Origin of the sequence: Methylobacterium sp. GXF4 (genome assembly GCF_000272495.1) — a bacterium.
In the GTDB taxonomy this organism is placed as follows: Bacteria; Pseudomonadota; Alphaproteobacteria; order Rhizobiales; family Beijerinckiaceae; genus Methylobacterium; species Methylobacterium brachiatum.
Map to the genome: position 1 here is coordinate 56,704 of NZ_AKFK01000046.1, position 177,839 is coordinate 234,542.

Annotated in this window: 161 protein-coding genes, 4 tRNA genes and 2 pseudogenes (1 of these 167 running past the window's edge); 84 read left to right on the forward strand and 83 right to left on the reverse strand. The window is 70.5% G+C overall.

All coding sequences use genetic code 11. The features are described from left to right. Positions 1-447: the start of a sorbosone dehydrogenase family protein gene (locus WYO_RS05020; protein WP_007559856.1), read on the reverse strand. 894 nt of this gene lie to the left of the window's left edge; 447 of the gene's 1,341 nt are visible here — the first part of the coding sequence; the start codon lies at positions 445-447; its stop codon lies off the left edge, out of view. After that, positions 444-920 carry a DUF2231 domain-containing protein gene (locus tag WYO_RS05025; RefSeq protein WP_039902304.1) on the reverse strand — a complete coding sequence of 159 codons (477 nt, stop codon included), beginning with the start codon at positions 918-920 and terminating at the stop codon, positions 444-446. The genes WYO_RS05020 and WYO_RS05025 overlap by 4 nt, the downstream gene beginning before the upstream one ends. 267 nt (positions 921-1,187) lie before the next feature. On the opposite strand from WYO_RS05025, the gene WYO_RS05030 reads away from it, so the two are divergent. Beyond that, positions 1,188-1,439, forward strand: coding sequence for a hypothetical protein (locus WYO_RS05030; RefSeq protein WP_007559860.1), 252 nt, complete (start codon positions 1,188-1,190; stop codon positions 1,437-1,439). A gap of 79 nt (positions 1,440-1,518) precedes the next feature. Here the strand turns inward: WYO_RS05030 and WYO_RS05035 are convergent, their stop codons facing one another. The 3 genes from WYO_RS05035 to WYO_RS05045 all read right to left on the reverse strand — a co-directional run bounded on the left by WYO_RS05035 (position 1,519) and on the right by WYO_RS05045 (position 4,405). After that, on the reverse strand, positions 1,519-2,568 hold the full coding sequence (locus tag WYO_RS05035) for a hypothetical protein (protein ID WP_007559861.1): 1,050 nt from the start codon (positions 2,566-2,568) through the stop codon (positions 1,519-1,521). A gap of 72 nt (positions 2,569-2,640) precedes the next feature. Beyond that, entirely contained in the window at positions 2,641-3,348 is a 708-nt protein-coding gene (locus WYO_RS05040) for a methyltransferase domain-containing protein (protein ID WP_039902305.1), read from the reverse strand. Between the two features lie 658 nt (positions 3,349-4,006). Then, positions 4,007-4,405, reverse strand: coding sequence for a PRC-barrel domain-containing protein (locus WYO_RS05045; protein WP_039902341.1), 399 nt, complete (start codon positions 4,403-4,405; stop codon positions 4,007-4,009). A 327-nt stretch (positions 4,406-4,732) separates the two neighbouring features. On the opposite strand from WYO_RS05045, the gene WYO_RS05050 reads away from it, so the two are divergent. Further along, positions 4,733-5,560: a DMT family transporter gene (locus WYO_RS05050; RefSeq protein WP_039902343.1), complete on the forward strand. Its 828-nt coding sequence runs from the start codon at positions 4,733-4,735 to the stop codon at positions 5,558-5,560. Positions 5,561-5,569: 9 nt separating this feature from the next. On the opposite strand, the gene WYO_RS05055 is transcribed toward WYO_RS05050, so the two are convergent. Further along, positions 5,570-6,496 carry a hypothetical protein gene (locus WYO_RS05055; protein WP_039902306.1) on the reverse strand — a complete coding sequence of 309 codons (927 nt, stop codon included), beginning with the start codon at positions 6,494-6,496 and terminating at the stop codon, positions 5,570-5,572. Positions 6,497-6,632: 136 nt separating this feature from the next. Here WYO_RS05055 and WYO_RS05060 point away from each other — a divergent pair, with 136 nt between their 5' ends. The 4 genes from WYO_RS05060 to WYO_RS05075 all read left to right on the forward strand — a co-directional run bounded on the left by WYO_RS05060 (position 6,633) and on the right by WYO_RS05075 (position 10,576). Continuing rightward, on the forward strand, positions 6,633-7,196 hold the full coding sequence (locus WYO_RS05060) for a nitroreductase (RefSeq protein WP_007559866.1): 564 nt from the start codon (positions 6,633-6,635) through the stop codon (positions 7,194-7,196). A 27-nt stretch (positions 7,197-7,223) separates the two neighbouring features. Continuing rightward, entirely contained in the window at positions 7,224-7,853 is a 630-nt protein-coding gene (locus tag WYO_RS05065; protein ID WP_007559867.1) for a flavin reductase family protein, read from the forward strand. 90 nt (positions 7,854-7,943) lie between these two features. Beyond that, positions 7,944-9,035, forward strand: coding sequence for a lytic transglycosylase (locus WYO_RS05070; protein ID WP_039902308.1), 1,092 nt, complete (start codon positions 7,944-7,946; stop codon positions 9,033-9,035). Further along, entirely contained in the window at positions 9,032-10,576 is a 1,545-nt protein-coding gene (locus WYO_RS05075) for a DUF2336 domain-containing protein (RefSeq protein ID WP_007559871.1), read from the forward strand. The genes WYO_RS05070 and WYO_RS05075 overlap by 4 nt, the downstream gene beginning before the upstream one ends. Before the next feature lie 197 nt (positions 10,577-10,773). Here the strand turns inward: WYO_RS05075 and WYO_RS05080 are convergent, their stop codons facing one another. Both WYO_RS05080 and WYO_RS05085 read right to left on the reverse strand, forming a co-directional pair. Further along, on the reverse strand, positions 10,774-12,630 hold the full coding sequence (locus WYO_RS05080; RefSeq protein WP_007559873.1) for a glycoside hydrolase family 15 protein: 1,857 nt from the start codon (positions 12,628-12,630) through the stop codon (positions 10,774-10,776). A 118-nt stretch (positions 12,631-12,748) separates the two neighbouring features. Further along, on the reverse strand, positions 12,749-13,993 hold the full coding sequence (locus WYO_RS05085; protein ID WP_007559875.1) for an acyl-CoA dehydrogenase family protein: 1,245 nt from the start codon (positions 13,991-13,993) through the stop codon (positions 12,749-12,751). Positions 13,994-14,109: 116 nt separating this feature from the next. Between WYO_RS05085 and WYO_RS05090 the strand changes: the two genes are divergently transcribed. Together WYO_RS05090 and WYO_RS05095 are read left to right on the forward strand one after the other, a co-directional pair. Further along, positions 14,110-14,865, forward strand: coding sequence for a response regulator (locus WYO_RS05090; RefSeq protein WP_007559878.1), 756 nt, complete (start codon positions 14,110-14,112; stop codon positions 14,863-14,865). Further along, positions 14,862-16,271: an ATP-binding protein gene (locus WYO_RS05095; protein WP_007559880.1), complete on the forward strand. Its 1,410-nt coding sequence runs from the start codon at positions 14,862-14,864 to the stop codon at positions 16,269-16,271. Before WYO_RS05090 ends, WYO_RS05095 begins: the two co-directional genes overlap by 4 nt. 30 nt (positions 16,272-16,301) lie before the next feature. Here the strand turns inward: WYO_RS05095 and WYO_RS05100 are convergent, their stop codons facing one another. Then, positions 16,302-18,449: a methyl-accepting chemotaxis protein gene (locus WYO_RS05100; protein ID WP_007559882.1), complete on the reverse strand. Its 2,148-nt coding sequence runs from the start codon at positions 18,447-18,449 to the stop codon at positions 16,302-16,304. A gap of 433 nt (positions 18,450-18,882) precedes the next feature. Between WYO_RS05100 and rocF the strand changes: the two genes are divergently transcribed. The 3 genes from rocF to WYO_RS05115 all read left to right on the forward strand — a co-directional run bounded on the left by rocF (position 18,883) and on the right by WYO_RS05115 (position 20,940). Next, the gene (gene rocF / locus WYO_RS05105; protein WP_007559884.1) at positions 18,883-19,851 is read left to right on the forward strand and encodes an arginase; all 969 of its coding nucleotides are present in this window, start codon (positions 18,883-18,885) and stop codon (positions 19,849-19,851) included. Further along, the gene (locus WYO_RS05110; protein WP_007559886.1) at positions 19,851-20,702 is read left to right on the forward strand and encodes an urease accessory protein UreD; all 852 of its coding nucleotides are present in this window, start codon (positions 19,851-19,853) and stop codon (positions 20,700-20,702) included. Before rocF ends, WYO_RS05110 begins: the two co-directional genes overlap by 1 nt. A gap of 164 nt (positions 20,703-20,866) precedes the next feature. Continuing rightward, a tRNA-Cys gene (locus WYO_RS05115) sits at positions 20,867-20,940 on the forward strand. A 181-nt stretch (positions 20,941-21,121) separates the two neighbouring features. On the opposite strand, the gene WYO_RS05120 is transcribed toward WYO_RS05115, so the two are convergent. The 3 genes from WYO_RS05120 to WYO_RS31460 all read right to left on the reverse strand — a co-directional run bounded on the left by WYO_RS05120 (position 21,122) and on the right by WYO_RS31460 (position 25,680). Continuing rightward, positions 21,122-22,810 (reverse strand): HAMP domain-containing methyl-accepting chemotaxis protein, encoded by a 1,689-nt coding sequence (locus tag WYO_RS05120; protein WP_007559888.1) that lies wholly within the window; start codon positions 22,808-22,810, stop codon positions 21,122-21,124. Between the two features lie 786 nt (positions 22,811-23,596). After that, complete coding sequence (locus WYO_RS05125) at positions 23,597-25,276, reverse strand: methyl-accepting chemotaxis protein (protein ID WP_007559890.1); 1,680 nt, start codon at positions 25,274-25,276, stop codon at positions 23,597-23,599. A gap of 257 nt (positions 25,277-25,533) precedes the next feature. Then, on the reverse strand, positions 25,534-25,680 hold the full coding sequence (locus WYO_RS31460; protein ID WP_007559892.1) for a hypothetical protein: 147 nt from the start codon (positions 25,678-25,680) through the stop codon (positions 25,534-25,536). A gap of 422 nt (positions 25,681-26,102) precedes the next feature. Here WYO_RS31460 and WYO_RS05130 point away from each other — a divergent pair. Next, a tRNA-Asn gene (locus WYO_RS05130) sits at positions 26,103-26,178 on the forward strand. 318 nt (positions 26,179-26,496) lie between these two features. Beyond that, positions 26,497-26,703, forward strand: a complete 207-nt coding sequence (locus WYO_RS05135) for a hypothetical protein (RefSeq protein WP_244424065.1) — start codon at positions 26,497-26,499, stop codon at positions 26,701-26,703. Positions 26,704-26,721: 18 nt separating this feature from the next. Here the strand turns inward: WYO_RS05135 and WYO_RS05140 are convergent, their stop codons facing one another. The 8 genes from WYO_RS05140 to WYO_RS32355 are packed head-to-tail and all read right to left on the reverse strand — an operon-like array spanning position 26,722 to position 35,098. Further along, the gene (locus tag WYO_RS05140; RefSeq protein ID WP_007559895.1) at positions 26,722-27,444 is read right to left on the reverse strand and encodes a response regulator transcription factor; all 723 of its coding nucleotides are present in this window, start codon (positions 27,442-27,444) and stop codon (positions 26,722-26,724) included. Next, on the reverse strand, positions 27,441-30,158 hold the full coding sequence (locus WYO_RS05145) for a sensor histidine kinase KdpD (RefSeq protein WP_007559897.1): 2,718 nt from the start codon (positions 30,156-30,158) through the stop codon (positions 27,441-27,443). The genes WYO_RS05140 and WYO_RS05145 overlap by 4 nt, the downstream gene beginning before the upstream one ends. A gap of 9 nt (positions 30,159-30,167) precedes the next feature. After that, entirely contained in the window at positions 30,168-30,773 is a 606-nt protein-coding gene (locus WYO_RS05150) for a K(+)-transporting ATPase subunit C (RefSeq protein WP_007559898.1), read from the reverse strand. A gap of 23 nt (positions 30,774-30,796) precedes the next feature. Next, on the reverse strand, positions 30,797-32,887 hold the full coding sequence (kdpB, locus tag WYO_RS05155; RefSeq protein ID WP_007559900.1) for a potassium-transporting ATPase subunit KdpB: 2,091 nt from the start codon (positions 32,885-32,887) through the stop codon (positions 30,797-30,799). A gap of 50 nt (positions 32,888-32,937) precedes the next feature. Beyond that, positions 32,938-33,132 carry a hypothetical protein gene (locus tag WYO_RS05160; RefSeq protein WP_007559902.1) on the reverse strand — a complete coding sequence of 65 codons (195 nt, stop codon included), beginning with the start codon at positions 33,130-33,132 and terminating at the stop codon, positions 32,938-32,940. Position 33,133: 1 nt separating this feature from the next. Next, positions 33,134-34,849 carry a potassium-transporting ATPase subunit KdpA gene (gene kdpA / locus WYO_RS05165; protein WP_007559904.1) on the reverse strand — a complete coding sequence of 572 codons (1,716 nt, stop codon included), beginning with the start codon at positions 34,847-34,849 and terminating at the stop codon, positions 33,134-33,136. A 22-nt stretch (positions 34,850-34,871) separates the two neighbouring features. Then, positions 34,872-34,961 (reverse strand): K(+)-transporting ATPase subunit F, encoded by a 90-nt coding sequence (locus WYO_RS05170; protein WP_007559906.1) that lies wholly within the window; start codon positions 34,959-34,961, stop codon positions 34,872-34,874. A 14-nt stretch (positions 34,962-34,975) separates the two neighbouring features. After that, positions 34,976-35,098 (reverse strand): hypothetical protein, encoded by a 123-nt coding sequence (locus WYO_RS32355; protein WP_007559908.1) that lies wholly within the window; start codon positions 35,096-35,098, stop codon positions 34,976-34,978. A gap of 494 nt (positions 35,099-35,592) precedes the next feature. Between WYO_RS32355 and WYO_RS05175 the strand changes: the two genes are divergently transcribed. From WYO_RS05175 to WYO_RS05185, 3 genes are all read left to right on the forward strand, one after another. Then, entirely contained in the window at positions 35,593-36,204 is a 612-nt protein-coding gene (locus tag WYO_RS05175) for a hypothetical protein (RefSeq protein ID WP_007559910.1), read from the forward strand. 167 nt (positions 36,205-36,371) lie between these two features. Further along, positions 36,372-36,950 (forward strand): NADPH-dependent FMN reductase, encoded by a 579-nt coding sequence (locus WYO_RS05180; RefSeq protein WP_007559911.1) that lies wholly within the window; start codon positions 36,372-36,374, stop codon positions 36,948-36,950. A 436-nt stretch (positions 36,951-37,386) separates the two neighbouring features. Next, positions 37,387-37,719 (forward strand): hypothetical protein, encoded by a 333-nt coding sequence (locus WYO_RS05185; protein ID WP_007559913.1) that lies wholly within the window; start codon positions 37,387-37,389, stop codon positions 37,717-37,719. Positions 37,720-37,754: 35 nt separating this feature from the next. On the opposite strand, the gene WYO_RS05190 is transcribed toward WYO_RS05185, so the two are convergent. Next, positions 37,755-37,970, reverse strand: a complete 216-nt coding sequence (locus WYO_RS05190) for a hypothetical protein (protein WP_007559916.1) — start codon at positions 37,968-37,970, stop codon at positions 37,755-37,757. Between the two features lie 194 nt (positions 37,971-38,164). Here WYO_RS05190 and WYO_RS05195 point away from each other — a divergent pair, with 194 nt between their 5' ends. After that, complete coding sequence (locus WYO_RS05195; RefSeq protein ID WP_007559918.1) at positions 38,165-38,449, forward strand: hypothetical protein; 285 nt, start codon at positions 38,165-38,167, stop codon at positions 38,447-38,449. 24 nt (positions 38,450-38,473) lie between these two features. On the opposite strand, the gene WYO_RS05200 is transcribed toward WYO_RS05195, so the two are convergent. After that, on the reverse strand, positions 38,474-38,950 hold the full coding sequence (locus WYO_RS05200; RefSeq protein WP_007559920.1) for a hypothetical protein: 477 nt from the start codon (positions 38,948-38,950) through the stop codon (positions 38,474-38,476). Positions 38,951-39,086: 136 nt separating this feature from the next. Then, positions 39,087-40,337: a phosphoglycerate dehydrogenase gene (gene serA / locus WYO_RS05205; protein ID WP_039902311.1), complete on the reverse strand. Its 1,251-nt coding sequence runs from the start codon at positions 40,335-40,337 to the stop codon at positions 39,087-39,089. 560 nt (positions 40,338-40,897) lie between these two features. Here serA and rpsA point away from each other — a divergent pair. The 5 genes from rpsA to WYO_RS05230 all read left to right on the forward strand — a co-directional run bounded on the left by rpsA (position 40,898) and on the right by WYO_RS05230 (position 46,147). After that, the gene (rpsA, locus tag WYO_RS05210) at positions 40,898-42,610 is read left to right on the forward strand and encodes a 30S ribosomal protein S1 (RefSeq protein ID WP_007559924.1); all 1,713 of its coding nucleotides are present in this window, start codon (positions 40,898-40,900) and stop codon (positions 42,608-42,610) included. A gap of 366 nt (positions 42,611-42,976) precedes the next feature. Continuing rightward, positions 42,977-44,107 (forward strand): NAD(P)/FAD-dependent oxidoreductase, encoded by a 1,131-nt coding sequence (locus WYO_RS05215; RefSeq protein WP_007559926.1) that lies wholly within the window; start codon positions 42,977-42,979, stop codon positions 44,105-44,107. 315 nt (positions 44,108-44,422) lie between these two features. Next, on the forward strand, positions 44,423-45,385 hold the full coding sequence (sppA, locus tag WYO_RS05220; protein ID WP_007559928.1) for a signal peptide peptidase SppA: 963 nt from the start codon (positions 44,423-44,425) through the stop codon (positions 45,383-45,385). A gap of 62 nt (positions 45,386-45,447) precedes the next feature. Beyond that, positions 45,448-45,759 (forward strand): integration host factor subunit beta, encoded by a 312-nt coding sequence (locus tag WYO_RS05225; RefSeq protein ID WP_007559930.1) that lies wholly within the window; start codon positions 45,448-45,450, stop codon positions 45,757-45,759. Between the two features lie 19 nt (positions 45,760-45,778). Then, complete coding sequence (locus WYO_RS05230) at positions 45,779-46,147, forward strand: LapA family protein (RefSeq protein ID WP_007559932.1); 369 nt, start codon at positions 45,779-45,781, stop codon at positions 46,145-46,147. A gap of 10 nt (positions 46,148-46,157) precedes the next feature. Here the strand turns inward: WYO_RS05230 and WYO_RS05235 are convergent, their stop codons facing one another. The 9 genes from WYO_RS05235 to WYO_RS05275 all read right to left on the reverse strand — a co-directional run bounded on the left by WYO_RS05235 (position 46,158) and on the right by WYO_RS05275 (position 56,505). Then, positions 46,158-46,817: a phosphoribosylanthranilate isomerase gene (locus WYO_RS05235; RefSeq protein ID WP_007559934.1), complete on the reverse strand. Its 660-nt coding sequence runs from the start codon at positions 46,815-46,817 to the stop codon at positions 46,158-46,160. A gap of 18 nt (positions 46,818-46,835) precedes the next feature. Next, complete coding sequence (locus tag WYO_RS05240; protein WP_007559936.1) at positions 46,836-47,942, reverse strand: DUF2125 domain-containing protein; 1,107 nt, start codon at positions 47,940-47,942, stop codon at positions 46,836-46,838. 142 nt (positions 47,943-48,084) lie between these two features. Further along, complete coding sequence (locus WYO_RS05245; RefSeq protein ID WP_039902314.1) at positions 48,085-48,531, reverse strand: hypothetical protein; 447 nt, start codon at positions 48,529-48,531, stop codon at positions 48,085-48,087. Between the two features lie 150 nt (positions 48,532-48,681). Continuing rightward, positions 48,682-49,461: a lysophospholipid acyltransferase family protein gene (locus tag WYO_RS05250; RefSeq protein ID WP_007559940.1), complete on the reverse strand. Its 780-nt coding sequence runs from the start codon at positions 49,459-49,461 to the stop codon at positions 48,682-48,684. Positions 49,462-49,546: 85 nt separating this feature from the next. Beyond that, entirely contained in the window at positions 49,547-50,065 is a 519-nt protein-coding gene (locus WYO_RS05255; protein WP_007559942.1) for a hypothetical protein, read from the reverse strand. A gap of 122 nt (positions 50,066-50,187) precedes the next feature. After that, positions 50,188-53,385, reverse strand: a complete 3,198-nt coding sequence (locus WYO_RS05260; protein WP_007559943.1) for a multidrug efflux RND transporter permease subunit — start codon at positions 53,383-53,385, stop codon at positions 50,188-50,190. Between the two features lie 107 nt (positions 53,386-53,492). Further along, entirely contained in the window at positions 53,493-54,650 is a 1,158-nt protein-coding gene (locus tag WYO_RS05265; RefSeq protein WP_007559945.1) for an efflux RND transporter periplasmic adaptor subunit, read from the reverse strand. A gap of 146 nt (positions 54,651-54,796) precedes the next feature. Continuing rightward, entirely contained in the window at positions 54,797-55,117 is a 321-nt protein-coding gene (locus tag WYO_RS05270; RefSeq protein ID WP_007559947.1) for a rhodanese-like domain-containing protein, read from the reverse strand. A gap of 107 nt (positions 55,118-55,224) precedes the next feature. Further along, positions 55,225-56,505 carry a glycosyltransferase family 1 protein gene (locus WYO_RS05275; RefSeq protein ID WP_007559951.1) on the reverse strand — a complete coding sequence of 427 codons (1,281 nt, stop codon included), beginning with the start codon at positions 56,503-56,505 and terminating at the stop codon, positions 55,225-55,227. Between the two features lie 158 nt (positions 56,506-56,663). On the opposite strand from WYO_RS05275, the gene WYO_RS05280 reads away from it, so the two are divergent. Further along, positions 56,664-56,740 (forward strand) — tRNA-Pro (locus tag WYO_RS05280). A 98-nt stretch (positions 56,741-56,838) separates the two neighbouring features. Here the strand turns inward: WYO_RS05280 and WYO_RS05285 are convergent. Then, on the reverse strand, positions 56,839-57,741 hold the full coding sequence (locus WYO_RS05285) for an MBL fold metallo-hydrolase (RefSeq protein WP_007559953.1): 903 nt from the start codon (positions 57,739-57,741) through the stop codon (positions 56,839-56,841). 219 nt (positions 57,742-57,960) lie between these two features. On the opposite strand from WYO_RS05285, the gene WYO_RS05290 reads away from it, so the two are divergent. The 4 genes from WYO_RS05290 to WYO_RS05305 all read left to right on the forward strand — a co-directional run bounded on the left by WYO_RS05290 (position 57,961) and on the right by WYO_RS05305 (position 61,061). Continuing rightward, positions 57,961-58,662, forward strand: a complete 702-nt coding sequence (locus WYO_RS05290; RefSeq protein WP_244424067.1) for an SCO family protein — start codon at positions 57,961-57,963, stop codon at positions 58,660-58,662. Positions 58,663-58,756: 94 nt separating this feature from the next. After that, positions 58,757-60,346 (forward strand): glucan biosynthesis protein, encoded by a 1,590-nt coding sequence (locus tag WYO_RS05295; protein ID WP_007559957.1) that lies wholly within the window; start codon positions 58,757-58,759, stop codon positions 60,344-60,346. 99 nt (positions 60,347-60,445) lie between these two features. Continuing rightward, on the forward strand, positions 60,446-60,676 hold the full coding sequence (locus tag WYO_RS05300; RefSeq protein ID WP_007559959.1) for a hypothetical protein: 231 nt from the start codon (positions 60,446-60,448) through the stop codon (positions 60,674-60,676). Between the two features lie 4 nt (positions 60,677-60,680). Beyond that, a complete protein-coding gene (locus tag WYO_RS05305) occupies positions 60,681-61,061 on the forward strand; it encodes a hypothetical protein (RefSeq protein WP_007559961.1) in 381 nt (126 codons plus the stop codon). A 9-nt stretch (positions 61,062-61,070) separates the two neighbouring features. Here WYO_RS05305 and WYO_RS05310 read toward each other — a convergent pair whose 3' ends face one another. Next, positions 61,071-61,349: a hypothetical protein gene (locus WYO_RS05310; RefSeq protein ID WP_007559963.1), complete on the reverse strand. Its 279-nt coding sequence runs from the start codon at positions 61,347-61,349 to the stop codon at positions 61,071-61,073. A 355-nt stretch (positions 61,350-61,704) separates the two neighbouring features. Here WYO_RS05310 and WYO_RS05315 point away from each other — a divergent pair, with 355 nt between their 5' ends. From WYO_RS05315 to glmU, 3 genes are all read left to right on the forward strand, one after another. Continuing rightward, a complete protein-coding gene (locus WYO_RS05315) occupies positions 61,705-62,415 on the forward strand; it encodes a Crp/Fnr family transcriptional regulator (RefSeq protein ID WP_007559965.1) in 711 nt (236 codons plus the stop codon). Positions 62,416-62,814: 399 nt separating this feature from the next. Then, the gene (rpoN, locus tag WYO_RS05320; protein WP_007559968.1) at positions 62,815-64,392 is read left to right on the forward strand and encodes an RNA polymerase factor sigma-54; all 1,578 of its coding nucleotides are present in this window, start codon (positions 62,815-62,817) and stop codon (positions 64,390-64,392) included. Between the two features lie 78 nt (positions 64,393-64,470). Beyond that, positions 64,471-65,847 (forward strand): bifunctional UDP-N-acetylglucosamine diphosphorylase/glucosamine-1-phosphate N-acetyltransferase GlmU, encoded by a 1,377-nt coding sequence (gene glmU / locus WYO_RS05325; RefSeq protein WP_007559970.1) that lies wholly within the window; start codon positions 64,471-64,473, stop codon positions 65,845-65,847. A 153-nt stretch (positions 65,848-66,000) separates the two neighbouring features. Here the strand turns inward: glmU and WYO_RS05330 are convergent, their stop codons facing one another. Next, positions 66,001-66,189: a hypothetical protein gene (locus tag WYO_RS05330; RefSeq protein ID WP_052311405.1), complete on the reverse strand. Its 189-nt coding sequence runs from the start codon at positions 66,187-66,189 to the stop codon at positions 66,001-66,003. Positions 66,190-66,333: 144 nt separating this feature from the next. Here WYO_RS05330 and WYO_RS05335 point away from each other — a divergent pair, with 144 nt between their 5' ends. Together WYO_RS05335 and glmS are read left to right on the forward strand one after the other, a co-directional pair. Further along, a complete protein-coding gene (locus tag WYO_RS05335; protein WP_007559972.1) occupies positions 66,334-67,266 on the forward strand; it encodes a bile acid:sodium symporter family protein in 933 nt (310 codons plus the stop codon). 172 nt (positions 67,267-67,438) lie between these two features. Next, entirely contained in the window at positions 67,439-69,265 is a 1,827-nt protein-coding gene (gene glmS, locus WYO_RS05340; protein ID WP_007559973.1) for a glutamine--fructose-6-phosphate transaminase (isomerizing), read from the forward strand. 540 nt (positions 69,266-69,805) lie between these two features. On the opposite strand, the gene WYO_RS05345 is transcribed toward glmS, so the two are convergent. Next, positions 69,806-70,909 (reverse strand): oxidoreductase, encoded by a 1,104-nt coding sequence (locus WYO_RS05345; protein ID WP_007559975.1) that lies wholly within the window; start codon positions 70,907-70,909, stop codon positions 69,806-69,808. A 284-nt stretch (positions 70,910-71,193) separates the two neighbouring features. Next, positions 71,194-73,335: a TonB-dependent receptor gene (locus WYO_RS05350; RefSeq protein WP_007559977.1), complete on the reverse strand. Its 2,142-nt coding sequence runs from the start codon at positions 73,333-73,335 to the stop codon at positions 71,194-71,196. Positions 73,336-73,519: 184 nt separating this feature from the next. Here WYO_RS05350 and zigA point away from each other — a divergent pair, with 184 nt between their 5' ends. Continuing rightward, entirely contained in the window at positions 73,520-74,737 is a 1,218-nt protein-coding gene (gene zigA, locus WYO_RS05355; RefSeq protein WP_007559978.1) for a zinc metallochaperone GTPase ZigA, read from the forward strand. Between the two features lie 9 nt (positions 74,738-74,746). Here the strand turns inward: zigA and WYO_RS05360 are convergent, their stop codons facing one another. The 3 genes from WYO_RS05360 to WYO_RS05370 all read right to left on the reverse strand — a co-directional run bounded on the left by WYO_RS05360 (position 74,747) and on the right by WYO_RS05370 (position 77,246). Beyond that, positions 74,747-75,292 carry a MarR family transcriptional regulator gene (locus tag WYO_RS05360; RefSeq protein ID WP_230366872.1) on the reverse strand — a complete coding sequence of 182 codons (546 nt, stop codon included), beginning with the start codon at positions 75,290-75,292 and terminating at the stop codon, positions 74,747-74,749. 165 nt (positions 75,293-75,457) lie between these two features. Next, positions 75,458-75,847, reverse strand: a complete 390-nt coding sequence (locus tag WYO_RS05365; RefSeq protein WP_007559982.1) for a response regulator — start codon at positions 75,845-75,847, stop codon at positions 75,458-75,460. Between the two features lie 133 nt (positions 75,848-75,980). Next, complete coding sequence (locus tag WYO_RS05370; protein ID WP_007559984.1) at positions 75,981-77,246, reverse strand: adenosylmethionine--8-amino-7-oxononanoate transaminase; 1,266 nt, start codon at positions 77,244-77,246, stop codon at positions 75,981-75,983. A 120-nt stretch (positions 77,247-77,366) separates the two neighbouring features. On the opposite strand from WYO_RS05370, the gene WYO_RS30425 reads away from it, so the two are divergent. The 4 genes from WYO_RS30425 to WYO_RS05385 all read left to right on the forward strand — a co-directional run bounded on the left by WYO_RS30425 (position 77,367) and on the right by WYO_RS05385 (position 80,413). Then, positions 77,367-77,594 (forward strand): hypothetical protein, encoded by a 228-nt coding sequence (locus tag WYO_RS30425; protein WP_085985771.1) that lies wholly within the window; start codon positions 77,367-77,369, stop codon positions 77,592-77,594. 235 nt (positions 77,595-77,829) lie between these two features. Next, positions 77,830-78,963 carry an 8-amino-7-oxononanoate synthase gene (locus WYO_RS05375; RefSeq protein WP_007559988.1) on the forward strand — a complete coding sequence of 378 codons (1,134 nt, stop codon included), beginning with the start codon at positions 77,830-77,832 and terminating at the stop codon, positions 78,961-78,963. A gap of 72 nt (positions 78,964-79,035) precedes the next feature. Beyond that, positions 79,036-79,545 carry an OsmC family protein gene (locus tag WYO_RS05380; protein ID WP_007559990.1) on the forward strand — a complete coding sequence of 170 codons (510 nt, stop codon included), beginning with the start codon at positions 79,036-79,038 and terminating at the stop codon, positions 79,543-79,545. A gap of 13 nt (positions 79,546-79,558) precedes the next feature. Then, on the forward strand, positions 79,559-80,413 hold the full coding sequence (locus tag WYO_RS05385) for a methyltransferase domain-containing protein (RefSeq protein ID WP_007559992.1): 855 nt from the start codon (positions 79,559-79,561) through the stop codon (positions 80,411-80,413). A 64-nt stretch (positions 80,414-80,477) separates the two neighbouring features. Here the strand turns inward: WYO_RS05385 and WYO_RS05390 are convergent, their stop codons facing one another. Further along, complete coding sequence (locus tag WYO_RS05390; RefSeq protein ID WP_007559994.1) at positions 80,478-82,073, reverse strand: gamma-glutamyltransferase family protein; 1,596 nt, start codon at positions 82,071-82,073, stop codon at positions 80,478-80,480. A gap of 121 nt (positions 82,074-82,194) precedes the next feature. Between WYO_RS05390 and WYO_RS05395 the strand changes: the two genes are divergently transcribed. Next, the gene (locus tag WYO_RS05395) at positions 82,195-83,646 is read left to right on the forward strand and encodes a carbohydrate porin (RefSeq protein WP_007559995.1); all 1,452 of its coding nucleotides are present in this window, start codon (positions 82,195-82,197) and stop codon (positions 83,644-83,646) included. A 127-nt stretch (positions 83,647-83,773) separates the two neighbouring features. Then, positions 83,774-85,309 (forward strand): sodium:proton antiporter, encoded by a 1,536-nt coding sequence (locus WYO_RS05400; protein ID WP_007559998.1) that lies wholly within the window; start codon positions 83,774-83,776, stop codon positions 85,307-85,309. A gap of 3 nt (positions 85,310-85,312) precedes the next feature. On the opposite strand, the gene gshB is transcribed toward WYO_RS05400, so the two are convergent. Together gshB and WYO_RS05410 are read right to left on the reverse strand one after the other, a co-directional pair. Then, positions 85,313-86,269, reverse strand: a complete 957-nt coding sequence (gene gshB / locus WYO_RS05405; RefSeq protein ID WP_007560000.1) for a glutathione synthase — start codon at positions 86,267-86,269, stop codon at positions 85,313-85,315. Between the two features lie 46 nt (positions 86,270-86,315). Continuing rightward, positions 86,316-86,609, reverse strand: coding sequence for a hypothetical protein (locus tag WYO_RS05410; protein WP_007560002.1), 294 nt, complete (start codon positions 86,607-86,609; stop codon positions 86,316-86,318). 416 nt (positions 86,610-87,025) lie between these two features. On the opposite strand from WYO_RS05410, the gene WYO_RS05415 reads away from it, so the two are divergent. Both WYO_RS05415 and WYO_RS05420 read left to right on the forward strand, forming a co-directional pair. After that, positions 87,026-87,238 carry a hypothetical protein gene (locus tag WYO_RS05415; RefSeq protein ID WP_007560004.1) on the forward strand — a complete coding sequence of 71 codons (213 nt, stop codon included), beginning with the start codon at positions 87,026-87,028 and terminating at the stop codon, positions 87,236-87,238. Positions 87,239-87,346: 108 nt separating this feature from the next. Continuing rightward, positions 87,347-88,138 (forward strand): hypothetical protein, encoded by a 792-nt coding sequence (locus WYO_RS05420; protein ID WP_007560005.1) that lies wholly within the window; start codon positions 87,347-87,349, stop codon positions 88,136-88,138. Between the two features lie 12 nt (positions 88,139-88,150). Here WYO_RS05420 and WYO_RS05425 read toward each other — a convergent pair whose 3' ends face one another. The 3 genes from WYO_RS05425 to WYO_RS05435 are packed head-to-tail and all read right to left on the reverse strand — an operon-like array spanning position 88,151 to position 91,774. Continuing rightward, entirely contained in the window at positions 88,151-88,777 is a 627-nt protein-coding gene (locus WYO_RS05425) for a hypothetical protein (RefSeq protein WP_007560007.1), read from the reverse strand. Then, a complete protein-coding gene (locus WYO_RS05430; protein WP_007560008.1) occupies positions 88,765-89,469 on the reverse strand; it encodes a DUF1214 domain-containing protein in 705 nt (234 codons plus the stop codon). The genes WYO_RS05425 and WYO_RS05430 overlap by 13 nt, the downstream gene beginning before the upstream one ends. Positions 89,470-89,473: 4 nt before the next feature. Continuing rightward, complete coding sequence (locus WYO_RS05435; protein ID WP_039902319.1) at positions 89,474-91,774, reverse strand: PBP1A family penicillin-binding protein; 2,301 nt, start codon at positions 91,772-91,774, stop codon at positions 89,474-89,476. A gap of 239 nt (positions 91,775-92,013) precedes the next feature. Between WYO_RS05435 and WYO_RS05440 the strand changes: the two genes are divergently transcribed. Then, positions 92,014-92,505, forward strand: a complete 492-nt coding sequence (locus tag WYO_RS05440; protein ID WP_007560010.1) for a YcgN family cysteine cluster protein — start codon at positions 92,014-92,016, stop codon at positions 92,503-92,505. 3 nt (positions 92,506-92,508) lie between these two features. Here WYO_RS05440 and WYO_RS05445 read toward each other — a convergent pair whose 3' ends face one another. The 6 genes from WYO_RS05445 to WYO_RS05470 all read right to left on the reverse strand — a co-directional run bounded on the left by WYO_RS05445 (position 92,509) and on the right by WYO_RS05470 (position 96,571). Beyond that, positions 92,509-93,171 (reverse strand): NrsF family protein, encoded by a 663-nt coding sequence (locus tag WYO_RS05445; RefSeq protein WP_007560011.1) that lies wholly within the window; start codon positions 93,169-93,171, stop codon positions 92,509-92,511. Continuing rightward, positions 93,171-93,728: an RNA polymerase sigma factor gene (locus WYO_RS05450; protein WP_039902353.1), complete on the reverse strand. Its 558-nt coding sequence runs from the start codon at positions 93,726-93,728 to the stop codon at positions 93,171-93,173. Before WYO_RS05450 ends, WYO_RS05445 begins: the two co-directional genes overlap by 1 nt. Before the next feature lie 122 nt (positions 93,729-93,850). Next, positions 93,851-94,567 (reverse strand): DUF1223 domain-containing protein, encoded by a 717-nt coding sequence (locus WYO_RS05455; protein WP_007560013.1) that lies wholly within the window; start codon positions 94,565-94,567, stop codon positions 93,851-93,853. 70 nt (positions 94,568-94,637) lie between these two features. Continuing rightward, complete coding sequence (locus WYO_RS05460; RefSeq protein WP_007560014.1) at positions 94,638-95,432, reverse strand: creatininase family protein; 795 nt, start codon at positions 95,430-95,432, stop codon at positions 94,638-94,640. Positions 95,433-95,543: 111 nt separating this feature from the next. Then, positions 95,544-96,077: a protein phosphatase CheZ gene (locus WYO_RS05465; RefSeq protein ID WP_007560015.1), complete on the reverse strand. Its 534-nt coding sequence runs from the start codon at positions 96,075-96,077 to the stop codon at positions 95,544-95,546. A 110-nt stretch (positions 96,078-96,187) separates the two neighbouring features. Continuing rightward, entirely contained in the window at positions 96,188-96,571 is a 384-nt protein-coding gene (locus WYO_RS05470) for a response regulator (protein ID WP_007560016.1), read from the reverse strand. A 291-nt stretch (positions 96,572-96,862) separates the two neighbouring features. Here WYO_RS05470 and WYO_RS05475 point away from each other — a divergent pair, with 291 nt between their 5' ends. Both WYO_RS05475 and WYO_RS05480 read left to right on the forward strand, forming a co-directional pair. After that, a complete protein-coding gene (locus tag WYO_RS05475) occupies positions 96,863-97,849 on the forward strand; it encodes a bifunctional riboflavin kinase/FAD synthetase (RefSeq protein WP_039902322.1) in 987 nt (328 codons plus the stop codon). Between the two features lie 52 nt (positions 97,850-97,901). Beyond that, positions 97,902-98,120 (forward strand): DUF2093 domain-containing protein, encoded by a 219-nt coding sequence (locus WYO_RS05480; RefSeq protein ID WP_007560020.1) that lies wholly within the window; start codon positions 97,902-97,904, stop codon positions 98,118-98,120. Here the strand turns inward: WYO_RS05480 and lpxK are convergent. The 3 genes from lpxK to WYO_RS05495 are packed head-to-tail and all read right to left on the reverse strand — an operon-like array spanning position 98,098 to position 101,209. After that, positions 98,098-99,096: a tetraacyldisaccharide 4'-kinase gene (lpxK, locus tag WYO_RS05485; protein WP_007560022.1), complete on the reverse strand. Its 999-nt coding sequence runs from the start codon at positions 99,094-99,096 to the stop codon at positions 98,098-98,100. The genes WYO_RS05480 and lpxK overlap by 23 nt on opposite strands. Beyond that, positions 99,096-100,427, reverse strand: coding sequence for a 3-deoxy-D-manno-octulosonic acid transferase (locus tag WYO_RS05490; RefSeq protein WP_007560024.1), 1,332 nt, complete (start codon positions 100,425-100,427; stop codon positions 99,096-99,098). Before WYO_RS05490 ends, lpxK begins: the two co-directional genes overlap by 1 nt. Beyond that, a complete protein-coding gene (locus tag WYO_RS05495; protein ID WP_007560026.1) occupies positions 100,424-101,209 on the reverse strand; it encodes a lysophospholipid acyltransferase family protein in 786 nt (261 codons plus the stop codon). Before WYO_RS05495 ends, WYO_RS05490 begins: the two co-directional genes overlap by 4 nt. A gap of 286 nt (positions 101,210-101,495) precedes the next feature. Between WYO_RS05495 and WYO_RS05500 the strand changes: the two are divergent. Further along, a pseudogene (locus tag WYO_RS05500) lies at positions 101,496-101,987 on the forward strand (VIT1/CCC1 transporter family protein); the annotation flags it as partial. A gap of 64 nt (positions 101,988-102,051) precedes the next feature. Beyond that, complete coding sequence (locus WYO_RS05505) at positions 102,052-102,960, forward strand: metallophosphoesterase (protein ID WP_007560029.1); 909 nt, start codon at positions 102,052-102,054, stop codon at positions 102,958-102,960. Positions 102,961-103,032: 72 nt separating this feature from the next. Here the strand turns inward: WYO_RS05505 and WYO_RS31465 are convergent, their stop codons facing one another. Further along, positions 103,033-103,194 (reverse strand): hypothetical protein, encoded by a 162-nt coding sequence (locus tag WYO_RS31465; protein ID WP_007560031.1) that lies wholly within the window; start codon positions 103,192-103,194, stop codon positions 103,033-103,035. Between the two features lie 319 nt (positions 103,195-103,513). Between WYO_RS31465 and WYO_RS05510 the strand changes: the two genes are divergently transcribed. After that, positions 103,514-104,908 (forward strand): amidase family protein, encoded by a 1,395-nt coding sequence (locus WYO_RS05510; protein ID WP_007560032.1) that lies wholly within the window; start codon positions 103,514-103,516, stop codon positions 104,906-104,908. 75 nt (positions 104,909-104,983) lie between these two features. Continuing rightward, positions 104,984-105,148: a hypothetical protein gene (locus tag WYO_RS31470; protein WP_007560035.1), complete on the forward strand. Its 165-nt coding sequence runs from the start codon at positions 104,984-104,986 to the stop codon at positions 105,146-105,148. A gap of 2 nt (positions 105,149-105,150) precedes the next feature. Here the strand turns inward: WYO_RS31470 and WYO_RS05515 are convergent, their stop codons facing one another. The 5 genes from WYO_RS05515 to WYO_RS05535 are packed head-to-tail and all read right to left on the reverse strand — an operon-like array spanning position 105,151 to position 112,633. Next, on the reverse strand, positions 105,151-106,071 hold the full coding sequence (locus tag WYO_RS05515; protein ID WP_202948047.1) for an NmrA family NAD(P)-binding protein: 921 nt from the start codon (positions 106,069-106,071) through the stop codon (positions 105,151-105,153). Next, positions 106,068-107,210: a M20/M25/M40 family metallo-hydrolase gene (locus tag WYO_RS05520; RefSeq protein ID WP_007560040.1), complete on the reverse strand. Its 1,143-nt coding sequence runs from the start codon at positions 107,208-107,210 to the stop codon at positions 106,068-106,070. The genes WYO_RS05515 and WYO_RS05520 overlap by 4 nt, the downstream gene beginning before the upstream one ends. Beyond that, complete coding sequence (locus WYO_RS05525; RefSeq protein WP_007560042.1) at positions 107,207-108,700, reverse strand: M81 family metallopeptidase; 1,494 nt, start codon at positions 108,698-108,700, stop codon at positions 107,207-107,209. The genes WYO_RS05520 and WYO_RS05525 overlap by 4 nt, the downstream gene beginning before the upstream one ends. Positions 108,701-108,734: 34 nt before the next feature. Next, positions 108,735-111,092: a penicillin acylase family protein gene (locus WYO_RS05530; RefSeq protein ID WP_007560044.1), complete on the reverse strand. Its 2,358-nt coding sequence runs from the start codon at positions 111,090-111,092 to the stop codon at positions 108,735-108,737. Then, positions 111,089-112,633 carry an acetolactate synthase large subunit gene (locus WYO_RS05535; RefSeq protein ID WP_007560046.1) on the reverse strand — a complete coding sequence of 515 codons (1,545 nt, stop codon included), beginning with the start codon at positions 112,631-112,633 and terminating at the stop codon, positions 111,089-111,091. The genes WYO_RS05530 and WYO_RS05535 overlap by 4 nt, the downstream gene beginning before the upstream one ends. Positions 112,634-112,840: 207 nt before the next feature. On the opposite strand from WYO_RS05535, the gene WYO_RS05540 reads away from it, so the two are divergent. Both WYO_RS05540 and WYO_RS05545 read left to right on the forward strand, forming a co-directional pair. Then, on the forward strand, positions 112,841-114,442 hold the full coding sequence (locus WYO_RS05540; RefSeq protein ID WP_039902354.1) for an ABC transporter substrate-binding protein: 1,602 nt from the start codon (positions 112,841-112,843) through the stop codon (positions 114,440-114,442). Between the two features lie 5 nt (positions 114,443-114,447). Further along, a complete protein-coding gene (locus tag WYO_RS05545) occupies positions 114,448-115,839 on the forward strand; it encodes an amidase (RefSeq protein ID WP_007560050.1) in 1,392 nt (463 codons plus the stop codon). 12 nt (positions 115,840-115,851) lie between these two features. Here WYO_RS05545 and WYO_RS05550 read toward each other — a convergent pair whose 3' ends face one another. After that, a complete protein-coding gene (locus tag WYO_RS05550) occupies positions 115,852-118,182 on the reverse strand; it encodes an FdhF/YdeP family oxidoreductase (RefSeq protein WP_007560052.1) in 2,331 nt (776 codons plus the stop codon). A 119-nt stretch (positions 118,183-118,301) separates the two neighbouring features. Between WYO_RS05550 and WYO_RS05555 the strand changes: the two genes are divergently transcribed. After that, on the forward strand, positions 118,302-118,550 hold the full coding sequence (locus WYO_RS05555; protein WP_007560054.1) for a hypothetical protein: 249 nt from the start codon (positions 118,302-118,304) through the stop codon (positions 118,548-118,550). Between the two features lie 248 nt (positions 118,551-118,798). Here WYO_RS05555 and WYO_RS05560 read toward each other — a convergent pair whose 3' ends face one another. Next, positions 118,799-119,503 carry a sigma-70 family RNA polymerase sigma factor gene (locus WYO_RS05560; RefSeq protein WP_039902324.1) on the reverse strand — a complete coding sequence of 235 codons (705 nt, stop codon included), beginning with the start codon at positions 119,501-119,503 and terminating at the stop codon, positions 118,799-118,801. A gap of 200 nt (positions 119,504-119,703) precedes the next feature. Here WYO_RS05560 and nthA point away from each other — a divergent pair, with 200 nt between their 5' ends. The 3 genes from nthA to WYO_RS05575 are packed head-to-tail and all read left to right on the forward strand — an operon-like array spanning position 119,704 to position 121,333. After that, entirely contained in the window at positions 119,704-120,357 is a 654-nt protein-coding gene (gene nthA, locus WYO_RS05565) for a nitrile hydratase subunit alpha (RefSeq protein WP_007560059.1), read from the forward strand. Continuing rightward, complete coding sequence (gene nthB / locus WYO_RS05570) at positions 120,354-121,013, forward strand: nitrile hydratase subunit beta (RefSeq protein ID WP_007560061.1); 660 nt, start codon at positions 120,354-120,356, stop codon at positions 121,011-121,013. The genes nthA and nthB overlap by 4 nt, the downstream gene beginning before the upstream one ends. Next, positions 121,010-121,333, forward strand: a complete 324-nt coding sequence (locus WYO_RS05575) for a nitrile hydratase accessory protein (RefSeq protein WP_007560063.1) — start codon at positions 121,010-121,012, stop codon at positions 121,331-121,333. The genes nthB and WYO_RS05575 overlap by 4 nt, the downstream gene beginning before the upstream one ends. Here WYO_RS05575 and WYO_RS05580 read toward each other — a convergent pair. Together WYO_RS05580 and WYO_RS05585 are read right to left on the reverse strand one after the other, a co-directional pair. Continuing rightward, a complete protein-coding gene (locus tag WYO_RS05580; protein WP_039902356.1) occupies positions 121,321-122,196 on the reverse strand; it encodes an MBL fold metallo-hydrolase in 876 nt (291 codons plus the stop codon). The genes WYO_RS05575 and WYO_RS05580 overlap by 13 nt on opposite strands. Positions 122,197-122,338: 142 nt before the next feature. Further along, entirely contained in the window at positions 122,339-123,358 is a 1,020-nt protein-coding gene (locus WYO_RS05585) for an SDR family oxidoreductase (protein WP_007560068.1), read from the reverse strand. Positions 123,359-123,618: 260 nt separating this feature from the next. Here WYO_RS05585 and WYO_RS05590 point away from each other — a divergent pair, with 260 nt between their 5' ends. The 5 genes from WYO_RS05590 (at position 123,619) to WYO_RS05610 (ending at position 131,564) form a co-directional block, all read left to right on the forward strand. After that, positions 123,619-123,813 carry a hypothetical protein gene (locus WYO_RS05590; protein WP_244424069.1) on the forward strand — a complete coding sequence of 65 codons (195 nt, stop codon included), beginning with the start codon at positions 123,619-123,621 and terminating at the stop codon, positions 123,811-123,813. A gap of 543 nt (positions 123,814-124,356) precedes the next feature. Beyond that, positions 124,357-127,770: an acyl-[ACP]--phospholipid O-acyltransferase gene (locus tag WYO_RS05595; RefSeq protein WP_007560072.1), complete on the forward strand. Its 3,414-nt coding sequence runs from the start codon at positions 124,357-124,359 to the stop codon at positions 127,768-127,770. 103 nt (positions 127,771-127,873) lie between these two features. Beyond that, complete coding sequence (locus WYO_RS05600) at positions 127,874-128,152, forward strand: hypothetical protein (RefSeq protein WP_244424071.1); 279 nt, start codon at positions 127,874-127,876, stop codon at positions 128,150-128,152. Between the two features lie 201 nt (positions 128,153-128,353). Further along, complete coding sequence (pbpC, locus tag WYO_RS05605) at positions 128,354-130,375, forward strand: penicillin-binding protein 1C (protein WP_193375339.1); 2,022 nt, start codon at positions 128,354-128,356, stop codon at positions 130,373-130,375. A 145-nt stretch (positions 130,376-130,520) separates the two neighbouring features. Next, positions 130,521-131,564: a cytochrome c peroxidase gene (locus tag WYO_RS05610; RefSeq protein WP_007560078.1), complete on the forward strand. Its 1,044-nt coding sequence runs from the start codon at positions 130,521-130,523 to the stop codon at positions 131,562-131,564. Positions 131,565-131,940: 376 nt separating this feature from the next. Here WYO_RS05610 and WYO_RS05615 read toward each other — a convergent pair whose 3' ends face one another. Both WYO_RS05615 and WYO_RS05620 read right to left on the reverse strand, forming a co-directional pair. Next, positions 131,941-132,378 (reverse strand): hypothetical protein, encoded by a 438-nt coding sequence (locus tag WYO_RS05615; protein ID WP_007560080.1) that lies wholly within the window; start codon positions 132,376-132,378, stop codon positions 131,941-131,943. Continuing rightward, complete coding sequence (locus WYO_RS05620) at positions 132,375-133,211, reverse strand: ArsA-related P-loop ATPase (RefSeq protein ID WP_007560082.1); 837 nt, start codon at positions 133,209-133,211, stop codon at positions 132,375-132,377. Before WYO_RS05620 ends, WYO_RS05615 begins: the two co-directional genes overlap by 4 nt. Before the next feature lie 902 nt (positions 133,212-134,113). Here WYO_RS05620 and WYO_RS05625 point away from each other — a divergent pair. Further along, the gene (locus WYO_RS05625) at positions 134,114-135,166 is read left to right on the forward strand and encodes a hypothetical protein (protein WP_007560085.1); all 1,053 of its coding nucleotides are present in this window, start codon (positions 134,114-134,116) and stop codon (positions 135,164-135,166) included. A gap of 7 nt (positions 135,167-135,173) precedes the next feature. On the opposite strand, the gene WYO_RS05630 is transcribed toward WYO_RS05625, so the two are convergent. Then, on the reverse strand, positions 135,174-135,890 hold the full coding sequence (locus WYO_RS05630; protein ID WP_007560087.1) for a MarC family protein: 717 nt from the start codon (positions 135,888-135,890) through the stop codon (positions 135,174-135,176). Positions 135,891-135,942: 52 nt separating this feature from the next. Continuing rightward, on the reverse strand, positions 135,943-136,677 hold the full coding sequence (locus tag WYO_RS05635; RefSeq protein WP_007560090.1) for a methyltransferase domain-containing protein: 735 nt from the start codon (positions 136,675-136,677) through the stop codon (positions 135,943-135,945). A gap of 183 nt (positions 136,678-136,860) precedes the next feature. On the opposite strand from WYO_RS05635, the gene gloB reads away from it, so the two are divergent. From gloB to lpdA, 11 genes are all read left to right on the forward strand, one after another. Beyond that, positions 136,861-137,637 carry a hydroxyacylglutathione hydrolase gene (gene gloB, locus WYO_RS05640; RefSeq protein WP_007560092.1) on the forward strand — a complete coding sequence of 259 codons (777 nt, stop codon included), beginning with the start codon at positions 136,861-136,863 and terminating at the stop codon, positions 137,635-137,637. Positions 137,638-137,992: 355 nt separating this feature from the next. Next, positions 137,993-138,562 carry a TetR family transcriptional regulator gene (locus WYO_RS05645; protein ID WP_007560094.1) on the forward strand — a complete coding sequence of 190 codons (570 nt, stop codon included), beginning with the start codon at positions 137,993-137,995 and terminating at the stop codon, positions 138,560-138,562. A 426-nt stretch (positions 138,563-138,988) separates the two neighbouring features. Beyond that, on the forward strand, positions 138,989-139,951 hold the full coding sequence (mdh, locus tag WYO_RS05650) for a malate dehydrogenase (protein WP_007560096.1): 963 nt from the start codon (positions 138,989-138,991) through the stop codon (positions 139,949-139,951). Between the two features lie 116 nt (positions 139,952-140,067). Beyond that, on the forward strand, positions 140,068-141,264 hold the full coding sequence (gene sucC / locus WYO_RS05655) for an ADP-forming succinate--CoA ligase subunit beta (protein WP_007560098.1): 1,197 nt from the start codon (positions 140,068-140,070) through the stop codon (positions 141,262-141,264). Between the two features lie 2 nt (positions 141,265-141,266). Beyond that, on the forward strand, positions 141,267-142,151 hold the full coding sequence (sucD, locus tag WYO_RS05660) for a succinate--CoA ligase subunit alpha (protein ID WP_007560100.1): 885 nt from the start codon (positions 141,267-141,269) through the stop codon (positions 142,149-142,151). Between the two features lie 155 nt (positions 142,152-142,306). After that, entirely contained in the window at positions 142,307-145,297 is a 2,991-nt protein-coding gene (locus WYO_RS05665; protein ID WP_007560102.1) for a 2-oxoglutarate dehydrogenase E1 component, read from the forward strand. Between the two features lie 110 nt (positions 145,298-145,407). After that, on the forward strand, positions 145,408-146,739 hold the full coding sequence (gene odhB, locus WYO_RS05670; RefSeq protein WP_007560104.1) for a 2-oxoglutarate dehydrogenase complex dihydrolipoyllysine-residue succinyltransferase: 1,332 nt from the start codon (positions 145,408-145,410) through the stop codon (positions 146,737-146,739). A gap of 46 nt (positions 146,740-146,785) precedes the next feature. After that, positions 146,786-147,040: a DUF4160 domain-containing protein gene (locus WYO_RS29725; protein WP_081496934.1), complete on the forward strand. Its 255-nt coding sequence runs from the start codon at positions 146,786-146,788 to the stop codon at positions 147,038-147,040. Positions 147,041-147,060: 20 nt separating this feature from the next. Beyond that, positions 147,061-147,351, forward strand: coding sequence for a DUF2442 domain-containing protein (locus tag WYO_RS05675; RefSeq protein WP_244424075.1), 291 nt, complete (start codon positions 147,061-147,063; stop codon positions 147,349-147,351). Positions 147,352-147,359: 8 nt separating this feature from the next. Beyond that, positions 147,360-148,109, forward strand: coding sequence for an SDR family oxidoreductase (locus WYO_RS05680; protein WP_007560108.1), 750 nt, complete (start codon positions 147,360-147,362; stop codon positions 148,107-148,109). Positions 148,110-148,177: 68 nt separating this feature from the next. Next, the gene (gene lpdA, locus WYO_RS05685) at positions 148,178-149,578 is read left to right on the forward strand and encodes a dihydrolipoyl dehydrogenase (protein WP_007560110.1); all 1,401 of its coding nucleotides are present in this window, start codon (positions 148,178-148,180) and stop codon (positions 149,576-149,578) included. A 21-nt stretch (positions 149,579-149,599) separates the two neighbouring features. Here the strand turns inward: lpdA and WYO_RS05690 are convergent, their stop codons facing one another. The 3 genes from WYO_RS05690 to WYO_RS05700 form a co-directional block, all read right to left on the reverse strand. Further along, entirely contained in the window at positions 149,600-150,457 is an 858-nt protein-coding gene (locus WYO_RS05690) for a response regulator (protein ID WP_007560112.1), read from the reverse strand. A 154-nt stretch (positions 150,458-150,611) separates the two neighbouring features. Beyond that, the gene (locus WYO_RS05695) at positions 150,612-151,580 is read right to left on the reverse strand and encodes a tyrosine recombinase XerC (protein ID WP_007560114.1); all 969 of its coding nucleotides are present in this window, start codon (positions 151,578-151,580) and stop codon (positions 150,612-150,614) included. 59 nt (positions 151,581-151,639) lie between these two features. Beyond that, positions 151,640-153,178, reverse strand: coding sequence for a PAS domain-containing protein (locus tag WYO_RS05700; RefSeq protein WP_007560116.1), 1,539 nt, complete (start codon positions 153,176-153,178; stop codon positions 151,640-151,642). Positions 153,179-153,362: 184 nt separating this feature from the next. On the opposite strand from WYO_RS05700, the gene WYO_RS05705 reads away from it, so the two are divergent. Further along, entirely contained in the window at positions 153,363-153,683 is a 321-nt protein-coding gene (locus WYO_RS05705) for a YnfA family protein (protein WP_007560118.1), read from the forward strand. Positions 153,684-153,690: 7 nt separating this feature from the next. Here the strand turns inward: WYO_RS05705 and WYO_RS28920 are convergent. Beyond that, positions 153,691-154,265: pseudogene (locus WYO_RS28920) on the reverse strand (peroxidase-related enzyme). A gap of 131 nt (positions 154,266-154,396) precedes the next feature. Here WYO_RS28920 and ruvC point away from each other — a divergent pair. Then, positions 154,397-155,020: a crossover junction endodeoxyribonuclease RuvC gene (gene ruvC / locus WYO_RS05715; protein WP_007560121.1), complete on the forward strand. Its 624-nt coding sequence runs from the start codon at positions 154,397-154,399 to the stop codon at positions 155,018-155,020. 53 nt (positions 155,021-155,073) lie between these two features. Here ruvC and WYO_RS05720 read toward each other — a convergent pair. Further along, positions 155,074-155,157, reverse strand: a tRNA-Tyr gene (locus WYO_RS05720). A 254-nt stretch (positions 155,158-155,411) separates the two neighbouring features. On the opposite strand from WYO_RS05720, the gene WYO_RS05725 reads away from it, so the two are divergent. The 3 genes from WYO_RS05725 (at position 155,412) to WYO_RS05735 (ending at position 158,632) form a co-directional block, all read left to right on the forward strand. Continuing rightward, a complete protein-coding gene (locus WYO_RS05725; RefSeq protein WP_081496935.1) occupies positions 155,412-157,262 on the forward strand; it encodes a DEAD/DEAH box helicase family protein in 1,851 nt (616 codons plus the stop codon). Positions 157,263-157,289: 27 nt separating this feature from the next. Further along, entirely contained in the window at positions 157,290-157,613 is a 324-nt protein-coding gene (locus WYO_RS05730) for a hypothetical protein (RefSeq protein ID WP_007560123.1), read from the forward strand. Positions 157,614-158,221: 608 nt separating this feature from the next. Continuing rightward, positions 158,222-158,632 (forward strand): DUF3597 domain-containing protein, encoded by a 411-nt coding sequence (locus WYO_RS05735; protein ID WP_007560125.1) that lies wholly within the window; start codon positions 158,222-158,224, stop codon positions 158,630-158,632. Positions 158,633-158,675: 43 nt separating this feature from the next. Here the strand turns inward: WYO_RS05735 and WYO_RS05740 are convergent, their stop codons facing one another. Both WYO_RS05740 and WYO_RS05745 read right to left on the reverse strand, forming a co-directional pair. Continuing rightward, entirely contained in the window at positions 158,676-159,752 is a 1,077-nt protein-coding gene (locus tag WYO_RS05740; RefSeq protein WP_039902331.1) for a polyamine ABC transporter substrate-binding protein, read from the reverse strand. A gap of 104 nt (positions 159,753-159,856) precedes the next feature. Beyond that, positions 159,857-160,213: a RidA family protein gene (locus WYO_RS05745; RefSeq protein ID WP_007560128.1), complete on the reverse strand. Its 357-nt coding sequence runs from the start codon at positions 160,211-160,213 to the stop codon at positions 159,857-159,859. Between the two features lie 180 nt (positions 160,214-160,393). Here WYO_RS05745 and WYO_RS05750 point away from each other — a divergent pair, with 180 nt between their 5' ends. Beyond that, positions 160,394-160,657 (forward strand): GlsB/YeaQ/YmgE family stress response membrane protein, encoded by a 264-nt coding sequence (locus WYO_RS05750; protein ID WP_007560130.1) that lies wholly within the window; start codon positions 160,394-160,396, stop codon positions 160,655-160,657. A gap of 88 nt (positions 160,658-160,745) precedes the next feature. Here WYO_RS05750 and WYO_RS05755 read toward each other — a convergent pair whose 3' ends face one another. The 3 genes from WYO_RS05755 to rpsO form a co-directional block, all read right to left on the reverse strand. After that, a complete protein-coding gene (locus WYO_RS05755) occupies positions 160,746-160,967 on the reverse strand; it encodes a YgaP-like transmembrane domain (RefSeq protein WP_007560132.1) in 222 nt (73 codons plus the stop codon). Between the two features lie 276 nt (positions 160,968-161,243). Beyond that, positions 161,244-163,466, reverse strand: a complete 2,223-nt coding sequence (gene pnp, locus WYO_RS05760) for a polyribonucleotide nucleotidyltransferase (protein ID WP_007560134.1) — start codon at positions 163,464-163,466, stop codon at positions 161,244-161,246. 208 nt (positions 163,467-163,674) lie between these two features. Beyond that, positions 163,675-163,944 (reverse strand): 30S ribosomal protein S15, encoded by a 270-nt coding sequence (gene rpsO, locus WYO_RS05765; RefSeq protein WP_007560136.1) that lies wholly within the window; start codon positions 163,942-163,944, stop codon positions 163,675-163,677. Positions 163,945-164,202: 258 nt separating this feature from the next. On the opposite strand from rpsO, the gene WYO_RS05770 reads away from it, so the two are divergent. The 5 genes from WYO_RS05770 to WYO_RS05790 all read left to right on the forward strand — a co-directional run bounded on the left by WYO_RS05770 (position 164,203) and on the right by WYO_RS05790 (position 170,494). Then, the gene (locus WYO_RS05770) at positions 164,203-166,212 is read left to right on the forward strand and encodes a hypothetical protein (protein WP_007560138.1); all 2,010 of its coding nucleotides are present in this window, start codon (positions 164,203-164,205) and stop codon (positions 166,210-166,212) included. Further along, positions 166,209-166,829 carry a hypothetical protein gene (locus tag WYO_RS05775; RefSeq protein ID WP_007560140.1) on the forward strand — a complete coding sequence of 207 codons (621 nt, stop codon included), beginning with the start codon at positions 166,209-166,211 and terminating at the stop codon, positions 166,827-166,829. Before WYO_RS05770 ends, WYO_RS05775 begins: the two co-directional genes overlap by 4 nt. A gap of 427 nt (positions 166,830-167,256) precedes the next feature. Next, positions 167,257-167,556 carry a hypothetical protein gene (locus WYO_RS28925; RefSeq protein ID WP_039902333.1) on the forward strand — a complete coding sequence of 100 codons (300 nt, stop codon included), beginning with the start codon at positions 167,257-167,259 and terminating at the stop codon, positions 167,554-167,556. Further along, complete coding sequence (locus tag WYO_RS05785) at positions 167,556-169,022, forward strand: methyl-accepting chemotaxis protein (RefSeq protein WP_007560143.1); 1,467 nt, start codon at positions 167,556-167,558, stop codon at positions 169,020-169,022. The genes WYO_RS28925 and WYO_RS05785 overlap by 1 nt, the downstream gene beginning before the upstream one ends. A 71-nt stretch (positions 169,023-169,093) precedes the next feature. Beyond that, complete coding sequence (locus WYO_RS05790; protein WP_039902359.1) at positions 169,094-170,494, forward strand: amino acid permease; 1,401 nt, start codon at positions 169,094-169,096, stop codon at positions 170,492-170,494. Here the strand turns inward: WYO_RS05790 and WYO_RS05795 are convergent. The 4 genes from WYO_RS05795 to WYO_RS05810 all read right to left on the reverse strand — a co-directional run bounded on the left by WYO_RS05795 (position 170,478) and on the right by WYO_RS05810 (position 174,011). Beyond that, on the reverse strand, positions 170,478-170,888 hold the full coding sequence (locus tag WYO_RS05795; protein WP_007560148.1) for a hypothetical protein: 411 nt from the start codon (positions 170,886-170,888) through the stop codon (positions 170,478-170,480). The genes WYO_RS05790 and WYO_RS05795 overlap by 17 nt on opposite strands. A gap of 66 nt (positions 170,889-170,954) precedes the next feature. After that, on the reverse strand, positions 170,955-171,815 hold the full coding sequence (locus tag WYO_RS05800; RefSeq protein WP_007560150.1) for a formyltransferase family protein: 861 nt from the start codon (positions 171,813-171,815) through the stop codon (positions 170,955-170,957). Then, positions 171,815-172,582, reverse strand: a complete 768-nt coding sequence (locus tag WYO_RS05805; RefSeq protein ID WP_007560152.1) for an SDR family NAD(P)-dependent oxidoreductase — start codon at positions 172,580-172,582, stop codon at positions 171,815-171,817. The genes WYO_RS05800 and WYO_RS05805 overlap by 1 nt, the downstream gene beginning before the upstream one ends. A gap of 121 nt (positions 172,583-172,703) precedes the next feature. Next, positions 172,704-174,011: a capsular biosynthesis protein gene (locus tag WYO_RS05810; RefSeq protein ID WP_007560154.1), complete on the reverse strand. Its 1,308-nt coding sequence runs from the start codon at positions 174,009-174,011 to the stop codon at positions 172,704-172,706. A 336-nt stretch (positions 174,012-174,347) separates the two neighbouring features. Here WYO_RS05810 and WYO_RS05815 point away from each other — a divergent pair, with 336 nt between their 5' ends. Further along, the gene (locus WYO_RS05815) at positions 174,348-175,844 is read left to right on the forward strand and encodes a capsular polysaccharide biosynthesis protein (protein ID WP_007560156.1); all 1,497 of its coding nucleotides are present in this window, start codon (positions 174,348-174,350) and stop codon (positions 175,842-175,844) included. Between the two features lie 215 nt (positions 175,845-176,059). Beyond that, a complete protein-coding gene (locus WYO_RS05820) occupies positions 176,060-177,553 on the forward strand; it encodes an LTA synthase family protein (protein WP_007560158.1) in 1,494 nt (497 codons plus the stop codon). The last annotated feature ends 286 nt before the right edge of the window (positions 177,554-177,839 follow it).

Genomic DNA, 177,839 nt, shown 5'->3' on the forward strand with positions numbered 1-177,839 from the left:
CAGGTTCTCGAGCAGGACGGTGCGCAGCTCGGCCACGCCGTCGCCGTCGGCATCGCGCAGCAGGGTGATGCGCTGGCCGGGCTTCTCCGGCGGATGTGACAGGCCCTCCAGCCAGCCCATGACGATCTCCTTCGGCCGGTTGATCGGCGGGGTCGGGCCGCCGCTCTCCGCGACCAGGATGTCGCCGTTGGGCAGCACCAGGAGGGAGCGCGGGCTCTTGAGGCCGGTCGCGAGGGCTTTCACCTGCAAGCCGGCGGCAACCTGAGGCGTCTCGCCGTCCTTCCAGCCGATCGCTCGCGACACGTGCATCGGCGGCAGCAGGTACTGGTGCAATTCGGGCAGGGGCGGGTTCGGCCCGACCTGGGTCTGCGGATCGATCGGATCCGGTCCGCAGGCGGCCAGCGGCAGCAGGGCGGCCGTGGCGAGGGTGTTGCGAATCCGGCTCATGCGCGCTCTCCCGGCTGTACGCCGACCCGATGCCGATGGATCAGCTCCGCGCCGTTCCAGCCGGTCACCAGCAGGATGACGACCACCAGCGCGGACAGGATCAGGCCGGTCGGCACCACGGAGGTGTAGGCGTCGCGGCTGTGCACGAAGGCGTTGACGATCGCGAGGATCAGCGCCAGCGCGTTGCCGGAGGCGTGGATCCAGGCCGGCCGCAGCCGCCGGATGGCCCGATCCCCGAAGAAATCGATCGCGCCGGCCAGGCCGGCGAAGACCGACGCCACCAGCCCGATGCTCAACAGCCAAGCCGAGAAGTTGGCCCACTGCAAGTTGGCCGTCGACCAATAGGCGATGTCGGTGACGAGGGTCCCGACGAAGCAGACGATCGGGATCGGCACAAGCATCGGATGGATGGGATGACCGGCGATGCTGGCGGTCGATCGCGGGTAAGTTTCGGACACAGGAATCCCCGTCATACGATCACATCGTTCATCGACGATCCTACCGCGGGCCGCAGCAAAGGTTCCGCACCGGGCGCGCCTGCGGCCGTGTGGCGGGCCGCCGCGAAGGGGCGGGTTTCGCGCGGCGCCCTGGGATGCGTGCGGTCCCGCACCGTCGAAGATCGAAATCTGTGTCGTTTTCTAAAAGGGGCACTCGGCATCACTATTGCCGAGTCGGAGCAGCATCGCCATTTCTTGTCTCATTCGCGGACAGGCGGCGAAGTGCAGTCCAGGATTGAGCCAATGGCCGCTGCAACAGTAGAGAAGCCGCTCGATGTCGGTGGCCCGATGAGCCGCCGGGCAGCCGCGCTCGCCAACGTCAAATGGTTCCGTGCCCTCGCCTGGCGGGTGCTGCGCGAGGGCGGCCCGCAGGCCGCGCTCCGCGCCGCCAACGCCCGGGCCGCGGCCCGTATCATCCTCCGTCAGGCCCGGCGCGACGCGCTCGTCAGCCGCATGGCGCGGGAGGCCCTGCGGGGCGATCGGGTGTCACCCTGATGCGTGCTCCGGCGCGGGTCCTCGCGACGGACGTGGTGTCATCGGGCTGAGACGGGCGAACGCGCCTCTGCGCCGGCGTCTAGGGGCTTTGGTGCGCCGCGCTCGCCGAGTCGCCGATCGGGCTCGATCCCGGCATCTGGTCCGTTGGGCCCGGGGCGTTCAGCTCATCGCCATAGCGGTCGCGGGCATAAGCCTCCAGATCCCACGCATCGTCGGGAGCCCGGTAGATGAACCGCTCCGACATCTCGGTCAGCACGATGTCCGGCTGCACGCGCTCGATGTAGCCGAAATCGACCTGCGTACTCCAAATAAAGTGCACCTCCCGGAAGGTTTCAGCCAGCATGATCGTCAGCATGATCGGCGCGAAGTGGGCGTAGCTATCGCCGAACAGCACCAGACGCCGCGGGTCTTGTGACTTGTCGTTGCGGTAGACGGTGTGGGAGCCGGTATGGAGGGTCCCGATCTGCCCTGAACGTTCTCGGTGCTCGACGATCGGGCTCGCGTAGATCCGTTCCGCGTCCCGCTGGAGCACTGAGAACGTCGCCCCTTCGGTCCAGGGCGGAATGCACACGGCACCGAGATCGCCGGACCAATTGGCGGCGTACTGCGTCGGCCGCCGTCGAAAATCCCGCACCGGCTGCGCTCCGAGCGCCCGGCATATCTCATGATATCCGATCATCCGCCCATCGAACGTCCAGTGCGTGTCCGTCTGGAAATACAAATCGAGATCGTCCCTGCGCCGCCGCATGGGCGCCACGAGATCGATCAGGATCGACCGCCAAAGCTTCCGACGCTGAAGATACCGCCCGACGTTGACAGCCCGGAGCGGGAACCGCCGATAATAGGGATCCTCGTGATACAGCCGCACCCCCGGCGACAAAACCCAATTCAAATCAATACCATCCAGCACATGGTCATAGACGGTCAGTTTTTCCGGAATCGTCACATGCTTGTAGCATATGCCCATAGCCTGCAGACGTTTGTGCCGGGTCAGGATCGCTTGACGCCACTGCCAGAGCAGCCAGCGTACAACGGGCGTGTCGACGTATTGAGACAGAACGTTGTTTGCGCCCTGCACAAGGAATAAACTTCCGCCCTTTCCGATATGAATGTGCTCCGGAACAAACATAGCCTGGTTCGCACGAAAGCTGAGACGGCAAGGCCAGCGCTGTGCCGGCCCATAACGCGATCGACGGACGCCTCAACCGCGGCGCATCGCAATGATCGTGGGCCGCATCGCGCGCTCCGGTCCACTTGCACCGTCGTTGTGGATCGCCTCGGCCTGGATGAATGAAACGTCGAAGCAAAGATTGTCGAAGATCTTTTGGTATAGCCCGCGCGACAGGTGCCACCAGACGTAGAAGAGATTGGGGTTATCAAGCGGCGTGATCGGATGGATCACGAGGTCGTCGATCGGCAGCACATCCGTGAACGGGATCAACACCGCTTCCCGTGCCAGACGCGCCCAGGCACCGATCGCGTAGACCGGATCCGAGAGGTGCTCGGCGACCGCACCGGCCATCACCACATCGAAGCTCTGCTCGCGCCATTCGTAGAGTTCCGGCATCGGCGCGTAGACGCACTTCGCGCGACTGTTGAACTTATGCCACGCATGCCACCAGGAATTCTTGATCGGGATAAGATTTTCGCTTTCCCAGACCTGACGGGACTGCTGGATATCGCGATAGGACAGCGACGAGGCGAAGGGGAAGTGCCGAAACTCGTGCGTCGACGCCGCGTCGAGGCCTGTGACCGTCGCGCCCGCCTTCTCCGCATGGAACGCGAGATAGCCGGACGCCGTGCCGACATCGAGCACCGTTTTCCCGCTGACGTCGTATCCGCCGATGTATCGACCGAAGTCCTCGATGGTCCAGCTGCCCTTCACCGACTCACCGTCGGGAAACTGCATCGAGTGATACCAGTAGCTTCGCTTCTGTAGCGCGTCGTGCCACGGCTCTTCGTAGCGGGGGGATCGATCGCTCTTGCTCTTATCCGACACGTCAACGGGCCCCGTGGCTAAAGCACCATCCGCACGGACGCTACGGTAGCATACGATCCCAGGTTTTCACACGTTTCCAGCAAAGGCCGCTCAATCCGATGCGCAAGCGGCCAGCTTATAGCCGGATCAGCTGTCAGCGATGCGTAACGCGGGAGCGAGAGCGGCTTTTTCAGCAAGAACCCCGGAAACGATTGTTTGGATCGCCGCCTCGATTACAGAAGGTTACTTTAAATCTAAGACTGAAAACGTCGCGCGATGCAACGAGCGTTTCATTCGCAGAAATGGCGGGGTGTGATCGCGCATGAATTCTAGGTTGGCCTGACCCAACAGGCTTGCCGCCAATATTGCAGGCCTTGAGGCGATCAATACGTCTCAACGCCGTAATTCGTTGCCGAACACCGGAAGCTTCGGTCTTCGCCGACAACAAGTACCGGCCCCGCGTGGCGCCGCAGGCGCTGTTTCGCGTCCGACGTCGATCGCGGCAGGGATGCGGGACAAGGGATCCCGAATTTTCGTGAGAGATGGGCCGCCGGTCGGATCCCCGCCGGCAGCCCCAGCCTTGAAACAATCAGCGCTTGAACTTGCCGTCGTACTTGAACTCCGGCGCGGATTTCAGCTGATCCTTGGTGGCGCCGATGATCGCCTTCCACTTCTTGGCGTCAGCATCATAGCCCAGGGCGACGGAGGACGGCGAGACGGCGACGTAGCGCTCGCCCATGCCGAGGAAGCCGCCGACAGAGACGATGTAGCCGACGAGCTTCTCGTGGACGATCGCCAGATCCTTGATCTCGCCGACGGTGTTGTTCTCGGCGTCGGTGATGTTGAGGCCGATCAGGTTGTAGCTCAGCACCGCGTCCTGCGGCACGCTCTCGAATTTGGGGGCGACCGTCGGGGGCGCGGTGTTGGCGGCGAGGGCGGGCCCGGCCAGGGCGGAAGCGGCGAGGGAGGCGAGGACGAGGCGGCGCATCGAGATCTCCGGCGGCCCGGAATGGGCGCGGGAGAATGGCGTGCCCGAGCCCATCGTTCCGCCACCTCGCAGAAATGTTAAGGCGTTGAACATGGAACCGACCTGAGACATCCGCGCGGCCGCGATTGTACTGCTCAGCAGGCGGGACAGTTCGGCCGTGCAGGCCCGGAACCGTCCCTGGCTTGGCCCCCTCGTCGGACGCAAAGCTCGATCGGCGAGGATCGGGGGACAGGCGTGGTGAAACAAGCGGAGATCTTGGCGACGTCGCCGGAGAACGCGACCGGCGCAGTCGCAATCGTGCGACAGCCGGGCGCCTGGATCGACGGGATGATCGGCGTGGCGATCTTCAGCGCCTCGCTCGCGGCGACCCGTTTGGCGCTGACCGGGATGGATGCGCTCTTCCTCAGCGCGGCACGGGCGGCACTGGCAGGCCTGGCGGGGGCGGCCGCGCTGCTGATCCTGCGCGAGGCGTGGCCGCGTCGCGGCGATCTCGCGGCGCTCGCGATCGTAGCCGGCGGCGTCGTGGTCGGCTTCCCGCTCCTGACCGCGCTGGCGCTGCGCACCGTCGGCGCGGCGCACGGCACCGTCTTCGTCGGGTTGCTGCCGCTCTCGACGGCGCTGTTCGGGGCCCTGCGGTCGGGCGAGCGCCCGTCGGCGGCGTTCTGGGTCCTGTCGGTGCTGGGCGCCCTCGTGACCGTGGGTTTCGCCGCCCGCGGGCTCGACGGGCCGCCGGGGCCGGGCGACGCCTTCATGCTCGCCGCGATCCTGGTCTGCGGGCTCGGCTATGCCGAGGGCGGGGTCCTCGCGCGTCGGCTCGGCGGCTGGCAGGTGATCGCGTGGGCAACCGTGCTGTCGCTGCCGCTCTCCCTGCCGCTGGCGCTAGCCTTGACCCCCGCCCATCTCGAGGCGATCCCGCTCCCGGCCTGGGCCGGCCTCGGCTACGTGGCTCTGTTCAGCATGCTGATCGGTTTCGTGTTCTGGTACCGGGCGCTCGCCCGGGGCGGCATCGCGGCGATCGGGCAGCTCCAGCTCTTGCAGCCGTTCATGGGGCTCGGGGTCGCCGCCCTGGTGCTCGGCGAGCGGATCGAGCCCGCGATGATCGCCGCGGCCCTTCTGGTCGCCGCCTGCGTGGCCCTGGCACGGCGCCTGGCTTGAGCCCGGCGCTCAGCCGGCCTTGGCCACCACCTCGATATCCCGGTCCAACCCGCTCTCGACCTTGAACTCCCGGGTATAGACCTGCCCGTCATGGCGGGCGATCAGCACGTAGTCGCCCTCGGCCAGGGTGACCTGCGGGAACGCGCCGATCGCCTCGCGGATCGTGTCGCCGCCGGGCGTCAGCACGGAGAAGGCGGTGCCCGCATAGGCCTCCGCCCCGGGGGCGGCCACCAGCTTCAGGGTGACGGTGGCGGCGCGATGGTTGAGCGTCGCCTCCGTGACCTTGCCGTTCTCGACGCGCAGGTCGGCGCGCTGGATCGCGTTGGATTCCCCGTAGGTCGAGACGACGTGATACGTGCCCTCGGGCAGACGCAGGAGCTCGCCGGCCTTGATGCCCGAGCGCACCAGCCGGCCCTCGGAATTGGTCCCCACCGGCACGAACACCGAGAACGAGACCTGGGCGGGCGGAATCTTCTGGTCGCCCACGGCGCCCGCGAGTTTCAGGGCGCCGGCCGCCACCCGGAGGGTGTCGATGGCCGGCTGGCCGCCCATCACGATCCGTTTCGAGGCGCTGGCGAAGCCGTAGGTCACGGTCGCCACGTAGGTGCCGGGGGCGAGGGTGAAGTTCGGCTCGGCCTCGGTCGAGCGGCCGACGATGGACGGCCGGGTCCCGTCGCCGCGATCCTCGTAGATCCGCCAGGCCAGCCCCTGGCGCAGGGGCACGCCGGCGCCGGACAGAAGCGCCGACAGGGACAGCTGCGCCTCCGGCTCGGCCGGCGGCATGCTGGGCGGCAGGCTCGGGCTGGTGATCGACGGGGAGGGCAGGGGATCGCCGAGGCGGTTCTGGAACACGCCCTGTTGCGCGCGCGCGTCCGCCGGCAGGAGATGGGCCGGCAGGAGAATTGCCACCGCCATCGCGGCAAGCCTCGTGCGCATCGGTCGAATCCTCATCAAGCCTCGGTTCCCGCCCGCCTGTGCCTCCCGACCATGGCGGCGGCAAGGCCGCACGGTCTTCCCCCGGGTGGCGCTGCGTGCCACATCCGAGGCCCGATTCCACAGCGGGACAGGACGCATGACTGCCACCCTCGACCTTCTGAAGACGCGCCGCTCGGTGCCGCCGCTGCTGCTGGACGGCCCGGGGCCGGACCGTGCGCAGCTCGAAACCATCCTGACCGCGGCCTCCCGGGTGCCGGACCATGGCAAGCTGGCCCCCTGGCGCTTCATCGTCATCGCGGAGGGCGCGCGGGAGCGGGTCGGCGAGACCATCGCGGCGACGTTCGCGGCCGACAACCCGGATGCGAGCCCCGAGCGGCTGGCTCAGGAACGCGGCCGCCTGATGCACGCGCCGATGGTCGTTGCGGTGGTCTCCCGGGTCGGACCGCACGTGAAGATCCCCGAATGGGAGCAGCTGCTCTCCGTGGGTGCGGCCACGATGAACCTGGTCATCGCCGCCAACGCGTCGGGCTTCGCCACCGCGTGGCTGACGGAATGGTACGCCTATGACCGCCGCGTGCTGGACGCGCTGGGCCTCGCGCCGACCGAGAAACTCGCGGGGTTCGTCCATATCGGCCGGGCGCGCGAAGTGCCGTCCGACCGGCCGCGCCCGAGTCTTTCCGAGATCGTGACCTATCTCTGATTGCGATTGGTCTCAGAAGGCGCACCCGTGCATTACGATCTCGAAGCCCCGCGCGAGGCGCGCGCCCTGCCGCACAACCCCCTGAAGGCGATCGTCGCGCCGCGGCCGATCGGCTGGATCAGCGCCATGAGCCGGGAGGGCAAGCTCAACCTCGCGCCCTACTCGTTCTTCAATGCGGTGGCCGACAACATGGTGGCGTTCTCGTCCTCGGGCCGGAAGGACGCGATGACCTTCGCGGAGGAAGGCGCCGAGTTCGTCTGCAGCCTGGCGACCTGGGACCTGCGCGACGGGATGAACGATTCCTCAGCGCCGCTCCCGCGGGGCGAGAGCGAGTTCGCCTTCACGAAGCTCGAGACCGCCCCCTCGCAAAAGGTGCGCCCGCCGCGGGTGGCAGCCTCGCCCGCCGCCCTCGAATGCCGGTGGCTGCAGACCGTCCCGCTGGTGCCGCTCGGCGGCGGCGAGGCCGAGAACTTCCTGGTCGTCGGGCAAGTGGTCTCGATCTACGTCGACGAGCAATTCGTGTCGGACGGCATGGTCGACACGGCCGCCATGCATCCGATCCTGCGCGGCGGCTATTTCGATTACTTCCGCGCCACCGCGGACAACCGGTTCCAGATGCGCCGGCCGAAGGGCGCGGCGGAGTTCACCGGCTCCTGAAAATGCCTAACCTGGCGCAACTTCGATTGAGGAGTTGTTTACCATAAGCGGCGCAGGTTCCCGGTGTCCTCAGACCCCGTGCGCGCCCGGATGTTCCTGTTCACCACGCCGTCCAGCCCACCGGAGAGCAGCCCGCCCGCGCAAGCGCCGCGGGCGGGCTCCGGCGCGGCCGCGTCCGGCCCGGTGGTCCAGGCGATCCGCGACGGCGCGATGGCGAGCGGGGTCGGCTTCGATTACCTCCTGGCGACGGCCCGGCGGGAATCGGCCCTCGATCCGTCGGCCAAGGCCGGGACCTCCTCGGCCACCGGCCTGTTCCAGTTCATCGAGCAGACCTGGCTCGGCGTGATGAAGAATGCCGGGCCCAAGCTCGGCCTCCAGGCCCAGGCGGACGCGATCACCCGCCAGCCCGACGGCACCTACGCGGTCCCGAATGCCGACCAGCGCCAGGCGATCCTCGACCTGCGGCGCGATCCCAAGATCTCCGCGACGCTCGCCGGCGCCCTGACCCAGCAGAATTCCGACGCCCTCGCCGCAGCGCTGGGGCGCGACCCGACCTCCGGTGACCTCTACGCGGCGCATGTCCTGGGGGCGAAGGGCGCGGCCGCGCTGATCTCCACCGCCCGCGCCTTCCCGGCCCGGGCCGCGGCCCTCGACCTGCCGGACGCCGCCGCCGCCAACCGGGCCCTGTTCTATGATCGCGCCGGCCGGCCGCGCAGTGCGGCCGAGCTCTATGCCAATCTCGCGGCCGCCGCGCAGGGGGCCGCAGCCACCGACCTGACCGCTCTGCGCCAGGAGAGCGCCCCGGTCACTCAGGCGGCGACGGCCTATGCCAGCACCGCCGCGGCGTTCGGCGGAACCTCCGATCTGCGCAGCCTGTTCCAGACCGACCAGCGGGGAGCCGCATCGGATGCGGCGGCGCGCCTCTGGCAGGCCCGCAACGCTGCGCCGCCCGCGCAGCACGCCGCCCCGACCTATTTCCCGCGCTCCGACGCCGACGCGCCGCAGAGCGTGGCGGTTCCCGAGCCGGTCACCACGGGCGCCCTTGCCGAACCGGCGCCGACGCCGGCCGGCCCCGCCCTGGTCAACCCGCCGCTGCCGCCCCGCCGCCCGGCCGATCTCGCCACCGCGGGGTCTACCACCGGCATCAGGACCAGCCTGTTCGCCCCCCGGAGCGGCCCATGATCATCCGCGAGTTCCTGGCCTGGACCCAGAACGCCTCGGCCGGCCGCCGGGCCGAGGCCACCACCGCGCTGGCGCGGGCATACCTCTACGGCGACCTTTCCGCCGACGAGGCCTGGGAAGCCAAGACCGCGCTGCTGTCGCTGCTGGACGATCCGTCCCCGGTGGTCCGCCGGGCGCTCGCCGAGACCTGCGCGGCCTCCGCGCGGACGCCCCGGCCGCTGGTGGTGGCCCTCTCCTGCGACGTGCCGGAGGTGGCGCGCCTCGTCCTGGCCCGCTCGCCGGTGCTCACCGATGCGGATCTGGTCGATGCCGCGGCGCTGGGCGACGAGGCCACCCGCACGGTGATCGCGGCGCGCCATCACCTGTCCCACGCGGTCTCGGGGGCGCTGGCCGAGATCGGTGAGCTGGACACCCTGGTGGTGCTCGCCGGCAATCCCACGGCGAAGATCACCGCGGGCCGGATGCTGCGCATGATCGAGCGCCGCGGCGGCGAGGCCCGCTTGCGCGAAGCGCTGCTGCGCCGGTCCGACCTGCCGCCGGAGGTGCGCTACACGATCGGCCTGGCGGTCGCGGAGGCCCTGTCGCACTTCGTCACCGCGCGCGGCTGGCTCGGCACCGAGCGCTGCGACCGGATGCGCCGCGAGGCCGGCGAGCGTGTGGCGCTGGATGTATGCGACCAATCCGGCGCCGCCGCGGTCGCGCGTCTGGTGGCGCATCTGCGCACGACCCATCAGCTGACCGCCGGCCTGATCCTCCGGGCGGTTCTCTCGGGCCGCACCGACTTCGTCCAGGCGGCCCTCGCCGATCTCTCGGGCCAGGATCATGTCGGGATCGCCCGCGCCATGCGGGATCCCCGGTCCTTCGCCGATCTGCATCGCAGAGCCGGCCTGCCCGAGGCGCTGCTGCCGGCGATGCAGGCGGCGCTCTCCGCCCGCCAGGCTGCCGGCCCTTCGACGGGCCTGCGCGGCGCAGGCCTGTCGCGCCGGGTGATCGAGTCCGCCATCGACGCCTGCACCGACCTGCCGGCGCCCGAGATGCACGCGGTCGTCGCCCTACTGACCCGCTACGAATCCGAAGCCGCCCGCGACGAGGCCCGCGAGGCCGCCCGCGCCATCGCGGCCGAGGCCCTGGCGCGCGAAGCTGCCCGTCGCGACGCCGCAGCCGCGGATGCCGCCTGGCGCGCCGCCTTGGAGAGCCAGCGCCGCAGCGCGTTCGTCGCGCCGGAAGATGCCGTGGAGATTGTCGCGACGGCCCCGGTCGAGGCCCCCGCGCCGGCGGCGGTCGAGCCCGTGATCGGCCCGGACGCGAAAGGCGAACCGGCGGAAGCGGAATTGCCCAACCCCGTGGGCGCAATCCTGGATGCGCTGCCGGAGCAGATCCTGGCTTGGTACCGCACGGAGCCGAAGGAGGAGGATCCGGAGGTCCAGGCCGCCATGCAGGAAGTCCTCGACGGGCTCGGCGCCGACCTGCTGGACCAGTTCCGCGCCAGCCGCGGCGGTGCGGAGAACCGGCCGGACGAGGGCATCCGGATCGCGGCCTGATCTCGGCAAGAAAGCGCGCGCTGGTTTACACACGACGATCCGTCATTCCTGGGCGCCGGAGGCGAGCCCGGAATCCAGATCCGCTGACAGGGCAAGAGCTACGGCGTGGCAGCTGCAGCATCCGTTCGACCTCCAGGCCGTTGGGCGGATCGGATGTCCCTTCGCAGATCCGGTAACAGCTGCGTCGGAGAAACGGCCTACTCGGCCGCCCGTCGCTCGATCGGATCCCCCAAACCAAACCGCTCGATGCTGTCCTCCAGCCGCAGGGCCGCGTTGATCAGCGCCATGTGCGAGAAACCCTGGGGCATGTTCCCGCGCTGCTCGCCGCTCGCCGCGTCGATCTCCTCGGCGAACAGGCCGAGATCGTTGCCCCGGGCGATCAGGCGCTCGAAAGCGTCCTTGGCTTCCCGGGTGCGCCCGTCGAGCGCCAGGCAGCCGACCCGCCAGAACGCGCAGGCCGTGAAGGTGCCCTCGTCACCCTTCAGGCCGTCGTCCATGCGGTAGCGATAGATCAGGTCGCCGTCGCCCAGCTCCCGCTCGATCGCCGCGAGGGTCGAGCGGGTGCGCGGATCGGAGGGGTCCAGCGCGCCGAACAGGGCGACGCGCAGCACGGCCGCGTCGAGGTGATGCGATTGGTAGGCGCCGGTATAGGCCTGCTTCTCCGGATTCCACCCTTTCTCGAGGTACTCCGACCGGACCTCGGCGGCGATCCGCTCCCATTCGGCGATCTTCTCCTGAGATACGCCGTCGATGTTGCGCCCGATCCGGGCCGCATCGGTCAGCGCCACCCAGATCATCGCCTTGGTGTGGACCTGGTGGCGCGGCCCGGTGCGCAGCTCCCAGATGCCGTGATCGGCGTCGTGCCGGTGGCGGATCGCCCGGGCGGTGAGGTTGTCGAGCACCTCGGGCAGCCGGTCGTTGACCTTCTCGGGCGGATCGTAATCGACCGCTTCCAGGAACACGCAGAGCGCCCGCAGCAACTCGCCGTAGATGTCGTGCTGGTCCTGGTCCGCGGCGAGGTTGCCGATCACCACCGGGCCGACGCCGTTCCAGCCGGCGAGGTGGTCCAGCACCTCTTCCGCCGGCATGCCGTCGCTGATGCCGTACATCAGCTTGGTGTCCCGCCCGTAGGAACCGTCCCGCTCACGCAGGAAACGCAGGAATTCGGCAGCCTCCCGGACATAGCCGAGCATCACGAAGGCGGTCACCGTGAAGGCTGCGTCGCGCATCCAGGTGAAGCGGTAATCGTAGTTGCGGTCACCCGGCACCGCCTCCGGCAGCCCGGCAGTCGCCGCCGCGACGATGCCGCCCGAGGGCGAGTAGGTCAGGAGCTTCAGGCACAGGGCGGAACGCATCACCGCGTCCCGGTAGGCGCCGCGATAGCTACTGCGGGCGCTCCAGCGGCGCCAGTATTCGACGGTCGTGTCCAGGCGGCGCTGCGCCCCGGCGAAGTCTTCGATGCAGGCGTCCTCGTTATCCTCGCCATGGGTCAGGACGAGATAGGCGGTCTCGCCCGCTGCGAGGCTGAACCGGATCTCGGCCTCGTCGCCCGCCAGCTCCGGCTGCGGGAACGCGTTGACGCGCAGGCGCCAATCCTCCGCCTCGAACAGGACGGACCGACCCTCCACGATGGGCGTGCAGGCGCGGCGGGCGTAGTCGAAGGTCGGGCGCACCACGAACCGGCCCGTCACGTGCCCGCTCTCGCAGGTCAGCAGCCGGATCAGACGGCTCTCACCCTCGCCGTCCGGGCCCTCATCGGGCTCCGGGCTCGGCGGGTTGACCGGCATGACGTCGATCAGCGTGGCGCACCCCGTGGCGGTGGTGAAGGTCGTCTCCAGGATGTTGGTGTCGGGCACGTAGCGCCGCTCGGAGCCCTCGAGCGCGTCGAAGGCGAGGCCGCACGCGCCGCCCTTCTCGTCGTCGAGGAGCTTCAGGAACAGGGCCGGCGAGTCGTGGCGCGGCCAGCACAGCCAGTCGATCGAGCCGTCGCGGGCGATCAGCGCGCAGGAATGGGTGTCGCCGATAAGGGCGTAATCGCTGATGGGCTTCGACACGAGGCTTCCGAGTGGCGATTGCGCCCTTGTGCGGCGCAAGACAGAGTGACGGTGAGGTAGCCGGGCCGGACCGGGCGGGGAGCCCGGCTCGACGATTCGCCGCATGACCGCGCCAGTGTCAGGCGGCGGGCCGCGGCAGCATCCGGTCGCTGATGATCCGCCGCTGGATCTCGCTCGTCCCCTCGAAGATCGTCGTGAGGCGCGCGTCGCGCCAGTAGCGCTCGACCCGCCGCTCGGTGGTGTAGCCGTTGCCGCCGTGAAGCTGCATCGCCTGGTTGGTGACGCGCACGGCCATCTCGGTGGCCAGGAGCTTCACCATCGCGGATTCGCTCTCGGCCGCCTCGCCCTGGTCGAGGAGATGCGCGACCTGATGCCAGAACGCCCGCGCCTGGGCGACGTCTGCGGCCATGTCGGCCAGCGCGAAGCGCAGGGCCTGGAAATCGCCGATCGGGTGGCCGAACTGGACCCGCTCCTGCAGGTAGGCCTGCGTGTCTTCGACAGCCGCCCGGGCCACGCCGACCGCCCGGGCCGCGGTGTGGACCCGGGCGATGTTGAGCCCGCGCTGGACTGAGGCGAAGCCGCCGGAATCCGCGTCCGCCCCCTGGTCGCCGTAGAGCCCGGTGAGGCGGTCGCTCTCGGGCACGCGCACGCCGTCGAGAGCGAGTTCGAAGGTCTCGAAGCCGTGATAGCCGATCTTGTCGATCACCCGGCCGGTCATGCCGGGCGGGAAGCTGTCCCGGTCCTTCACCACGAGGAACGGTTCCAGGCCGGCGGAGCGCGACTCGCCAGGTTCCGGATCGCGGGTGCGGGCCAGGACCTCGACGAAGTCGGCGCCCTTGGCAAAGCCCGCCCAGCGCTTAGTGCCGGTGAGCACCCAGGTATCGCCGTCCCGCACCGCGCGGGTCTGCACGCCGGCGAGGTCGGAGCCGGCATTGGGTTCGGACAGGGAGATCGAACCGATCCAGGCGCCAAGGGCCGAGCGCCGCAGCAGTTCGGCCCGGCGTTCCGGATCGAGGGTCTGGGTGCCGAGGCCCTGGCCGCGGGCCAGGATGCTGCCGACCGAAAGCCAGGCTCGGGCCAGTTCCTCGGAGACCAAGCAGTATTCGAACACCCCGAGGCCGAGGCCGCCCTGCGCCTCCGGGATCGTGATGCCGAACCAGCCCTTCGCGGCCATGGCGTCGATGAGCGACCGGGGCATCTCGGCCTTCTGGCGATCGAGCACGTCGGCCAGCGGCAGGACCGTCTCGGACGCGAAGGCGCGGGCCTCGGCCTGGAGCGCGGCCCGGGCGGCCGAGTGCCACGGCGAGGCCAGTTCCGGCGGCTTCGGCGCGATCGGATCCGGTTTGGCCGCCTTCGTGATCATGGTCTCTCCGGAAATCCAGTCGCCGCCACAGGTATGGCTGAGCTGGAAACACGCGCTTACAAAATGGTTCCCGCGACCATCTTCGAATAATCACCGCAGCGGCGCATACTAACCTGATGACGCTCGCTGATCCGCACGCCGATTCCTTCGCGATGAACGCACCCGCCACACCGCACATCCTCGTGGTCGAAGACGATCGCGAGATCTCGGCCCTGGTCGCACGCTACCTGCGCGGCAACGAGTGTCGCGTCACCCTGGCGGGCGACGGCAACGACATGGACCGGGCGCTGGCAGAATCGCGCATCGACCTGATCGTGCTCGATCTGATGCTGCCGGGCGAGGACGGGCTCAGCCTGTGCCGGCGCCTGCGGGCCTCCTCACAGATCCCGATCCTGATGCTGACCGCGAAATCCGAGGAGGTCGACCGCATCCTCGGCCTCGAACTCGGCGCGGACGATTACCTGGCCAAGCCGTTCAACCCCCGGGAGCTCCTGGCCCGGATCCGGGCGATCCTGCGCCGGGTCTCCGCCGAGGTGCCCGATACCGACGAGCGGCGGCGCCTGCACTTCTCCGGCTGGACGCTCGACGTGTCGCTCCGCCAGGTTCTGTCGCCCGAAGGCGCCCGCATCGCCGTGACGGGGGCGGAGTTCGACCTCCTGCACGCGCTCTGCCTGCGGCCGGGACGCGTTCTGTCCCGCGACCAGCTCCTCGACCTCACCCAGGGCCGCACGGCCGGGCCGTTCGAGCGCAGCATCGACGTGCTGATCTCGCGCATCCGCCAGAAGATCGAGCGCGACACGCGCAACCCCGAATTCATCCGCACGATCCGCTCGGGCGGCTACCTGTTCACCCCCGAAGTGACCCGGTCATGAGCACGTTCCGACGGTTGCGCGACCGGCTGCGCCCGCAGAGCATCGCGGGCCAGATCGCCCTCCTGGTCGTGGCCGGGATCGCGGTGGCCCACATGGTCGCCACCGCGGCGTTCCTGATCCTCCACGAGCCGCAGAATCCGGATGAGCTGCCGGGCGTCGCCGCGGGCCGCCTCTCGACGCTGGTCCGGCTCCTCGACGTCGCGGATCCGGCGGCGCGGCCGGCCCTGCTGGAGAGCGGGCGCAGCCTGCCGCTGATGCAGGTGAGAGCCTGGGACGGAACGGTGCCGCCCGGGGCCAAGCCGCTCCCCAACCTTCCGATCATCCACCGCCTGCGCGTCGGCGCGGGCCGGCCCGTGACCGTGGTCGACCTGTCCGGGGGGGATCCGGAGCGGTCGCCCGCGAACGGACGCCTGCATATCGGGATCACCACGCCCAACGGGGCGACCCTGCAGGCCGCGATGCCGAACGGTCCCCTGCGGGCGCCGCGGCAGGGGCCTTTGATCTTCACCGTGGTGTTCCTGGCGCTGACCCTGGCTCTGCTCTGCGTCTGGGCGACCCGGGCGCTGACGGCGCCGCTGGCCCGACTCGCCGGCGCCGCGGAGGCGTTCGGCACGCGGGACGACCATGTCGCCCTGCCGGAGGCGGGCCCGCGCGAGGTCCTGGCGGTCTCACGGGCGCTCGACCGGATGCGGGCGCGGGTGCGACGCCTGATCGACGACCGCACCCAGATGCTGGCGGCGATCAGCCACGACCTGCGCACGCCGATCACGCGCCTGCGCCTGCGCGCCGAGTTCATCGAGGACGAGCACGCCCGGGCCGCCACCTTGCGCGACCTGGACCAGATGAACGGTCTGGTCGAGGCCGCCCTGTCCTTCGTGCGGGACGGCCAGACGCGCGATTCCGGCAGCCTCAGCCTGGTGGACCTCGCCTCCGTGGTGCAGACCGTCTGCGACGACTTCTCGGATTTCGGCGCGCCGGTGAGCGTCGGCCGCAGCCGGCACGTCCTGGTGCAGGGTCGGCCCGAGGAATTGCAGCGGGCAATCACCAACCTGGTGGACAACGCCGTGAAGTATGGCGGCGGCGCGGAGGTCCGGATGGAGGCGTCCGAGCGGGGGGTCCGGGTCTGCGTGCTCGATCAGGGCCCCGGCATCCCGGAGGCCGAGCGCGACGCGATGCTCCAGCCCTTCGTGCGCGGCGACCGCGCCCGCAACCTCAACGAAGCCAGCGGCTTCGGCCTCGGCCTGTCGATCGTGCTGGCGATCGTCGAGGCCCATAACGGCCGTCTGATCCTGGAGAACCGCCCGGAGGGCGGCCTCTGCGCCGTCATCGAGCTGCCCCTGGCGGCGCAGGCCTATGCGAGCCGGACAACGCAGCCGGCGCGGCCGATGCCGGCCCGGGCGGCCTGAAGCCGTCCGAGCCGGGTCCGTCCGGCAGGCTTACGCGGCCCGCACGTTGCGCAGAAACTGCGCCACCTCGGCGCGAAGCTGCTCGGACTGGGTGGCGAGGTCGTCCGACGCCTGGGCCACCGACGAGGCCGCTTGGCCGGCATCGCTGGCCACGCGGGCGACCTCGGCGATGTCGGCGGTCATCCCGCTGGTCCCGGTCGAGGCCTGCCCCATGCTGCGGACGATGTCCTGCGTGGTGACGCCCTGCTCCTCGACGGCGGCCGAGATGCTGGTGGAGACGTGGTTCATAGCCTCGATCTGGGACACGATGCCCTGGATCGCCTCGGACACGCCGCCGGTCACCGCCTGGATCGACGCCACCTGACGGCCGATCTCCTCGGTCGCGCGGCTGGTCTGGGTCGCGAGTTCCTTGACCTCGGCGGCGACCACCGCGAAGCCGCGGCCGGCCTCGCCGGCCCGGGCCGCCTCGATCGTGGCGTTGAGCGCGAGCAGGTTGGTCTGCCCGGCGATGGTGGACACCATCCCGACCACGTCGCCGATGCGGGTCGCGGCGGCGGCGAGATCCGCCATCGTGCCCTCGGCGCGCTTGGCCTCGTCGACCGCGGTGGCCGACATGCCGGCCGCCTGCTCGACCTGGCGCCCGATCTCCTGGACGGTGGCGCCCAGCTCCTCCGCGGCGGCCGCGACGGCGTCGACGTTGTCGGCGGTCTGACGCGCCGCGCTGGCGACGCTGGTCGAGCGCTCCGACGTGCCGGCGACGGCGATCCGCATGGTGCCGGAGGCGCCCTGGAGCGCCGCCACCCCCCGGGTCAGCCCATCGACGATGCCGCCGACGGATTGCTCGAAGCCGCTGGCCAGGTCCTGCAGCATGGCGCGCCGGGCCTGCTCCTCGCGCATCCGCGCAGCCTCGGTGGTCTGAAGCTGCTGCGCCGCCTCCTCCAGCGACATGTCGCGGATCGTGACCACCGCGCGGGCGATGTCGCCGATCTCGTCCCGGCGCCGGCTGCCCGGTACATCGGTGAGCGCCTGACGGTCGGCGAGCGCCTTGAGGGCGCGGGTCAGCGCGCTGAGCGGGGACACGATCGAGCGCGCCAGCAGCAGGCCGAGGACGGCCGTGCCCGCCAGGACGCAGAGGCCGATCAGGAACAGCGTGCGCGAGAGCGCTCGCACGGCGTCGATCGCCTCGGCCTGCGACTGCTCCGCCACCACGGTCCAGGGCGCGCCCAGCACGGAGACCGGCGAGGCCGCCGCCATGTGCGGGCCGTCGGCCGCCGTGAACTCGAAGCTGCCGTCGGCCTTGAGGCGATCGGCTGTGATCCCGAGCGGGGCGACGCCGTCGCCGGCCTTCGCGGTCTTGCTCAGCGGCGGGTTGCTGCGCAGCCGCCCGTCGGCGCCGGCGGCGAGCACCTGGCCGGTCTCTCCGAGGCCGGTCCGCTTCGCCAGCGCCTGATCGAACAGGGTCGGCGTGACCCGCATGACGATGAAGCCGATCCGCTCCGCCGCCTGGGCGGTGCCCATGGCCACGTTCGCCCGCTTTGTCATGGCGCGGCCGATGAAGGCGGCCGGCTGGCCGTCGACCGGGTAGGCCGAGAAATCCTCGAACAGGACCGAGCTCGGATCCGCGGATTTGAGGCGCTCGACCAGCCGCTCCAGCGCCGTGCCCTTGAGCCCGTCATCGGTCACCGACCTGGCGAAATCACCGCCCTTCGTCGTCGTGTAGACGATCCGGCCGGCGTCATCGAGGAACAGCAGGTCGGCGTAGCCGGACTGGGCGACGAGCTTGCGCGCCACCTCCTGCACCTTCACGTGGCGGCGTCCGTACATGCCGGTCCCGTCCAGGGCGACCCGCGCCTCGACGGTCTGCGGCGCCCGGAATGCCTCGACGACCGCGGCGGTCTCGGGCTTCGACGGGTCGAGGGTCTCGATCAGGTCGGGGAAGTTCGAGACGATCTGGGGATGCGCCGCCGCGGCGAGGAAGTCGGCCTGCATCCGGTCGGCGACCAGCTCGATCCCGTCCCGGCGCGCGACCGCGGCCAGCTGGAGCCGCTCATTCGCCGCGTCGATCAGACCGGACTTGGCGGAATACCAGCTGAAGCCACCCATCGCGGTGGCGCTGAGCAGGGCCAACCCGATCGTCATCGCCGGCAGGCGAGAACTCAGCCGCGAAAACATCACCATGGCAGTCCTGTAGGCATTCTGATCGGAGAAACCGCGCAACCTTAGTGCAATGCCACTAAAATCCCGTAAAGATTTGTGGCAAGACGTCGATTCCGGGCACAGAATTCAATCTATCGCGCCGGCGGTGGATCCAAGATTTGCACAGACCCTTGGCCCGCAACGCGACGCGTCAATACGGCCGATATGTAACACCCGTATCAAAGACGTTTTCGAACCGTGTCCCCGGACGCATAAAGTCCCGCAACTTCACCCATCAGGGTTCAGGAGGCCGGGATGGTGGGTAGGTCCCGGGGGGCCGGCCTCGACCGAATGACGTCCGGCCCGGGGCTTGCTGACGATCCGGGCTGGCGTCGCGAATCGTTGGCCTGACCCCGCGAGTCCGCCTAGAGCATCGGCCAACCGCCAGAGCCTTAACCTGCAGAACGGGGACCGGATGACGAGCGAGACCCGCCGAGACGATGCGCGCCGGATCGCGCTGATCGGGGCGCCGATCGAGGTCGGCACCAGCGAACCGGGCGCGCTCATGGGCCCGGCGGCCCTGCGTACGGCCGGGCTCGTTCGAACCCTGTCCGATCTCGGCCATGCGATCGTCGATCACGGCGATGTCGTGCCGGACGGCCCGGCCGACGGGCGGGGCCTCGCCGCCGTCGCGGCCTGGACCCGCGCCCTGTCCCGGGCGGTCGAGGCCGCCCTCGGGGCGGGGTCGGTGCCGCTCGCCGCCGGCGGGGACCACAGCCTGTCGCTCGGCTCGGTCGACGGGGCGATGCGCCATTGCGCCCGGGAGGGCCGGCCGCTCTTCGTGCTCTGGCTCGACGCCCATGCCGATTTCAACACGCCGGAAACCTCGCCCTCGGGCAACGTCCACGGCATGCCCCTCGCGGCCCTGTGCGGCGAGCCGGGTTTCCCGGACCTGTTCGCCGAGCCGGTGCCGGCCCCGCTGCCGCCGGCCAATGTCCACCTGTTCGGCCTGCGCTCGATCGATGCCGGCGAGCGGGCCCTGGTGACGGCCCGCCGGGTCGGCGTCACCGACATGCGCACCATCGACGAGTTCGGCGTCGTCGCCCCCCTGCGGCGCGTGCTCGACCGGGTGGCCCGGGACGGCGCGCACCTGCATGTCAGCCTCGATATCGATTTCCTCGATCCGTCGATCGCCCCCGGCGTCGGCACCACCGTGCCGGGCGGCGCGACCTTCCGGGAGGCGCATCTCATCATGGAGATGCTGCACGATTCCGGCCTCGTCCGCTCCCTCGACGTGGTCGAGCTGAACCCGTTCCTCGACGATCGGGGGCGCAGCGCCCGGGTGCTGGTGGAGCTGGTGGCGAGCCTGTTCGGCCGGCGCATCCTGGACCGGGCCTCGCCCGTGATCGAAGCGGTCTCCGCCGACCAGAACGGCCGCCGCTGATGCCGGACGGTCGGGCCGACGCCCCACCCGACGCGCCGGCCCGCCAGCGTTCGGACGGCCGGGTCCACCTCCGCGCCGGCCCGGTCGGGGGCGGGGACTCGACCCGGATCCTGGATCTCGCCGAATCCGGCCCGTCGCGGTTGCGCTTCCCCCGTGGGGAGGGGGCGCTGGAGGCGGTCCTGGTCAACACCGCCGGCGGGGTCGCGTGCGGCGACGCCTTCACGATCACCCTGGACGTCGCCGCCGGGGCCGACCTCGTTCTGACCACGACGGCGGCCGAGAAGATCTATCGCTCCGACGGCCCTGTGAGCCGGATCGAGAACCGCGTCCTCCTGGCGGAACGGGCCCGGTTGGCCTGGCTGCCCCAGGAGACGATCCTGTTCGATCACGCCCGGGTGCAGCGACGCTTCGAGGCCGACCTGTCCGAAGGGGCCGCCCTGCTGGCCGTCGAGATCGTCGCCTTCGGCCGCGCCGCCCGGGGCGAGCGGATCCATGCCGGGCTGTTCACGGATTCCTGGCGGGTGCGCCGGGCCGGGCGGCTGGTCTATGCCGACAGCCTGGTCCTCGACGGGCCGATCTCCGATCTCCTCGACCGCCCGGCGATCGGTGGCAGCGCGCGCGCCTGCGCGACGGTCTTGGACGTCTCCGAGGGCGCGGAGGGGCGTCTCGACGCCGCCCGCACCCTGCTCGAAGAGGCCGCCGCGCCGGGTATCGAGGCTGCCGCCAGCGCCTGGAACGGCCACCTCGTCATCCGGGCCCTCGCGGACGGAGTCGGGCCGCTGCGCAGCCTGGTCGCCCGTTTCCTCGCCGGGTATCGCGATCGACCGATGCCCCGGGTCTGGCAAAGCTGACGCGTCCGACGGCGAACCGATCATCCGATACGTTCGGCTGCGATCATATTCCCGCGCGGAAGCCGCATCGCGCCCGTTGCCTGCCGCGGCAAACCTCTGCTAGAGACGCGCACCCGGAGCCGGCCGCCAGGCTCCGAGGGCGACGCCGCGGCGTCGCCACGAGGGGCCTCGTGGCGGAGTGGTTACGCAGAGGACTGCAAATCCTTGCACCCCGGTTCGATTCCGGGCGAGGCCTCCATCTTCCCCTCGCATGCCGAGCGCCATCGCGATCAGCCCGCCAGCCTCGCGCTTGCCGGAGGATTGGGCCGCGAAACATGACCGCGGTCCGTCGATGAGGGATGGGGCGACCCGGACTTCTCGACCGTCCGGGGAAAGGGCACCGCGCGACGCCCACGAAACGCGGCTTCGTCGTTCCTCGTCTAGGCCGCAGCGACCTGAGCCAGGAATGTTGCGATCGCCCGCTGGAGATCGTGCGTCCCGGCATTCACCTGCAACGCATTGGTCCTGACCTGCTCCGCCTGCTGCTCGTTCGAGGTCGCGGTGGCGCGCACGCCCGCGACGCTGTTCGAGACCTTCCGGGATTCGCTCGCCGCGCTGGTGATGGCGCGGGCGATCACTTGGCTCGACTGGCCCTGTTGATCGGCCGCGACCGCGACCTCGGCGGCGATGGAACTCATCTCGGCGATCGTCTGACCCACCGTGCCGATCGAGCCGATCGCCCCAACCGTGTCGGCAGCCGCCGCCTGGATCGCCCCGATGTGATGGGCGATACGGTCGGTCGCCTGTGCGGTTTGTGCGGCCAAGTCCTTCACCTCCGTCGCGACGACGGCGAAGCCGCGCCCGACCTCGCCGGCCCGGGCAGCCTCGATCGTGGCGTTGAGAGCCAGCATGTTGGTCTGCCGGGCCACCGCGCGGATCAACGCGATCACGCTCCCGGCCTCGTCGGCGGCCTGGGCCAGGGTCGTCACCGTGGCCACCAGCCCCTGCGTGTCCGAGAGCGCCGTCGAGGCGATCCGGCTCGTATGCCGGACCCGGCCTTCGATCTCCTGGGCCGCAACTGACAACTCCTTCGCGGCGGTCGCGATGCTGACGACGACGCCGGCGGTCTGCTCGGATGCGTCCGCGGCGACAATCACCTGTGCGGTCGTCTCACCGGCAAGGTCCGAGAGCATGTCGGCCGAGGCCTGCATGGCCTCGGCCAGGGCGGCGAGATCGGTCATGGTGCGATGGGTCTCGCGCTCGAAAGCCCGCGTTGCGGCGGCCAGCCGCTCGGCCCGAATGAGATCCTGCGCGCTGCGGGCCCGGGCATCGCCATCGAGCGTTCGCTTTTCGATCAGCGCCGCCTGAAACGCCGCGATTGTGCGCGCCATCTGGCCGATCTCATCCTGTCGATCGGCGAAGGGGACCACGTCGTCGAGCTGGTCCGCGGCCAAGGCCTGCATGGCCGATTTGAGCCGGGCCAGGGGCCTCTGGATCTGAGTGAGGACGATCCAAGTCGCCGCGAGGAGCGCCAGGGCGAGCGCCACGGCCGGCACGACGATCAGCGCGAGGATCGCCCGCCTCTGCTCCAGGGAGCCGATCACGCGCTGGTCGTCGAGGCGGGCCAGCACCTCGCCACCGAGCGCGCCGATCTCCGCGATCATGCGCTCGCGGTTCTTCACCGTCGCCTCGTCGGTCGCCTGGATCAGGGCGGCCTTGGGCGAGATCGTCAGGCCGAGCTCGGCGGTCTCGGTCTGGTAGGCGATGAACTCCTTCACGAACAGGTCGAACCGGCGGCGGCGCTCCGGCGGCAGATGATGGTCCATCGCCGCCAGGAACGGCACGCGGACACGCTCCACCGCGGCCAAAGCGTCCTGCAACGCCGACAAACGCGTGCGCGCTTCCTCGGCATCGGCGGCGGTATAGACGGCTGTGGCCTGCACCACGGCATGCTCGAGCGCCTGACCCAGGGCCCCCGCCTGGAGCCCGGCATTCCAGATCTCGTCGGTGGCGGCAGCACGCTCCTGCTCCCAGAGCGATTGCCGGACGGCAAAGGCCGAGATGCCGATCGCCACGAAGCCCAGCAGGCCGATAACCGCCGCCAGCTTGAAGCCGAAAGAATTGCGCATCGGAAAAACGATAGCCTTCTCAATACGGGCCGACGCGTGATGGCGTCGCCGCAATGCAATGGAATGCGATGAAATGATTCGATGTCGGGGCCGCCCATAACGGGCGTCCAGATCCCAGGATGTCAGCGAGGCCGACACCGGGATTCGGTCGTGACGGATTGCTCCGGTGACCGAAGGGCCGGAATGCGGGTCGAGCCGCGGCGCTTCAGCAGGCGGTCGTCGCGGCGCGGACGCTCAGCCCGACCTGTACGGCGCGACGCGGAGGTGGCAAGGCAACCCCAGCGGGGTTGTGATCGGCAATGCAGACATGGATCGGCGGAGTAGGTCGGCGACGCTGATTTCAGCGTGCCCGACAAGATACGGGCCCGCGGAGGCATCCGTCAATACACAATTTGTCCGCTAATCAGCAATACCGTCTCGGCCGTAATGCCGAAATTTATAACTGACGAAACACATCAGTTTTCGACAAAACTCATTATTGAGCATTCCGATACATCAGGACCGTAGATACGCGGGCGTCTCAACGTCCGAACCACATTCCCGTCTTCTTGCCTCGTGAGATTGCTGCCAGGCGCGCGCGGAACGATAGAGCCGAGGGGCATCGGACTCACGGGGCCCGCGGCGATCGGCACCGCACGCCCGAGGCGGCCCCCATCCTGGTCGGGCGCCGCGATCGCGTGACGCCGTGGGCGCGGAGCAGCGCGGATCAGCCCAAGCCTCGCCCCGGCGCGATGCGTTGCCTCGCTATCGCCGATCGCGCATTCCCCGATGCCAGCCGGATGCCGGTCAGGCGGCGTGCACCTGACCGAGGAAGGTTTCGATCGCCTGCTGCAGGGTCCGGGTTCCGGTGCTCACCCGGGAGGCGCTGCCGCGCACCTGCTCGGCCTGCGTCTCGTTGGAGGCCGCTGCCGCGCGCACGCTCCCGACGCTCTCCGAGACCTTGTGCGAATCGGCCGCCGCATCCGCGATGGCGCGGGCGATCTCCTGGCTGGCCGCGCCCTGCTGATCCGCCGCCAGGGCGACCTCGGAAGCGATCATGCTCATGCGGGCGATGGTCTCGCCGATGGACGCGATGGCGTCGACCGTGTTGGCGGCGGCGCCCTGGATCGACCCGACCTGGCCGGTGATGCGGTCGGTGGCGAGGGCGGTCTGGCTGGCGAGCGCCTTCACCTCGGCCGCCACCACGGCGAAGCCGCGCCCCGCGGCCCCGGCCCGCGCCGCCTCAATCGTGGCGTTGAGGGCGAGCAGGTTGGTCTGCTCGGCAACGCTGCGGATCAGCGTCACGACGGCGTCGATCTCTCCCGCCGCCCGCGACAGGCTTGAGACCGTGATTTCGAGACCTTTCGTGTCGGTCAGCGCGGAGGCCGCGATCTCGCTGGTATGCCGGACCCGTTCCTCGATCTCCCGCGCGGAGGCGGAGAGCTGCTCGGCCGCGCCGGCGATGCTGTCGACCATGTCGGCGGTCTGGTTCGAGGCCCCCGCCACCACGGTCGCCCGGGCGGCCATGTCCCCGGCCGTGCCGGTGAGCGTCGCGGCCGCCTCCTGCATCGCCTCCGCCGACCCGGCCAGATCCGCCACGGCCCGGTGCGTCTCGCCCTCGAAGGCCCGGGTCGCCTCGGCCAGCTGCTCGGCCCGGACCCGGTCGCGCGCACGCCGCTGCCGCGCCTCGGCGTCGAGCTTCTGCTTCTCGATCAGGGCCGTCTGGAACGCCGCGATGGCGCTCGCCATCTCACCGATCTCGTCGCGGCGATGGGTGAACGGGACCGTTTGGCCCAGATCGTTGGCGGCCAGGGCCGTCATGCTGGTCTTCAGGCGGTCGAGCGGCCGACGGACCTGGGTGATGATGATCCAGATCGCCGCGAGCAGGCCGAAGGCGAGCGCCACGGCCGGCACCACGATCAGCGCCAGGCGGGCGGCGCGGCGATCCGCAGCGTCGGCGGCGCGCCGCTCGTTCAGGCGGGCCAGCACTTCGCGGCCGAGCAGGCCGATCTCCGCGATCATGTGCTCGCGGTTCTTCACCGTCGCCTCGTCGGTCGCCTGGATCAGCGCGGCCTTCGGCGAGATCGTCAGGCCGAGCTCGGCCGTATCGGTCTGGTAGGCGATGAACTCCTTCACGAACAGGTCGAACCGGCGACGGCGATCCGGCGGGAGCTGATCCTCCATCGCCTCGAGGAACGGCACGCGGACCTGCTCCACGGCTGCCAGGGCGTCGTGCAGCGCGGACAGGCGCGTGCGCGCCTCGGTGGTGTCCTCGGCGGTGTAGAGGGCGGTGGCCTGCACGACTGCATGCTCGATCGCCTGCCCCAGCGCGCCGGCCTGCAGGCCGGCATTCCAGATCTTGTCGGTGGCGGCCGCGCGCTCCTGCTCCCACAGCGACTGCCGGATGGCGAAGGCCGAGATACCGGCCGCCACGAAGCCCAGCAGGCCGACCACCGCCGCCAGCTTGAAGCCGAGAGAAATGCGCATGACGAGGAGACCGGTTTCCGCGAGAATCGAGTGGGAAGGCACTAATCTAACAACGTTTGCGACGGGGTTAAATATAGCCGGCAAACACGCTGCGCTTAGATTGCAGCATAGCTGAGCAGATCTGCGGCCATCAAGTCGGCCTTGGCTTTTCGATTACAAAGATCACGCAAAAATCTTCGATGGCCGGAATTTTCCGGCGCTGCGAAAGCTGATGCGCGCCGCGCGAATCGGCCGGCGAAAGCCGCGAGCCGCCCGCTTCAAAGGCCGTGCGCCAGGATCAGGCGCGCCGCGAGGGCGACGATCAGGAAACCGAGCAGGGCCAGGCTGATGTAGTAGGGCATGCGGCTGCCGCGCTCCTGATCGAGCGCGTAGGCTTCATGGGAGCCGTCTGGATCCCGCAACATCGTCAACACTCCAAAGGCGAAACGGCAACGGCCGTGTTCCGCCCGGGGATCACGGGCCGCGGACATGCGGGAGCCACGGACGATCGGGCGAGGGCGGCTTGGACTGAACACACGGCTCGAGAGCCCTGGGGTCGAGTCGGCGGGGCCTCTGCTCGGGCACGCACCCGGCAACGGGCCACGCCAGCGGGCCGTTCTCTAGGCCGATGCCGTGACGATCGCATGACCACACGGGCTTGAGCGGCGCGGCAACCCGGACCCGAGCGTGTCCGAACCGCGAACCAGCTGTTGCGAAAGGGAGACACCCGGGGCCGATTGGGCGCCGGCAAACCACCCTTTCGAAGGCGCACCTCCGCGAACGGCACCAATCCCGCGATTCAGGGTCTTGCGTCTCGCGATCCCGGTGTGTACAGACCCGCTCGTGATCCCCGATAGCTCAGTTGGTAGAGCAGGCGACTGTTAATCGCCTTGTCGCAGGTTCGAGTCCTGCTCGGGGAGCCATCAACCTCCCAACATCTTCAGATCGTTGCGCTTTTAACCTTCGCTCCCCTACCGGGCCGCGGGGTGGCGGCACGACGTCTGCGTTCGAGCGGCCGCATTATTCGGCCGCGCTCGGCATTGCCGCTCGCGGAGCCCGGCCCCTGGTCGGTCGATGCGATGGTCATTCCCCGGCCGACGGCCGCTCCAGCCCGGCAATCTTCACGCGACACTTACGCGAACGGCCGCGGATCCCGCTCGCATGCTTATGCGGGATGGCCCAATTTCCGGGCGCGGTCCCTGGAGGATCGCGCGAACCCCAGACATCCGATGTCGCCCATCATGCAAGTCGTGGCCCCGGCGGGCGAGACCGCCCGGTTCATCGTCGGCCAGGATCCCGAAGGCCACTGGGTCGCGATCGAGATCCACGGGCGGGCCGGCGGGCTGTTCCGGAGCCGGGAGGCGGCGGTAGATTATGCGGCGGACGAGACCGACCACCGGCCCGATGCCGTGTCGCTGTCGGCGGAGCGCATCGAACTGCAGCTGTGATGCCGGCGGCCGAGCCTGTCAGCGCGCGCCCGCCACACCGGGCGGCCGGAGCGTGGGCTCGTCGTCGGGCGCGCGCAGGCGGTAGCCGACGCCGGTCTCGGTGAGCAGGAGGCGCGGCCGTTCGGGGTCGGCCTCCAGCTTCTGGCGAAGCTGGCGCATGTAGACGCGCAGATATTGCGGATCGGAGGAGACCGAGACCGCCTGCATCAGCTGCGCGTGGGTCAGCACCTTGCCGGCATGGTGCACCAGCACGCGCAGGAAATCGTATTCGCGCGGGGTGAGCTTCACCTCGGAATCGTCGACCTTCACGATCCGCCGGACGAGGTCGATCGACAGGCGGTCGACCCGGAAGATCGGGCGCTCGCCCTGGACGGCGAGCTGGTGGCGAAGGGCCGCGCGCAGGCGGGCCAGCAGTTCCGCCATCCCGAAGGGCTTGGTGACGTAATCGTCGGCTCCGAGATCCAGCGCCTCGACCTTGCCGCCCTCGTCGGTGCGGCTCGACAGAACCACAACCGGCAGCTCCGGATGGCGCGTCCGGATCGCGCGCAGCAGATCGTGGCCGCGCATGTCCGGCAGGCCGAGATCCAGGATGACGAGGTCGACCCGGTCGCGGCCCAGCACCTCCAGGGCGGCGGCGGCGTTGGGCGCCTCCAGGATGGCGTAGCCCTGGGTGGAGAGCCCCGTGCGCAACAGCTTTCGGATCGGCGGCTCGTCGTCGATGACCAGGATGGTCGGGCTCATGCGGCGATGTCCTTGGGCGCGGTCCGGGCCGGGACCGGCAGCATCACGGTGAAGACGGCGCCACGGCGGTCGCGCCGGTTGGCGGCGGTGACGGTGCCGCCCATGGCCTCGACGAAGCCCCGGGCGATGGCGAGCCCCAGCCCGGTGCCGGCCCGGACCCGGTCGCTCTTGCGCACCCGGTGGAACTTGTCGAACACGCGCTCGACCTCGGATTCCGGCAGGCCGTCGCCCTCGTCCAGGATGTCGAGACGCACCCGTCCGCCCTCCCGGCGCGCGCTCAGGGTCACGGTCGAGCCCGCGGGCGCGTATTTGCCGGCATTGTCGAGCAGGTTGAACAGCACCTGCTCGAACAGGACCGGGTCGAGCCGGAGCACCGGCAGGTCGGGCGCCAGATCGACCGCCACGCGATGCTCGGCCAGCACCGCCTCGGCCCGGCGCAGGGCCGTGTCGACGATCTCGGCGACGTCCTGGGGCGCGAGGTTCGGGGCGACCGCGCCGGCCTCAAGCCGGGTCATGTCGAGCAGGTTGGCGATGAAGCGGTTCAGCCGCTCGGATTCCGTGATGATCGTCGCCAGGAGCTCGGCCTTGGCATCGGGCGGCAGGTCGGCGTCGAGGTCGCGCAGGGTGCTGGCCGCCCCGAGCACGGAGGCCAGCGGGGTCCGCAGGTCGTGGCTGATCGAGGTCAGCAGGGCCTGACGCAGGCGGTCGGTTTCGGCAGCGCGCTCGGCCCGGTCGAGATCCTCCACGAGCCGCACCCGCTCGATGGCGAGCGCGCCCATGTCGGCGAGCGCGTCGAGGAGGCGCCCCCCCTCCGGGGTCAGGATCGGCCCGGCGCCGTCCGCGTCGAGGCCGATCACCCCGATCGTGCCGCGGCCGGTGCGCATCGGCAGGAACAGCCGCTTGGCGCCCGGCAGTGTGTCGGCGCCGCGGCCGGCCGGGCGATCGTTGCCGAAGGCCCATTGGGCCGCCGCGAGATCGGCCGCGTCCAGCCGGTCCTCCGGCGGGTAGCCCGCCCGCACCGCGACGGTCGTCCCGTCGGGCAGCAGCAGGACCACCCGGACCTTGAGCATGGCGGCGACCTGCGCGCAGGTTGCCCAGAGCACGTCGTCCAGGGTGCCGCAGCCCGCGAGCTTGCGCGAGAACCCGAACAGCCGCTCGGTGGACCTGGCCCGTCCCTGGCTGACCATCGCGATCCGGCGGGCGCGGGCGGCGAGGTTGGAGACCAGCACGGCGACCAGGGTGAACAGCAGGAAGGCCGCCACGTTGGTCGGGTCGGCGATGGTGAAGGTGTAGACCGGCGGCAGGAAGAAGAAGTTGTAGGCGAGCGAGGCCGAGACCACCGCGGCGAGGGACGGCCCGAGCCCCCATCGCACCGCGACCGCGACGACCCCGGTCAGCAGCATGAGATCGGCATTCTCGATGCCGGTATAGGGCTGAAGCAGCAGGGCCGCGCCGAGCGCCGCCAGCGTCGCCAGCAGGGCCATCAAGTAGGGGCCGGTCTCGAAGGTCGCGGCCGGGGCCACGGTCGCCACAGCCCGGCGGGACGGGGCCTCGGCCGGCACGGCCTCGCCGGGCACCACGTGGACGCTGATATTGCCGCTGCGGCGCACGAGGTCGTGCACCACCGACCCGTTCAGAAGCTCGAAGATCCACGCCCGCGCCGCCTTGCCGACCACGATGTGGTTGACGTTGGCGGAGCGGGCATAGGCCAGGATGTCGTCGGCGACGCGCCGGCCCCCGGGCAGGGTGACGGCGTCGCCCCCGAGCCGGTCGGCGAGCCGCAGGGTCTCGGCGATGCGGTCGCGCTCGGCCTCGCTGCGGGTGCTGGCGCGCGGGGCCTCAATGAACAGGGCCGTCCAGGGCGCGTGCAGCCGGTCGGCGACGCGCTTGGCGTAGCGCACGAGGCCGGCCGAGCGCGGATCGTCGCTGATGCAGACCAGCACCCGCTCGCCGGCGCTCCAGGGCCCCGCGATGGCGTTGGCCTGCATGTGGCTGAGCAGTTCGTCGTCGACCCGGTCGGCGGTCCGGCGCAGGGCGAGCTCGCGCAGGGCCGTGAGGTTGCCCCGGGAGAAGTAGTGCTTCAGCGCGCGCTCGGCGTTGGTCGGGACGTAGACCTTGCCGTCCTTCAGACGCTGGATCAGGTCGTCCGGGTTGAGGTCGACCACCTCGATATCGTCGGCCCGGTCCAGAATGCCGTCCGGAACGGTCTCGCGGACGCGGATGCGGGTGATCTGCGCCACCACGTCGTTGAGGCTCTCGACATGCTGGATGTTGAGCGTCGTGTAGACGTCGATGCCGGCGTCGAGCAGCTCCTCGACATCCTGATAGCGCTTCGGGTGGCGCGAGCCCGGCGCGTTGGTGTGGGCGAGCTCGTCGACCAGCGCCAAGGCCGGCCGGCGGGCCAGCAGGGCGTCGAGGTCCATCTCGTCGAGTTTCGAGCCGTGATAGGGCACGGCGCGGCGCGGGAGGACTGAGAAGCCGTCGAGCAGGGCCTCGGTCTCGGCCCGGCCATGGGTCTCGACGATGCCCACCACCACGTCGATGCCGGCCTCCCGCTTGGCGCGGGCGATGGTCAGCATCTCGTAGGTCTTGCCGACCCCGGGGGCGGCCCCCAGGAACACCTTCAGCCGGCCGCGGATGCGGGCCTCCCGACGCGCGGCTTCGAGCAGCGCGTCGGGGGAGGGGCGGTCCGGATCACGGCCGGTCTCGGGCATGCTTTCCCTTCAGCGCGGGGCCAGGCCGTCCAGGGCGAGGTTGAGGGCTAGCACGTTCACCCGGGGCTCGCCGAGCAGTCCCAGCGTGCGCCCCGCGGTCTGCGCGGCGACGAGCTGGCGCAGGCGCTCCTCGGGGAGGTTGCGGGCCTTGGCGACCCGGGGGACCTGGTACAGGGCGGCCTCCGGGGAGATGTCCGGGTCGAGGCCCGAGCCGCTGGCGGTGACGAGGTCCACCGGGACCGGCTGGGCGGGATTCTCCGCGGCCAGCGCGTCGCGGTCGCCCTTGACCCGCTCGGCCAGCGCGGCACTCGTCGGGCCGAGATTGGAGCCCGACGAATTGGACGCGTTGTAGGGGGCCGGCACGGTCTTGGTCGGATCGGCGGGATCCGCGGCGCTCGTGGCCGAGGGGCGGCCGTGGAAGTAGGTGGCCCCGGCAAAGCTCTGGCCGATCAGGCTCGAGCCGACGACGTGACCGTCGCGCTCGATCAGGCTGCCGGCAGCGCGCGCCGGGAAGATGAGGCCGGCGAGGCCGGTGACGGCCAGCGGGTAGGCGAGGCCGGTGATCGCGGTCAGGATCGTGAGCAGGACCAGGGCGGGGCGAAGCTGTCTGAGCATGGCGGGTCTTCCGGCGAACGGGTTCAGGCGAGGTGCAGGGCGGTGACGGCGAGGTCGATGGCCTTGATGGCCGCGAACGGCACCAGGACGCCGCCGAGCCCGTAGATCAGCAGGTTCCGGCGCAGCAGCGCGGCGGCGCCGACCGCCCGATAGGTCACGCCCCGCAGGGCGAGGGGGATCAAAGCCACGATGATCAGGGCGTTGAAGATGATCGCCGACAGGATCGCGCTCTGGGGCGAGGCGAGGCCCATGACGTTGAGCGCCTGGAGCTGCGGGTAGAGCCCCAGGAACATCGCCGGGATGATCGCGAAGTACTTCGCGACGTCGTTGGCGATGGAGAAGGTGGTCAGCGCTCCCCGGGTCATCAGCAATTGCTTGCCGATGCCGACGATCTCGATGAGCTTGGTCGGGTCGCTGTCGAGGTCGACCATGTTGCCGGCCTCGCGGGCCGCCACCGTGCCGGTGTTCATGGCGACGCCGACATCGGCCTGCGCCAGCGCCGGGGCGTCGTTGGTGCCGTCGCCGCACATGGCCACCAGCTTGCCCTGCGCCTGCTCGGCGCGGATCAGTGCCAGCTTGTCCTCCGGGGTGGCCTGCGCGAGGAAGTCGTCGACGCCGGCCTCGGCGGCGATGGCGGCGGCGGTCATTGGGTTGTCGCCGGTGATCATGACCGTGCGGATGCCCATCCGGCGCAGCTCCGCGAAGCGCTCGCGGATGCCGCCCTTCACGATGTCCTTCAGATAGACGACACCGAGCAGCCGGCCGTCGCGGGCCACCGCCAGGGGCGTGCCGCCGGCCTTGGCGATCTCTTCGGCAATGGCGCGGATCTCGGCGACGGATTCGGGCTCCGCTTCCGGCTGATAGGCCAGGGCGGCGTTCGAACCCCGGCTCGCCATGGGCTGCGCCGAGACCGAGGCGATCACCGCCTCGACCGCGCCCTTGCGGATGGAGACGCCGTCGAGATCGACGCCGCTCATGCGCGACTGGGCGGTGAAGGGCACGAAGCTGGCATTGAGGCCGGCCATGTCCCGGGCGCGGATGCCGTAGGTCTCCTTGGCCAGCACCACAATCGAGCGGCCCTCCGGGGTCTCGTCGGCGAGCGAGGCGAGCTGAGCCGCGTCGGCGAGATCCGCCGCGGTCACGCCGGCGATCGGCCGGAACTCGGTGGCCTGGCGGTTGCCCAGCGTGATCGTGCCGGTCTTGTCCAGGAGCAGCGTGTCGACGTCGCCGGCCGCCTCGACCGCCCGGCCCGACAGGGCGAGGACATTGAAGCGCACCAGCCGGTCCATCCCGGCGATGCCGATGGCCGAGAGCAGCGCGCCGATCGTGGTCGGGATCAGGGTGACGAACAGGGCGACCAGCACGATCAGCGGGATCGCGCCGCCGGCATAGGCGGCGAAGCTCGGGATCGAGGCCACCGCGAACACGAACACGATGGTCAGCCCGGCGAGCAGGATGTTGAGCGCGATCTCGTTCGGGGTCTTCTGGCGCGACGCGCCCTCGACCAGGGCGATCATCCGGTCGACGAAGGTCGAGCCCGCCGCCGCGGTGATCCGCACCCGGATCTGGTCGGAGAGCACCTGCGTGCCCCCGGTCACCGCCGAGCGGTCGCCGCCGGATTCCCGGATGACGGGGGCCGATTCGCCGGTGATCGCCGCCTCGTTGACCGAGGCGACGCCCTGGATTACCTCGCCGTCGGACGGGATCAGCTCGCCGGCCTCGACCAGCACGACGTCGCCGACCTTGAGGCTGGTGCCCGGAACGGTCTCGTAGCTTTCGCCGGGGCCGGTGAGGCGCTTGGCCATCATCTCGGTGCGGGTGCGGCGCAGGCTGTCGGCCTGGGCCTTGCCGCGGCCCTCGGCCAGGGCTTCGGCGAAGTTGGCGAAGACCAGAGTGAACCACAGCCACAGGATGATCTGGCCGGAGAACAGCAGGTCGCCGGCGCCGGTGGCGACGTCGCGCAGGAACAGCACGGTGGTGAGCGCGGCCACGACCTCGACCACGAACATGACCGGGTTGCGGATCATGGCGCGCGGGTCGAGTTTCTTCACGGAGCCGAGGAGCGCCGGCCCGACCAGGGCGGGGCTGAACAGGGAAGCGGTCTTGCGGGACATGGATCGGGTGTCCGGAGAGGGGCGGGGAGGCGCAAGCGCGCCTCGGGATGTCAGGGTGCGGTGCCGGCGGTGAGCGCGTGGGCCGCCATCAGCGCCAGGGCCGCGAGCAGCAGGACGCCGAGCAGCGCCAGCACGAGGTCGGAGGTCCGCGGCGGCGGTGCGCCGGCCCGATGCCGCGCAGGCGGAGCCCGGTGCAGCATCAGGTGGTGGCGCGGCATGCGCCGGGTCGGGAGGGTGCGCCGCATCTCAGCCGCCCGTCGCGAAGGTCTGGCCGGCCGAACCGGCGAGGTGCTCGACCACCGGGCCCAGGGCCAGGGACGGGAAGAAGGTCAGGCCGCCGACGATCAGGATCACCCCGACGAGCAGCCCGATGAACAGGCCGCCATGGGTCGGGAAGGTGCCGGCCGAGGCCGGGAGCGTCTTCTTGGCGGCGAGCGACCCCGCGATGGCGAGCACCGGGATCTTCACGAAGAACCGGCCGACCAGCATCGCGAGGCCGAGCGTGCTGTTGTAGAACAGGGTGTTGGCCGTGAGCCCGCCGAAGGCCGAGCCGTTATTGGCCGCCGCGGAGGTGTAGGCGTAGAGGATCTCGGTGAAGCCGTGCGGCCCGGCATTGGCCGGACCGGCCAGCCCCGCCGGCAGCACAGTGGCGAGGGCGGTGCCGCCCAGCATCATGAGCGGCAGGCACAGGATGCCGAGCATCGCCATCTTCACCTCCCGCGCCTCGATCTTCTTGCCGAGATATTCGGGGGTCCGCCCGACCATCAGGCCGGCCACGAAGATCGCCACGATCACGAAGACCAGCATGCCGTAGAGACCGGCCCCGACGCCGCCGATGACGACCTCGCCGAGCTGCATGTTGATCAGCGGGATCATGCCGCCGAGCGCCGTGAAGCTGTCGTGCATGGCGTTGACCGCGCCGCAGGAGGCCGCCGTGGTGACCACGGCGAACAGGGCCGAGGCCACGATCCCGAAGCGGACCTCCTTGCCCTCGAAGTTGCCGCCGGCGAATCCGAGGCCGTTGAGCACGGAGCCGCCCTGCGCCTCGGCCCAGTAGGTGACGAGGACGCCGGCCAGGAACAGGAATCCCATGGCGCCGAGGATCGCCCAGCCCTGCCGCTCGTCCCCGACCATGCGGCCGAACACGTTGGTGAGGGCCGCACCGATCGCGAAGATCGAGACCATCTGGACGAAGTTGGACAGCGCCGTGGGATTCTCGAACGGGTGCGCGGCGTTGGCATTGAAGAAGCCGCCGCCATTGGTGCCGAGCATCTTGATCGCCACCTGGCTCGCCACCGGGCCGATCGCGATGGTCTGCTTGGCCCCTTCCAGCGTGGTCGCGTCGATCGAGGCGCCGAGCGTCTGCGGCACGCCCTGCCAGACCAGGAACAGCGCGTAGGGGATGCAGAGCGGCACCAGCACGTAGAGGGTGGCCCGGGTGACATCGACCCAGAACGACCCGATCGTGCCGGAGGAGGCCCGGGCGAAGCCGCGGATCAGCGCCACCGCCACGGCGATGCCGGTGGCGGCCGACAGGAAGTTCTGGTGGGTCAGCCCCAGCATCTGGGCGAGGTACGAGAGCGTGGTCTCGCCCCCGTAGGATTGCCAGTTGGTGTTGGTGACGAAGCTCGTCGCCGTGTTGAAGGCGAGATCCGGCGCCACGGCGGCCTGCTCGGCCGGGTTCAGCGGCAGGAGCGCCTGAAGCCGCAGGATCGCGTAGAGCAGCGCGAAGCCCAGCAGGTGGAACAGGATCACCCCGCCGGCATAGGCGAGCCAGTGCTGCTCCTGGCGGGCATCGATGCCGGCCACGCGGTAGAAGGCCCGCTCCACCGGGGCCAGGATCGGCGAGAGCGGCGTGCGCTCGCCGTTGAAGACGCGCGTCATGTAGAGCCCGAGGGGCTTCACGAGCGCCAAGACGACCGCGCAATACAGCGCGATCTGCATCCAGCCGTTGAGGGTCATGGGAGGAGTCCGTCCGGGCCGCTCAGAACCGCTCGGGGCGGACGAGGGCGTAGGTGAGGTAGCCGAGCAGCCCGAGGGTCGTGAGGGCGCCGAGGGTGAGGTCGAGGCTCATGGCGGCCTGTCTCCTCAGAAGCGGTCGCAGAGCAGGGCGTAGCCCTCGCTCAGGGCGAAGAACGCCAGCCCCGCGGCGATGACGATGAGATCGGGCATGATGGGTCCGTGTCGGTTCGCCGGATGGCCCGCGGCCATGCCGCGACCGATCCCGGCCGACCCGGATTGTGGGCGGGAACCGCGTTAGGGTTCGAGACGGAGGGGAGGGCGATCTTATAAGGATCGCATCAGGATCGGCGGGGCGGAGCCGTGCCCGGACCGGGCGCACGTTCCTGCCGGGGGCGGTTTCACGCATCCCCGGACGCGGCACGGGTCCCCTCTCCCGCACGGGAGAGGGGACCTGTCGCGGCCTGCATATGTCGGTATGTGAATGCGTCGGCCCTCACGCGGGGCGCCCCGACCGCGTTCGGCAGCTTGCGTGTTCGCTGGTGTCCGCAGGGCAGGGCGTGCGCCCTTAGCTGTCAGCCCGGGCCAAGACACCGCCCCGACGCAAGATACCGCCCCGACGCCGGCAAAATCTGCCGCGCGGCCGATCCTGCCGGCATGATCCCTTCTTCGCCCTTTGAAATCACAGGGAAAATTCTGGAACGCGCCGTGCCTGCTCTCGCACAGGAACTTCGCGAGGGCGTTTCATGTCGGTCGGTTCGGTCACGAGCAGCAGCCTCCAGCGGGACTTGCTCAGCGCCCTGCGGCAGACGCGGGCGACGTCCGCGCAGCAGACGGACGGAAACCCCTTCGCGGTCGCCAGCCAGGCGACGGGCGCATCGAATGCCACGGGGGCCGCGACGGCCTCCGGCAGCACGGCGTCCGGTCCCGCGCTCTCGAACGACCTGATGGCCTCGCTGCTGCAGGTGCAATCCGACTTCAGCCAGATCAACGCGCAGGGTGGCCTGGCACCGCCCACCTCGTCGACGAGCGTCACCGATGGATCGGCGTCCGACGCCAGTTCGGCGGACGGCCAGGCCTCGGGGAATCCCGCGCCGGTCCATCACCATCGGGGGGCCCATGCCCGTCCCGCCGGCTCCGCGAGCTGGGACGTGACCGGTTCCACCCCCTCCGGGAACGACAGCACGGCGGCGGCCACGGCCACCGGCCCCTCGGGCGGCGACGCGAACCCGCTCAGCGGCATCGAGGACGGCCTGCAGGCGCTGCTGCAGCAGGTCACGAAGGCGATCGCCGCCTACACCACCGCCGGACCGGTCGGGCTGGCGGCTTCCGCCCTCTCGACCTCGTCCAAGGCCTGATCGGCCGGATCACGGCGGCGGGGCGGCGGCCGAACCGCCGCGCGGAACGCGGTCAATCGGCTTTCACAAGGTAACCATGCGCCGCCGAGACGTCGGATGATGATCCCCGGCGCCACAGCCCGCGCGATGCTGTAAGTCACGGGCGAATGCGCGGATCGGAGATTGCCATGTCCCTCACCGTACCGGTCATCCTCGGCAGCGTCCGCTCGGACCGTATCGGCATCCGGGCTGCCCGGTTCCTGATCGCCCGGCTCGAAGCGCGCGGGCACGTCGCCCCGCTGGTCGATCCCGCCGAGCTGAGCCTTCCGCTCCTCGACCGCATGTACAAGGAATACCCGGCCGGCACCGCCCCGGAGCCGCTGGAGCGGCTCGCCACGCTCTACCGGGGCGCGGATGCCTTCCTGGTGGTCTCGGCCGAGTACAATCACGGCATTCCGCCGGCCCTGTCGAACACCCTCGACCACTTCCTGGAGGAGTATTACTGGCGGCCGTCGGCGATCTGCTGCTACTCCGCCGGCCAGTTCGGCGGCGTCCGCGCCGCGATGCCGCTCCGGGCGATGCTGTCCGAACTCGGCATGCCCAGCATCCCGTCGCTCCTGCCGATCCCGCGCCTTCAGAAGGCCCTTGCGGAGGACGGAACGCCCACGGATGCCTGGATCGAGAAGGCAGCCGCCAAGTTTCTCGACGAGCTCGCGTGGTATGCCGAGGCTCTCGGCGAGCGGCGCAAGGCCGGGACGCCGTACTGAAGGGCGCATTCCGTAGATCCGGTCCACACGCGACCGTCTCGTCGCGCCCAGCGCAGCGATCCCGCAACCGGCATCGCTCCGAGATCGTCCGCCATGGGCGATGGCTCCACGGCAGGCGCGATGCGAACCGATCGATAGCGGTGCTAGGCGTCTGCCGCCGGGCGACGAATATCCGAGGACCATTTAAATCCGGCGCCCCAAACGTCCACCGACACCGCCAGAACCAAATTGAAAGCACAAAAACAGAGCCGATAAGCGGCCGCGTCTTTGAGATCGACAATTAAACGCCAGAACAAGTCTTGGGGCTGAAACGATCGATATTCCGACGGATCACGGGCTCGATTGGAAAGCTGTATTGCGCTGTTGCAAAAAGGTGGCTGCACGGGCCGCGGAAGTGTGAGATCTTCCCGGCGTTCCCCATCGCGGACGGATTCCGATGAAACTCGACGAGAGGGCGCTCCTTCAGGAGCGCGTGCGCACGCTTGTCCTGCGTCATGCCCTCGAGGCGGCGCTCGAGCGGCTGGCGGCGGCCACCCGTGAGACGGGCAAGGAGGCCGCGGCCGAGTTCCAGAGCCTGGAGCAATCGCTGCTCTCGGCCGCCCGCAGCATCGCGGATCGCGCCACGTCCCAGAAGCTGGCGGTGCTGGTCGCGGTGGAAGATGCCAGCGCGACGCTCCGGAGCGCCTTCGACAATGCCCATGCCCGGCTGGACGCGCTGCCGGCCGAGCGGCTCTCGACCACCGCGCCGCTGAACGCGGTGGCCGCCTGACGCCTGCGCGGCGCCGGGGCTTTACCGGCGGCGCATCACTGCTTGGCGCGGTTGATGATCGCCCAGAGCGCGTGGGCCACGGGCTCGGACACGGTGCGCCGGTACTTGCGGTGGACGAGCTGGCCGTTGTGGAACACGTCCTGCTCGACGTAGAGCCGCTCGCCGTCCCACCGGACGATGTTGTCGGACTCGATGGTCTCCTCGACGCCGAGATCCCCCCGCAGGATCGTGTTGCCAGTCTGGGTCAGCATACGCGCGTCCTCGTTCACGCTGTTGGTTCGGCGAAGGCAAGCTCCGTCGCGGCACGCGCAGCGAAACTCCCGCACAGGGTCACCATAGGAGCGTGACGCGGCAGGCGCCAGCGAGGCCGCGGTCGCAATCGGAGCAGCGTCACCGCGGATGATCGGGCCGGCCGGCGCGTGCGGATTGCGACGCCCCGCGCCTGATGAGCCGGCTCAACGTGACGCATGTGCGCTTCGGCACCTCCGATCGCGCCTCGCGATGCGATGCTCCGGTGACGCGTCAGGGCTGCACTCAGGTCACCGCCTGGATCGGCAAGGTCGCGACGGAGGCGCCCATGCTCGCTCGCCCGTTTCGATACGTCGCCCCGGTGCTCACGGCCATCAGCCTGATCGCGCTGAGGCTCGCCAGCCCCTTCCTGACGCCGATCGCGGCGCCGCCGCCCGGCGCCGCCGAGGACCGGCGGGTCGTCTTCCGGCACTATCTCTAGCGCGTCGCGACGGGGCGCTGACCCTCAGCCGCGCCGGCTAAGCACCGCACCCGGCACCGGGCAGGCGGGGAGGGCGGACGGGCCGAGGACGATATCGCCCTGGCGCGGGTTGTTGACCGTGAACGGCGCCGTTTCCTGCGTGCCGAAGAAGCCGCGGCCGATCTGCGAGGCGAAGAATTCGTCGCTCCCGAACCGGACGAAGCAGCGGTCCAGCACGGCCTCGTAATCGAAGCTCGCTTGGGTGACCGGGGCGGCCCCGAATTCCGGGCGGCCGCAATAGGCCGAGATGTCGATCTGCCCGGGCCGCGACAGCCGCACCGGCAGGGACCGGCCCGGCAGAAGGGTGACGGGCGGGCCGCCATCCTGGCGGGCGACCAGCACGTAGGTCGAGCGGTTGTAGATCCGGCGCAGGCAATCGGCGGACGCATCGGAGACGACCGAGATCGTCCCGGCCAGACCGAGCACGAGGCCGGCCAATCCGCATCCAATACGCTTCGTCACCGCACATCCTCCGCCGGCCGGCCGATCCATCAGCAACGCGGCCGGGCACGACTTGAACAGCGCCCGAGCCCGCCGCGCAAGGCGAACGCGGCAACAGGGCCCGCGTTCGATGCGGCGGCGGCGAAATCGCGCCGGTTCAGCGGCGCTCGTAGAGCAGGCGCGCCCGGATCGTGCCCGGGATCGCGCGGATCTCGGCCAGCAGCGCCTCGGCATCGGCGTCGGTCGCGTCGGTCTCCAGCACCACGTAGCCGACCTCGCCGTCGGTCTGGTAGTACTGCGCGGCGATGTTGACGTGGCCGCGGGAGAACACGTCGTTCAGGCGCCCGAGCATGCCCGGCAGGTTGCGCTGGACGTGGATGAAGCGCGTGCCCGTCGGCCGGGCCGGCAGCTGGACCTGCGGGAAGTTCACGGCGCCCACCGTCGAGCCGATATCGGAATAATCGACCAGCTTGCGGGCGACCTCGGCGCCGATGCGCTCCTGGGCCTCTTCCGTCGAGCCGCCGATATGGGGCGTGAGGATCACGTTCTCGATGCCCTGGAGCGGGCTCACGAAGGCTTCCGCGTTGGAGCCCGGCTCCACCGGGAAGACATCCACGGCCGCGCCCTTGAGGTGGCCGTCACGCAGGGCCGCCGCCAGCGCGTCGAGGTCGACCACCGTGCCGCGGGCGTTGTTGATCAGGAACGCGCCGGGCTTCATGGCGCGGATCTCGGCCTCGCCGATCATGTTGGCGGTGGCGTCGGTCTCGGGCACGTGCAGCGAGATCACGTCGCACTGGGCCAGCAGGTCGTGCAGGGTCTTGGTCGGCTCGGTGTTGCCGTGGCGCAGCTTGTCGGTGTGGTCGTAGAACAGCACGCGCATGCCCATCGCCTCGGCCAGCGTCGAGAGCTGCGTGCCGATATTGCCGTAGCCGACGATGCCGAGGGTCTTGCCGCGGACCTCCAGGGAGCCCGTCGCCGACTTGTCCCAGCGGCCGGCATGGGCGCCGACCGAGCGCGGCACGATCCGGCGCAGCAGCATCACGATCTCGCCGATGGTCAGCTCCGCCACCGAGCGGGTGTTGGAGAACGGGGCGTTGAACACCGGGATGCCGCGATGGCGCGCCGCCTCGAGCTCGACCTGGTTGGTGCCGACCGAGAAGCAGCCCACCGCCAGGAGCCGGTCCGCCGCCTCGAAGGCCGCCGCGTCGAGCTGGGTGCGCGAGCGGATGCCGAGCATGTGCACGCCCTGCAGCGCCTCGTGCAGCGCCTCGCGGTCGAGGGCCTTCGGCAGCCGGGTCAGGTTCGTGTAGCCGGCGGCCTGCATCAGCGCGACGGCGCTGTCGTTGATGCCTTCGAGCAGCAGAACCCGGATCTTGTCCTTGGGCAGGGAGAGCTTGTCGAGGGTCATGGGCTCTGAAGTCATGGGCACGGAAGGCATGGGCTCGGAAGTCATGGGCATCGTTCGTCCGGCGGCGGGACGGTCGCGCGCGGCTATGCCGGGCCGTCCCGCGGGTCTGTCTCGGGGCCAGCGATACGAGCCTGCCCTGTGCGACGCAACATGGCGCCGATCACGGCAGGGCTGCACGCCCGGCCGCCGTTCGAGGCCGCGCGGGAGGGCCGGGCGCGGGCGGCCCGAGCGGCCTTCGCGCGCCGGCGGCTCCGTTGTCACGGCCGCCGCGGCACGCCCCTGAAGCCGAGAAACCCGCTCGGTTGAAGTCGTTAAGCCGATGCGGTATGGAGCGCGCGTCCTCCCGGATTCCGCTTCGCGCGCGCTCAAGATTCTGTGCGCCGCCGAGTCGCCGGCTGGATCGCCCTCGTCATCCGTATCGACGCGTCGGCAAGCCGGATCCCGCGGGACCGGCCGCCTCTCCCCGAAGGTTTACGGGAGCGGCCGCGGCGAACCGGGGGTGCGTGCAACGCGAGCCGCCGACGCAACGGGCCCCCGCCGGGGGCCGTTCAGGAGAGAGAATGTCCGCAGGTACCGCTCTGGGGCGTGGCCCGAGCCGCGATGATTTCGCCGCCCTCCTCGAGGAGAGCTTCCTCGAACACGAGATCACCGAAGGGTCCGTCGTCAAGGGTCGCGTCGTCGCGATCGAGAAGGACGTGGCCGTCATCGACATCGGCGCCAAGACGGAAGGCCGTGTCGCACTCAAGGAATTCACCGGCCCCGGCCGGGAAGGCGAGCTGAAGGTCGGCGACGAGGTCGAGGTCTACGTCGACCGGATCGAGAACGCGCTCGGCGAAGCCGTCATCTCGCGCGACAAGGCGCGCCGCGAGGAGAGCTGGGTCAAGCTCGAGAAGTCGTTCGAGAATAACGACCGCGTCACCGGCACGATCTTCAACCAGGTCAAGGGCGGCTACACCGTCGACCTCGACGGCGCCGTGGCGTTCCTGCCGCGCTCGCAGGTCGACATCCGCCCGGTCCGCGACGTCACCCCGCTGCTCGGCACCCCGCAGCCGTTCCAGATCCTCAAGATGGATCGCCGCCGCGGCAACATCGTCGTGTCGCGCCGGACCGTGCTCGAGGAGAGCCGCGCCGAGCAGCGCTCGGAGCTGGTGGCCAACCTCGAAGAGGGTCAGGTCATCGACGGCGTCGTCAAGAACATCACCGAGTACGGCGCCTTCGTCGATCTCGGTGGCATCGACGGCCTGCTGCACGTCACCGATATGGCGTGGCGCCGCGTGAACCATCCGTCCGAGGTCGTGACCATCGGCCAGACGGTCAAGGTCAAGATCATCAAGATCAACCACGAGACGCACCGCATCTCGCTCGGCATCAAGCAGCTGCTGGCCGATCCGTGGGAGGGCATCGCCGCCCGTTACCCGGAGGGCGCCAAGCTCAAGGGCCGCGTGACCAACATCACCGATTACGGCGCCTTCGTGGAGCTGGAGCCGGGGATCGAGGGCCTGATCCACGTCTCCGAGATGAGCTGGACCAAGAAGAACGTCCATCCGGGCAAGATCGTCTCCACCTCCCAGGAGGTCGAGGTTCAGATCCTGGAAGTCGATCCGGTCAAGCGCCGCATCTCGCTGGGCCTCAAGCAGACCCTGCAGAACCCCTGGGAGGCCTTCTCCGAGAAGCACCCGGTCGGTTCCGAGGTCGAGGGCGAGGTCAAGAACAAGACCGAGTTCGGCCTGTTCATCGGCCTCGAGGGCGATGTCGACGGCATGGTTCACCTGTCGGATCTCGACTGGAACCGTCCGGGCGAGCAGGTCATCGAGGAGTTCAAGAAGGGCGACATGGTCCGCGCCCAGGTTCTCGACGTCGACGTCGAGAAGGAGCGGATCTCGCTGGGCGTGAAGCAGCTCGGCGGTGACCCCTTCGCCGAGGCCGGCGAGATCAAGAAGGGTCAGATCGTCACCTGCGAAGTCGTCGAGGTGAAGGATTCGGGCGTCGAGGTGAAGATCGTCGACACCGACATGACCACCTTCGTCCGTCGCGCCGAACTCGCCCGCGACCGCGGCGACCAGCGCCCCGAGCGTTTCGCCGCCGGCGAGAAGTTCGATGCCCGGGTCGTGCAGTTCGACCGCAAGGCCCACCGCGTCCAGGTTTCGATCAAGGCCCTGGAAGTGGCCGAGGAGAAGGAGGCGATGGCTCAGTTCGGCTCCGCCGATTCCGGCGCCTCGCTCGGCGACATCCTCGGCGCGGCCTTCAAGAAGGCCCGCACCGACGACGAGTGAGCCCAGATGGTATCGCCGCCCGGCCTGTCCGGGTGGCGGCCACGGATCAGTTCCAAGGCCCGCGCGGGACACCCGTCCCGCGCGGGCTTTTCTTTTTGTGCCGTGTCGAAGCGGGCCGCATCACCGGGCCGGTGCGGGCGGGGGTCGGCCTCGGTCGGACCGAGGCCGCTTGTCCGACCCGGGACGGCGCGGTACTCTGCCGAGTGTCGCGAAAAACGGCGGCCCGGTTCCGGGCCGTCGCGCACAGGCCGAACGCGGAAGTCATCTCGCTCGGCCAGCGTCTCCGGAAGAGCAGCCCGACATTGTCGGGCGCCGCAGCCAGCAACGCCCCCGGCGCTGTGAACCTGCGGTCGCAGGAGCGCACCCATGCGACAGGCGATTGCCATTATCGGCGCGGGCCTCGGCGGCCTCGTGCTGGCCCGTATCCTCCATCTCCACGGCATCGCGGCCACGATCTACGAAGCCGAACCGTCCGCCGAGGCGCGGGCCCAGGGCGGCCTGCTCGACCTCCACGAGCATACCGGCCAGGCCGCGCTGAAGGCCGCCGGGCTGTTCGAAAGTTTCCTCGCCCGCGTCCGCCCCCAAGAGGATGCGAAGCGCATCGTCGACAAGGACGGCGCCGTCCTGCTCGACAAGCCCGGCAGCCCTCTGGGTCATCGTCCCGAGATCGGTCGCGGCGACCTTCGGCGGATGCTGATTGCCGCGCTGCCGCCCGGAACGATCCGATGGGGACACAAGGTCGTTTCCGTCGCGCCCGGCGCGCGTGGACGGCACACCGTCACCTTCGCGGATGGTGCGACCGTTACGTCCGACCTGCTCGTGGGCGCCGACGGCGCCTGGTCCACGGTGCGCCCCCGCCTGTCGGAGGCACGACCGGCCTATAGCGGGATCGCGTTCGTCGAGACGTCCCTGCTCGCCGGGGCCGCGCGATACAGGGACAGCGCCGACGCGATCGGCAGCGGCACGCTGATGGCGCTCGCGCCGGGACGGGGCATTCTCGCCCACCGCTATGCCGACGGGACGCTGCACATCTACGCGGCCTTGCGGCAGCCGGCGGAATGGTTCGCGACCATGGGCGTCCCGGATGCCCCCGAGAGTCTCGCCCGCATCGCCGGGCACTTCGCAGGATGGGCGCCGCACCTCGCCGCCCTGGTCGGGCATAGCGACACGGCCCCGATCCTGCGGCTCATCCACGCGCTGCCGACCGACCATCGCTGGGCGCGCGTCCCCGGCGTCACGCTTCTCGGCGACGCCGCGCATCTCATGTCGCCGTTCTCGGGCGCGGGGGCGAACCTCGCCCTGCACGACGGCGCGGACCTCGCCCGGGCGCTCATCGCCGCGCCCGACAGCGTGGAGGCCGCACTCGGCCGGTATGAGGGCGATCTGTTTCCCCGCAGCGTCGAATTCGCCATCGCCGCTACGGAGAACCTGGCGCGGTTCTTCGGGGATGGGGCGCCCCACAGCGTCGCCGCCCTGTTCAAGGGCGGGAGGTCGTAAGCGTCCCTGACGGGTCGCTCGCACGCGGCGCATGCGCGCCAGGCAAGAGATCCATCGAGTGACCTGTGCCTCCGAATGGGACCGGATCGATACCCCGCGGGCTGCCCGCGGACAGCCCGTCTTGAGGGTCTGCCCGGGGGCACCGCATTTTCTTCGCGCGGCCCATATCCAGGCCCGCGGAAAATGCTCTAGAACACCGGCGTCGTGCGGCTCCGGCCGCGCGACGCAAAGGAAACCAAGGACTTGCCCGGCGCGGGGCCTCGCCCCCGCACCCCAGCTCGGGGTCGATCCGGGGAGGCGAGGGGAAGCGTACGCATGGCAGCCGACGCCGAACTGCTGATCGACCGCCGGCGCCTGCGCCGCAGATTGTCCCTGTGGCGGGTGCTCGGGATCGGCGGCCTGATCGTCGCGGTGGGCGCCCTGGGCTACCGGGTCCGGACCGGCCCCGACGGCGCCTTCGCGGTGCGCCCGCAGATCGCCCGCATCTCGGTCTCGGGCTTCATCGCCGGCAGCGAATCGACCGCCAAGCTGATGAAGCGGGTCGGCGAGTCGGACGCCGTGAAGGGCGTGATCGTCTCGATCAACTCGCCGGGCGGCACCACCACCGGGTCGGAGGAGATCTTCCGCAACCTGCGCGCGCTCGCTGCCAAGAAGCCGCTGGTCGCCTTCGTGGACGGCACCGCGGCCTCGGGCGCCTACATCACCGCCATCGCGGCCGACCATATCGTCGCCCGGGAGACCAGCCTGGTCGGCTCGATCGGCGTGCTGTTCCAGTATCCTGACCTGTCGGGCCTGCTCGACAAGGTCGGGGTCAAGGTCGAGTCGGTCAAATCCTCGCCGCTCAAGGCGGAGCCGTCGGGCTTCACCCCGACCACCCCGGAGGCGCGCGCCGCCCTGGCCGCCGTGGTGGGCGACACCTACGCGTGGTTCAAGGGCCTCGTCGCCGAGCGCCGGGGCATGGATCCCGGCCAGCTCGCCGTCGTGTCGGACGGGCGGGTGTTCAGCGGCCGCCAGAGCGTGCCCCTGAAGCTGGTGGACGAGTTGGGCGGCGAGCGCCAGGCGGTGGCCTGGCTCGAGAAGGACCGGGGCGTCCCGAAGGACCTGCCGATCAAGGACTGGAAGCCGAGCAAGGAGAGCGACTTCTCCCTGTGGTCGGCCGCCGGCATCGGCGCGGACCTGCTGGGCTTTGACGGGCTCGCCGGGCGCCTGCGGGCCGTCGGCACCCAGGCGGAGACGGCCGGCGGCGGCCTCCTCGTCCTGTGGCGCCCGGAGCCCTGAGCGCCCCCGACCGAGACGGCAGCCCGGAAGCCCGCCCCGATTCCCCGAGAAGACCAGACGCCATGATCAAGTCGGAGCTCGTCCTCAAGATCGCCGAGCAGAACCCGCATCTCTACCAGCGCGACGTCGAGATCCTGGTCAACGCGATCCTCGACACCATCTCGGATGCGCTGGCCCGGGGCGACCGGGTCGAGCTGCGCGGCTTCGGCGCCTTCTCGGTCAAGCGCCGAGAAGCGCGGAAGGGACGCAACCCGCGCACCGGCGCGGCCGTTGCCGTGTCCGAGAAGGCGATTCCCGTGTTCAAGACCGGGAAGGAGATGCGTCAGCGCCTCAACGCCGCGGGCATCGGCGAGAGCGCGTCGGCTGCCGAGTAGGAAGAGGTCTGTGAGCGCGATGATCCGTTTCCTGAAGAGCCTGGTGCTGCTCCCGATCGCCGCCCTGGTGATCCTGCTGGCGGTCGCCAACCGGGCGCCGGTGCCGCTCTCCTTCGACCCGTTCAACGCCGACGCCCCGGTGTTCAGCGTGAACCTGCCCCTCTACGCGATCCTGTTCGGCGCGGTGGCCCTGGGCATCGTGGTCGGCGGCGTCTTCACCTGGCTCGGCCAGGGCAAGACCCGGGCGAATGTGCGCTACCACCGCCGCGAGGCGACCCGCTACGAGCGCGAGGCGAACCGGCTGCGTGCCTACGCCCCGGAGAGCGAGACGCAGGGCCCCTACACGGTCCCCAACGCCAACCGGACCGCGCTGCCCGCGCCGCGCTGAGCCGCGCCTGTCAGCGTGCCGCCCGGACCGCGGCCACGAAAGCCGCGATCCTCTCCGGATCCTTGACGCCGGGTGCCGTTTCGACGCCCGAGGACACATCCACGGCTCCGAGCCCGGTCCGGGATAGAGCCTCGCCGACATTGCCGGCATCGAGCCCCCCGGACAGCATCGTGCCCGCCGGCAGGTCGGCACCGTCCAGGATCGTCCAGTCGAACCGGTGGCCGTTGCCGCCGGGGAGCGCGGCCCCGGCCGGCGGCTTGGCATCCAGCAGGATCCGGTCCGCCACCCCGGCATAGGCCGGGATTGCCGTGAGGTCGGCCCGGGCGGCCACACCGATCGCCTTCATCACAGGCCGGCCGGCGAGCGCGCGGATCGCCGCGACCCGCTCCGGGCTTTCGCGCCCGTGGAGCTGAATCAGGTCGGGATCGACCGCCTCGATCGCCGCCCGCACCACCGCGTCGTCCGGATCGACCAGGAGGACCACGCGTTCGGCGCGCCCCCGGGCCTGCGCCGACAAGTGCGACGCCTGGTCGAAGGCTACGTGGCGCGGACTTCGCGGGAAGTGGACGAGCCCGATCCAATCCGCGCCGGCCGCCAGAGCGGCTTCGACGGTCTCGGGCGTGCTGAGCCCGCAGATCTTGACGCGGGCCGGTGGGAGCGGGGCGGACATGGCGGCGGTATAGCCGATCTAGTACAGGACCGGCAGGTAGACGTTCGGGATCGGGAACCCACTGAACACCAGGCGCCCGTTAACGAGCTTCAGCGGCGGCAGGGGCTTGAGCGAGGCCGCATCCGCCGACGCCTCCGGCTCGGGTTGCCGGCCCAGGCCCAGCAGGCCGCCGACGAGCTGGCCGACCAGAGCGCCCTTGTCCGAGCCGAAGCGCTGGCCGACCACGCTGCCGATCAGGGCATCCATTCCGGCTGCCCGCAGGTCGAGCTGCCCGACGGGACGGTGGGCATCGTCCAGGGCGAGCGCGCCCTTCGCCTGGATGCGCTGGGCACCCTTGGCCAGGGACAACCCGGTCAGGTCGAGGGTTCCGCCGGCCTGCCGCCAGCGCTCCAGCTCCCGCGGCACCGGCCCGGTCCGCAGGACCGTGGCCTGGGTGAGCGTCGCGTCCAGGGACAGGTCGCCGGGCGCCGGATTGCCGGTGAGCGCGTCGAGCTGCGGCACGACGGCCTGGGCCAGGCGCAGGCTGACATCGACGGCGCCCTCGGATTCGTAACGGCCGGGAGTCGGCCGCGCGTGCAGCTCCAGATGCTGGCCGGTGACCGCGATCGGCCCCGGATCGGCGCCGGTGACGGTGACGTTCGGGCCGTCCACCACCAGGGAGGCGCGGGTGAACCCGTCCGACGCGCCGTGGACGCTGCCCTGGAGCTTGCTCCAGGCGGCGTCGCCGGTCAGCGCGCCCTGCTCGACGTGGAACGGCCCGGCGCTCTCGAACAGAACCAGGCGCGGCTGGTAGACCTGCGCCACCGCGGTGGACGGGCCGAGGCGGAACCGACCATCGGACCGCTCCAGGGTGACGGCGCTGCAGCGCAGCTCGATCCGGAACGGATAGCCGGTGAGCGACCGGTCGGCGCAGGTCCAGCTACGCCCGGCTGCCGCCTCCCGGGCGATCCAGCCATCGATCTCCGTCGCCGCCCGGCCCCGGACCCAGAACCAGCCGGCCGACCAAGCAACCGCGATCAGCGCGAGCAGGATATAGGGCAGGAACAGACCGAGCCGGAACCGTCGCGCCGTCTGCGCCCGTGAGGCCCGCGCATCAAGACCCGGCTGCGTCCGATCCTGAACCATGCATCCCGCTCCCCGTCATCCGCCCCGGATCACGGGGCTGCCGGCCCCGCCTTGAGGCCATGCACGGGGCAAAACTGGGGCGGCGCCGGGATCGGTCGACCGGCGGGCGGACCGATCCGCCCGACGGAACCGGTTTTTCGGCTCAGACTTGCGCCGGCTCGATCGTGTCGAGCTGCAGGTCGTTGACGATCGCCGTCCGCTCGGCCTCGTCATCGGCCAGGCGATGCACGTGCAGCTCCGTGGCGCCCCGCGTGCGCACCCGGTCGAGCCAGGTCCGCCGGAGATGGTCGCGCGGGCTCTCGTTCGAGGTCGCCACCGAGACCATCTCGGCGATGCCGGTATCGTCGCGCCGCACGGCGATCACCACGGCTTCCGCCATCTCGTCGAGATCGAAGGCGCCGGCCGGATGAACCCCAACCACGTAGCGCCGGCCCGAGCGCCCGCGCCAGGCCGAGAGCGGGAGGGCCGGCGTGCCGCGCAGGCCAGCGGTGGTCTTGAGGCGTTCTTCACGCACATCCTGTCTCCGCGTGCGATCGTCCTTCAGGTCGCGAAGCGCGGCCGACCAGGACAGGGCTCTTCTGTTCGCCATTTGTTCCAACCTACCGCGCGATATCCACAGGCGTCAAGCACAACGTTCCTGAGAAGGAATGTGGTGATCGCCCGCGTTATCCACAAGCGTCCGCAGGGGCCATCGTCATGGCGTGGCTGACGAAATTCGGCCCGCGGCCGTCCGGAACGATCAGCGGCGCTGCGCGGCTCCGGCCGGGGCTTCGGCGGCCGGAGCCGAATCGGCCTCGGCGGCAAACCCCTTCGGGCCGCCCTCCAGCAGGGCGTTGGATGCCAGCTCGAGCCGCTCCTGGGCCAGCGCCTGGAATTCCTGGCGGCCCATGCCCGGGGGGATCGGCTCCAGGAACTGGATCACGGCCTTCCCGGGCCGGCGGATGAGGCTGTTGCGCGCCCAGAACTGCCCGGTGTTCAGGCCCACCGGCAGGCAGGGCACCTTGAGGGCCATGTAGAGATGCGACAGGCCCTGCTTGTAGGCGGGCGGCGCCCCCACGGCCCGGCGCGTCCCCTCCGGGAAGATGATGAGCTGGCGCCCCTCCCGGATGGCGTCGGCCGCGGCCGCGTTCATCAGGCTCATCGCCCGGGCGCCCTTGGACCGGTCGATCGCCACCATGCCGCTGCGGGACAGGTACCAGCCGATCAGCGGGATCAGCAGCAGCTCGCGCTTCAGGATGTAGGCGAATTCCGGGAACACGGTGCAGAGCGCCAGGGTCTCCAGGGCCGATTGATGCTTGGCCGCCACCAGCAGCGGGCCGTTCGGAATGTTCTCGAGGCCGCGGAACTCGACCTGCATGCCGGCGACCACGCGCAGCAGCCACAGGGTCAGGCGGCCCCAGAGCCGGGCCAGCCGCAACACCGCGCGGCGGGAGACCAGCGTGGGCAGGCCGCCGAACGCCAGCAGCGTCGTCATGGCGTAGAAGCAGACGTTGAAGGCGAGGGAGCGCAGGGCGAGCATCGGAATCCGCTTCGTGGCGGTCCTCCTCTAGCGCGCAGAGGCGCCCGCGGCCAAGCGCGGACGGTCCGACACCGGACCGAACCGCTCATGCGCCACCGGCATGCGGCTCCGCACGCGAGAAGCCGGCGCTGCGCCCCGCGACCATCCAGTAGATCAGGCCGGCACTGGCGCCGACGACGAACAGGATCAGCGTCAGGCGCGCTTCCGCGGCGAGAAGGCCCGGCGCGGTGCCGGTCGTCTGCGGACGCACCGCGCCCCGCGCCAGCCAGGGCAGGGCGGCGGTCAGCAGGCCGCCCCCGGCGCCGTACCAGAGGTAACCGCGGCGCGCGAAGATCTCGCCGGCGAAACCGACCAGGGCGGGGGGCACGAACAGCAGGACGAACAACGCCTGCGCGAGGCCGGCGACCAGAAGGAGCAACCCTTCCGGCGGGAGACCGGCGGAGAGGTCGGACAGCGCCATGTCCACGCCGGCGAGCGCGCCGCCCGTGAGCCAGGCATTGGCCGTCGGGTCGACGAGCAGCGCCAGAACCAGGATCGCGGCGCCGGCCGGGACGGCGAGCAGGAGGGCGAAGGCTCCGAGGAGCAGGCGGCCGAGGACGTGCATGACAGGCTTCTACACCGAAGACCCCACGCCTTCGCAAAACGAAGCCGCGCCCGACCGGTCAGGGTCGGGCGCGGCTCTGAGATCCTGCGATCGTCAAGCTGCCGGCGGGACGACGTCCCGCCTCAGCCGTGGGCGGGGGCCGCCCCGCCATGGTCGCCGTGGGACGGCTTGCCGCGCAGGCGGCCGAGCCAGAGCGAGAAGTGGCGGATCACCACGTAGAAGACCGGGGTGAGGAACAGGCCGAAGAACGTCGCGCCGATCATCCCGAAGAACACCGCGGTGCCCAGCGCCTGGCGCATCTCGGCGCCGGGGCCGGTGGCGATCACCAGCGGCAGGGTGCCGAGGATGAACGCGAAGGCGGTCATCAGGATCGGGCGCAGGCGCAGCCGGCAGGCTTCCACCGCCGCCTCCACCGGGCCCCGGTGCTCGCGCTGCTCGATGTCGTGCGCGAACTCGACGATCAGGATCGCGTTCTTGGCAGCCAAGCCGATCAGCACGATCAGACCGATCTGGGTCAGGATGTTGTTGTCCTGCCCCCGGAACTGCACCCCGGCCAGAGCCGCGAGCACGCCGGTGGGCACCACCAGCAGGATCGCCATCGGCAGGGCCCACGATTCGTACTGGGCGGCCAGAACGAGGAAGACCAGGAGCACGCCGAGGGCGAAGACGGCGCCGGCGGTGCCGCTCGCGGCCTTCTGCTGGTAGGCGATCTCGGTCCAGTCGTAGGAGTAGCCCTCGGGGAGCGCCTTCTTGGCGATCTCCTCCATGGCGGTGAGCGCCTGACCGGTCGAGACGCCCGGCTTGGCCACGCCCTGGACCGGCACCGAGTAGTACAGGTTGAACCGCTGCACGATCTGCGGCCCGGTCACGTCGCGCACCGAGGCCAGCGTGCCCATCGGCACCAGCGCGCCCGTGGAGGAGCGCACCTTGATCTGCGAGATGTCCTGGATCGACGACCGGAACGCGGCGTCGCCCTGCAGGCGCACCTGGTAGATGCGGCCCAACGTGTTGAAGTCGTTCACGTAGGTGCCGCCGAGATCCGCCTGGACCGACGAGAACACGTTGGCGAGCGGCACGTTCAGCATCCGCGCGATGGTGCGGTCGATGTCGAGGAAGAGCTGCGGCGTCGCGTTGTCGAAGGTCGTGAACACGCGCTGCACGTCGGCGCTCTGGTTCGCCTGGGCGATCACCTCGCCGGCGGCGGCCATGAGCGGGCCGATCTCCGAGGATTGGCGGCTCTCGATCTGCAGCTTGAAGCCGCCGCCGTTGCCGAGACCGCGGACAGGCGGCGGCGGGATCACGATCACCCGGGCTTCCTGGATGTCGGAGGTCGCCTTGAGCACCTCGCCGGTGAGCACCGCGGCGCTGCGCCCTTCGCCGGCCCGCTCCTTGGCCCCGGTGAGCGTCAGGAACATCACGCCGGCATTGGTGGTGTTCGTGAAGGTTGCGCCGTCGAAGCCCGCGATGATGACGGCGTTGGCGATGCCGTGCACTGTACGCGCCTGCTTGGCGGCGCGCAGCATCACCTCGGTGGTCCGGTCGAGCGAGGAGCCCGAGGGGAGCTGCACGACGCCGATCAGGTAGCCCTGGTCCTGGTCCGGGATGAAGCCCGTGGGCGTCGTCTGGGCCAGGTGCAGGGTGCCGGCGATCACCGCCGCGTAGACCAGCAGCATCGCGCCCAGTCCGACGAACCCGCCGGTCAGGACGCGGATCGTCCGCCCGTAGAAGTTCGACGTGGCGTCGAAGGCGCGGTTGAAGCCGTTGGCAAGCCAGTTCACGAACCGGGTCAGGAAGAACTTCGGCTCCTTGCGCGCGTGGTGCGGCACGAGCAGCAGCTTACACAGGGCCGGCGACAGGGTCAGCGAGTTGAACGCGGAGATCAGGGTGGAGGCCGCGATCGTGAGCGCGAACTGCTTGTAGAACTGTCCCGAGATGCCCGGGATGAACGCGGTCGGCACGAACACGGCCGCGAGCACGAGGGCGATGGCGATGACCGCGCCGCCGACCTCGTCCATGGTCTTGTGCGCAGCGTCGCCCGGGGAGAGCCCCTCGGCCATGTTGCGCTCGACGTTCTCCACCACCACGATCGCGTCGTCGACCACGATGCCGATGGCGAGCACCAGCCCGAACAGGGTCAGGTTGTTGAGCGAGAACCCGAAGGCCGCCATCGCCGCGAAGGTGCCGATCAGCGACACGGGAATCGCGATCACCGGGATCAGGGCGGTGCGCCAGCTCTGCAGGAACACCAGCACCACGATGACCACGAGGCCGACCGCCTCGAACAGGGTCTTGTAGACCTCCTGGATCGATTCCTCGATGAACTCGGTCGGGTTGTAGGCGATGCGGTACTCGACGTCCGGCGGGAAGTTCTTCTTGACGACCTCCATCACCTGCTTGACCGAGGTCGCCGCCTCGAGGGCGTTGGTGCCGGGCCGCTGGAACGCGCCGATGCCCACCGCCGGCGTGTCGTTGAGGTAGGAGTTGGTCGTGTAGTCCTTCTGGCCCATCTCGACGCGGGCAATGTCCTTGACCCGGACGAGGCGCCCGTCCTGCGCCTTGATGATCACCTCGGCGAACTGTTCCGGCGTCTTGAAGCGGGCCTGCGACTGGACAACCAGCTGGAACGCCTCGCCCTTGGCCGCGGGCGGCCCGTTGAGCTGGCCGGCGGCCACCTGGACGTTCTGCTCCTGCAGGGCGGTGGTGACGTCGGTGACCGAGAGGCCGTAGGCGGCGAGCTTGTTCGGATCGACCCAGATCCGCTCGGCATATTCGTTACCGCCGAACACCGTGATGTCGCCGACGCCGTCGAGGCGCAGCAGCTCGTCGCGGATGTTCAGGTAGATGTAGTTGGCCAGGTAGTTCTGGTCGTAGGTCTTGTTCGGCGAGAGCAGGTGCACGACCAGCATGAGGTCGGGCGAGGCCTTGCGCACGGTCACGCCGAGGTTGCGCACGTCCGGCGGCAGGCGCGGCTGGGCGACCGAGAGCCGGTTCTGCACCAGCACGTTGGCGATATCGAGGTTGGTGCCGACCTTGAAGGTCACGGTCAGCAGCATGTTGCCGTCGTTGGTCGACAACGACGTCATGTAGAGCATGTTGTCGACGCCGTTGACCTCCTGCTCGATCGGCGTCGCGATCGTGGCGGCCACGGTCTCGGCATTGGCGCCCGGATAGGAGGCGCGCACGGTTACGGTCGGCGGCACGATCTCGGGATATTGCGAGACCGGCAGGCTCTCGTAGGCGACGAAGCCGAGGATCAGGAAGATGATCGACGTGACCGACGCGAAGATCGGCCTGTCGACGAAGAAATGGGCGAAACGCATCGGTCAAACCTCTGAGGCCCGCCGGTCACCCGGTCGGGGCCCTGCGTCGTCGAAGCGGCGCACGCGGCACGGCGTGCGCGAATGCCATCGTGTCGAGCCGGTCAGGCTCACGTCTTGCTCGGGGGCAGCTCGATCGTCTCCGGGGTGACCTTGGCCCCCGGACGGATGCGGGCGACGCCGTTGACCACCAGGGTCTCGTCGCCCTTCAGGCCGCTGCGGATCACCCGGTAGCCGTCCACCTTCGGACCGAGCACCACGTCCTTCTGCTGGATGACGTTGTCGGGCCCGACCACGTAGACGACGCGCTTGTCCTGGTTGGCGGCGACCGCCTCGTCGGGGATCAGCACGCCCTGGAACGGCTTGGTGGCCGGCATCGCGACGATGCCGAACAGGCCGGGCTTGATGAACTGATCGGCGTTCGGGACCGTGGCCCGCAGCAGGATCGTGCCGGTAGCGTTGTCGACGCGGTTGTCGACGAAGTCGAGAGTGCCCTTGCGGGTCGGCTTCGCCTCGCCGGACAACGAGATCATGATCGGCACGCCCTTACCCTGCTGGGTCTGGCCCATGCCGATGCCGAGGCTGTTCTGGTATTTCAGGAACGACTTCTCATCGACGGTGAAGCTGAACCAGATCGGGTCGAGCGACACGATCGTGGTCAGCATCGTCTGGTCGGCGCTGACGATGTTGCCCTCGGTGACGAGCCGCCGGCTGATCCGGCCGTTCACCGGGGCCTTCACCTCGCTGAAATCGTAATTCAGCTGCGCGTTGTTCAGCGCCGCCTGGGCGCTGTCGACGTCGGCCTGGGCGGTCAGCGAGGCCTGCCGGCGCTGGTCCGTGACCTGCTCGGAGATGTTGCCGCTCCGGGACAGGGTCTGGGCGCGCTCGAGGTCGGTCTGCGAGAAGGATTGCCGGGCCTTGGCCGAGGCGAGGGCGGCCTGGGCCTGCTCCAGCGCCGCCTTGTAGGGACGGCGGTCGATCACGAACAGAAGGTCGCCCTTCTTCACGTTCTGGCCGTCGATGAAGTTGATCTTCTCCAGGTATCCGGTGACCCGGGCCCGGACCTCGACGTTCTCGATCGCCTCGAAACGACCGGTATACTGGTCCTGCTCGACGATCTCGCGGACCACCGGCTTGGCCACCGTCACCTTCGGCGGCGGGCCGCCGGGTGCCTGGGCGTGAGCGATCGGTGCCAGGGGGCCCGCGACCAGGAAGCCGGCAGCGAGACCGGAGAGCACGGGGAAGAGACTGGAAAGCCGGCTGCGCATCGGGTCCTGCTGTCCGTTGGCCGACCCGTCGGTCGCACCGAGCTTGACGATAAATCCTTGGTGGGCGCGCCGTAACCCGCGCGCCCCGGTGCTTATTGTGCGAGAGCGCACATCACGGCCCCGTGAGGGCGGATTGTTTTACTCCGCTACTCGATTGCTTCGCCCGCGGCGTACCAATCCTTGAAGCCGCCCTTGTAGTGCTCGGAGATGTCGAGGCCCGCTTTCTGAGCGGCCATCAACGCGTGGACCGAGCGGATTCCCGACCCGCAGGACAGGACCGGGCGGCGGCCATCCGCGGCGATCAGGGCCGCGACGGCCTGCGGATCGAACGTGGAGAGCGGATGGGAAACGGCGCCGGGAATGTGCCCGGCCTCGTATTCGTGGTCCTCGCGCACGTCGATGATCAGCATCGTGCCATCGTTCAACCCACGCTTGACCGTCTCGCGATCGAGGTCGACCACCTGCATCGACAGGCTCTCCGTTCCGCCCAGCCGAAGGCCGGCCCTATGGACTGACGCTTTCCCTTATTCGTCAGGCCCGACCGGCGCAACTCACGGCGTTCCGCGCGGACCCGTCAGATCGCCGCGAGGGTCGGACCGATGGCCGCGAAATGCCCGTTCCAGCTCGGCGGCACGTAGCCGTCGAGGCGGCCGGCCAGTTCGGTGCGGAGCGGCGCGTTCCGTCGGGCGAGGGCTTCGATCGCCTGCTCCCAGCCAGGTCCGTCCAGCGGGTCGCAGAAATGGGCGACGCCGCCGGCGATCTCCCGGTGGACCGGGATGTCCGACGCCACCACGGGCAGGCCGGAGGCCGCCGCCTCGACGATCGGGATGCCGTAGCCCTCCGTGAACGACGGCATCAGTAGGGCCGTGCAGCTGCGGGTCAGCGCCGCGAGGCCGTGGGTCGAGAGGCCGGTGACCTCGATCGTGTGGGCGCGCACGCCGGGGCAGCGCTCGAGCATGTCGATGGCGCTCTCGGCCTCCCAGCCCCGGCGCCCCACGACGACCAGGCGGGGCGTCGCCGCCCCGTGCCGCTCGGCCAGCCGCCGCCAGATCTGGAACAGCAGCAGGTGATTCTTGCGCGATTCGATCGTGCCGCAGACCAGGAAGGTCGGGCGGTCCGGCTGGAGCCGGGGCCCCGAGCGGTCGAAAGCCGTCTCGACGCCGAGATGGCCCACCGCCACCGGCGGCCGGCCGAACCCTTCGGCCGCCAGGTGATCGAGGGTGCGCACGCCGGTATCGGCCGAGTTGACCAGGATCGCGGCGGCATGCCGGCCGACCGTGCGCATCCGGATCCGGTGGCGGTCGGCCTCGCCGGCACGCCCGTATTCGGGATGCGTGATCGGGATGAGGTCGTGGACGAAGAACGCCGCGCGCACGTCCCGCCGGTCGTAGAGCCAGTCGAACCGTCCGGGATTGTCGAGGCGCAGATGCGAGGTGTGCAGGTAGAGGGCATCCCGGGGCAGGGCCGCGAGCGAGCGCCCGCGCAGGGCGATGTCGGCTGCGGTCCGGGCCTGGATCCGGCGGCGCTGCGATCCGCCATTCCGTGGCGCCGGCGCCGATGGGGCGGCCGCCGCCGGGGCGCCGAGCCGCGCCGCAAGCCCGCGATAGACCGGATCCGAGAGCGCGTCCCGATCCTCGACCCAGCCCGCCGCCACCGCCTCGACGATGGCGAGGGCAAGCGCGCGGTCCAGCACCCGCGGCCCATACGCCGTCGAGACCACGCCCACGCCCGGCCCGGGCCGGCCGAGGAAGTGGCGGGCATAGGCGAGATCGACCCGGTCGATCCCTGACGGGCTGGCATGGCGCAACCGCGTGACGAGGCGCGTGAGATCGAAGGCGATCGGTCGGTCGGTCATGGTCCTCGTTGGCGTGGCGCGGGCGTTTCGGCGCGATGGTCGGGGGGCTGGCGCTCCCCGTACCCGTCCGGGCCGGAGAGGGCCAGCACCGCCGATCCGTCGCGGAGGGCTTGCGCGGGCCGGGCGCGACGGCTAAGAGCGCCGGGCCCACGTGGCGTCGGAGTGTAGCGCAGCCCGGTAGCGCACCTGTCTGGGGGACAGGGGGTCGTCGGTTCAAGTCCGGCCACTCCGACCATATTTTTTTTGGGACTGCGCGTTGGCGCCGGCCCGATCGACTAACCCCCATTCGATCGCCATCGTACCCTGGCTTCGCCGAGGGATTCGTGCGCGGGTTCAATCCGGCGGCGCGTAGGCTGAGCCATCGGCCGCGCTCAGCGGCGCTTCTACGTAGCGCCCGTGCTCCGGCACCGCGACCTCATCGAAACGCTCGGCCAAGGCGTGGAGCGCCCTGCGCATTTCGGGGCCCTGGAGCGGGCGGCCGTGGCCGGTGATGACGCACTCGGGTTCGAGGCCGGCGAGCGCCTGGACCGAATGGCGCGCCGCGCCCCAATCGATCGTCAGATACATCGGCGGCCCGTGTAGTTCGGGCTCCTGGACCGCCACCGCGTAGGCCGATTCCTGCGCCGTGGTGACGAAGGCGTCGCCGACGATCAGGGTGCGGTCGGCCTCGCGCCAGAACGAGACATGGCCCGGCGCATGGCCCGGCGTGTGAATCCAGCGCCAGCCCGGCATCGGCGGCACCGATCCGTCCCCCGGCAGATCCTGCAGGCGCCCGGACACGTCGACCGGTTTCGTCGGGAAGAGCGGCGACAGGCGCCCAAGCAATCCGCCGCCGACGCTCGGATCGGGGGCCGGGTAGGAGGCGCTGCCGTCGAGATAGGGCCGCTCCAGCGCGTGCGCGAAGACCGGGACATCCCACTCTTCGGCAAGATCCTCGAGCACGCCGACATGGTCGAAATGGCCGTGGGTCAGCACGATCGCGGCGGGCCGCGCGCCCGCGCCGAACCGCGCTTCGGCTGCCGCCATGATCGCGCCCTTGGCGCCCATCACGCCGGCATCGACGAGGACCCAGCCGCGGTCGCCGGCTCCGGGGGCGCCGACGAACACGGTGTTGACCAGCACGAGCCGCCGATAGGCGACGTCGCCGGTGATCGCGTGGGTGGAATCGTCCCGCTCGGCATCGCGGGCCGGATCGTCGGCGCGGGACTTCGGATCGACGGGAATCTGCTGGGCCATGCGGGGCTGCTCCCATGCGGGTTGCCCGAGCAGGCCGGTCTCGGCAGATCTGCTCGGGTCGTTGCGGCCGCGATGTTGTCCCGCCGCGGACTCGACCGCTCTGGCGTTGGATGCTTCGGCCGCTGGTGTACCGCAAACCGGGGTCGTAGAAGCGGGTTCCCGGAGCGCCGCGGGGCCGGCTCGCCGCAGCGGGATCGCGCACGGCGATTCCAACCCCATATGGACCCCATCGACGCCACCGCCGCAGGTCCCAGCATGGCACCGAGCCCGCTCGCCCTCATCGCGTCCGCCACCCTCGTCACCCTGGTCGCCACCGGCACGGGGGCGATCGTTCTGCAGCAGGGTTCCCAGTTCAGCCACCCTCGCCGGGTCGGCGGCAGCTTCGCCATGGCGGATCTCGACGGCAAGCCGGTCAGCCAGGCCGACCTGCTCGGCAAGCCCACCGCCCTGTTCTTCGGCTTCACCCATTGCCCCGAGGTCTGCCCGACGACGCTCGCGACCCTGTCGGCGGCGCTCGGCCGGATGGGCCGCGACGCCGACCGGCTCAACGTCGTGTTCGTCACCCTCGACCCGGAGCGCGATACGCCCGAGAGCCTGCGGGACTACCTGGCCGCGTTCGATCCGCGGATCCGCAGCTTCGTCGGAACGCCCGAGCAGGTCGCCCGCATGGCCGACGCCTACCACGTCGCCTACAAGCGCGTGCCGGTCCAGGGCGGCGACTACACGATGGAGCATTCCGCCACCGTCGGGCTGTTCGACAAGACCGGCCGGATGGTCGGCGAGATCGGCTACGGCGAGGACGAGGACCGTACCCTGTCCAAGCTGATCACCCTGGCGCTGCCGGGGCAATGCGCCCCCGGGGGCGGCGCCGCGCTGTGGGAGACCAACGGCCCCACCAACGCCTGCGGCCCGCGAAGCTGAACCTCAGCCGGCGCCGCGGTAAATTGCGCGGTCATTCCAGGGTGACTAGAGGGCGGGGCAGGTCGTCAGACCGGCGATTCCCGGAGGTTCGAGCTTGATCACGCGACGCGCCCTGACAGCTTTGGGCCTGCTGGCCCTCTCGCCCCTCGCGCGCCCCGCCCTGGCCGCATCCGGCGGCCCGCGCCTGGCCGCACCCGAGCCGATGGATTTCGACCGGCTGAAGACGCTGGCCCGCAGCCTGCGCGACCGGCCCTACGCGCCGCCCCCGGAGGCACCGGCCTCGCCGACGTTGGACGCGCTGACCTACGGGCCGCTCCAGGAGATCCGCTACCCGCCGGGGCACGCCCTGTTCCCGGAAAGCCCGTACCCGGTCACGTTCTTCCACCTGGGCAACTTCTTCCGGCATCCGGTGAAGATCTATGCGCTCGAAGGCGGCCAGGCGCGCGAGGTCCTGTATTCGCGCGACCTCTTCGCCTACCCGCCCGGCAATCCCGGCAAGGACCTGCCCGACGGCGCCGGCTTTGCCGGTGTCCGCTTCCAGAAGGTCCCGGCCGACCAGCCCGGCGCCGACGGCGACTGGCTGGCCTTCCTCGGGGCCTCCTATTTCCGTGCGGCCGGCGACGGGGCGCAGTACGGCGCCTCGGCCCGGGGCATCGCCATCGACACGGCGCCGGGACCGGGCAAGACGGAGGAATTCCCGGTCTTCACCCGCTTCTACGTCTCCCCGGCCGCGGACGGGGCGGTCACCATCCTGGCGCTGCTGGAAGGCCAAAGCCTCACCGGCGCCTACCGGTTCACCGCCCGGAAAAAGCCGCATGTGGTGATCGACGTCGCCTGCACGCTCTACATCCGCAAGCCGGTCGAGCGGTTCGGCGTCGCGCCGCTGACCTCCATGCTCTGGTATTCCGAGGGGATGAGCCGGTTCCTCGCCAGCGACTGGCGGCCCGAGGTGCACGATTCCGACGGGCTGCTGATGCGGACCGGCGCCGGCGAGCTGATCTGGCGCCCGCTCAACAACCCGCCGCGGCTCAGCGTCAGCGCCTTCGCGGACCGCTCGCCGAAGGGGTTCGGCCTGCTCCAGCGCGACCGGTCCTTCGACAACTACATCGACGACGGCTTCGAGGAGAACCGCCCGCATATCTGGGTCGAGCCGCAGGGCAATTGGGGGGCCGGCAGCGTTCAGCTCGTCGAGATCCCGACCCACCAGGAAACCGACGACAATATCGGCGCCATGTGGGTGCCGGCCGATCCGCCGGGCGCGGGGTCGGAGCGCAGCTTCGCCTACCGCCTGCACTGGCCGGTGACCGAGCCGGTCGCCACCGATCTGGCCCGCTGCGTCGCGACCCGGGCGACCAAGGCCTCCTGGCTCTCCGAGGCGGACAGGCGTGCGGGCCGGGCGAACCTCGTGCGCCAGTTCGTCCTGGAATTCGAGGGCGCGGCCCTGGCGGGTCTCAACCCGGAACAGGCCACGGTGGCGCTGACGCTATCGCGCGGCTCTGCCGAGGAGGTCGGGGCCACCTGGGCGCCCTACGGCAAGCCGAGCCCCTGGCGGGTATTCCTGAAGGTTTTCGCCGAAGGACCCGAGCCGGTCGAGATGCGGCTGCAGCTCAAGAACGGCGACCGGCTGCTCTCGGAGACCTGGGCCTACCAGTATTATCCGCAGGCGCCCGGCACGGTGCTGTAGGCCGACAGGCCGCTCCGCCGCATTGCCGGGCCGGCGCGGCCCTCTGTAGAAGGGTGATCCCGGGCGGCGTCACGCCGTCCCGCCGCATCCGAGGCCGTCATGAACGGCGAACCGCCGCCCGGCCTCAACCTGCCCGAGGCCCTGACCCGCCTGCTGAAGGCCCCGCGGAGCGCGATCTGGCCGACGCCCGAGGACCGGCACCGTCTGCGCCTCGGCCGCCAGCGGCCCCGCCAGCCGAGCAAGGCCGTGATGGGCGTCTGGATCTGGGCGATCCTGTACAACGTGATCGGCTTCGCGATCCTCGCGACCCTGTGGCGGACGATGCACTGACCCGATGAACGCACCCGAGACGCTTCGCTCCGCAGCGCACCGCGCGATCCCGATCGTCCTGCTCCTCGTGGGCCTCGCGGCGGCACCGGCCGGGGCGCAGACGCCGGACAGCGCCCTCAACGCCGATGACGGCACCGGGGCGGTCAAGGTCTGCTCGCCGGTGGCGATGCCCCGCTGGCGCTCGATGATCCCGGTCCCGAAGACCTGGACCTTCCTGGATTGCATGGGCTTCTCGGGCGAGATGGGCGCCAGCCATTTCCAGCTCGGCTGCGTGTTCGCCAACGTGACGCCGCACGCACAGAAATACGCCTGGGGGCCGGTCGTGCCGATCGAGAAGGCGGCCCTGGCCAAGCCGCAGCCGCCGATCCCGAATTGCGGCTGGTGATGCGCCCGATCAGCCTTGGCCGACGCGCGTGTCCGGCCAGTCCAAGGCGAGGGTGAGCTGAGCCCGGAAAACCACCGTGCCGGCCTCGTTCCGGACCTGCGCCTCCAAGTGCAGGTCGGCCAGATCGGTCCCCACGGCCGATGTCTGCGTCGCCCGAAGCGTGTCGTTGGCGACTTCCACCAGCGCTTCCGCTGCGGACCGGCAAGCTTCCCGCCGCCCGCAGAATTCGAGGCCCTCCTCGTCGCGGGACAGGGCCGTTCCGGTGATGAAGTCGGTGAAATAGCGCACGGCACACCGCCCCCGGAACCAAGCCTACAATTAGCCCGCCCGGATCATTATTGTCGTTAACCTGGGTCAAGGCGTGCCGCGCGGTCGCCATGCGCGATCGGAAGTCGTTTGACCATCGTCCGGGTGACGGGAAAGCGTTCAACCGGGAAACCGAGTCTGTTCCCGCGGGTTAATTGAAACAGACTCGACGCGTCGGCGCATCATCGTCTGAAAGCGTACATAGCCCCCGGACAAGCTCAATTTCGCTTGTGGTCGGGCGGCGGCCGTTTACCTCGAGTCCTTCGAGATCAGACAAGCTTCAGCGCCGGTAACCGAGAGACTGGCCGCGCTCTAGCACCGACTTTGGAGCGGAGCCTTGGATCGACCGAAGCAGGATGGCGTCCGCAATCGTCTGCTCCGTCTCATGCCACCCGAGGATTTCGCCCGTCTCGCGCCCGCGCTGGAAACCGTGTCGGTGCCGCTGCGCGAGTTGCTGATCCTGCCGCTTCAGCCGATCACCCACGCGCATTTCATCGAGGAAGGCATCGTGTCGCTGGTCGCCGACACGGTCGAGGGCCGGATCGAGATCGGGGTCATCGGCTACGAGGGGATGTGCGGCGCACCGCTCGTGCTGGGGGCCGACCGGACGCCGCACACCGCGCTCGTCCAATCCGACCTGGTGGCTCTGCGGCTCCCGGCCACGATCCTGCAGGCGGCACTCGACGAGAGCGCACCGCTGCGCAGCCTGCTCGGGCGATACGTCCAGAGCCTGATCGTCCAGGTCGGCCACACCGTCTACGCCAACACGGACCTCACCATCGAGGCGCGGCTCGCCCGGTGGATCCTGATGACCCACGACCGGCTGCAGAAGGACGAGCTGATCCTCACGCACGAGTTCCTGGCCATGATGCTCGGCGTCCGGCGTCCGGGGGTCACGACCGCGACGCACGTTCTCGAGGGCTCGGGCATGATCAAGGCCCGCCGCGGGCGAATCATCGTGACCGATCGCGACAAGCTGGAAGACTTGGCCGGGGACGCCTACGGGCCGGCCGAGGCCGAGTACGAGCGGCTCCTCGCGCAGGGCTGATGCGCCGGCCGTCGCGACCCGGTCGAGCTTGGCCCGGCGCCTGAGCGACCGCTGCCCTGGCGGGCACACGATCCCCATTCGGCCAAGCCGATAGGCGGCGCTGTGCTTCGAAGGAGCGACGCGTGAGGCCGATCACGGTCTCGCGGGATCCGCGCAAGCCTGACGATGCACGAACAGCGCTTCGTTAAAGCCTCGCCCTGAAACTGGGCGTCAGGCCGGCTGTGGCGCGCGCACAACGGATCCACGCCCTTCGACCTTTCCCGGCCCCGTTCGGCACCGACGATCTTTGACGCGCGCCGGCGATCGGGTTACAGGTGATCTCGCACGACAAGCAATAACCATGCCGCGAGCAGCGCAGCTCGGCTGGTCGATCACGCTGAAAGGGCATCGGGGCCTCGCATGAGTTTGGTGCAACGGCTGGAAGTGCGTCAGGGCCAGGCCCTGGTGATGACGCCGCAGCTCCTGCAAGCGATCAAACTCCTGCAATTGTCGCACCTCGATCTCGCCGCCTATGTCGAGGCCGAGCTGGAGCGCAATCCGCTGCTGGAACGGGCCGAATCCGAGGGATCGGGGCCCGCCGAATCCGCCGAGGCGAGCGGCCCGTCCGACGGAGCGGCCTCGGGTGGCGATTTCGACGCCGCCGACCCCGATTCGTGGCAGCCCACCGAACTCAATCCCAGCCGCGGCGAGATCGAGGCCGATTTCGACACCCGGCTCGACAACGTCTTCCCGGACGACGCGCCCATCCAGGCGCAGGAGGCCTCCGGCGGCGACATGCTCTCGCTGACGCCGCCCCCCTACGGCAGCAGCGGCGGCAGCTTCGATTCCGACGCGCCCGATTTCGAGGCCGCCCTGACGGCCGAGATCTCCCTGCGCGATCACCTGGCGAGCCAGCTCGATCTCGCGACCCGCAACCCGTCCGACCGGCTGATCGGCGGCTTCCTGATCGACGCGGTCGACGAGGCCGGCTACCTGCGCGAGACGGTGGAGGGCGTGGCCGAGCGCCTCGGCGCCGATCCCGCCACCGTGGCCCGGGTGCTGACCCTGGTCCAGAGCTTCGACCCGCCGGGGATCGCGGCCCGGGACCTCGCCGAATGCCTGGCGATCCAGCTGCGCGAGCGCGACCGGTTCGACCCGGCCATGCAGGCCCTGGTCTCGCGCCTCGACCTCGTGGCCAAGCGCGATTTCGGCGCCCTGCGCCGCCTCTGCGGGGTCGACGACGAGGATCTCGTCGAGATGCTGGGCGAGATCCGGCGGCTCGATCCCAAGCCCGGCCGCGCCTTCGGCTCGAGCGCCGTCGAGGTGCTGATCCCGGACGTGTTCGTGCGCGCGGCCCCGGACGGGTCCTGGCTGGTCGAGCTCAACGGCGAGGCGCTGCCCCGGGTCCTGGTCAACCAGAGCTACTATGCCCGCGTCGTGCGCGGCGCCTCGGCCGACGGCGACAAGGCGTTCCTGTCGGAGGCGCTGCAGAACGCCAACTGGCTGACCCGCTCCCTGGAGCAGCGCGCCCGCACGATCCTGAAGGTCGCCACCGAGATCGTGCGCCAGCAGGACGGGTTCTTCGTCCACGGCGTCACGCATCTGCGCCCGCTGAACCTGAAGACCGTGGCCGAGGCGATCGGCATGCACGAATCGACCGTGTCCCGGGTCACGTCCAACAAGGCAATCGGCACCAGCCGCGGCACCCTGGAGATGAAGTACTTCTTCACCGCGGCGATCCCGGGCGCGGCCGGCATGGCGGCCCATTCGTCGGAAGCCGTGCGCCACCGGATCAAGCAGCTCGTGGATGGCGAGACGCCGGACGACGTGCTGTCGGACGACGCGCTGGTGCAGAAGCTGCGCAGCGAGGGCGTCGACATCGCCCGCCGGACCGTGGCCAAGTACCGGGAATCCCTGCGCATCCCGAGCTCGATCGAGCGCCGCCGCGAGCATTACGCCCACGGCTCCGCCCATCACGGGGCGCTGGCCCTGCGCTGAGATCCGGCGGGACGGTCTTGCGTCGCGGCGGCGTCCGGCCCATCGGTCGCGCGCCGAATCACGATTCCTGGACCCGCGATGACTTCTCCCGCCACGCCCCCGCGCAGCCTCACCGCCATCGTGCTCGCGGCCGGGAAGGGCACGCGGATGCGCTCGGACCTGCCGAAGGTGCTCCACCGGATCGCCGGGCGGACCATGCTGGGCCACGTGCTCGCGGCCGTGCAGGCGGCGGGCGCCGGCCGGATCGCCGTGGTCGCCGAGCCCGGTCGCGAGGATGTCGCCGCCGAGATCGCCCGGGAGGCGCCCGGCGCGCAGGTGTTCCCGCAGGCCGAGCGCCTGGGTACCGCCCACGCCGTGCTCGCCGCCCGGGCCGTGCTCGAGACGCCGGACGACGACGTGGTCATCGCCTTCGGCGACACGCCGCTGATCAGCGCCGAGACTTTTTTGCGACTCCGCGCGCCGCTCGCCGACGGCGCGGCGGTGGCGGTCCTCGCCTTCGAGAGCCCGGTCCCGACCGGCTACGGCCGGGTGCTCACCGAGGGCAGCCGTGTCCTGGCGATCCGCGAGGAGAAGGATGCGAGCCCCGCCGAGCGGGCCGTGACCCTGTGCAATGCCGGGCTGATGGCCCTGTCGGGGCAACACGCTCTGAAGTTGCTGAGCCGCATCGGCAACGACAACGCCGCCGGCGAATATTACCTGCCCGACGCGGTGGCGCTCGCCGTCGCCGAGGGGCTCACGATCACGGTCGTGCCCGTGGACGAGGCGGAGGCGCAGGGCGTCAACGACCGGGTCCAGCTCAGCATCGCCGAGGCCGCGATCCAGGCCCGGCTGCGCCGCAGCGCCATGCTGGGCGGCGCCACGCTGGTCGCCCCCGAGACGGTGTTCCTGAGCCACGACACGATCCTGGGACGCGACGTCGTGGTGGAGCCGCACGTCGTGTTCGGGCCGGGCGTGCGGGTTGCGGACGGCTGCACGGTGCGGGCCTTCGCCCATCTGACCGACACCGTGCTGGAGGCGCGCGTGCGCATCGGGCCGTTCGTGCGGCTGCGCGGTCATGCCGTCCTCGAGACCGGTGCCGAACTCGGCAATTTCGTCGAACTCAAGAACGCCCATATGGGGCCGGGCGCCAAGGCCGCGCATCTGACCTATCTCGGAGACGCAGAGATCGGCGCGAAGGCCAATATCGGCGCCGGCACGATCACCTGCAATTACGACGGCGTGCTCAAGCACCGGACCAATATCGGTGCCGGCGCCTTCATCGGCTCGAACTCGGCGCTGGTGGCGCCGGTGACCGTGGGGGAGGGGGCCTATGTGGCCTCAGGCTCGGTCATCACCGACGACGTGCCGGCAGACGCCATGGCGGTCGCCCGCGGCCGACAGGCGGTGAAGCCGGGCTGGGCGAAGCTGAAACGGGCGGCGCTGCTCGCCGAAAAGGCGCTGCGCGGGGGGCGCTGAGGCGCGCTGGCCGAGGTCTGCTCCCATCGGCGCGATCGTGTGATGGTCGATCGCGACCCGTGTCGGTCGCCCGATATTGTCGGCTCCGGATGACAACGGACCTTGGCTTTCCCTTGGGGACCGGACGTTCCGTTCCCGCTCCATCGCGACCGGTCAGGCAAAAAGCCAGCGGCCAAGCATGCGACCGAACGGGAACGTGAAGAACCCCGCGATCAGGAGAGCCCCCGTGATCGGCGACAACGCCGTGTAGCGTTGGGCATCCACCCGATGCAGGCGAGCGTGCCAAGCCAGCATCGGAGCCAGGGTGAGTGCGATGAAGGGGCCGCGCGTCCCGAAGGCCACCCCTGGGTTCGGTATCGCCCGGAGAACCGCCGGCGCCGCGGCAGGGAATGGCTCAACCTGACAGCGATGCCCGGGGGACGGCTGTGCTTGACGGGCATCGGCGTAGCTGGGACACGGCCGCCTTTCCGGACATCGACCCGCACGATGCTGCTCAACCGCGTGTTTCCCGTCTGCGCCGTCCTGGCCGCAGCCACCGCCTACGTCGCGCCGGACATGTTCCTCCCGATACTCCCGCACGTCGCCGTGCTGCTGGCCGTGATCATGTTCGCCCTCGGGGTGACGCTGACGCCCGCGGATTTCGGCCGGATCCTGGCCCGGCCCGCGCCGGTCGCGACCGGCGTCGTGGTCCATTACCTCGTGATGCCCGCCGCTGCCTGGGCCATCGCCCACGCCCTCGGCATGGGCACGGAGCTCACGACCGGCATGGTGCTGGTCGGCAGCGTCGCCAGCGGCACGAGCTCCACCCTGATGGTCTACATCGCCGGCGGCGACGTCGCCCTGTCGGTGACGGTCGCCGTCGCCTCGACGCTGGTGGGCCTCGTGGCGACACCGCTCCTGGTGCGCTTCTACGTCGACGCCGCCGTGCCGGTGGATGTGGCGGGGCTCCTGACCAGCCTTGTGGAGATCGTGGCCGCGCCCGTGGCCGCGGGGCTGGCGCTCAACCGGCTCGCGCCGCGTCTGGTCGGGCGCTTCGAGCGCGCGCTGCCCGTCGTGTCGATGGCCGCCATCCTGCTGATCATCGGCGCCGTGGTGGCCGGAAGCCGGGCGAGCATCGCCGCGGTCGGCCCCCTCGTGCTGCTGGCCGTAGCGCTGCACAACGGAGCCGGCCTGGTCTGCGGCTACTGGAGCGGGCGCCTGCTCGGCTTCGATGAGAGCACCTGCCGGACCCTGGCGCTGGAAGTCGGCATGCAGAATTCCGGCCTCGCGGCGGCACTGGGCAAGCTCTATTTCTCACCGCTGGCCGCCCTGCCGGGGGCGGTCTTCTCCGTATGGCACAACCTGTCGGGATCAATCCTGGCCGGCCACTGGTCGGGCCGGAACGGGGCTATCGCCGCGCGCGGGACCGCGCCGCGATAAGGCACCCGCGGCGGCGCCCCCCCCCCGCGGCCACAGCCCTTTCGCCGGGGCTGGCCCTGTGCGGCCCTGATCCGGTACACGTCCCGCTTGGCTCGGCGGTGAGCGAACGGCCCGGACCTTGCGCGGCCGGTCCGCGCGCGGCCACCCGGGCGTCAAAACGAGAGACACTTCCATGTGCGGCATCGTCGGCATCGTCGGGCGCGACGCGGTGGCGGGGCAGGTGATCGAGGCCCTGCGGCGGCTCGAATACCGCGGCTACGATTCCGCCGGCATCGCCACCCTGGAGCACGGGCAGCTGGCGCGCCGCCGCGCCTCGGGCAAGCTGGTCAACCTCGAGGAGCGGCTGGAGCGCGAGCCGCTCACCGGCACGATCGGCATCGGCCACACCCGCTGGGCGACCCATGGCCGGCCCAACGAGACCAACGCCCACCCGCACGCCACCAAGCGGCTCGCCGTCGTCCATAATGGCATCATCGAGAATTTTCGCGAATTGAAGCACGAGCTCGAGGCCGACGGCGTCGTCTTCGAGACGGAGACCGACACCGAGGTCGTCGCCCAGCTGGTCAGCCGCAACATGGACCGGCAGATGAGCCCGGTCGATGCGGTCGCCGCCGCCCTGCCGCGGCTGCGCGGCGCCTTCGCGTTGGGCTTCATCTTCTCCGGCGAGGAGAACCTGCTGATCGGCGCCCGCCACGGCGCGCCGCTCGCGGTCGGGTTCGGCCAGGGCGAGACCTATCTCGGCTCGGACGCCCTGGCGCTCGCGCCCTTCACCGACGCGATCACCTATCTCGACGAGGGCGACTGGGCGATCCTGACCCGGGACGGCGCCGAGATCCGCGACCAGTCCGGCGCCCGCGTCGAGCGCCCGCGGCAGAAGATCGCCACGCAGGCCTACCGGATCGACAAGGGCGAGTACCGCCACTTCATGGCGAAGGAGATCCACGAGCAGCCCGAGGTGGTGGGCCGCACGCTCGCCCACTACGTCGACATGGCCAACGGCCGGGTGATGCTGCCCGAGGCGCTGCCCTTCGACTTCGCCAAGCTCAGCCGCGTCTACATCACCGCCTGCGGCACGGCCTTCTATGCCGGGCTGGTGGCGCGCTACTGGTTCGAGCAGGTCGCGCGCCTGCCGGTGGAGATCGACGTCGCCTCCGAGGCCCGCTACCGGGAGGCGCCGCTGGAGAAGGACGGGCTGACGCTGGTGATCTCGCAATCGGGCGAGACCGCCGACACCCTGGCCTCGCTCCGCTACGCCAAGAGCCAGGGCCAGCACACGCTGTGCGTGGTCAACGTGCCGACCTCGACCATCGCGCGGGAATCCTCCGTGGTGATGCCGACGCTCGCCGGCCCCGAGATCGGCGTCGCCTCGACCAAGGCGTTCTCCTGCCAGCTCACCGTGCTGCTGTGCCTGGCCATCGCGGCCGGCCGCGCCCGCGGCACCCTCGACGCCGCCGGCGAGCGCCGGCTGGTCGACGCGCTGATCAAGGCCCCGGGCCTGATGGCGGAGGCGCTGACCCGCGAACCGGAGATCGAGCTCCTCGCCCGGGACGTCGCGAAGGCGCGCGACGTGCTCTATCTCGGCCGCGGCACCAGCTACCCGATGGCGCTGGAGGGCGCGCTGAAGCTCAAGGAGATCAGCTACATCCACGCCGAGGGCTACGCCGCGGGCGAGCTGAAGCACGGGCCGATCGCGCTGATCGACGAGAGCGTGCCGGTGATCGTGATCGCGCCCCACGACGCGGTGTTCGAGAAGACGGTCTCGAACATGCAGGAGGTCGCCGCGCGCGGCGGGCGCATCGTGCTGATCGGCGACGCCAAGGGCGCGGCCGAGCACGGGCTCGACACCATGGCCACCGTGACCATGCCGGACCTCGACGCCACGGTGGCACCGATCGTGTACGCGGTGCCGATCCAGCTGGTGGCCTACCACACCGCGGTGTTCATGGGGAAAGACGTCGACCAGCCCCGGAACCTCGCCAAGTCGGTCACCGTGGAGTAGCCGCACGGGCGATCAGGGAATCCGTCGCCCCGGCAGATGAACGACGCGCGGAACAAGACGGCCGGGTGAGAGGATCCAGCAGGCACCGCGCTTCGGGCTTCCAACGAGCGCGGTGCCGTGGCGCATTCGGCGGTTCACCGAGGCGTCATGGCATGGCCGATACGGCTAGACATGGACGCGCGAGAATCGAGGCTATCACTGCCCGCGGGAGCGAGCGTATCTGACAGAGCGGGTACGGATGGGTCGGTATGGCCCGGCCGCTCGGTTCAGATGATCTTGAGACGCAGATCGCGCGACTTCTGCGTCCGTCATGACCACTGCCAGCGGTCCGCCCGTCAGAGTGGGCTTGCCGAACCGACGGCCTCCGCCTGACCGAGGCAAACCGGCACGACAGCGTGAAGACCGCTACCGCGCCGTAGGCGTGCGGGCCGCTGACAGCCCGACATCGTGGATCGACGATAGGGGCCAGCGGCACCGACCCGGCGCGGCTCATTGGGTCGGATGAAGCTATCGTCTTAAGTTTGGGTGCGCCCGCCAATTTCACGCGTGGGGCGAAGCCGCGCCGTCTTCCGCGAGCCCCGACAGATCCCGCTCCTCCGGCGTGAGCGGCGGCACCACGGACGTTCCCGTCCGCGCCGAGATCAGCGCCGCCTCGATGCAGGCCATCACCTGAAGCGCCTCGAGGGCGACGGTGTGGTCGATGGCGCCTTGCGCGACTTGCCGGGCGACGCCCGCGTAGTAGTGCCGCTGATCCCCGGCAACGGCAGGCGCGTGCGTCACGGCGCCGGTGCCGTCATGGATGGCGACCCCGTCCGGGTCCTCGCCCCAACCCGGTGCGCCCGGAGCGAGGCCGGCCAGGAGTTGCTGCTCCTGGATGTCGAGGCGCTGCTTGACGAGGCTGCCGGCCTCGCCGTGGACGAGGAAGCGGGGCGATCCGCCGGCGACCAGCATGCTGGCCTGCAGGACAACGCGCAGGTCCGGATAGTCGAGCACGACATGGGCCCAGTCGTCGGACAAGGCGCCCTGGCGCAGCCGCGCCAGGTTCGCGGTGATCCGGTCGGGCAGGCCGAACAGCTGGAGCGCCTGATCCACGACATGGGGCCCGAGATCGTACCAGATGCCGCCGCCAGGGCCGGCCCCTTCCCGCCAGCGGTCGCGGACCAGCGGGCGGAACCGGTCGAAATGCGACTCGACGTGCCGGACCTTGCCGACGCGACCCTCCGCGATGGCCGCCCGGACGGTGAGATAGTCGCTGTCCCAGCGCCGGTTGTGGAACACGGACAGCATCCGGTCCCGGTGCCGTGCCAGCGCAACCAGGTCCCGCGCCTCGGCGAGGTCGAGGGTGAAGGGCTTGTCGACGACCACGTGCTTGCCGGCTTGCAGCGCCAGCCGGGCCAGGGGCGCGTGGGTGTCGTTCGGCGATGCGATCACCACGAGGTCGACGTCGTCCGACGCCGCGACCGCGGCGGGCTCGGCGATGACGGTCATACCGGGCAGGTCGGACCGGACCTTGGCCGGGTCGCGCGAGCCGACCACCCGAAGGTCGAGCGCCGGAACCGCCCGGATCAGGGGGGCGTGGAAGGTCTTGCCGGCATAGCCGTAGCCGATCAGGCCGACGCGGATCGGTGCAGGTGCGCTCGCCATTCAGGTCTCGTCCGGCCCGGCCATCGGGACGGCGCGATGATAGCCGCGCGACCGCCCGGGTTCACCACCTCCGACGCATGGAGCATCGTCCGGCCGTTCAATCGGAGGCCGCCACCAGCTCATGCCCCACCGTCATCACGAGCGCAGCGAAGTGACCCCGCGATGCGCCACCTTCGGGGATCGCGCGCTGCCCTGGGTTGCTTCGCCGCGCTCGCAATGACGGCGCGGCGCACCGGCCGTCGCGTGAGACGGGTGTCCCGTGCGCCCGCTGCCCAGGCCCGTCCCTAGAACCGCGCCGTCAGGAACAACCGCACGTTCCGTCCCGGCAACAGGATCTCGTCCTTCTTGAACGAGGTCGAGTTGCGGATATCGGCGTCGAGCAGGTTGCGGCCCTGCACCCCCAGGGTGATCGCGCTCGCTCCGTAGACCGTCGGATCGACCAGCTTCGTGTAGCTCAGCTCGGCGCGCAGGTCGTCGTAGCCCGGGGTGGGGGTCTCGAACAGGGCGGTCGCCTGGTGGTCGAAGGCGTGGAGCAGGTTCACCCGGGCGAACCAACCGTCCGCCCGCAGGTAGACGCCGCCGCCGAGCCGGTAGGGCGGGATGCGCGGCACGTTGGTGCCGTTGTCGAACTGGGCGCGCACGAAGTCGAACTGCGCCTCGATGCCGGCAAAGCCGTTACCCACCGGCAGGACGTCGTACTGGCCGATGATCTCGGCGCCGTAGAAGGTGGCGTTCTGCTGCTGGTAGACGACCTGCCGGTTCTCGGTGCCGCTGCCGCAGGAGGCGAAATCGTCGTCGCAGGCCAGCCCGGTGAAGTTGCGGTAGATGAAGCCGGTATAGCGCGTGTAGTAGCCGGTGGCGTCGAGGCGCAGCGGGCCCTCGGCCCGGCGGATGCTGGCCTCGACCGTCCGGGCGCGCTCCTTCTTGAGGTCCGGATTGCCGATCTCGAAGGTCGCGGTGGCGTCGTGCGGCCCCTGTGAGAACAGCTCGTAGCCGGTGGGTCCGCGCTCGACATAGGAGCCGTTGAGGCTCGCCACGAAGCCGAAGGGCAGGTCCTGGAGGGCGCCGATGCTGGCGCTCTTCGGGGCGAAGCGCCGGGTCCGAGCGTATTGGAGCGGGTCGAGCCCGTCGACCGGGGTGAAATCCGTCGGGAATTGCGCCGCCGTGCTGGACAGCCGGTCGACCTCGTAGCGCCCGGCCGCCTGAAGCCGCGTACCGGGGCGCAGCTCCAGCTCCTCGAACAGGTAGACTGCGTTGGCCCGGGACTCGGTCTTGGGCAGGAACGATTCGAGCTGCGTGTTGATCACCCGCCGGTCCGACTGGAAGCCGAGCGCGCCGGTCAGCACGCCGAACGGGGTCTCGACCGGGACGTGCTGGAGCTCCAGGCGCCCCTCCGCCTCGCGGTTCTTGAAGATCGCCTGGACGCCCTCGATCCCGTCCTCGCCGATGCCGACCTCGTTGTGGCGGTAGACCGAGTAGCCCGCCCAGTAGCGGATCACCTCGAACGGTCCGTCGAGCGGCCGGTACTCGCCCCGCGACAGGACCCGGTCCTGGTTCGGGGTGAGGCGGGTGCGGTCCTGCTCGGCGGTGCCGCCCGGGATCGCGTAGATCGCGTCGTAATGGCTGAACGAGATGCCGACGAAGCCGCGGTCGCCGATCGCCGAGATGCCGACCGCGCCGCCCTGGGACTCGTTGTAGGAGTTGCGCTGGATCCCCCCGGGGATCGCGTAGCTGTCGTTGGCGGTCCTGAACCCGTCGGCATGGACCGCGATGCCGTCGCCGCCGGCATCCACGGTCGCGGCCCCGAGCCGGCCGTTATCGACGCTGGAGAAGCCGGTGGTGACCTGCCCCTGCACGCCGTTCGCCGGGATGAAGGTCGGCACGCGGTTGTTGTCGGCCGACACCACGCCGCCGATGGCACCGGAGCCGTAGCGCAGGGTCGCGGGGCCGCGGATCACCTCGATCCGGTCGGCGACCAGCGGGTTCACCGGGACCGCGTGGTCCTCGCCGAGATCCGAGACGCCGCCGTTGACGATGCCGTTCTCCTGAATGCGCACCCGGGCATTGTCGAGGCCGCGGATGATCGGCCGCGAGGCCGCGCCCGGCGCGTAGGTGGTGGACGAGATGCCGGGCCGGTCGAACAGGGCGTCGCCCAGGGTCCGAGGCTGGTCGCGGGCGATCTGATCCTGCGTCACCACGGTGACGGGCGAGAACGTGTTGGTCGCCACCGGCAGGATGCCGGTCTGCAGCGGTGCCGCGGGCGCCGCGACGGGCTTGGTAGCCTGGATCGGACTGGGGCTGGTGACGCTGATCTCGTCGAGGGCGACGGCCTTCTGCGCCTGCGCCGGAGCGGCGAACAGGCTGGCAGAGAGGGGCGCCGACAGGATCGTGCCGGCCAGGACGGCGTGGCGGAAAGTCGGGGTCATCGAGACTCACACAGTGTTATATCGTTTCATTCACGCGCCGCGAGGAACGGAAGCAAGCGCCGATCACGCGGGCCGTCGCGTTCGGCCGGAAACGTTACATTGTTACAACACTTGGTCTGAGCGCCGCCCGCGCGTCGCCCGACGCAACGTTGACATTGTAACGTTATAACGTTTTTCTTGGGGCATGACACAGCCTGACCTTCGGCTTCCCGTCACCGTCCTCTCCGGCTTCCTCGGGGCCGGCAAGACGACCCTGCTCAATCATGTCCTGAACAATCGCGACGGCCGCCGGGTCGCCGTGATCGTCAACGACATGAGCGAGGTGAACATCGACGCCGACCTCGTGCGGGCCGGCGGCGCGGATTTGTCCCGGACCGACGAGACGCTGGTCGAGATGACCAACGGCTGCATCTGCTGCACCCTGCGGGACGACCTGCTCGACGAGGTCCGCCGCCTGTCCGAGGCGGGCCGGTTCGACTACTTGCTGATCGAGGGCACCGGCATCGCCGAGCCGCTGCCGATCGCCTCGACCTTCGCGTTCCGGGACGAGGCCGGCCGCTCGCTCTCGGACGTCGCCCGCCTCGACACCATGGTCACCGTGGTCGACGCGGTGAACCTGCTGAAGGATTACGGCTCGGCCGCCTTCCTGCGCGAGCGCGGCGAGACCGCCGGGGCCGAGGATACCCGCACCCTGGTCGACCTGCTGGTGGAGCAGATCGAGTTCGCCGACGTGGTGGTGATCAACAAGGCCCGGGACGTCTCGGCCGAGCACCTCGCCCTGGTCCGCTCGGTGGTGCGCGGCCTGAACGCCGATGCCCGCATCTTGGAGACCGATCACGGGCGCGCGCCGCTGGACGCGATCCTCGATACCGGACTTTTCGATGAAGAGAAGGCGCAGGCCCACCCGCTCTGGTTCAAGGAGCTCTACGGCGCCCACGACCACGTGCCGGAGACGGAGGAATACGGGATCTCGTCCTTCGTCTACCGCGCCCGGCGGCCGTTCGATCCGGAGCGGTTCAACGCCTTCGTCAACGCGACATGGCCGGGCCTGATTCGGGCCAAGGGCCATTTCTGGCTGGCGACGCGGCCGGATTGGGTGGGGGATTTCTCGCTCGCGGGCGCTGTGGCGCGGATCTCCGCGATGGGGTTCTGGTGGTCGGCCGTGCCGCGTCGGCGCTGGCCGGAGGCGCCCGAGTTCCGGCAGCGCCTCGACACGGTCTGGAGCGAGGTCTGGGGCGACCGCCGCCAGGAACTGGTCTTCATCGGCACCGGCATGGACAAGGAGGCCCTCACCGCCGCCCTGGATGCCTGCCTGGTCGAGACCGGCGAGGATGCGGCCTTCGACCCCGAAGCCTATCGCCACCTGCCGGACCCGTTCCCGGCCTGGCGGCGCGCGGCCTGACGCGTCGCCTCAGACCGCGATCGCCTCGGCCTCGTCCTCGGCCTCGATCTCGGCGTCGACCTCGGTGATCTGGCCGGAAGCGCCGGCCGCCTCGGCGAGGCCGCGGGCGGCCTTGCGCAGGAGCTTGCGCAGGCGACGCCGGTCGGTCTTATCGAGATGGTCGAGCAACTCGGCCTCGACCTCCTCCTGGATCCGCTCGATCGCCTCGGCCTTGGCCAGGCCGGCCTCGGTGAGCTGAACCCGGACCACGCGCCCGTCGCCCGATTCGGCCCGGCGCTCGACGATGCCCAGAGCCGCCAGCCGGGTGACCGTCTTGGAGGCGGTGGGCGGGCGTACCCGCAGGAGGGCGGCGAGGTCGCCCATCGTCATGGTGCCGGCCGCGGCGAGCGCCTGCACCACCTGTTCCTGCCCGGCGAACAGGCCGAGCTTCGCCAGCCGGTCGCCGGTGCGGGCCCGGTGCAGGCGCGCGGCCTGGACCAGGGCCCAGCCGACGCTGCGCACGCCGGGCGGCCGCATCTTCTTGGACGACCCTTCCGAGGCGCCCGCATCCTTGATCTCACGATCACGTTTCTGCTTGTCGCCCACCGGAGCGCCCGCATCTATGCCGGCGGCCGCCGGACCATCCTGAAGCTGCACGATCCACCCCCATCACACGGCCGCCCGGGATCCTGTGGCGCGGGCCGGTGACGCTGCGATGACGGGGATGGATAAGCGCCCGTCTCAGCAGGACATCAGGCGTTTCAGGCGGTCCAGGATGTCCTCACCCGTGCAGGGGCGGGCGATGAAGTCGGCATGGGCCGGCATCCGGGCCGGATCGGGAGCGGCCCGACCCGACACGATCAGAATCGGCAGTTGCGGCCGGGCCTCGGCCACCGCGCTCGCCAGATCGAACCCGTCGGTCTTCCCCGACAGCTGCACGTCCGTCACGAGCCCGCAGATGTCCGGGCGCGCCTGAAGAATGCTGAGCGCCCGCTCGGCGGAGGCGCATTGCACCGTGTCGTAGCCACCATCCTCGAGCACGTCCCCGAGGTCCATGATCGTCAGCGCCTCGTCCTCGACGAGGAGGATCACCGGCCGATCGCCGCCCGAAACCGTCTGCTCGCTCGCCACTGTGCACTCCCTCCGGCAGCGTCCGGCCGCGGGGGCCACCGCACGCATTGTCCGTCGTGAGCCCAACGGCAGAAACGGTTCCAGGTTGCAGGCTGTCGCGGCGGCACCGCCCGGGATCGTCAGCCCGATGTCTTCAGGACAAAGCCGCAGCCTTCCCGGGGATGACGGCGACGAGCGCTGCGATCAGCCGGTCGAGATCCGCCTCCGGGATGGTCAGGGCGGGGGTGAGATAGACGATGTCGCCGAACGGCCGCACCCAGACGTCCCGCGCGAGGAAGGCCGCCTTCAGCGCGGCGAGGTCGGGCGCTGCCGTGAACTGCACCGCCCCGATGGCGCCGAGAACCCGGATATCGGCGATCCCGGGCAGGCCCTTAAGCTCAGCCAGCCCCTCCGTCAGGCGGCGCGCGATGGCGCCGGCCTGATCGAGGCGCGGTTCGGACTCGAACAGGTCGAGGCTGGCATTGGCCGCCGCGCAGGCGAGCGGATTGGCCATGAAGGTCGGGCCGTGCATCAGCGCCGCCGCCGGATCCTCGGACCAGAACGCCTCGAACACCTCCGTCCGGGCGACCGTGGCGGCGAGCGCCATCGTGCCACCGGTGAGGGCCTTCGACAGGCACATGATGTCCGGCACGATCCCGGCCTGCTGGCAGGCGAACAGGCTGCCGGTGCGGCCAAACCCGGTGAAGATCTCGTCGGCGATCAGCGGCAGGCCGTGGCGGCGGGCGAGGCGTGCGACCGTGGCCAGCACCTCCGGCGGGTGCAGGATCATGCCGCCCGCGCCCTGGACCAGGGGCTCGACGATCACGGCGGCCAGCGTCTCGCGATGGGCGGCGAGGGCCGCATCGAGCGCCTCGGTCTCGGCTTGGCTGCGCGGCAAATCACAGAAAACCTGGCTGGGCAGGTAGGCGCCGAAGCGGCGATGCATGCCCTCCTCGGGGTCGCAGACCGACATCGCGCCCATCGTGTCGCCGTGATAGCCACCCCGGAAGGCCAGGACCCTGGTCCGCCCGCTCACCCCGCGGTTGAGCCACATCTGGGCCGCCATCTTCAACGCGACCTCGACGGCGACCGAGCCCGAATCGGTGAAGAAGACGTGGTCGAGATCCCCCGGCAGCAGCGCGGCGAGCCGTGCCGCCAGGCGCTCGGCCGGAGCATGGGTCAGGCCGCCGAACATCACGTGGGGCATCCTGGCCAACTGGTCGGCCACCGCCCGGGCGATGTGCGGATGGTTGTAGCCATGCACCGCCGTCCACCAGGAGGCGATACCGTCCACCAATTCGCGGCCATCCGCCAGCACGATGCGGCTGCCCCGCGTCGCCACCGCCTCCAAGGGCGGCGGCGCCAGCCGCATCTGCGTGTAGGGCCGCCAGAGGTTCTTTCGGGATCGGTCGGACGTCATGGCCGAGGGATGGGCGGCTTGGCGGGGGTGGTCAAGCGGGCCCGCGGCAGAGCGCGCGAACCGCGCGGAACCGGTACCGTTCACCGGTGAAGATGCTGATTCCCGTCCCCACGACCGACGATGAGCCTTATTCATAACCGGCGCACGCAGCTGTCGGCCACGGCGCTGAATGGGACGGCGATCGCATCGATCGCGGCTGGTTTCATCACGCCGCTGGGGGCCGTCTCGTTCGGGATTCCCGGCGCCCGCGGCGCGCTCAGGGCGACGCTGTTTGCTGTCGCTTGGCTTGCCGTCGGCGGCATCCTACGTCTGACAGCACGACCACTGCTCGGGAGCCTGCGGGAATGAGCTGGGGCGACCTTTACCTCATGGCCCTCGGGCCGGTGCTTGCTCTCGCGGCGGGCCTGTTCATCTACCTTTCGGCGACGATGGGGCCGGGGAACCGCGTGCAGAAGCCGCTCGGGGCCGGCGAGGGACACCGGACGACGTCGGGTCAGCCCGACCGCCCCTAGAGGGATCAAGGCCGCTCGGTACTGGCCGCCACCTTGACATCCACCACCCCCGCGGCCCCATCACCCACCCGATGGACAGCCTCGACACCTTCGCCCGCACCAAACTCGACGCCTTGGAGGCCGGCAGCCTGCGGCGGCGGCTCACGCCGACCGAGCGGGGCACCGGAGCCGCGGCGGCGCGGCGGGGCAGGGCGCTCGTGTCGTTCTCGTGCAACGACTACCTCGGCCTGTCGCATCACCCGCGGGTCATCGCCGCCGCTCAGGAGGCGGTCGCGACCTATGGCGCGGGGGCGGGCGGGTCGCGGCTGGTCACCGGCGACCATCCGGTGCTCGGGGCGCTGGAGGCGCGGCTGGCGCAGCACAAGGGCGCCGAGGCCGCCCTGGTGTTCGGCAGCGGCTATCTCGCCAATCTCGGCATCACCCCGGCGCTGGCCGGGCGCGGCGACCTCGTGGTGCTGGATGAGCTGTCCCATGCCTGCATGTGGGCCGGGGCGCGGCTGTCCGGGGCCAAGGTCCTGACCTTCCGCCACAACGATCCGGCCGACCTCGCGGCAAAGCTGGCGGAGCACCGCCCGCACCACGCCCGCGCCCTGGTCCTGACCGAGCGGGTGTTCAGCATGGACGGCGACCGGGCGCCGCTCGGAGATCTCCTGGGCGTCGCCGAGGATTTCGACGCCTGGACGCTGGTCGACGACGCCCACGGGATCGGCGTGGTCGAGGACGGGCCGCGGGCACCGCTGGAGATGGGCACCCTGTCGAAGGCGCTGGGGTCCTATGGCGGCTATCTCTGCGCGTCGCGGCCGGTGATCGACCTGATGACCAGCCGCGCCCGGAGCTTCGTCTACACCACCGGCCTGCCCCCGGCCTCGGCGGCGGCGGCGCTCGAAGCCCTGGTGATCCTGGAGGCGGAGCCGGCGCGCCGGGCCCGGCCGCTGGCGCTCGCGCGGCGCTTCACCGCCCGCCTGGGCCTGCCCGAGGCCGAGAGCGCCGTGGTGCCGGTTCTGGTCGGCGACGCGCAGGCGGCGCTCGACATCTCCGCGGCGCTCGAGGCCGACGGCTTCCTCGTGGTGGCGATCCGGCCGCCGACCGTGCCGGCCGGGACCGCGCGGCTGCGGGTGGCGTTCTCGGCGGCCCACGCGGAGGCGCAGGTCGACGCCCTCGCCGATGCGGTGGCGGCGCTGACGGGCCGCGCTTCCCGTCCCTGAGCGGCCCCCCTATACGTCATCCGGGACGCTCCCGCCCAAGAGGAGCCCGGGACACCGAGAGGACGACGCCCCATGGACGCCACCGCTTTGCGAGCCCTCCAGGCTCCGATCAAGGACCAGTACCGCGCCACGCCGGATGCGGCGGTCATCACCCTGAAGGCCCGGGGTACGCTCGACGACACCAAGATCGCCTGCAAGGTCGAGACCGGCCGCGCCATCGCGGAAGCCGGGCTGCACCCGGCCACAGGCGGGTCCGGGCTGGAGCTCTGCTCCGGCGACATGCTGCTCGAAGCCCTGGTCGCCTGCGCGGGCGTCACCCTTAAGGCGGTGGCGACCGCGCTGGAGATCCCGCTGCGCTCCGGCACGGTCAGCGCCGAGGGTGACCTCGACTTTCGCGGAACGCTCGGCGTCGACAAGGAAGCGCCGGTGGGCTTCCGCAGCATTCGGCTGTCCTTCACCTTGGACACAGACGCGCCGGAGGACAAACTCGCGCAATTGCTCAAGCTCACCGAGCGCTACTGCGTCGTCTTCCAGACCCTGAACCACAAGCCCGAATTGTCGGTCGCGGCCACGACGGCCTGAGGGGAGGGCGACGATGGCCGGCGGCATCACCCAGGCCGAGTACTGGAACGGCGAGGTCGGCGCGCGCTGGGCCCGCAACCAGGCGGTGCTCGACGCGGTGTTCGCGCCGCTGACCGAGGCCCTGTTCGACCGCGCGGCTCTGCGCGGCGGCGAGGCCGTGCTCGATATCGGCTGCGGCTCGGGCGCCACGAGTCTGGAGGCCGCCCGCCGGGTCGGACCCGAGGGCGCCGTGACCGGGGCGGACATCTCGGCGCCGCTGCTGGCGGTGGCCCGAAGCCGCGCCGAGGCGGAGAGCGGTGCCGCGCCGATCCGGTTCGTCGAGGCGGATGTCGAGCGCGCGGATCTCGGCGCCTACGGGCAGGCCCTGTCGCGGTTCGGGGTGATGTTCTTTCCGGACTCGGCCCGGGCCTTCGTCAACATCCGGCGGATGCTGCCCCCCGGGGGCCGGCTGACCTTCCTGTGCTGGCGGGCGCTCCCCGAAAACCTCTGGGTGACGGTGCCCCGCGAGGCGGTGCTCCCGCTCCTGCCGGAGATTCCGCCGCCCCCACAGCCGGACACGCCCGGCCCGTTCCGCTTCGCCGCGGCCGATCCGCTGGTCGCCCTGCTGCGCGGCGCCGGCTTCGGGACCGTGGCCTGCGATGCGGTCGACCGCGACGTGGTGCTGGGCCGGGGCGCCACCGATGCCGAGGCGGCGCAGGCCGCGGCGCATGTGGCGCTCAATCTCGGGCCGACCGCGCATCTCGTCCGCGAGGCCGAGCCCGATCTGCGCAGCCGGGCCGAGGCCGCCGTCACCGCGGCCCTGACGCCGCATGCGCAGGGCGGCACCGTGCGCCTGCGCGCCGCCTGCTGGCTGGTCCAGGCGGGCTAAGCCGCGCCTTCGGAGCATCATCCCGAAAGCCGGTCGCCGGCTTTCGGACAACGGTGATGCACCCTCAGAAACCCAGCGCGCCGCCGTCCGAGCGGGGGTCGTGCATCGCCTCGATCCGCCCGTCCCGGGCGCGGCGGACGAGCATGCCGGCATGGCCCAGCGTGTCGCTGTAGGGCACGCCGACCGGCTCGATCTGGTGGCCCATGCGCTCCAAAGCCGACAGAATCGCCGGGTCGAACCGGTCCTCGACCTTCACGCTGAGCGACGGCGCCCCCCAGGTCCGGCCGTAGAGCAGCCGCGGCGCGTCGACCGCGTCAGCGACCGAGACGCCGTAATCGGCGTAGCGGCAGAAGATCTGGGCCTGGAATTGCGGTTGGCCGTCGCCGCCCATCGCGCCGTAGGCCATCACCCGGCCGTCGTCGAAGGCGGCCAGCGCCGGGATCAGGGTGTGGAACGGGCGCCGGCCCGGCTCCAGCGGGTTCACGGCGTTCGGGTCCAGGGAGAACGAGACGCCGCGGTTGAGCCAGTCGATCCCGGTCCGCGGCAGCACCACCCCGGAGCCGTATTCCCAGTAGACCGACTGGATGTAGGAGACGGCCAGCCCGTCCCGGTCGATCGCCCCCATCCAGACCGTGTCGCCGGGCGAATCGCGCAGGGGCACCGAGGCGGCGCGCTTCATGTCGATCCGCGCGGCTTCCGTGGCGAGGAAGGCCGGCGCCAGGAAATCGGCCGGGTCGTGGCGCAGGCGTCCGAAATCGGTGACCACCCGGTCGCGGATCGCGAAGGCGCGCTTCGTCGCCTCGATCAGCCCGTGGTAATGCGCGAGGCTCTCCGGGGCGGCGATATTCAGCCGGTCGAACAGCCCCAGGATGATCAAGGCCGCCAACCCCTGGGTCGGGGGCGGGAAGTTGAACAGCGTGGCGTCGCGCCGGCGCAGGGCCAGGGGGGCGCGCTCGGCCGGCCGGTAGGCTTCGAGGTCGGCCCGGGTCACCGGCGCGCCGAGGCGTTCCAGGTCGGCGCCGATCTCATGGCCGATATCGCCCCGGTAGAAATCGTCGAGGCCGGCATGGGCGAGCTGCTCCAGGGTCGCCCCGAGGGCCGACAGCGTCCGGATCTCGCCCGCTTGATAGGGCTTGCCGTCCTTCAGGAAGGTCGCGGCGAAGTTCGGGGCCTCGTGCAGGGTGTCGCCGGGTTGCGGCTTGTAGCGCTCCTCGCTCGGCGAGACCGGGACGCCGTCGCGGGCCTGCTTGATCGCGTCGCCGAGCAGCACGTCCAGCGGCAGGCGGCCGCCGAGCGCCTTGGACAGCGCCAGTGCCAGGTCCCAGCCGCCGATTGCGCCGGCCACCGTGACCATCGCGTCGGGGCCGCGGGACGGGATCGCGTCGTAGCCCTTCTCGCGGTAGCGCTGGATCGTGGCGAGCCGCCCGGCCGGCCCGCAGGCCTCGATGCCGCGCACCCGGCCGCCGCGCTCGCGCACCAGCCAGAAGCCGTCGCCGCCGATGCTGTTCATGTGCGGGTAGACCACGGCGATCGAGGCCGCCATCGCGACCATCGCCTCGATGGCGTTGCCGCCCTGGGCCAGCACGGTCCGGCCGGCCGAGGCGGCCAGGTGATGGGGGGCGGCGACGGCGCTGTCGGAGAAGACGGGAGTCTCGGTCATCGGGGGTCCTGTGGTGTTCCGGTCGCAGCGTTAGGCAAGAGCGCGGCCGCCGCAAGGTGCCGCGCTCCATGGGGGCCGTCCCATGCTAGGACGACGGGCGCCTGTCGCGCGGAAGCGGTTGATGTCGCTCAAGCTCCTGCCCCGGTTCACGGTCGGGCTCGCCCTCGTCGCCGCGCCCGCCGCGGCCCAGCAGCATGTCCGCACGATCCACGAGGGCGCGGGCGCCGATCCGCGCATCTCGGTCTCGCAGCCGGAGAGCACCAGCCAGGCTTCCGGCGGCTATGTTCGCTCGATCGAGCCCTCGCTCGGGCCGCTCGGCGATCCCCTCGGCATCCGCCCGGTGCTGAAGGCGCGCGGCATCGAGTACAGCCTGACCTACATCGCCGACGTTCTGGGCAACCCGACCGGCGGAATCCGGCAGGGCGCGATCGTCGAGGATCGCCTGAACCTGCGGCTCAACCTCGATCTCGACCGGCTTGCGGGCTGGGAGGGCGCGACCATCCACGCCAACGCCTATTTCATCCACGGCACCGGCCTGTCGCGCTACTATGTCGGCGACCTGCTGACCACGAGCGTCATCGAGGCGCTGCCGTCGAGCCGGCTCTACGTCCTGTGGTTCGACCAGAGCCTGATGGACGGGCAGCTCGGCCTGCGGATCGGCCAGCAGGCCGCCGACACGGAATTCTTCGTCAGCCAGACCGCGACCCTGTTCGTGAATTCGACCTTCGGCTGGCCGGCGATCACCGGGCTCGACCTGCCGAGCGGCGGCCCGGCCTACCCGCTCTCGGCCCCCGCGATCCGGGCCAAATACGCGCCGGGCAACGGCTTCTCGCTCCAGGTCGGGCTCTATGACGGCGATCCGGCCGGGGCGAACCGTCCGGGCCAGGATCCGGAAGCGCAGCGGCTCAACCGCACCGGCACGAATTTCCGCACCAACGATCCGGCCCTGATCGTCGCCGAGGCGACCTACGCGTACAACATCGAGCCGGAGGCCAAGGGCCTGCCCGGCGACATCACCCTCGGCGGCTGGCAGCATTTCGGCCGGTTCGACAGCCTGCGCTTCGACATCACCGGCGTGCCGCTGGCCGACCCGAACGCCAGCGGCATCGGCCGCCCCCTGCGGGGCAATGCCGGCCTCTATGCGATCTACGACCAGACCCTGTACCGGGAATCCGGCAAGGACGACGAGGGCCTCGGCTTCTTCGTGCGCGCCGCCTACTCGCCGACCCGCTCGAGCCTGGTGGACGCCTATGTCGATACCGGCCTGGCCTACAAAGGCCTGTTCGAGGGCCGCGACGACGACACGGTCGGGGTGAGCCTCGCCCATGCCCGGATCAGCGACGACGCCCGGCGGGCCGACCGGGACACGATCGTCTATACCGGCGTCCCGATGCCGCGGCGCCGGGCCGAGACGGTGCTGGAGGCGACCTACCAGGCCGTGGTGGTTCCGGGCTTCACGGTGCAGCCCGATATCCAGTACGTCTTCCATCCGGGCGCAGGCGTGGCCGGCCCGGACGGGCGCCGGCTGCGCAACGCGGCGGTGCTCGGCGTGCGCGCAACCGTGCAGTACTGAGAGCACCTCACAAAACTCCAGGTCCCCGGGAACCCTCCGTTCGCACGCGACGGTGCGGCGGGAGTTTTGTGAGAGGCTCTCAGGCCTAACTCTGGAACGGTCGCGGCGCGCGCCCTCTTTCAGACTTATGGTGATCTTCGAGTGGGTTGTCGGCGTCCTGTTCGGCGCCGTCCTGTTGGCTGCGCTGGCGCGGCGGCTGGGTGCGCCGTACCCCGCGTTCCTCGCCTTGGGCGGGGTCGGCCTCGCCTTCGTGCCCGGCGTCCCGAACCTGCGGCTCGACCCCGAACTGGCGCTGGCGCTGTTCCTCGCCCCCGTCCTGCTCGATGCCGGCTTCGACGCCTCCGTGCGGGACATGAAGGAGAACTGGCGTGCGGTGTTCGGGCTGGCCGTGGGCGCGGTGGCGGTGACGACGCTCGCCGTCGCGTTCGTGGCCCACCTGATCGTGCCCGACATGCCGATCGCGGCCTGCATCGTGCTCGGCGCCGTGGTCGCGCCGCCCGACGCCGTGGCGGCCCTCGCGGTGCTGAAACACGCGCCGATGCCGCATAGGCTCGCCACGATCCTGCGCGGCGAGAGCCTGCTCAACGATGCCGCCTCGCTGATCATCTACCGGCTGGCGGTGGCGGCCGCGATGTCCGACGGCTTCCATCCGGCCGAGGTGGCCCCCGCCTTCCTGATCGGCGTGGTGGCGAGCCTGGTGGCCGGGCCCGCCCTCGGTCTGGCCTTCGTCGCCCTGACCCGCCGCGTCACCGACCCGGCGAGCACGATCGTGATGCAGTTCGTCGCCGCCTTCGGGATCTGGCTCGCCGCCGAAAAGCTGGAGATGTCGGGGGTGCTGACCATCGTGACCTTCGCGGTCACGGTCGCCCGGCGGGCGCCCGGAATCACGGCGCCGCGCACCCGGGTGATCTCCTACGCGGTCTGGGACACGGCCGTGTTCGTGCTCAACGTCCTGGCCTTCATCCTGATCGGCATCCAGATCGACCCGATCCAGGACCGGCTGACCGGTGCGGATGCCTGGCAGGCCATGTTCCTGGCCGCCGCGATCTTCGCCACCGTGGTGGTGACGCGTCTGGCCTGGGTCCTGCCCACGACCGGCCTCAAGGGGCTCGGCCTGCGTCAGGCGGGCGAACGGGCGAAATACGGGCCGGGGCTCGCTCTGTCCTGGGCCGGGATGCGCGGCATCGTCACGGTCGCCGCCGCCCTGGCTCTGCCGATGGAATTCCCGCACCGGGACCTCGTGGTGTTCACCGCCTTCTTCACCGTGCTCGGCACGCTGATCGTTCAGGGCCTGACCCTGCGCCCGCTGCTCGCACATCTGAAGCTCGAGGACGACGATCCGGTCGGGCGGGAGGTGGGCTGGGCGCGCGCGGCCGCCTACAAGGCCGCCCTCGACAGCCTGTCGGAAGCCGGCGACGAGCCGGCGATCGACTCCCTGCGCGCGGAGTTCCGCTCGGCCCTTGAAGAGGCCGAGGCCCATGAGGAGGGCCTGGCCCCCGAGAGCCTGCCCTCGGACGCGGCCCGCCGCCGCTCGGTGGAGGCCGCCCGCAACGCGGTCCTGACCCTGCGCCGCCAGGGCCGGATCGGCGACGACGCCTACTTTCTGCTGGAGGAGGAGTTCGACTGGGCCGAGCTTAACGCGACGCCGAAAGCCGAGACGTAGCGCTCAAACGCCCTTGCGCGCCGCGACCCGGGCCTCGATCGCGTCCCACACCGCCACGGACAGGTCGGGCCCGCCGAGCCGCTGGATCGCCCGGATGCCCGTGGGGGAGGTGACGTTGATCTCGGTCAGGTGACCGTCGATCACGTCAATCCCCACCAGGATCAGGCCGCGCCGGGCCAGCTCCGGTCCGATCGTCGCGCAGATCTCGCGCTCGCGCTCGGTCAGCTCGGAGGCCGAGGCGGCGCCGCCGCGGACCATGTTCGAGCGGATGTCGTTGGCCGCCGGTACGCGGTTGACCGCCCCCATCGCCACGCCGTCGACGAGGATGATGCGCTTGTCGCCCTCGGTCACCCGGTCGAGATAGCGCTGGATTACCCAGGCCTCCCGGAAGGTGGTCGCGAACAGGTCGAACATCGAGCCGAAATTCGGGTCCGTCTCGGTGACCTTGAAGACGGCCGCGCCCCCGTGCCCGTGCAGCGGCTTCATCGCCACCGTGCCGTGCTCCAGCCGGAACGCCTCGATCTCCGCCTTGTCGCGGCTGATCAGGGTCGGCGGCATCAATTCGGGGAAGTCGAGCACGAACAGCTTCTCGGGCGCGTTGCGCACCTCGAAGGGATCGTTGACCACCAGCGTCTCCGGGTGGATCCGCTGCAGCATGTGGGTGGCCGTGATGTAGGCCATGTCGAAGGGCGGATCCTGGCGCATGAGCACCACGTCCGCCTCGGCGAGGTCGATCCGCTCCGGCGGCGTGAGGGTGAAATGCGCGCCCTCGACGTCCTGGACCGTCAGCCGCTCGACCCGGGCGGTGACCCGCCGGCCCTGCATCGAGAGCCGGTCGGGCGTGTAATAGACGAGGCTGTGCCCGCGCCGCTGCGCCTCGAGCAGCAGCGCGAAGGTGGTGTCCCCGGCGATCCGGATATTCTGGATCGGGTCCATCTGGACGGCGACGGTCAAGCCCATCGAAAATGCCCTTCGCCTGCGGCGCCTGTCTCGACCGGAGGCGTTCTCAATCGTCGGACAGCGACTTGCTGCCGGTGCGCTTGTCGTAATCGCCGATCGCCGAGCGGCACTCGGGCGAGAGGCGCTTGCGGTTGCGCATCATGCACTTGTCCGCGTCCTGGCTGTTCGGATCGACGCCGGCGCAGAGACGGAAATAGTCGTTGGCGCAGCCGAGCTGCAGCCCCTGGTCCTCGCGCTGGGCGTAGGCCGGTCCTGCGGCGAGCGTGACGAGGGCGAGGGCGGCCGCAGCGAGGCTACGACGACGGTAGGCGTGCAGGGTGCGTTCCGGAACGAGTCGCATTCAGCGGTGTCCTCAAATCTCGATCGCGCGGAAAATCGATGCGGCGGTCTCCCGTCCGCTTGGGCCCGGCATATCGGTCGCGCAGGGCGGTAGGCAAGCGCCGCAGCTCCGCATGGGTTCCCCGCGCGGAACGCCGCGCCACCGCCCCGCCCCGGTGTGGCACCGGAGCCGCATCGGGGGCATCACCAGATGACCGACAAGAAGAAGGCCCCGTCCGCGATCGGACAGGGCCTCAGTCAAAGGGAGGAAACGCCCGCCATGGGCGAACACGGCGTCGCAAATCGCGCGCCACATACGCCCGATGGCAGGCAAGACTCCGTTAACCACGTCATGCTGAATGGTTTCTGTAGCCCTTGCCGACCCCCTCTGCAGGGCCCGGGCGCTGCCGCTCGAGCCGCCGACAGGAGCCGGAGACCATGACCCCTTTCAAACCGCAGGTGATCCGCGAGATTCATGCGCCGGTGCCCGCCAACGACCCGATGCGCGACGCGCCTCGGGATGCGTCCGCGCTTCTGATCCCGTTTCCCGGTACCGAGGCGCGCCGGACGCGCCGCCTGCCGCGCGCCGACGAGCAGCGCGGCGAGATCCTGTTCTTCCTCGGCGTGCGCTACGAGCGCCTCGCCTCCTGAGCCTGCCCCCGAGGTCGACCGGCCCGGCCGCGCGACGTTTCCGACGGTTTGATCATGCCTGTTCCGGACCGCCCCCGGCCGAATGTCCCACCGGATGCAGGCCGGCGCGTGAACCGCGGCCGCCGAGCCTCAGCCCTCCTGCCCGCCGGAGCGGTGCTGGCGCTGCTCGCCGCCTGCACGCAGAGCGGTGATTTCGGCCGGCCCCGGACCGGCGTCTGGAACGGGCTGATCGACACCACGGGCAGCTTCTCGGCGCGGGATCGCGGCCGCCTGATCCTCGATTCCGGCCTCACCGACGACGAGCAGGCCCTGCGCGACCGCGCCTGGCGGTTCGTGCAGCCGGCCAGCACCTTCTCGGCCTTCCACGATGCGCTGCTCGGACTGGCTAGCGCGCACGCGACGCCGACCTGGCGGTTCGACGAGGTCGGCACCTATTACGACACCCTGACCGCGGAAGCATCGCGCTCGCCGGTCTCCCGCTACCGCCAGCTCGCCGACGACGCGACGGCCGATGGCCGGCTGATCCCGATCTTCACGGCGCTCGCCGCGCGGGTGATCGACGCGGATGCCGCGCGGCTGCGCAGCCTGCCCTTCGCCAAGACCCTGGACGATGCCGACATCCGCCAGGCCGCGCAGAATGTCGCCGAGAACCGCTGCCTGATCGCCTGGGTGCGGATCGAGAGCGGCCTGCGGCTCGCCCGCTACCGCTACGCCCTGGAGCACCTCTTCGCCGCGGCCCCAGCCAAGGAATCGGTCTCGGCCGAGCGCGCCATCGCCATGCTCGCCGCCCGCCGCAACCTCCTCCAGCCGCTGCTCCCGGCGGATGCCGCAGCCCGCTGCGGCCTCGAGGCCGCCATCGCGCCGGTCGCCGAGGCTCCGCCGCTCGTCATCAAGGACTGACCGGAGCCGGCGTTACCGCCCCGCAGGCTTGCCGCCGGCGTCCTTGCCGGCGGGCTCGTCCGTCGGCGTGTCGGTGGTGCAGGAGACGGACTGGACCGCGGCGTTGGCACCGGGCCGCTGGCTCGGCAGACCCGCGATCACCCGGACGACCACGAAGCCCCGATTGTCCGGCGCGACGATGCGCACGTCGCGGCTCGGATCGTTCTCGTCGTCGTCGGCCAGCGCCTCGTCGTACTGGGCGCGGGTGAGGATCACGAGGTCGAGGGCGCCGCGCACCGCGGCCTGGTCGGTCACTGCGTAGAAGGCGCCGCGGCGGGCATGGGCCGCGAGCGACAGCGACAGCGGCCCGGTCCGTGCGGAGACGCGCATCGGCCCGTCGGCGAGATCGTAGGCGCAGACGCCCACCGCCACGGCCGGGTCCGGGATCGGCAGCCACGCCTCGGGCGGGGAGGGCTCGTCACCGGTGGCGATGGTGTAGATCGGCTGCGGGTGGTCCAGGTTCTCGCTGGTCCGGGCGCGCGAGACGGCATCCTTCTCGGACAGGACCGGGATCGCCAGCACCGCGGCGATGTGCACGATCCCGGCGAGCACCAGGCCGATCAGCGTGGCGTAGACGAAGCGCAGGCTCACGAGGCGCATCCCAGGCGGGTGATGGCCGGCACCGAATCCCGATCGAGCGAGCCGACGCTGGCGGCGACCGGGGTGTCGTAGAGCCGCAGCGCCAGACGCACCGGGCCACTGTCGCGCGGGCTCGGCAGCCAGTTGCCGGGTTGGACGTCGGAGGCGAGCACAACCGAGAACCGCCCATCGGCCCCACGCAGCACCTCGGTCGAGGTGAAGCCCTCACGCACGGCCGGGCGGCCGGGATCACGCGGGCCGCGGCCGGCGACCGTGAGGGTCCAGGCCCGGGCCGGGGGCGTGCCGCCGCCGACGCGGTAGCTGCAGGTGGCGTCGAGCGCCTGGCCCTGGTCGTCCACCGAAGCGGTCAGCAGCAGGCCCTCACCCACCGCCAGGGGGATCTCGCCCCGGCGGGCGTTGACCGCCCGCGTATAGGGATCGGCATTGGCCGCCCCGGCTTTGGGCCAGGCCGTCCAGGCGCCGACCTGAACGCCGCCGAACGGGTAGCCGCCGCGGGTCGCCCAATCGGCGCTGGCCAAGCCGAGCACCCCGCCGAGCCCCAGCGCATAGACGGCCAGGCCGGCGACCGAGCTCTTGCGCCAGAGATGGGCGAGGAAGCGGCCGGCGCCGCCGAGGGACCGGACCTTCGACGCGGGTCGATCGTCTCCGGCCGCGGCGCTGCGGCCGGGGCCTCCGGGAATCGCGAGCCTCATCGGATCACCGCAGCTCGATGCGGCCGCCGACGGATCGGGTGCCCTCGGCCACCTCCCGCGGCTGCGCCGGGGGGGCCGCGGCCCGGTCGCCCGGTTTCCGGTCGGTCTTCTGCGTGGCCTTGTCGGCGCCGCCGGCATCCGGCCGCGCCTCGCCGGCGGGGACGCGCTCGACCGTGCGGAACAGGCCGTTGAGCCCGCCGATCACCTCGAAGGAGCGGCGCGAGAGCTTGCCGTAGGCGCTGGCATTGGGGTCGAGCGGGGCGGTCGGCCCGCCGGACGCCTGCTGCTGGGCGGCGCGGGGATTGTCCTTCAGGCCGGGCAGGCCCTTGATCTCGATCCCCTGATGGGCCGGCTCCATCACGTCGTGCCAGAGCTGGGCCGGGAGCGAGCCGCCGGTGAGCTTATTGGTCGACGTGTGATCGTCGTTCCCGAACCAGACCGCGCCGACGTAACTGCCGGTGTAGCCGACGAACCAGGCATCCCGGTAGGCATTGGTGGTGCCCGACTTGCCGGCGACCTTCACGCCTTCGAGCTGGGCGCGCTTGCCGGTGCCCTCCTCGACGACCTTGTTGAGCATGAAGTTCATGTCGGCCACCACCTGGGGCGACAGAACCCGATCCGGCGGCTCGTCGGCGTGGCGGTAGATCACCTCGCCCGACGAGTTCTTCACCTCCATGGCCGCATAGGGCTTGGCCTTGAAGCCGCCATTGGCGAACACCGCGTAGCCGGCCGCCTGGTCGATCACCGTCACCTCGTCCGAGCCGATCGGCATCGAGACGGTGTCGATCAGGTTCGAGGTGATGCCCATCCGGTGGGCGGTCTCGATGATCTTGGCGCGCCCGGCCTTGGCGGCCCGGGCCTCGTGGCTGATGCCCATGGCCTTGCCGAGCGCGATCGAGATCTTGATCGGGATCGTGTTGATCGACTTCGCCACCGCGAGCCACATCGGCACCCGGCCGGCATAGGACCGGCCGTAATTCTGCGGGCACCAATTGCCGATGCAGACCGGGCTGTCGACCACCACGGTCTCGGGCTTGTAGAGGCCCGAGGCGAGGGCGGCGGAATACACGTAGGGCTTGAACGAGGAGCCGGGCTGGCGCAGCGCGTCGGTGGCACGGTTGAACTGGCTCTCGCCGTAATCGGCGCCGCCGACCATGGCGCGCAACGCCCCGTCCGGGTCGAGGATGACCATGGCGGCCTCATCCACGTCGAAGGCGTCGCCGGACTTGCGCAGGATGTCGGCGACCACGTCGTCGGCCCGCTTCTGGATCGCGAGGTCCAGGGGCGTCTTCACGGTGAGCACCCGGTCGCTGCGGAGCTTGCCCGCATCGGCCATGCCCTTGATCTCGCCGAAGGCCCAATCGAGGTAGTAATCGGCGGTGATGTCCCGGGTGCGGGTGACGGGCGTGGCCGGGTTGCGGAGCGCCGTCTGGATCTGGCCCTCGGTGACGAAGCCGGCCTCGACCATGTTGTGCAGCACGTCGGCCGCGCGGGCGCGGGCGGCGGGCAGGTTGACGTGGGGCGCGTATTTCGTCGGCGCCTTGAACAGGCCGGCCAGCATGGCCGCCTCGGCCAGGCTGATGTCCTTGAGCGGCTTGCCGAAATAGTAATCCGCCGCCGCCACGGCGCCGAAGGTGCCGCCGCCCATATAGGCGCGGTCGAGATAGAGCTTCAGGATCTCGTTCTTGGTGAGGTGGCTCTCCAGCCACAGGGCCAGGAACGCCTCGTTGATTTTTCTTTCCAGCGAGCGCTCGTTCGTCAAAAAGAGATTCTTGGCGAGCTGCTGGGTGATCGAGGAGCCGCCCTGGGTGTTGCCGCCGCCGCGCGAGTTGTTCACCAGCGCCCGCAGGGTGCCGATCGGGTCGATGCCCCAATGCTCGTAGAAGCGCCGGTCCTCGGTGGAGACCAGCGCCTTGATCATGATGTCGGGAAACTCGTCGAGCTTGAGCGAGTCGTCGTGCTTGATGCCCCGCCGCCCGACTTCCGTGCCGTAGCGGTCGAGGAAGGTCACCGCGAGGTCCTGCTGCTTCAGCCAGTTCTCGCTGGTCAGCTGGAAGGCGGGCTGCGCGAAGGCCAGCAGCAGCACCGCGCCGCCGGCGCCGAGGGTGACGGCCTCGCTGGTCAGGTCGAGGGCGAACCGCTTCCAGCCATGCACCGCGAACCGGCTCATGACCCGCTGGTAGCGCTCGTAGGCCGCGCCGGTGGACCGCCCACTGTCGTACAGGCCGGCATTGACCCAGGCATCGAACGCCAGGGCGGCGCGCTCGATGCGGATCTTGATCTCGGTGAGCGTCGGCAGGCGCACGTTGTCGGACCCGGCTTGTCGAGCGCCTCTGCGGCGGATCTTGGCGGCGAAGGATCGAGCGCCCGCACCGCGGGCCAGGATCCCGCGGCCGAGACACCGCGCGGCGTGCCCTTCCTTAGCAGGATCCGGAACGGTCGGCGAGGCTCTGCGCAGTCTCGTGATTCGCCGCAGGCCGGGCCGCTTGCCCCGCGGCGTCGGCTCGGGCAGAGACACGCTCTTCCCGATCGTGAGATTGACCGATGTCCAAACCCGAGGCGCTGCGCCGCGGGGTCGCCGAGCCGTTCTGGCGGACCAAGACCCTCGAAGCCATGACGCCGTCCGAGTGGGAGAGCCTGTGCGACGGGTGCGGTCGCTGCTGCCTGATCAAGCTCGAGGACGACGAGACCGGCGAAGTCCACCACACCGATATCGGCTGCACCCTGCTCGACGGCCTGACCTGCCGGTGCCGCGACTATGCCCGGCGCCAGAAGCGAGTGCCCGATTGCGTCCGCCTGACCCCGGAGGCGGTACGCACCATCCCCTGGCTACCGCCGACCTGCGCCTATCGCCTCATCCGGGACGGCGAGCCGCTCTATCCGTGGCATCCCCTGGTCTCGGGCCGCGCCTCCAGCGTGCACGAAGCCGGCATCTCCATCCGGGGCCGGCTCGCCGGCAACGAGGAGGAATTTTCCGACGACGAGCTGCCGGACCGGATCGTGGCCTGGCCGGGAGCGGATCCGGACGCGCCGTGAACCTCAGGCGAGCCCGGCGCGGCGGCCGAGCAGCCGGCCGCCCGCGAGGCTGTTGAGCCCGATCACCCCGACGACCGCGACCGCGTGGATCAGCAGATCCACCGCGGTGGCATCATGCGGATGGAACGGCATCAGCAGCGTCGCGGCCGCAGCCGCGGCGGCGAGGCCGCCCAGGGCCGCCGTCAGGCTCGGCCGGAGCGGGCAGGCGCGGCGCAGCATCACGACGATCAGCACCGAGAGCGGCACCGAGACGCAGACCAGGAAGCTGAAGCAGCCGGCGACTTCTTCCGGATGCGGCTGGCCGGTGCCGGGGGCGATCCAGTCGCGCAGGCAGCCGAACCCGCTCGCCCCGATCCAGAGGGCGAGCGGCGGCAGCGGCAGCAGCGCCCAGAGCTTGGAGCGGCCGGGCACGCTGGTCGCGAAAGCCGCGAAGGCCGCGCTCGCGGCGGTCAGCGCCGCGCCCAGCGCCGCGCAGGCGAGATCCGGCACGCCCATGCGCAGCATGAAGCCGCTGGTGTCGATCCGGCTCGCCAGGATCAGCCCGATGAGCAGGGCCGCGCCGAGCCACAGACCGGCGCGAAGAGCGGGAGAAGGCAGCGGCCGGACCGGCTCCAGGTTGCCGGCGAGTTCCTCGACGAGCCGCTCGTGACGGGCCAGATCGGCCATCAGCGCCGCTCCTGCATCAGGTTGGCGCGCAGGGCCTTCAGGGCCCGGTGCAGGTTGACCTTGAGGGCGCCCTTGCTGCGCCCGGTGAGGGCCGCGGTCTCGTCCAGCGACAACTCGCGCAGGCCGAGATGTTCCACGGCCTGCCGCTGACCGTCCGGCAGGGACGCGACCGCGCGCGCCAGGGCGGCGGCGCGGTCGCGCGCCTCGAGACCCTGGCCGGGCTCGGGGCCGGGATCGGCCTCGGCCTCGTAGGCGAGGGGATCGTGAACCTCCCGCGGCCGCCGGCCGGCCCGGCGCAGGCGGTCGATCGCCCGGCGCTGGGTGATGGCGCGCAGCCACGGCAGGAACGGCCGCGCCGGATCGTAGCTGGCGCGCGCCCGATGCACGGTCATCAGCGTGTCCTGGACGACGTCGTCCACGGCCTCGCCGCGCACGCCCTGCGCCCGGGCGATCGCCGAGACGACGGGCAGGCAAGCCTTCAGCAGGGCCCGATACGCGGCCGCGTCGCCACCCTGCGCGGCCGCCATCATGGCGGCCAGTTCCCCTTCGAGCGCCATGCGGGCCCCGCCGCCGATCCGTTCCCCGGCCTGCATCGAGTCTAGCCCGGGGTTGGCGTCCGGCGCCAGCACCCATCCGCCACCCGCCAAGCCACCCGCCAAGCCACCCGACATGGACAGCATCATCGCAGCCCCCCCGCGACAGCGCCGGGGCGCTCGTCGAGGCGGGCCGCGCCCAGGATGCGGCCATCCTCCGCCTGCAGAAGCAGGGCCGCCGTCTCGCCGGCGGGCGCGGCGGCCTCGACGGTCGCGGCGGCGCCGGACCAGGGGCCGAGATCCTGGATCGCCCGGACGACGTTGGCCTGCTCGAGGGTGCGCCCGGCATTCTCGCCGCGCAGGACCCGGCTGGTATGGCTCGGGTCGAAGCCGATCAGCAGGACCCGGCCGGCGCCGCGGCCCGCCCCGACCCGGGCGGTGAGGCGGCCGCCGTCACGCGCCAGCGTCACCGGAACGGACGCCCCGGCGCTCCGCGCCTGCGCGATTGCCGACCGCAGGGCGGCCTCGTCCGACCCGACGAGCCCCGCCTGGCCGTCGATCACCGCCTGCGGCGTATAGCTCGGGCCGCCGAACCGGGCGGCGTAGTCGTTCTGGCGCGCGGTGGCGGCCGGCAGGGAATAGGGGTCGCGCCAGTCGAGATGGTTCCAGTAGGTGACGTGGAAGGCCAGCGGCAGCACCTCCGCACCTTCATGGGCGAGCCGGCCGATCAGCGCCTCCGCGGGCGGGCAAGACGAGCAGCTCTGCGAGGTGAACAGCTCGACGACGACGGGGCGCTCCAGCGATGCGGCCGGGTGCACGGCGGCGAGCATCAGGGCAGCGGAGATCAACGCGACGCTTTTCATGGCCGGGCCTCCCGACACCGGCGGAGAGTGCCGGCGCGTGACCGATCTTTCGGCCGGATGCCGGCGCCGGTTACGCCCGATCGGATCCGTCGAGCTCGAACCGATCCACGTCCCGCAGCAGCTCGACGAAGGCGGCGGCACCGTGATCGAGCGCGGTCCGGCCGGCCGCCGCAGAGCCCAAGCGGGCATCGCCCATGGCTCCGGAGGGGTGCAGGTCGCCGGCCTTCCAGGCGAAAGCGGCGGGCCGGCCGGCGCGCAGATGGGTGAAATCCCGGACCATGGCGCGGTTGCGCGGCGGGAAATCGGCGATCCGGCCAATCCGCACCAGATCCGGCCGCAGGGCCAGCATCAAAGCGGTCTCGACGCCGCCGGCATGGATGCCGTACGCGATCTCGTCGGCGGGAAACAGTCCGTCCGGATAGCCGAACCGGGCCCAGGATGTCGTGACCGCGACGAGGCCGTACTGCGCCCGCAGGTCGCCGGCCACGAGATCGATCAGGGCGCTGTTGCCGCCATGGCTCGTGACGATCACCAGCTTGCGGCACCCGGCGCGCCGGATCGCGGCGCCGATCCCGATCCAGGCCGCCAGGGCCGTCCCGGTATCGAGCGAGAGCGTGCCCGGAAAGGCGTCGTGCTCGTCGGATTTGCCGATGGTCTGGACCGGCAGCAGCAGAACGTCGAGGTCGTCAGGGACCAGCGCGCGGACGCAAGCGAGGTAGCCCTCGGCGATGATCGCGTCCGTGCCGAGCGGCAGGTGCGGGCCGTGCTGCTCGATGGCGGCCACCGGCAGCACCGCAACGGCGCGCCGCATGTCGCGCCGCGCCAGATCGTCCGTGGTCAGATCGGACCAGAGCCGCGCCACCATGATCCTGGCCTGGACCTTCCCTCGAAACCACCGTTCGGCGCCGGTTGCCGACGGCGATCTATACCGCCCAAGCGCCCCGCGTCGAATGCCGGTCGACCGATTTGGAGCCGGTCAGGCGAAGAGGGCGTCGATGTCGTTCTGGGACGGGGTTTCCTCGACGGCCTGGGGGCCGTTGAGGAGCAGGTTCTCGGCACGGGCGCGGCGGGCCAGCTCCGCCGGATCGGTGGAGGTGGCATCGCGGGCCTTCACGGCGCCCACGAAGCGAGCGAGCCGCTGCTCGAACAGCCGCAGGGCCTCGACCACCTTGGCGATGCGCTGGCCGGTGATGTCCTGGAACGCGCAGGCCTCGAAGATCGTGTTGATTCGCTCCTCGACCGCATCCCGGTAGCCCGGCCCGTCCGGGAGGCTCAGCATCGCCTCCGCGGCCTCCATGATCGTGTTGGTCGCCCCGGCCGTGGCCTCGACGACGCTGCCGAGCTCCTCATGGGCCATGGGGATCCGGTCGCGGCTCATCTCGTTCGCCCGGAGCGCGCCGATCTCCTCGCGCAGGTGGGCGATGTAATCCGCGATCTCGATCAACTCGGAGATCACGGCGTGCGGCTCACGGAACCGCATATCGGGCTGGCGCGCGGCGGATGAAGCCATGCTCTCCTCCTGGGATCGGCGACCATCGATGCCGGCGGCATCGCTCTTGGGCGTCTTCCGGCGTGCCGAGGGCTTCGCCGGAGGGCGCGTGGGACGTGCCACGGAACTCATCAGTTCCCGCAGACGGCCTCGATCTTGGATTTGAGCGTCGCCGCGTTGAAGGGCTTCACGATATAATTGTTCACGCCGGCCTTTTTGGCCGCGATGACGTTTTCAGTCTTCGATTCGGCGGTGACCATGATGAACGGCGTGGTCCGCAGGTTCTCGTCCGCCCGCACGTGCCGGAGGAGCTCGTAGCCGGTCATCGGCTCCATGTTCCAGTCGGAGATGACCAGGCCGTACTTGCGGTCCTTGAGCCGCGCCAGTGCTGCCGTACCGTCAGACGCGTCGTCGACCTCCTCGAAGCCGAGTTGCTTCAGTAGATTCCGAATGATTCGGACCATCGTCTGGTAATCGTCGACAACGAGGATCGGCATGCTCAGATCGAGAGCCATAGACCAACTGCTCCGTATTGCCCGGCGGGAAGCCGCGGCGGCTCCCGGAAAGATGAACGCTTCACTAACGCCGCAAAATAGCCGCGCTGCACAGCATTTAAAATAGGGCACGCGCATTGCGAAGCCGTTAATCTGCAGGTGTGTCATTCGCGGCCGGCTCCTGCAATGTCGCAGCGCGGTCGCTTCGCTTGACCCTCCGGGCGGGTTTCGGCAGGGTCCGGCGGCGTCGGGCCTGACGCGGACAGCTCAGGCGCTTCCATCCGACCCTTCCGAGTCTCCGACCCCGAATCGATGGCCTCAGGCGACGAACCGGCCATGCGGCCCTTCACGATTTGCGGCGCGGACGCTCCGGTCCCGCCCGCCCTGTCCGGCGCGGTCGCGGCGATCGGCAATTTCGACGGCGTCCATCGCGGTCACCGGGTGTTGGTCGAGAACGTGCGCGCGGCGGCGCGCGAGGCCGGCCGGCCGGCGGCGGTGCTGACCTTCGAGCCGCATCCGCGCGCCTATTTCGCCCCCGATGCGCCGATGTTCCGCCTGACCTCGCTGGCCGCGAAGGAGATCGTGTTCGCCCGTCTCGGCCTCGACGGGCTGATCGTGCGTCGCTTCGACGGCGCGCTGGCCGCCACGAGCGCGCGCGCCTTCGTGCTCGCGTTCCTCAAGGGCTCGCTCGGCCTGTCCGGGGTCGTGGTCGGCCACGATTTTCATTTCGGCCGTGGCCGCGAAGGCACGCCGGCAATCCTGGCGGAGCTCTGCCGCGAGGCGGGGCTCGGCTGCCGGATCGTGGAGCCGGTCGCCCTCGGGGGCGAGACGGAGCCGGTCTCGTCGAGCGCGATCCGCGCGGCCCTGGCCTCGGGCGACGTCGCCCGGGCCAACGCGCTGCTCGGCTATCGCTGGTTCGTGCTCGGCCAGGTCCGCCACGGCGACAAGCGCGGGCGCCAGCTCGGCTTCCCGACCGCCAACGTGATGCTGCCCGATTGCGGGCTGGCGCACGGTATCTACGCGGTGCGCGTGCGCCTCGGGCCGGGCGAGATCCGCGACGGGGTCGCGAGCTACGGGCGCCGCCCGACCTTCGACGACGGCGCGCCGCTGCTGGAGGTCTACCTGTTCGATTTCGCGGGCGACCTCTACGGGCGGGAGATCGCGGTCGAATGCGTCGGCTACATCCGCGGCGAGGAGCGGTTCGACAGCGCCGAGGCGCTGATCGCGCGCATGCATATCGACGCCGACACGGCCCGGTCCCTGCTGGCCGCCGACCGGACCCCATCGATGCTCGCCTGATTCTCCGAACGCGTGAGATGATGTAGAAGGCGGGCTTGATCAGGAGGCGGATGTGCTGGGTCGCTACGAGCGTGGACAGAACGGCGAGGCGGTCGTCGAGTACGGGGACGGTACCATGCGGGTGGTCAAGCCGGGCAGCTTCGTGCGCTGCGCGGTCACCGGCGAGTCGATCCCGCTGGACGGGTTGCGCTACTGGAGCGCCACGCGGCAGGAAGCCTACGTGTCGCCCGAGGCGATTATGAAGCGCCTCAAGGAAACCGGACGTCCGTAGCCTCCGACAGCGCCTGCCGGATCTGGCGGCGCAGGGCCTCCGGATCTCCCGGCACGAGGCGCACGCGCAGCACGTCGACCCGGGCCGCGAAGGCGGCGGGCAGCCGCACGGCATCCTTCTCGGTGGTCACGAGATCCGCACCGAGCCGGGCCGCCTCCGCGGCGAGCGCGGCGAGATCCGCGTCGCGATAGGGGTGATGATCCGGGAAGGGCCGCTCGGCCGCGATCACGGCGCCGGTCCCGCGCAGGGTCGCGAAGAACTTTTCGGGCCGGCCGATCCCGGCAAAGGCCAGGCAGCGCCGGCCGGCGAAACCGGCGCCCTCCGGGATCAGCTGCGCCCGGTGGACCGGCACCCCGCGGCGCGCCGCGATCTCTGCAACCCACCGGCCGGGCGCGTCGTCGCCGACGAGGATCAGGCCGGCGACATGGGGCCATTGCCGCGCGAGCGGCGCGCGCAGGGGACCGGCCGGGAACGGGCGGCCGTTGCCGATGCCGGCGCCGCCATCGACCACCGCCCAGGCGAGATCCTTGGCGAGCGACGGGTTCTGCAGCCCGTCATCCATGACGATCACGTCGGCGCCGAGGCTCCGGCACAGCGCCGCCCCGGCCGGGCGGTCCCGGGCTACGATTGTCGGCGCGTGGCGGGCGAGGAGCAGCGGCTCGTCGCCGACATCCGCGGCGGCATGACCGTCGGGATCGACCCGGACCGGGCCGGCGAGACGCCCGCCATAGCCCCGGGACAGGAAGGCCGGTTTCCGGCCGAGCTCCGTGAGCAGGGCGGCGACCGCGATCGCGGCGGGCGTCTTGCCGGCCCCGCCGAGGGTGAAGTTTCCGAGGCACAGGACCGGGCAGCCGGCTTCGGCGCCGGGCCGATCCATGCGCCGGGCGGTGAGCGCGCCGTAGGCCGCGCCGAGGGGTGCGAGGCACCGCGCCGCCGGGTGGTCGGCCCCCGCCGCCCAGAAGCGCGGTGGCCGCATCAGGCCCGCGCGAGCGGCCGTGCGAGATCGCCCCGGTCGAGCCGCTGAAGCTTCATCTGCGCCACGAAGGGTTCGAGCACCGCGAGCGTGCGCCCGACCGCCCCCTCGAACGGCCGCAGCGCCCCCGGGCCGGCCTGGACCATGCCGGCAAGACGCCTCGGATCGCCCAGGACCTCGCCGACCATGGCGGCCAGCTCGACGCCGTCCTTGACCGGCAGGGCGGCGCCGGCCCGGTCGAGGGCGCGATAGACGGCGTCGAAATTGTCCGTATGCGGCCCGTGCAGGATCGCGGTGTCGAGGCGGACCGGCTCGATCGGGTTCTGGCCGCCATGCGGGACGAGCGAGCCGCCGAGGAAGGCCAGCGGTGCGAGCCGGTAGAACAGGCCCAGCTCGCCGATCGTGTCGGCGACGTAGATCTCCACGGACGGATGGGGCCGACCGCCGCTGGAGCGTCTGGCGCTGCGCAGATTGTAGGCCGCCGCGGCTTCGGCCGCTTCGGCGCCGCGGCTCGGATGGCGGGGAGCGAGGATCGTCAAGAGCTTCGGAAACTGCGCCTTCAGCACCGCATGGGCGTAGGCGACCATGCTGTCCTCGCCCGGATGGGTGCTCGCGGCGACCCAGACCGGCCGGCCGGCGATCATGCCCTCCAGATAGGCGCGTTGCTGCGGATCGACCGGCGGGACCTGAGCGTCGAATTTCAGGTTGCCGGTGATGCTGACCCGGGGCGCGCCGAGCTTGGCGTAGCGCGCGCCATCCTCCTGGGTCTGCGTCAGGCAGACCGCGATCCGCGACAGCAGCGCCTTGGCGGTGCGCGGGCAGCGCTCCCAGCCCTTGAACGACCGCTCCGACATCCGGCCGTTGACCAGGATGAGCGGGATCTCGCGGGCGTCCAGCTCCAGGATCGTGTTCGGCCAGATCTCCGACTCGGCCACGATGGCGAGGTTCGGCTGCCAATGGGCGAGGAACCGGGCGACCCAGCGCGGCGCGTCGAGCGGCACGTATTGGTGCACCGCCCCGGGCGGGAGCCGCCCCCGGATCAGCTCGGCGGCCGAGCGGGTGCCGGTGGTCACCAGCACCGAGAAGCCCCGGGCGATCATGCCCTCCACCAGACCGATCAGCGACAGGACCTCGCCGACGCTGGCGCCGTGCATCCAGGCGAGCGGCCCGACCGGACGGGCCCGGCCCGGCAGGCCGCGCCGCTCGGGCAGCCGCAGCGGATCCTCCTTGCCGCGATGGGCACGCCAGGCGAGGAGGCCGGCCAGGGCGGGCTCGCCGACCCACAGGCCGGCACGGTAGACCTGCAACGGCAGGGTCACGGACGGGAGCTTCACGCGGATTCTCCGACCGGATCGACACCCGCGGCCGGCGGCGTGCCGCGATAGAGCGCGGCGCGGTCGGCACGTCCCACCAGCGCGTAGGCGCGGGCATGGACCCGGTTCATCTCGGCTTCGAGGCGCCGCCGCAGCGCCTCGAACTCCTCGCCGGCGCAATCGCGGGCGACGTAGATCGGCGCGCCCAGCACAACCGCGCCCCGCCCGAACGGCAATCCGAGACAGGCCCGGTCCCAGGATTTGAAGCGCAGGTGCCGGCTCGTCACCACGGCGGCCGGGACGATCGGCCGGCCCGAGAAGCGTGCCAGCGTCAGGATCCCGGCATCGCAGCGGCGTGAGACCTTCGGCACGTCCGCGCTGAAGGCGACGGACTCGCCGGCCTTGAGGGCCCGCAGCATCGCCCGCAACCCCTCGGCCCCGCCCTTGGCGCGGGTATCGGTCGCCCGGTCCCGGCCCCGGGCGCCGGAGGCCCGGATCACCCGCACGCCGAGATGCTCCAGCGCGATCGTGTTGATGTTGCCGTCCGGGCTCTTCGAGATGATCGTGGCCACCCGGTCGCTCGGCCGGCGCATGAACGGCATCATGATGTGCTGCCCGTGCCACATGCCGGCGATGAGCGGCACCTGCGCGTCGATCCACCCATCCGCGGCACCGGGGCCGGCCGCATCGGCATGGACCTCGAAGCGATTCGTGGCCTGCACGAGCCGCAGATACCCGGCCGCCAGGCGCCCGAGGACGCGCTGAACGGCGGGATGGCGAAGGATGCGCTTGCCGAGACTCATGAGACGCTTGTGGCAGCCGGAGCGGCGCAGCCTGAACGGACCGGGCGGGGATTCGTCCGCCCACGGTCTAGTCCCCTGGCCCGCGCCAACGCAACTCGCGCGCCGCCAGGGATAGCGAATCGTCCCTTCGTCGCGCGCCCGCTCCGCGGAAGCTCGACCCGCGTCCAACAAAAGATCGAACCCTCCTTGTTTAGATACGTTCCAAACTATAGATTGGAATTCATCTAAACAGGAGTGCGAGCCCATGGCAGCAGCCCTCGATACAGCGGCCGAGGTCGCCGAAGCCCGGCGTGTCTTCGCGTTGCGCTACGTGCAGCCCGGGCTTGCGGGCCTGATCGACGGATCCGTCTCGACCCTTGCGCCGATCTTCGCGGCGGCCTTCGCCACCGGCCATAACGGCGCGACCTTCCTGGTCGGGCTCGCGGCCTCCGTCGGGGCGGGCATCAGCATGGGCTTCACGGAGGCGCTGTCGGATGACGGCAGCGTCACCGGGCGGGGGGATCCCTGGATGCGTGGCCTGGTCTGCGGCGTGATGACGACGCTGGGCGGCCTCGGACATACGTTGCCCTACGCGATCCCGGACCAGCTCCCGCCGGGCTGGCCGGATCCGTTCCTCCTCGCCACCAGCCTCGCCGTCCTGGTCGTGATCGTCGAGCTGGTCGCGATCGCGGCGATCCGCACGCGCTTCATGGCGACGCCGTTCTGGCGCGCGGCGCTGCAGGTGATGCTCGGGGGCGCGCTGGTGCTCGCCGCCGGGATGCTGATCGGCAGCGCTTGACGCGGGGCCTCGCGACCGCGATGCGGGGCGCGTCCCTGCCCCTCTCGAGCGTTGATCGTCGGCCTTGACCTTCCGCCTGGCCCATCTGAGTGACCCGCATGTCGGCCCGCTGGGCCGCGTGCGCCTGCACCAGCTCATCGGCAAGCGCGCCACCGGCTACGCCAACTGGCGGCGGGGCCGGTCGCGCAGCCACGACATGACCGTGCTCGAAACCCTGGTGGCGGACCTCAAGCAGCAGGGGGCCGCGCATGTCGCCTGCACGGGCGACCTGTGCAACATCGGCCTGCCGAGCGAGTGGGAGACCGCGCGCACGTTCCTCGAAGCGCTGGGCTCGCCCGAAACGGTGAGCTTCGTCCCCGGCAATCACGACGCCTATGTCCGCGGCTCCCTGGAAGGTCTGCTGGCGGCCTGCAGCGGCTATACCGGCGACGATTCGGGCTCGTCCGGCCGGTTTCCCTATCTGCGGCGGCGTGGGCCTGTGGCGCTGGTCGGCCTGTCGAGCGCCATCCCGACGAAGCCCTTCGTGGCGACCGGCCGCCTCGGTCCGCCGCAGCTCGCGGCCGCCGAATCCCTGCTGCGGGCCTTGGCCACGGAGCCCGGAAAGCCGTTCCGGGTGGTGATGATCCACCACCCGCCGCAGCCGGGGGGCGCGTCATCGGGGCGCGAGCTCAAGGATGCCGCCGCCTTCACGGCGATGATCGCGCGCGCCGGGGCCGAGCTGATCCTGCATGGCCACAACCACACCACCACCAGCGCCCTGGTCCCAGGACCGGACGGACGCTTCGTGCCGGTGATCGGCGCGCCCTCGGCATCGGCGCGGCCGGACGGGCATGGCGGCCTGGCGGCACGCCGCGCCTCCTACCTGCTCTACGAGATCACTCGGAATGGTGCCGGCTACGCGGTGACTGCGCGACGGCGCGGCCTCGATGCGGGCGGAACCGTCTGCGACCTCGGACCGATCGCCCTCGACTGACGTCCGCGTCCCTGAGCGTCGTGCGCTCCGAGGCCGGCCGCACCCGTTCGGGGGCCGGCCTCGGCGCGGGATTCAATTGCTCGCGGAGGCGAGTTCGGCCCGTTGCTGCTGGCTGATGCTGGCTTCGTAGCGCTCGGCCTGAAGGCGGGTCAGGCCGCTGATCAACGCGAGAGTCCCGCGATAGACAGTGTAGGTGCCGTCGTGAGTCGGCTTGACGCGAATCATCTCTGCCATGGAAGCCTGCCTTGTGCTGGAGGTTGCCTGTCTTCGTCGGAGGAGAGCGATCCTTCTGCTGGTCTGGCCGGTCGAACGCGCGAACAATGACGAGGTTATCAATCGATCTATGTCTGGCAAGGGTCGGCTACGGCGAAATGCTTAGCGGCTTCTGCTGCAGTGCGGGAAACCGTTGCCACCGCTCGCGATCGATGCGTGCTTAAAAATGCGGCCGGTCCCTTGCATACAGAATAAGGTGACGCCGGACCGCGCCGCGGCCCCGCGCGACACGAATCAAAAGCGAATCCCGCCCCCGCAGGGCTCGGCGAAGGGACCTCTCATGCAGCTCTGGCGTCTGACCGCGACCGACCTCTCGGCTCTGATCCGCACCGGCCAGGTTTCGGCCCGGGAGGTTGCGCAATCCGCCCTCGGTCGGCTCGATGCGGTCAACGGCCGGATCAACGCCGTGGTCGAGCATCGCCCCGAGGAGGTGCTGGCGCAGGCCGACGCGGTCGATGCCGCCCGCGCCCGCGGTGACGCCCTCGGGCCACTCGCCGGCGTGCCCGTGACGATCAAGGTCAATGTCGACCAGCGCGGCTTCGCGACCACGAACGGGCTGCGCCTCCAGCGCGACCTCGTGGCGGCCGACGACAACCCCGTTGTGGCCAACCTGCGCCGGGCCGGGGCGGTGCTGCTCGGGCGCACCAACACGCCGGCCTTCTCGCTGCGCTGGTTCACCGCCAACCTGCTGCACGGGGAGACCAAGAACCCGCGCGATCCGGCGCTGACGCCCGGGGGCTCGTCCGGGGGCGCGGGCGCCGCGGTGGCCGCCGGGATCGGGGCGATCGCCCACGGGACCGACATCGCCGGCTCGGTGCGCTATCCGGCCTATGCCTGCGGTGTGCACGGTCTGCGCCCGAGCCTCGGCCGGATCCCGGCCTGGAACGCCTCGTCGCCCGAGCGCGGAATCGGGCCGCAGCTCATGGCGGTGTCGGGCCCGCTCGCCCGCAGCATCGCGGATCTGCGTCTCGGCCTCCACGCGATGGCGGCCGCCGACCCGCGCGACCCGTGGTGGGTGCCGGCGCCGCTGGACGGTCCCGCGGTACCGTGCCGGGCGGCCCTGTGCGTGCGGCCCGGGGGCCTCGCGGTCGTGCCGGAGGTCGAGGCCGCGTTGCGCGAGGCAGCGCGCCGGCTGACCGAGGCCGGCTGGGCGGTCGAGGAGATCGCCGACACGCCGCCGATCCGCGAGGCCAGCGCGCTGCAGCTGCAGCTCTGGCTGGGCGACGGCTACGAAGCGGCCCGGGCGGCGGCCGACCGCGAGGGTGATCCGGCGGCCATCGATCTGCTCGAGTCGTTCCGCGGGCGGGCGGAGGCGATGCCGCCGGACGCCATCGCCAGGGCGCTCGTCCGCCGGGCGACGCTGGCTCGGGAATGGTCGCTGTTCCTCGCCGAGCATCCGGTGCTGCTGGTGCCGGTCTCCGCGGAGCTGCCGTTCCCGGACGGGCTTGACCGCACCGGCACGGCCGGGATCGAGCGCGCCTTCGAGGCGAACCTGCTGCAGGTCGGGCTCGCGCCGATCGGTGTGCCGGCGCTCACCGTCACCACCGGCCTCGTCGGGCGGACCCCCGTCGGCGTCCAGCTCGTGGCCGCCCGGTACCGGGAAGACCTCTGCCTGGCGGCGGGCGCCGCGATCGAGGCGGCCGGCGTGCCGGAGATGCCCGTCGATCCCGTCTGAGCCGACGCCGGTCGGCGAAGGGGAACCAGATTGAAATGGCCTCGCTTATACAACTGATAGTTGTGCGAGGTCCTCATGTCCGTGATCGCCACCGCAGGCTGCGTCGGAAGTTCACTGGTCTGCGCGCTGACGGCCTCCTCGGGGCCGTTGCTGGCTCTGGCGGGCTTTTTCGGGGGCGGCACGGTCGGCGGCGTGATCGGCGCCGTGGCCGTCGCGGCGCTGGGCTGGGGCCGGGCCTGATCTCAGCCGTGTCCGTGCGCCCCAGCCGCCTGGGCTAGGAAGGGCCGGACCCGGGTCCAGCGCAGGTCCGGGTAACGGTCATTGTCCAGGGGCGTGAGCCGGGCGCGGCCCTCGAACATGTCGCGCAGGTACTGCATGCCCTGCCAGGGCGGGAACACCGCGCCCCGGCCCGGGGCGAGGGTCCGCGCGACGCGGATCATCAAGCCCAGCGAACCGAGCCCGCCGGCGCGCAGCGTCCGGTAGCGCCTGCCCCGCGCCGCGCTCGCCGCATCGGCGAGATCGCGGGTGCTGAGGCTGTCGCCGGCGATGCGCAGCCAGCGCGGGGTCGTGGGATCCAGGGCGGCCCGGGCGGTGAACGCGGCGGTGTCGTCCTCGGTCGTGAAGTCGAGGATCTGGTCGGCGCGGCCCCAGTACAGAACCCGGCGCGGGCGATGGAGGATCAGGGGGGCCTGTCCGTCGAGCAGCTCCATGAACGCGCCGTTGAGCACCGACGTGGCCTGGATCGACGCCGCATCGAGGCGCGCCTGAAAGGCCCGGCGCAGGTCGAGGTTGCGGTTCCCGCCCGGTGCGGTCTTGGCGTAGTCGATCGAGAAATCCGACGGGATGAAGCGCGGCACGCCGGCCCGGACGGCGCCTTCCAGGAGAGCGGTCTGCGCGTCGATGACGGTGGCGCTCAAGCCGTTCAACGCCGAGACCACGCAGGCGGACCCCGCGCAGGCGGCCTGCCAGCTGCCCGGACGGCCGGGGCCGGCCTCGACCACGCGGGCGCCCAGGGCGGTGAGCGGCCCGAGCCGGGCCTGATCCGTCCCGGGGCGGACGATGGCGGTGACGCTCGCGCCCTCACGCCGGAGCGCCCGCACGATCCGCAGGCCGAGATCGCCGGTGGCACCGGCGACCGCGATCGTCACGGGGGCCGGGCTCACGATCGGCCCGCCGCGCCGAGATCGGCGAGCAGGGCCGCGAAGAGCCGCGCCCGCTGAGGCAGCGTCTCGATCAGCACATGCTCGTCGAGGGTGTGGTAGCCCTGGCCGAGCGGCCCGAGGCCGTCGAGCGTCGGGATGCCGTTGGCACCGGTGAAGTTGCCGTCCGAGCCGCCGCCGGCACTGCGGTGGGGCAGGGGCTGGCCGAGCGCCTCGCTCAAGCGCCGCGCCCGATCATAGAGGGCCATGCAACCGGCATCCGGTTCCCAGACCGGCCGGGTGACACCGCGGGTCACGGCGAAGCGGACGCCGTCCTGCTCACCCGACAGGGCCAGCATCCGCTCGACGCCGCGATCGAGATCGGCCTGGCGCTTGGCCATGCTTAGGGCCTGACCGCGGCACAGGGTCGGGACGCAATTGACCCATTGCCCGCCCGAGACGATCCCGGTGGAGAAGGTGCAATCCGCGTCCGACAGCGCGTCGATCGCCAGGATCATGCGCGCCATGGCGCGGATCGCCGAGCGGCCCTCATGGGGCGCCGCGCCGGCATGGCTCGGGCGGCCGACGGCTTCGAGGTCGAAGCGCGCGATGGCGTAGCGGCCGGTGACGACGCCGTTGTCGGCGTGGCCGGGCTCGGGCACCAGCACGACGGCGTGGCGGGCGGCCTCGGCCTCGATCAGGTCCCGGGTCGAGGGGCTGCCGACCTCCTCGTCGCCGGTGAACAGGACGGTTACCGGCAAAGGCGTCTCGATGCCGGCGGCGGTGAGGGCGCGGATCGCCGCGAGGGCGATCACGTTACCGCCCTTCATGTCGAGGATGCCCGGGCCGTAGGCGCGGTTGCCCTCGATCCGCCAGGGCAGGCTCGCCAGGGTGCCGACCGGATGCACGGTGTCGAGATGCCCGAGCACCAGGATGCCGGGCTGGTCACGGTGCCGATGGGGGAACCGCGCGCGCACGCAATCGCTCAGGCCCATCCGCCCCGGAATGGTCTCGACCGCGGCCCCGGCGACCGCGAGGTCGCGGGCGGCCAGGCCCATCATGCGGTTGACCGCGGCGGCATCGTGGGTCGGGCTCTCGCATTCCACCCAGGGGCGCAACGTCGCCAGGATGGACTCCGCATCGAACGGCAGGTCCGGGATCATCGGGCGCTCTCGGCGGAGGACACGGCGAAAGGATCGGCGAAGGGATCGGCGACCTTGGGCCAGTAGCGGCCCGAGCGCTTGGTGTAGGGGATCGCGCCGTAATCCGGCGGGACCGCGCCCGGCGCCGCGACGTAGCGGACCTCGCTCGCGATCGGCGCGAAGGCGGCGTAGAAATGCTGCATCGACTTCACCACCACGATCCGCTTGTCGTCGAGGGTCAGCCCCAATCCCGTGAAGGCGTCGGGCGCGAAGGCCTGCTGGCGGATGTGGGTCAGCACCACGTGGATCCCGTCGGCCTCGACCCAGGCGGCGGGTCCGAGCCGGGCGCGGCCGCCGCTGAGGCCGCCCTGGCTGTGATCCTCCGAGAGGCCGCGCACGGTGATGCGCAGGTCCACCGGATCGCCCGAGGTGACGCCGCACTTGCCGCCGATGCGCAGCACGAAGGTCGCGCCGAGCCCCGCCTCGTGGCAGATCCCGACCGCGCCGGGATCCCAGATCAGACCGAGCGCCACGTCCCTGATGCCGCGTTCGGCCAGACGCGCCAGGATCGCGGTGTTGTCGGAGGGCGCGCCGGCGCCGGCATTGTCGGCGAAGTCGGCCAGCACCATCGGGCGCGGGTCGTCGGAGGCCAAAGCCGCGTCGATGCCGGCATCGATGCTGTCGCAGCGGCTCGCCGCCTCCTCGCGCATCGCCCAGACCTCCCGGGCGAGGTCGTCCGCCAGGGCCTGGGCCTTGGCGGCGTCGCCATCGGCAACGACCAGCATCTTCGCGCCGACATCCGGAACGTCGCCCCAGGGGAAGCCGTGCCCGAAGGAGACCGACAGGATGCCGTCCCGCCCCTCCAGCGCCTCCATCCGGCGCACGAAGCTCGCGACCGGCTCGCGGGTGGTGCGCCACATGTTGATCATCCGGCAATCGGCATAGGCCATCACGGGCCGGATGTCCTTGGCGACCGTGCGCATCACCAGCGGGTAGAGGTCGCGGGCGCGGTCGACGATGTCGGTGTGGGGGTATTCCTTGTAGATCACGATGACGTCGGCGCTCCGCCGCATCGCCTCGGTGAGGTGGCAGTGCAGGTCGAGCTCGACGCCGATCGTCGCGTCCGGGCCAACGATGGCGCGGACCCGCTCCAGGGTGTCGCCCTCGCAACCGTCATAACCCTCGGCGACCATGGCGCCGTGCATGAACAGCAGCACGGCATCGACCGGCATGGCGGCCCGGAGGTCGTCGAGCAGCGCGTCGCGCAGCTCCTCGTAGACGGCGCGCAGGGTGATCCCGCCCGGCTGCGCGAAGGTCGAGAGGCTCTCGACGACCTTGTGCCCGTCCGCCTCGGCCAGCGCGCGCCAGGCCTTGAGACCGATATTGCTGAGGCGGGGCGCCGTCTTGGTGCCGTCACGACGGGCATAATCGGCCAGGAAGGCCGCGCGGCCGGTGGGCAGCGGTGCGAAGGTGTTGGTCTCGGTGGCCAGTCCGGCGATGAAGATCTGCAAGGTTTTTCGGTCCTCGTCTTCGGCCGGCCGCCGGTCAGGCGGAGGCCGGGCTCAGCGTGATGATCGTCTCGGTGGCCGCCTCGACGGCGGCGCGGCCGTAGAGCATCGGCACATGGTCCCGGCGCCCCCAGATCGGGGCCAGGTCGGCGTAATGCGGGCTGCCCGGGTCCCCCGACTGGCCCGGCACGTTGATGAAGACCGACCGGTCCCAGTCGCCCACATCCACGACCATGCGGAACGAGGCGCCGTGGGTCAGCCGGAACGTGTCGGTCCGGTACTCCGCGTGCATGACTGATGCCGCGGCGCCCCCGACGGCCATGGGACCGACATCCCAGCCCGGATCCGACCGCAGGGCCGAGAGCGGGTGGGCGAACTGGGCGTGGTGCAGCCGGCCCCAGGACCAGGTCTCGGAATCCGGCCCCATCCGCGTGCGGCACTCCCGGAAGGCGGCGCCCAACGTCCCCGTCAGCAAGGCGCCGCGGGTGGCCGGATCGAGGCCAGATTCCAGCCGCTCGATCAGGCTCTGCGTGTCGCCGGGCGGCAGCAGGCGACGCGTTGCAGGATCCGCCACCAGGGCTTCGAGCAAGGCCGGGCGCAGATGCCGGACCCAGAACAGCTCGATCAGGGCCGCCGCCGCCGAATCCTCGTGCAGCGCCCCGTCGAACGGCGTCAGCAGGGTGCGGGCCGCCTCGACATCGGCATCCGCCCCCTGGGGCAGTGCCCGCACCAGGGCGGCGAGACGCTGAGCCGGCTCCGAAACATCGTCGCCCTGGAGTGCGCGGGATTGGTCCAGCGTATGCCGGCTCTGGCCGTCGAGCACCGCGCGGATGCGCCGGGCGCGCCAGGGCTCCGCCCATTCGAAGCCGAGCTTGCGGGCCTCGGCGGGAAAATCCGGCGGCAGGTTCATCTCGTTGGCGGTGGCGAGGTACCCCTCCGGCGGGTCGATGCGACGGGGCAGGGCGCCGGGATCGTGGAACCCGGCCCAGTCGTAGCGGCCGTCGCCGGGCACCGGCAGCAACCCGTCATGGGCCGGCCGCACAGGCGCCTTGCCGGCCATGAACCACGCGATCCGCCCGGTCACGTCGGCGTAGAGCTGGTTGACCGAGGGCGCCGACCAATAGTGCAGGCCCTGGCCGAACGCCTCCGGGCTCGTGGCGCCGAGATAAGCGAGGCTGCCGAGATAGGCGGCAGCGCCCGGCTCGGACCAGACGGTGCGCAGCGCGAAGGCCCGGCCGCCCGCCTCGCGGAGCACCGGACCGTGCCGGGTGAAGCCCAGCACCACGGTCTCGTCCGGCCCGCCGCACACCGGGATTCTTTCGGTGACGCGCTGGATCGGCTCCCAACCGTCGCCGTACCGGTACCGATCGGGATCGGCCGGATCGGTCTCGCAAACAAAAAGATCCTCCTGGTCCATCGGCGCGATGGTCAGGCTGAAGGCGGAATGGCCGTTATGGCCGATGGAGATGCCGGGCAGGGCGGGCTCGCCCGCCCCGATCACGTCGAGGCCCGGGGCGGTGAGATGGACGGCGTAGCGCAGCGACGGCTGCAGGTAGATCCGGTGCGGGTCGCTCGCCAGGATCGGGCGGCCGGTCTCGGTGCGGGTCGGCCCCACCACCCAGTTGTTCGAGCCCTCGACCGGCTCCTTCGGGGCGGCGCGCTGGCCCCGCGTGACGGCGCCGTGGGCGTCGACCTTGGTCCAGTCCCAGGCCTCCGCGCGCGTGGCGGCCAGGCGCTCTTGGGTGAACCCGACCGGCGCGGTGGCGAGACGGAAATCGTCGAGGAGGTCGTCCGGCCAATCGGCGGCGTCGAGGCCATCCGGCAGCACAGGATCATGCGGCGGGCTGATGCGCTTGCGCAGGTCGTCGGCAGCGAGCCCGTCTTCGCGGGTCTCGGCCCGGGCGAGCACCCGGGCGCGGGCGACCTCGGACAGGACGTTGCGCACGAGCCCGTGGCTGCGGATCCGGACAACGTCCTCCGGGCGCCAACGGGCCGGGCGCGTCTCCGTCAGGGCGAATTCCGGCGGCCGCAAGTCCGGCCGCGTCTCGGTCAACGCGACGAAGGCGTTGATCCCGTCCACGAAGGCGGCGACGATCGCCCGCGTATCTTGCGGCCCGTAGGCGGCCCATTCGGCCGCCATGTCGCCGCGATACAGGAACAGCCGCGCGGCCCGGTCCTGGGCGAGGTAGCCCGGCCCGAAATCCGCCGCCAGCAGGCCGAGGCCGCGCTTGCGCCAGAGGTCGAGCTGCCACAGCCGGTCCCGGGCGGCGTTGAAGCCCTGGACCCGGAAGGCGTCGAGCGCCGTCGCGGCGCGGATATGCGCCAGCCCCCAGCGGTCGACGCGGATCTCGGCCGGGCCTTCGAGCCCGGGCAGCGCGTAGGCTGCCCCGCTCACAGGGCGACTTCGATGAGGTGCGGACCGGGTGTGTCCAGCCCGTGCCGGAACGCCGCGATGAAGTCCTCCAGCGTCTCGACGCGACGGCCCTCCACGCCGAAACCGCGGGCGAGGCTGACCCAATCGATGGCCGGATTGTCCAAGCTCAGCATGCCCAGCGCCTTCGGGCCGGGATTGTGCGCGCCGACATTGGCGAGCTCCGCCCGCAGGATCGCGTAGGAGCGGTTCGACCAGATCAGCGTCACCACGTCGAGGCGCTCGCGCGCCTGGGTCCAGAGGGCCTGGGCGGTGTAGAGCCCGCTGCCATCGGCCTGGAGATTGATCACCTTGCGGCCGGGGCAGGCGATGGCCGCCCCGGTGGCCATCGGGATGCCGAGCCCGATCGAGCCGCCGCTGAGCTGCAGCCAGGAATGCGGCGCCGCATCCCGAGTCAGGGCGAAGAAGTTGCGGCCCGTGGTGATCGACTCGTCGCAGATCACCGCGCCCTCCGGGATCAGCGCCCCGAGGACCTGACCGATCGTGTCCTGGTCGAGGGGGCCGGAGGCGGGGAGCTTCGGCCGCGGCCCGGCCGCGATGGGCTCGGCCGGCGGGGCGGCGACCGCCTCGGCCAGACGCTCCAGCGCGTCGATCTGGTCCTCCTCGGGAGTCGCGAGGGTGATGGTCGCGCAGCCTTCCGGGGCGAGCAGGCTCGGCTTGCCGGGATAGGCGAAGAAGCCGACCGGCTGGGTCGCGCCGATCAGGATGATGTGACGGAAGCCCTTCAGGGCCGCGATCGCCTGGTCGATCGGGTAGGGCAGGCGCTCAATCGGCACCGTGCCGGCGCCGCGGTCGATGCGGGCGTTCGAGGTCATGGCCATCAGCGTCGCGCCGGTCTTGCGCGCGATCCGGTCGGCGATCACCCGGCCTTCGCCCTGCACCGCCCGGTCGCCGAGATGGAGCAGCACCGGCTCGCCGCTGGACAGCGCCGCCACGGCGGCCGCGATCGCCGAATTCTCGGCTCGCGCCCGTTCCGGGATCGGCGGCACCGGGGCGATGCCCGTGCCGGGGTCCCAGGCGGTGTTGGCCGGCAGGATCAGGGTCGCGACCTGCCCCGGCGCCGTGCGGGCGGCCGCGATGGCGGCGGCGCCGTCGGATCCGATCTCGGCGGCGCTCATGCCGGTCTGGACCCAGGACGACATCGGGCGGGCCAGCCCCTCGATATCCGAGGTCAGCGGCGCGTTGTATTCGCGGTGATAGGTGGCGTGCTCGCCGACGATGTTGACGACCGGGGTGCGCGCCTTCTTGGCGTTGTGCAGGTTGGCCAGTCCGTTGGCGAGGCCGGGACCGAGATGCAGCAGGGTGGAGGCCGGCTTGTCGGCCATGCGGGCATAGCCGTCCGCGGCGCCGGTGGCCCCGCCCTCGAACAGGAACAGCACGCAGCGCATCCCCTCGACCCGGTCGAGCGCCGCCACGAAATGCATCTCGGACGTGCCGGGATTGGTGAAGCAGACCTCGACCCCGCCGGCGACGAGGGTCCGGACGAGGCTCTCGGCCCCGTTCATCGTGGTTGGCGTCCCATCGGTCACGGGCGGCTCCCTCTCGGTCCGGCTCGTGCGGCCGGCGACTCGCATTCATTATTATCGTGGCGCAGCCCGCGCCGAGCGCAAGGGCCGAAACGCGCCGCTGCCGGTCATCGGGCGCCGGGACTATCGCACGATCTGGCGCGGGATTTGCCGGTGGCGGCCCGCAACGTCGACGAACGGGATCCGATGAAACTGCGCCGCCTGCTCGCCTACTCCCTCGCCGGTTCCCTGGCGCTGGCTCCCGCGGCCCATGCCGAGAGCGTCCTTCGCATCGCCATGACCGCCTCAGACATCCCCACGGCCACGGGGATGCCCAATAACGGCTTCGAGGGCATGCGCTTCCTCGGCTACCCGATCTTCGAGGGGCTGGTGCAATGGGATCTGAAGAGCACCGACAAGCTCGCCCGCATCATCCCGGCCCTGGCCGAGCGCTGGGAGCAGGACCCGAGCGACAAGACGATCTGGACCTTCCACCTGCGCCGGGGCGTGAGCTTCCATGACGGCACCCCGTTCAACGCCGACGCGGTGATCTGGAACCTCGACCGCTACTTCAAGAACGACAGCCCGCAATTCGAGCCGCAGGGGGCCGGCATTTCCCGGGCCCGGGCGCCGCTGGTCGGGAGCTACAGGAAGATCGACGACGCCACCGTGCAGATCACGACCACGCAGGTCGCGTCGTACTTCCCCGACATGGTGGTCTACCTGCTGTTCACCTCGCCCCAATCCTTCGAGAAGGCCGGGCGCGACTGGGCCAAGGTGGCTTCGTTGCCGGCCGCCGGCACCGGGCCGTTCAAGATCACCCGGGTCGCGCCGCGGGAATCGGTCGATCTCGCCAAGTTCGACGGCTACTGGGACCCGAACCGGATGGCCAAGGTCGACAAGGTCCGGCTGATGCCGATCCCGGAGGCGAATGCCCGGGTCGCGGCCCTGCGCTCGGGTCAGGTCGACTGGATCGAGGTGCCGGCGCCCGACGCGATCCCGTCCCTGAAGCAGGCGGGCTTCACCATCACCACGGGTTCCTACCCGCATGTCTGGCCGTACATCTTCAACATCGGCGCCAAGGACAGCCCGCTGAAGGACGTGCGCGTCCGCCAGGCGCTGAATTATTGCGTCGACCGGGCCGCCATCGTCGAGCTGCTCAACGGCACCGCCGAGCCGGCCTCGGGCTGGCTGAACGACAAGGACCCGAATTTCGGCGCGCCGAAGAACCGCTACGGGTTCGACGCCGCCAAGGGCAAGGCGCTGCTGGCCGAGGCGGGCTACTCGGACAAGAAGCCGCTCAGCCTCAAGGTGATGATCTCGTCCTCGGGCTCGGGCCAGATGCTGCCGATGCCGATGAACGAGTACCTGCAGGAGAACCTGAAGCAGGCCTGCAACGTCGAGCTGAGCTTCAACGTGGTCGAGTGGCAGGTGTTGCTGAACTCGAGCCGGGCCCTGCCGGACGCGCCGAGCCTCCAGGGCTCGATGGCGCTCAACGTCTCCTCGCCCTCGTCCGACCCGAGCGTGATGGCGCGCTACTTCGCGGGCGACCGGTTCCCGCCGGGCGGCTTCAACTTCCCGAACTGGAAGGACGACGCATTCGACGCCGCCCTCAAGGCGCTGGCCGAGACCGACGATGCCAAGGTGATCGACGCGCAGACGGCGCTCGCTCACGAACGGCTGGTAGACAACCCGCCGTGGTTGTTCATCGTGCATGATCTCAACCCGCGCGGGATGTCGCAGAAGATCCACGGCTTCGTCTCCCCGCAATCCTGGTTCGTCGACCTCACCCTCGTCAGCGTGAAGTGATCCCGATGGCTGATCTTGAACTCGTCGACGCCTCCGCGGCCGAACTCGCCCGGGCGATCGGATCGCGGAAACTCTCGCCGGTGGACGCGGTCGACGCGCTGCTCGGCCGGGTCGCGCAGCTGGAGCCGAAGCTCCAGGCCTTCACGGAGGTGTTCGCCGCCGATGCGCGCCTGGCCGCCGAGGGCGCCGACCGGGCGATCCGCGCCGGCCATGCGGTCGGGCCGCTCCACGGCGTCCCGGTGGTGCTGAAGGACCTGATCGACCTGGAGGGCCGGATCACCATGGGCGGCTCGGCCGCTCACCGGGCGCGCCGGGCCGAGCGCACCGCGACCATCGCCCGGCGGCTGATCGCGCAGGGCATGATCGTGCTGGGCAAGACCCACACGGTGGAGTTCGCCTATGGCGGCTGGGGCACCAACCAGCATCTCGGCACCCCCTGGAACCCCTGGGATCCGGAGACCCAGCGCACGCCGGGCGGGTCGAGCAGCGGCACCGGGGTCGCGGTGGCGGCCCGGATGGCGCCCTGGGGCATCGGCACCGATACCGGCGGCTCGGTGCGCCTGCCCGCCTCCTTCTGCGGGCTGACCGGGCTGAAGGTCACGGTCGGGCGCGTCTCGACCTGGGGGATCGTGCCGCTCTCGACGACGCTGGACACGCCCGGCCCGCTGGCGCGGACCGTCGAGGATACGGCGCTCCTCTACGAGGCGATCTCCGGCCCCGACCCGCTCGACCCGACGACCCGGGGGATCGCCCCGGACGCGCCCTGGTCGACCCTGAACCGGGGCGTGCGCGGCCTGCGGCTCGGGCGGATGCCGGACGCCGAGCGCGAGGGCGTCGCCGCCGACATGCTGGCGGCCTACGACGCGGCCCTCGAACTCCTGGCCCAGCAGGGCGCCGAGATCGTCGACGTCGCCCTGCCGTTCCGGTTCAGCGACTGCGTGGCGATGAGCGGGATCACCAACGCCGAGGCCTATTTCGTCAACGGCGCGCTGGCCGAGGACCCGGGCTCGCAGCTCGGCGACGCCGTGCGCGCCCGGATCCTCGCCGGCGCGAAGGTCTCCGCTCAGGAGTATCTCGGCACGCTCCAGCGCCGGGCCGCCATGAAGGTCGCCTATGCCGCCGCCCTGGAGGGGATCGACGCCCTGCTGACGCCGACCACAGAGGCCGCAGCCGTGGCGCTCGCCGAGGTCGACGAGGCGCATCTGCCGTCGCGGTTCACCCGCTTCGGCAACCTCCTCGACCTCTGCGCCCTGGCGCTGCCCGACGGGTTCACATCCGCCGGGCTGCCCCTGTCGCTGCAGATCACCTGCCGGGGCTACGACGAGGCGATGGCCCTGCGGATCGGCCAGGCCTACCAGCGGGCGACCGACTGGCATCGGCGCCGCCCGCCGGTCTGAGGCTTCGGGGTTTCAGCCGGCGGCGTATTCCAGCTGCGGCGCGAGCACACGGTCGCTCTCGGCATGGATCGTGACCGGGATCATCTTGGCCGCCGGCGTCTTGCTGCCGGTGGCGTAGTGCCAGATCGGCATCAGGACGTTGCATTCCGGGTAGTAGCCGCCGATGCAGCCGATAGGGATGTCGTAGGCCACGACCAGCAAACCTGCGAGCTGGCGGTCGATGCCGTCATGCGCGACGGTCTTGAGCGTCACCGCCTGGCCGATCTTGAGCCCCAGCCGGTCGATATCCGAGCGGTTCATCAGCACCACCTTGCGGGTGTTGTTGATGCCCCGGAACCGGTCGTCGTAGCCGTAGACGGTGGTGTTGAACTGGTCGTTGCTGCGCAGGGTCATGAGGCGCAGCACGTCGTGCCCGATCGCCGGCATGTCGGCATCCTCGTCCAGCGCGTTCGGCGTGACGAAGTTGGCGCGGCCGGTATCGGTGCACCATTCGCGGCGCTTGACCGGCATGTCGCGCTGGAACCCGCCCGGCTCCCACATACGCCGCTCGTAGTCCCAGAACGAATCCGGCAGCGTATGGCCGATCTCCTTCCGGATCTCGGCATAGTCCTGCTTGTACGCGTCCCACCGCACCCGCGGGTTGGGATCGAGCACCTTCTGGGCGAGCTCGCAGATCAGCCGGATCTCGCTGATCAGGTGGGGCGAGGCGGGTTTGCGCAGGCCGCGATTGCCGTGCACGCAGGCCGAGGTGTCCTCCATCGAGAGCACCTGCGGGCCCGCCTGGGTCTCATCGATCTCCAGCCGGCCGATCACCGGCAGGATGTAGCTGATCTCCCCCGGCAGAAGTGCGCTGCGGTTGAGCTTCGTGATGACGTTGACGGTCAGGCGGATCCGGCGCCAAGCCGGCTCCATCTGGCCGTGATCGGGGATCGCCCGGACGAAATTGCCGCCCAGCATGAAGAAGGCGCGGACCTCGTCCTTGAGGACCGCCTCGCAGGCCTCGACCGTGTTGTAGCCGGCCTCGCGCGGCGGCTCGAAGCCGAACTGCGCGCCGAGCCGGTCGAGGGGGAACAGCTCGGGTTTCTCGGTGATCCCGACCGTGCGCTGACCCTGGACGTTCGAATGGCCCCGGACCGGGCAGATCCCGGCGCCGCCGCGGCCCATATTGCCGCGCATCAGCAGCAGGTTCACCAGCATCTGGACGGTCTCGACGCCGGCCTGGTGCTGGGTCAGCCCCATGCCGTAGACGGCGATCACCGCCTTCGAGACGCTATAGACCTTGGCGGTGGATTCCATATCGGCCCGGTGCAACCCCGAGCGGCGCTCGAGCTCGTCCCACTCTTGAGTCCCCAGCCAGGCGAGGAAGGTGTCGAAGCCGTGGGTGTGCTCCTGGATGAAGGCCTCATCCAGAACCGGCTCGCCGCCCGCCGCGAGCGACGCGTCGTGGAGCGCCAGCACCGCCTTGCAGATGCCGGCGAGCGCCGCGAGGTCGCCGCCCGCCTTGACCTGATGGTACTGCGAGCTGATCCGCGTCTCCTTGCGGGTCAGCATCTCGGTGGGGGATTGCGGGTTCAGGAAGCGCTCGAGCCCGCGCTCGCGCAGGGGGTTGTAGGTGATGATCGGCACGCCGCGCTGGCTCGCCTCCTGCAGCGGGTGCAGCATGCGCGGCGCGTTGCTGCCGGGGTTCTGGCCGAAGAACAGGAGGCAGTCGGCCTTGCCGAAATCGTCCAGCGCCACCGTGCCGATGCCCTGGCCGATGCTGGCCGGCAGCGCCACCGAGGTGGTCTCGTGGCACATGTTGGACGAGTCCGGCAGGTTGTTGTTGCCGTAGAGCCGGGCGAACAGCCCGTAGAGGTAGCTCCCCTCGTTCGACAGGCGGCCGGAGCTGTAGAACACCGTGCCCTTCTTGCGGTCCTCGACGGCGCGCAGCTCGCGGGCGATCTCCTCGATCGCATGGCCCCAGGAGACCGGCACGTACTTGTCGCTGGCGGCATCGTAACGGAGCGGGTGGGTCAGGCGGCCGGGCTGCTCGAGGTGGTAATCGTCCCAGCCCAGGAGTTCGGTCACCGTGTGCTTGGCGAAGAAGTCCGGCGTGCAGCGATGCGCCGTCAGCTCCCAGGCCACCGCCTTGACCCCGTTCTCGCAGAACTCGAAGGGCAGGGGGCTCGCCGGCTTCACCCAGGCGCAGCTGTTGCACTGGTAGCCGTCGACCTTGTTGTGACGTGTGAGCGCGACCGGAACGCTCGCCAGCACGCCCTCACGCCGCAGGATGTTGCCGACGGAGAAGGCCGAGCCCCATCCGCCGGAGGGCAGACGGTACGGCTTGAAGGTAGGCTTTTCCAACAGGTGAACTCCGGGCCTCTAAGGCAGGGAAACACCTGCCATCGACCGGTGTTTCCTAAAAGAATTCCCGGACCCGGAAATTTATTCGCACCCAACATACATCAACAACAGAGGTTAACATGGTTATCGGCCGCGATTACATGCTGCACAAGCCCTCCGGGCCGTCAGCCCCCGAGCATTATCTTCACACGCAGGTCGTGCCGCGTGCGGTCAACACGGCCGGGGCGCTGGAAGTCGCTCTGAGCCGGGCCTCCGCGCGGACCGGAATCCGGCCCTCGCTGATCCTCGCCGGCGTCGCGGCCGCCGCGATGGTCGCGGTGTACCGCGTCCGGCAGAGCCGCGCCGGGGCGGGCGAACGGCGGATCTGAGCCGGCAGCCCCGACACGACGGGGGCGGCGCGGTGGTTCCGCGGAGCGGCCGGACCGACCGCCAAAGTTTCTGGGGGCGATCAGGTCCCACGCCGCCGGGGGCCTGCTCTCGTGCGTCGATGAAGACGGATGCGATGCCCAGGGCAGGACTGCATAGGGCTTAGCAGGCTGCGCCTGACCGTCATTCTCGCAGCGGGGGCACAGCACACCGATCCACCGCCACCCGGGACGCGCGCGATGGCGTCGTCTCACGGCGCCGGGGCCTGCCCCGCCACCACCACGCCCAGCGTATCGAGGAGGGAGGAGCGCGCCCGGCTGACGCGGCTCTTCACGGTGCCGACCTGGCAGCCGAGCTTGGTCGCCGCCTCCTCGTAGGTATGGCCCTCGGCGCCGACCAGCAGCAGCGCCTGCCGCTGCGCGGCCGGGAGCGTCCCGAGCTGCTTCCACACGACCTTGAGCGTGCTGGCATCCTCCTGGTCGGATAGGCTGGTCATCTGGCTGGCATGGGTGCCGTCCACATCCTCGACCTCGCGCCGGTTCTTGCGCAACTCCGAGTAGAACTGGTTGCGCAGGATCGTGAACAGCCAGGCGGTGAAGTTCGTCCCGGGCCGGAACCGCGCCTGGTTGGCCCAGGCCTTCACGAAGGTCTCCTGCACGAGGTCGTCGGCCCGGCTGACATCGCCGACCAGGGACAGCGCGAAGGTGCGCAGGGCCGGAAGCGCCTTGATGATGTCGCTGCGGAAGTCGAACGCCACGACCTGGCCGTGCGCCGCCACGGCGGCCTCGAACCGCTCCACGAGGCCGGCGAGCTGGGCCGGGAGCGGCTCCTGCTCGACGATCTGGAAATAGTCGCGGATCGGCAGGGCGAGGTGCTGACCGAGGATCGTGGCGTAGCGGGGCGCGGCGCTCTCGGGCGTGGGGCCGGCCGGCGGGTTCGATCCATCATCGATCATGCGCGTTCCCTGAGGCCCCTGTCTTGCTATCTGGAATGACTCTAACCGGGTATCCCAGCAATCCTGAACCATTGCCAAACGCTCCCGGCAATATCGGGAAATTTACGCAGGACGGCGCAACCGCGATGAATGGTGTTCGACCCATGGGTGTGGCACCCAATCCCGCATCGGTGCAGAATACGGTTCGTGAGGAGAGCGGGATGAGCCACGACCACGCGCACGACCATGCACACGACCATCCCCACGGCAGCGATCTCTCGCCCGTCGAGGCGCGGGTCCGCGCGCTGGAATCCCTGCTGACCGAGAAAGGCTATATCGACCCCGCGGCTCTGGACGCCCTGGTCGAGCTCTACGAGACGAAGGTCGGGCCGCATGCCGGCGCCCGGGTCGTGGCCCGAGCCTGGGTCGACCCCGATTACCGGGCCCGGCTCCTCGCCGACGCGACCCCGGCGATCGCCGAGCTCGGCATCGGCGGCCGGGGCGGCGAGCACATGGTGGTGGTGGCCAACACCCCCGAGACGCACAACCTCGTCGTGTGCACGCTTTGCTCCTGCTACCCCTGGCCGGTGCTCGGCCTGCCGCCGGTCTGGTACAAGGCGCCGCCCTACCGCGCCCGGGCGGTGATCGACCCCCGCGGCGTCCTGGCCGAGTTCGGGGTCACCATCCCGGAGACCACCCGGATCACCGTGTGGGATTCCACCGCCGAGACCCGCTACATGGTCCTGCCGATGCGTCCCGCGAACACCGCGGGGTTCTCCGAGGAGGCTCTGGCCGCCCTCGTCACCCGCGACGCGATGATCGGCACCGGCCTGCCCGGCACGGTCCCGCCGACCCCGCTGGAGATGCCGGTATGAACGGAGCCCAGGACCTCGGCGGCGCGCACGGGTTCGGGCCCGTTGTGCCGGAGCCGGACGAGCCGGTCTTCCACGCCGATTGGGAACGTCGCGTCTTCGCGATGGCGATGGCGATGGGCTTCACCGGCGCCTGGAACCTCGACGGCAGCCGCGCCACCCGCGAGTCGCTACCGCCGGCGCAATATCTGGCGTCGAGCTACTACGAGATCTGGCTGGCGGCCCTGGAGAAGCAGGTCGCCGCCACGGGCCTCGCGACGCCCGACGAGATCGCGGGGGGTCGGGCGTCCGAGCCGGCCAGGCCGGTGGCGCGGGTGCTCGCCCGGGACGGGCTGGAAGCCCGGTTCCGCGCCGGCTTCCCGAGCAGCCGCGAGCCGGCCGCACCCGCCCGTTTCGCGGTCGGCGACATCGTTCTGGCCCGGAACGCCCATCCCACCGGGCATACCCGCCTGCCGCGCTACGCCCGCGGGCGCCGAGGCCGGGTCGAGCGCGTCGAGGGCGCGTTCGTGTACCCCGATACCAATGCGTACCAGGCGGGCGAGAACCCGACCTGGTTGTACACCGTCAGCTTCACCGCTCAGGAATTGTGGGGCGCGAGCGGCGACCCGGGCGGGATCGTCACGGTGGCGGCCTTCGAACCCTATCTGGAGCCGGCGTGAGCACGCCGTCGCCCACGGCCTTCGCGGCCCCCTGGGAGGCCCAGGTCTTCGCCCTGGTGGTCTCCCTGCAGGAAGCCGGGCTGTTCACCTGGACGGAATGGGCCGATTGTCTCGGGCGCGAGATCCGGCCGACGGACGGGCCGGAGCGGGCGGCCGATTACGCCGCCTGGCTCGCCACGCTGGAAACTATCCTGTCCGAGCGTGGGGTTACGGCCTCCGAGAGCGTCGCGGCGCGCACCGCGGCCTTCCTGCGCGCCGCCGCGGCGACGCCGCACGGGCAGCCGATCCGGCTCGAGAACGATCCGCTCTACCGGCCTTGAGCCAGGAGGCTGTCGAGGGGCACCGGGGCGGCGTGCGGGCGGCCTGCGAGAAGCGCGTCGAGGAGCGCCAGAACTTCGCGCCGGCCGCAATTCTTCGCTGCCTCGAACGGCGTCCAGGTCTGAACAAATTCGAATTGCGCGAAGACCTGGCGGTAGCGTTCGAGTTCCTTCGGCGTCAGCGGCACGCCCCGGACGAACGCCTTGTGCGCCGAGATCGTCGTGGCCCGGCGCGGGTCGGCGGGGTCGAGCTCGAACTTCAGCGCGTCGCCGCAGAAGCAGATCTTGCGCGCGCGGTCGAACAGGACGGCGTGACCGTCGAAATGGCCGGCGGTGCGGTGCAGCTCCAGGCCGGGCAGGGGCTCCAGCACGTCGTCGTAGGGCCAGCTGACCTGCAGGGCGGCGCTCCAGGTGAAGTCGGCCGCGGGCAGGCACAATTCCGGGTCGAACCGGTCTTGGAGCTGCACCAGGGCGCCGTAGGAATGCGGGTGGGAGGCCGAGAGCACCTGCATGCCGCCGAGCGTCTCGATCTGGTCGAGGGCGGCCTCGCTGAAGACCGGGCAGCCCTCGAACCCCATATTCCCGGCGTCGGTCCGGATCAGATAGGCGGAGGGGCCGATGCCGGAGACCGGCTCGTTCCAGAACCGCCAGACGCCGGGTTCCAGCTCCTGCCAGTGGCAGGGAAAGGCGTCCTGCGCCTCCCGGGCGGTGCGGAACCGCCAGCCGTCCTGGGGCACCACGTGCCGAGCGTCGAGGCACATCGGGCAGGACGGGGGTGCCTCGAAATGGCGCTGCCAGAATCCGCAATTGTCGCAGGTATAGGCGGGCAGCTTCAGGGCGCCCGCAAAGGGCAGATAGCCGGGCATCGTCTCGAACCTCTCCTGGCGCATGGCCCCGGGTTTCCAAAGAGTGCAGCCCTTCGGCGGGGTTCGGGGGATGAACCCCGAACGACCAGGGCTCCGCCCTGGACCCGCAAAAGGTCTCGGACCTTTTGAAACCAGGACGTGTCTAGCGAGTCCGGTCCGGGAGCGCAGCCCGCCGGGGCCGGGTGGCCGCCACGGCCGCGGCGGCGAGCCCCAGCAGCGCCAGCCCGGCGAGGCCGCCGACCACCGTGTCCCGGGTGCGGCTCGTGACGAACTCGCCCCGCGTGGTCTTCATCCGATCGGTGAAGCGCCCATCGATGCCGACCTCGCCGGGTACGGGATCGTAGAGGTTCCCGTCCATCTCGGGGATCGTCGTGTCGGACAGCTGGGCGGACCACATCGAGGCGGCCTTGCGGTCGGCCAAAGCGGGGGCGAGCGCCTGCGCGGCGGCCATCATCATCGACGAGCGCCCGACCCAGACCTCCCGGCGCGGATGCTCGACGGCGTAGACGATCGCCTCGGCGCAGAGCCGCGGGTCGAAGACCGGATCCGGGGCGTATTGGCGGTGACCGGTGTGGTTGCGCGCCCAGTTGAATTGCGGGGTGTTCACCGCCGGCAGGTAGACCACGCTGAGGCTGACGGCGACGTCGTCGTGGAGCAGCTCGCAGCGCAGGGCGTCGGTGAAGCCGGAGACGGCGAACTTGGCCGCGCAATAGGGCGCCTGGAGCGGCGCCGCCCGGATCGCGAGGCCGGACGAGACCTGGATGATCGCGCCGCGGTTGCGCCGCTTCATGTAACGCAGCGCCGCGAGGGTGCCGTAGACCTGGCTGAGATAGGTGGTCTCGGTCACCCGCCGGTACTCGTCCGGGGTGATCTCATCGGCTGGGCTCACCACGGTGGACATGGCGTTGTTCACCCAGGCCCGGATCGGTCCGAGCTCGGCCTCGATCCGCGCGGCGGCGGCGTCCACGGCCTGCGGGTCGGCGACGTCGGCCGCGATCGCCAGCACCGGCTGGCCGTAGGCGGCGAGCGCCCGCTCGGCAGCGGCGAGCCGCCCGGGATCGCGCGCCACGATGGCGACCGACCAGCCGCCGGCGGCGAGGCGATGCGCGGTCGCGAGCCCGATTCCGGCGGTCCCTCCGGTAACGACTGCAACCCGCGCCATCCTGTCCTCACCCGATCGTTGACGAATCGCTGCGGCAACGGACGTGGCCGCCCCCGGTTGCGCCGCACCACCGTGCCGGAACGTCACGGCCGCCGGTCTTTTCGGAACCCTTTGCGCAACATCCGGCGCCGAGCGCTGTTGGTTCTCGGTAGTCGCACACAGTTCAAGCGCCACGGACATCGAGGATCGCAGCCATGCGATACGGACGACGTTTGTCCCTGCCGATCGATCCCTGGCCGCAAGCGTCGCTTGGCGAGCGCATGTCGGTCGGTCTGGTCCTGACCCTGCTGCTTGCGGTGCCGCTCTGCGCGGCCAGCGCCGTGATGGTCGTGAGCGCGACGATCGCGGCCTACATCGCCTGGTCCTACGACCTCGGCGCATCCCTGCGGGACGCCGTCGAGCGCCAGATCGGCCGGATGGCCGGCGGCCACGGGCGCGCAGTCCGGAAGGTTTGAGGGACGGCGCTCGTCCACACCTGATTGGCTGCAGCCGTTCGACGCGTGTTCCTGGACGCGAGACGGTTCGGTCCCGGCTGTCGCAACCTCGCCCGCATCCAGAGGCGGCGAAAGGACTCTTCCGAACCGGCAGCGCGATCCCGCGCGGCAGTAGCGCCTCAGGCCGAGAGGACGATCGGGATGTCCGCCGATCGAATTGGCAGTTGCCGAACCGTCATTGCGAGCGCAGCGAAGCAACCGAGTGATGCGCCACTTCCAGGGATGGCGCGCTGCCCAGGGTTACTTCGCTGCGCTCGCAATGACGGCGTGCGCTGAACGCTCCGCGAGGGACAGCCACGTTTTTTCGATAGCACCGCGCGCGACCTATCGATCCTGCCGGCCGTCGGGAAAGACGCACGGACTAATATCGTGGAGCCGCCCGCACCGTCTTCGGAATGAAGCGCAAACCTGTTCATTGCGACCGTGCAGCCGCCGCCCAACGCTGGTCCGATTTGACCTCGACGCATCGGCTGGGCCAGTCAGGTTCGGAACCGAGAGATCGCCATGTTCCGTTCCCTGATGAGTGCCCGGCGCTTCGCGCCTCTGTTCTGGTGCCAGTTCTTCTCGGCGTTCAACGACAACTTCCTGAAGAACGCGCTGGGATTCCTGATCCTGTTCGGGATCGGCGGGCAGGCCTATGCGCATGCGGGCGTGCTCGTTACCCTGGCGAGCGCGGTGTTCATCGGGCCGTTCTTCGTCCTGTCGGGCCTGGGCGGGCAATGGGCCGACCGCTACGACAAGGCGCTGATGGCCCGGCGGCTCAAATTCGCCGAGATCTTCGCCGCCGGCACCGCGGTGCTGGGCTTCCTGCTGCATTCGGTGCCGGTGCTGTTCGTGGCGCTCGGCCTGTTCGGGACGATCGCGGCGCTGTTCGGCCCGATCAAGTACGGGATCCTGCCGGATCACCTGCGCCGCGAGGAGCTGCCCGCCGGCAACGCGCTGGTCGAGGCCGCGACCTTCCTGGCGATCCTGCTCGGCACGATCGCCGCCGGCGCGGCCTCGGCGATGGGCGGCTCCGGCCTGGTCTTCTGCGCCCTGGTGATGGGCTTCGCGGTTCTGTGCTGGCTGTCGGCCCGGATGATCCCGCCAACCGGGGAGGGGGCGCCGGACCTCCATGTCGACCGCAACGTGGCGCGCTCGACCGTCTCGCTGCTGCGCGACCTCTGGGCCGACACGCGCCTGTGGCGCGGCTCGCTGACGGTGAGCTGGTTCTGGCTGGTCGGCGTGGTGGTGCTCTCGCTCCTGCCGGTTCTGGTGCGTGACGCCTTCAACGGCACCGAGACGGTGATCACCGTGCTGCTGGCTCTGTTCTCCATCGGCATCGCCGTGGGGTCGGGGCTGGCCTCGTGGCTCGCCAGCGGCCGGATCGTGCTGCTGCCGACGCCCGTCGGGGCGGTGCTGATGGGCCTGTTCGGCCTCGACCTCGCCTGGACGATCGGGTCCATGCCGCCGCCGCCCGCGGAGGCGATCGGTCCGCTGGACTTCCTGCGCAGCGGCGACGGGCTGCGCACCGCCATCGGCTTCCTCGGGCTGGCCGTGTCGGGCGGGCTCTACATCGTGCCCTCCTTCGCGGCCGTGCAAGCCTGGACCGAGAAGGCGATGCGCGCCCGCATCATCGGGGCGGTCAACGTCGTCACCGCGGCCTTCATGGTCGCGGGCACCCTGGCGCTCGCTGGGCTGCAGGCCATGGACCTGTCGATCGCCAGCCTGCTCGCATTGGTGGCGGTGCTGAACTTGGTCGTCGGCGTCCTCGTATTCGCGACCCTGCCGACCAGCCCGTTCCGGGACGCGCTGTCGATCCTGTTCCGGGCCTTCTACCGGCTGGAGGTGCGCGGGCTCGACAACGTCGCGGCGGCCGGACCGAACTGCATCCTGGCGCTGAACCACGTCTCGTTCCTCGACGCGCCGCTGGCCCTGTCGCTGCTCGATCAGGAGCCGGTCTTCGCGGTCGACAGCGGCATCGCGCAGCGCTGGTGGGTCCGGCCGTTCCTGCGGGTCACCAAGGCGATGCCGCTCGACCCGACCCGGCCGCTCGCCACGCGGACGCTGATCAATGCGGTCAAGAGCGGCGAAACGCTGATCATCTTCCCCGAAGGCCGTCTCACGGTCACCGGCAGCCTGATGAAGGTCTATGACGGCGCCGGGCTGATCGCCGACAAGTCGGGGGCCATGGTGGTGCCCGTGAAGATCGACGGGCTGGAGCGGACCGCATTCTCGCGCCTGTCCCGCTCGCAGGTGCGCCGCCGCTGGTGGCCGAAGGTGACCGTGACGGTGCTGCCGCCGGTCCGCCTCACCGTGGACCCGGCGCTGCGCGGCAAGGCCCGCCGGCAGGCCGCCGGGGCGGCGCTCTACGGCATCATGTCGGACCTGCTGTTCCGCACCGCCGACACGAACCGCGGCCTGATGGCGGCGCTGATCGATGCCGGGGAGCGCCACGGCTGGCGCCGCACCGCGGTCGAGGATCCGGTCACCGGCCGCCTGACCTACAGCCGTCTCGTGACCGGTGCGAACGTGCTCGGCCGCAAGCTGATGCCCCTCGCCCCCGAGGGCGGGCGGATCGGCGTGATGCTGCCCAACGCCAACGGCGCGGCCGTGACCCTGTTCGCCCTGGCCTCCGCGGGCCGGGTGCCCGCGATGATCAACTTCTCCGCCGGGGCGGCCAACGTCCTCTCCGCCTGCCGGGCGGCACAGGTCGACAAGATCCTGACCTCCCGGGCCTTCATCGAGAAGGGACGGCTCGGGACCCTCGTCGAGGCGATCAAGGGGACCGTCGAGCTGGTCTACCTGGAAGACCTGCGCGCGACCGTCACGACGCCGGACAAGATCCGGGCGCTCCTCGCGGGCCGGAAGCCCCTGGTGAAGCGCCTGGGCGAGGACCCGGCCGCAATCCTGTTCACCTCGGGCAGCGAGGGCACGCCCAAGGGCGTGGTGCTGGCCAACCGCTGCATGCTCGCCAACGTGGCCCAGGTCGCCGCCCGGATCGATTTCGGCCCGACCGACAAGGTGTTCAACGTCCTGCCGGTGTTCCACGCCTTCGGGCTGACCGCCGGGCTGGTCCTGCCGCTGGTCTCGGGCGTGCCGGTCTATCTCTACCCGTCGCCGCTGCACTACCGGATCGTCCCGGAGCTGATCTACGGCTCGAACAGCACGGTCCTGTTCGGCACCGACACGTTCCTGTCCGGCTACGCCCGGGCCGCGCATTCCTACGATCTGCGCTCGCTCCGCTACGTCGTGGCCGGCGCCGAGGCGGTGAAGGAATCCACCCGCAAGACCTGGGGCGAGAAGTTCGGGCTGCGCATCCTCGAAGGCTACGGCGTCACCGAGTGCGGGCCGGTGGTCGCGCTGAACACACCGATGTTCAACCGCTTCGGTACGGTCGGGCGGATCCTGCCCGGGATCGAGACCCGCCTGGAGCCGGTGCCCGGGATCGACGAGGGCGGCCGCCTCGCGTTGCGGGGTCCCAACATCATGCTGGGCTACCTGCGGGCGGAGAAGCCCGGCGTGCTGGAGCCGCCGCCGGATGGCTGGCACGACACCGGCGACATCGTCGCGATCGACGCCATGGGTTTCGTGACGATCAAGGGCCGGGCCAAGCGCTTCGCCAAGATCGCCGGCGAGATGGTCTCGCTCGCCAGCATCGAGGCGCTCGCCGCCGAGCTTTGGCCGAACCAGCCGAGCGCGGTCGCGGCCGTGCCGGATCCGCGCAAGGGCGAGCGGCTGGTTCTGTTCACGCAGGAGAAGGGGGCGACCCGGGCGGCCTTCCAGAGCTTCGCCAAGGGGCGCGGCGCCTCCGACGTGGCGATCCCCGCCGAGGTGGTGGTGCTCGACGCGATCCCGATGCTCGGCACCGGCAAGGTCGACCAGGTCTCCGTCGTCAAGCTGGCCCAGGAACGGGCCAAGGAAATTGCCGCCGCCTGACCGCCTGTCCCACCCGGCCGGCCCGCATCACCCAAACGGGGGATGCGGGCGCAGGCCCGATGCCCTCGTATCACGAATACAGTCATGATTCGATCATTCCCCAGTGATCGAGGTTCGTGGACTGGATTTCGCGATTCAAACGCGTGTCGACGAGGGGTTGAACATGCACAAGGGCAGGCGATTTCCGATCTGGCTGACCCGGCGGGCCTATTTCAAGCGGATCGCGCGCTGGACGAAGCCCGGCAAGGCCCACAAGGCCGCGCCGCAGATCCTCGAGACCGAGCCCGCAGCTCCCGCGTCCAACATCGTGCCGTTCCCGATCCGGGTGGGACAGGCGGTACGTCCGGCAATCCCGGATTTGCGCGGCGTCAGCCTCGGCTGAGCCGCCCGTCCGGGACTTGCCGGCGCCGCCGGATCGGTGAATCTGTGCGCGCTGGCGGACTCGGGAGCAGGAGGATGCGTGCCGGACCACGGGCCTGATCCGAGCACAGCCACATCGTCCCGGCGCAGCTTGCGCCGTGCCGCGAGGGTGAGCCTGGCGATCGCGGCGCTCGTGCTGGGGCTCCTGGCGGCCGGCGCCGGGATGGTCTGGCGCTACGCCGCGGCGCTGCCGCCCCTCGACCTCGCGGCGGCCTCGGCGCGCTCCACCGTGGTGCTCGACCGGTCCGACACGCTGCTGCGCCCCTTCGCCACCGCGGACGGCCGCTGGCGGCTGCCGGTCACCGCCGCGACCGTCGATCCGCGCTACCGGGCGATGCTTCTCGCCTACGAGGACCGGCGCTTCGAATCCCATCCGGGCGTCGACCCGGCGGCGATCCTGCGGGCCGCAGCGCAATGGCTGGGGCACGGGCGGATCCTGTCGGGGGGCTCCACCCTGTCGATGCAGGTCGCCCGCCTGGTCGAGCCGCGCCACGGGCGCTCGCTGGAGGCCAAGCTCCGGCAGATGGTGCGGGCGGTCGCGCTGGAGCGGCAGCTCGGCAAGGCGGCCCTGCTCGACCTCTACCTGGCGCTCGCCCCCTATGGCGGCCCGCTCGAAGGCGTGCGGGCGGCGAGCCTCGCCTATTTCGGCCGGGAGCCGGTGCGGCTGACGACGGCGCAGGCCGCCCTGCTGGTCGCCCTGCCGCAATCCCCCGAGACCCGCCGGCCCGACCGGTTCCCGGACCGCGCCCGAGCCGCCCGCGACCGAGTGCTCGACCTCGCTGCGAGCCGGGGCCTCCTCAGCGCCGCCGAGGCCGCCGCCGCCAAGGCGGAGCCGGTGCCGACCGCGCGACAGCCGTTCCCGATGCTGGCAGCCCACGCCGCCGAGGCGGCGGTGGCGGCCGAGCCCGGGACGCCGGTGATCCGCCTCGCCATCGACGGGCGGCTGCAGGCGCGGCTGGAGACGCTCGCGGCCGAGCGCGCCGCCGCGGCCGGGCCGGCCCTCTCCGCGGCGATCGTGGTGCTCGACAACCGCGATGGCCGCGTCCTCGCCCAGGTCGGCAGCGCCGGCTACCTGGACTCGAGCCGGCGCGGGGCGATCGACATGACCCTGGCCGTGCGCTCGCCGGGCTCGGCCCTAAAGCCCTTCGTCTACGCGCTGGCCTTCGAGAACGGCCTCGCCCATCCCGAGACGCTGCTGGAGGACCGCCCGGCCCGGTTCTCGGCGAACTACGCGCCGGAGAATTTCGACCTGACCTTCCAGGGGACGGTCACGGCCCGGCGCGCCCTGCAGCTCTCGCTCAACGTGCCCGCGGTGGCGCTGATGGAGGCGGTCGGGCCGGCGCGCTTCATCGCCCGGCTGCGCGCGGCCGGCGCCGGGATCCAGCTCCCGCGCGAGGCGGCACCGGGCCTGCCGGTGGCGCTCGGCGGCCTCGGCATCACGCTCACCGACCTCGCGCGGCTCTATGCGGGACTGGCCCGCGGCGGGTCGGTGCCGGACATCCTGCGCCGGGCCGGAGACGCCGCCGGGACCGGCCCGGAGCACCGGGTGACCGAGCCGGTGGCGGCCTGGTACGTCGCGGACATCCTGCGCGGGACGCCGCCGCCGGAGAACGCGCTGACGAACCGCATCGCCTACAAGACCGGCACCTCCTTCGGCTACCGCGACGCCTGGGCCGCCGGCTTCGACCGGCACGTCACCGTGGTGGCCTGGATCGGCCGGCCCGACGGCGCGGCGGTGCCGGGCCTCGTCGGCCGGGTGGCCGCCGCCCCGATCCTGTTCGACGCCTTCGCGCGGCTCGGGATCGAGCCCGAGCCGATCCCGCAGCCCCGCAACGTGCTGAGCGTCGCCGAGGCCGGCGGCCTGCCGCCGCCGCTGCGGCGCCTGCATCGCGACGGGGCGGAGACGCAGGGCCCGGCGCTCAAGATCGCCTATCCCCCGGACGGCGCAAAGATCGATCTGGGCCTCGCGGGCGAGCGCGGGGACGAGCGCGACACAGCAGGCCAAGGTCTCGCCCTCAAGGCGCTCGGCGGGGTTCCGCCGCTGACCTGGCTGGTCGACGGCCAGCCCGTGGCACAGACGCCGCGGCGCCGGGCCGAGTGGGTTCCGGGCGGGGCCGGATTCGCGCGAATCTCGGTTCTCGATGCAACGGGCGCGAGTGACAGCGTCTCCATCCGGATCGAGTGAGCGGCCGGTCCAGAGATTGAGCCGACGAAAATGCCTGGGGTGCGTCACTCTGCACCCGACAATACGTTCGTGGACGCAGATCTTCCTCGCCGGATTCATCGCTCATCAACGAATACCGGTCTAGTGCTCGCCGGTGAGGTCGGTGATGGCTTGGAAGGTCGGCGCCGGGATCGCGGTGCTCCTCGGATTGGTCGGCGTGGCGGCGGGGCTCGGCAGCGATGCCGATCCGCGCCGGGCCGGCTGGCGCGAGGCCTATCGTCCGCCCGCCGAGATCCCGTTCCCCAGCGAGAATCCCTACTCGGCCGCCAAGGCCGAGCTGGGCCGACGGCTGTTCTTCGACCCGATCCTGTCCGGCGACGGCACCCGGACCTGCGCCACCTGCCACCTGCCGGACCTCGGCTGGGGTGACGGGCGCGCCCGCGCGGCGACGCGCATGCAGGGCGATATGGACCTGCGCACGCCGACGCTGATCAACGTCGCCTGGCAGGACGGCCCGATGGGCTGGGACGGGAAGTTCCCGACCCTCGAATCCGTCGCCGCGATGCCGATGACCTCGCCGTCCAACATGAACCTGCCGATGGCCGACGCGCTCGCCCGGCTCAGCGCCGATGCGCGCTACGCCTCCGCCTTCGCCAGCGCCTTCGACGATCCGGCGATCACCCGTGAACGGCTGGAAGCGGCGCTGGCGACCTTCGAGCGCCTGATCGTCGCCGGGACGACCCCGTTCGACCGCTGGATCGCCGGCGATGAGGCGGCCATCGGCGCGGCGGCCAAGCGCGGGTTCGACCTGTTCAACGGCCGGGCCGACTGCGCGAGCTGCCATTCCGGCTGGTCGTTCACCGACAATTCGTTCCACGATATCGGCGTCGGCACCGGGACCGACATCGGCCGCGGCCGGTTCAAGCCGACATCGGTCGCCCTGCGCTACGCCTTCAAGACCCCGACGCTCCGGGAGATCGGCCGCCGGGCGCCCTACATGCACGACGGCTCGGCCCCGACCCTGGAGGCGGTGATCGATCTCTACAACCGCGGCGGCATCGACCGCCCGAGCCGGTCCCGGGCGATCAAGCCGCTCCATCTCAGCGCAACGGAGCGGGCCGACCTGCTGGCGTTCCTGGGAACCCTCGCGACGGAGCGGAGCCGCGACCTGACGACGGCCTCGTTCACCGCCGCGGTCCCGGCGCCGTAACGGCGGCACGGTCGACCGGGACGGGCATTGCGCGCAGGGATGACCCCGAGACACCCCAATCCGCGAATGCCACGCACCATTGGGCTGCTTGGCTGCGCGCAAGGCCGGGTGGCCCGCCCAAGCCGGACGGGTATCCCGATCACACCCTCATGCCGATGTGGGAGCGAAGCGAGCCCTCCGGCTGGCCACGCGATCCCCGGGAGGCTCCTTCGAGGTCCGGCGATCTTCAATCGCAGGGCACCTCAGGATGAAAGCGCGGATGGGAAAGTCGCTCCAATGCGGTTCCCGAGCCGCTCACACAACGCCCGCCGCATCGGCGGACGGGCAGCCGAACGGGCGTTGTGCGAAGGGCCCCGCTCTATCCCAACCGCGCTCGTCAGCGGGCGAGCCCTTGCTGGGGCGCTCCGGTCACGCGCCGCTCGCAGGCTTCGAGCGCGGCGGCGAACCGGGCCTCGCCGACCGTGTATTGGTGGGACAGGTTCGCCAGGCTGAGAAGGATCCAGACGCTGCCGAGGACGCTCGCCACCACCACGCCGAGCAGCACGTAGATCGTCCGGGTGTTGCGCCGAACTTCGATGGACAGGTCGTGGACGAGCTCCCGGTTGCCTTGAGAGAGGGCGTCTCTCGCGGCAACCAGCTCGTTGTGCATCTCGCTGATGACGTGGGTGGCGTTGTACAGCAGCAGAAGGTGGACGACGAAATCGTCGTCCGTGGTGGTGTTGAGAGCGGCCGCGACGCGCACGGCGAGCTGCCGCTCCCAGGGCAGGAGTTCCCGGCCGTGAACCGTCCGGTAGAACCGCTCGAGGTTGTTCACGGACGGAAGGCCTCGCGCCAGGCCGTGTGGAAGTTGCGCCGCAGACGCCGTCCCTCGACGCGCAGGCGCATCGGCGCGGTGGTCGCCAGTTCCAGCCAGGTCATGTGCTGGATCCGCAGGGCCTCGATCAGGCGCTCGCCGATCCGCTCGATCTCGATGGTGCGGAAGTTCGGCTGCGCCTTCAGCTGACGGAACACGTCGGAGGCTTCCAGATAATCGAAGTTGGTCGCCTGGGCGGTGTTCTTGGCCAGGATCGCCCGGTCGCATTCGAGCAGCAGCGGCCGGAGCTCCCGCAGCACGTCCAGGGCGGTGGGATCGACGGCGCCGGCGGCCACGACCACGCAGAGGCGGATCTTATCCTCGCGGCAGCTCTCGACGATGATCTCGGTGCTGCGCCGGGTCGTCTCGGTGTCGCCCGCCGGGAAATCGACCACGACGAAGCGCTCGGCGGCGTCGGATACGCGCTCGATCAGGTCCTGCACCAGGGTCGGGTCGACGCGGCCGGTGGAATCCTCCGCGCGCAGGCGCTGCCGGAAGCAGGAGACGCCCGGGCGGCGCGGCACGAAGTTCTGGCTGCCCGGCTCGGTCTCGCGCATCAGCGCCGTGTGGAAGTGCCGGTTGGCCGGATCGGTGTCGACCGCCAGGACGGGGCCGACCTCGGCGCAGAGATCGGCGATCTGCAGGGCGATGGTCGTCTTGCCGACGCCGCCCTTGCCGCCGAGGCACAGGATCAGGACCTTCGAATTGCCCGACCCGAGGAGATCCTGCTGGATGTCCTGGAGCTCGGACGGGGTGTACCAGGCCGGAACCTTGAGCTGCGTGGCGTCGGTCATGGAAGTCTCCTTGCGGTGAATGGCGCAGGGCTGCGTCCGCGCGGGCGTGGCTGCGGCGCGCGGAGACGGTCCTGCGGGGGTGTCAGGGTTCGTGTCGTCGATCCGGACCCGGCCCGGTGGCGGCTGGGCCGGATATCGGCGCCGACCGCGGGCCGGCGCCGCCCGTGCGCGTGAGGAGGAAGGACGCTCTCAAGCAGCCGGTCCCCGGTCGGGCGCCGAAGCGGAGGCCGCGTGCCGCAACCGCCTGAGGCCCAACCGGGGCATCGAGCCGAGCAGGTCGGGACCGGGAATATTCGCCCACTTCACGCCTTGCACTCCATTGCCGGCCCGGTGCCGCGGCGGGGCCGCGCCCGATCGTCGTCCGGGCGGCGTCGCGCAGGACAGAGAGTTCGCCCAGCTCTCGGCGCAAGGCAAGCCTATAAGTTCCGATGTTGACAGCTTATCCGCTGTTATGATCCCAAAACCGAAGAATCATTCCAGCAAAATTTTCGCGATTTTTCAAACCAATGCTTCGGAATCGGCTTCATCTCTATAAGTACACGACCGTTATGAACCAAAATCAATCGCCATATCTACGCCGAAGACAAACAGAAATCGTCCCAATTCACACCGCAGTGCGGCAGTAGCCGATCCGAAACGGGGAAGGACGCCGCCGCGACAGCGCCAACGTCCAAAGGCATCACGCCTGGGATGCTGCTGAGCGGAGCGGGGATCGGCGGGCGGCTGTCCGGGCCCGGATCCGGGTACCCGCCGCGATGCAACCGGCCATCGCCTAGGTTGCACGTGCAATTCACAGCGTTAACCTTCCACTCATATTCGTTAACAAACTATTGGCGAAGAGCTGATGAAGCTATCTAAATAGCCCGGTAACCACGGTGTCGGCAGGCACCGGCGAGGCTCCGATGTCAGCATTCAAGAATAAGCGCACCTCCACCGGATACGCCCTCGCCACCGCGGGAGCGGCGAGCCTCGCGGCCACGAGCGAGGCGCAGGCCCATGTGAAGTGGTTTTGTGCCTACGATGTCGCCGGGCAGCCGCAGGGCCTCGAACAGGTGCTCTGCGCCAATTTCGAGGGGCTGACCGTGCTCGCCCTGGTCTGCCTGATGTTCGGGTGCCTGGCCGAGGGAACGCCGCTCGGCGGCGCGCTGCTCAACGCCCTCGATCGCGTGACCGCCCGGATCCGCACCGACACCGAGCTGCTGGTGCGGGCCACCCTGGGCTTCTTCTTCGTCTCGCTCTGGGAACTCGGCGGCATCATCCTGACCCCCGAGCTGAAGACTGATGTCGCCTGGATCCCGTGGTTCCAGCTGGCGCTCGCCGGCTGCCTGATCTGGCGCCGCACCATGCCGCTCACGGGCCTGGGGATCGTGTTCCTGTTCAGCTTCGCCACGGCGCAGTACGGCGTCTTCCACCTCGCCGACTACCCGATCTTCCTCGGCGTGGCCGTCTACCTGATCTGCCGCGGCCTCGATCTGGCGCCCTTCGGCCTCCGTCCGCTCGACATCGTCCGCTGGACCGCCGCGATCACGCTGATGTGGGCGTCGATCGAGAAGTGGGCCTACCCGCAATGGACCGATCCGCTGCTCGCCGCCAAGCCGCAGATGACGCTGGGCGCGACCCCCGAGCTGTTCATGCAGGCCGCCGGCGTCATCGAGTTCACCCTGGCCTTCGCGCTGATCTGGACCCCGCTGGTCCGGCGTTGCGCGGCGATCATCCTGGCCGCGATCTTCATCTCGGCGGTGTTCGAGTTCGGCAAGGTCGACGCGATCGGCCATTCCGGGATCATCGTCGTGCTGATCGGCATCGCCGCCGACGATGTCCGCATGGCGGTCCGCGCCCGCCACGTGGTGCTGGCCCCGGCCTGGTACGGGGCCGCCCTGGCGCTGTTCCTCTTCCTCTACTACGCCGGCCACGCGGCCCTGTTCGGCGGCCTCGAGGCGTTGCCGGTGATCTGACGGGCGCTCAGCGCGCCGCGACCAGCGGCGCGAACACGTCGGTCAGCCCGGTGATCAGGATCTGAGTCCCGACGCAGAGCAGCAGGAAGGCGAACAGGCGCCCGGTCACCCGGGCCCGGGCCGGGCCGATCAGCGCCACGACCCGGTCGGCCGAGGCGTAGATCAGCGCCACCGCGAGGGCCACGACCAGGGCCGCCAGGGTGACGCCGATATAGAAGCCGAACCGGTCCGCGTAGGCGGCCGGCCGGTTCGACCCCAGGGTGATCGCCACCGCGATGGTGCCGGGCCCGGTGGTGAACGGCAGGGTCAGGGGGAAGAACGCGATCTCGGCGAGCGGGGCCGGCGCCGGATCCCCGCCGGTCTCGATCAGCGTCGTCGCGCCACGATCCTTCGAGCCCGACGCCTCCGCCTGCTTGCGCGCCTCGCGCGCCTCGGGCCGATTGAGCTGGTTCCAGGCCGAGGACATCACCACCAGCCCGCCGGCGATCCGCAGGGCCGCCAGGGTCACGCCGAAGAAGTTGAGGATCGGCGTTCCGGCCCAGAGTGCGCCGAGCATCACCAGGGCGGCGTAGACCCCGATCTTGCGCGACAGCAGCACCCGCTCGGCATGGCTGTAGGCGCTGGTCACCTGGGCGAAGATGAAGGCCCCGCCGATCGGGTTCACGATCGCGATCAGGCCCGAGAGGGCAAGCAGGAACTGCTGGATTGTGAAATCGATGCTCATGAGGGCCGCCGCCTAGACCAAGCGGCCCGTAACGGCCAGCCTCTAGAGCGCGTCAGCCCGGGGAGGGCGCCGGCACCAGCACCCGGGCCGGCGACAGGCGGCGGGCGCGGCGGACCTGCTGGACCGCCACCGGGCGGTAGAGCTGCTTGGTCGCGTCGACCACGTGCAGGCCGGCAAAGGGCAGCGCCAGCCCGGAGCCGAGCCGCTCCCAGGCCGGCCCCGTGCGCAGCATCAGCCGCGAGCGCACCGGCGGCATGTACAGGGTCTCGGCCCAGCCCTCGGGGGAGAACAGCGTGTCGCGCATCAGCCGACCGAGCTGCGACCGGCTGTAGGGCTGGCCGTGGCCGAAGGGCGTCGCCTCGCGCCGGGCCCAGACCCCGCGCCGGTTCGGCACGACCAGGATCATCCGGCCACCCGGCGTCAGCGTGCGCCAGACCTCCTGCAGCAGCTCCGTCGGGCTCTCGACCGATTCCAGCGCGTGGACCAGCACGACCCGGTCGATGGCGGCCTCGGGCAGCGGCATCATGGTCGGGTCGGCCAGCGCCGTGCAGGAGCGGCCGGAGCCCGGCCAGTTCACCACCCCTTGCGTCGCCGGCATGAAGGCGAGGGTCCGCTCGGCGATGCAGTGGATCGGCCCGAGATACGGCGTTGCGTAGCCGATCCCGAGGACGCGTAGACCCGAGACCGAACCCAGGAACCCGTGGAGGGCGCGGGCGACGACGCGGTGCGTCTCGGCCCCCAGGGGGCTGGCGTAGAAGGCCCGCAGGCCGTTGACGTCGAGACGCATGGAGGAACGGGAGAATGAGGCCGGGACGACGATCCTAACTCAATGGTGGGCCGCGCCGCCCGCGGCAAGCATCTCGGGATGTTCCGGCGGTGGAACCGGGCTTGATCGCCGCCGGTTCACGGCAGCAGATTTCGCGCGTCGCCGCGCCTTGCGAATCTTCGCGCCTCCTGACGAGGGACTCCGATGGCTGCCGAGACCGAGATCCGAACCTTCCTGTGCCGCAGCGACAATATCGGGGTCTTGATTCGCGATCCCGTCAGCGGCGCCTGCGCGGCGATCGACGTGCCGGAGGCCGGGCCGGTCCTGAAGGCGCTGGACGAGACCGGCTGGCGCCTGACCGACATCCTGGTGACCCATCGGCACGGCGATCACGTCGAGGGCATCCCGGCGGTGAAGCGCGCCACCGGGGCCCGGGTGGTGGCGCCGGCCAAAGCCGGCAACGCGGTCCCGGACGTGGATGTGACGGTCGGCGAGGGCGACACCGTGCAGGTCGGCGGGCTCACGGCCCAGGTCTGGGAGACCCCCGGCCACTGCGCCGATCACGTCACCTACTGGTTCGAGGAGGCCGGCCTGGTCTGTTCGGGGGACACGCTGTTTACCCTCGGCTGCGGCCGGGTGATGGAGAGCCCGCCCGAGACCCTGTGGCGCTCCCTGCGGCGGTTCGAACACCTGCCCGACGCCACGCGGGTGTTCAGCGGCCACGATTACGTCCTGTCCAATGCCCGCTTCGCCCTGGCGGCGGAACCGGACAACCGCGACCTGTTGGCGCGCAAGGCCGAGGCCGAGCGGGCCAAGGCCGAAGGTCGTTTTCTGATTCCCTCGACAATGGGCGATGAGCGCGCGACCAATCCGTTCCTGCGTGCGAGCCTACCGACTCTGGCTAAGTCAGTGGATCTTGCGCCCGGCACAGATCCGGAAGCGGTGTTTGTTGCGCTGCGTGCGTGGAAGGACCGCTTCTAGGACCGGTGATAACCAAGAAAATTTTGTTGCGTTCTCAAGCCGAACTGACACATACCCTGTGCAAGCGGTCCAATCCGCTCGGTCAACGGGCTCCCGGGGGGAAGCCGTAACGTCAACGCGAAGCGCCGGGACGCTTCCGCCGGTATGATGGGGGTCCGTCTCGCCCTACCACCTGTCCACCTCCCGCCTTCCGCTTCCGTTCCTTAAGCCAGAATCCGACGGGGCTAAGGAAGAGGCGCTCAGCGCAAAGTCCAAGATTCCTGCTACAGACACGAATGCCAGTGACGCGCTTCGCGACACCGGCGAAGGGGCGGCCCCGTCGCGTCCCCGCGCGCCGGTCGCAGCCGATGTACGGTTGCTCGGTATCGCCACCGAGCACCTGTCCCGACTCGGACCCAAGCGCGTGACGGTGGTCGCCGTCGCGGCGGAAGCCGGGATGACGCATGCCAACGTCTACCGCTATTTCCCGTCGAAGGACGCGCTCCTCGACGCGGTGGCCGGACGCTGGCTGCGCGAGGTCGAGGCGCGGCTCGCCGGCATCGCCGACGCGCCCGACCCGGCCGACGACAAGATCGAGCGGCTGCTCACCGCTCTCGCGACGGTTCAGCGCGACGCCTTGTTCGACGAGCCCAACCTGTTCGCCGTCCATCTCGACGCCACGGTCTCGGCCCGGCCCATCGCCCGACGGCACCGGGTGCGCCTGCGCAGCCTGGTGGAGCGCGTGGTCGAAGAGGGCATCACCTCGGGGATCTTCTCCGCCCGGGACCGGGAGCGGGCGATCGCCTACATCTTCGATGCGAGCTATCGCTTCACCCATCCGCTCGCGATCCAGCACGATGCGGAAGTCCCGCGCGACCTGATCGAGGCCCGGTTCGGCGCGGTGATCCACGCGATCCAGCGGGTCCTCCGCTCCGGGATTCTCTGACGCCGCAAGCGCGCGGCTCGGCGCCTGCTGATGCATCTCAAGGCCCGGACATCGCGTCCGGGCCTTTCGCGTTTCAGCGCCTGCGATCAGGGCGCGATCCACAGGGTGGAACCGGGCCGAAATCGGCGAAATGACAAGCTTTCGGATGTGTCATCCCGGCTTTCCGGGTCGGCCGAGCCAGAGTGTGGCGCACCTAAAACCCTCCCGCCATTGATGTTTCATCGCCGTGTCCTGCCCCGCGCGAGCGCCGGCGCGAGCCGAACCACCCCGGCTGCAACCGGCCATCGGGTTGAAGCGCCGAGGCTTTTCGGTCACACAGCCGCGCAGATTCCAGAGCGGCGAATCCCGCGTCGGACCCGGCCACCGGACGGTCCCGACGCCTCGCCGATCCCACCGAAGACGACACGCAGCGGAGGTTGATCCGACATGGCTCGCAACAAGATCGCGCTCATCGGTGCCGGCCAGATCGGCGGCACCCTGGCCCTCCTGGCTGGCCTGAAGGATCTCGGCGACGTGGTGCTGTTCGACATCGTCGACGGCGTGCCCCAGGGCAAGGCGCTCGACATCGCCGAGGCCGCCCCGGTCGAGGGCTTCGACGCGACCTATTCGGGCGCCAGCGACTATTCCGCCATCAAGGGCGCCGACGTCGTGATCGTCACCGCCGGCGTGCCCCGCAAGCCCGGCATGAGCCGCGACGACCTGATCGGCATCAACCTCAAGGTCATGCAGGCGGTGGGCGAGGGCATCAAGAGCTACGCCCCGGACGCCTTCGTGATCTGCATCACCAACCCGCTCGACGCGATGGTCTGGGCCCTGCAGAAGTTCTCGGGCCTGCCCACCAACAAGATCGTCGGCATGGCCGGCGTGCTCGACTCGGCCCGCTTCCGCCACTTCCTGGCCGACGAGTTCAAGGTTTCGGTCGAGGACGTCACCGCCTTCGTGCTCGGCGGCCACGGCGACGACATGGTCCCGCTGGTGCGCTACTCGACGGTGGCCGGCGTGCCGCTGACCGATCTGGTTAAGCTCGGCTGGACCACCCAGGAGAAGCTCGACGCCATGGTCGAGCGCACCCGCAAGGGCGGCGGCGAGATCGTCAACCTGCTCAAGACCGGCTCGGCCTTCTACGCGCCCGCCGCCTCCGCCATCGCGATGGCCGAGAGCTACCTGCGCGACAAGAAGCGGGTCTTGCCCTGCGCCGCCTATCTGGACGGCCAGTACGGCGTGAAGGGCATGTTCATCGGCGTGCCGATCGTCATCGGCGCCGGCGGCGTGGAGCGCGTCCTCGAAGTCACGTTCGACCCGGCCGAGAAGGCGATGTTCGACAAGTCCGTCGCCTCGGTGACCGGCCTGATCGAAGCCTGCAAGGGCGTCGACAGCAACCTCGCCTAAGATATGGCCCGGAGCGGCGCGGTTGCAGCCGACCCGGGGGCCGGTCACGGTCCCCACAGGCGGCTCGTCGCGTCGCTCTCCGCTCCTTGCTTCTCGCTCCTCATCAAGAGGCCCCGATGAACATCCATGAATACCAGGCCAAGGCCGTGTTGAAGGAGTTCGGCCTGCCGATCTCCCGCGGCGTGGCGATCTTCGACCCGTCGGAGGCCGAGGCCGCCGCCAAGGAACTCGGCGGCCCGGTCTGGGTCGTGAAGAGCCAGATCCATGCGGGCGGCCGCGGCAAGGGCACCTTCAAGGACGCCCCCCAGGGCGCGAAGGGCGGCGTGCGGGTCACCAAGTCCATCGACGAGGTGAAGCAGTACGCCAGCGAGATGCTCGGCCAGACCCTGGTGACGATCCAGACCGGCCCGGCCGGCAAGCAGGTCAACCGCCTCTACATCGAGGAAGGCGCCCAGATCGCCGAGGAATTCTACCTCTCGATGCTGGTCGACCGCGCCACCGGCGGCGTCGCCTTCGTGGTCTCCACCGAGGGCGGCATGGATATCGAGGCGGTCGCCCACGACACGCCCGAGAAGATCCACACGATCCCGGTCGATCCCGCCACGGGCGTGATGCCCCATCACGGCCGGGCGGTCGCCAAGGCCCTCGGGCTCACCGGCGCCCAGGCCAAGGAAGCGGCGTCGCTGACCGAGAAGCTCTACACCGCGTTCGTGTCCAAGGACATGAGCATGCTCGAGATCAACCCGCTGGTGCTCACCGCCGACGGCCATCTCAAGTGCCTCGACGCCAAGATCTCGTTCGACTCGAACGCGCTCTACAAGCACGCCGACATCGTCGCGCTGCGGGACGAGACCGAGGAGGACGCCAAGGAGATCGAGGCGTCCAAGTACGACCTCGCCTACATCGCGCTCGACGGCACGATCGGCTGCATGGTCAACGGCGCCGGCCTCGCCATGGCGACGCTCGACATCATCAAGCTCTACGGCGAGAGCCCGGCCAACTTCCTCGATGTCGGCGGCGGCGCCTCCGAGGAGAAGGTCACGGCGGCGTTCAAGATCATCACCGCCGACCCGCAGGTGAAGGGGATCCTCGTCAACATCTTCGGCGGGATCATGAAGTGCGACGTCATCGCCCGCGGCGTCATCGCCGCCGTCAAGGCGGTGGGCCTGCAGGTGCCGCTGGTGGTGCGCCTCGAAGGCACCAACGTCGAAGAGGGCAAGGACATCATCCGGGGCTCCGGCCTCAACGTGATCCCGGCGGACGACCTCGACGACGCCGCCCAGAAGATCGTCGCCGCCGTGAAGGGAGCCTGATCATGTCGGTGATGATCGACGCGAACACCAAGGTCATCTGCCAGGGCTTTACCGGCAAGAACGGGACCTTCCACTCCGAGCAGGCCCTCGCGTACGGGACCAAGATGGTCGGCGGCACGAGCCCCGGCAAAGGCGGCTCGACCCATCTCGGCCTGCCGGTCTTCGACACGGTGGCGGAGGCCCGCGAGGCCACCGGCGCCGACGCCTCGGTGGTCTACGTGCCGCCGCCCGGCGCCGCCGACGCGATCTGCGAGGCGATCGCCGCCGAGATCCCGCTGATCGTGTGCATCACCGAGGGCATTCCGGTGCTCGACATGGTCAAGGTGAAGCGGGCGCTCACCGGCTCGAAGTCGCGCCTCGTCGGCCCGAACTGCCCCGGCATCGTCACCGCCGGCCAGTCGAAGATCGGCATCATGCCGGCCAACATCTTCCGCCAGGGCTCGGTCGGGATCGTGTCGCGCTCGGGCACCCTGACCTACGAGGCGGTGTTCCAGACCACCAATGCCGGCCTGGGCCAGACCACGGCCGTGGGTATCGGCGGCGACCCGGTGAAGGGCACCGAGTTCATCGACGTGCTGGAACTGTTCCTGGCCGATCCGAAAACCGAGTCGATCGTGATGATCGGCGAGATCGGCGGCTCGGCCGAGGAGGAGGCCGCCCAGTTCCTGAAGGACGAGGCCAAGCGCGGGCGCAAGAAGCCGATGGTCGGCTTCATCGCGGGCCGCACGGCGCCTCCGGGTCGCCGCATGGGCCATGCCGGCGCGATCATCTCGGGCGGCAAGGGCGGCGCCGAGGACAAGATCGCCGCCATGGAGGCCGCGGGCATCCGCGTGTCGCCGTCGCCGGCCCGGCTCGGCTCGACGCTCGTCGACGTCCTCAAGGGCTGAGGCGCGCGCCTGCGTCGCGGCCCGCGCAGGGCCGCGACCCCCATATCGACGGGACGGGGCTGTGAGCCGCCCCGGATCACTTTCAGGGCGATCCGCCCCGCGAGCGGGTCGCCGTAAGGGCAGCCAGCCTGCCCGCGCGACAGGATGAACGGACCATGGCACGCCAGGACGTGAACGAAGCGCTTCTCGAAACCTCGTTCCTCTACGGCGCCAACGCCGCCTACATCGAGGAATTGCAGGCGGCCTACGCCCGCAACCCGGCCTCGGTCGATCCGGAATGGCAGACCTTCTTCAAGGGACTCGGCGAAGACGAGACCCTGGTCGAGAAGAACGCCGCGGGCGCGTCCTGGGAGAAGCCCAACTGGCCGGTGCCGCTGAACGGCGAGCTGGTCTCGGCGCTCGATGGCAATTGGGGCGCCCTCGAGAAGGCGGTCGGCGACAGGATCGTCGCCCGGGACGCCAAGGAGGCCAAGCCCGGCAAGCCGGTCGACAGCGTCGCCGCCACCACCGGCGTGTCGGTGGAGCAGGCGACGAAGGATTCGGTCCGGGCGATCATGCTGATCCGCTCCTACCGCATGCGCGGCCACCTGCACGCCAAGCTCGACCCGCTGGGGCTGGCCCCGCGCGGCGACCACGAGGAGCTGCACCCGCAGCATTACGGCTTCACCGAGGAATCCGATTGGGACCGCCCGATCTTCCTCGACAACGTGCTCGGCCTTCAATTCGCGACGATCCGCGAAATCGTCGACATCCTGGAGCGGACCTACTGCCAGACGCTGGGCGTCGAGTTCATGCACATCTCCGATCCCGCCGAGAAGGCGTGGATCCAGGAGCGCATCGAGGGCAAGGACAAGGAGATTTCTTTTACTCCTGAGGGCCGCAGGGCCATCCTGAACAAGCTGATCGAGGCCGAGGGCTTCGAGAAGTTCCTGGATCTCAAGTATACCGGCACCAAGCGCTTCGGCCTCGACGGCAGCGAGGCGATGATCCCGGCGCTGGAGCAGATCATCAAGCGCGGCGGCGCGCTCGGCGTGCGCGAGATCGTGCTCGGCATGGCCCATCGCGGCCGGCTCAACGTGCTCACCAACGTGATGGCGAAGCCCTTCCGGGCGGTCTTCCACGAGTTCAAGGGCGGCTCCGCCTCGCCGGCCGAGGTCGAGGGCTCGGGCGACGTGAAGTACCACCTGGGTGCCTCCTCGGACCGCGCCTTCGACGGCAACAACGTCCACCTGTCACTCACCGCCAACCCGTCCCACCTCGAGATTGTCGATCCGGTGGTGCTCGGTAAGGTCCGGGCCAAGCAGGACCAATGGGCCAAGCCGCATATCCAGCGCGCCGCCGTGCTGCCGCTGCTGATCCACGGCGACGCCGCCTTCGCAGGCCAGGGCGTGGTCGCGGAGTGCTTCGGCCTGTCGGGCCTGAAGGGCCACCGCACCGGCGGCTCGGTGCACTTCATCATCAACAACCAGATCGGCTTCACTACCGATCCGCGCTTCTCGCGCTCCTCGCCCTATCCGTCGGACGTGGCGAAGATGGTCGAGGCGCCGATCTTCCACTGCAACGGCGACGATCCCGAGGCCGTGACCTTCGCGGCCAAGGTGGCGGTCGAGTACCGGCAGAAGTTCGGCAAGCCGGTCGTGATCGACATGCTGTGCTACCGCCGCTTCGGCCACAACGAGGGCGACGAGCCGGCCTTCACCCAGCCGAAGATGTACCAGCGGATCCGCAAGCATCCGTCGGTTCTGGAGACCTACGGGCGCAAGCTCGTCGAGAACGGCACCCTCGACCAGCAGGCGCTGGATGCCCGCAAGGCCGAGTTCCGCCAGATGCTCGACAGCGAGCTCGACGTCGCCACCAACTACAAGGCCAACAAGGCCGACTGGCTGGACGGCCGCTGGGCCGGCTTCAAGGCGGTGCACGAGGATGTCGACGATCCGCGCCGCGGCCGCACCGCGGTGCCGGCCGAGACCCTGCAGGAGATCGGCCGCAAGATCACTCAGGCGCCCCCGGGCTTCCACCTGCACCGCACGATCCAGCGGTTCATGGACAACCGCGCCAAGGCGGTCGAGACCGGCGCCGGGATCGACTGGGCGACCGCCGAGGCCCTGGCCTTCGGGGCGACCCTGCTCGACGGCAACCGGGTCCGGCTCTCCGGCCAGGATGTCGAGCGCGGCACCTTCTCGCAGCGCCACGCGGTGGTGATCGACCAGGAGAACGAGCAGCGCTTCACGCCGCTCAACGCCATCCGCGAGGGCCAGGCGTCGATCGAGATCGTCAACTCGATGCTTTCCGAGGAGGCGGTGCTCGGCTTCGAGTACGGCTACTCCCTGGCCGAGCCGAACGCCCTCGTCCTCTGGGAGGCTCAGTTCGGCGACTTCGCCAACGGCGCCCAGGTGGTGATCGACCAGTTCATCGCGAGCGGCGAGCGCAAGTGGCTGCGCATGTCCGGCCTCGTGCTGCTGCTGCCGCACGGCTACGAGGGCCAGGGTCCCGAGCATTCCTCCGCCCGCCTGGAGCGCTACCTCCAGGCCTGCGCCGAGGACAACATGCAGGTGGCCAACGTCACCACCCCGGCGAACTACTTCCACATCCTGCGCCGGCAGCTGAAGCGGGACTTCCGCAAGCCGCTGGTGCTGATGACGCCGAAATCGCTGCTGCGCCACAAGCGGGCGGTCTCGACGCTCGACGCCCTAGCCGAGGGGTCCACCTTCCACCGCGTCCTGTGGGACGATGCCGAGGAGGAGGGCGCACCCAACAAGCTGGTGCGCGACGACAAGATCCGCCGCGTCGTGCTGTGCTCCGGCAAGGTCTATTACGACCTGCTGGAGGAGCGGGAGAAGCGCGGGCTCAACGACATCTACCTGATGCGCGTCGAGCAGCTCTACCCGTTCCCGCTCAAGGCGCTCGCCACCGAGATGGGCCGGTTCCGCAACGCGGACGTCATCTGGTGCCAGGAGGAGCCCAAGAACATGGGCGCCTGGTCCTTCGTCGAGCCCTATCTCGAATGGGTGCTCGGCCAGGCCGGCTCCGCGGTGAAGCGCGCCCGTTACGTCGGCCGCCCGGCCTCCGCATCCACGGCCGTGGGCCAGATGTCGAAGCACCAGGCCCAGCTCCAGGCGTTCCTCAACGAGGCGCTCGCGGTCTGATCTCTGGGACCCGCTGAGTTTTCGAGACCTGGCGGCGACCCGCTCGGGCCGCCGCCCTCAATCTCCAGGCCGTCCGGCACGGCCCAACCGATCCGGAAGTGCGAAAGACCATGGCTACCGACATCCTCGTCCCGACGCTCGGCGAATCCGTGACCGAGGCCACCATCGGCCGCTGGTTCAAGAAGCCCGGCGACACGGTCGCGGCCGACGAGCCGATCGTCGAGCTCGAGACCGACAAGGTCACCCTGGAGGTCAACGCCCCGGCGGCCGGCCAGCTCGGCGAGATCCTGGCCAAGGACGGCGAGACCGTCGAGCCCGGCGCGCTGCTCGGCTCGATCGTCGAGGCCGGCGCTTCGGCCGGCGGCAAGAAGGCCGCCGCGAAGGAGGCCCCGAAGGAGGCTGCCGAGACTAAGGCCGAGAGCCGCAGCGAGGCGCCCAAGGCCGCCCCGTCCGCCAAGGCCGAGGCACCGGCCCAGGAATCCTCCGCCGGCTACGGCAACCACGGCGATGAGGGCGCCCCCGCGACCCAGCAGCGCCCGACCGGCGATAACGGCCCGGCGGTGGCCAAGCTCGCCCGGGAAAGCGGTCTCGACCCGGCCGGCCTCAACGGCTCCGGCAAGGACGGCCGCGTCACCAAGGGCGACATGCTCGGCGCGATCGCGAAGGGCCCGGCCCCGGCCGCCGCCCCCGCCAAGGAGGCTCGCCCGACCCTGCCGCGCGCGCCCTCGGCGCCGGACGATGCCGCGCGCGAGGAGCGCGTGCGCATGACGAAGCTGCGCCAGACCATCGCGCGCCGCCTCAAGGACGCGCAGGACACCGCCGCGATGCTGACGACGTTCAACGACGTCGACATGTCGGCCGTGATGGCCCTGCGCAGCCAGTACAAGGACATCTTCGAGAAGAAGCACGGCACGAAGCTCGGCTTCATGGGCTTCTTCACCAAGGCGGTGATCGGCGCCCTCAAGGACGTGCCGGCGGTCAATGCCGAGATCGACGGGCAGGACCTCGTCTACAAGAACTACTACCACATCGGCATCGCGGTCGGCACCGATAAGGGCCTGGTCGTGCCGGTGGTGCGCGACGCCGACGACCTGTCCATCGCCGGCATCGAGAAGACCATCGCCGGCTTCGGCAAGAAGGCCCGCGACGGCAAGCTGTCCATCGAGGACATGCAGGGCGGCACCTTCACGATCACCAACGGCGGCATCTACGGCTCGCTGATGTCGACCCCGATCCTCAACGCCCCGCAATCGGGCATCCTTGGCATGCACCGCATCGAGGAGCGCCCGGTGGTCCGGGCCGGCAAGATCGAGGCGCGGCCGATGATGTACCTCGCGCTGTCATACGATCACCGGATCGTCGACGGTAAGGAGGCCGTGACCTTCCTGGTGCGGGTCAAGGAGGCGCTGGAGGATCCGGCCAGGCTCGTGCTGGACCTCTAAGCTCCGTCGGTGTGGCTCGGCGTCGATCGCGATAACGGGCTGATCGATGCCGACCATCGCCATCGTCGAGGGTGTTCGGATCACGATCTATCTCAACGATCATCTTCCGCCACATCTGCACGCGTTCTTTGCTGGCCAGGAGGCGAAGCTTTCGATCGTCACGGGCGAAGTCCTCAGCGGGACTTTGCCGCGTGCGAAACTCAAGGCCATCCGTGCATGGCTGGCTGCCAATCGTGAACAGATTTCCTATGTTTGGCGAGAGATTCGGGCGGGCCGCCACAGCGGGGGAATGATCGAATGAAGACGCATCGGATCGCCTCCGTGGAGCCCCTGCAGTATCCGACGCTCCGCGTCACGTTCGATGACGGTGTCGGCGGGATCCTCGACCTTTCGGATCTGATTGCCGACGTCGCGATATTCGCACCGCTGAAGGACGAAGCCTTTTTCCGGACGGTGTCTGTCGGTGCAGGGGGCTGGACCTTCGGCTGGAACCTCGGCGCCCTCGGGCACGAGATCGATTTCTGCCCCGACGCGACGCGTATCCGGATCGAGACCCAGATCGTCGAGGATTTGGCCGATCGATACGCGTCCACCCACGCCGCAGCCGCATGAGTGAGCCCATGAACGGACCAAGCGTCGCCATCGTCACCGGCGGCAGCCGCGGCATCGGGCGGGCGGTGTCGCTGCTCCTGGCGGAGCGCGGCTACGCGATTTGCCTGAGCTACGTCTCCGACTCGGCCGCGGCCCAGGCGGTGGTGGATGCGATCACCGCCAAGGGCGGCAAGGCGCTGGCGGTGCGCAGCGATGTCGGCGTCGAGGCCGACGTGCTCGCCTTGTTCCAGGCCGCCGACGGGCTCGGCCGGCTCGCCGCGCTGATCAACAACGCCGGCGTGGTCGACCTGAAATCGGACGTGGCCGACATGAGCGCGGCCCGGCTTCAACGGATGATGAACACCAACGTCGTCGGCAGCTTCCTGTGCGCCCGGGAGGCGGTGCGGCGCATGTCGACCAAGCGCGGCGGGGCAGGGGGCGCCATCGTCAACCTGTCCTCGGTGGCCGCCCGCCTCGGCGGACCCGGCCAGTTCGTCGATTACGCAGCCTCCAAGGGCGCGATCGATACGCTGACCATCGGGCTCGCCCGCGAGGTCGCCGGGGAGGGCATCCGGGTCAACGCGGTGGCGCCCGGCATCATCGCCACCGAGATCCATGCCAGTGGCGGCGAGCCCGACCGGGTCGAGCGCCTCGGGCCCGGCGTCCCGATGGGCCGCGCCGGCACCGCCGAGGAGGTCGCCGCGCCGATCGCGTGGCTGATCTCGGAGGAGGCGTCCTACACCACGGGCGCCATCCTCGACGTCGGCGGCGGCCGCTGACCCCACCCTTTCCATCTCCCTTCTCTCCGACCGCCCCAGGCGGCATGACCGACCGGAAGCGAACTCCCATGTCCTACGATCTCGTCGTCATCGGCACCGGCCCCGGCGGCTATGTCTGCGCGATCCGCGCGGCACAGCTCGGCCTGCGGACAGCCGTGGTCGAGAAGCGCGCGACCCACGGCGGCACCTGCCTCAATGTCGGCTGCATCCCGTCGAAGGCGCTGCTCCACGCCTCCGAGGCTTTCGAGGAGGCGAACAAGCACTTCGCGGATCTCGGCGTCGAGGTCAGCGGCGTGAAGCTCGACCTCAAGAAGATGATGAGCTTCAAGGCCGAGGGTGTGGCCGGCAACACCAAGGGCGTCGAGTTCCTGCTCAAGAAGAACAAGGTCGACACCTTCCACGGCACCGGCAAGATCGCGGGCGCCGGCCGGGTCGAGGTCGTGTCCGAGGATGGCGGCAACCAGATGCTCGAGACCAAGAGCATCGTCATCGCCACCGGGTCGGACGTGACGCGCCTGCCGGGCGTCACCATCGACGAGAAGGTGGTGGTCTCGTCCACGGGCGCACTCGAACTCGACCGCGTGCCGAAGAAGCTCCTGGTGATCGGTGCCGGCGTGATCGGGCTGGAGCTCGGCTCGGTCTGGCGCCGGCTCGGCGCCGAGGTCACCGTCGTGGAATATCTCGACCGGGTGCTGCCCGGCATGGACGGCGAGGTCGGCAAGCAGTTCCAGCGGATCCTGACCAAGCAGGGCATCCAGTTCAAGCTGTCCACCAAGGTGACCGGCGTCGAGGTCGGCAAGAAGGGCGCGAACGTCACCGTGGAGCCGGCCGCGGGCGGCGAGGCGGAGATCCTGCAGGCGGATGTGGTCCTCGTGGCGATCGGCCGGGTGCCCTACACCGAGGGGCTCGGCCTCGACACGGTCGGCGTGCAGCGCGACGACAAGGGCCGGATCCTCACGGATTCGCACTACGCCACCAACGTCACCGGCATCTACGCGATCGGCGACGTGATCGCCGGGCCGATGCTCGCCCACAAGGCCGAGGACGAGGGCGTCGCGATCGCCGAGATGCTTGCCGGCCAGTCGGGCCACGTCAATTACGGGGTGATCCCGAACGTGGTCTACACCTTCCCGGAGGTGGCCTCCGTCGGCAAGACCGAGGAGGAGCTGACCAAGGACGGCATCGCCTACAATGCCGGCAAGTTCCCGTTCACGGCCAACGGCCGCGCCAAGGCGAACGGCACCACGGACGGCTTCGTGAAGGTGCTGGCCGATGCCCAGACCGACCGGGTGCTCGGCGTGCACATCGTCGGGGCGGATGCCGGCAACCTGATTGCCGAAGTCGCGGTGGCGATGGAGTTCGGTGCCTCCTCCGAGGACATCGCCCGCACCTGCCACGCGCACCCGACCCTGACCGAGGCGGTCAAGGAGGCGGCGCTCGCCGTGTCCAAGCGCGCCATCCACGTCTGATCGGTAGCAACCGGCGCGGGATCAGGCGATCTTGCGCCGGGCGTTCGGCAGGTCGGCGATCCGCAGGAGCGCGCTCGGCGCCGGCGAGGCGGTGAGCGCGTTCAGAAGGTACGGCCGGCGCAGGCCCAGGGCATTGTGCAGCGCCAAGTCGATGTCGCGGGGGTAGAACGGCATCCGCAGAACGGCGTCCACCCCAAAATAGCGCCCGGCCTGGGCGATCGGCTCCAGCTCGGCGGTGGTCAGCAGGGTGATCCGGGTCGCCAGGCCGAGCGGTTGGAGCTGGCAGGCGAGTTCCATCCCGTCGATGCCGCCGAGCTTCACATCGATGAACGCGAAGTCGTAGGCGCCGAGCTTCAGCTGCTTGAGGGCGTGGCGGCCGCAATCGGTCTCCTCGAGCTCGATCGCGAAGCCGCTGCGCGCCACCACCCGGCTGATCGCGGTCCGCCCGGCAGCCGACGAGCAGGCGAGCAAAGCCCGGGTCGGGGTCCGGCGGCGGGCATCGGCATGGAGGAGCTGCTCGATGTGGCTCGGATTGAGCGGCGTCTTCAGCACCTCGTAGGCGCCGAGGCTCTGGGCGATATCCTGCCAATGCGCCAGCACGCGGGTGGCGACCAGAACGAGGCAGGGCGGCTCGGCCCCCGCCCGGCGCGCCACCGCGACCGCCTCGGGTCCGCTCAGGTCCTCGAGCTGCAGCCCGACGAAGGCGAGACTCGGGCGTTGCCGGAGAAGGTTGTCGCACAGCGCCTGGCCCGATGTCGCCTCGGCGATCACGGCCGTTGGGTCGAAGCGTTGGACGATTGCCTTGAGGGCGGCGCGTCGCCCGGCATCGCAATCCGCGATCACGACACGGGCGGGCGACCTGGCCTCATCAAGCTCCATGGCACCGCCCCGACAGATCCAATTCCCCGATCAGGAGAATGGACGCGGATCATGACGAAGCCCTTAAACGTGCGCTCGATTAGACGCTTCGAGACATATTCAGCGCAACAATCGCGTATTAGCCGCCCTTATCATTGCTATAGGCCAATCGAGTTCAGCGGCCGGCGCGGGGATGCGCCGCCGTATAGGCGCTCATGAGCCGGGCGGCATCGACCTGGGTGTAGAGCTGCGTCGTCGACAGGGAGGCGTGGCCTAGCAGCTCCTGGATCGCGCGCAGCTCGCCCTGGCGGGCGAGCAGATGCGTCGCGAAGGAATGGCGCAGGGCATGCGGGGTCGCGCTCTCGGGCAGGCCGAGGGCGCCGCGGGCGCGGGCCACCGTGTACTGGATGATGCGCGGAGACAGCGCGCCGCCGCGGGCACCGACGAAGAGCGGCCCCTCCGGCGGCAGCGGTAACGGGCAAGCGGCCACGTAATCGGCCACCGCCTGCGCGACCACCGGCAGGATCGGGACCATCCGCTGCTTGCCGCCCTTGCCCAGCACCGTGACCTGATCGCTGCCCGGAAGCGGCGCGTCCCGGCGGGTCAGGCCCAGGGCCTCGGAGATGCGCAGGCCGGCGCCGTAGAGCAGGGCCAGGACCGCGGCGTCCCGGGCGAGCACCCAGGGCTCGCGCTCTTCGCCGGCCCGGATGGCCGTGTCGGTGAGCGCCACCGCGGCGGCGACCGGCAGCGGCCGGGGCAGACGCCGCGGAACCTTGGGCGCCCGCACGCCGCCGAGCGCCGAGACGCTGCCGTAACCCTCGCGCTCCAGGAACCGCCCGAACGAGCGCAACCCGGCGAGCATGCGCATCAGCGAGCGGCCGGACACCTCATCGGCCCGGCGCGCGGCCATGAAGGCCCGGATGTCGCGCACCTTCAGGGCCACCAGCATCGGGATGGTCGGCGTGCCCAGGCGCGACGCGAGGTGGAGCAGGAACTGGCGGACATCGCGGCTGTAGGCCTCGACGGTGTTGGGCGACATCCGCCGCTCCCGCGCCAAGCCATCGGCCCAGGCATGGACCGCCTCGCGCAGGCGCGAATCGCCCGGAATCAGGATCAGGTCGTCGGCCGTCTCGCGCGCGCTCATGGCCCCACTCGACCGCTTTTTCGTTGTCTTGGGCTTAACGGCCAGGGGGGAGCCGCCTCTCAGTTCAGGATCCCGTCCTTACCCTGGAACCCGGCCAGCGGCGCGGTGAGGATGCAGTGCAGCCCGGTCTCCCGGTAATCCAGGGCGACCGCCCCGGCCACGGTGCCCGCGAAGGCGCGCTCGATCAGGCGGGTGCCGAACCCCTTGCGCGAGGGCGGGACCACCGAGGGACCGCCGGATTCCGCCCAGCTCAGCCGGAGCTGCGGGCCGTCGGGCAAGGCCTCGATCTCCCAGGTCACGCCGACATGCCCCGCCGCAGCCGACAGGGCGCCGAACTTGGCCGCGTTGGTCGCCAGCTCGTGGATCATCAGCGCCAGGGCCAGGGCCGCCTTCGGCCCGATATCGAGAGCGGGCCCCTCGATCCGCAGCCGGCCGGGGCGGGCATTGTCGTGGAGCGCCAGGGCGCCCCGGATCACCGCCTCCATGCGGGCCCGCTCGGCATTGCCGGCGAGCAGGATGTCGTGCGCCTTGCCCAGCGCCAGCAGGCGCTGCAGCAGGGCGTCGCGGGCGGAGGCGACGTCGGGCGCGTCGCGCAGGGTCTGCGAAGCGATCGCCTGGACCATCGCCAGGGTGTTCTTCAGCCGGTGGCTGAGTTCCTGGCTGAGCATCTCCCGATGCGCGTCGGCCTCGGCCTGCTGGGTCGCGTCGAGCATCACGCCGGTCATCCGGGTGGCGGTGCCGTCGGCGGTGCGGACGATGATGGCACGGTTGAGCACCGTGGCGTAGGTGCCGTCCGCCCGCCGGAAGCGGTACCGTTCGCTCCAGCGGAGCGACGCGTCCGCGATGGCGGCGCGGACGCTGCGGCGGACGCGGTCGCCATCCTCCGGGTGGATGTGGTCGTACCACCAATCGGTGCTCGGCTCGATCTCCGCCGGCCGGTAGCCGTAGAGCGCGGACAGGCCCTCGTCCCAGTGGATCCGGCCGGTCTGCGGGTTCCAGTCCCAGATCAAATCCGTGGTCGCCCGCGACGAGAGCCGGTAGCGCTCCTCGGAGATCGCCAGGGCGTCGCGCGCCTGGCGCTCGGCCGCCAGGGCGGCCTCCCGCTCCCGGACCGCCCGGCGCAGCTCGAGCTGCGCCATCACCTGCTGCGCCAGCGCCCGGAGGGCAAAGGCCTGGTCCGGCTTCAGGCCGTCGGGCCGCGGCTCCGTGTCGATCACGCACAGGGTCCCGAACGACACGCCATCCTCGGTCCGGAGCACGGCGCCGGCATAGAACCGGATATGCGGTGGCTCGGTCACCAGGGTGTTCTCGCAGGTGCGCGGGTCGGCGGTGAGGTCGGGGATCACCAACAGCCCGTCCGCGGCGCCGAGCGCGTGGGCGCAGACCGACTGGCTCAAGGGCGTCTCGCAGGAGGGGAAGCCGTGCCGGGCCTTGAACCATTGCCGGTCTGCCGCGACGAGGCTGACGAGGCCCACCGGCACCGCGCAGATCTGCGTCGCCAGCGCGACGATGTCGTCGAAGGCCGGCTCGCGCGGCGTATCGAGGATGCCGTAGCTGCGGAGGACCTGAAGGCGGGCGGTCTCGATCGAGTCTGACATGGCCGGGGGCGTTGGATCGGGCAGCGGGGCCCGGGAAGCACGCGGAGGCGATCGGGATCGGTCTTAGCCGATCTTGCGCGCAGGAGCATCTTGCACTTCCGGGGCAGATCTTCCCAGGATGCATATTCAACCGGTTTATCTTCCGTGGCTCGCCCGGCGCCGATCCGCGTGCCAAGCTCGCGCGATGACGCTCCTCGCCTATGCCGGTGCCGCGATCGCGGAGATCGCCGGATGCTTCGCGTTCTGGGCCTGGCTCCGGCTCGGCCGGTCGGCCTGGTGGGCGCTTCCGGGCCTCGCATCCCTGCTGGCGTTCGCCGTCCTGCTGACCCTGGTCGACAGCCCGGCGGCGGGACGCGCCTTCGCGGCCTATGGCGGGGTCTACGTCGCCGCCTCGATCCTGTGGCTGTGGCTCGCCGAGGGGCAGCGGCCCGACCGGTGGGACCTCGCCGGCGGTTTGGTGTGCCTGGCCGGGACGGCGATCATCCTGCTCGGGCGTCGCGGGTGAGGCGGCCTCACCGCCCGAGCGTGTAGAACTCGTCATTCGGCCGCAGCTCGGCGACGCTGGCCAGGCGGTTCGAGAGGGCGAACAGGGCGGTGATCGCCGCAATGTCCCAGACGTCGTCCGGGCTGAAGCCGTGGCCCGCGAGCACCGCGTGATCCTCGGCCTCGACGGTATGGGCTTCCTTCGCCACCTTCAGCGCGAAGGCCAGCATCGCGCGCTGGCGCGGGGTGATGTCGGCCTTGGCGTATAGGCGACGGCGACCTGGTCGGCGAGCAGCGGGTTCTTGGCCCGGACCCGCAGGATCGCGCCATGGGCGACCACGCAGTAGAGGCAGTTGTTGGCCGCGCTGGTGGCGACCACAATCATCTCGCGCTCGGCCTTGGTGAGGCCGCCGGGCCGGTCCATCAGCGCGTCGTGATAGGCCATGAAGGCGCGGAACTCGTCCGGACGGTGCGCCAGCGCCAGGAAGATGTTGGGCACGAAGCCCGCCTTCTCCTGCACGAGGGCGATGCGGGCGCGCAAGTCGTCGGGCATCTCGGACAGCTTCGGGACCGGGAAGCGGCTGATCGGCGTTGGCGCGGGCATGGTCGGGCTCCCCAGGTTCCGGTCCCTTGGTGAAACCGGGCGTTCACGATACGTACGGCACGCTCGGCCCGATCGTCGAGGGCAGCCGGCCTCCGGACCGCGACGAAGCCCGAGTATAACCCTGGAGCGTCATGAGCAGCATCGTCCGCATCCTGGGGATCGACCCGGGGCTCCGCCGCACCGGCTGGGGCCTTATCACCGCGCAGGGCAGCAAGCTGACCTACGGCGATTGCGGCGTCGTCACCTCGGATGGCGACCTGCCGCTGGCGCTCCGTCTGCGCGAGCTGTTCGAGGGGATCGGTCGCATCGTCGAGGCGCAGAAGCCCGACGAGGTCGCCGTGGAGGAGACCTTCGTCAACAAGGACGCCCAGGCGACGCTCAAGCTCGGCCATGCCCGGGCCATGGCGCTCGTGGTGCCGGCCAATGCCGGGCTGCCGGTGTTCGAATACGCCGCCAACCTGATCAAGAAGACCGTGGCGGGCTCCGGTCATGCCGAAAAGGTGCAGATCCAGGCGATGGTCCGCTTCCTCCTGCCGAAGGCGGAGTTCCGGGTCGCCGACGCCGCCGACGCGCTGGCCATCGCGATCACCCATGCCAGCCACCGCGACGCGCATGCCCTGCGCAAGACGCATCTGCCGGAGGGCAAGCGCCGCACTCTCACCGGGCAGGCCGCCGCGGGCCAGGGGCTCGCTGGGAAGGGGTTCTCGGCCGCCGCCGCCGCGCGCATCGAGGCGGCCCTGGCGAAGCAGGGCTGATGGGATCGGTCAGGAAATTTGGTGGGGCAGGAAACTTGGTGGGGCAGGAAACTTGGTGGGGGAAGTAGGACTCGAACCTACGAAGCTTACGCAGCGGATTTACAGTCCGCCCCCTTTGCCGCTCGGGACATTCCCCCAAGGCGGGTTTGTCGCCCGCGGCGCCCTTATGGTGAGGGGCTGGCCGGGTGTCAACGCTTCTCGTGCAGCCATCCGCAGGCGCGACCGTCGGAAGGCGGCTTCTCGGGGCGCCGGATGCGGCAATCGTGCCGCCGCATTCGAACGAATCACGGCGATTGCGCGAAAGAAACACGAACACCGCAGTGGTCCGGGGGATTCACAAAGGAATCTGGATCGGCCACGGTGCGGGCATGTCGCCCTGCTTCGCCGGCCATTGACCCGTCCCGCCCCGTCCCTGCGGTCCCACCAGCGTACGTTGATGGCCCTCGTGGCGGCCATGGCGAGCGGGCAGGCGGCGCATGTCCGGACAATCCTGGCGGCGGTGACGCCGGGCGGCGGCAAGTCGCTGTTGCCGGTGATCGCGGCGCACACGCTGATCGCGGCGGGCCGGGTCGATCGCGTGGTCTGGGTGGTGCCGCGGGATTCCCTGCGCCTCCAGGCCGAGGAAGCCTTCGCCGATCCGCTCTGGCGCGCGGCTTTCGGCCATGCGCTGAGCGTGCGGGCCGCCGACAACGAGCGCGATCCGGCCCGGGGGCTCGCCGGCTACGTCACCACCTATCAAGCGGTGGCCGCCGCCCCGGCGCTGCACCTCGCCGAGGCGCGGGCGCACCGGACCCTGCTGGTCGTCGACGAGGTCCATCACCTGCCGGTCCCGGGGCGTCCGGGGGCGGACGAATCCTCTGCCGAGGAGGCGGAGGCGGGGGCGTGGTCCCGGGCGATGTTGCCGGTGATGGAGGCGGCCGAGATCGGCCTGTTCCTGTCCGGCACCCTGGAGCGGGCCGACGGCCGACGCATCCTCGGCCTGCCCTACAAGCCGGCGGCGCTCGGCCGCGGCCCGGAGCTCGATCTCGACGCGCCGGGTCTGGCGGTGATCGGCTACTCCCGGTCGCAGGCCCTGGCCGAGCGGGCCGTGCTGCCGGTCACGTTCGGGGCGATCGACGGCGAGGCGAGCTGGCTCGAAGGCGGGCGGATCGCCGGCGACAGCCCCCGGGTCGGGCCGCACCGGCTGGGCGCCGGATCGGTCCGGGTCACGACCCGGCCGGCCCTGTTCACGGCCCTGCGCACCGGCTTCGCCCGGGATCTCCTGAGCGAATCCTTCTTCGCGACGAAGCGCCTGCGCGCCCGGCGCCGGTCCGAACTTGGCCTGCCCCCCGGCCAGATGGCCCGGGGCCTCGGCAAGCTCCTCGTGGTGGCCCCGGATCAGGCGAGCGCCCGCACCTACCTGACGACCCTGCGGAGCTGGATGCCGGCCCAGCAGGGGGAGCGCGACGTCCGGCTGGCGACCTCGGGCCAGGGCGACGCCCACGCGGCCCTGGCGGCGTTCCGCCTGACCGCGGAGCCGGCGGTGCTGGTGACGGTGGCGATGGCCTATGAGGGGCTCGATGCCCCCGAGGTTGCCGTGGTGGCGGCCCTCACGCATATCCGCTCCCGCCCCTGGCTCGAGCAGATGCTCGCCCGGGCCACAAGGGTCGATCCGCATGCCGGCCCCTACGACAACCAGCAGGCGCTGGTCTTCCATCCGGACGACCCGCTCTTCGCCCGGTTCCGCCTGGAACTGGAGACCGAGCAGGGGAGCAGCGTCCGGCCCAAGCGCGAGCGGCCGGCGAGCGCCATCGTCCCGGAGCGGACCCCGTGGCGCGACGAGGATCCCGGCGGGATCACGCCGCTGGAGAGCAACGCGATCGGGCTGCGCTACGCCCTGCTGCGCCCGCGGCTCGCCGAGCCCGCCCCCGTGGCGCCGGCGCCGGAGCCGCCGTCGGTCACCGAGCGGACCCTGCGCCAGCGGCTCGCCGTGGCGGTGGCGAGCCAGGCCGTGGAGGACGAGGCGTCGCTGCGGGTGCCCCGGGGCGGCAACCTTGCGCATCGCTACAACGCGGTGCTCAAGCGGGTGCTCGGCAAGGGCCGCGCGACCATGACCCTGCCCGAACTGGAGGCGGCGCTCGCCTGGCTTGAACGCAACCGGCTCTCGGACCATCTCGACCGCCTCGACGGCGATGCCCGCTACGCGTGGTCCGCCCGCCAGCGCCGCGGCCGCTGGCAGCCGGAGCGCGCGGCCGGACGCTGACCCGTCGCGGTTCAGGGAGAAGGCGCGATGACCGAGAACCTGCCGTCCGACTTCGCGGCGACGCTGACCGGGAGCGCGCCGCCACACGCCTGGCCCGCCCCGCTCGCCGCCCTCTGGTGGCTGGCCAGGGATGCGACCGAATCCGCGGACGCCACCTGGGCGCGGGCGCATGCCCTGGTCCAGGACGCATCGGGGCCGGACGCCGCCTGGGTGCATGCCCATCTGCACCGGATCGAGGGCGATGCCGGCAATGCGCGCTACTGGTACGACCGTGCCGGTCGTCCGGTGTTCCACGGCTCGCTCGCGGAGGAGCGGTCAGCTCTCATCGCCGCCCTGTCGCGCGCCGGCTGAGCGCCGATTGCCGGTAGCCGGGAGGTCGGTCCCGCTTCGGAAGCCGGCCGACTCGTCTCCGCCCGCCGCGGCCGGCTGCGACGGCACCGGGCTCCATTCGTCAAACGGGCGATGCCACGCGGGACAAATCTCAATAACTAAGCACGTTAACGGTCGGATCGGGCGCGGGAAGATTGATTTCACCCGGAACGCGCAAATCGAGATGCGGATCGGGACTCCCTTAATCGCCCCTCCTCAGTGAGAGGCCTGTGAATTTTTCGTTTGCTACGTGGTCTTCGATATCTCACAGCGTCGAAATCAGATTATGGCTGACTCAGTCGATTTCGGATCATAAGGACCGTGCTGGTTATCGTGATGAGTGTGAGCTGTTTAATCTGCAGTGTCGGTCTGGCGGGTCTTTCGCTGCGCGCCCCCGCGCGCGTGGCCGTCCTCGAACGGTGGAGCGGGATCTGTCTTGTGCTCGGCCTGTCCCTGCTGGGAATCGCGCTGTACGGCGCCCGCGGCTAGGTTTCGACGCGCCGGCGCGCGAATCGCGGAACGCCCGGGCCGACAACCGGTTGACAGCCCGCCCGGCGCGCAGGTCGGGCCTTGATTATCGGAGCGGACCTATGAGCCTCCTCGGCAGCATCGTCGGCAAGATCCTCCACCCGTTCGGCGGTGGCACCGCGGACGCCGCGCCTTCGTCCACCTCGGGTTCCTCGAGCGGTTCGGCCGGCTCGAGCCCGGCCTCGGCCCCCGGCAGCGCGGGCGGCAGCGGCGAGGCCGTGGACGTCGAGGCCGTGCTCACCAGCCTCGCCGAGAAGACCCCGCAGAAGCTCGATTGGCGCCATTCCATCGTCGACCTGATGAAGCTGGTCGGCCTGGATTCGGGCCTGGCGTCGCGCAAGCAGCTCGCCGACGAGCTGCACTATACCGGCGACAAGGAAGACTCGGCTTCGATGAACATCTGGCTGCACAAGCAGGTAATGAAGAAGCTCGCCGAGAACGGCGGCAAGGTGCCGGAAGACCTGAAGAACTGAGTGCCCAACGGCCCGGCGCACGATCGCGCCGGGCCTTCCACGTTCACCGCCCGGTGCGGACCCGGGTCCAGAGCCGGGTGACGTAGCGCTGGGTGCGGTCGTCCCAGGCGGTGTTGATCGCCAGGCGCTGCATCGTCGCCTCGTCCGGGTAGATGCCGGGATTGCTCAGGATCTCGGGCTTCACGAACTTCTTCGCCGCGAGGTTGCCGCTGGCATAGGCCACAAAGTTGGTGTTGGCCGCCGCCACCTCGGGCCTCAGCATGTAGTCGATGAAGGCCAGGGCCTCGGCCGGATGGGCCGCATCCTTCGGGATCGCGAAGGTGTCGAACCACATGAGCGCGCCCTCCTTGGGCACCACATAGGCGATCTCGATCCCGTTCTTGGCCTCCTCGGCCCGACGCTTGGCCTGCATAACGTCGCCCGAATAGCCGACCGCCACGCAGATATCGCCGTTGGCCAGCGCCTGGATGTATTCCGAAGCGTGGAACTTCCGCACGCTGCCGCGCACCTTGTAGAGGGCGTCGGTCACGAGGGTCAGGTCGTCCCAGCGCTTGGAATCGGCCTTCGCGCCGAAGACCGGGAGCATGCTGGGGATCAGATCCTCGGGGCTGTCGAGCATCATGATCCCGCAATCCTTGAGCTTGTTCGCGGAAGCCGGATTGAGAACCACGGTCCAGGAATTCAGCGCCGCGTTGGCGCCGAGCCGCTCGCGCACGGCGGCGACGTTGTAGCCGATGCCGGTCGTGCCCCACATGTAGTCGACCGCGTAGGTGTTGCCGGGGTCGTACACGGCGAGCCGACTGGAAATCTCAGGCCAGAGGTTGCCGAGGTTCTTCAGCTTGGATTTGTCCAGCGGCAGGAAGGCGCCGGCGCGGATCAACCGCTGCAGGTAGGGGCCGGAGGGCACGACGATGTCGTAACCGGATCGGCCGGCCAGCAGCTTGGTCTCCAGGATCTCGTTGTTGTCGTAGGTGTCGTATACGACCTTGATCCCGGTCTCCCGGGTGAAGGCGTCGAGCACCTTCGGGTCGATATAGTCCGACCAGTTGTAGATGTTGACGACCCGCTCCTCAGCGGCCCGGGCGGGCGGAGCCAGGCTCAGGAGCGCGGCCAGCAGCATTCCCGTGATCAGCGAAAAGCCGGCCCCCGCGCGCGACGCGGACCGGCGCCGGCCCGGGACGGGGCGCCGGACCGATCGTTCGACCCGGCCCGTCCCGGCCCCGCTCATGCCTGCCTCGCGGCGACGATCACGATCTCGACCAGATATTGCGGATCGCACAGCCGCGCCTCGACGGTGGCGCGCACCGGCGGGTGCTCCTTGGACACCCAGGCATCCCAGGCCGCGTTCATCTCGGCGAAGTGCCCGATATCGGCCAGATAGATGGTGGCCGACAGGATGTGATCCTTGTCGCTGCCCGCTCCGGCGAGCAGCCGGTCGATCTGCTCGAGGATGTTCTGGGTCTGCGCCGTGACCCCGGTGCCGACCGGATCGGACGCCACCTGGCCGGCGAGGTAGATCGTGTCGCCGTGGATCGCGCCCTGCGACATCCGCGATCCCGGTTCAATCCGTTCGATGCTCATTCCAGTCTCCGGCCGATGAAAGCCGGTATCTGCCGTGGCGCCGGGGCAGCCGTAAAGGGCCGCGCGCCGACGCGCCGCGGGAACCGCAGGAAAATTCGCCCCCTCGTGTGCAGTTGCGAGCAACCGTGGCCGGCCACCGTGCGTTCACACGGCATCGCTTGTCACGCCTTGGGGTTCGTCATGGGTATTCTCTGGACCATCATCATCGGGTTCCTCGCCGGAATCATCGCCAAGTTCCTGATGCCCGGACCGAATGAGCCGTCGGGCTTCATCCTGACGACCATCCTGGGCATCGTCGGCGCCTTCGTGGCGACCTTCATCGGCCAGGCCGTCGGCTGGTACGGACCCAACCAGGGCGCAGGATTCATCGGCGCGGTCGTGGGCGCCGTCGTGGTGCTCTTCATCTACGGCATGATCGCCGGCCGTCGCCGTACGACAATCTGATCCGGTTCCGGCAACCGGAACGCGAAGGGGCGCCCCGCGGGGCGCCCCTTTTTTTATGGGTTGAAGGCCGGCCGAAGCGGCCGATCCCTCAGAGGTGATCGGCCGCCGCCTTCACGGCGCAGTGGCCGGTGGCGCCGCGCACCGCCAGGCCGACGCCGACGACGAGCGCCAGCAGGCTGAGGATCTTGTTCGGCCGGGGTTGCGCGGCCGCGGCGGCGATCCCGAGGCCGAGGGCCACCGACACCGCCCGCTCGGTGGTGGTGAGGTTCGGCTGCCCGCTGAAGATGTCGTGGATCATTTCGTTGGCCATGAATGCTTTCCCGCTGTGAGGTCGCGGTGCGAACGCGGGCGCGGGGCGGGCGTTCCAACCGTCCCGCACGGTGGAGGCGTGCAGGCCGCGCAGGCGACCCGCCTGACGTCCCGTGCTGCGCAGTCGCAACCGACTGAGACCGGCCGAACGGGTGCACGCCGAAGCTCTCGCTCCACGCCGTCGAACCCGGCGCACGAAAAAGGCGCGGCCCCGAAGGACCGCGCCTCTCACCTCAAACCCGCACCGGCCGAAGCCCGCGCGGGAAAGCCGGAACGATCACTCGCCGGCGGATTCGCGGCGGCGCTCGCCACGGTGGCGGCCGCCATTGTCCTCGCGCCGGGGCTCGCCGTCCCGGTCGCTGCGGGTGGAATCGCGCTCGGCCTTCACCTTCTCGGTGATGTCCTCGCCGGTCTGCTGGTCGACGACGCGCATGGACAGGCGGATCTTGCCGCGGTCGTCCTGACCGAGGAACTTCACCTTGACCTTGTCGCCTTCCTTGACGACGTCCGTCACCTTGGCGACCCGCTGAGCGGCGAGCTCCGAGATGTGGACGAGACCGTCCTTGGCGCCGAAGAAGTTCACGAAGGCGCCGAACTCCATGCACTTCACGATCGTGCCGTCGTAGATCATGCCGGTCTCGGGCTCGGCGACGATCGAGCGGATCCAGTTATAGGCCGCCTTGATCGCCTTGCCGTCGGCCGAGGCGATCTTCACGATGCCGGTATCCTCGATGTTGATCTTGGCGCCGGTCTTCTCGACGATCTCGCGGATCACCTTGCCGCCGGTGCCGATCACGTCGCGGATCTTGTCGGTCGGGATCTGCATCGTCTCGATGCGCGGCGCGTACTCGCCGAGCTCCGGACGGGCGGCGGTGAGCGCCTTGGACATCTCGCTCAGGATGTGGGCGCGCCCGTCCTTCGCCTGGTCGAGGGCGACCCGCATGATCTCCTCGGTGATGCCGGCGATCTTGATGTCCATCTGGAGCGAGGTCACGCCCTCGTCCGTGCCGGCCACCTTGAAGTCCATGTCGCCGAGGTGATCCTCGTCGCCCAGGATGTCGGACAGGACCGCGAAGCGCTCACCCTCGAGGATGAGGCCCATGGCGATGCCGGCCACCGGACGGCGCAGGGGCACACCGGCATCCATCAGCGACAGCGAGCCGCCGCAGACCGAGGCCATCGAGGACGAGCCATTGGACTCGGTGATCTCGGACACGATGCGGATCGTGTACGGGAACTCGTGCGCCGGCGGCAGAACCGGCCGGATCGCCCGCCAGGCGAGCTTGCCGTGGCCGATCTCGCGGCGGCCCGGGGAGCCCATGCGGCCGGTCTCGCCGACCGAATAGGGAGGGAAGTTGTAGTGGAGCAGGAAGCGCTCCTTGTAGGTGCCGTCGAGCGAGTCGATGAACTGCTCGTCCTCGCCGGTGCCGAGGGTGGCGACCACGAGGGCCTGGGTCTCGCCGCGGGTGAACAGCGACGAACCGTGGGCGCGGGGCAGCACGCCGACCTCGGAGATGATCGGACGGACCGTCTTCAGGTCGCGGCCGTCGATGCGCGAGCCGGTGTCGAGCACGTTCCAGCGCACGACCTTCGACTGCGCCTCCTTGAACGCGGCCTTGACCTTCTCGGCCGGGTATTTCTCAGTCCCCTCGGGGCAGAGGGCGGCCATCACCTTCGCCTTCACGGCGTCGACGGCGGCGTAACGCTCCTGCTTGACCGTCTTGGTGTAGGCGGCGCGCAGCTCGGTCTCGCAGATCTCGAGGACCGCCTTCTCGACGTCGGCGTTCTCGGGAGCCTGGAAGTCGCGCGGCTCCTTGGCGGCCTTCTCGGCCAGGCGGATGATCGCCTCGATGACCGGCTGGAAGTGCTTGTGGCCGAACATCACGGCGCCGAGCATCACGTCCTCGGAGAGCTCCTTGGCCTCCGACTCGACCATCAGCACGGCGTCCTGGGTGCCGGCGACGACGAGGTCGAGGCTCGACTCCTCCTTGGTCTCGGTGACCAGCGGGTTCAGCTTGTAGCCGCCGTTGACGTAGCCGACGCGCGCCGCGCCGATCGGGCCCATGAACGGCACGCCCGAGAGGGTGAGGGCGGCGGAGGCCGCGACCATCGACACGATGTCCGGATCGTTCTCGAGGTCGTGGGTCAGGACGGTGACGACGACCTGGGTGTCGTTGCGCCAGCCGTTCACGAAGAGCGGACGGATCGGGCGATCGATCAGGCGGGAGACCAGGGTCTCCTTCTCGGAGGGACGGCCCTCGCGCTTGAAGTAGCCGCCCGGGATGCGGCCGGCGGCGTAGGCGCGCTCCTGGTAGTTCACGGTGAGCGGCAGGAAGTCGATGCCGGGCTTCGGCTCCTTGGTGGCGACCACGGTGGCGAGGACCGAGGTCTCGCCGTAGGTGGCCAGAACCGCGCCGTCAGCCTGGCGGGCGACCTTGCCGGTCTCGAGGACGAGCTTGCGGTCGCCCCACATCAGCTCTTCGCGTTGAACGTCGAACATTCTTATCTCTTCCTTGCCTTCGGCGGGCCAGGCCCGGCGCCGTCGGGGGCAAGACGGCGGGACACTTCGCTCGATGAAGTGTCCCGCGATCCTGCCCCGACGCTGGCGCCTCGAAGCGACCCGTTTTTCGGGCGGCCGGACCCATTCCGGCAGCCCGAGAGTGTCGAACGCGGTCCCGAGCCGGGCTCGGAACCGCGCGTGGTGGATCTTAGCGGCGGATGCCGAGACGCTCGATGAGGGCGCGGTAGCGGGCCTCGTCCTTGCGCTTCACGTAGTCGAGCAGCGAGCGGCGCTGCGAGACCATCTTCAGCAGGCCCCGGCGGGAATGGTTGTCCTTGCCGTGGGTCTTGAAGTGGCCGGTCAGGTTGGTGATCCGCTCGGTGAGGATCGCGACCTGGACCTCGGGGGACCCGGTGTCCTTGGCGTCCTTGCGGTGTTCCTTGATGAGCGCGGTCTTGCGCTCTGCCGTGATCGACATCGCATGCCTTTCGGGTTGTGCTGGTCGGATGCGGCGCCCTGGTCGGGGCGCTCGAGCTCGGCGTTCGGCCGGTGCCGGGATGTCGTCCAGCACGGTCACAGCGCCAAGCGGCTCAAGCCCCGCCCGGTAACCCGGGCCGAGGCTGCGCGATCCATACACGAAACCGCCGGATACGCCAGCCCCGGGCCCGGAGGGCCGCGCCGCGGAAGGGTTAACACCCGTGTGCTAGCCGGAACCCGCACGAAGGGTGGTCCGGCGATGAACGCGAGCCTCACCGACGCGTGCGGCGTCCTGGTGGCGACGCTGCTCGGCGTCCCCCTCATCCTGTTGCCGGGCTACGCCGTGGGCAGCCTGACCGGGATCCTGGGGTTCCGCGCCCTCGGGACCGGAGACCGCCTGCTCTGTGCCGCGACGCTCGGCCTCGGCCTGCTGCCGATCCTCGACAGCCTGCTGGTCCAGGCTGCGGGCATCCCGGTCGCCGTGCTGGCGAATGTCGGGCTCGGGCTGGCGGGACTGGCCCCGGCGGTCCGGGCGTGCCGGAGCCGGATCGACCTTGCGACGGCGGCAGGCCCGCTGGCGCTGATGCTGCTCTGGCTCGGGATCGTCGCCTACGCGCTGATCGACATCGATACCGGAACGGGCCTGTACCAGCCGGTGACCGTGATCGACCTCGTCAAGCATGCGAGCCTGACCCGAACGATCGTCGAGGCGGGCCTGCCGCCCCTGGACCCGTTCTTCGCCCGCCCCGAGCGGGCCGGCTATTACTACTTCTTCTACACGCTCTGCGCGCTCGTCGACTGGGCGGGCGGGGCGCTGGTCGATGGGCGCACCGCCTTCGCCGGGATGGCGTTCTGGACCGGGATCGGGTTACTCGGCCTGCTGGACCGGCTGCTCGCCGCCACCGGGCTGGTGCGCGAGACCTCCCGGCGCCGGGTACGGCTGGCGACCCTCCTGCTGCTCCCGGCGGGCGGGCTCGACATCCTGCTGGTCGTCCGCAACCGGATCGAGACCGGGCTCTGGATCCCGATGCCGGAATGGCTGAACGAGCAGGTGCTCAACTGGCCGGGCTCCCAGGTCTGGGTTCCGCACCATGTCGCCGGCGCCATCGCGGGCTGGCTGGGGCTCCTGGCGCTGGCCGAGGCCGCGGACGGGCAGCGTCGCGCCCCCGGCGCGACAGTGATCATGGCGGGCACCGCGTTCGCGGCCTGCGCGGGCCTGTCGGTCTGGGTCTGCCTGGGCACGGTCGCGGCGGCCGGGACCTGGCTTGCCCTGCTCGCGATCGAGCGCCGCTGGCGCGAGGCCGGCCGGCTCGTCGCGTCCGGGCTCGTCGCCGCCCTCCTGGCCGCGCCGTACCTGTCCGGGCTCCTGGCAAGCCGGAGCGAGGCCGGGCAGGCGATCGTGTTCGCGGTCCGGAGCTTCGGCCCGATCGAGGGCATGGCGGACAGCTGGGTCCTGACCCTGCTCCGCCTGATCCTGCTGCCGCTCAACTACTACCTGGCCTTCGGGGTCTTCGCCGCAGGCGCGTTCCTGTTCTGGCGGATCGTTCCCCGGCGCGAGGCGCACGCCCGGGAAGCCGGACGGCTGCTGACCATCGTAGCGGTCACCTCCCTGCTGATCGGGGGCTTCCTACGCTCCGCGATCCTCTACAACGACCTGGGCTGGCGTGTGGTCCTGCTGGCGCAGGTCGCGACTCTGGTCTGGACCGTGGCGGCCCTGATCCGGGTCGCAGGAGAACGGCTCCGTCTTCCCGGCCTGATCGCGGCGCTGCTCCTGCTCGGCTACGCCACGACCCTCTACGGCTTTGCCGGGATGCGGGCCTATCCCGCTTCCGGCGTCCCGAGCTTCGCCTTTCTCAACGGCCGCCCCGACATCGATCGCGCCCTGCGGACGGCCTATACCTGGGCCGGCACGCATCTGCCCCGGACTCGGGTGCTGCAGCACGCGCCCGGCGCGCCGCGCGTGTTCGATTTCGGTCTCTACGGAGGCCAGCCGGTCGGGGTGGCCGATCGGGAGGCGCGTTTGTTCGGCGCCTCGCAGGCGGCCGTCGCGGAGCGGCTCGCGCAGGTCGAGCCGATCTTCCGCGATGCGCTCGACGGGGACGATGTGCGCCGCCGGGCCACCGCCGCCGGCATCGACACGCTGGTCGTCACCGCGCAGGACGCCCCCTGGGCAAACCCGGATTCCTGGGTGTGGCACGGCCGACCGCTCTATGCCTCGCCGCTCGTCCGGATCCTGGCGGTCGACGATCTCGGTGGAGGGGCTCGATGACTTCGACCGCCCAGGCGCGCCTGGGGCAGGCCCTGCGCTGGCTCGCGGCCCAGACCGCGCTGCATGCCGGCGCCCTGCTCATCGGGCTCGCCTGTTTCGTGCTGCTGTTCCAGACGGATCTCTGGTCCGGCGTGACGATCCTGTTCTACCGCGGCCTGATCCTTCTGATCGTCGCCTTCCTGCTGACCGGTGCGGCGACGGTGCTCCTGGCCGGGCTCGGCCGCGCCTGGGGCCTGCGGCGCCGGGACGCCCTCGGCGCCTGCGTGCTGTCGCTCGCCCTGAACCTCAGCGTCTTCGTGATCTTCCCCGTCACGGTCGACCGCTCGATCAGCGTGTTCCTGCTCGGCCAGATGGCGGCCCGGCCCGAGGAACGCTTCAGCGCCGAGCGGGCGCGGGCGGTGTTCGAGTCGGTCTATCTGGGGGAGTTCCACCAGATCGAGCGCCGTCTGGCGGAGCAGACCGCCTCGGGGAACGTCGCCCCGGCGGGGGACGGCTACGTCATCACCCCGCAGGGCCGCGCGTTCATGAAATTCTCGGGCCTAGTGGCCAGACTCTTCCGCACCGACAAGCGAATGGTGGAGGCCGAACCGCGGACCGCGAAGATCACCCCGCCTTGAACACAACAGAGAGCTGGATTTTCATCAGACTACTGCGATCATTGAAATTTATAAATCTCGGTCTCTCATTTCAATATCAAACATTACGTCCAAAATCTGATTAAGTTGCCCACACGGCCATTTCCGAGAATCAATCGAAATAATTCAAGAGTCATCGTATGTCATTCCTGCGAAATTCCGCCCGTTCGAACAACGATTTTATGCTGGGATTGGTGGGCAATCGCTGAGCGACACCACTGGCCACGGAGGATAGCGCTCTATATGTCCGCGCAACACTTTCTTTAGACTTGATCGCCGAAAGGTTGCGCCCGATGCCGAACCCTACGCCTTTCCGGTGATGCCTGCACGCCCTGGTCATCCACGCCCCTCTCGTCGCGCCGCGGTCGAATGGGGGGTCGGAGCGCTCGGCTGCCTGGCCGGCCTGCTGGTGCCGCTGGCCGTGCTGGCGCTGCCCCAATCGGAGGTGGTGGCGGTTGTCGCACCGCCCGGCGCCGACACAACCGATGCCGTCCGGATCATCGCGAAGGCGGGCGGGACCGTCCTGAACCGCGGCGGCTCGGACAACGTCCTGCTGGCGCGTTCGGACCGGGCGGGCTTCGCGCGCCGTCTCTACGCCGCGGGCGCCCGTCTCGTCCTCGATGGCAGCCTCGCCGAGGGATGCGGACCGTCCGCACCCTCACCGTCTTCGTTGACCACCGCCGCGGACACGGCCGGGAATCTGCCCTGATGAACCATCTCGAAACCCTTCAGCGCCGGTTCGGCCGCTTCCTGATCCCGCTCCTCTGGGCACATGTCGCGCTGATCGGCGCGGCCGAAGCCGTGCTGACGTCGGCGTTTCCGGCTCTGGGGCCGGTGGTCGGCGCCATCTGCCTCGCGGGCGTCACGACGGCCCTGTGGTTGCGCGACCCGGCGAGCGCGGCAACCCGAATCGTGAGCGGCGTGGCCCTCGTGGGCATGGCAGCGCTCCTGCTGGTCGCCTTCGCGGGCCATCCCTGGCAGATCGACCTGCACATGTACTTCTTCGCCTGCCTGGCGATGCTGGCCGGCTGGTGCGACTGGCGCGTGATCCTGGCGGCGGCAGCGGCCACGGCCGTGCATCACCTCGCCCTCGATCTCGCGATGCCGGCCCTGATCTTTCCCGGCGGGGCGGGCGATCTCGGCCGCGTGATCCTTCACGCGGCGATCGTGCTGGTCGAGACCGGCATCCTGCTCTGGGTCTGCCGGACCGTGGAGGACTCCTTCCGGGCCCTCGCCTCGTCCGAGGCCCACGCGCAGGCGCAGCTCGCCCGGGCCATGGAGCTGGAGCGCGAGGCCGCCTCGACCCGGTCCGCGCTCGAGGCCGCGCGCAAGTCCGGGACCGCGCAGCTCGCCCGCACCTTCGAGGAGACGATCGGCAGCATCCTCGATCACGTCGCCACAGCGGCCGACGCCGTCGAGGCGACGGCAGCCAGCATGGCCTCGACGGCGAATGCCACGGCGGACCGGTCCATCGCGGTGACGGCCGCCGCCGGCGGTGCCGCCGGCAAGGTGCAGAACGCCGCGGCGGCGGCCGCGGAGCTGGGCTCGACGATCGGCGAGATCGGCCGGCAGGTCGACGTGTCGGCCGGGATGGCCCGCGAGGCGGCCGACCAGGCCGCCGCGGCGACGCCGCTCGTCACCGAGCTGCGCACGGCGGCCGAACGCATCGGCGACGTGGTCGCGCTGATCTCGTCGATCGCCGCCCAGACCAACCTGCTCGCCCTCAACGCCACGATCGAGGCGGCCCGGGCCGGGGAGGCGGGCCGCGGCTTCGCGGTGGTCGCCGCCGAGGTCAAGGAACTCGCGGATCAGACGGCGCAGGCCACGCAGGAGATCGCCGCGCAGGTCAACCGCATCCAGAGCTCCACCGGGCAGGCGGTCGCGGCGGTGGACGGCATCACCGTCCGGATCCGCGACATGAGCGGCCTCGCCACCGCGATGACCGCGGCGGTCGAGCAGCAGGGCGTGGCCACGCGGGAGATCCTGCGGAACGTCTCGGAGGCCGCCACCGACACGAGCGCCATCACCGCCACGCTCACGGATGTGGCGGGCGACGTGCAGGTCACGGGCTCCGAGGCCGGCCGCGTGCTTGCGTCGGTCTCCGACCTGTCGAAAGAGTTCGCGGACCTGCGCAGGGAGGTCGGGCGCTTCCTGGCTTCCGTGCGCGCCGCCTGAGGCCCGGCTCGGAACTTGCTGACCGGGTTCCCATCCGACACATCCGGTGACCGAAGACCGTGAGCCTCGACATACCCGACACCGCCCTAGGCCCGATCGAGAACCCGACGGCCGGGCATTCCAGCCTCGCCCGCAGCCTCACCGCTCCGGGCCTCGTGGCGATCGGGCTCGGCGCCACGATCGGCGCGGGCGTCTTCGTCCTGACCGGGACCGCCGCGGCACAATATGCCGGTCCGGCGATCAGCCTCTCCTTCCTGATCGGCGGCATCGCCTGCGGCTTCGTCGGCCTGTGCTACGCCGAACTGGCCGCCATGATCCCCGAGGCCGGCTCGACCTACACCTACACGCGGGCCTGCCTCGGCCTGCTCCCGGCCTGGATCATCGGTTGGGACCTCGTGCTCGAATTCGCCATGGCGGCGGCAACCGTCGCGGTCGGCTGGTCCGGCTACGCGCAGTCGCTCGCGGCGGATTTCGGCTTGAAGCTGCCGGCGGCGCTGTCGGGGGCGCCGGGGGACGGGGGCCTCGTGAACCTGCCGGCGGCCGGCATCGTGCTGATGCTGACCGCGCTGCTGACCCGCTCGACCCGGGACGCCTCGCTGATCAATGGGCTCCTGGTGGCCTGCAAGGTCGCGATCATCCTCGCCTTCGTGGGTGTCGGCGTGGTCCATCTGCAGCCGGCCCTGTGGCACCCGTTCGTGCCGGACAATGCCGGTGCGTTCGGCAGCTACGGATGGAGCGGCGTGTTCCGCGGAGCCGCCGTGGTGTTCTTCGCCTTCATCGGCTTCGAGACGGTCGCGACCGCGGCGGGCGAGTGCCGGGCGCCCCAGCGCGACGCGCCGATCGGGCTGATCGGCTCGCTCGCGATCAGCGCCATCCTGTACGTGGCGGTGGCGGCGGTGCTGACCGGCCTCGTGCCCTATCGGGAGCTGGACGTCGCGGACCCGATCGCCAAGGCGATCGACCGCCTGGCGCTGCCCAGCCTCGCCATCGTGATCAAGCTCGGCGCCCTCATCGGGCTGACCACCTCGGCGCTCACGGCGCTCTACGGCCAGGGCCGGATCTTCTTCGCCATGGCCCGGGACGGGCTGCTGCCGCGCCTGTTCTGCCGGGTCGATCCGGCCACGCGGGCCCCGGTGACGAGCCAGGTGGTGATCGGGCTGTTCACCGCGGCGGTGGCCGGGCTGGTGCCGATCGATATCCTGGGCGAGCTCGTCAGCATCGGGACGTTGCTGGCGTTCTGCCTGGTCTGCGCCCTCGTGCTGATCCTGCGCCGGACGCAGCCCGACCGGCCCCGCCCGTTCCGCGTGCCGGCGGCGGCGCCGATGGCCGTGCTCGGCATCCTGTCCTGCCTGATCCTGATGGCCTCGCTGCCGGCCGACACCTGGATCCGGCTCGCGGTCTGGCTGGTGATCGGGCTGGCAATCTATGCCGGCTACGGCAGGCGCAACGCCCGGCTCAGCCGAGCAGGTTGAGCGTCGCCCGGCTCACCGAATCGATCGAGGCCTCGGCACTGAGGTTCAGCTCGTAGTTCCGGATCACGCGCTGCAGGTCGGCCGATTCCAGGGCGACGTTGACGTTCGGCAGGCGGACATAGCCCTGCCGGTCGGCGGCCGCGTTGGACGGATCGTAGCGCCGGCGGAAGTCGCTGCTGTCGCGCAGGATGCGGCCCACCGGCTCGCGCGCCCTGTCGACGTCGACCGGCTGGAACACCGCGATCTTCCGGGTGTAGGGCGTCCCGCTCGGATCGGCCGGGGCCGAATCGGCGTTCGCGATGTTCTCGGAGATCGCCCGGATCCGGCCGCTCTGGATCCGACGGCCGTGGGCCAGCGCGTCCGTGGCCGCCTTGAGGGGGCTGGTATCCGGCATGCGGGTTGGCTCGGGCGGCACGGAGAGGGGCCGCACGATCCTCTGTGCAACAGCCTTAACGCCCGGTTAAGCGGCTCGTCCCGAGAGGCTTACCGCCTCGCGCAGGTCCCGCCCGTCGGTGAGCCGCAGGCCCCTGCGGCGTAGGGAGGCCAGCAGCGCACGGTCCGGGAATGGGCAATAGGGCAGGACTTCCGTGGTCCGCCCTTCAGGCATCCGGTCCGTGCGGGCGATCGCGTCGAGCAGCCGGTCGAGCATGCCGCGCCCATGGGCGTGGAGCGCCACGGCCGCCCGCGTGGCCGTGGTGTCGGCCGGGAGCGGCACGGCCTCCTGGGCAAGGATCGCCCCGGTATCGATCGTGGCGGCGAGACGGTGCAGGGTCATGCCGAAGCTGCCGGGCCCGTCGGCGAGCGCATGGATCGTCGGAACCGGGCCGCGATGGCGCGGCAGCAGCCCGGGATGGCCGTTGATGCCGCCCAGCCGCGCCAGCCCGATGGTCTCGGCCTTCAAGATCTGGTCGAAATGATAGGTCAGGATCAGGTCGGGGGCGGTCTCGCGCAATCGTTGCGCGACCTCGGGGCCGTTGACGTCGTCGACCGTCAGGGTCGGGATACCGAGGCGCCGGCACAGTGTCTTGAGCGGCGTCGCGTCCGGCGCGTCGGCGCTGCCGGCCACAGCCTGGGTCAGGGGCGCCAGCGGGCGCAGCAGGTCCGGCAGCCCGAAATTCACCGCGAGATAGGGCAGGATCCCGGCGCCGGAGCGCGCGAGATGCTTGCGGATCTGCCCGGTCAGGCCGCCGCTCGACGGCCGCTCCGCGTTCGAGAGCCCGACGAAGGCGATGTCGGCCCGGTGATCGGCGACGAACCGGCGCACCACCCGCGCATTGGGCAGCGCCTCCAGGACGAAGAGGGCGATCCGGGCGCGGGCCATCAGCGGCGCGGCCGACGCTGGAACCGGAACGCGTAGAGGCTCGCCCGGCGGACGCTCTCCGGCAGGAGCAGCACGGTGCGCGCCAGTGCGGCCAGGACCAGCGGGAAGGCGACCACGTCGCGATCCTTCGCGATACCCTTGACGATGTGCTGGGCCGCTTCCTCGGCGCTCATCTCCAGGGGGCGCCAGCCCTTCAACTCGCCGCCCATCGGGGTCTTCACGTAGCCCGGGGCCACGACGTTGACCTTCACGCCGCGCGGCCCGACCTTCTGGCGCAGGGCCAGCCCGTGGGCGACCAGGGCGGCCTTGGCACCGCTATAGGCCGGGGCATCCTGAAGCGGCGCGTAGGCGGCCAGCGAGGACATCAGCACGATCTGCCCGCGCCCGCGCTGGAGCATCAGGGTCAGGGTCGGGAGCACGATGTTGAGCGAGCCGGTATAGTTGATGTCGGCGGTCTCGAACGCCGTCGCCTCCGGCTCCACCTCGCCCTTCTGGTTGCCGCCGTTCACCGCAGCGTTGGCGATGACGAGGTCCAGCGGCTGGGCCGCGTCGGCTTTGTGGATCAGGTCGATCGCGGCGGCCCGGTCCCGGGTGTCGAGGCGCACCGCCTCGACGGTGGCGCCGCTGGCCCGGCAATCCCGGGCTACGGCTTCGAGGCGGTCGACATTGCGTCCGATGAGGATGAGGCTCGCGTCGGCACGCGCGTAATGGCGTGCGAGCGCAGCGCCGATACCGCTCGACGCGCCAGTGATCAGAATGCGGGGCATGACGCGGGTGCTACGCCGTGCAGCACGCAAAGATCAAGACCGGGAAGCGCTCACCGGTGACTTAAAAGTTCGGCTCGACCCGGAAACGCTCGGCGAAAACCCGCCCGTTTCCCGTTCCGCTTCAATAGACGGGCGCGAGTTGCCCGTCGCCCTCGCGGCCCTCGCGGATCGTCCGCGCGGCGGCCAGCATCGAATCGGGCAGGGCGGATTCCATCCGCGGCACCGAGCCGGCCACCGCCCGATCGATCGCCCCCTTGGAGAAGAAGCCGCCGTTGACCTGCGTCCGGTGCAGCACGACGCGCCGGAAATCGGCCATCAGCCCCATGTCGGGCGCGGTCGGGTTCGTCCAGAAGCTGTCGAGGTCGCCCTGATGGGTCAGGCCGGCCATGTTGTAGATCGCGGTCCCGACCGCGTGGGTCGGGCGGCCCATCTCCAGGGACAGCATGCCCACCGTCGAGTTCACGATGACGACGCCGCGGGCGCCCTTGATCAGGGAGGGCAGATCGCCGCCGTCGATGAAGTCGAGCCGGTCGCTGACGCCGTGGCGCCGGGCCGAGGCGCGGGCGAACTTGCGCCAGTTGATCAGCCCGCTGTCCAGCGGATGCAGCTTCACCAGCAGCCGGGTCGGCGCCGAGGACGCGTCCGCGAAGGACTTGATCACCCGGTCCATGAAGCCTTCGACGCCCAGGAACGGCGAGTGCACCCGGATCTGGTAGTCGCTGTCGAGCTGGAGCGGCAGCAGGAAGTAGTCGCAGCCGACCGCGCGATAGATTTCGTCGCAGCGCGCCGCCTCGCGGCGGGTATGGGAGCGGCGGGTGAACTTCTTGATCCAGCCCGCGTATTCGGCCGCGATATGGGTCGGCCGGTGGCTGCGGAAGTGCGGGAAGAGATAGGGAAACGCGATGTTGGCGACGTTGTAGCTCACGTCCCAGACGCTGCGGCGGGCCATGTCGCCGGTGGACGGCATCGCCCGGCCGGGCTGGGGCAGGCGCCGCGCCAGGGCGCGGACCTCGTCCGCCGTGCGCGGCAGCGACGAGAAGCCGTTCACCCCGCCGAGCTCGCAGGTGATCCAGTTGGGCCGGATGTAGCCTTCCTCGAAGACGTGGACGCGCAGGCCCCGGACCTCCGCGATCATCCGGGCCGCCCGGTGGAACGGCCGGCAATCGCCGAACAGGACGATGTCGGTGACGGCTTCGCGGTCGAGATACGATTCGAGATAGGTGCCCCAGGCCTCGCGGCGACCGCGGTAATTGTCGGCCTTCCCGTTCCAGAACAGCCAGTCACCCGGGCAGAGGTTGATGCGCCGCACCTCGTGGCCCCGCGCGCGCAGGGCCTTGCCGAGGTCGGAGAAGAACGGAGAGGCGATGCCCTGCAGGAACAGAAAGGTTGCAGGACGGTCGCGGAGGGCGTCGGGGGCGGTCTTTTGCATTCCGCGGCGCTTCTATCCTTGACCCTCGGCCGGACGGAGCCGGACCGGAAAGAATGACCAGAGGTGGCACGCAGCATCGCGGCCCGGCAATCCGAGGCCGCGTCGCAGGGTGGCGTTTCCGCTCCGGCGTGGCCCGTCTGCAACGGTCGCAGTTTCGCGGCCACCGCCTGGATTGTGGGGGCAATCACGGCGACGATATGTCCAAATCCTTTCCACGCCGTGACGCTTTGATGGATCTGCCACGCTTGTCCCCATTCGGCCGGCCATCCCATGCCGGGTAAAATGCGCTACTAGGCGGCCCGAACGATCGAGACGACCGGAGCTGGACGCCCCATCATGTCCCTTGAACCGACCCCGGCGCTCTACGCGACCGGCCGGACGATCCGCCGCCTGCGGGCGGAGATCGAGGCTGCGACGGGTCTCGCCTTCGCCCAGGTACGGCCGAGCGCGGTCGGCGCCGTCTGGGGGGCGAAGAGCCTGCCGGACCGGATGCTCGCGCTCGGGGGCCGCCGCCGGCTCGTCGTCGCGCCGGGCCCGCTGCTGAGCCCGTACGACCAGCCCGAGACCGGGTTCGCGTCCCTGCGGCTCAGCCTCGACGGCAAACCGTTCGGCGGGGAGGGCGGCATCCACTACTTCGATCCCTGGACCCGCCAGCCGATCGGCCGCGAGGCCTGCACCGAGCACGTCGCCTGGCTCGCGGCACGGTTTGCCGAGAACGACCGGCGCGTCGTCTATGTCGGCATGTCGCGCTGGAAGCGGCCCGCCCTCGACGTGCTCGGCACCGGACCGGCCGGGCGCCCGGTCCACACCATGACGGCGGAGGCCGCGGTCGAGGCGGGCAAGCGTCATCACGGCCGGATCCTCGCCTGGGCGACCCGCGCGCCGGGCAAGCTCGAAGAGGCCTGCAGGCAGGCCGGTCTGCCGCTTGCCCGGGTGGAGGACGGTTTCCTGCGCTCGGTGGGCCTCGGGGCGAGCCTGCAGCCCGGCGCCTCCATCGTGGTCGACGACCTGGGCATCTACTACGACCCGCGCCGGGAGAGCCGCCTGCAGCGCCTGCTGGCCGAGGCGGATTTCCCGCCCGAGCTGGTGAGCCGGGCCAAGCGCCTGCGCGAGGAGGTCGTGGCGCGCCGCCTGAGCAAATACAATGTCGGCCTCGACGCCGCCGCCCTCGACTGGCCGGCCGGTCGGCGGATCGTGCTGGTGCCGGGGCAGGTCGAGGACGACGCCTCGGTGCAGCACGGCTCGCCGCTGGTCCGCTCGAACCGCGCGCTGCTGGAGGCCGCCCGCCGGCGCAACCCCGACGCCTTCCTGCTCTACAAGCCCCATCCCGATGTCGAGGCGGGGTTCCGGCCCGGCATCATCCCGGAGGCCGAGGCCCTGACCCTGGCCGACCGGATCGTGGCGGGGATCAGCATCGTCGACCTGCTCGACCGGGTGCATCACGTCGAGACCATGACGTCGCTCGCGGGCTTCGAGGCGCTGATCCGCGGGCTCAGCGTGGCAGCCCATGGCCGGCCATTCTACTCCGGCTGGGGCCTGTCGGAGGATCTGGCACCGGGGGCCGACCGCGGCCGCACGCTGACCCTGGACGAGTTGGTGGCCGGCGCGATGATCCTCTATTCGCGCTACCTCGATCCCGTGGCGATGAAGCCGTGCAGCCCCGAGCAGCTCCTTGACCGGCTCAGTGCCGCCCGGGAGGCCGCCCCGCGCAACGCGCTCTCGATCGGCCGCACCGCCCATCTCGTCATGCGGATGCGCTACGGCCTGTTCAATCCGATCGTGCGGGCGCTGCGCAACCGCCGCGGCGTCGGCCGTGAGGCCGGGCCGCGCTAGGGCGGGGGCGCAATCGTGGCATCCAGCTTCTCGGGATATCTGCACACGAGCAGGGGGATAGAGGTCGTTCGTGTCGCCGTCGGCGGCGACGTGACGGGCCCGAAATCCGCGCTCCGAAAAGTCCTCCGAAGCCCCTGTTTTCGCATCGTTTTCCGGGCCGGTCCGCATCCCCTGGCGACCCCTGGCACGCGCGCATCTCACCGAGTTCCCGTATCGTGACGACGTTCCTCATCGCCGCCAGCCTGACGCTCGCCATCTGCCTCGCCTTTGAGGTCTTCGTTGGCGATTCGCTCACCCGGGCGAGCCTGGCCCCGCGCGACCTCGCCCTGCGGTTGCTGGGCTATCTGCTGATCCTGCTGTTCTGGTTCGCCTTCTCGTGGCGGCCCTGGCTGGCGGCCCTGACCTGCGTCGTCTCGGTGGCGGCGCTGATCTATGTCAGCCGGGCAAAGCGCTCGGTGATCGGCGAGCCCCTCCTGTTCAGCGATTTCGTCCTGCTGCCGCAGGTGCCGCGCCATCCGCAGCTCTATTACATCCCGCCCGTCTGGGATCCGCGGATCTCGATCCCCGTGATCCTGACCCTGATCGCGACGGTGATCTGGTACCGGACCGAGCCGAGCGTCCTGCCGGACGCGCCGGTCCCGCGCGTCGCGGCGATGCTCGGCTTGCCCCTGGCGCTCTGGCTGCTGTTCCGCGCGGCCTCCCGGCCGCCCCTGGCGAAGCTGATCGCGCGCTGGTTCCCCGAGCCCGACCTCGAGGCGGATGTCGCGCGAGTCGGCCTGCCGGCGAGCCTGCTCGGCTATACGGCCCGGGCGCTGGCCGGCAGCGCTCCGGTTCCGGAGGTGCCGACGCTGCCCTCCGGCCCGGGCGACGACGTGGTCGTGGTGATCCAGCTCGAGTCGTTCATCGATCCCGAGCGACTCGGTGGCCCGGCACTGCCGGCGATGGAACTGTTCCGCACCCGGGCCATCCAATACGGCCGGCTGCGGGTTCCGGCGCACGGCGCCTACACGATGCGCAGCGAGCACGCCGTGCTCACCGGCCGGCCCTCCGACAGCCTCGGCTTCGGCCGGTACGATCCCTACACGTCCCGCAGCGGCGACGAGCCGACCAGCCTCGCCCGGCTGGCGGGCAGCCGGGGCTACGGGACCCTGTTCCTGCACCCGTTCCACAGGGATTTCTTCCGCCGGGCGAAGGTGATGCAGGCCTTCGGCTTCGCCGATCTGGTGATGGGCGAGACGTTCACGGCCGCGCCCCGGGTCGGCCCCTATGTCGGCGACGTGGCCCTGGGCGAGCGCCTGCTCGACGAGGTCCGGGCGCGGCGCACGCCGCTGTTCCTGTTCTGCGTCACGATGGAGAATCACGGGCCGTGGAAACCCGGGCGGCTGCCCGGGATCGACGCCCCGGAGGCGCAGTACCTCCACCACGTCGTCAATACCGGGCGCATGGTCGAGAACCTCGTGGCCGGGCTCGACGCGCTGGCCCGTGAACGCGGCCAGACCATCACCCTCTGCGTGTTCGGCGATCACGCACCGTCGTTGCCGACCTGCAAGCCGGGCTTCGGCGATCAAGCGACAGATTACGCGGTGTTCCGGTTCGGCATTCCCCCGGTCACGCCGCGCCGCCTGGACATCACCGCCGACGCCCTGGGACGCGATCTGCGCTCCGCCCTGGCCCGTACACTTGCAGACATTCCGGTACGGACGCGATAAGGTTAAGCTTGACCGCACCGAGCTTGGCCGTGCCACGCTGGTGTCGCATTGCGAACGGATAGCAACCCTGTCCGAGACGCGGGTTCCGCGAGGGGCCCGCAGGTTTGACGCGGCCGTTAAAGCCATCGCAGCGTTTGGCGGTCACCATGGATGTCCCGGTCCGAGCCAGCGATGGTGTGGAGGCCGGCGAGGAGAAGTCTCTGTGATGCTGCGTAAGACGGCGCTCACTGCGCTGACAGCCGCCCTTGCGGCAGGGTCCATCGGCGGCTGCACGTATCTGCCCGCG

What these genes read in the sequence shown, in the direction of transcription:
- mdh (WP_007560096.1), top strand. Translation starts at nt 138,989, where the DNA reads ATGGCTCGCAACAAGATCGCGCTCATCGGTGCCGGCCAGATCGGCGGC.
- rpsA (WP_007559924.1), top strand. Translation starts at nt 40,898, where the DNA reads ATGTCCGCAGGTACCGCTCTGGGGCGTGGCCCGAGCCGCGATGATTTC.
- WYO_RS05385 (WP_007559992.1), top strand. Translation starts at nt 79,559, where the DNA reads ATGGCCGGCGGCATCACCCAGGCCGAGTACTGGAACGGCGAGGTCGGC.
- pbpC (WP_193375339.1), top strand. Translation starts at nt 128,354, where the DNA reads ATGGTCTGGCGCTACGCCGCGGCGCTGCCGCCCCTCGACCTCGCGGCG.
- WYO_RS05680 (WP_007560108.1), top strand. Translation starts at nt 147,360, where the DNA reads ATGAACGGACCAAGCGTCGCCATCGTCACCGGCGGCAGCCGCGGCATC.
- WYO_RS05290 (WP_244424067.1), top strand. Translation starts at nt 57,961, where the DNA reads ATGGACCCCATCGACGCCACCGCCGCAGGTCCCAGCATGGCACCGAGC.
- WYO_RS05370 (WP_007559984.1), bottom strand. Translation starts at nt 77,246, where the DNA reads ATGACGTCCGACCGATCCCGAAAGAACCTCTGGCGGCCCTACACGCAG.
- WYO_RS05070 (WP_039902308.1), top strand. Translation starts at nt 7,944, where the DNA reads ATGTTCCTGTTCACCACGCCGTCCAGCCCACCGGAGAGCAGCCCGCCC.
- WYO_RS05270 (WP_007559947.1), bottom strand. Translation starts at nt 55,117, where the DNA reads ATGCAGGTGGTCGACCTCGATCGCGAGACGGTCAAGCGTGGGTTGAAC.
- rpsO (WP_007560136.1), bottom strand. Translation starts at nt 163,944, where the DNA reads ATGTCGATCACGGCAGAGCGCAAGACCGCGCTCATCAAGGAACACCGC.
- WYO_RS05595 (WP_007560072.1), top strand. Translation starts at nt 124,357, where the DNA reads ATGTTCCGTTCCCTGATGAGTGCCCGGCGCTTCGCGCCTCTGTTCTGG.
- WYO_RS05150 (WP_007559898.1), bottom strand. Translation starts at nt 30,773, where the DNA reads ATGCTCAGACAGCTTCGCCCCGCCCTGGTCCTGCTCACGATCCTGACC.
- sppA (WP_007559928.1), top strand. Translation starts at nt 44,423, where the DNA reads ATGGCAGCCGACGCCGAACTGCTGATCGACCGCCGGCGCCTGCGCCGC.
- WYO_RS05635 (WP_007560090.1), bottom strand. Translation starts at nt 136,677, where the DNA reads ATGCGTCTCGACGTCAACGGCCTGCGGGCCTTCTACGCCAGCCCCCTG.
- WYO_RS05225 (WP_007559930.1), top strand. Translation starts at nt 45,448, where the DNA reads ATGATCAAGTCGGAGCTCGTCCTCAAGATCGCCGAGCAGAACCCGCAT.
- WYO_RS05610 (WP_007560078.1), top strand. Translation starts at nt 130,521, where the DNA reads ATGGCTTGGAAGGTCGGCGCCGGGATCGCGGTGCTCCTCGGATTGGTC.
- WYO_RS05690 (WP_007560112.1), bottom strand. Translation starts at nt 150,457, where the DNA reads ATGGAGCTTGATGAGGCCAGGTCGCCCGCCCGTGTCGTGATCGCGGAT.
- WYO_RS05455 (WP_007560013.1), bottom strand. Translation starts at nt 94,567, where the DNA reads ATGAAAAGCGTCGCGTTGATCTCCGCTGCCCTGATGCTCGCCGCCGTG.
- kdpA (WP_007559904.1), bottom strand. Translation starts at nt 34,849, where the DNA reads ATGACCCTCAACGGCTGGATGCAGATCGCGCTGTATTGCGCGGTCGTC.
- WYO_RS05160 (WP_007559902.1), bottom strand. Translation starts at nt 33,132, where the DNA reads ATGCGGCGCACCCTCCCGACCCGGCGCATGCCGCGCCACCACCTGATG.
- WYO_RS05345 (WP_007559975.1), bottom strand. Translation starts at nt 70,909, where the DNA reads ATGGCGAGCGCACCTGCACCGATCCGCGTCGGCCTGATCGGCTACGGC.
- WYO_RS05175 (WP_007559910.1), top strand. Translation starts at nt 35,593, where the DNA reads ATGTCGGTCGGTTCGGTCACGAGCAGCAGCCTCCAGCGGGACTTGCTC.
- WYO_RS05585 (WP_007560068.1), bottom strand. Translation starts at nt 123,358, where the DNA reads ATGGCGCGGGTTGCAGTCGTTACCGGAGGGACCGCCGGAATCGGGCTC.
- WYO_RS05140 (WP_007559895.1), bottom strand. Translation starts at nt 27,444, where the DNA reads ATGAGCCCGACCATCCTGGTCATCGACGACGAGCCGCCGATCCGAAAG.
- lpdA (WP_007560110.1), top strand. Translation starts at nt 148,178, where the DNA reads ATGTCCTACGATCTCGTCGTCATCGGCACCGGCCCCGGCGGCTATGTC.
- glmU (WP_007559970.1), top strand. Translation starts at nt 64,471, where the DNA reads ATGACTTCTCCCGCCACGCCCCCGCGCAGCCTCACCGCCATCGTGCTC.
- WYO_RS05285 (WP_007559953.1), bottom strand. Translation starts at nt 57,741, where the DNA reads ATGGCCCAGCAGATTCCCGTCGATCCGAAGTCCCGCGCCGACGATCCG.
- WYO_RS05545 (WP_007560050.1), top strand. Translation starts at nt 114,448, where the DNA reads ATGGCTGATCTTGAACTCGTCGACGCCTCCGCGGCCGAACTCGCCCGG.
- WYO_RS05400 (WP_007559998.1), top strand. Translation starts at nt 83,774, where the DNA reads ATGGTGATCTTCGAGTGGGTTGTCGGCGTCCTGTTCGGCGCCGTCCTG.
- WYO_RS05055 (WP_039902306.1), bottom strand. Translation starts at nt 6,496, where the DNA reads ATGCGCACGAGGCTTGCCGCGATGGCGGTGGCAATTCTCCTGCCGGCC.
- sucC (WP_007560098.1), top strand. Translation starts at nt 140,068, where the DNA reads ATGAACATCCATGAATACCAGGCCAAGGCCGTGTTGAAGGAGTTCGGC.
- WYO_RS05810 (WP_007560154.1), bottom strand. Translation starts at nt 174,011, where the DNA reads ATGCAAAAGACCGCCCCCGACGCCCTCCGCGACCGTCCTGCAACCTTT.
- zigA (WP_007559978.1), top strand. Translation starts at nt 73,520, where the DNA reads ATGACACAGCCTGACCTTCGGCTTCCCGTCACCGTCCTCTCCGGCTTC.
- WYO_RS05215 (WP_007559926.1), top strand. Translation starts at nt 42,977, where the DNA reads ATGCGACAGGCGATTGCCATTATCGGCGCGGGCCTCGGCGGCCTCGTG.
- gshB (WP_007560000.1), bottom strand. Translation starts at nt 86,269, where the DNA reads ATGGGCTTGACCGTCGCCGTCCAGATGGACCCGATCCAGAATATCCGG.
- WYO_RS05045 (WP_039902341.1), bottom strand. Translation starts at nt 4,405, where the DNA reads ATGCGCCGCCTCGTCCTCGCCTCCCTCGCCGCTTCCGCCCTGGCCGGG.
- rocF (WP_007559884.1), top strand. Translation starts at nt 18,883, where the DNA reads ATGACGAGCGAGACCCGCCGAGACGATGCGCGCCGGATCGCGCTGATC.
- WYO_RS05440 (WP_007560010.1), top strand. Translation starts at nt 92,014, where the DNA reads ATGTCCAAACCCGAGGCGCTGCGCCGCGGGGTCGCCGAGCCGTTCTGG.
- serA (WP_039902311.1), bottom strand. Translation starts at nt 40,337, where the DNA reads ATGACCCTCGACAAGCTCTCCCTGCCCAAGGACAAGATCCGGGTTCTG.
- WYO_RS05620 (WP_007560082.1), bottom strand. Translation starts at nt 133,211, where the DNA reads ATGACCGACGCCACGCAGCTCAAGGTTCCGGCCTGGTACACCCCGTCC.
- WYO_RS05185 (WP_007559913.1), top strand. Translation starts at nt 37,387, where the DNA reads ATGAAACTCGACGAGAGGGCGCTCCTTCAGGAGCGCGTGCGCACGCTT.
- WYO_RS05335 (WP_007559972.1), top strand. Translation starts at nt 66,334, where the DNA reads ATGCTGCTCAACCGCGTGTTTCCCGTCTGCGCCGTCCTGGCCGCAGCC.
- WYO_RS05040 (WP_039902305.1), bottom strand. Translation starts at nt 3,348, where the DNA reads ATGCAGTTTCCCGACGGTGAGTCGGTGAAGGGCAGCTGGACCATCGAG.
- WYO_RS05030 (WP_007559860.1), top strand. Translation starts at nt 1,188, where the DNA reads ATGGCCGCTGCAACAGTAGAGAAGCCGCTCGATGTCGGTGGCCCGATG.
- WYO_RS32355 (WP_007559908.1), bottom strand. Translation starts at nt 35,098, where the DNA reads ATGGCCGCGGGCCATCCGGCGAACCGACACGGACCCATCATGCCCGAT.
- WYO_RS05050 (WP_039902343.1), top strand. Translation starts at nt 4,733, where the DNA reads ATGATCGGCGTGGCGATCTTCAGCGCCTCGCTCGCGGCGACCCGTTTG.
- WYO_RS05580 (WP_039902356.1), bottom strand. Translation starts at nt 122,196, where the DNA reads ATGCCCGGCTATCTGCCCTTTGCGGGCGCCCTGAAGCTGCCCGCCTAT.
- WYO_RS05735 (WP_007560125.1), top strand. Translation starts at nt 158,222, where the DNA reads ATGAGCCTCCTCGGCAGCATCGTCGGCAAGATCCTCCACCCGTTCGGC.
- WYO_RS05245 (WP_039902314.1), bottom strand. Translation starts at nt 48,531, where the DNA reads ATGGCGAACAGAAGAGCCCTGTCCTGGTCGGCCGCGCTTCGCGACCTG.
- WYO_RS05535 (WP_007560046.1), bottom strand. Translation starts at nt 112,633, where the DNA reads ATGAACGGGGCCGAGAGCCTCGTCCGGACCCTCGTCGCCGGCGGGGTC.
- WYO_RS05795 (WP_007560148.1), bottom strand. Translation starts at nt 170,888, where the DNA reads ATGCCGGATACCAGCCCCCTCAAGGCGGCCACGGACGCGCTGGCCCAC.
- WYO_RS05180 (WP_007559911.1), top strand. Translation starts at nt 36,372, where the DNA reads ATGTCCCTCACCGTACCGGTCATCCTCGGCAGCGTCCGCTCGGACCGT.
- WYO_RS05805 (WP_007560152.1), bottom strand. Translation starts at nt 172,582, where the DNA reads ATGCCCCGCATTCTGATCACTGGCGCGTCGAGCGGTATCGGCGCTGCG.
- WYO_RS05770 (WP_007560138.1), top strand. Translation starts at nt 164,203, where the DNA reads ATGAACGCGAGCCTCACCGACGCGTGCGGCGTCCTGGTGGCGACGCTG.
- WYO_RS05230 (WP_007559932.1), top strand. Translation starts at nt 45,779, where the DNA reads ATGATCCGTTTCCTGAAGAGCCTGGTGCTGCTCCCGATCGCCGCCCTG.
- nthA (WP_007560059.1), top strand. Translation starts at nt 119,704, where the DNA reads ATGAGCCACGACCACGCGCACGACCATGCACACGACCATCCCCACGGC.
- WYO_RS05800 (WP_007560150.1), bottom strand. Translation starts at nt 171,815, where the DNA reads ATGGCCCGCGCCCGGATCGCCCTCTTCGTCCTGGAGGCGCTGCCCAAT.
- odhB (WP_007560104.1), top strand. Translation starts at nt 145,408, where the DNA reads ATGGCTACCGACATCCTCGTCCCGACGCTCGGCGAATCCGTGACCGAG.
- WYO_RS05025 (WP_039902304.1), bottom strand. Translation starts at nt 920, where the DNA reads ATGACGGGGATTCCTGTGTCCGAAACTTACCCGCGATCGACCGCCAGC.
- WYO_RS05090 (WP_007559878.1), top strand. Translation starts at nt 14,110, where the DNA reads ATGACGCTCGCTGATCCGCACGCCGATTCCTTCGCGATGAACGCACCC.
- WYO_RS05275 (WP_007559951.1), bottom strand. Translation starts at nt 56,505, where the DNA reads ATGACCGACCGACCGATCGCCTTCGATCTCACGCGCCTCGTCACGCGG.
- WYO_RS05815 (WP_007560156.1), top strand. Translation starts at nt 174,348, where the DNA reads ATGTCCCTTGAACCGACCCCGGCGCTCTACGCGACCGGCCGGACGATC.
- WYO_RS05695 (WP_007560114.1), bottom strand. Translation starts at nt 151,580, where the DNA reads ATGAGCGCGCGCGAGACGGCCGACGACCTGATCCTGATTCCGGGCGAT.
- WYO_RS05625 (WP_007560085.1), top strand. Translation starts at nt 134,114, where the DNA reads ATGTCAGCATTCAAGAATAAGCGCACCTCCACCGGATACGCCCTCGCC.
- WYO_RS05630 (WP_007560087.1), bottom strand. Translation starts at nt 135,890, where the DNA reads ATGAGCATCGATTTCACAATCCAGCAGTTCCTGCTTGCCCTCTCGGGC.
- WYO_RS05730 (WP_007560123.1), top strand. Translation starts at nt 157,290, where the DNA reads ATGACCGAGAACCTGCCGTCCGACTTCGCGGCGACGCTGACCGGGAGC.
- WYO_RS05540 (WP_039902354.1), top strand. Translation starts at nt 112,841, where the DNA reads ATGAAACTGCGCCGCCTGCTCGCCTACTCCCTCGCCGGTTCCCTGGCG.
- WYO_RS05100 (WP_007559882.1), bottom strand. Translation starts at nt 18,449, where the DNA reads ATGGTGATGTTTTCGCGGCTGAGTTCTCGCCTGCCGGCGATGACGATC.
- WYO_RS05305 (WP_007559961.1), top strand. Translation starts at nt 60,681, where the DNA reads ATGAACGCACCCGAGACGCTTCGCTCCGCAGCGCACCGCGCGATCCCG.
- WYO_RS05170 (WP_007559906.1), bottom strand. Translation starts at nt 34,961, where the DNA reads ATGAGCCTCGACCTCACCCTCGGCGCCCTCACGACCCTCGGGCTGCTC.
- WYO_RS29725 (WP_081496934.1), top strand. Translation starts at nt 146,786, where the DNA reads ATGCCGACCATCGCCATCGTCGAGGGTGTTCGGATCACGATCTATCTC.
- WYO_RS05190 (WP_007559916.1), bottom strand. Translation starts at nt 37,970, where the DNA reads ATGCTGACCCAGACTGGCAACACGATCCTGCGGGGGGATCTCGGCGTC.
- WYO_RS05085 (WP_007559875.1), bottom strand. Translation starts at nt 13,993, where the DNA reads ATGATCACGAAGGCGGCCAAACCGGATCCGATCGCGCCGAAGCCGCCG.
- WYO_RS05745 (WP_007560128.1), bottom strand. Translation starts at nt 160,213, where the DNA reads ATGAGCATCGAACGGATTGAACCGGGATCGCGGATGTCGCAGGGCGCG.
- WYO_RS05380 (WP_007559990.1), top strand. Translation starts at nt 79,036, where the DNA reads ATGGACGCCACCGCTTTGCGAGCCCTCCAGGCTCCGATCAAGGACCAG.
- WYO_RS05520 (WP_007560040.1), bottom strand. Translation starts at nt 107,210, where the DNA reads ATGATCCCGGACCTGCCGTTCGATGCGGAGTCCATCCTGGCGACGTTG.
- WYO_RS05470 (WP_007560016.1), bottom strand. Translation starts at nt 96,571, where the DNA reads ATGGCTCTCGATCTGAGCATGCCGATCCTCGTTGTCGACGATTACCAG.
- WYO_RS31460 (WP_007559892.1), bottom strand. Translation starts at nt 25,680, where the DNA reads ATGTTGCGGGATCCAGACGGCTCCCATGAAGCCTACGCGCTCGATCAG.
- WYO_RS05410 (WP_007560002.1), bottom strand. Translation starts at nt 86,609, where the DNA reads ATGCGACTCGTTCCGGAACGCACCCTGCACGCCTACCGTCGTCGTAGC.
- WYO_RS05495 (WP_007560026.1), bottom strand. Translation starts at nt 101,209, where the DNA reads ATGAGTCTCGGCAAGCGCATCCTTCGCCATCCCGCCGTTCAGCGCGTC.
- WYO_RS05700 (WP_007560116.1), bottom strand. Translation starts at nt 153,178, where the DNA reads ATGTCAGACTCGATCGAGACCGCCCGCCTTCAGGTCCTCCGCAGCTAC.
- WYO_RS05425 (WP_007560007.1), bottom strand. Translation starts at nt 88,777, where the DNA reads ATGCGCCTCGTGAGCCTGCGCTTCGTCTACGCCACGCTGATCGGCCTG.
- WYO_RS05740 (WP_039902331.1), bottom strand. Translation starts at nt 159,752, where the DNA reads ATGCTGCTGGCCGCGCTCCTGAGCCTGGCTCCGCCCGCCCGGGCCGCT.
- WYO_RS05240 (WP_007559936.1), bottom strand. Translation starts at nt 47,942, where the DNA reads ATGGTTCAGGATCGGACGCAGCCGGGTCTTGATGCGCGGGCCTCACGG.
- WYO_RS05555 (WP_007560054.1), top strand. Translation starts at nt 118,302, where the DNA reads ATGGTTATCGGCCGCGATTACATGCTGCACAAGCCCTCCGGGCCGTCA.
- WYO_RS05265 (WP_007559945.1), bottom strand. Translation starts at nt 54,650, where the DNA reads ATGCGCAGCCGGCTTTCCAGTCTCTTCCCCGTGCTCTCCGGTCTCGCT.
- WYO_RS05095 (WP_007559880.1), top strand. Translation starts at nt 14,862, where the DNA reads ATGAGCACGTTCCGACGGTTGCGCGACCGGCTGCGCCCGCAGAGCATC.
- WYO_RS05430 (WP_007560008.1), bottom strand. Translation starts at nt 89,469, where the DNA reads ATGAGGCTCGCGATTCCCGGAGGCCCCGGCCGCAGCGCCGCGGCCGGA.
- WYO_RS05415 (WP_007560004.1), top strand. Translation starts at nt 87,026, where the DNA reads ATGACCCCTTTCAAACCGCAGGTGATCCGCGAGATTCATGCGCCGGTG.
- WYO_RS05195 (WP_007559918.1), top strand. Translation starts at nt 38,165, where the DNA reads ATGAGCCGGCTCAACGTGACGCATGTGCGCTTCGGCACCTCCGATCGC.
- WYO_RS05120 (WP_007559888.1), bottom strand. Translation starts at nt 22,810, where the DNA reads ATGCGCAATTCTTTCGGCTTCAAGCTGGCGGCGGTTATCGGCCTGCTG.
- WYO_RS05475 (WP_039902322.1), top strand. Translation starts at nt 96,863, where the DNA reads ATGGCCTCAGGCGACGAACCGGCCATGCGGCCCTTCACGATTTGCGGC.
- WYO_RS05145 (WP_007559897.1), bottom strand. Translation starts at nt 30,158, where the DNA reads ATGCCCGAGACCGGCCGTGATCCGGACCGCCCCTCCCCCGACGCGCTG.
- WYO_RS05250 (WP_007559940.1), bottom strand. Translation starts at nt 49,461, where the DNA reads ATGCTCGCCCTGCGCTCCCTCGCCTTCAACGTCTGCTTCTACGCCATG.
- WYO_RS05460 (WP_007560014.1), bottom strand. Translation starts at nt 95,432, where the DNA reads ATGGTGGCGCGGCTCTGGTCCGATCTGACCACGGACGATCTGGCGCGG.
- WYO_RS05375 (WP_007559988.1), top strand. Translation starts at nt 77,830, where the DNA reads ATGGACAGCCTCGACACCTTCGCCCGCACCAAACTCGACGCCTTGGAG.
- glmS (WP_007559973.1), top strand. Translation starts at nt 67,439, where the DNA reads ATGTGCGGCATCGTCGGCATCGTCGGGCGCGACGCGGTGGCGGGGCAG.
- lpxK (WP_007560022.1), bottom strand. Translation starts at nt 99,096, where the DNA reads ATGCGGCCACCGCGCTTCTGGGCGGCGGGGGCCGACCACCCGGCGGCG.
- sucD (WP_007560100.1), top strand. Translation starts at nt 141,267, where the DNA reads ATGTCGGTGATGATCGACGCGAACACCAAGGTCATCTGCCAGGGCTTT.
- WYO_RS05465 (WP_007560015.1), bottom strand. Translation starts at nt 96,077, where the DNA reads ATGGCTTCATCCGCCGCGCGCCAGCCCGATATGCGGTTCCGTGAGCCG.
- WYO_RS05300 (WP_007559959.1), top strand. Translation starts at nt 60,446, where the DNA reads ATGAACGGCGAACCGCCGCCCGGCCTCAACCTGCCCGAGGCCCTGACC.
- WYO_RS31470 (WP_007560035.1), top strand. Translation starts at nt 104,984, where the DNA reads ATGTCCGTGATCGCCACCGCAGGCTGCGTCGGAAGTTCACTGGTCTGC.
- WYO_RS05395 (WP_007559995.1), top strand. Translation starts at nt 82,195, where the DNA reads ATGTCGCTCAAGCTCCTGCCCCGGTTCACGGTCGGGCTCGCCCTCGTC.
- WYO_RS05510 (WP_007560032.1), top strand. Translation starts at nt 103,514, where the DNA reads ATGCAGCTCTGGCGTCTGACCGCGACCGACCTCTCGGCTCTGATCCGC.
- WYO_RS05260 (WP_007559943.1), bottom strand. Translation starts at nt 53,385, where the DNA reads ATGCGTTTCGCCCATTTCTTCGTCGACAGGCCGATCTTCGCGTCGGTC.
- WYO_RS05110 (WP_007559886.1), top strand. Translation starts at nt 19,851, where the DNA reads ATGCCGGACGGTCGGGCCGACGCCCCACCCGACGCGCCGGCCCGCCAG.
- WYO_RS05590 (WP_244424069.1), top strand. Translation starts at nt 123,619, where the DNA reads ATGTCGGTCGGTCTGGTCCTGACCCTGCTGCTTGCGGTGCCGCTCTGC.
- gloB (WP_007560092.1), top strand. Translation starts at nt 136,861, where the DNA reads ATGGCTGCCGAGACCGAGATCCGAACCTTCCTGTGCCGCAGCGACAAT.
- WYO_RS05235 (WP_007559934.1), bottom strand. Translation starts at nt 46,817, where the DNA reads ATGTCCGCCCCGCTCCCACCGGCCCGCGTCAAGATCTGCGGGCTCAGC.
- WYO_RS05035 (WP_007559861.1), bottom strand. Translation starts at nt 2,568, where the DNA reads ATGTTTGTTCCGGAGCACATTCATATCGGAAAGGGCGGAAGTTTATTC.
- WYO_RS05125 (WP_007559890.1), bottom strand. Translation starts at nt 25,276, where the DNA reads ATGCGCATTTCTCTCGGCTTCAAGCTGGCGGCGGTGGTCGGCCTGCTG.
- WYO_RS05450 (WP_039902353.1), bottom strand. Translation starts at nt 93,728, where the DNA reads ATGGCGCTCGAAGGGGAACTGGCCGCCATGATGGCGGCCGCGCAGGGT.
- WYO_RS05350 (WP_007559977.1), bottom strand. Translation starts at nt 73,335, where the DNA reads ATGACCCCGACTTTCCGCCACGCCGTCCTGGCCGGCACGATCCTGTCG.
- WYO_RS05665 (WP_007560102.1), top strand. Translation starts at nt 142,307, where the DNA reads ATGGCACGCCAGGACGTGAACGAAGCGCTTCTCGAAACCTCGTTCCTC.
- WYO_RS05255 (WP_007559942.1), bottom strand. Translation starts at nt 50,065, where the DNA reads ATGCACGTCCTCGGCCGCCTGCTCCTCGGAGCCTTCGCCCTCCTGCTC.
- WYO_RS05750 (WP_007560130.1), top strand. Translation starts at nt 160,394, where the DNA reads ATGGGTATTCTCTGGACCATCATCATCGGGTTCCTCGCCGGAATCATC.
- WYO_RS05775 (WP_007560140.1), top strand. Translation starts at nt 166,209, where the DNA reads ATGACTTCGACCGCCCAGGCGCGCCTGGGGCAGGCCCTGCGCTGGCTC.
- WYO_RS05135 (WP_244424065.1), top strand. Translation starts at nt 26,497, where the DNA reads ATGCAAGTCGTGGCCCCGGCGGGCGAGACCGCCCGGTTCATCGTCGGC.
- WYO_RS05390 (WP_007559994.1), bottom strand. Translation starts at nt 82,073, where the DNA reads ATGACCGAGACTCCCGTCTTCTCCGACAGCGCCGTCGCCGCCCCCCAT.
- rpoN (WP_007559968.1), top strand. Translation starts at nt 62,815, where the DNA reads ATGAGTTTGGTGCAACGGCTGGAAGTGCGTCAGGGCCAGGCCCTGGTG.
- WYO_RS05705 (WP_007560118.1), top strand. Translation starts at nt 153,363, where the DNA reads ATGACGCTCCTCGCCTATGCCGGTGCCGCGATCGCGGAGATCGCCGGA.
- WYO_RS05445 (WP_007560011.1), bottom strand. Translation starts at nt 93,171, where the DNA reads ATGGCCGATCTGGCCCGTCACGAGCGGCTCGTCGAGGAACTCGCCGGC.
- WYO_RS05560 (WP_039902324.1), bottom strand. Translation starts at nt 119,503, where the DNA reads ATGATCGATGATGGATCGAACCCGCCGGCCGGCCCCACGCCCGAGAGC.
- ruvC (WP_007560121.1), top strand. Translation starts at nt 154,397, where the DNA reads ATGAGCAGCATCGTCCGCATCCTGGGGATCGACCCGGGGCTCCGCCGC.
- nthB (WP_007560061.1), top strand. Translation starts at nt 120,354, where the DNA reads ATGAACGGAGCCCAGGACCTCGGCGGCGCGCACGGGTTCGGGCCCGTT.
- WYO_RS05060 (WP_007559866.1), top strand. Translation starts at nt 6,633, where the DNA reads ATGACTGCCACCCTCGACCTTCTGAAGACGCGCCGCTCGGTGCCGCCG.
- WYO_RS05785 (WP_007560143.1), top strand. Translation starts at nt 167,556, where the DNA reads ATGAACCATCTCGAAACCCTTCAGCGCCGGTTCGGCCGCTTCCTGATC.
- kdpB (WP_007559900.1), bottom strand. Translation starts at nt 32,887, where the DNA reads ATGTCCCGCAAGACCGCTTCCCTGTTCAGCCCCGCCCTGGTCGGGCCG.
- WYO_RS05755 (WP_007560132.1), bottom strand. Translation starts at nt 160,967, where the DNA reads ATGGCCAACGAAATGATCCACGACATCTTCAGCGGGCAGCCGAACCTC.
- WYO_RS31465 (WP_007560031.1), bottom strand. Translation starts at nt 103,194, where the DNA reads ATGGCAGAGATGATTCGCGTCAAGCCGACTCACGACGGCACCTACACT.
- WYO_RS05075 (WP_007559871.1), top strand. Translation starts at nt 9,032, where the DNA reads ATGATCATCCGCGAGTTCCTGGCCTGGACCCAGAACGCCTCGGCCGGC.
- pnp (WP_007560134.1), bottom strand. Translation starts at nt 163,466, where the DNA reads ATGTTCGACGTTCAACGCGAAGAGCTGATGTGGGGCGACCGCAAGCTC.
- WYO_RS30425 (WP_085985771.1), top strand. Translation starts at nt 77,367, where the DNA reads ATGAGCCTTATTCATAACCGGCGCACGCAGCTGTCGGCCACGGCGCTG.